The organism is Xaviernesmea rhizosphaerae (assembly GCF_001938945.1).
Classification (GTDB): Bacteria; Pseudomonadota; Alphaproteobacteria; order Rhizobiales; family Rhizobiaceae; genus Xaviernesmea; species Xaviernesmea rhizosphaerae.
In genome coordinates this window covers 115,343-339,735 of sequence record NZ_MKIO01000021.1, presented here as the reverse complement: position 1 = coordinate 339,735, position 224,393 = coordinate 115,343, and the positions used below count along the sequence as shown (strand labels likewise).

Below are 224,393 nucleotides of genomic sequence, written 5' to 3'. Positions count from 1 at the left end.
GACGCTGGGTGCGCAAAGCTCCACCACCCATTCCAACTATGCCGAAGCGCACCTCAAGGGCGCCGACCTCAAGCTCTATCCGACCGCCGACGAGTATAAGCTCGACCTCGCCAATGGCCGCATCGACGGCGCCATCGACGACGTCGTCGTGCTCTCGGAATGGCTGAAGACGCCGGATGGCGCCTGCTGCAAGCTGCTTGGCACCCTGCCGATCGACCCGGTCATCAATGGCGAGGGCGCCGGCATCGCGCTGCGCAAGGGCAATGATGCGCTGCGCGAGAAGTTCAACGCCGCGATCAAGGCGATCCGCGCCAATGGCGAATACAAGAAGGTGAACGACAAGTACTTCACCTTCGACGCCTACGGCAACTAACGCCTGTCCAGCAAGAGGGCGTCAGCGCTTTTGTGTCCGGACTGCGTGAAAAGCAAGGAGACAGAGCATTGAGGGGGATCCTATGGTCGCTGGAAATGCTCTCAATCCTTCCCGCGACAGGCGGGCTTTGACTTAAGCAGAAAATACGGCCGGCGTGCCCTCGCCGGCCACCCTCCACGAATGCGGAAAGGGACGAGCGCCTGCCCTCCGCCTGTGACGCCGGCGCCGCGGTCACCCTGCGGCACGGCGCTTCTCTCCTTGCCCATGCGCGACCATCGCCCTTTGCGCCGGCGCGACAAGTTCGATAAGACAAAAAACGACAAGACGAAGAAGCGTGAACCATGTGCCGGCCCGCTTTGCCGCGCGGCTTTCCCATGAGACCACGCCATCCGGGGAATGATGCATGGACGCCATCACCGCTGCGCTGGAGCAGCTTACCACCGCTCTGGACCTGTTCTGCGGTCCTGCGGGTGTGTTCACCTGGTTTGCCGGCCAGTCGCTTCTGGCCTGCGGCGATGCTGGCTGGGGCGACGAGATCGCCGGCGGCTTCAAGATCACCCTCTTCCTGGCTTTGGCCACCCTGCCCTTCGGCCTGGCCTTCGGCTTCTTCGTAGCGCTGGCCAAGCGCTCGCGCGAGCCGTCGCTGCGCCGCTCGGCCAATATCTACACCACCCTGTTTCGCGGCCTGCCCGAGCTTCTGACGCTGTTCATCGTCTATTACGGGCTGCAGATCCTGGTGCAGCAGGCGCTGTCCGCTGTCGGCTATGACGGCCCGGTGGAGATCAACGCCTTTGCCGCCGGCATGGTGGCGCTTGGTGTCGTCTTCGCGGCCTATGCCTCGGAGGTGCTGGAATCGGCCTTCAACGCCATTCCGCAGGGGCAATATGAGGCCGGCTATGCGCTCGGCCTGTCGAAGGGCCGCACCATGCGGCTGATCGTGCTGCCACAATTGCTGCGCGTGGCGCTGCCCGGCCTCGGCAATCTCTGGATGGAACTGTTGAAGAACACCGCGCTCGTTTCCGTCATCGGCCTGCCCGATATTCTCCGCCAGACCGGCGTCGCTGCCCGGGTGACAAAGCGCGCCTTTGAATTCTTCGGCCTCGCCTGCGTGCTCTTCATCCTGCTGGCGCTCGCCACCTCCGTCGTCTTCTCCCTGCTCGAAAAGCGCGCGCGCCGCGCGGAGGTGGTCCGATGAGTGTCACCGAGCGCATGATCCCGCCGCAGGCCCCGCCGCCGGAAGAGGCGCGGCCCTATAGCGCGGAGCGTCTGGCCGGGCGCATCTTTCTTGGCGTCTGGCTGGCGGCAGCCATCGGCGTGGCGATCGGCGCCGTGCAGGGCTGGGACACACAGAAGTTCTTCACCTACGGCCCGACGTTGCTCTCCGGCCTCGGGGTGACGTTGACGCTGGTCTCGCTGTCGATCGTCTTCGGCGCCATCCTCTCGGTGCCACTCGCCTTCGGCCGCATGTCGCGCAATCCGGTCATCTCCTGGGCAAGCTATGTCTATGTCTATTTCTTCCGGGGCACGCCGATCATCGCCCAGCTCTTCCTGGTCTATTACGGGCTTGGCAGCTTTCGGCCGGAACTCGACGCGGTCGGCCTCTGGTGGTTCTTCCGCGAGGCCTGGTACTGCGCCCTGCTGGCCTTCACGCTGAACACGGCGGCCTATCAGGCCGAGATCCTGCGCGGCGCGATCGAGAGCGTGCCGCGCGGCCAGCGCGAAGGTGCGGCTTCGCTCGGTCTGCCCGCGCGCGTCACCTTCTTCAAGGTCATCCTGCCCCAGGCGCTGATCGTGGCGCTGCGCCCCTATGGCAATGAAATCATCCTGATGATCAAGGGCTCGGCCATCGTCGCCATCGTCACCGTCTTCGACCTGATGGGTGAGACACGCCGCGCCTTCTCGCGCACCTTCGACTACCAGATGTATCTCTGGGCCGCGATCCTCTACCTCATGATCGTCGAGATCCTGCGCAACCTGTGGGCTTGGCTGGATGCGCGCCTGACGCGGCATCTGAAGCGATAAAGCCTCTCCGGCCGGCGCGCCTGCCGCGAGAGCGTGGGGTGCGCCGGCTGTCAAAAATTCGTCATGGTCGTTAACCCTCGCGCAACCATGGCGGCGCACACTTCATCGGACCACATTGAAACAGATGAGGTCCTGCATGACACGAGAGTTGGAATTGCAGATGCGGGGCTACGGCCTCACAACGGCGGAGATCACCTATCGCCTGCCGGATCATCCGGTCTTGCTCCAGACATTCCTCTGGCAGCATTACGATCTCGCCCCCGACTTTCCCGAGATGAAGAGCTTCCTGAAGTTCTGGCGCGAGACGCTGGACGGGCCGCTGCACTCCGTGCGCTTCGTCCATCGCAAGCTGATCTCGGCCAGCGACTGGCGGGCGCTGAAGGGCGAGTTCGTCATCAACTGACGCCCGCGCCGGCCGACACGTCCTGCCGCGCAAAAGCCGTGCCGCATGTGCGAAAACGGTTCCGCTGACGCGCGGCTTCCTGTAGAAGCGCGGGCATGAAAAAGATCGACGAAGACGCCCTTGCCGAAGCCTATAACCGCGCGCTGGCGCTGGAAAAGGCCGGCGAGATCGATGCGGCCGTAAAGGCCTATGAAGAGGTTCTGGCCCTCGACCCCGAGGACCATGGCGGCGCCGCCGTGCGCATCGCCGCCATGGGGCGCGGCGAGACGCCCGACAAGGCGCCGGACGCCTATGTCGAAACCCTGTTCGACCAGCATGCCCAGGTGTTCGAGGATGTGCTGGTGGAGCAGCTCGGCTATTCCGTGCCCGTGATGGTGCGCCAGCGCCTGCAGGCGCTCGGCCTCGGCCCCTTTGAAAAGATGCTCGACCTCGGCTGCGGCACGGGGCTGACCGGCGGCGCGCTGCGCGACATGGCGGCCGATATCACCGGCGTTGATCTCTCGGAGAACATGGTCGAGATCGCCCATGAGAAAGAGCTCTACGAGACGCTCTATGTCGCCGAGGCGGTGGACTATCTCGAGGACAATGACGACGGCCCCTTCGATCTGGTGACCGCGACCGATGTGCTGCCCTATATGGGTGGCCTGGAAGCGCTGTTCTTCGCCGCCGCCGAGGCCATGCAGCCAGGCGGCATCTTCATCTTTTCCAGCGAGACCCTGCCCGACGGGATTCTGGCCGGTCGCCGCTTCATGGTCGGCCCGCACCAGCGCTTCGCCCATGCGGAAAGCTATGTGCGCGAACGACTGGAGGCGACCGGCTTTGCCGTGCTGGAAGTGAGCGAGATCACCGTGCGCATGGAACAGGGCGAGCCCACGCCCGGCCATCTGGTGGTGGCGCGGCTGCAGGGCTGAAGCGCCGACGCCGAGCCAAACGAATTTCAGGAGAGAGCGGATCATGGCAAACGTCACCTTCATCGGCCTCGGGGTCATGGGCTTTCCCATGGCCGGACATCTGAGCACCAAGGGCGGCCATAAGGTGACGGTCTATAACCGCACCGCCGCGCGGGCCGAGGCCTGGGTGGAGAAATTCGGCGGCCAGCGGGCGGAGACGCCGGCCGAAGCAGCCGAGGGCGCGGATTTCGTCTTCGCCTGCGTCGGCAATGATGACGATCTGCGCGCGGTGACGACCGGCCCCGGCGGCGCCTTCGAGACGCTGGCGGCCGACGCCGTCTTCATCGACAACACCACGGCCTCGGCCGAAGTCGCCCGCGAGCTGGATGCAGCGGCCCGGGCGCGTGGCGCCCATTTCATCGATGCGCCGGTCTCCGGCGGCCAGGCGGGCGCCGAGAACGGCGTGCTCACCGTGATGTGCGGCGGGGACGAGGCGGTGTTTGCCCGCGCCGAGCCGGTCATCTCCGCCTATGCCCGCATGGTCGGGCTGATGGGCCCTGCCGGCAGCGGCCAACTGACCAAGATGGTCAACCAGATCTGCATTGCCGGCCTCGTCCAGGGTCTGGCCGAGGGCCTGCATTTCGGCGCAAAGGCCGGGCTCGACATCGAGCACGTGGTGGAGGTGATTTCCAAGGGCGCCGCCGGCTCCTGGCAGATGGAGAACCGCCACAAGACCATGAAGGACGGCCGCTATGATTTCGGCTTCGCGGTCGATTGGATGCGCAAGGATCTCGACATCGTGCTGACGGAAGCCCGCCGCAACGGCGCCACCCTGCCCGTCACCGCCCTGGTCGATCAGTTCTACGGCGAGGTCCAGGCCATGGGCGGCGGCCGCTGGGACACGTCCTCGCTGCTGGCGCGGCTGGATAAGGCGAAGCGCTGATCCGTGATCCAACCGGGCGCGTTCGCTTGGCACCATCGGCGAAACCGCTTTCCTGGGTCACGCCCCCCCCCAAGACGGATCTTCATCGGACCAGATGAGCCGCAGCCGAGGCTATTGCCCGTGGCCTGCGAACAGGCTTTCGCGCAAGTCGGGATGTGCCATTTCGACAGCGGATGCAAAACGTCGGTCGAGCATTCTTGTCTCGTCCAAAACCGCGTGCTGAAGCATACTTCCTTGAAGCTCGAGTTTTTTAACGGGTTGTTGTCCGCTGTTGTCGAATAGAACCCCTATGTCGCAGAGCGGCAAGGCTTTGGCCAGCTTTTCAAAGCAGATCTCATAACGCCGGCGGATGGTCGCGGCAGGAATGTCATGGCCGTCACCAGTCACACGTTGTGCGACGCGCAAAATATGCAGATCCGCACTGTCCAGAGCCACAAAGAGAAGCATGACGTCATAACGCAACGCCTTGGTTCTTTGTAGCACACCGAGCGACTGGTGACTGCTCAGCGTCGTTTCATAAACGATGTCGGCACCCGATACGAAAGCCTTATCAAGGCGAAGGATAGCCTGACGACCTGCGGCCAGCTATTTTCGCGCGGAATCGACGGGATCCAGTTCCCGCGCGATCTCGTCGGCATTGATGAAGAGGCCAGAGAACTGGCTGGCTTTGTAGAGCGAGGATTTTCCGGCGCCATTCGGTCCGGCGAGAACGACGAGCTCAGGCCGATCACTCGGCGGCATGGTGTTCCACACCCTGGGAAACCGTAAAGCTTTTCCGCTCGCCTTGTGCCGTCATCTCCATGATCGCGCCGTCTCGATTCTGCCCGGCATAGAAAACCGAGCTGCCGCAAGCCTCCGCATCCTGACGGGCGCGGGCGCCGACCGATTCAAGCCGAGCCTCAAGATCTCTGAGATCCGAAAGCGCTCTCATCATGCGTTTCTCATCCTTAAGGCCGGCCGAAGCCAGTCAATGCGCGGCACCGACAAGGCGCAGCCGCCTCAACATAAGAGCGGACGACCCGTGCAGCAACACGACCCTCAATCCTCCGCCGACTTCGCCTGTTCCAGGATCATGTAATCCAGCGGCAGCTGCGTCGTGTATTTGATCTGCTCCATCGCGAAGGCGGAGGAGACATCGCGGATCTCGATCTTGGCGATCATGCGCTTGTAGAAGGCGTCATAGGCGGCGATATCGGGCACGACCACGCGCAGGAGATAATCCACGTCGCCGCTCATGCGGTAGAATTCCACGACTTCGGGAAACTCCACCATCACCTCCGAGAAGCGCTTCAGCCATTCGGTGGAATGGGCATTGGTGCGCACGGAGACGAAGACGGTAACCTTGGTGTTGACCTTGGCCGGATCGAGCAGCGCCACGCGACCGCGGATCACGCCCTCCTCTTCCATCTTCTGGATGCGCCGCCAGCAAGGCGTTGTCGACAGGCCGACCTTCTTGGCGAGATCGGCGACGGCGAGGGTGGAGTCCTCCTGCAGCAGGCGCAGGATCTTGCGGTCGAGACGGTCCATGGGCATCGGTCCTTGGCGGCGTCCGGCCGAGGGGCCGGTCTATGGCGGGGCATGCAGCGGCGCTGCGTGGAATATTATTCTTTCTACATCCTCTCATATCAAAAAGGGAAGAATGAATTTTCAGTTTCACCGGGATATGAGCGTGCGGATCCGCGCCTGCAGCTCCGGCAGCAATTCGGCCTCGAACCAGGGATTGCGCTTGAGCCAGGCGCTGTTGCGCCAGCTGGGATGGGGCAGCGGCAGCGTGGCCGGCGCGCCCTCCTCCGCCAGCGACGCGCTCAGGATCGCCCGCCAGTCAGCCACCGTTTCCGTCATCGAGGCCCGCGGGCCGAGGTGATAGGCCTGCGCATAGGCGCCGATCGTCAGGATGAGGCGGAGGCCCGGCATGGCAGCGAGCGCCGGCGCCCGCCAGGCCGGCGCGCATTCCTTGCGCGGCGGCAGATCGCCGCCATGCCGGTCATGCCCGGGAAAGCAGAAGCCCATGGGCAGGATGGCGAAATTGTCGGGCGCATAGAACAGCGTGCGATCGACGCCCAGCCATTGGCGCAGGCGGTTTCCCGAGGGATCGTTGAAGGGCACGCCGCTGTCATGCGCGCGCACGCCCGGCGCCTGGCTGGCGATGAGCACGGGTGCGCGGGGCGACAGGACGAAAATCGGCCGGGGTTCCTGCGGCAAGGCCCGCTCCGGGCCCCCTAGTGGCGCCTCGCGACAGATGCGGCAGGCCGCCATGCGGGCAGTGAGATCGTCGTCGGGAAAAGCGGCAGGGTTCGTTCTCGTATCGCCAGTGGCCACCAAAGACGCAGGAGGCGCCGGGCTGGCATCGCAACAGTGTTTCAAATCGGCTTTGTTCATTCTGTCTCTCATCCACCGCCCGGCCTCACCGCACTCTCATCCCCTCTCTCCGGCCAGAGCCATGCGATGGCCTGCGCGAGGACATCGGCGATCTCATCGCCGATCGCGGAGAACAGGCTGTCGACCGCCGCCCCCAGGGCCGCCGGCTCCTTGAGATTGTCGGCCTGCATCCGCCGCCAGATCTGCGGGCGCGTGAAGCGGCTGGCCCAAAGGCCGCGATGCTCAAGCCGCGCCCGGGCCTCCTCGGCGCGGAAATCGCCGGATGCGACGGCGAAGCCGGCCTCGACCATCGCTGCGTTCAGCGCCGTTTCTCCGGCCCTACAGTGGGCGAGCAGCCGGCCGTAGCGGTCCTGGCCCTCGCCCTCGCAGGTCACAGCGCGTCCGTCGATCAGTTGCTCCAGCCTGTGGCGCGCCGCCTCGCCGCAGTCCCAGGCCGGATTTTCCGGCAGGATGCAGGTCTGCGCGCGCTCCGGCGCGTCGATGCCGACGAGACGGATCCGCAAGCGACGGCCCGACAGCACCAGCGTATCGCCATCAACCACCTGCGCCCGGCCGCTGACACTGCGTGCGCCTTTCGGATGCGACAGGATCGCGACCAGCAGCGCAACGGCGGCGAGCACCAGCACGGTCACCAGCAGGTCGCCTGCGGAGAAGGCGCGCCAAGGGAGGCATCTTCTTAAGAATTGGTGTCTAGACTTGCCCACAGACCCATCGCCATCACCCAGCGTCACACACGATGTAATGCCGCACACCGCCAGCGCCAACCCTGACAAGAACATTGTCGACCGAACGCAGAGCCGTCCGAACCGCGCTGTGGCGCGGGCCGTGCGCGCGACGCGGGCGCGACTGCAGACGGGTCGTTTCAGCAATGCCGTGTTTGAAAAAGAGATGATGCGGCTGCATCTCGATTCGGTGGTGCACAACAGCGCCGGTGTGGCGCTGACCATTCTTCTCGCGGCCGCCTTCGGCATGTGGCTCGCCGGCGACCTGGCTCTGGCCGCCTGGATGGCCATGGCGCTCAGCCTTCAGGCGCTCTGCATCGTCGTGGCGTGGCGCGCGCGCAAGGTGACGCTGACCCAGGAACAGGTTGCGCCGCTGCGTCGCCAGTTCATCCTGCTGCAGGGTCTCACCGGCGTGAGCTGGGCAATCTTTGCGCTCCAGGATTGCTCTGCCTGCAGGCCGGACCTGTTTGAAGCCTATCATGGCGGCGCGTTGCTGATCGGGCTGGCGGCCACGGCGATGGGCACCGTGCTGCTACGCCCCGCGCTGATCGCCACCTTCCTGCCCGTGATCGGCGTGCTGGCGCTGCGCGCGGTGGAAGGCCACGACTTGAGCACGGCCGCGCTGGCCGCCGCGATCGCCGTGGCGCTGCTCTTCCTTCTTGTCATGACCAACCGCATGCAGCAGGCCAATCTGCGCATCCTGGCGATCCAGTCGGAGAAGGACGACCTGATCGCCGAGCTGGAAGTTGCCAAATCCATGTCCGATGAGGCGCGGCGGCGGGCGGAAGACGCCAATCTGGCCAAGTCGCGCTTCCTTGCCTCCATGTCGCATGAGCTGCGCACGCCGCTCAATGCCATCCTCGGCTTTTCCGAGGTGATGCACACCGAGGTTCTGGGCCCGCTCGACAACCCGATCTACAAGGAATATTCCGGCGATATCCACCGTTCCGGCCAGCACCTGCTCGATCTGATCAACGAGATCCTCGACCTCTCGCGCATCGAGGCCGGGCGCTACGAGCTGCATGAGGAGGCCGTGCATCTCCTGGAGATCGTTGAGGACTGCATGGGCATGGTGCAGCTGCGCGCCCGCTCGAAGAACATTCAGATCCGGCACCAGGCAGAATCCGCCATGCCCGCGCTCTGGGCGGATGAAAAGGCCATCCGCCAGATCACTCTCAATCTCCTGTCCAATGCGGTGAAGTTTACGCCGGCCGGCGGAGAAATCCTCGTCAAGGTCGGCTGGACGGCCGGCGGCGGCCAATATGTCAGCATCCGCGACAATGGCCCCGGCATTCCCGAGGAAGAGATCCCCGTGGTGCTCTCCGCTTTCGGCCAGGGCTCCATCGCCATCAAGAGCGCCGAGCAGGGCACCGGTCTCGGTCTGCCGATCGTTCAGGCCCTGCTGGCCAAGCATGGCGGCGAATTCCTGCTGCGCTCCAAGCTGCGCGAGGGCACGGAAGCCATCGCCATCCTTCCGTCCAAGCGGGTGCTGGACAGCCTGCCCGCCGTGCGCCAGGTCCAGCCGGTGGAACGCCGCCGCCGCTCCTTCGCGTAAATTACGGAAAAGCGCAATCCGTCCCCATCTGTCCGAATACGGTTCAGACCTTCCAGTTCGCCGTCAATGCGGCAGGAAATGGGAGATGAAGATCACATAGAAGGCATAGCCGGAATTGGCCAGAACGAGGCAGAGGCAGGCGAGCGATCCCAGGTCCTTGGCATTGCGGCCCATATCCGAAATCTCCGGCGAGACCCGATCGACGATCTCCTCGATCGCGGTGTTGAGTGCTTCAAACGCGATCATCATCAGGAACAGGATGCCCATCGCCACATATTGAAACAGGGTGGCGCCGGAAATCACGAAGCCGACCATGGCGACGCAAAAGCCGATCAGCTCATGGCGAAAGGCGGCTTCGCCGAAGAGCCGGCGCGCGCCGCCGATCGAATAGCTGGTGGCCGCAAGCAGATGCCGCAGCCCGGTGAGCTTGCGGCGCCGCCGCTTCTTGGGCGCAAGGTTGGGGCGGTCGATGATCGTCAATCCCTGTCCAGCTCCTGTCACACCCCAATGGCCCCGACGGAGGCCGAAGCACGTCCGGCCAGATGCAGGCCACGGCGCGCGCCGCCCTACATACAGGCTCGCGTCCGCAAGGCAAAGTCATCCTTATCGGCAAATCCTATGACGGACAATTTGTCCGACAGTCGGCACCGGCGAACGAATCGATCCGCCAAGTCCTTCACGACAATGCGGACCAACGGGTCCCGGACCATGGCACCGCTTCCCCGAACTTAAGCCCTGGTGGCCGCAAGGGCGCGGCATGGCGTCTACTAAGGCCAGCTGCCTCCCCGGGCTCAGGCCCGCAGCGCCAGCCGGCCTTCTACCACCCCACACTCTTCCATCCCAGACGACGTGAGCGACACTGGCGCGGCGGCGCGTGCGGCCAGCAGCGAGGGCAGCTGCGGCGGCCAGACGCAGTTGCGTCCATGACGCTTGGCCTCGTGCAGCACGAAGGCGGCGTGGTCGAGCAGCGTATCGATCGAAGTGTGGGGCGCATCGGCCGCCGCCACGCCGAGGCTGACGGTGACCACCTGGCCCCGGCCGAGCGCCTGATGCGGAATGGCCAATCCCTCCACCGCCGCGCGCAGCTGCTCGGCGAGCCCGAAAACCTCGTCGATCGTCATGTCGAGCGCGAGAACCAGAATGCGGTCGCCACCATTACGGTAGATCCGCACCCGCTGATTGGCGAACTCGCACAGGCGGGCGGCGATGCGCTGCATGCAGCGATCGGCCCGGGCGCTGCCCTCGGCGATATTGAAGGCCTTGAAATGGTCGATATCGATCATCAGCGCGAAGATGCATTGCGGAATGGCCGTCTGCCACAGGCCGATGACATCGGCCGCCAGGCCATAGCGGTTGCGCAGGCCCGTCAGGCCATCGCGCTCGGCCTCCTCGCGCAGCGACTGCTGCAACAGTCGCTCCTGCCAGAAGCGCAGGAAATCGCGCCGCTCGGCCCGTTCGAGAATATAGGCAGACGCCGCCAAGCACAGGACAATGGTGGTGAAGGAGACAAAGGCCGCCATGGTCAGCATGCCGCTGACCAGCGTGGCCGAGATCTGGATCGCCGTGGCGATCATCAGCGCGCAGAGCGTCGGCACGAAGCGCAGGCGCACCACCAGGGTGAAGTAGATCATCATCGCCACGGTGCCGACCTGATAGACGACGCGATACGGGCTGTCGCTCCACACCATCACCAGAAGCGGCAGCAGCACGGCAAGCAGGAAAATCGCCACCGAGAGCAGGTCGTGCAGGTCGGGCTGGCGCCAGCGCAGCTTCACATACGTCAGCCACAGGCAGGCGGCGGTAAAGACGATGCAGCGCATGACGAACATGGCCGGAAAATGCTCCGGCATCAGCAGCGCGTCCTTCACCAGCATCAGATCGTAGATTACCATGGCCGTCAGGCACCAGACCAGCGCATGGGCCAGGCGTTGGCCCACGTAGCTTTCCAGGAAGGCCTCTTCCAGCGCAGCCGAAAAGCGCAGGCGCCAGGAGCGGCGCGCCATTGCGCGTTCGACAGCCTTGATCGTGATCCTGGATCCAACAGCCTGCGGCATGATTCTGCCTTCATCCCCATGGGCGCGCATGCGGCGCGCTTAACGCAAATTCCGGCCGCCTTCAGCGACCGGAAAGGATGATTGCATCAAATCTTAAATGGGTGGTTGAGAAAGGGGCCGAATTGTGTCGGCCGCTCCGCTCATCCCCTGCCCGGCCATTCACACTTCGGCGTTGCTCACGCCGGCCTGCGGGAAGGTGGCCATGCCGGAATGGCAGGCGGCCGCCGCCTTGACGATGCCGGCGGCGATGGCCGCCCCCGACCCTTCGCCCAGCCGCATGCCGAGCGCCAGAAGCGGCGTCTTGCCAAGCTTCTGGATGGCCGCGAGATGGCCGGGCTCGGCCGAAACATGGCCGATCAGGCAATGGTCGAGCGCGGCCGGGTTGGCGGCGTGCAGGATGGCGGCTGCCGCCGTGGCCACATAGCCATCGATGATCACGGGCACCTTCTGCACCCGGGCGGCGAGGATGGCACCCGCCATCGCCGCCACCTCGCGCCCGCCGAGACGGCGCAGCACTTCCAGCGGATCGGACAGATGGTCGCGATGCAGCGCCACGGCCTTTTCCACCGCCGCCGTCTTGCGCGCCAGGAGCTCGCCGGTGGAGCCGGTGCCGGGGCCGACCCAGTCGGCGGCGCTGCCGCCATAAAGCGCGAGATTGATGGCGGCGGCGATCGTGGTGTTGCCGATGCCCATCTCGCCGATGCAGAGCAGATCGGTGCCGCCGGCCAGCGCTTCCATGCCGAAGGCCATGGTCGCCGCGCAGTCGCGTTCCGACAGAGCGGCCTCTTCGCTAATGTCGCCGGTGGGGTAGTCGAGCGCGAGGTCGAAGATCTTCAGGCCGAGATCATAGGCCACGCAGATCTGGTTGATCGCCGCGCCGCCGGCGGCGAAGTTTTCAACCATCTGCGCGGTGACTTCAGGCGGATAGGGGGTGATGCCCTGGCGGGCGACGCCGTGATTGCCCGCGAAGATGGCGACCAGCGGCCGGGTGACGGCAGGCGCGCGGCCGGTCCAGGCCGCCAGCCAGAAGGCGATCTCTTCCAGGCGGCCGAGCGAGCCCGGCGGCTTGGTCAGCTCCTTGTCGCGCGCCCGCGCGGCCGAAAGCGCCGCGCCATCCGGGCCGGGCAGACTGCGCAGAAGCGCGCGGAAATCGTCGAAAGGCAGCCCGCTGGCACTCATCTCTGTCGTCCTTCTCAATCATCTTTGGCCGGTATCCGCGACCGGCATTTTTGGCCGTCTTCGCCCGCCGCACGCCGGAGCAAGGGCGGAGGGACAGGGCCATGACGGCGCGTCATCGGCGCTTTCAAGCGAATTGTGATCTGCCGGAGCAGCTTCCCATGCTTTAACCCCTTGTTTTGCGGCATGTCGTGCCTGCAAAACCGGCGACCGCTTTTGCGCGACATGCTCTAGCCCATGGCGGCGCGGATGGAAATTCCCTTTTCGCCGCACTGGGCCGGTCGGATTGAATTTGACAATCCCGCGCGCTTGGCGGTGATCTCGGCAACCGCGTTTCACAAAGCCCGGGGGATTCGCAGGCCGCTGCCTGCCATGCTCCCGCACAAGGCCGCATGCCCATGTCTCGTCCCGCCCTGTCCTTCTTCGACGACATCGCCCGCTCCATCGCCTTCTTGAGCCGCCTGCCCGTGGCGGATCGGTTCTTCATCGGCCATGACGGCCGGATGAGCCTGACGGTGCGCGCCTTTCCACTGGCCGGCGCGGTGATCGCGGCACCGGCGGCGATGCTGGCGGGGCTGCTGGCGGCGATCCAGGCGCCGCCACTGGTGACCGTTCTGCTGGCATTGGCCTTGATGGCGGCGATAACCGGCGGGCTGCACGAGGACGGGCTGGCGGACAGCGCCGACGGGCTTGGCGGCGGGCGCACGGCCGAGCGGGCGTTGGAGATCATGAAGGACAGCCGCATCGGCAGCTATGGCGCGCTGGCGCTGATCTTCACGCTCGGCCTGCGGGTTGCGAGCCTGGCGGCGCTGATGGCAGTGCTGCCCCCCCTGTCGCTGGTCATCCTGATGATGCTCGCTGCCGGCCTCAGCCGGTTCGCCATGCTCTATCACTGGCAGGCCCTGCCGCCAGCGCGCGCCTCGGGAACGGCGGCTGGCGCCGGTCAGCCGGACGCGGGCGCCGTGCGCACCGCCGGCGGCTTCGCACTCGCCGGCGCGCTGCTCCTCGCCCTCACCCTGCACTCGGCGGGGGCGGCCGGCCTCGCCTTGCTGGCCTGCGCCGGCACCACCTTCCTCTTCACCCGCCATGTCCGCGCCCGACTCGCGGGCCATACCGGGGACACGATCGGGGCGACCCAGCAGCTGAGCGAAGCCGCGCTGCTGGTGGCCCTTGCGGTCATGCTCTAACAGGCCAATATCAACGACGGCGCATCCTTCGCGCCGGTCCCTCCGCCGGATGCACAAGCCGGCGCTTCGCAGCATAGAAGGCCGCCGATCGCCTCTCGCGGCCTGCAAAGACCACGACACGCATATCCGCACGCCGGATCCCTGCGGCCGTGCCTCAGACAATCACGGGAAACCCGCCATCGTGCAATCGCCCTGCATCCACATCTGCTCCATCGATGCCCGAAGCGGCCTCTGTCTCGGCTGCGCCCGCACGCTGGAGGAGATCGGGGCCTGGGCGACGCTCGGCGACCAGGGCCGCGCGCAGATCATGACGCAGCTTGCGGCCCGGCGGGTCCGCACCGGCCTGCCCGATCCATCCCGCCTGCCCCTTCAATCCTGCAAGGAGGAGACCGCTTCATGAACCCGCTCGTCATCGGCCTCTCCATTCTCGCGCTTGGCCTGGCGATTCTCCTGTTCAATCACGATGGTGGACAGATGCTGGGGCTCGGCAATGACGCCTTTGCCCGGCTGGTTTCGCTCTCGGCCTTCCTGGCGGTGATGGCCGCAGGCCTCTGGCGCGGGCGCATGCAGCTCGGCCAACGGCTGCAGCGGCTGCTGATCTGGCTGGTTCTGCTCCTGGCCCTGGTGACGGCCTATGTCTACAAGAGCGACCTGCAGTCCTTCGGCCAGCGGCTGGCCGGCGGGCTGATGCCCGGCTATGCCGCCGTCTTCACCGACAATGAGGGCTATCAGGAGGTCGTGCTCAGCAAGATGCTGAACGGCCATTTCGAGGCCGATGTCACAGTCGACGGCAACCGCCTGCGCATGCTGGTCGACACCGGCGCCAGCAACGTGACGCTGTCCTATGAGGATGCCGAGCGCATCGGCATTGCGCCCGACAAGCTCACCTTCTCCCGCCGCGTGCTGACCGCCAATGGCGAAGCGCGCGCTGCCCCCATCACGCTGGACACCGTCGCCATCGGCCCGATCGAGCGCACCCGCGTGGCCGCGCTGGTTGCCGAAAAAGGCCGGCTCGACCAGAGCCTGCTCGGCATGAGCTTCCTCTCGACGCTGGATCTTTTGCAGATGAAGACGAATGAGCTGAGGCTGAGGGATTGATGCGCAGCCAGCTCGTGAACGACACCGACGGCTGAGGGCGAGGCTCAATGAGGCCAATCTCACAAACACCTCGTTAAACCAGATCAACTTCTCCAGTAAGCTATATAACCACTGCAATATGATCGGCTGGTTCGGCACCGACGTCAACTTGGCGTGTTCGGGCTTTCAGGACATCAAACTCTCCGACGTCGTCTTTTCCGCAATGCCGCTTTGCCAGCGCGACGCTCTACGACGTCCACCCTGGAAGATCTGGTCTCGGCCTTCAATGCCGCGCAGCCGGTGCGCGCGCCGTCCGCCGGGACTTCGCAAACCCGATGTGCGGTCCGCTAATGAACTGAAACCTCGAAGATTGGGCTCATAATGTAGAGAAATTGTGCCTTATCCACGATGCAACCCTTGTCATTAAATATAAATTTTGCCTAATATAGAATTCATAAAATTTACATTTCATGACATTACGTCGAACGCGGGGAAAGCTGGATGGAGTTCACTCTTCTGGTGGCAGGGGCAACCTTGCTCGTCTTCGGGCTGTACTTCGTCGCCCGGCATTATCCGACATCCGCTTACGCTTTGGTCCTGATTATGGGAGTCACCCTTCTGGTGATGGGCGTATTACGGGTGAGCAACGCGAAAATCGCCTTCATCGGATTCGAACTGAACTTCAATGTCGCCGTTCAGGACGCTGTCGAGGCGAAGAATACTGCCAACAATGTCAAGGACAATGATATTCCACGCCTCAACATCGAGATACAGAAAGCCCAGGATGCACTGGAGAAGCAGGCGGACATCAACCGGAAACTGGTTGACGTCATCAATGGAATGCGAAATTCGTCGAGTCTAAAGGTTGCCGACATCAACGATCAGGGCGCACTGTTCAAGCGAAACAGCGGGTACACCGTCCTAGTGTTTTACCGCGACTCGCGGAGGGACGATGCTGTCAATCTGCAGTCCGCACTTACTGCAGCCGGATATCCGGCCAGCAGCATCATGACCGACTTGTCAGAGGCGAAAATCGCTGCGCCGCCGCAGTCGACGGTTATAGTCCCCTCGCAGAAAGGGGTAAGCGTCAGCCAAGACGTTCTGGCCCTCACGAAGAGCGTTCTACCACCTTCCGAAGCCGCGTCCGCGAGGCTCGGCGACAGCTATCGCCTTCAGCGCGGCGACCTGCAGATCCTGCTCTTCTGACGTATGTCGCACAAACGTTCGCAGGCTTTGCGATAGACGGCGTGTAAGCAAAAAAAGCATGTCAAGCCGGGAAGCGCCGCAAATGTCCGCGCCACGGTGACGTGTCGGGGGCTTGAAGCAAGCCAGCGGAATCGACAGCCGGTATGCTTGGTAGAAGGACGCTAGGATGGATGATGGGCGCGGACGCGTCACGGCGTCACTTGTGCCTCGGCGGCAGCGCCGGCTCTGCGCGGCGCGGCGGTGTTGGACTAAAACAAGGCGAGCGCTCAGTAGATGCTATAGCGTCGAGCACGGCAATGGCATATCGGGCCCTCAAGCCTGGGGACAAAGCTACTCCCGCAGCCGATACCCCGTCCGGAAGATCCAGGTCACCAGACCCGACAGCGCCGCAAGGAAGCCAAGGATGATGGCGACGCTGATCATGGGATCGACCTCTGCCACTTCGAAGAAGGACCAGCGGAAGCCGGAGATCAGGTAGAGCACCGGATTGGCGTGGCTGACGGCCTGCCAGAAGGGCGGGAGCATCTTGATCGAGTAGAAGCTGCCGCCGAGGAAGACCAGCGGCGGCACGACCAGCATGGGGATGAGGTTCAGCTGTTCGAAATCCTTGGCCCAGATGCCGATGACGAAGCCGAGCAGCGAGAAGGTGATGGCGGTGAGCGCGAAGAACACCACCATCATCACGGGATGGGCGATGCGGATATCGACGAAGAGCGAGGCGGTGGCCAGAATGATCAGGCCGATGATCATGCCCTTGGTCGCGGCCGCGCCGACATAGCCGATCAGCACCTCGGCCATGGAGACAGGGGCGGAGAGGATCTCGTAGATCGTGCCGGTGAATTTCGGGAAGTATATGCCGAAGGCGCCATTGTTGACGCATTGGGTGAGCAGCGTCAGCATGATCAGTCCCGGGGTGATGAAGGCGCCATAGGGCACGCCGTCGATCTCCTGGATGCGCTGGCCGATCGCTGCGCCGAAGACGATGAAGTAGAGCGAGGTGGAAATGACGGGCGAGACCACGCTCTGCAAGAGCGTGCGGCGCATGCGGGCCATTTCGAAGAGATAGATCGCCTTGATCGCCTGCCCGTTCATCGGCCCGCCTCCACCAGTTCCACGAAAATGTCTTCCAGCGAGCTTTGCCGGGTCGAGAGGTCCTTCAGCGTCAGTCCGGCTTCGGCGAGCGCCGCCAGGAGCGTGGTGATGCCGGTGCGCGCGCCCGAGGCGTGATAGTCGTAGACCAGCCGGCGCCCGCCCTCCTCCAGCCGCAGATTGAACCCCGCCAGCGCCTCGGGCACGGTATCGATCGGCCGGGCGAGATCGATCGCCAGCGTCTTGCGCCCCAGCGTCTTCATCAGCGCCGCCTTCTCTTCGAGAAGCAGGAGCTGGCCGCTGCTGATCACGCCGATGCGGTCGGCGATCTCCTCGGCCTCCTCGATATAATGGGTGGTGAGGATGATGGTGACACCGCTTTCGCGCAGCCGCTCCACCACCTTCCACATGTCCTTGCGCAGATTGACGTCGACGCCGGCGGTGGGCTCGTCGAGGAACAGCACGCGCGGCTCATGCGCCAGCGCCTTGGCGATCAGCACCCGGCGCTTCATGCCGCCGGAGAGCTCGCGCAGCTTGTTGTCCTTCTTGTCGTAGAGCGAAAGGTCCTTCAGCACCCGCTCGATATAGCCGGGATCGGCGGGCTTGCCATGCAGGCCGCGCGAGAAGGTCACCGTGTTCCAGACGCTCTCGAACTGGTCGGTGGTCAGTTCCTGCGGCACCAGGCCGATCATCGCCCGGGTCTTGCGGAAATCCCGGACCACGTCGAAACCGCCGACCAGCGCCTTTCCGCCGGAGGGATTGACGATGCCGCAGATGATCGAGATCAGCGTGGTCTTGCCGGCGCCGTTCGGCCCGAGCAGCGCGAGGATCTCGCCCTCCTCGATATCGAGATCGATGCCTTTCAGCGCCTGGAACCCATTGCCATAGGTCTTGACGAGGCCGGAGACGGAGACGATGGGGGGCATAGGCGGGGAGATCCTTGGGCGCGGAAGCTGTCGCCGCCATAGATGGGGCGGCAGGGCGGTCCGGCCAAGCGGGCGGCGGAGGGAAATGCGCAGCAAAGCGGCGACGCACCGTTTCCTCCCGCTGTCCTATCCTTAAAGAAGAGTTCCGCGCCCTACTCCAGCGTGAAATCGAAGCGGTAGCTGGCCGAGAGGCCGACCGTCAGCTGGTTTTCCGAGCCCTTCTGGCGCACCAGGCTGCTGTCGGCGGCGGTGCCGATCATGCGGCGATACTCGACGAAGGCGCTGGTTTCCACCTTGTCGGTGGCCTTCCAGGTCAGCGCGCCACCCGCGCCGACAGACTGCCAGCCGCTGCCCGGATCATAGGGGTCCAGCCCGGAAGCCGCCGCCTGCTCGCCATTCACGCCATAATAGGCGCGGCCGAAGGCGGAGCTGGCATAGGTCGCGCGCGGGCCGCCGGAGATGCGCAGCGTCGGCGTGATGTCGGTATAGGCATCGGCCTGCAGATCGAGCACGGTGCCATGATGGCTGCGAATGCCGTGGCGCACTTCGACGCGGGTGCGCAGCCAGTCGGTCGGATAGGCCTGGGCAAAAGCGCCGACCTCGCCGCCGAAGCGCACATCCTCAAGCCCATGCAGGTCCTCCGACGTGTTCTCGTCGCGCGCCGCCAGGAAGCGCCCGGCAAGGCCGAAGCTCACCCGGCCGGAATCGTAAAGCGGCAGGCTGGCACTGTCGTTGCGCGAGACGAACCGGTCCAGCTTGCTCTGTCGGCCGATCGACAGGATCGGCGAGAAGACGAAGCGACGGTCGCGAGCCCCGTAGAAGGCCGGCGCATTGGCCACGGAGCCGCCCAGTGTCAGCGCCCAGTCGCCGGACCAGGGATAATCTCCGGCACGCGCCGCCGACAGCGGCAGCCCTGCCATGAGCAGGGCGAGAAACGACGGGGGCAGCAGCTTCATGCCGGGCGACCTTTCGAAACACAGACAGACAAAAGGAACGAGACTGTCCGACTGTTTGTGTTCGAAACATCTTAAGGTTTATTTAAGCACGTTGGCGATCAAGCTGGTGGCACAGATGGAGCCGAAGGCCGAACCCAGAGGTGTGGCTGCAGTCTTGATCCCAGAAGTGCGCCATCCCCGCTTGCTTACGGCAAAGCATCCGCCATCAGCGGGGCGGGATCGCTCAGCGCGGGAGCGGACGCGCCGGTCCAGCCTTGCGCCGCCTCTCTATAAGACCGCAGATAGGGGCCGAAATCATGGAAGAGCGACCATCCGAAACGTGGATTGATCTCGAAGATCTGGGGCGTGCCGTTGGAAATCTTGTAATCGAGGCAGCAGGTGCCATCGCGAAATCCGATATAGTCCAGAACCTTGAGAAAATCCTTGAGGAAGGGAAGAGCGATTGCAGTCTTCATCGATAGGTGATGCTGGCGTTTTCCCTTGACGAAAGGCTGATCCGCCACCTCGTACAAAACATTGAAGGAAAAGACGATTTCTCCATCGCGTAGCAGGATATGGGTTGCATATTCCTCTTTGCCTTCGATGTATTCCTGGAGAAAATAGTCATCCGACTTCAATCGACGCGCATGCTGCAAAACATCGCCCTCACATCGAAGAACGAACGATTCCACGCCGAAATGGTCGTGTCTTCGTTTCAGGATGCAGGGAAAGGGGCTGGCGCTCACATCTGCGATCAGTTGCGGGATCATGACACCGAACGGCGAATTGGAGACGACGCGATTAAACGCGTATTTGTCATCGCAGACCGCGACCGCGGAGGCGGTGGGATAGATGGCCTTTCCAGCCAGTCTCGCGCCGATCCTGCGCAACGGGTTGTAGTCTGCGAGACTTAAGGGAACGATGCAATCATAGCGATCCCAGTCATGGGAAGAGAGATCCTCGAACCTGCAAACATCGATGGCATAATCATTTCCGACAGCCCCTCGAAAAACATGGTTCTGAAATTCAGTGTGTCCGACCAGGAACCTGTTACCACAATCCGTCTTCACGATACTTAGCTTACTAAAATAGTCTATTTCTCGAAATTAGATCATTCGAGCGATGACGTCTACTGCGAAACCCTATTGGCGGAATGCGCAAGTCGGGGATCAATCCGACGTCAAGGACACAGTTTGGAGCAGGAGAGCACGCGCCCCCTCTCAGTCCGTAGTTGAGAATGAGGATGTGAACAAGCGGCCTCGAGCGGCAGGTCTCAACGCGACCTGTCTGCCTCTGCGGTCACCGGCTCGACCGGCGTCGCATCGCAGCGCAGGGCCAGCGCGAACAGGAGCGCGCCGCCAAGCCCGGCCAGCAGCAGGCCGGCCGAGAGGCCGTAGGCACTGCCATCGTAAAGCCGGCCGAGCAGCACGGCAAAGAGCGTGGAGACAAGGCTGGACCCGGCGGAGACCAGCGAGGCGCCGAGGCCGGCGATCTGGCCGAGCGCGCGCATGGCCAAGGCATTGAGATTGCCGAAGAGAATGCCGATGGAAAAGAAGGCCGCGAACAGCCCCGCCATGAACAGCACGAGCGCGGGCCTGCCATGGCCCGCCCAGGAAGCGGCAAACAGCGCAGCGCTGGACAGGATCAGCCCGGCAAAGCCGGCCTTGGCCATCGAAGCCATGCCGAGGCGCCGCACCAGCGCGGCGTTGACGAAGGTGGCGAGGCCGATGCCCAGCGCCAGCCCGGCGAAATAAAGCGGAAAGCGTTCGGCAATGCCGTAAAGATCGAAGAACAGATCAGGCGCGGTGCTGAGATAGAGGAGCTGCGCGCCGAAGACGAGGCCTGTGGCCGCGATCAGCAGCGTCACCCTCAAGTGCGCCAGAATGCGTCCGCCATTGCGCCAGATCAGCGCGGGGCGCAAGGCAATCCGCCGGCCGGCAGGCAAGGTCTCGGGATGGCGCAGCATCAGCCAGCCGCCGCCGAGCGCCGCCAGCACGAGATAGGCGGCGAACAGGCTGCGCCAGCCGGCGAGCGCAATCAGGCCCTGCGCCAGCGTGGGCGCCAGCATCGGCACCAGAATGAACAGCGTGTACATCAGCGACATCACCCGGGCCATGGCATCGCCCTCGAACTGGTCGCGGATCATCGCCCGTGTGGCAATCTTCGGCCCGGCCACGCCGACCCCCTGAAGGATGCGGCCGAGAACGAGCAGGGGCAGCGAAGGCGCGGTGAGCGCGATCACGCTGCCGAACGCGTAGATGCCAAGCCCGATCATCAGCGCCGGCCGGCGACCCAGCGCATCCGAGAGCGGGCCGATCAGAAGCTCGCCGAACACCATGCCGAAGATGAAGAGCGAGATGACATGCTGGGTGGAGAGCGGCGGAGCGGGCGCCAGCTCGGCGCCCAGCTGGCGCAGGCCCGGCAACAGCGCATCGATGCTGAAGGAGGTGAGCGCCGTCAGCAGCGCATAGAGCGCGATCCGCTCGGCAAATCCGGGCGAGGATGCCATGGCTTTCTCCCTGCGCGCACCGGGACGATGCGGATCTCGACAGCGGCCATAAAGGCAGGCCCAGAGTCAAGCAGCCTCTCGCGGCGATATAGGGCGCACAACCGATCGTGCCGTGGGACAACATCCTCAACGTCGCTTGAGGCAGTCCTTTCCACCGCGCATCCACAGGGTGTGTCACCAAGCCGTCGCCGATCCGTCATCAAACGGTGACCGAGGCTGGGCAGTGTCGCCCGCGACGAACCTGCGCACACCAGCTTCGTCTGCATGGACCTCGACGGCAGTCCCCTCTGCGCCAGGTCCCGTTCCTCTTGGCCGGCATGATGCCGGCCTTTTTTTTGCGCCTCTGCCGCGCGGCACGAGGCTGAAGGATCAATCGCCCAGCTTAATCACAGTGCCGATAGCCGCAGCGGCGGTCGCGCAGGTCGAAATGGAAGTGGTCCTTGTGCTGCGGATCGCTGCCGGGGCCGAGCACGGTGTTGAAATATTTGCAGCTGTCGGCCCGCACCGCCTTCAAGAGCCCCTTTTCGCGGAAGGCGAAGAAGCCGGGCTTGCGCACGTCGATCTCCTTGCCGCTCTTCAGGATGAAGGTGCCGATGTCGATCGCATTGCCATGGGCGTGTTCCGACATGGGATTGCCGCGCCGGTTGTTCATCGGTCGGCAGGAATAGCCTCCCATCGGCTTCACCACGGCCACGCCGGAGAGGTAGCGCAGGCGCGCGGCCGGCGCGAGCTCGTTCTTCACCCAGGAGGCAAAGGCGACGCTGGTCTGGCAGTTGAGCGTCACCGCCGGGCTGACGGCAATGTTGCCGGAGAGGCCGGAGACCTTCACCGGATGCTCGATGCCGCAGGTCGGCCCATTGGTGATGCGCGGCACCTCGCGATAGGTGACACCGAGCGCCTTGAGCTGGCGGCGGCAGGCCACCTCGTCGGCCGGCATCGTGCCGTCCGGCGGCGCCGGCAGCGACATCGGCGCATCGCTCTTCGGCACGAGCCGGGGAATGAAGGCCACCTGATCCTCCCCCGCCCGCGTCGGAGGCCGGGCATCGGAGCGGCGCTCGGCGCGCGCGGCCCCGGCCCGTGGCGGCAGCGGCGGCAGGTCGGGGTCGATCGCCGGCGGCGGCCCGCTCTCCGGCTCCGGCAGGCGGCGAGGCGCGACTGCATGCACCTCTCCGCCAATGCCATCGACCACGGGCTGGCTGCTGCGTCCTTCAGCGATCTGCTCGGCCTCCTCCTCGGCCAGCCCCTTCACCGCCGGCGCGCCCAGCATGCCATCGACATCGACGCCGGCCGAAGGCGCGGCCGATGAAGCAGAGGCCGACGGAAAGGAAGCGGACGATGCCGCAGAAAGCGCCCGGTGATGGCGCGCGGGATAGCCGGAGGACGAGGCGGCCGGGCCGATCGCGCCGTCCGGCTCCGGTTCGGCCAGAGGCGCGGCGGCCGGTCCCGGCGGCGGCTCGGCCACAGGGGCAAGCCCCGAGGAGGCGCGTGCCGGTGCGGCGCGGTCGGGGTCGAGCCGGGCGGAGGGTTCGAGTTCCAGCCCGTCCGATGTACAGGCAGACAGCACGGCCATCAGCGCCGCAAAGCCGGCCTTGCGCAGCAGGAAGCGCCCTCGCCCGCGAATGCCGCACCCGGCCGGGAGAGGCGCCCCCAGGCGCCGGGGGCAGGCAGCGGAAAAAGCCGTCGGAGTGTCATCGAAGCGCATGGGTCCATCCGTGATCGCCGCCGCAAGGCTTGCGCCGACGATCCGCCCTTTGTGAGACCAAGGCAGGATGGCCGGTCTCCAAGGACCCAGAATTGAGGAACAAGGTAAATCAAGTCTTACACAAGCAGGGTTTCGGGCCAAAGGAAGACTTCCGGCATGCCCCGCCGCCTGCAAGCGTCCTCTGAAAAACGCTTTTCCATCATCTGCGGCTTGCTCTACTGTGCGCCGCACCAGCAACATCAGGAGATCCTGTCCCATGCCCAAGCCCACCGGCGAACTCACCCTGCGCACGCTCGCCATGCCCGCCGATGCCAATCCGGCCGGCGATATTTTCGGCGGCTGGGTCATGGCACAGATGGACTTGTCCTGTGGCATCCGCGCGGCCGAGCGGGCGCGCGGGCGTGTCGTCACCGCGGCGGTCAAGGAAATGGCCTTTGAGCTGCCGGTGAAGATCGGCGACACGCTGAACATCTATACCGAGATCACCCGCGCGGGGCGCACCTCCATCACGCTGCATGTCGAGGCCTGGGCCCAGCGCTCGCGCCATCGGGATCTGGAAAAGGTGACCGAAGCCACCTTCATCATGGTAGCGCTGGATGACGAGGGCAAGCCGAAGCCGCTGCCGGCAGAGTAACGGCCGAGAGGGATCCTCGGCCGGCCGGCCCAGGTGGGCCTTTGCCTCGCAGATGATGCCGGCACGGGGACGACGTCCATCCTGCCACCTTTGCGCCGCTTGAAATCGCCGCAAAGGCGGCTGGACAGTCGTCGGCGCAGGCTGCCCGGCTCTCTTCCTTTGCGCCCGTTCACGGCCCGGTCACGCATTTGCGAAAAAATATTAGATGATGCGGAACTAACCGCCTGCTGGCGCCTTTCTGCGGCGCTGCGGCTGGTTGTATCGGTCGCCCCGTTTTCGAGGATACCGATGTCGCACGATGCTGCCGCTCTTCCCCTTCACCGCAAGACGGGGCCCGCCATGGTCGCCACACCGCTGGTTGCGCTCGCCTTCCTGAACTTTTTCCTCGCCGATGCGCGCGATGGGCTTGGGCCCTTCCTCGATGCCTTCCTGGCGACGCAGGGCTGGACCCCCTTCGCGCTCGGCACCATCGCCACCTTCGGCGGTGTGCTCGGCATGGTGGCCACCCCGCTTTTCGGCGCGCTGGTGGACAATTCGCCCCGTAAGCGCCTGCTGGTGATCGTGCCGGTCATCCTCGTCACCGCCGCCGCGCTCTGGACGCTGGCCATGCCGAACATGGTCGTCGTGGTCGGCGGGCAGACGGTTACCGCCATTGTCGGCGCGGTGATCGGCCCGGCGCTGATGGGCCTGACGCTCGGCATTGTCGGCGAGGCTGCCTTTCCTCACCAGGTCTCGCGCAACGAGTTCTGGAACCATGCCGGCAATGTCGTTTCGCTGGCCGGCGTCTATTTCGCCGCAACCTTTTATGGCCTTTCGGGCATCGTTGTGCTGATGGTCGTCACCGCCATCGGCGCGGTCGCGGCAGCGCTGGCCATCGACCCTGCCAAGATCGACCACAAGGTCGCGCGCGGCCTGGGCCATGACGAGGGCGAGGAAGGTCCGTCGGGTTATTCCGTTCTCGTCGGCTCGCGCGGACTGATCGTTCTCGCCGTCGTCATGCTGGTCTTCCATTTCGGCAATGCGCCGATCAGCCGGCTGGTGGCGCAGCAATTCTCAGTCGAGCTCGGAACGCCCTTCCGCACCACGGCGCTGATCACCGGCGTATCCCAGCTGACCATGATCGGCGCGGCGATCGCCGCCCCCTTCCTCATCCGCCGCTTCGGCCTCGCCTCGATCTTCATCATCGGCCTGCTGGCTTTGCCCATCCGCGGCGCGATTGCCGGCAGCTTCGATCAGTTCTGGATGATCTATCCCGTGCAAATTCTCGATGGCCTGGGCGCAGGCCTGATCGGCATCGCCACCCCCGTGGCGGCCGAGCGCATTCTTTCCGGCACCGGGCGCTTCAATGTCGGCCTGGCCGCCGTCATGACCGTGCAGGGCATCGGCGCCTCCTCCTCCAACATCGTCGCCGGCACGCTGACGCAGGACTTCGGCTTCCACGCCGCCTACTGGCTGCATGGCGCCGTGGCGCTGCTGGCCCTCATTCCCTTCCTGATCTTCCGCCGCGACGTGGCCCCGCACGCCCGCGACACGACGGGTTGACGCTCCGCGATTTTGTTTTTGCATCGGGCCGAAAGCCGGGGACCGGTTGTCGGCCCGATGCGCTAAAAACGATCCCCCTTTGTTCCGCCGCACCCTTTTCTTTCCCGCGGACTCCCTCCATATTCCCGCCATGGCCAGATCCAAGAACACATCCGACGGCTTCGGCGAAGCGCCGCAGGCCTCTTTCGAGTCCGCGACACCGCTCTCCTCCAACGTTGCCGACTGGGCGGAGGAGCTGCAGCGCATGGCGGAGGCCGAAAGCATCGAGACCCGCCACGACGTCGCCTCCCGCGCCGGTCGCCACCGCAAGCAGGTGGAGCAGGCCGCCGCGCGGGAGAAGCAGAGCGATGCCGCGCCGACCAAGGCGAAGGCTGCGGGAAAGACGGCCGGATCGGGCAAATCGTCCCCAGGCAAATCGTCGCGCGGCACTTCCATGGGGTCCTCCAGCGATCCGAAGGCGCGTGCCGCCGCCGGCCTCAACCCCGTGGCCGGGCTGGATGTGACGCTGGAGCAGGCCGAAGCGCTCGGCTTCGGCGCGAAGACTAAGGCGGGAAAGAGCAAGGCGGTCTCCGTGCCTGACAGCGCCGGGCTTGAAGGACCGAGCGCGGTGACGGCGACGGTCGAGGCCCTGTCGAAACTGATCGAGAGCGGTAATCCCCTGTTCAAGGACGGCAAGCTCTGGACCCCGCACCGCCCCCATCGCCCGGAAAAATCCGAAGGCGGCGTGCCGATCCGCATGGTCACGGAATACAAGCCCTCCGGCGACCAGCCGACCGCGATCGCCGATCTGGTCGAGGGCCTGAAATCCGGCGAGCGCAGCCAGGTGCTGCTCGGCGTCACCGGCTCGGGCAAGACCTTTACCATGGCCAAGGTGATCGAGGAGACCCAGCGCCCCGCCGTGATCCTCGCGCCGAACAAGACGCTGGCGGCGCAGCTCTATTCCGAGTTCAAGAACTTCTTCCCCGAAAACGCGGTCGAATATTTCGTCTCCTATTACGATTACTACCAGCCGGAAGCCTATGTGCCGCGCTCGGATACGTTCATCGAGAAGGAAAGCTCGATCAACGAGCAGATCGACCGCATGCGCCACTCCGCCACCCGCTCGCTCCTGGAGCGCGACGATGTGATCATCGTCGCCTCGGTCTCCTGCATCTACGGTATCGGTTCGGTCGAGACCTATACGGCCATGACCTTCCAGATGGCGGTGGGCGACCGGCTGGACCAGCGGCAATTGCTGGCCGACCTCGTGGCACAGCAATATAAGCGGCGCGACATGGACTTCGTACGCGGCTCCTTCCGCGTGCGCGGCGATACGATCGAGATCTTCCCCGCCCACCTGGAGGATGCCGCCTGGCGCATCTCCATGTTCGGCGACGAGATCGATGCGATCACCGAATTCGATCCGCTGACCGGGCAGAAGACTGGCGACCTGAAATCGGTGAAGATCTACGCCAATTCGCACTATGTCACCCCGCGCCCGACGCTGAACGGAGCGATCAAGGCGATCAAGGAAGAACTGAAGCTGCGTCTGGCCGAGCTGGAAAAGGCCGGCCGCCTGCTGGAAGCGCAGCGGCTGGAGCAGCGCACGCGCTACGACATCGAAATGCTGGAGGCCACAGGCTCCTGCGCCGGCATCGAAAACTATTCGCGCTATCTCACCGGCCGCCGCCCAGGCGAGCCGCCGCCGACCCTGTTCGAATATATTCCGGACAATGCCCTGCTGTTCATCGACGAAAGCCACGTCACCGTTCCGCAGATCGGCGGCATGTATCGGGGCGACTTCCGGCGCAAGGCGACGCTGGCCGAATATGGCTTCCGCCTGCCCTCCTGCATGGACAACCGTCCCCTGCGCTTCGAGGAATGGGACGCCATGCGCCCCGACACGGTTTCCGTCTCGGCTACGCCGGGCGGCTGGGAGCTGGAACAGTCCGGCGGCGTCTTCGCCGAACAGGTGATCCGCCCGACCGGCCTGATCGACCCACCGGTGGAGGTGCGTTCGGCCAAGACCCAGGTGGACGACGTTCTGGGCGAGATTCGCGAGACCGCGGCCAAGGGCTATCGCAGCCTCGTCACCGTGCTCACCAAGCGCATGGCGGAGGATCTGACCGAGTATCTGCATGAGCAGAACATCCGCGTGCGCTACATGCATTCCGACATCGACACGCTGGAGCGCATCGAGATCATCCGTGATCTGCGCCTCGGCGCTTTCGACGTGCTCGTCGGCATCAACCTGCTGCGCGAGGGCCTCGACATTCCCGAATGCGGCTTCGTCGCCATTCTCGATGCCGACAAGGAAGGTTTCCTGCGCTCGGAAACCTCGCTTATTCAGACGATCGGCCGCGCCGCGCGCAATGTCGACGGCAAGGTCATCCTCTATGCCGACAACATCACCGGCTCGATGAGCCGCGCCATGGAAGAGACCGCGCGCCGGCGCGAGAAGCAGATGGCCTACAACACCGAACACGGCATCACGCCGGAATCGGTGAAGGCCAAGATCTCCGACATTCTCGACTCGGTCTATGAGCGCGATCATGTCCGCGCCGATATTTCCGGCGCCACCGGCAAGGGCTATGCCTCGGGCGGCCATATGGTCGGCAACAACCTCGCCGCCCATCTGGAAGCGCTGGAAAAGCAGATGCGCAACGCCGCCGCCGACCTCGACTTCGAGACCGCCGCCCGCCTGCGCGACGAGATCAAACGCCTCAAGGCCGCCGAACTCGCCACCATGGACGACCCGATCGCCCGACAAGAGGCGCGGAGCGCCGAAGGCGCGACAGGGAAGGCAGGAAGCTTGGCGAAGAGTGCCGAAGGCGCGACCGGGAAAGCAGGAAGCCCGGCGCGGAGTGCCGAAGGCACGACGGGGAAGGCAGGAAGCTCTGCCCCGGAAGGCAAGGGCTCGGCCGCGAACTCCTCCTCCCTGTTCCAGAAGCCCTCGCTCGACGATATGGGCCCCGGCACGGACACGGCCCGCCCGCTGTTCCGCAAGAACACGCTGGACGAAATGACCGTCGGCCGCACCGAAAAGCCGGTCTCCGGCGCCCTGCCCGAACGTCCCGAGGAAAGCCTCAGCACCAAAAAGCGCTTCTCCCCGCTCATGGAAGGCCAGCCCGAGCGCGCCACCGACGACCCGCGCCCGCTGGCGCGCGGGAAGACGGGGGTCGGGTCTTATGAGGATCCGGCAGAGGTGAAGCGTAAGGGGCGGACCAAGGGGAAGACCGGGCGGCCTGGGCGGTAGGCCGTCAGACTGGTCATCGATGCCGTTGATCAGAATAGACGACGTAAGCGCGTCGTTGGCTCGGCATTTTTGATGCGATTTTCGGATGGTCCGCTCGAACAGGCCTCCGATGGGAGCTGTTCACTCTGTCCCCATGCTCGGGCTTGCCCCTGATATCTGCAGCGGTTCGATTTTATCGACGTCGGCAGAGTTCAGGGACAAGCTCGAGGATTGCGGAAGGGAGAGGTCGAGCTTGATCAGAGCATCGTGCGGGTCAGTTCTTCTCCAACCCTGTGCAATGACGAGGACACCGCCGCTTAAGCATCTGCGTGGTGCCCTCGAACGCCGCCATTCGGTCCGATGCGTTCGCACCGTCCCTGCGGACGTCAGTCACATCACAGAATGAAATACCCCTTCTGCAGATCGCTCACCCCATCAAGATGCAGCGAGAAATCAGCCTTCTTGTCGCCGTTGATGTCGGCATAGACATAGAGGTCGCCGCCGAGCTTCTTGTAGCGCAGCTCGCCGGCATCGCCGGAGAAGCCCTTGGTGCCGATGAAGGTGAAGGCCTGGTTGCCGGCATGGGTGGTGTCCGCGTCGATCAGGCTGAGGCTGATCTTGTCGCCGGCCTTGCCGTTGAAATCGAGGATGGTGTCGCGCCCGGCCGCCGAGGTAGTGGAATCGGCGACATTGCGGAAGAAGAACGTGTCCTTGCCGGCGCCGCCGGTCAGGATGTCCTTGCCGAGATCGCCGATGATCCGGTCATTGCCCGCGCCGCCGTCGATCGTGTCGTTGCCATTGCCGCCATAGAGGCTGTCATTGCCGCCCAGGCCGAACAGCTTGTCATTGCCATCAAGGCCGGTCAGCGTGTTGGCACCGGCCGAGCCCGTGAGGGCATCGTCGAAATTCGAGCCCTCCAGCCCCTCGATCGCGGTGAAGCTGTCGCCGGCGGCATCGCCGGTATTGCCTGCGGTCTTGACCAGATCCACGGTGACGCCGCTGCCGGCGGTGCGGTAGGAGGCGATATCGATCCCCGCGCCGCCGATCAGCGCATCCGCGCCGGCGCCGCCGATCAGCGTGTCCTTGCCATCGCCGCCTTCGAGCTGGTCGCGGCCGGCCATGCCTTCGAGCGTGTCGTTCCCCGCCGTGCCCTTGACGAGGAAACCGAGTTGCACCGAGAGCTCCGTGGCGGGTCCATAGGGCTTGCCGGAAAGATTGACGCTCAGCGCATTGTCACCGGCCACCACGTCGGTGGCCTTGAAGCCCATGTCATTGCGCAGAATGTCGGCATTCAGGAGCGACAGGCTGTTGCTGCCGCCCAGAGCGTCGAAGGTCAGCTTGTAGGTGTTGGCGGCATCGCCGCCGGAGCGGAAGTCGAAGAACCAGTAGCGGTTTTCCGTCACCGTAAAGGTGTAGACCGACCCCGTGATGTCGTGCTGAACTGCCACGGGCGCACGCCCTGTGGGATGCAAATCCTTCGCCGTGAATTCCACCGCCGTGTCGCTCACCGGCGCACTGACGGGCTCGATCGCCGCTTCCTTCACCGTGGGGTAGAGAAGCTCGAGTTTAACATTTCCACCAATCATCAGAAAATTCCTGCTTTTCAATGACTTAGAAAAAACCGCGTGGTGCGGCTGCATCCCTTGGGGATGTTCCCTGCTGCTCCATCCATCAGTCAGGGAATTCTTACATGAAATCACAAGGCGCGTTTTTGTGCAACCTGCTCCTGGTTCTGGGAAATTTTGTGCATCCTCAGCCTTTATTTCCCGCGGCCTAGGCTCTGGCGGCGGCTCTGCTCATCACAGCATCAAGCAGCCCGATGCGACGCCCTTTGGCAAGCATAAGGCTGGGGCGCGGCGGGAGAGGAAGGGAGGGAAACGCAAAGCGCAGCCAGCAGGATGCGCGGTGTCACAGGATCGCAAGCGGCCGTTCGCGGCCTCGACGGCGCACCGTCTGAGCTATCGGCCAGGGCCGAGTCTCAGTGCGAAGATCCGATAGGGAAAGCCCGCGGCTACTCCGCCGCCTGCGCCTCGGCCTCGTCGCGCTCCAGCGGAACGGCGACGGGCGGATGCTCGAGTTCGTAGGAATAGCCTGAGAGCATCTCATAGGCCTGTTCGATCGCTTCGATCTGCTGCTCGGCGGAGCGGATCGCCTCGGTGATCGTTGCCGCGCGCGCGGTGAGCATCGCGCCGAGAACGTCGGTCTCGGGGCGGCGTCCCAGGCGGTCGATATGGTGGCGCACGCGCGTGCGGTGGCGCTCCAGCTCGAGAATGTGGAAGCGGCTCTTGACGATATCGTCGGAGAGCTTGCGGCGCATCGCCGCCACGGGGTCGAAACTGCCGGGCTCGCGCTCGTCGAGGATCATGTCGTTGACGAGGTTTTCGAGCATCATCAGACCTTTGAGTGCCTTGGGGTCGGCCAATTCCGGATCGAAGCCGGTATCGTCATAGACGCGGCGGCGCACCGGGTCCTGCAAAAGCTCATAGGCCGTCTGGAGCTGGGCGAAGGCATCGGCATCGCCGCCGGTGTCCGGATGCGCAGCCTTGGCGGCCTTGCGATAGGCCAGCCGGATCGCCTCCGCATCCGCGCCCTGTTCCAGGCCCAAAAGCTCATAGGGATCGATCACCAGGCCCACTCCTTCATGCTTGCCCGTCCGCCCGCCGCCGATGGCGCGCCACCTGTCGCCTGATCGGCGCATCATCCGTCCGCCATTTGCGAACATGCTAGCCGGGCCGCACGCATCGCCGGCCTGGTCCCTCGGACGCCACCTCTGGGGTACCGCGCCCGGCCGTCGACTTCAAGCCGCTTTGCGTCCCGCCGGCCAAAGCCTGCACAGGCCGGGCTCATGGCGCCATCGGTCGGAACAGAATCATCGTTCACGCTGTCGAGACCAGACTCGGCCGGAAAAAGGACGCTTTTGCGTCCGCCCGGGGGTGGGCTGGAAAAAACGTTCGCAAGCGCCGGCAAAAGGCCTGGAACACGCGCCGCGCGGGAAAAAAACCTTGCCAGAACAGGGCTGTTCTGTCACAGATCACGACCGTTCGGGCGTTTCATCCCGGAGACTGGACTGATGTGGTTGCCGCCGGCCGGGGCGCTGCAGGCCTGAGTGGACACCGTGATGGACGATCCGCCAGGGCTCGCGGAATCCGGCGCCAGCGGTGGGAGGTGTTTCGTGCTGTCACCGGCTTGTTCTGTCGGCAGCATGGCGGGCCTTCGGCGTAGATGTTCTTTCCTCCCGTACGTGACATCCAGACTACTGCCCGGCCACGTGTTGATGACGCTGCCGGGTTGGACGCAGACCGGCCTCCCGCCCCTTCAGGGCATAAGCGGGGGACTGGCATTGACTTTCTAAGGGATCAAAGGACTTCCCCCATGGCCACCAAGGGCACCGTAAAGTTTTTCAACCAGGACAAGGGCTTCGGCTTCATCACTCCGGAAGGCGGCGCGAAGGACGTATTCGTCCACATCTCCGCTCTCCAGGCTGCCGGCCTGCAGACCCTGAAGGACGGCCAGCAGGTCACCTTCGACACCGAGCCGGATCGCATGGGCAAGGGCCCGAAGGCCGTCAACATCCGCGCTGCCTAAGGCGCGCGCCCGGCTGGGCCTTGCGCCCGCCGGACATGATTTTCCAAGACGGGCGAAAGGCGAGGCATCCCCTCGCCTTTTTGCATTGAGGCCGGACCGTTAGGGGGAACAGGCCAAGGGGGAACAGGCGGCGACACCGCCAATCCGGCCGATACGCGGATCGGGCAAATTGCCCGGAGGCGTTCAAACCGCCTCGGTCGCTTCCTCAAGCCGCATATCGGCCGCAGCCAGAACGGCATCGAAGGCCCTGAGGATCACCTCCGGCCCGGCACCGGGCCGCGCGGCATCGGCCGAGAGGATCTGGCGATAGCGGCGCGCGCCCGGCCATCCCTGAAACAGGCCGACCATATGGCGGGTGACATGGATCAGCCGGCCGCCGGCGGCGATGTGCCGGCCGGCATAGGCCGCCATCGTCTCCGCCACGCCCTGCCAGAAAGCGGGATCCGCCCGATGCCCGCGCGCCGTCAGCGGCTCCTGCGGCGCAAGCCGGCCTGCCTCGCCACCGACAAGGGCTGGGAAGCGCGCATCGACGGCAGAGAGCAGGCCGCTGTCCTGATAGGCGGCGCGGCCGAGCATAACGCCATCGATGGCGCCAAGATGCGCGCAGGCCGCCTCTAGCGTCTGCAGCCCGCCATTCAGGCCGATGAACAGCTCCGGCCGCTCCGCCTTCACCCTGTTCACGAGGCCATAATCGAGCGGCGGGATCTCGCGGTTCTCCTTCGGGCTTAGCCCTTCGAGCCAGGCCTTGCGCGCATGGACCCAGACGGCATCGACGCCAGCACAGGTCACCGCATCGATCAGCGCGCGCAACGCCATCTCCGGCTCCTGCTGGTCGACACCGATGCGGCATTTCACCGTCACGGGCAGGGCCACCGCCGCCTTCATCGCCGAAACGCAGTCGGCCACCAGATCGGGAGTCAGCATCAGGCAGGCGCCGAACGTGCCGGACTGCACGCGGTCCGAGGGACAGCCGACATTGAGATTGATCTCGGCATAGCCGTAATCCACGGCGATCCGCGCGGCGTCGGCAAGCTTCTTCGGATCATGCCCTCCCAGCTGCAGCGCCACCGGATGCTCGACCGCATCCATGCCGAGCAGCCGCTGGCAATCGCCCCGCAACACGGCATCGGCGACGATCATCTCGGTGTAAAGCAGAGCATGTCGCGTCATCGTCCGGGCAAAGGCGCGGTAGTGACGATCGGTCCAATCGATCATAGGTGCGACGGCGAAGAGGGGGGCATTGAAATAGCCTGACTTCACCCCTTGTTCGTTCTTCATTCCGTTTCCGTTCATGTCTGATTTTCCTTCTTTCGCGTTCTTCCCCGCCCCTTCCCTCAGTGCTAATGCTACGGCGTAGCACCCACGGGAGGCTTGTAGCAAACGCAATGGGAACGATATCCGAGCGAAAGCGCGCCAATGGAACGAAGGCTTATACGGCGCAAATAAGGATAAGGCGAGACGGCAAGGTGGTGCACACCGAGGCGCAGACCTTTGATCGTCGGCCGGCCGCGAACGCCTGGCTCAAGAAGCGAGAGACTGAACTCAACGCACCAGGCGTCCTGCTCCGGCCGAAGGGCACCGACATCACATTGGCCCAGGCGATCGAGCGGTACGAGCGTGAGACCGTCAGGGACTTCGGGCGAACGAAGCTCCAGGTGCTGAAGGCCATTAAGGGGGCGGAGATCGCTCAGAAGAAATGCCGCGATATCGCGAGCCATGACATCGTTGCCTATGGACGCGAGCTAGGCGAGACGCGCACCCCGCAGACGGTCGACAACTACCTGTCCTTTCTCTCGTCCGTCTTCGCCATTGCAAAGCCCGCTTGGGGTGTTGAACTGGATGCCGCCGCGATGGCCGATGCACGAAAGGTGCTGAAGCACATTGGCGCCATCAGCAAGTCGCGCCAGCGCGACCGCCGGCCATCGATTGAGGAGCTTGATCGCCTGCTTGCCCATTATGCCGATCGCAGCATTCGATCGGACCTGAAGATGCCGATGCAGGACATCATCATCTTCGCGCTGTTTTCGACGCGGCGACAGGAGGAGATTTGCCGCATTCAATGGGAAGACCTCGACCGGCCCAACAGTCGCGTGCTGGTGCGGGACATGAAGAACCCGGGCGAAAAGATGGGAAATCACGTGTGGTGCGATCTCGTGCCGGAGGCGTTGGCCGTTATTGACCGGCAGCCTATGGGTAACGGGCGCATATTCCCCGTCAACGAGAAGTCTGTCAGTGCCTCGTTCACAAGGGCCTGCGCCCTTCTCAATATCAAGGATTTGCATTTCCATGACCTGCGGCACGAAGGGATCTCGCGTTTGTTTGAGATGGGGTGGACGATCCCGCATGTCGCCGCTGTATCGGGTCATCGGTCATGGGTATCGCTCAAACGCTATGCACATATTAAGACCCGGGACACCGACAAATATCAGGGATGGCAACCCCTCCGGGCCCACCAAGCGCTGCATGCGGCCTGGACGCATCATGCCGACAAATAGATAGTGGTTTACACGCGATGATGGAAACGGGCGGCAAATGGCGGGATGGACATCGATATTTACCTTCTTTGGATCCGCCGTCGGCATCCTGACCGGCCTTTTTGTTGTGTGGGATCGCTTCTACAAGCACGCCCCATCCTTGTTCTTAGTCGCCAAGCCTTTGATCGAAGGGGGCAAGCAACGGAAGGCGTTCCTACGGCTCGTCAACAACAGTGAGCGCCCATTGATCGCGTCATGGCCAAACGGCTCAGAAGACAACGTCATGCGCGTTGCAACAAATGACGGAATTAGAGGCATCGTAGCCTCGATAGTGCGAGGCGAAACTTCGGTTGTTTTGGACGGAAAAGACGACCGGCTATTCCCCGTATTGAAGCCACCAAACTGGGATGATCTAAGCGATGATGGAACGATTGAAATAAACGTCAGATGGAGGTTTGTGCAGCCGCTTATCTGGAAGCGAGATAGATCAACGACTGTCAGAATAGATAAGCGGTCGCTTAAGCTGCTTGAAGACGAGGCTGATCTCGAATGAGCCCGATGGCTGTTAGTAGATTGGACGATGAATGCCGCGTCATTGATAGGCCAATGGTAGACCTTACAACAAAGTCCTGCACCCCATGCCGGAGGCGCTAGACGGAAACACTACTCCCAAGGTTCTTTTTCCATGAGTGAAATTTTTATAAGCCATGCAGTAGCCGACCGGCACCTTGCTGAACTGCTTGTTGATTTTCTTACAGATGCCATCGGCGTACCAGAAAAATCGATTTTCTGTTCCAGTCTTCCGGGGCATGGAAATCCGCTTAGCCACAATTTTAATACAAATATGCGTGAGCAAATTCAGCACCCCAAGCTGGTTATACTCCTCATGACACCCTCATATTTAGACAGCCGATTCTGTGTCATGGAACTTGGCGGTACTTGGGCTCTCGCGTTAAAACCTCTTCCTATAGTTGTACCTCCTGTGACTTTCACTGATGTAACGAACACGCTGGGGCAAATACAGGGGTGGGACATCACCGCAAAGAGCGATCTGGAGACGGTTCGACAACTCATTCTGGAAACATTAGGTATCGAGGGGCGCGGGAATTACAATTTTGAACGGAAGCGTTCTTGGTGGGAGACTGGCCTGACATCCGCGCTTTCTAAGCTTGCCCTCTCTCCGAGAGTGGCACGAGCAGACTTCGATGCAGTAGCTGCTGAACGGGACGATCTGAAATGCAGACTCCAGCAGTCAATCTCTGAAGCCAACGACGTCCGGCATAAGCTAGATACATTGAAATCGTTACGTCCCGTCGCGATGGTCGTCGAACCTGATCTGCTAATTGCTGAGGATATCGCTGCCATAATGCAACAACATGGATTTGTTGTAGGAGCAGTCGTCCGCACAGCAAAGGAAGCAATTGAAAAGGCAATTGCAATCAAACCAGACATTATCACAACTGAAATACCGTTGGCAGACGGTAGCAGTGGCATCGATGCAGTCAACGAAATACTTAAGACACACGATTCAGGTATTGTTTTTGTCACTGCTTATCCAGAAATGCTTCTAAAGGTTAAGCATACTCAGCCTGCATATTTGGAGAGTAAGCCGTTTTTCTCTGATCAATTGGCAGCGACTATCCGACTGGCTTATGCCGATGCGCTTTCTCTCCGCGAGGATAAAGCGCGATCCGAAGGCCGAAATATAAGCTAGGCCTGTTGGTTTGACCGGTCTGTCTTCAGCGACAACTTGAGCAGCTCAATGAGAAACAAAATGCTGTCAGCGGTTGCGATAACAATTGCAATAGTAGACGTTAACTAACTGATTTGACTGCCACTATTATACCCCATGCCGGGGTGACGAAATCAAATAATTGCATTGACTTAGAGCCGCTCTGGACACCTCCGCTCTTTCGCATTCAATTGAGATTTTACGCATACTGTCCAGCCGCCAATCGGGATAGCTATCCGCCGCTATCCCGATTCTCAGCCCCTTGATGTTCTCTCTCTGTTCGGTCATGCCTTAGGATTAAAGGCATAAGGCTAGGACTACGTTCAAGGTGGCATTGTGAGTGACGATCTGCGCGAGTGGGCAAGGCAGAGCATCTCGATGCACTATCATCTGATGCCGCAATCCTATCGCCGTCGCTTTGGCGGCGTCGGCATCGGCAAGCAGAGAGATCTGACAGTGGTCACGCCGATCGCCGCCAGCATGATCGAGCGCATGGCCAGGCAGCTCGCCTTTTCCTTTGAGGGTCGCCCGACGCCCAACGCAACGGTGCAGCAGGTGATCGAGCGCGCCTTGCTTGAGGTCTCCGACGAACAGGCTTTTGCAAGTTTGCTCATGGGTGGCGAGGACGGTCAGTCCGCCGTCAGAGGGATCGTCGAGAGAATCGTCGAGGCGCTGTTGTTGACCTTTGAGCTCATCATCATCGTCAAGCCGGGACAGGATGGGCCCGCCAATACCGAGGCGCCTAAGCGCAAAGCGGCTCCGCTGCCCAATGGCTGGATGCCCTGCCATCAGATCTCCCCGAACTCAAAACCAAAATTGCGATGGGCCCGCACATGGCAGGATGGCGATGACTATGTCGGCTTTGACGGCGCCATCGCTATCGGGCGGATTTTTCGGATCGCGGCTCTCAGCGCCGACGATCGCGAGAAATGGCTGTGGCTGCTGACGCACGCGCCTGCTCAGATCAAGCTTGATCACCCCTCGGCGGGATGGGAGGAGACCCCGCGCCAGGCCGCTGTGCGGGTCGAGTTCTGCTATCAGAAAATCCGGCAGGCGATCCATGATGACGCCTATGATACCCTTCGCAAGCATGGGAAGCGCTAGGAGGACGGAATGTGCAATCTGTACAATGTGAGCACCAACCAGGAAGCCCTGCGAGCCTTCCGGCAGGCGCTCGATCGTCTCGGCAACCTTGAACCGTCGATGGACATCTACCCCGATCGTCCGGCGCCCGTCCTGCGGAGAACGGAAGATGGCGAAGCCTGGGATCGGCTGACCTGGGGCATGCCCACGCCGCCCTCTATCCTTGGCGACAAGCCGGATACGGGCGTTACCAACATCCGCAATGTCACCTCGCCGCACTGGCGTCGCTGGCTCGGGCCCGAGAACCGGTGCGTTGTGCCGTGGACGAGTTTTTGCGAATGGGAGGACACCAAGCCGAAGAAGCGCAAGCGCTGGTTTGCCATCAACGAAGACAGGCCCCTCGCCTTCTTTGCCGGCATCTGGACGGGTTGGAAGGGAACGCGCGGGTCAATTAAGAACCCCCGCGAAGGCGAGCATCATCTCTTCGGCTTCCTGACCACCGAGCCGAATGCCGTGGTCAAGCCCATCCACCCGAAAGCCATGCCGGTCATCCTCACGACAGCCGAGGAAGTCGATGTTTGGATGCGGGCAGACTGGGCCGAGGCGAAGGTGCTTCAGCGCCCATTGCCGGATAATGGGCTACTGCTTTTGCCCCCGGACAGCTGAGGCCCATCCCTCGCTTCCATTGCGGCCATCTCGATCAGATAGACCAACAGCGGCCGATCCCGCGCCGGGATCATCCGCGCCATCTGGGCTAGCATGTTTGCAATGTATTGGGTCCGATCCTCATTCATTTCAGGAAATCCTTTTTATGAACAAGCTTAAAAGAACGCAAACCGATATGATTTTTAAGATGCCCAAGCGTGACAAGGCCGTGACCATCATTGACCACGATGCAAAGGCGCCGCCGGCCATGCCTTGGTGGGGGGTCGCATATTCGCTCGCCGTCTGGTGTATGCTGGCGGCTTGCATCATCCTGCCGATCACGAAAGCGGTACGCGGGCTGCTATCGCCATGACGGCGTTTACGAGACGACAGAGGTCTCCTGAGAACGAAATGAACTATGCTAACAGCAAAAGCCTCGGCGAGTATTGGCCAGCAGTTCTTTCTTTACAGAAGGCTGCATCGTACTGCGGAATGTCCGTTCAAGCCTTTAAAGAAGCCTGTCCTGTCAGGCCGCTCAAATACTCGCTCAAAGAAAATGACATGAAATTCCTGCGGAACTGGCTTGACGACTGGCTTGCATCGCTGAATTAAAAGCACGAAAACTGGAATAATAACATATGGGGGCATCGGCATTGAATTTTACTTCGCCAAGAAAAATGCTTGAATGGGCGTCATCAGATATAGATTCCATGAATTCCGCATGGGAAGAGTATGTAAAATCAGGAGCTGTGTCGATAAAATTCAAGAGAAGCTTTGCAAACACGGAGACAGCCGTTCTTGCAGTTGTTAATAATCCGATACCTGATATTTTTCACCAGAAATTGCACAATGCTTCGTTGAACATAAAGCACTCTTTCGATCAAATTTACTCTGAATGCATGAGAATAATAACAGGGAAGGAAGATAAATCACTGACATTCCCATGGCATGAAAACGAGGCCGATCTGAAATTATTTTTCAAGAAAAAGAAATTAACCGACTTATTAGAGGAATTTATTGTTGAAGCGTTACAGCCTTATTGGGCAACAGAAGGATCATGGAAAGGAGATGAAGATCTCCGAAACTTCTCAAAGGACGTCAATCGAAATAAGCATGCCGTTATTGCAGCCGTGGGAGTTAATTCCAACATTCGTGAATTTGAGGTTCGCTTTCAGGAGGCCGGAACAGGAAGATTGCGTATCCATGTACCTCCGGTGAGAATTGACGACAATACCATCAGGCTGGCGAGGATGGAGAATTCCGTTACTGCAGAATTTGATGTCAACGTCGATCCATTTCCGATTTTTTCCGATGGTCGCCTAAAAGAGCGCCCCGTCTTCCAGGTGATCAGAAACGCCTTCACGAAAGCGGATATGTTGTTGCAGGTTGCCCAGGAGACTATCGGATCATAAAGATCATAACCCCTAGTAGCATGTAATTTTCCTTTAATATATTTGCGAAGCTTACGAAGCGATTGGGTGAAAAGGCAACGTCAATACGCTCGAACTGCCTTCATTTTCTTTGGAAGATGTAATCTTCCGCAGAATCAGGATGAAGCCAATAGGCAACCTACTGGCTAAGCCAGCATCACGGTCTCGTCCTGCAAAAGCGGCCGCCCGAAGGCGGCCGCAGCATGCGTGAGTCGATCCGGCGTCAAGCCACAGGCACGGCCGGCAGCGGCGTTGCGGGGTAGCGGCGATAGCCCCACTGCCGTTGCACGCTGATCGAGCACGTCGCGTTGGCCGCCAAGGCGACGTAGATGATCGGCGCAGCATAGCCCACCGTTACGGAACCATCGATCGGCGGCTCGGGCTCCGTGCGCATCGACATATGATAGGCTTCCGTCGGCCCAGCGCCCTGCGATGTCAGACCATACATCGACCAAGCGTTTTTCGAGCCCTTGTCAGTGTTGATCTCAAGCGTCGAGTAGACATGCGCGCCGCCGGCATTTGCGGCCACGTCGATCTCAACACCCGTCTCCAGAATATCAGAAACCGACCAATAGCTGGTTGGAGGACTGTCGGCCGCGATGCGCGCGACCGTCGCCGCGGCGCCAGCGGTGAGCGCGTAGGTGATGGCCTTGCCGCCGTAGATATTGCCTGAATCAGCGTCAGCGTTGGAAATCGCCACCGAGCATGCTGCCGTGGCGGAGATGGCGGTGTTTCCGGGGACGGTCCCACTCGAAACAGTCATGTTCGCGCCCGTCGCGCCGCCACTCGTCGTGATGAAGAACGGGTTTGCCACAATCTGACGCGGATTGGCGGGCCGTGCCTCGTGAACCCCTGCGATGGCCCTGTCGCGCGCCGGCAAGTTACTCCGGAGGAAGTCGGCAAAGGCCTTGCCGACCGTATAGGCCCCCAGAGCACTGTAATGCGTGGGGTCAGACGGCTGAAGAACGCCCGGCTTGAATCGGATCAGGCTGCCGCTTTGCGTGGCCGCCCAAAGCAGTGCGCAGAAGTCGAACAGATAGACGCCCGGTTTGCCCTCGGCCCAGCACTTGAGGCGCAGATTGAAGTCATGCAACGCCTGGACGCTGGCGGCGGAGAGGTTCGTTGCACCCGGTTCGGTCAGGAGGATCAGGCGCTTGCCGGCAGCTAGGTCGCTTTCCCATTCCGCCTGCAAATCTGCGAAGGCCACAGCGGCGACATTTGCCGTCGTGATCGTCGCGCCGGTCACGGCATGAGTATAGCCAGCCTCCGCCTGCGCCAGATTGTTGACGAGCGGATAGTTCCAGATCGCCCAACCGGCATCGCTGGCGACGCGCGCGGATTTGAACAGATTGATATATTCATCCGTCCGCTTGCCCGAGGATGCAAACAGCCGGTTGATGCTCATCCGCTGTCCGGTCAGGACATTGGCCCAGTTGAGCCAGTAGAGGTTGGACAGTCCGATGTGACGTGCGGGTGGCGCGAAGACGGCGACGCCGGCTTGAGCCGCACGGCTGTCGCCCATGATATCGCAAACGCTCATATTGAGCTGGCGACGCCACTCCTTCAGTGAGGTTACAAGCAATCCGGGCATCAGATGCCTCCCATGATGTAGTTGCCCTCGCCATCGACGAGGTATGTGCCATCGCTGCTGATGGCGGCGGTGTAGGCGGCAGGCAGGGCAAACGGCAGCAGCCGGCCGAGCCCGACGAGATACGCGACGGCCAGCCGCGCGCGAGTTGACGCCATGGTCATGTCTCCAGATTTTGAGGGGGTAAAAGGATCAGCGCACGCGGCGCTGTTCGGAGGCTTCAAGGCGCTGCAGGATCGCGCGGACCTCGCGAAGGTCGCCCGCCTGCTGGCTGATCAGCGCCTGCAGTTCCTTGATGGCTTGTGCCGTGTTGGTGGTGATCGTCTCGGTGCTGGTGAGCCGGTAATCCAGCTTGTCGATCTTTTGCACGTCGCGCTCAAGCGCGCGAAATCGCTCCTCGTTGCGGCCGTTTTGGGTGCCGATGTCGGTTTGCCGCTCTTTGTGCAGGTTGTCATGGTTTGTCCACTTGTCGTCCTGCCGCTTTTCCAGCTGCTTGATCTCGCTGGCATTCGTGGAAATTTTTCCTTCCATCTCCGTCTTGTATGAGCCGACGCTGACGGCGCCGCCAAAGAGGATGCCGACCAACAGCAGCGTATTGATCATGGAGCCGAAGCGGCTCCACACGCTTTCGATTTTTGCCAGCCTCTCCATGGCGTCAGGCCGCGTTGCGCGGGGCGAGATAGGTCAGCACCGCCGGCAGGCCGATCGACACAGCATAAAGCGCGACATAACCATACCAGGGCGTCCCCTCCGGCAGCACCGGCAGACCAACCGTGCCGGCTGCCGCCCCGCCGAGAGCGGCGCCGATGGCCTTGGAATATTTCTGCATGACGATGCTCCTTCAGGCTTCGTTCGTGGAAAGGGCTTGATTGCTGGCGACAACAGGCACGGCGCCGATTGGCAGTGCCTGACCGGGCGGCCAGCGGTAGGCGGTGACGCGCTTGGGATCGAAGGGCTTGATGTTGACGGCATCGGCTTGATTGCCGCCAAGCACCATCAGATAGCCGCGCTGGTCCCGGCCGGTGACGAAGCCGACATGCCCGCCGCCATCGCGCTTGAAGGTGACGACAGCGCCAACCGCCGGCGCCTTGATGCCTTGCCCCCAGTTCTCATAGGACCGCGCCCAGGCCGAGCGCGTGGACGCGAACCCGCAGCTCTCCAGCACGAACCCGACAAAGGCCGCGCACCAAGGCGTTTCGTCATCGCGATACGACAGGCCGAGAATGCGCCACATCTCCAGGATTTCCGGCGCATGCGCGCGCCCCTTGATTTCCGAGAGGCCGGAATAGCGCCGCGCGAAGGTGAGCCAATCCGGTTCGCCGTTGCCGACCGGCTTGGCGTCCGCCACGCGAAAGCCAAACAGCTTTTCCAGCGTGTCGGCATCGACGGACGGGTTCACGGGCAGGCCGACCGAGCGCTTGAAGGCGATCAGTGCCGCATCGGTATCGCGGCCCTTGATGCCGTCCGCGCCCGATTTCCCGACCGAGAAGCCACGAGAAATCAGCCGCTCCTGAATATCCAGGATCGTTTTCATGGTGATGTCCTTTTGAAAGATGCCGACCCTGTCGGCCTATGAAGGATCGGACGCCGGAGCGCCCGTCATCGTCAGGCGCTGGCGGTCGGTGCTTCGAGCGTCGCGATGCGCTTTTCCTGATCCAGCACCATCAGCGTCAGAGCCTGCAAAGCGGCAGTGAGGTCTGGCGTGATCTTGGAATGATCGACGGTCTGATAGACGGCAGACTTCCCCGTTTTGGTCCATCGCCCGCCGGCAGCGTTGTCTGCGGGCACATTCTCGTAAGTCGCTGCCGGAGTGTGCTCGGTTTCGTCGATCTCCAGGCGGCCGACATCCTGAAGGGCATCCCTGACGCCGGTCACGGCATGCGGGGCGACGGATTGCAGCTCATGGGCGATAAAGCCCGTCTGGAGTGCAGCGGCCGGATCGTCAACGCGGCGATAGGAGACCGGGCGCATGCCCATGACGCGCAGAAGCGCATTGTCCATCCCGGCGAACTCGTCAGGATCGATCGCAAACGAGACCAGCGGCGACACGTCCGTCTTGAGGCGATAGTCGGAGGCCGTGCCGTAGGAAACGGACAGGCCATCGGTGGAAATCTGCCCCACCCGGGTGGGCGTTTGATAGATGTCGCCATAAAAAAAGCGCGCATATTCGCCGACCGCACCACGCTGATAGTACGCATTTTCCATCGTCGACGGCACGGCGTTGCTAAGCCGCCCGTTGGCGTCGATCCCGACGCCGGGACCAGTGCCATAGCCCGGCATCACCAGGCTGTTGCTGACGAAAATATTCGACCGGTCCTGCGCGATGCGATGCGCTGTGCCAAGCCAGTTGCCGTTGGCGTCGTGCGGCGCAAAGGACACGCTGTTGTCGGTGTTGAAATAACGCCGATAACGCGAGACACCATCGGTGCGCGCGATATCGTCGATGATCACACCCTGCCCCGCCGCGCCGATCTTGTATCTCAAAGACCCGGTGATGACGGGATTTTCCGAGAAAACCGCTTTGATCGCCGCGCAGGCATCGGAAAACGACGTGGCGGCCATCAGGCTGCGCGCCGCTGCCGTCAGGCCGGTCAGCGCCGCAACGCCCGCACTCGTCCAATAGATGATTTTGTCCGCCACCGTCTCCAGACCGGCGATCGCCTGAATATTGCCATTGCCGAGGGCGCCCAACACCTTGTTCGCAGCGGCAAAGGCGCGGGTCGCCTCCGGCGCATACATGATTTCGTAGGTCGCGGCGTTGCGCGAGGCGCCCGGCCAGGGTCTGGCCAGCGTCAGGCTGGTGGCGCTATTGATCGACGCGATACGCACCGACAGGCCCGCCGCCTGGAAATAATCATTGCCATCCGCGCCGGCCGCGATCCACTGCGTCCCCTGGCCGGTCACCTGCACGTCATTGGCGTTCACGGTGGCCGTGCCGTCACCGTAGTACGTTGGCAGCGCCATCGGCGTTCTCCTTCTCGGTTGCGGTCGCTGCCTGCAGGGCTGCTTCCAGTTCCGCGATGCGCGCCTGCTGGTCGGCCACCAGCTGCGCCAGCAAAAGGTTGCGGTTGATAAGATGGTCGCGGTGCGCGGCCACCTCGCCGAGTTCGACGACGGCGGATATCGGGACTTTCATGCTCATCGCGGGAGCGCCTTCTTGTTTCGGGTGGTGTTGAGCGTGCGCAAGCCGATGGTGACGGTGCCCGTCACGTCCTTGCTGAGCTTGAGGTAAAGGGGCTGAGACCCGGCGCCGTCCTTCAAAACGCCCTGGATCTGGACCGTCTTGCCGCGCGGCGTGACGCGATCGAGTTCGACGTAAGCTTCAGAGATGTACGTGGAGCCCCAGTAGAGCGAGACCGTCACATTCATCGGCGCGTTGGCGGCATCGAGCACGCTGGCGCGCACGCGCACATCGCCAAGGATCACCAGAACGTCCTGCGCATCCTTGGGAAGATCCTCGGTCTGCGCGATGTTGGTGACGCCTGACGAATGCGTCATGACGTTGCCGGCCTGCCAGGTGTAAATCTGCGCCACCGCCTGATTGTCGATCGCGTCTTCCTTGACCGCATTATCCAAGATGATCACTTTGTCCGTGGTGATCGTGCCGATACGGGCTTCGGGAATGACGGTGACGCCATTCTCGACCGCGAAAAACGTGTTCGGATTGCCGCCGCTACCGTCGATGATGGCGAACCCCTCTGCATCGACGACGACGCGCGCTTTCTTGCTCGGGTCGGTCGGCTGGTCGAGGTAAAGGCCTTGCGCCCGCGTCTGCCCATTGCTGTCGACGCTGGTGTAGAAGCCGATCCGCGAATAACCCTCCGGCCCGGCCACTGCCTCGATCTTCAGCTTTGCATTGGCGGTCACGCCATTGAGCGATGCTTGCACCTGTGTCAGGGCGAAGGCATTGGCCGAGATCTGGCCGCCCTGGTCCTGCACCGTCTGCGACAAGGTGGACACGGCCGAGGCCTCGGCCTTGTTGGCGATCGATCCGGTCAGCGACGTGATCGCCTGCCCTTGGGCGCTGATCGTGTTGCCTTGCTGCGAAACCGTGTTGGACAGCGAGGACAGGGCGGATGCCGAAGCCTTGCCGGCCAGATCATTGCCCAGTGACGTCAGCGCCGCACTGTGGCTGGCGATGGTGTCTCCCTGCGTCGTCACCTTGCTGTCGAGCGAGGAGAGCGCGGCGGAGGACGCCTTACCGGCCACCGCATTGTTGAGGTTGGTGATCGCCGTGCTCTGCGTCGCCAGCGCATCGCCTTGGCTGGAGACCGTGCTTGCAAGCGAGGATAGGGCCGAAGACGAAGCTTTGCCCGCCACTTCGTTGCTCAGGTTCGTCAACGCCATGCTCTGGGTGGCGATGGCGTCACCTTGCTGTGTCACCTTGCTGTCGAGCGATGAGAGCGCGGCCGAGGACGCCTTACCGGCCACCGCATTGTTGAGGTTGGTGATCGCCGTGCTCTGCGTTGCCAGTGCATCGCCCTGCTGCGAGACAGTGCTTGCAAGCGAGGATAGGGCCGAAGACGAGGCCTTGCCCGCCACCGCATTGTTGAGGCTGGTGATCGCCGTGCCTTGCGAGGCAATCGTATTGCCCTGGACCGTCACCGTCTGCGAGAGGCTGGACACAGCCGCCGCCTCGGCCTTGTTGGCTACCGCGCTGTTGAGCGCCGTGATCGAGGAGGCCTGCGACGAGATTGAACCCTCTGTGGCCGTGACGCGCGTGGCGAGCGTTGCAACAGCGCTGGCTTCCGCCAGCTGCCCGATCCGCGCCCGGACTGCCGTAACCGCCTCGGCGAGCACGTCGATATTGCCCTGCGTCGCCTCGATCCGCGTGGTCAAGGTCTGCGTCGCCTCGGCCACCACCTCGCGGTTTTCCTGGTCGCCAAGCGCGCGGGCAAAGCCGGCTTCGATCAACCCCATGGCGATCGGGTCCAGCGTGGAGCGCAAACCTGTGACGGCGCGGCCGCTGGTATCGACGCGGCCGGCGACCGCCTGCACATCGCTGCTCAGGCTGGCCAGGGCCGAGGACTCGGCCTTGTTACCCAGCGCGGCCTGAACCTTCGTTGTGGCCTCTGCGAGGATGGCAAGGCTGCTGCCGGTCTGCTCGATGCGGGTGTTAAGCGTCTGCGTCGCCTGCGCGGTTGCCTCGCGGTTATCCTGATCGCCAAGCAGCCGGGCAAAACCGGCCTCGATGCCGGCCATCGCCAGAGGGTCGACCACGGAACGAATGGCGCGCACGGAACTGCCCTGCGCCAGCATCGTGTTGGTGATGCCGGACAAAGCCTGCGCGGTCGCCTGCAGCTGGTCGACCACCTCGGACGAGGCTTTGCCATCCACCTCGGCCGTCAGCGTCACAAGCTGCTCACCCTGCGCCGTCACGCGCCCGTCAATCGCCTCGACATCGCTGGTCAGGGCCTGGACGCCGGACGCGATACCGGTCACATCCGTTTCGATGCTCGTCAGATCGGCCCGAACCCAGGTGATCGAGGTCGCCATTGCGCTGTCACTGTCGATCCGCGCCTTTTGCTCGGCCAACAGCTCGGCACGGGAGGCCCCTGGCGAAGGCGAGCCGATCGCCAGCCAGTCGATGCGCACACCATCGCTCGCCGTCTGCGCCTCCACCAGATCGAGGCGAATGGCATCGATCGTGCCGCTCCACGACGGATTAAAGGTGAACAGGCCGACACCATTGCTATCGACCGTAGGCGCAGCGATGGTGACAGAGCGCGCGAGCGTCCACGTCGTGTCGGCCGGGCCGCGCCACCACAGCCGGCCTTCCCAGGTCGGGGCGCCTGTAAGTTCCAGCCGGCCGCGCAGCTGGCGATAAGCATTGGCCGAGATGCCGAGCCCCGTGGGCGACGTGATATAGGGATCGGCCGCGCCATTGGCCGGACGAAGCCAGCCATCGGCGGCCACCGGCACGGCCGGCGAACCGGCCCAGCCTTCCGCACCCGTTTCGAAAGCCCAGAGACGCGCGGGATCGAACTGATTGTCCGTGCCGAGCGTCAGCGCCGCCAACCGCTGCGCAAAGGCCTCGTTATCATTGACGCGCGCGGTATCGACTTCTGTGATCGCCGCCGAGAGATTGCCCGCCGTCACCTCCAGCGTCGTGACGCGCTCGGCGATGGCGGAGGTTTGCGAGAGGGCAACCGTGATGCGCTCGTTAAAGCTGGCGGAGACCTCGCCGATCCGCAGGCTCAGCGAGCGGCGCAGCTCGTCACGCTGCAAGCTGCCGTCATAGCTCAGCTCAGTCACATAGCTGCGGATGGCCGCGATATCGTCCATGGCGCCGCGCACCAGCCGCGCCGAAGCGAAGGCGGCGGCTGCCCGCTGGTCCGTCTCGGCCGAGATCGCCGCTGCGCGCTCCGCGCTCTCAACCGCAAGAGCATCGGCCTGCGCATGAATCGCCTGCGCCCGCGCCTCTGCCTCTTGCGCCAGGGCTTCGGCTTGCGCCTCGATCGCTGCAGCCCGCTCGCGCGCCTCCTCTGCCAGCGCCTCGGCCGTGGCCGTCGCCTTGTCCGCAAGTCCGTCGTCGATCCACGCTTTAAGCGTCGTCAGCTGCGCCTGGACCTCCGCCGCCAGCTCCTCGATCGACAGCCGCACATCCGGCGTGCGAACCGGCAGCCAGGCGCCCCAAGCCGTATCGCGCGCGCTGATGGGGATCAGGCGGCCCGACACCTCGAAGTCTGTCGCAGGCAGGCACCATGCGCCCGACAAGAGCCACGATGCCGAGGCGGGGTCATAGCGCTGCGCGTCGCTGTCAAACAGCACGGCGCCGCTCGTCTTGAGCCGCACCTTGACATGCACGGCGCGCACATCGTCCAGATTGGTGGCACAGCGCACCCGGATTGCCGGCCGGCGCGTGCGCCCATCGGCGTCAAGGATCGTCTCGGCCTCTGCCGTCCAGCCCTGCATGATCTGCACGGGCTCTTCGATGCGGCCGATCCAGCCCGAGGGCGTCGGCAGCACGGCCGCTGCATCCGGGTCATAATCGGATGGGTCGATTTCCTTGAGCGTGACGAGCTGATTCATCGTTAGCTCGCCCTCGATGTCGACGACAAGGAAGCGCTTGTTGACGTAGCGATTGCGTGCGCTCGTCCATGTGATGACGTCGACCGCAGGCTCCAGAACCCAGGCTTCCGGCGGCAGGAAGAATTGATGGACGCGAAAGCGCCGCTCCTCCTTGAGCATGGCGCGCATCAGGCGCTGCGTCTGCCGCGCGAAGGGAACGGCCGGGAACTGCACGTCAGCCGTCAGCCGGCGGTCGCCGTCGTCCGCTTCGAGATCGGCGTCATAAAGCGGCGGCGCGTCCTTCGACTTCCATTTTTCATCCGGGTTCGGATAGGTCGCATTGATGCCGTTAACCGTCTCTTCGATCCGGGGGAACGGCTCGAAGCTCTGCCCCTTCGTGATGACGATATCGGCATCCGTGATCGCCAGGACCGGCGCACCGAAGCCGCCGACCTGAACTTTGAAGATGCCGCCTACTTCGGCAATGCGGGCATTGGCGGCCGCGCGCAGATCGTCGACCAGCTCCAACGGCTCGATATCGCCCGAGATCTCGATACCCGCGCGAAACTGCGGCTCGGTATCCTGGCCGGGGATGACGAGGAGACGGCCCGCCTCATTGGCCCCCGCAATCCAGTTCGACGCTGGCAGACGATGGGCAGCGACATTGCGCCCGCCATAGAACCATTCGCCCTTGTGGAAGATGCCGCGGATGATGTTGTACTTGAGCACGACGGGGTTGACGGACGGCTCCCATGTCGCCGGGTTATCCCAGCGATGCGAGCCGTTGCCGCCAGCCGTCGAGTCCTTGCGGATGTCATAGAGCGGGATCGACTGCGGCTCGAAGATGCAGGCCGGCACGCCCGACCAGTATTTGTCGGAATAGCGATAGGTCATCACCGCATAGGTGATGCCCCGCCCGACCATGGCCGATGTCCAGGGCCGCTTTTCGTGCGTGCCGAAATGCTCGACCAGATAGGCGTCCGCTGCAGTCTGTGTTCCGTCGTGGAAGATGATCCACGCGTGATCCTTGTCGTCTTTGCGGAACTCCTTGATCGGATAGCCGCGACCGTCTTCGTCCGGTTCATTCCACAGGATGGTGCAGCGCTCGTCGTCGATCCACATCCCGCGCAGGCCCGCAGACGGCAGGCTGGCGATCTCGATCACGTCGACGAAGTGGCGGTTGGATGAACCCCAGGTGCCGGCATATTTGCGCCGGCCGGGAGCAGCATAATAGCCGAGCACGGCCGACACGGGCCGGTCGTCGCCAATCTCGATATCCAGCTTGACGCCCGTGCGCGCCTTCTGCTTCGGCGCCAGCGCCTTCCCCAGCAGCGAATGCGCAGCCATGGCAATGACGCCGAGCACCAGCTTGCCGATCGCCGTGCTGCCGATCGCCGTCAGAAAGGCGGGGATAGCAGCGACGAATGCGGCATGCGCCGGCTCCGCCATCAGCCAGAAGCCAAGGGCGTTGAGAAGCAAAGACAGTTTTTTCATGAAGGGTCAGCCGACCTTGAATGCCCTGACGGCTTGGCGCCGGTCCAGCGTGCCGAGACCGGTTTCGGTCAACACGAAAATGCGCTCGCCATTGCAGACGCCGAGCGCGTGGCGGAAAGGCGTGTCGTTCGCCACAGCGACAAGATCGCCGATCTGCGCTTCGGACGGATGGTCATATTCCGGCAGGATGGACGCGACGAGATCAGCCAGATCCTCGAAACCTTCGGCCCGCATGATGCGATAAGCTGAAGCCGCGTCGTCGAACTGGCCAGCAAAGCGGCTGGCCGGGTTGACGCCTGTCAGCACCTCGACCACGCGTGCGCAGAGGCCCACTGCACAATCATTGCGCCCCCAGGCGAAAGGCTCGGAGCGCGTCTCGTCGATCAGGTCGGCATAGGCGCCAATCCAGCCGGCGCGCCGCGTCATCACATGCCCCATTTGATTTTCCAGTCCTTGACCGAATTGGAATATTTGCCGAACTCATCCCCATCACGCTTCTTCTGCTCCTGATAGGAGCTTTTGGCGGGGTTCTTCCGGGTCAGCATCATGATGGCGTCTGACACGGTCTTGATCGTGATTGATCCGGCCTCGCCTCTGCTAGGCGTCGAAATCGGAGTGCCCGAGATCTCGCCCAGCCACACCAGTTCCGGCAGTGAGACCGGGCGACGAGACTTCGGGCTCAGAAGACAATCGAAGATCTCGACTTTGCCGAGCCGAACGTCCTGATCTCGGATCAGGCTTTGCACCGGCGGCGCGATCTGGCTTGCCGAGATCGTCACCTCCTGAATGGTGAGATCGGACACCCGCTTGATCGACGAAACTTTCAGATCGACATTGCCGTAACAGGTGCGAGCTTCCATCTGACCGGTGATGCCGCTGACGATATCAAAGACGACATCGTCGACATCGGTCCAAAAGCTGCGCTGCACCGGCGCGGTGTTGCCGTTGGCGTCAGGCCAGGTCTTGGCCGTGATTGTCACGATCCGGCGCGGCACGATGCCGTCACGCCGCGCATTCTTGAGCGCGGCGAAGAAGTCGGGATCAACGTCGCGCATCGCTCACCTCTTTTCGATGAGCTTGAAGCCGGCGCCCTCGGTTACGACCTTGCGTGCCGTGCCAGGGTTATGCGAGCCGGTCATGACAACGCAGCGGCAGGCAGGCTTTGCGAACCGTGCCGAGAGGCCAGCGCCCACGCCCACCGGGACATGCGGAAAGACGCCGAGCTGCGGCGTGGTGCCGACGCCATTCGCCGCGCCGGCCTCGGAGATCTCAAGGAACGCGAAGCGCACGGGGTCGGAGCCATAGGAGATTTGCAGCTTGTCCCCTTCCGTCAGCCTGTAACCGGCGGGGAACCCGGAAAAGCTCATGGCGTCGCGATCGGACGAGACAGACGCAATGTTGATCGTGGCATTCCCGAGAATGAGGCCCTCCGGGTCGGCCTGCGGATATTCCGTCGAAGGGTCGACAAAGAACAGGGCCTCCTGCATGCCGTGCAGCTTGCGTAGCCGGGCGGCGATGCGTCGCGCCTCGCCGCTGTCCATAGGGACAAGGCTGATGGTGCCGACCCAGAGCGGCGGCGCCAGCTCGGCCTGCCAGACCGAGCCTTCGCCGTCGCCGGAGATCTCGTCATTGCGCTGGATATCCCAGAGGATGCTTTCGATTCGCAGTTGATCGGACAGCGCCTCGACCGGATAAGGATAGACGACGCTCATCAGACAAAACGCCTGCGCATGCGCGGATTGCGATCATGATCGGCGATCATATCAGGCAGCCGCTCATTGTTTTCAGCGATGGCATCGCGGATCGCCTGCAAATTCCGCTCACTCACATCCCCCTGAATAATGATATCACCCCCACGCACGCTCAGAGCGGACGAGGATTTCATCTTGCCCGGTTCGTAGATATCGACGCGCTCGGAAGGCTTTTTGCGAAAGGCGACAGTCTGGCTGTCGATACCCGTCCCATTTGCCGCGCCGCCCGGCATGATCGACCCACCTTGTGAAAAGCCGATCAGTGACCCGATCGCCTGCGCGATGATCGAGCCGAACCCGCCTCCTGCACTGCTTGCACCCGCCGCACCGGATCCACCGCCACCGAACAGAGCCTGGAGGCCGCTATTCAACAGCGAGCGCCCAATGCTTGAAAGGGCGTCGAGCGCGACATCCTTAAGCTTCTTCGATCCGTTGATCAGGCCCGTGAAGGCATTGCCCAGGGTTTGCGCCATCTGCTGTCCGACGCTCTCCATCTTGGAGAGGCCGTCCGCGGCGGCATCCGTTGCGGTCTCAACACCGGAAACCGCGCCCCCGCCGGCCGCGCCCGCAGTTGCAAGCTGCGCCGAAACCGCTTGCGCCGCCTTGCCCGCCTCTGAAACAGCATTCGGCGTTCCCGCCGCCATGCCGTTCTGGAGGCCCTGCATGATGAATTCACCGATCTCGTGCATGACACGCGACGGCGAGTGAATGCCGAGGGTGGCCTTGACCGAGTTCGTGATGCTGTCGGCAATGCCGGTAATTGCCCCTTTCGCCGCCTCCCATTTGGCTTGGATGCCGTTGACAAGGCCGTCGACGATCTGGCCACCGATCTCCAGCATGCGACCTGGCAGAGCGGCAAATGAGGCAGCGATTTCCTCGGCAATGGCGGCCATCTGACCAGGGATTGCCTGAAACGTCGCCATCATCGACGAAATGAAGTTCGTCACCGACGAGACGACTTCGGCGATCTTCGCCTTGATGGCGTCGCCGGCACCCGGAAAGATGATGTTCGCCAGATCCGTGAACATGCTGCCGAGATTGGCGAAGATCTGGCGCACCGTTTCACCGGCCGCCGTGAGGTTGCCCGTCAGGAACTGCCCCAGATACTGCCCGACAAGTCCGAGCTGGGTCATCAGACCGGTCGCCGTGGTTTCGATAACGGCGATAGCCTTTTCGATCACCGCCGCCGTTGTTGGAAACGATGCTTTGACCTGATCCCAGTTGGCATAAAGCGCCGCAGCCCCGGCGGCCAGGGCGGCAAAGCCGGCGACGGTCACGGCGATGGGCGCGCCGATGGCGGCGATGCCGGCGGCGACTGCGCCGACCGCGATGACCAGCGGACCAATGGCAGCGGCCGAGGCGGCAACGATCGTCCCCCACTTCAGCAGTTCGGGGTTCGTCTGGCCCAGCCTGTCCACAAACTCCGACATCTTGCTGACGACCTGGGTTGCCCATTGCAAAAGCCCGGCGTCGGCGATCTTGTTCGCCAGCGTCTCCAGTGAGCCGCCAAGCTTTTCCAGCTCGCCGTTGAAGCCCTTCATCCGCGCCTGCGCCTGCTCGTTCGCAGACCCCTGACGCTGGATCGATGCGGCTAGCTTGTTGATGCCTTCGGCGCCCTGATCCGCGAGCGCGAGCGCGGTCCGCATGGCGTCGGAACCGAAGATCGTCGTGACGGCGTCGTTCTTCGCTTCATCACTTAGGCCAGAAAGGCTGGTTTTGAGGTTTTCCGCAATGTCGGCGATCGACTTCATTTTGCCGCCAGCGTCGAAAAACTTCAGACCCAACGCATCCATCTGTTCCCGGGCAGCTTTGCTCTTCGGGACGAGAGTCGTCAAAAAAGTCTTGAAAGAAGTACCCGCATCCGCGCCGCTGTTGAACACGGACGATGTTCCGGCAATCGCAGCATTAAAATCTTGGAACTTGACGCCTAAGGCGCCGGCAATCCCGCCCGCTTGTGCAATGGCATCCTTGTAATCGTTAAAACCAAATTGGGAAGTCAGCGTCACATTTGTGATACCATCGACAACCTCGCCGAGGTCCTCGGCGCCAATTTTAAATTGTGACATGACATTTGTGGCAACATCAGCGGCTGTAGACAAATCGCCGCCTGTGGCCTCGGAAAGCTTGATGGATGCGGATGCCGCGCCGGCGAGGATCTGCTGCGCAGTTAGCCCATTCTTGGCCAGCATCTCCATCATGTCGGCCGATTCCGACGCCGACTTCGAGGTGTTGGCGCCCAGATCAAGCGCCATCTTTTTCATGGCGTCGAACTCGGCCGTCGACGCATTCGTTGCCGCTTGCACGCGGTTCATCGACGCTTCGAAGCTTCCGGCCGTGTTCAAAATCGCCGCGCCTGCCCCGGCCAGCGGCACGGTCAGATAGGTCGACAGGCTCTTGCCGACCAGCTGCATGGACTTGCCAGCGTTGCCCAACGCAGCCTGCGCATTCTTCAAGCCTTCTTGGAATTGTGCGCTGTCAATGCCAAGATTGACACGGAGCGCACCGATTACAGCGCCTGCCATGAATCGGCCTTTCGGAGAACTATATATTGAAACGAAGATTTCTCATCGCCGGGGCAATGCTACCCACATCGGTGCTAGCAGGAGCACCTTCGAATGCATGCGTCATAGCGGCCAATCGGCTCATGCCCTTCATTATCGAAGAAGCAAGAGGGACAAGGCACGAAGAACAGATCCGCGCGGCTGAGAAGCGGTTAGGCGGCCACGATCAAGCCGTTATGAATTTTGCCGCCAAGTTAAATGAGGATCAGTGCGCGATATTAGTTACCGCGCCCGATAGTCTTCTCCGGGCTACGGCAATAGCAACATTGCCCGAAAGACAAGGCAAATGAGGCTACTGGTAATCAGCTTGCTGCTGGCCTCTAGTATTAGCCAAGCTGCGGACATCGGCGGTCGCGCGTCCGTGATCGATGGCGACACGATCGAGATCCATGGTCAGCGCATCCGTTTCAGCGGAATTGACGCCCCCGAAACGCGCCAAACCTGCAAAACCACAAACGGCGCTGACTATCGATGCGGCAAGGCTTCGGCCGAAGCCCTGGAACAATTTTTGGCAGCATCGCGTCCGACCCGCTGCGTGGCGAGCGGCAAAGACCGCTACAAGCGGCTTCTGGCAGAGTGCTTTCGCGCCGATGGCAAAAGCGTCTCGGCATGGATGGTGCGCAACGGACAAGCCCTGGACTGGCCGCGCTATTCGAAGGGCGCCTTTACGGCAGAGCAAGCCGCCGCAAAGGCCGACAAACTTGGCGTCTGGCAAGGTCCTTTTATTCCGCCGTGGGATTGGCGCCGGCTTTAGCCTTCCGTCCGCCAAGCCATGCCCGCATGGAGGCCTCTATCTGGTCCGCGCTCATCGCCTCCTTCTGCTTGGCCTTTGGCTTCTGCAGAAGCGTTTCCAAGCGGGGAAGCTTAGATCGCCGGGAAAGTGCCTCGATGTGCCAGGCCAGCGCGATGCGCTCATCCTGTTCGGCGCGGCGCCGGTCGGCGACCCCCTGCAGGATGATGGAGATCTCGCGGAAGGTCAGAGTCCAGAACAGGTCATAAGGCTGGTTGGCCTCGACCCAGGACGAAATCAGCGACGGCCAGTCTAGGGGGCTGCCGTCGCCGTCCGAGGGCGGGCGTCGGGCGACTTTCTAGCCGCCGCCGCCTGGAAGGCCTGCCCGATTAACTCACCAGCACGCGAAACGCCGATCTCGTCGATTAGCTCGTCGCAATCGGCCAGCGAGGTGCCGGGATGGTGGCCCTGCAAAGATGCCCAGAAGACAATTCGCACCATCGTGAGCGTGGCCGTCTCCGGGTTGCCGAGCGCCTTGCCGACCTCGCCGATGCTCTTGCCGGTCGCATCCTCGATCGCGCACATGGCGCCGGTCCCGAGTTTCATGGTGTATGTTTTTCCCTCGCAGGAAAACGACACCTCTCCTTTTTCACGGTTCGCCATTATGCCGCCGTCCCCCAGGTTTCATCGCCGGAGACCGAAACAGTGATGGTCGCCGTCATCCGGTCATCGACGGGGATGGATTTTTCAAAGCCAGTGATCGAGGCCTTGAACGTGACCGTGACACCATTAGGAAAGGTGATCTTGTGATCGGTCACATCCCCCGAGGACATCAGTGTGCGCAGCAAGATGTCGGTGGCGTTGCCGGGGATATAGTTGATCTCGAATTCGGCCTCGCCGCTGTCGATCAGCCCAGCGATATATTCCCGCCGCCGTCCGGGGCTCTTCATATGGGTCGCCTCGATCCGGTCGGCCGAGGCGGCGCCCGGCGTGACGCTTGTGACCTCGGCCACCTCGGTAAAGACCGCGGCAGCCGCTGTAGCCTTGATTTCATATTTGGTGCCATAGCCGATTTTCGCGTCGGTCATGAAGACTCTCCGTGATGGACGTTGATGTCGATGGATGAACGAAACAGCGTCGAGACGTTGCCGGCGTCGGCCGCTGGAAGGTCTCTTTCGCTGTCGATGAAGACGCCTTGAATGCCGCCCTCCCTGAAGTCAGACAGGGCGGCCCTGACCGCACGCACCGCACGCTTGGCGGTCGCGTAACTCTCCGCATAGCAGTCAACCTGCAGGCGGCTGACGCGGTAACCGGACGGCCCGGCCATGGTGTATGTCTCGCTGCCTGAAACTACCTGCAGAACGACGAAGGGCCGCGCATCCGTCTGGCTGGCGCGACCATAGCGGATGCGCTGGCCGACGATGGCGGTGAGATCCGTGGAAGCGAGCAGGTGCGCCATCAAGCTCTCTTCCATCACCGCCCCCGTGCCGCGCGCCTGGCGAGCCTGCCGGCCGCCTTCTCGATCTCACCCCAGAGCGAATTCGCAATGCGCTCAAGCGTGGCCTGCTTCGTGCTGTCCCAGGCCGGCCGCAACCAGGGCTGCGACGCCTGATGCTCATTGCCGAACTCATCCTGCATACCGGCCGGGTCGCTGGTGCCGACAAAGACCTCCGCAAAGGCGCGATCGTCCTTCGTTTCCTTCTTGTGCAAGGCCGCCTGCCGCCTCGTCAGTTTCGTGCCGACGTCGGTTGTTTCCTGCAGGTGCAGGGTCAGCTTCGGCGCATTGGCGCGCGCTTTGCGGGCGACCGGCTCGCCGGCCTCGATCAGCACCCGCCGCAGGACGGATTTCGCCGTCGAACGGGGCAATTGGCCGAGCGCCTGGTCGAGCTCTCGCAGGCCATCGATCTTGATTTTGATGGTTGGCATCAGTCGGCATCCCTGGACGCGGTGATTTCGATAAAGCGGCGTCGCCCTTCGTCAGCCTCTTTCACGCCGTTGATCGCCCAAACCCGGCCATCGTGTATCATCCGGTCCACCGGAGTGATCGTGCGCGTGAGGGTCGAGGAGCGTACGGTGAACCGTGCGGCGGCAAAGGACCCAATCTGACCGGCGGCCAGAAACTCGATCTTGGCACTATCGGACACATCGCGGCGCTTGGCCCATATCGTGGCAATGTCGCTCCAGGCTTCGATCGCTTCGTTGAACCCATCAACGGCTGTGGTTGCGCGCTGGATGGTGATACGGCGGTCGAGCTGCGAAGAATTTAAGGACATGCGTAATCCCGCAGCGTCGAAACGAGATTGGAAATAAGCCTTCGCAGCCGATCGCTACCGTCCCCATCGTCAAAGTGGATTTTCACGTGGAAGAAGATCGCAGTCCGCAACTGCTGCAAACGGGGATCTCCTGCATTCATTCCAGCTGTGTATACAATTCTCGCCCGGTCCATGGCCGGCCATGGGGTCCCGTCGATCGCGGAAAGAACATTCCCTTCGATCTGATACTCGCCTGAAGGAATGGCAGACCATTGGCCGGCGGAATAGCGCTCAACCGATATGACCGACGTCACATCAGCATAGGGAAGGCGAAGATCGGCACAGAGAGGATCTGTGATCGCTTCGATTTTCTGAAGGCCGAAGCATCTGCCAAGCCACCCGGTTGGACCGTCAAACTCTGCCTGCGCCGCCACAATGAGAGATGTGATGACCGTGTCCGCATCGTCGTCCGACACCCTCAGAAATGTTTTCACTTCTTCAAGCGTCACAATCGGCGCTGGCGGCTCGATGACGCGAACACGGACAGCCATGATCAGTCGGCCTTGCGGGTGCGCTTGGAAGCGGGCGCCGATTCCTCGGCCGTCGTGCTTTCGGCCTGCGGCTCGGCCGTGTCGGATGCGACGGGTTCGGCCTTATTCTCCGCTTCCGGCTCCATCTTGTTTTCAGCGGCCGTGTCCGCCTTTTCTTCAGCAGCCTTTTCGTCCTCGATTGCCTTGGCAATCTCTTCGGCCGTGCTACGCGAGGCGTATCCGCTCGGCGGATAGTTTGCCGCCCGATAGCCGGCCGCGACATACTCGGCCACGGTCGGCCCGTCCGTGCGCAGCGCTTCTCCTTCTGTGCCGCCTTGCACGATGGCCACGATCTGCCGGGCGATCAGGCTTTTGCGATCATCCGCATTGTCGATCTCGACTTCGTCGCCGACCATGCGGATACGGCCATCATAATAGGGCTGCGCAACGATCAGTTTGCTCATCGTCATATCTCCCGATGGAAAGGCGGCCGCCACCACGGCGGCCGCGCTGGTCATTCCGACCAATCAGGCCGACCGATCAGGTCAGGCCGGGAACTGGCCGCCAACGAAGGCGGAGGGGCGATAGACCGTGAGCGCCAGGCGCTCCTCGCCGCGCAGCGTCAACATGTTCTTGACGAAGTTGTCGCGGTCTTCAGACGAGATCTGGACGTTCGCTTCCTCGCGATCCCAGATCTGCGCGGCGCTGCGGAACGCGCCAACCATGAAGCTGCCGGGCGGCAGGGAGTCGCTCTCGACCACGCGCATGCCCCACAGCCGCGGGTCCGCGCCCGAGGTGATGGAGGAGAACAGGTAGTTCCCGCCGGCATCCTTGGCCATTTCGATCGCCGCCCAGTCCTGCGGGTTGAGCACCACAGAGTCCGCCGCCAGATAGGACTTGCGAACCTGAAGCTTGGCCCAGCGGATATGGTCGATCTTCGTCGGGTTGGAGGGAATGCCGGTCGCCGAATAGACAGTGCGCTGATTGTAGAGACCGTTCATATGCCCCGTGGTGCCGGCACCCAGAAGGATTTCGTCCTCCTCCGCCTGGTCCAGGCCAATGCGCAGCTGTGTGTCGATGTAGCTGCCGAGCATCGGCACATCGTCATAGACCTGCTTGGAAACCGGAATCCAGTGCGCGATGGTGACGACGGCGGCCTGCGCCTGCGTGAAGGTGAAGCTGCTTTCCGGCTTCAATACGCCTTCAGCGACGATCGCAGCATTGTTCACCAGCGGGCCAGCCTGCGCATATTCGATCAGCTGCGAAGTGGTAGTGCCAACCGGCAGAAGATCACGCACCATGAGGGGCCGATCGATGCGGGTGACCATCGGCGCCTGCGTAGCGGTGACCAGAGGGCTGCGCGCGGCGGGTGCCGTGGGTGTCATGATCGCCTTGACCGTCACGTTAACCGTGCCGGACTTCGAGCCGCTGCGCTGGATCGCCTTGAACTGATCGGTTTCGGACAGGCGTTCGCCGATGCTCTTGGTTTCCTGATGGTCGCGACCGAAGAGGCCGGCACGGTTGGCCTTGCGCTCGATCTCGTTGGCGCGATCCTCGCCCTTCTTGATCTCGGTCTGCAGATCCTTGATCCGGCTCTCGATATCGCTGGTGCTGGCCTTCTCGCCGATCAGCTTCTTGGCCTCGTCGATGGCCTTGGCCAGATCCTCGGTCTTCTTGTCGAGGTCGCCATAGGTGTTCTTGATCTCGGCCTTGATGGAGTCGACAAACTCCTGATGGTTCGGTTCTACCGACATGGAAATCATTCCTTCGCTGTGCGGATTGCGTGAAGAAGCGACTGCTTGAAGTCGCCGGATTGATCTCCGCCGGCATCCCGCTCGGCAGACATGGTTTTGAAGCCGCCAGCCAGAAGAGCCTTGGCGACGGATGCGGGCATCGGTGGCCGGTCTTCATCCCGAGAGACCAGCCATGCTTCCAATTCCCTAATGGTCATCTTGCGAAAATCTGCCTTTACGGCCGTCGTTCGCGCGGCGGCATCGGCCGGAAAGGTCACGATGCTGATTTCCTGCAGGTCGAGCTTCTTGAGCACCCGCACGCCATCGGCGCGCTCGGAGGCGCCACCCGGCGGGATGCGAAAGCCGATGGAAAGACCGTCAACGTGGCCGGCCTTCAGCGAGGCATAGACATCGTTGGCGATGCTGTGCCCGGGTGTCAGCACACCCTCGACGATCAGGCCGCGATCGTCTTCCGCCAGACCGGTCCACCGGCCAATGACACGACTTGGATCATGCTGGGACAGCATCGGCAGGCCACGCGCGCCGATGGCCTTGATGGTCGAGGCATAGGCGCCTTTCACGATCGTGTCGCGATAGCTGTCGATGCCGCCGAACACGCTGGCGTAGCCGCGCACGGTGCGATCGTCGGACGAGATATCCACCTCGTCGAGCGGCGTGAATTTGCGTTCCATCACTCGTCCTCTTGTGTGGTCCCGTCCGGCGCAGCGGGGTCGTCGGCATCGCTTGAAGCGCCGGTATCGTTCTGCGCGCCGCGAAACAGCTCGTCGCCGCCGTCGACCGGATCCATGTCTTCGAGTGCGCGAACCTCGTTCTGCGTCATCCAACCGGCCGCGCCGCCGGAGCCGAGCGCCTTGGCGTAATATTCCGCCTGGTCCTTGGCCGCGCCGCGCATCAGGCCCTTCACCTGGAAATGGGCGTAAACCGCTTCTTCACCGTCCAGAAGGTCGCGGTCGATCGCCTGCTCCCAGCGATCAAGCCATGGTCCGAGCGTATGGATGATGTGCGCCATGAACATCTGCTCGGCGCTGGCATAGGTCGCGGCCTTGTCCGACTGCATCATCATGATTGGCAGGACACGAAAGGCGCGGCCGATCTCCTCGACCTGCATCTTCCGGCTCTCCAGATGCTGCTGATCGACGGCCGTCATGGTCATCGACAGGAAATCCCAATTGGCATCCAGCACCGCCACGCCACCACCACCGCCGGGACCGAACTTCTTGCGCCACGCGTCCGAAATCTCGGTCTTCTTTTCGGGGTTCAGCTGGCCATCCTTCAGCTTCAGGATGCCCGAGGGGCGAGCGCCGTTGGATTGCAGCTCGGATTGCGAGCGCTCCAGCATCTGCGCCAGACCGATGGCACTGGCCGCCATCCTGACGATCGGCAGGGCTGTTACGCCGTCCATCGACGGGCCGCGCAACCGGAAAACCTCGTTGCGCTCGTAATCCGCTGACACGCCATCCACCGAAATGCGATAGCGCACGTCATGCCCGTCAAACAGGATCTGGACGGCAGAGGGATGGACCGGAATCAGCTCATCGATCTTGCCGCTGACACGGTGAATGATGGAGTACCCCTCCCCCAGAAGCACGGCATGGAGGGTCATCAGCTCACGCCATTCGAAGGAGGTCATCCAGGCGTTGGGCCGGCGATGAAGCACGGAATAGGCCGAGTGGTCTTTTGCCGGCGAACGGACAGTCCGTTTTCCTTCTTCGGTCTCCCGATAGACCTTCAACGGCACCTGCGCCACGCCCTCGGCGATCACGCGCACGGCACAGAGTACCGCAGAGAGTTGTAGCGCGGTGCGCTCATTGACCGGCAACCCGAACTTCCCCGGCGCGGCGCCGACATTGCGAATGAAGTTGTCGGCATGCGACCGCCCCTCCCCGAACCATGTCCAGGGAGCCCACCATGTGGCCATGAATGTCTCCTAGAGGACGAGAAGCTCGCCGGCTTCGAGGTAAGAGGAAGGCCGCGCTTCCGGATTGAGGAACATCAGCATAGCGGCGTTGAACATGGCCATGAGATTGTCGATCTTCGCGGCGCCGGAGACTTCCTTCGTCACCACGTAATTGCTGCCGCGCAGCGTCTGCTTTGCGTTGCCAACCGACCATGCCATGATTGACTGATCGCCATGCACGAAGCGCTGATCTTCGAGCTTGAGAGGCACCGACGAGATCGCGGTTTGCAGCTTCCAGCCCTGTAGAACGGCCTGCACCAGCGGTTCGACCAGCCCTTCGGCTTCCAAGGCATCGACCAGCAGCGCAACGCCAGCCGAGTCGAGACCGATCCCTGCGGCTTCCGGCAGCTTGCCCGCCTCAAAAACCCGCTTGCAGACAGCGGCCGCAGAGGCGGCTTGCTCCTCGCCGGATTTCGCAACGATCAGATCACCGGCCTCCTCAAACTCGCGCAGCTTCGACACGATGCTCTTGCGCCGCTCGAAGACGGTTTCGCGCGCCCATGCGATGGTCCAGCCGAGCCATCGGCGAGTGTGTTTTTCCCGGCCCATGACGAACAGGGCCGCCAAGTCGTCGGCGCCGCCCCAGTCGATGCCGATCGTGCAGACTTCGGAACGCGCAAGCAGCGTGTCGAGCCCTGTCAGTGTCGAGTCCGCGCAGGATTGCCAGTGGATCGCGCCGGACCATCCGTCGCCCCCGAGGCCAACACCGATCTCGATATTGAGGTGCTGGCTCGCCCAAACCTGTTCGGTTTCCTTGCTGACGCTCCCGTTGTTTTCGTAGTCCTCGACCAGCGCTTGCGGATCGATAGACCGGCCGAGGTTAGGAAGCAGGAGATCCCAGTTCGTCTGATCGCGCCAGTAATCCTGATCGCGCTGCTTTTCCTCCGGGAACTCATAAAGCACCGGCAACATGATCGGCGAGCCGCCGCCCTTACCGTCGCGGATCGCCCGTGCCTTCTTCAGTTCCGTTCGCCAGATCCCGGCCGGCACATCGTCCGACTGGGTGGTGATCATCAGCACCTGACCGCGCTGCTTGGTGATGCCACCGCCACGGATTTGCTGCATGACGCGCGTCGCCTTGGCGTTCTTCCCGATCTCGTGCAGCTCGTCGATGATCGTCAGCACCGGGATTTCCCCCGTCACGATCGAGGTATCGAACGTCTTCACATTCAGCTTCGTGCCGGTCTTCTCGCGCGTGATGCACTTGATGTGATCCTGCAGCTTGAAGATCTCGACCAGCTTGGGATCAAGGCGGATCATGCCTTGCGCCTGCTCGAAACAACGCTCCGAAATGTTCTGGCTTGGCGCCACGATCAGCATTTGCCGGTTCGGTGCCTCCTCCATGAACAGCGCCGTCAGGCCCAAAGCGGCGACATAGGTCGTCTTGGAATTCTTCTTCGGGACCATGCACAGCAGTTCCCAGACAAGGCGCCGCCGCGTGTCGGGATCTTCGCTTGCGAGGAAGGCGCAAAGGATATCCCTGAACCAATCTCCGCAGGCTTCCGACATCGGCGGGTTGCCGGGAACATCCGGCAACCGGAGCCGATTGAAGAACGCAAGCGCCTTACGGGCCTTCGCCTCATTGAGTGGAACGGCCGCCATCGGCGTTTCGCCGGCCTGGAGCTTCTCCCACCAGTCAGGACAGGCGAAGCGCGGCAGATCCTCAGTGTCGAGCATTCCGCGCCGCTTCCTGCTCCAGCTCGCTCGTCAGCTCCGCGTCGGCGTCCAACGCGCGTTGCGCCTCAAGCGCCTTCTTGCCAAGACGCGCCTCCTTCTCTGGCGCTGCGTCCTGCTTCCTGTCCTGTGCAAGCTCGCGCTCGATTTCCATGCGGTCGCTCTTCTCGACGAGCCGGCCGAATTCCTTCATGGCGCCGACGTTGCCAGCCTCTGCCGTGCGCCATGCCAATTCCAGCCGGCGCGCCTCCAGTCGGTCACGCATCGCGCCCCTCTGCTTCAGCTCGGAAAAATAATGCTTCCTCAAGGTCGGAAGCGTGATGGCGAGCGAGTTGGCAATGCGCTCATTGCTCCAGCCGAGGGCCAGTAACATGCTGACACGGTTACGGTTTTCGATGGTCGGCACATGTTCCGGCCTTCCGCGCTTGCCGCGACCAAGCGGGACAGGGTTGCCGAAGAGGTCAAAAATCACGTCCACGAGAAAAAAATCTCCAAATGGGGGGGACGCGGGTCCGGGAGGCGGAGGGGTTGGGGACTTTCGATACCCCCCCCCGGTCGGGTCCGTTAGGGGTCGCTAACGGGCGGTCGACCTACGGGGTCACCTCGCCCTCAGGGGGCAACTGGGCCTTGATGGCCGTCAGGGCGGCTTGCTTCTGGTTGATGTCGAGCGTGACCTTGCCAAGCTCGGTCTTGAGGTATTCGGCATGGTTGCTCAGCCGCTCGATCTCTGCGCCGAGGCTGCTGGCCGCATGGGCTAGGGTGGACTGATCAAGGTTCATGGGAAGCTTTCTCCATCTGTTGCTTGATGCGGTCGTGGTAGTCCTTCGACACGCACTGCAGATTGTCGGGGTTCCAGAACAGCGCCTCGTCGCCCCGATGCGGAACCACATGGTCAACCACCGGGCTATCAGGCGCAGGGTGCTTGCCGGCGCAGATCACGCCCGTCTGCCGGCATGTGTAGTTATCCCTGATCAGGATCTCTTGCCGCAGCCTTTCCCATCGCGCCGTCTTGTACCACTTGCGCCAGGTGACATTGCGGTCACGCTCGCGCAGGCGGGCTTGCTCGTCGCCAGGGGCGCGGCCAAGACGGGGCGGAGAGATGGAGAGGCGGGGCTTGATGGTCGTAAGACGTGCCATACCCTACATACGAGTAAGGCGGCCCATTGGCCGCCTTTTGTCGTTCTCTCATAGCTGTAGCACTGTCCCTGAGTCGATGCCTCCTGAGAGGCTTTCAGGGAAGGGTCCGCCCGGCTACCGACCTGAGAGAGGTTCTCTCTTTGCCTCGGTCCTGCCGAGGCATTCAGGGGTCAAAGCCCCAAGGGTGCACTGAGATCGCAGATCATCCGCAGCTATGAAGCTCACAGAACATCGAAACACGCAAGAGGCATATCCACAGGCGTCTCACGACCGAAAATGCCGATTATCGCCTGACCGTGGGGCGGCTTTCCATTGCGCATGATCATCAGCTCACCGGTAAAGCCAAGGAAGGGACCGCAGTTAATCCGGATCAACTGGCCGAGGCGGAAGGGGTAAGACCAGTCCGCCTTACGCTGGCGCTCTGCCTCTATGCGCTGGCTGATATCGGCGCTGAAATCCCTGACATTTTTATCAGGGATTCGGACCGGTCTTTCCAGCCCGCCGACAATACCGATAACATGCTTCTGGCGTCGCAAGGCCATGGCCGCAGCGGCGCTCCAGACGATCTTGACCAAGACATAACCAGGCATCCAAGGCCGGTCAGGAGTGCGCCATTTCCGCCCTCTGCGAATGACTTCCTCCCCTTCCTCGACGGGCACAACGGCTATGACGGCCGCATCCTGCAGAGACTTTTCCACAGCCAGCTCTCGCCGTTCCCAGACCTGCAATGCGTACCAGTGAGCGGATTCCGGATAATCCTCAACGATTCGGCGGCTGGCCATCGACAGATGGGAGACCGTGATTCGGTTTCGTTCGTCCGCCTCGGCCCGCAGGGACAGCGCCTGCGCCGCATCGAAATCACGCCTGATCTGCATCATCACCCGTCCGATCCCCGCTCAAGGCGCGTTCAAAGGCAGCAAGCGCCGCATCCACGTCCTGCATGCGCAGCCCTTCCAGCGGCGGGAAGTGGTGCCATTGGTGCGTGCCGAGATCCGGCCAGGGCCAGCCACGCGAACGAAAGGCAGCCTCCCACGTGGCGAGCGCGTCAGAGCCGGCCGGCACGGCCACGAAGCTGCGCGAAGCCTCAGCGATCCCCGCAGGCACCTTGACCGCCTTGGCGGCATAGAGGCCGTGCACGGCGGGCCAGCCATAAAGCGCGCGCCGGTCCTGCAGGATGCGCGCGGCAATCGGCCCACCCTTGGCAATCTCGACTTGCTGGAAGCGCGTGAGACGCGGCAAAGGCGCTTCGGGTTTAAGCAAGGTGGCGAGAACGGCCCCATACCATGCGCGGCTGAAACGCGAGTACAGGCAGGCCGGGGCTGCGTCGCGAAGGTCCTGTTCGGTCAGGCCTTCCCAGAGGCGTCGGCGAAGATAATCACCGAACGAGCCCGAGTTCTGGCCGAGAGCCTCCCGCTTGCGCAGGAAGGCGGAAACCCTGTCGAGAGCAAGCTTGCGATCGTCCTCGTCGAGCGCCAGAAACGCCCGCTCGACCTTCGTGGCGCTGTCGTCCTTGAAGGTCGGCCAATCCTTGTGAGCCTGCCGCATCTGGGGCATGAGGGCGCGGCGTGAAGGGGCTTCTGTGCTCATTCGGCAATCCCCCGCTGTGCGTGGAACTGCTGCAGTTTCATCCGCACGGCCCGCTTTTCGGCCTCGCTGTGCACCACGGCGGCAACCCGGTTCTGTTCGATCAGCTTGCGCCGGTAGTCGCGCGGCGATTCATAGCCCGGCTCGCCCGCCCTTGGCCGTTCGTCGCGCAGGGCTTCCGCCAGGAGCGGCAGGGAGGGCGGATAGACCAGCGATTGCCCCTTGACCGCGCCGTGCCGGAAGCGGTCGACAACGCGCGCCACGATCTCGACCGGGAAGCCGGAGGCAAGCTCAATCATCGAAACCATCAGCTCCTCGCTCACCGTCGAGGCCGCCGAGCCGTAGGCGTCCATCAACCGGCTGATTTCCTCTGCGGCTTCCAAGGTCATGCTCGATCTCCCGTGCGCTGCGAATGGCGGATTTCAGTTTCTGGTGAGCGGTTTCCGGCCTCTGGGGGGCGGAAGGCGATGCGCGGGAGGATGGCCGGTCCTTGACCCAGGACGGATCGAAGCCCTGCCAGCCATTGCCGATCATGACATCCGCGGCATGCCTCGGGTCCGGCATCTGCGCGAACTTCCGGGCCAGGAGACGGGCGGCATGTGGCGTCAGTGGACGGCGGATGGTGCGTCGATGCTCCATCACGGCCCGAGCGGTCTCGACATCGAGAACCGTCGTCAGCTCGGCAAGCGCGGATTTTGGCGAAGCGTCAGGATCATTTTCCCGACCCTGTTCGCGCGCATCCTGTTTTCTTGATGGATGATCTAATGGTTCTATTATGGTTCGGGTGTCACGGTGACACCCGTCTATGTCGCCATTGTCACCCGTCTCCCGCTCATTTGTCACCCGTACGGGTGACACGGTGACACCCGTGCCAGCCTGACACCCGTCGTCGATAGGATCGTTTTCCTGCATTCCGTCGATGATGCGGCCGAGAACGGACAGGTCGAAATCGTAGCGCGTGGCCTGTCCCGGCCGGCCATTTGCCCTGCTGACCTCGACTAGCAAGCCCTCGTCGACAAACTCTTTCAGGATGCGCTGCACGGTGCGTTCGGACAGTTCCGTTTCCGCGCTCAGGCGCCCCACGGTCGGCCAGATGCCGCGCCCCTCGTCATCGGCGAAATCCGCGAGACGAATGGCCAGAATCTTGCGGTTTGCCGTTCCGAGCCGCGCCTTGAACAGGCGTGCCATGATGGTGATGCTCACCGGCCCACCTCCTCAAATTTCCGCCCGCAAAATTCGGATATTTTTATCCGACTTCGCTTGACGTTCGGACAAAAATGTCCGATAGTGTCTTCATCGAAACGGAGACGGAGATGGACAAGAGAGACCGCTTCATCGCGGAGCTGAGACAGGAAGCGAAAATCCGGGGCGTTTTCTTCCGGGTATCGAAATCCAGAGGCAAAGGCGGGCATGCAACGGTCTGGTTCGCAGACCGCTTCACCACCCTCCCGAGCCGGGAAATCGACCCGAAGACCGCCGCGAAGATCCGAAAGGCGCTGGGGCTCACGTGAGCCCCAGCTTTCTGCTCTCTCCCTTCTGAAGCGACTGGCCCATCTGAAACCATGAGGAAGATGACCATGAAGACCTATGCTTACGCCGCCACCTTTGAGCCGACCGAGCGCGAGGGCGGCTTTACCGTCACCTTCGCCGATGTGCCCGAGGCCATCACCGAGGGCGAGGATATGGCCGATGCGCGCGCCATGGCCGAAGATGCGCTTGGCGTGGCGCTCCTGACCTATCTGGAGATGGGTCGCACCTTGCCCGTCCCCACGGCAACGGAGGGCGTGATGGTGGCGCCCGCGCCCGAGGTGGCCATGAAGATTGCGCTGATCGAAACCTTCCGCGCGGCGGGGATTTCGCGCAGCGAGCTGGCGCGCCGGATCGGAAAGGATGAGAAGGAAGCGCGCCGCCTGCTCGACCCTGACACGTCCACGAAGCTGCCGCTGATGGCCGCTGCTCTGGCCGCCATGGGACAAAGGCTGGTGATCGGCCTGGAGGCGGCGGAATAGCATTCCGCCGCTTGAGCTGGTGGACAGGCGCGGTTCGGCCTCGCCGACGCCAAGGAGATTTGCTCTCACAGCAGCGCTCCAAGAAGATCGAATTGGCCCGTTGAGTGCACATGCCTTGCCGGTGCGCTGGCCCGCGTCGCCTTTGCCGCAGCCTTTTCCGCGCAATACCTGTCCCATGCGGCGCGTGCAGGCGTCGGCCTGCCGTCCCGCGCGCAGGCTTCCAGCTCGGCCAAAGCGGCCTTGGCCGCGTTCTTCTGGCGTGGCAGCTCATAGGTCATCACGCACCACGTTTCGCCATAGAGAGGATGCGCAATCAGTGCGCCGCAGCTAAAGACGATCCGGCCCGGACCCGGCGAACGCTCTAGGGTCCGAAGATCCAAGCGCCGACCCTCGACGCCGAAGACGGTCGGCTGCAGATCGCCGAGCGCTGAGACGGTACGCGAATTGTCGCCGTGGTAAGGGCTGCGTGCGCACATGCGCAAAACTCGCGTATTCATGGCGCAGTCTCCCCCGCCTCAAATCCCCAAAGGTGCCAGCCGTCGCCCCGCCTGACATCGTCCAGCGCCAGGCTCTCGGCGCGCTGGAACAGCTCGATCTTCGGGAGGTCGGGAAACAGCCGGTCGATCATCCGCGCGATCGCTTCCGGCTTGCGCGAATGGCCCTGCCGGCGCTCGGCAAAGAGCGAGGCTGGTTGCGTGCCTTCGGTCAGGCCCGGAAAATTGCCGCGCTTGCCGATCAGCAGATGTTCGGTGCGGTCGCGCACCCATCGGCCCAGGCCGATCAGCTCCTTGTCCCACGTGATGGCCGAGACATAGGCAAAGCCCCAGGCGCGCAGAACGTCGATGCCATCCGCCAGACGCGAGGTCGTGACCCAGAGAAACAGCACGGCGTCCCGCGTGAAAGGCGAGGCCTCGCCGGCACACAAGCCCTTGATGGCGTCGAGCGGCATGGGCGGATAGGGTAAGCCCCGATCCTGCCCCGTCTCGTCGCTCCACGCCTGCTGTTCCCAGGGCGGATCGGCATAGCCGACCGGAAAGGCCGCGCGCGGCAGATGGCCGGCGCGGATCTCGCCCTTCTCGGCAATGGCGCGGATCAGGCCTTTCTTGATGGTGCGCGATGTGGCCATTTCGGCTGTGCGGATCGCCTTGGCGACCGCTTTCACCTCGCGCACATTCGCCTTTTCCGGCAGGTACATGGTGCGGATCGGCTGCACGGCCGGCTTGCGCACGCCATTGCGGCCGACGACGGTTTTCGACTGGGGAATTTCCCCAGTGCTCTCCATCTCCTTGCGGATAGCGCCGACCGTCTTGTGATCCACGCCTACCTTTTCGGCGATGGCGCGCGCCGAACTCTCCGGCTTCGCCCGCAGCTCGGCGGCCGCGATGGCCCGGCGCTGCGCAAGCGAGAGGTGACGCCGCAGCAGGTTGATCGACAGGGCAAAGTCCCGCTTGGCCTCCTCGCTCAATCCCTTGCGCACGAAGCGCGGCCAGTCGTTCAGACCCAGCTCGCGGCAGATCGCCACGCGGTGGTGCCCGTCCAGAATGTTGCCGGCCTCGTCATAATCGACCGGGGATTTCACGCCATGGGCGGCAATATCGGCTTTCAGCGCCGCGTAGTCCTGATCCGAAAGCGGCGGCATCACCTGATAAGGTCCATCCGCGCCCGGCCGGGCGGCCGGCGCCTCTGCCACCCGCTCGGTGCCGGTGACGGTCGGATACCAGACCCCGCCGCGCTTGGGGTCGCGCGCCAGCAGGCCCTGCATATTCAGCGCCGTGGCCGCCTTCCGCGCGCCGCTGTCCCCGCCATCATCGAAAAAGCCCTGTTCGACTGCCGTCGACAGGGCCGCGAGCTGCCGTTCGCCGAGCGCCGTCATGCCTCGCCCCCGTCGCTCTCGATCATGCCCAGCGCCGCAAGATAGCTGTCGAGAACGGCTTCTTGCTCGGCGCGCGCGCTGGCATCCTGTTTCCGGATAGCGATCACCTTGCGCAGGATCCTCGTGTCAAATCCCGTGGCCTTGGCCTCGCCATAGACATCCTTGATGTCGTCGGCGATCGTCTTCTTGTCTTCCTCCAGCCGCTCGATCCGCTCGATGAAGCTGCGCAGATGGTCGTTCGCCACCTGCACCCCCTCGGATTTCACGGCCGACTTGATGGCGCGGCGCTCGTCGGCGGCTTCCGGGTCCGGCGGCGAGAAGGCGCGCGGCGTATAGTGGTCGTATTCGCTCACAGCGAGGCCCTCCGGTAATCGCTCCAGCCATCGAGAATCCGCTCGATCGTCGCCTCCGGCACGCCGAGCGCCTTGGCGAGCGCGGGCACATCCCAGCCCTCGCGCGCGCGCAAAAGCAGCGTCGCGCCAAGGATGGCGTCGAGATCGGAGTCGAGAACCGGCATGCTCTTTTCCCGCGCGCAGGCAGCGGCAAAGCCGGCGTCGAACAGCTGGCCGGCCCATTGCGTGCGGCTCAAGCCCCGCGCGCGGCCCTGCCGATCCAGCGTCGGCAGGGCCTGTTCAGGCACATAGATGGTCATCGCCACCAGCGGGCGGGCGGGTTTGCGGGGTGAGGCCATTAATGCACCTCGTGGGATTGGCGAGTGCGCAGATGGCGCATGGCCGCATGAAGCGCGACAAGCATCTGCTGGTCCGGAAGGCCGCGGCGCAGCCCGAGCAACGTGGCCAGCGTCACGGCTAGGTTGAACGCCTCTCTGTCATCGGGCGAGAGGGCGGATAGGCGTTCGATAGCGCGCTGAATTTCGAGGGCGCTGGTGTCGCTCATCCCGCACCCCCGATCATCAGCGCGTCGAGGCGGGCCAGTTCCTGCTTCGCGGCGACGATCCGGGCGCGCACGGCCTGGCGCTCGCGCGCGTCCACGTGGCCATCCTCGATCGCGCGCGCCACCTCGCGCACGACATCGTCAAGCACGCCATCCAGCCGCAGGATGGCAAGCGCCGTCACCTCGCCAAAGCCGGGCACAGGCTGGTCGCCGACAAGCCGCGACATCGCCGTGAGCAGGAACGGATGATGGGTGCGGCGGTCCATCTCAACCGCCAGATCCAGCCGGATGAAGCTGTCAGCCCATTCCGGCGCGGTCGAAGCATATTTCGTCAGGGTCGACGAGCCGACGCGCAGCGCGTCCGACGCCCGGCGGACGCCTCCGAGCGCCTCGATACCGGCTGCCGTGGCCGCCTTGATGGTTTGAGCATGATGGTCGGAAATAGCGCGCACGAAGAGAGCCCCGAAAAGAGGTCAAGGAAAATCGAAGGGAAAAGGATTCCGTGAAGCCGCGCCCTGCGCGGACTATCAAAGGGCCATCAGATCAAGGAGGCCCGCATGGCAGACGAAAGCGACCGAGACGAAAGCAAAAAGCGGCGCCGGCCGAGGGAGGAGCGCCGGCGCCGCTGGCGCAGCCCGAGAGGGGGGCGAGCCGCGCGGGAGGAGAGCGAGGCGCGGGGCGCGTCATTCGGCTTCCCCGCTGAAGGCGCAGCGCAAGCGTCCAGACGCCATGCTTGACGTCTGGACGCCACAGTGCTCCGATCAATCGCCACAACTTTTCGGAGCAAGAATAATGGACGTGACACAATTCGACATCATGCAGTTGGAATCCGCCGACGCCACAATGCTCGGTCGGACCGCCATCCTCGCTCAAGCTGTCGGGATGATCCTCAAAACCCATCAAAGCGGCGCAGACATTCTTGAGACCCTGCTGAATGCCGCCCGCGAGCTCAAAGCCAGCGCGCCCGAGACTGTCGCAGCGGGAAATGAGAACTTCGATGACTTCGCAGACGGCGCCTTCGCAGCAGCGACCGCAATTGCCGAAGAATTTCAAAGCTGAGCCAGAGATTCCAAAGACGGAGGTCGTCACTCGGCGGCCTCCCGCGTATCACTTTGCAAAACTTCTTGAATGCGATTGTAGGTGTCGATGCTGATCGACTTGCCTGCACGCAAGCGCGCCAAGAGTTTTCCATCGTTGACCGCACGCTTACCGAACGTCGTCTCCGCAATCCCACGGGCGTGACAGTGGGCCTCAATGCTATCAATGATGGATTGAACTGTGATCATGCCTAAACCATCATGGGCAAAAGCCCATTTGTCAATGGGCTATAACCCAAGTGACTTCCGTTGGCACGTTGGGCAATGTCCCTCCATGTCTGGCGGATGGAAAGAACGAGTGCGTCAAGCACTTGATGAACAAGGGTTAAGCATGAAAGAGGCGTCCATTGCTGCGGGCATGGGCGAGACCTTTGTGCGCGATATTTTAGAGCGTGACAGAACACCCAAGATTGATCACTTCATGTCACTCGCCGTTGTTTTAAAAAAACCGGTGTCGTTTCTATTGGGAGAAGCAAAGTCTCCAGAAATAAAACTGCGCAGAGTTGAAGTACGCGCATTCGTTCAAGCTGGAATTTGGGAAGAAAGCTGGGAATGGCTGACAGAGAGACGCTATGATGTCTTCGTGCCGGATGATGCAGAGTTGAAGTCAAAACCTCTGTATGCGGCAGAAACGCGCGGCCCATCTATGAATAAGCGCTACCCAGAAAATACTGTTGTCGTTTTTACGAAGCTAATTGAAACGAGAGAGCGTCCCATCCCCGGAAAGCGCTATATTGTTGAGCGCAAAAGAGCATCAGGGGAAGTCGAGCACACTGTTAAGCTTCTTCATAAAGACGATAATGGTCGCTTATGGCTCTTGCCAGAATCAACCGATCCTCTGTTTCAGGCGCCCATTTCTTTAGAAGACGGAATGCATGATGGTGACGAAGTCACTGTCATCGGCAAGGTCGTTTACGCCATCTCGAAAGAGTGAGGATCTCCAAAAATCGCAAGGCATAACATGCGGTGAATTTGCCGTTGCTGGCTTTGCGCCTGTGTGATGGGATTTTGCCCATTGACATAATGGGATTTTGCCCATTACGTTGCGTCATCCCATACCGGACGGCGCTGAACAGGTCTCGCATACCGCGCCGCCCATGGGTTCCCATGGAGCGGCTTTTCTATGTCACCAGACAACACCCATGCAGCAAGTCGCTTAGGCGCTCTTGCCCGGCACTTCGCAGACCATCCGGTAATTGTGCCCTTCGAAGGCCCAGAACTGGCCGAAAATGCGGTGCCACGCGGGAATGATCAGGCGCTGGTCCTGCGGAAAGCCGACCATGCCGGCCAACGCATCGTTGTAGGCCTTGGCGTCCAGCGCGCGAAGCATGGGCGGTTCGTCGGCAGCGATACGCGATATGCGCCCCTGCCAGGCGGCGCGCACCGCATCAGTCGCGTCGGTGCATTCCTCGATATCGGCCAGCAGGTGGTAGTAATCGCGTTGCAGCGCCTGATGGTCGCGGGCCTTGCCGGCAAAATCGAAGACGAGCTGCAATCCACCGATCAGGGCCGTGGCAAAGCCCGTGTAAAGCGCAATTTCGCTGATCTGCAGGCGGCGGCTGGCTTCCGCGAAGGCGCTTGCGCCCAGAAGAAGAACCGCCAGGTTGCACCAGCGGTTCCAGCGCTCGAAGGTGAGCCGCCGCGACGTGTGATAAAGCGCATTTCTCAGCACATTGAAACGGATCAGGTCGCGGTCCATCGCTCGTCCTACTTTTTGACCGGGGGCGGCGGCGGTGCGCTCGGCTGGCGTGGCCCCGCAGGCCCCCCATTGGGCTTCGGTTCGGAAAGAACGGGCTGCCTCGGCCCCCATCCCTTGTCTACTTTCACATCGTTCATCGCATGCTTCCTACGTTCCTGCGGTGGATGAAGGGAGCGGCGCGCCCTGCCTAGGCCGCCGCTCCCGCCCTTTAACCATGCCCGACGTGACGCCGAGAGCGCAATCGGAAACACAACTTCCACGCAAGCTATGCCCAGGAGGGCACCATGTCCAAGACCAAAGCCGCCGTCGTCGAGACCATCACCAAACTCCACCCCGTGGCCGAGGCCATCTGCGACAAGATGCGCCACTACGGCGAAGGCTGCCACGAAAGCCAGCTGCGCGCGCATTTCACGAAGGAGCAGCTGGACGCGCATGGCGACGCCGCGCGCGATCTCGCCAACAGCCAGTGGCAGCGCGAGATTGCGCCCCGGAGCGCCGCGCGATGATGGCGCGACCGGATCGTTTCGGGCCGCAGCCGGCAGCCGCGCGCCAGGCCGAGCGTCTGGCGCGCGCGAGGGCGGCAGAGCGTACGGCTCGCCGCCGGCTGCTCTGGTGCGGCATTGCCGGCCTCGTCGCGCTGGCCCTGTGGATGGCCGGCCTCCTCCTGTTCGTGGGGGCGCTGTGATGGCGGGCGACGGTGTTTTCAAATGGTGGGCCGGCGAAGGCAAGGACCCGGAAGTTTACCGGATCGGAGCCGACGACTGGTCGGGGATCATCGAGGCCGCGCACAAGGCATTCCCGCAGGGGAATTTCACGATCGTCGAGGCGGATAAGGCCGTGCTGCATTATGAAATCTTCAGCGACTTCGCCGGTAACGGCGATCTCTCCGAGATGATCGATGACGTCAATGGGGGCGCCTTCGGCGAGGACGGCCCCGACTTTTTCTGCACGGACGACGAGAATGCCGAACTGGACGGGCTGCTCAATGCCGTCATCGCCGACTGGATCGAGCGACACGGCCTGCACCCGCGCGCCGTCGCCTTCGGCGAGACCCGTAACCAAGACTATTTCCCGCCATCACTCAAGGACGATGAGGACGGCCTGTCCTGCGAGGGCTGCCGCAAGGCGGTTCGCCCTGGTGATCTCTACTGCTGGGGTGAGGAAAACTCGCTTTGCGAAAGCTGCGCCCCGACCTATCGCAGCATGATCGATGAGCCGGAAAGCTGGACGGATGGCCAGGGCAACCCGCAGGACCCGCAGGCCCTGCGCGCGAGCTTCGAGGCGCATCTCGCCGCCGGCGGCAAGCCGGAGGACAAGGTTGTCCAGCGCATGGAGGCGTTCACGCCTCCGCAGGTGGAAGGGGATGCGGCATGACCACCGCGCTGCGCTCCATCCTCCCCGACGAACACGAGACCGCCCGCCTGGCGGCGCTCGCCACGCAAGAGCGCTGGATCGATTTCAGCCGCGGCCTCGTCTGCGGCGTCGCCATCGTCCTCCCGCTCGCCCTCCTTCCTCACGCCCTCGGCGCGCTGGCCCTCGTCCTGCGCTGACCACTCGAAGGGATTTCGCCATGGACAACCCAGTGCCCACCAGTCAGGTGGATTACGGCGACATCGAGCGCCTTTACCGCGCCGTCGCCGAAGAGCGCCCGCATGCCGAGCTGCTCCATCAGCTCTATGACCTGTTCGGCACGGATTTCGATCTTCGCCCACCGGACCACGAGCGCCGCCTTGTCGGCACCATCAACGGGGCGAAGCCATGGCGTCTGTAAACACCGTCGTCCATCGCAGCGCATTGCTGCCGGCGCTCTCGCGCGTACTCGGCGCGGTGGATCGCTCCAGCAAGATCCCGATCCTCACGCATGTCCATGTCGTCATTGATGACCAGGGGTTAAGCCTGCGCGGCACAAATCTTGATATCGAGATCTCGGCTCGGGTCGAGACGGCGGAGCCTGGCGCACCCAGGAGCTTCGCCTTGCCTGCCGTCAAGCTGCGCGAGGTCGTCAACGCTCTGCCGGAAGCATCCGAGATCACCTTTTCGGACGGGCGCGGCCGCGACCATATCAATCTCTCGGCCGGCAAATCCCGATACTCCCTGCCCATCCTTCCGGGCACGGACTTTCCCTGCATGCGCAGCACCGAGAATTTCGCATGGGCTGACATGGACGCGGAGCTGATCGCCAGAGGGCTGCGCAGGGTGGCGCACGCCTATGATCGCAGCGAGGGCCGCGAATATCTGCGGGGCATCTGCCTGCACAAGACACGCGACGGTGATGGCATCGACTTCGCCGCCACGGATGGGCTTTGGCTGGCCAAGACGACCGCGCGCGGCGACTCGCCCGCCGTGCTGCCCTGCCACGATATGAATAAGAACTTCCCGCATGTGATCGTGCCCGGGCGGCTGGCGGAACTCATCGCCAAGCTGCTCGCCGATATGAAAGGGCGTTGCCGGATCGCGGCGACCAGCAACCATTTCGCGGTGGAATGCGACGGGGTCGAGGTCATCTCGAAGCTGATCGACGGTTGTTTTCCGGAATATTGGCGTATGATCCCTGGAGACGGGAAGACGATCGTTGCCAGCCTCTCCGAATTGCTCGGCGCTGTCCGGCGCTCATGCGCCGCCATGGATGACGGCATGAAGGACCCGATTACGCTGGATGCGTCTGAGGGGCAGATGACCTTGCAGATCGTCGGCGCAAACGGGACAGGCGCACAGGACAGCGTTCCCGTGGAAATGAGTGATCCATGGTCTTTCTGCGCGCCTTCGGGCCGGCTCTTGCGCACGCTTGAAGCCATGGTGGCCATCGACGTGGAGCTGACCATTGCCCCTATGGGACAGGACAATTCCGTTCTGATGGTGCGGCCCCTCGGAGAGAGTGACGATGTTTTTCTTGTCGTCTATATGCGGCCGCGCCTGCACGCCTTCGGGGGCGCCGCATGACGCCCGAGATCGCCAGACGGCTCCTGCCGGAAATCATGGAAGTGCACGGCCTCGCCTCCATTAAATGGGGCGAGGGGTACAACGCGAAGACCGGCCGCGCCGAACTGTGCCGCTTCGACGAGCGCACCCGCTCTTATGAGCCAATTGCACATATCCTATCGGACTGCCCTTATGACGACAGGCAGATGATGAGCAAGGCGCCGACCTATATCGCCGCGCTGCTCTGCCTGCGGGAGGAATCGGTGCGCGCCTACCGCGCCCTGCAGGCGCAGCTCGGCCCGTCCGACACATCGAAGCCGCCGCCGGACTTTACGACCGAATGCGCGATGCGCTGCCAGGATGCGCCGTTTCAACAGTTCATGCTCGCCCGCCATGGCGCGGCATCCGCCGAAAAAGAAGATTGCGCCGCCGCCGTCCGGACTGCCCTGCAGATCTCGTCACGCAAGGCGCTGAACACCGATCCGGACGCGGCCGGCCGCTGGATTTCCCTGCGCGCCGAGTTCGACAACTGGATGCGCGATCAATGAGCCGCCGCGAGGAGATCCGCGCCCGCATCATGGCGCGCGTCCGGATCGACGAGGAAACCGGTTGCTGGATCTGGACAGGCCCGACCTCCGGCGAGGAAGGCCGCGGCGCTGGCTATCCCCGCATGAGCCTCTCCGGCCAGACCGTCGCCGTCCACAAGGCCATGTGGACAAACGAGCACGGCCTAATTCCGTCTACCCGAGAACTCGACCACGTCTGCCGCAACCGTCTTTGCGTCAACCCCGACAATCTCAACCACGTCCAGCTCGTCACCCGCAAGCGCAACAAGCTGCGCATGTGGGAAGCCCGGCGCGCGGCGATCATCTGTGAGGAGACAACCGATGCGCAACGCTGAGAGCACGGCGGCGCCGGCATTCTCGACGCCATTCCTTCTGTTCGCCCAGTATGGCGGCAAGGCGGTTATTCCGATCGAGGATGTCTGCCGCGACTACTTTGCTCACCTCACGCCGGAAAAGCTCTTGAGGAAGGCGAGCGCGGGCGAAATTGCCTTGCCGGTCGTTCGAATGGAAGGGTCGCAGAAATGCCACAAGGGCGTTTATCTGCAGGATCTGGCGGATTATCTTGACGCAAGGCGGGAGGCAGCCTTGAAGGAATTTCAACAGCTACACCGCAGCTAAGCAGCTACAAAATTGCTACAGACGGCAAGACAGGATTGAATTTATTATATTATTTCCGACAAATCGTCCAATCGATCATGGGGGCGACGGCGAAGATTGGGCCGTGAAAATAGCGCTGTGCGCAGGCCGTGGCGACGGAGGGCGCGCCGGCGGTCGTTTCGGTCATGGTCGTCTCGCGGGTGAAGGGCGCTGCCGGATGCATGATGAATGCAATCGTGCGGTAATCGGCGTTGATATAAGCCTGTTCAACCGCGAAGGCCAGCCCTGCACCTCTGCCGCCCGGACAGCTGCAGTGCACGCGCCCTGACGCAAGAAGGCAGCTTTGCTCAGCTGCCTCCCCGTCCGCTGTCAATGTTCCTGCTGCCGCAGGCTGTTCCGGGCCACGGAGGCCGATAACCGGGCTTCCTCGGCGGCGGAGAGGAACATTTCGCGCGCCTCTTCCGGGCTGCGCCGGCCGCTCATCGCCGCGCGACAAAGCGAGCGGGCGGCGACATAGCAGGGGCCGCGGGCGTCCGGCCAGTTGCGGCTCATCCAATCCAGCGCCTCGGAAGGGCCGTTCACATCGGCTTGCTTGCCGTGAAAATTCAGCGCGATCGGCCGGGACCAAAGGAGCTTGCGGATAATGATCCTGTTGCCTGATCCTGCCTCTTCCATCACGCCGCTCACCAGATTCTGTCCCAACGATTCGTCTCACGCCGACCCTGGCCCAGAACATAGCCTGCGAGGAAGGCGACGGCCGCGATGGTCAGAGCCGACATGGCGGTGGCGGAAGGATGATCCTTGGCATGGGCCGCGACCGCGCCGATTTCGGCCTGGGCGCTTTGCGCCGCCTTGTTCAGTTTTTCCGTCGCGCTGTCCTTGCGCTCGACATCTCCGGTAAAGCCGGTTCTGAGATCACCTGCAAAACTCATGGGTCTCTCCCTGGTTTTTCAACCTCTCTTAACCCTTGAGCGGAACAGAGGTTCCCTTCGCAAGCAAATATCGCACCGCGACAATATTATTGCACCGCATTATCAATGCAAAATAATACACGGAATGTTTGTCGATCATGCTTCTAAGCAAAAAATTCACTTTGCGGCACAGGATGCTTGTGTCATCCTGATCATGAGGCGCCTCATAAATACCGCGATCGTGTCAGTAACTGTGCCTGAGGAATTCGGACGCGCCTCATAACCAATGCACGGATGAGGGAGAAGCACGATGAATATGGAGCATCTGACCCAGATTGTCGAAGTGAGCCTGAAGCGGGGCAACGAACGGCAGGATGTCGGCATCATGACCGTTCGCCAGGCCCTGGAACTGCCGGTTCCGGGCCGCTTCGAATACACCAATCCCGAACGCAGCAGCCGCCGGGGGCCGGCGCGGATTTCCCGGGAGGAGCTCCAGGCCTATGCCTGGGGCTGACGCCGCTCGCTAAGGGCATCGGACCGGAACGACCGGAATCCTGCGCAGCGCGCGGCAGCTTCAGGCCTGGATTGCGGCGCTGGAGCCCCGCAAAGGCTTCGGGCACATGCGGCGATGCTGCAGGCGCAATCCGGGCACACGTTCCATGAGATGCGGCCGGGAATTTGTGCGCGGGGCCTCTGTTTGCGGTTGCATGCAACGGCGCTTCATCGCAAGGATGACAGCCAACCGTCGTCCCGACCGGTCTTGCGGAAGGGCGATGGCGCGTCATTTCAGCGATCGGACCCCGCCATGCAGACCGTCTTTGCCCCGCCCGCCCCTGTGCTGCTTCCCGTTGCGGGCTCTCAGGCCCTTTTCCCGGTGCGCCGGATCTACTGTGTCGGCCGCAATTATGCGGCGCATGCCCGCGAGATGGGCTCGGATCCGACGCGCGAGCCGCCCTTCTTCTTCCAGAAGAACCCCGACAATGCGCTGCCGGCCGGCCAGGATTTCCCCTATCCCGCCTGCTCCTCGGATGTTCATTTCGAGGTGGAACTGGTTGTCGCGCTGAAGGACGGCGGCGAGAATATCGCGCCTGACGACGCCAATGGCTGCATCTTCGGCCATGCCGTCGGAATCGACTTCACCCGCCGCGACCTGCAGGCCGAGGCGAAGAAGGCAGGCAAGCCCTGGGCCGCCGCCAAGTCTTTTGAACAGTCCGCGCCGATCGGACCGATCGTTCCGCTTGATGCCGTTTCGCCGTCGCCTGAGGCGCGGATCTGGCTGAGCCAGAACGATATCCTGCGCCAGGAAGGCCATCTGAGCGACATGACCTGGTCGGTGCCCGAGATCATCGTCGAATTGTCGAAGCTGTTCCGGCTGGCCGCGGGCGATCTGATCATGACTGGCACGCCATCGGGCGTCGGCCCGGTTGTGCGCGGCGATGTCGTGAGCTGCGGCATCGATGGCCTGCCCGAACTCACGGTCACGGTTGCCTGAGGAGAGCGCTTATGCCGCTTTATGCCCTGGGGCCGCATCGGCCCAGCCTGCCGCAGGCTGGCCGCTTCTGGATCGCGCCGGATGCGCATGTGATCGGCCAGGTGCTGCTCGGCGACGAGGTCGGCATCTGGTTCGGCGCGGTGCTGCGTGGCGACAATGAGCCGATCCGCATCGGCGCCCGCTCCAATATCCAGGAAGGCGCCGTGCTCCATGTCGATGCCGGCTTTCCCGTCACCATCGGCGAAGGCTGCACCATCGGCCACCGGGCAATCGTGCATGGCTGCACCATCGGCGACAATTGCCTGATCGGCATGGGCGCGACGATCCTCAACGGCGCCGTTCTCGGACGCAATTGCCTTGTCGGCGCCAATGCGCTGGTGACGGAGGGCAAGGTTTTCGAGGACAATTCGCTGATCGTCGGCGCGCCCGCCCGCGCCGTACGCCTGCTCGATGCAGCGGCCGTGGCGAAACTCAAGGCCTCGGCCGACAGCTATGTCGGCAACTGGCGCCGCTTCGCGTCGGAGATGCGGCTGATCGAAGAGTGACGTTACTCCGCGCCCTCGCGGGTCGCATCGAGACGGCAGGGGCCGCCATTGCAATCGGCCCTCGCCTTGCCCTGCGTCGGACAAGGCCCCAGAAGCAGGGCGGATCAGGCCTGGGGCGTGTGGCTTTCCCCCGCGCAGGCGCTGCAATGGCCTCGCATCTCGATCGTGGTCTTCTCGGTCTTGAAATGGCGATCGGTGGCCAGCGCCATCAGCCGTGCATTGATCGTGGGATCGTCGATCTCGGCCACGCTGCCGCAATCCTCGCAGATGGCGAAGGCGACCACGCCGCCCTGATGGCCGTGGCTGTGGCCATGGCTGTGGTCGTGACGGCAGGCTACGAAGGCATTGAGGCTTTCCAGGCGATGCACGAGACCGCGCTCTATCAGCTTGTCGAGGGCACGATACACCTGAAGCGGGGCGCGGAACCCGTCCTCGCGCAGCCGGTCGAGAATCATATAGGCCGACAGCGGGGCGTCGGACTCCCGAAGCGCCGAAACGACAAGCGACTGATTCCGGGTCAGCTTGGAATGATCGGTCATGGACTGGCTCCCAGGGCGAGTGGTCATCGCGCGCTGCGATGGGCTTGAAAGGCGCAGGCGGGGCGCGCGCATGGGCACGACAAGGCTTTAGCACGGCAAGGCTTTCGCAGGACAAGTCTTTGCGAGATGCGCTGGACACGTCCCCACGCCCGCATCCGCCACCCGGCGAAATCCCTCTCAAGCCTGCCCGATCCCCGCAGCGGATATCGCACAGGCCTTGGCTCAAGACAATAATGTAATAACATTACCGACAAGAACAAGGGCCTGATGGCGAGGCGCACGGGCGAAAGAGTGAAGCCTCACACAAGCAGCGTCGGTGATAGTGCCCATCAAGAGGCCGCCCCTGCCCGCAAGCCGGTCAGCGAGGCCGGCGCCGGCGGATTTCCGCGCCTGCCCCCCTTGCGTGGCATCGCCCTCGCCGGGGCGCAGTCTGCGCGCTGACACCGTCGCGGAAGGGTCCGAGGGAGACGCACGCATGATCACGACAGAACTGGCAAAGGCGCGCTCGGCCTTCGAGGCTGGCGACTATGTCGACGCCCTGATGGTGCTGAACGGCCTGATGGACGAGACGCGGGATCAGCAGGTTCTGCTGCTGCTCTCGGATGTGTTCGAGAAGCTCGGCTTCGACATGGATGCCGCCGAATTGCTGGCCGAGCTCGGAAAAAGCCAGGCGGACGATGCCCTGACGCTGCGCGCGGCCAAGCTGTTCTTCAAGGCCGGCGACGAGGCACGCGGTCAGCTTCATGGCATGACGCTGTTCGAGCGCAAGGCGCATGATCGCGACATCGCCTTCCTGCTGGCCCAGTCCTTCCGCAAGGGACCCGATCCGCGCTTCGCCCAGGTCTTCCTTCCGTCGCTGCATGACAGCGATGAAGAGGCGCATCTTAGCCTGGCGATCGATCTGGCCATGTCGAACGAACACAATCCGACGACGCTGTCGATCTTCAGCCGCTATGCGGATCTCGCGCCGGAAGATCCCTATCGGTTGTTCAATCTTCTGTTCGTCGCCCGGAATTTCTGCGATTTCGACCGGATCGCGGCAATAGAGGCGCGCATCGCCGAAGCCCTGCGTCTTGGCGATGCCGAGCTGCTGGCCGGAGAGTCGCCCTATGCCAATCTGCTCTATTGCGGCGATGAACGGATCAACCGCCTGGCGACGAACAATGGCGCACCGGCGCAGATATCGCCGGCGGCTCTGGCGCGTCAGCGCCGGTCCCGGCCGCATCGCTGGGGAGAGAAGATCCGCATCGCCTATCTCTCCAGCGACTTTTGGGAACATCACGCAACGATGACGCTGTTCCAGCGCGTGCTGGAGCTTCATGACCGCGATCGCTTCGAGATCACGCTCTACTGCTACACGCCGCCCCATCTCAAGGCTTTCGATGAAGGCGGGCGGGAGCGCTGGGGCTGGCCGATCGTGTCGCTGATCGGGCTCAGCGACGCGGAAGCCGCCACCCTGATCCGGCAGAACGAAACCGACATCCTTGTCGATCTCAAGGGCCCGACCAGCGATGCGCGTCTGGGCATTCTCAATCAGATGGCCGCGCCGGTTCAGGTCGAGTGGCTCGGCTTTCCCGGCAGCGTCGTCAATATCGATTGCGACTACGTCATCGGCGACAAGGTCGTCCTTCCGGGTAGCGCGCGACCGTCCTATCATGAAAAATTCTGCCGGCTGCCGGACAGCTACCAGCCGAACGATCCCCTGCACCGGCCGCTGCCGGCGGCAAAGTCGCGCGCGGAGGTGGGACTGCCGGGGGATCGCTTCGTCTTTGCGAGCTTCAATACGCCGCGCAAGATCAGCGTCCCGGTGATCGATGCCTGGAGCGCCATTCTTCGCGGCGCACCGGATGCGCTGCTGTGGATGATGATCGACGGCGAGACCCATCGCGCCAATGTGCTGAAAGCCATGGCGGACCGCGGCGTGGACGCGGCGCAGATCCTCTTCGCCCCGAAAATGGCCTATGCCGACCATCTGGCCCGGCTGCAGGCGGCCGATCTCGCCCTGGACACCTTCCCCTATAATGGCCACACGACCACCTCGGACCAGCTCTGGGCCGGCCTGCCGGTGCTGAGCGTCAAGGGCACCAACTTCGCCTCGCGCGTGTCGGAAAGCCTGCTCGGCGCGATCGGCTTGCCGGAACTGGTGGCCAAGGACACTGCCGACTTCATTGCCAAAGCGATCGAGCTGACAACCCGGCCCGAAGAGATCGCGCGCTACAAGGCGCATCTGCAGGAACAGCGCTTCCGCGCGCCGCTCTTCGATGCCGAACGCTTCTGCCGGCATCTGGAAACGGCCTATCGCACCATGGCCGAACGGGCCCAGGCAGGACAGGCGCCGGACCATTTCGACGTGCCGGCCCTGCCGCCGCGCACCGAGCCCTTCGCGACTCGGCCGATTTGAAGACGGCCCCGGTTCTTACGGCAGGGGACGGTAGACGAACCGGCTGACATCGGCCGGCTGCGCCTGGCCCGATATGTCGAAGGCGAAGACGCCGAGGAAGGCGCCGGTGAAGGAGCCATGCTCCCCGCGGCCTCCCTCGTCGGAAATCACGCTGGCGTCGAGCTCGGGGCCGATGGCCCTGAATTCGCCCATTCCGGCGCCGCGCCAGAAGAATTGCAGGCCATTGCCATTGATCTCCAGGGCCAGCGTCAGCGGACCGTCCGGCACGGCGATGCCGCTACCGGCCGGGAAGGTCAGCCTGCTTTCGGGATAGTCGCCGGGGCAGGAGAGGATGGTCAGGCACCGGCCGAGTCGCTCGTGTCGGGTGATGCCGAGCGCATGCAGCTTGTGACGGTTATAATAATGCGTGAGCCCCGCCACCTGCTGATAGAGCTCGGGCTCGAAGGCGATCTCCACCTCCACCCTGACACGATGATGCTGCTGGCGGCGGGCAACCAGCGCCTGCTCGAACCAGCTGCCGATGCTCTCGCGGCCATAGAGCCGGAGATGGCCCGGATTGGCCGTCAGGGAGAAGATCCGGTCGGGGAATGGCGTGCGCAGCCATTGGAAATCGATCGGCAGCGTCGCGCCATCGAAACGGGTGACGACCTCGCGGTCGCGCTCCGCCGCCGGCGCATCCGGGGCGAACGCCGGACCTTCGACCTCTGTCGCCGGCACCATGCCGCCCTGCGTGAGATAGAGCCAGCCATCTTCGCCCCAGACGCATTTCTGCAATGCCGTTTCCCGGCCCAGCGCCGAACGGCGATGCGGCGGCAGGGGCCGGCCGCACAGATGGGTGTGGTAGATCTCGCCATCCGGCGTCTCGACATATTGCCCATGCCCGGCCCGCTGCAGCGCGGCCTCCGGCGCGTCCTTCGAACTGATCAGATGGGCATTGGGGTGCAGCGTATAGGGGCCCTCGATCGCGCGGGACCGCGCCATGGTCACCGCATGGTCATAGCCGGTGCCGCCTTCGGCGACCGTCAGATAATAGAAGCCGTTGCGCTTGAAGAGATGCGGGCCCTCCACCAGCCCCAGCCCGCTGCCGGCGAAAATGTTGTGCACCGGGCCGGTGAGCTTTCCGGCCTGCGCATCCCATTCCTGCAGAATAATGCCGTCGAAGGCCGGCGAGTTGGCAACGCCGAAGAGACTTTCCGGCCGGTGGTTCCACTGCATGTTGACGAACCATTTGCGGCCGTCCTCGTCGTGAAACAGGGAGGGGTCGAAACCTGAGGAGTTGACATAGACGGGATCGGACCAGGGCCCTTCGATGGCCGGCGCGGTGACGATGTAATTATGCGCATCCTTGAAGCTGCCGTCATAGCGCTTGACATCGGTATAGACGAGCCAGAACAGACCATCGGCATAGGACAGGCACGGCGCCCAGATGCCGCAGCTGTCGGGATTGCCGCGCATGTCGAGCTGGCTCGCGCGGGTGAGCGGCCGTGTCAGAAGGGTCCAGGAGACGAGATCGCGCGAGTGATGGATCTGCACGCCGGGAAACCACTCGAAGGTCGAGGTAGCGATGTAATAGTCCTCGCCGACGCGGCAGATCGAGGGGTCCGGATTGAAGCCGGGCAGGATCGGGTTCTGGATCAGGGACATGGAGATCAACCTTTGGAAACGCCCCGCGCCGGGGCAGCACGATTGCCCGGGCCGTGATCGCGCCCGGACATTCTGCGGAAACTCAAGCTTTGATATCACCGGGCGGCCTGCGTGGCGCCCGGTGATGAGAGGCAACATCGGCCCGAAACGAGCAGACAAGGCCGATCAGCGCAGAAGCGCCGTGGCCTCCTCGATGCTCAGCGCCGCCGGCTGGGTGCAGGTGGTGGTCAGATCGATGAAGCGGCCCTCTTCGCCTGATTTCAGGACCGAGACCATGACATCGACGCCATGCAGCGCGCGCTCCAGCGAGCAGCGGGCGTCACGCCCATCGAGGATGGCCACCGCCATGTCGGCCAGGCCCGCCGTGCGGTAATTGGCCATCGGCCCGTGCGAGGTCTCGTAATTCGCCACGGCAAAGGGATGGTCCCACATCTCGACCGGCTGGATGTCCTTGTCGCGGCCGCTGGCCTGGACGGTGCCGCCGAAGAAATTCGGGTCCGGCACGAAGAGCGAGCCCTCGGTGCCGTAAAGCTCCATGTTTGCGTGGCGGTGCGACCAGACATCCCAGCTTGCCGACAGCGTAATGGTCGCCCCGTTCTGGAACTCCAGCAGCGCATGGATGGTGGTCGGGGTCTTGACCGGGATCACCTCGCCCTTGCGCGGCTCGCTGGTGATGGTGCGGGTCGGGTTGGCCATCGAGGTCATGGCGCCCACGCGTCTGACCGGGCCGATCAGGTTGATCAGATTGGCGATGTAATAGGGGCCGAGATCGAGCACCGGGCCGCCGCCGGGCAGGAAGAAGAAATCGGGATTGGGGTGCCACATCTCCATGCCCGGGCTCATCACATGGCAGGTGCCCGAGGTCACCCGGCCGACGCGACCCTCGTCGATCAGGTGGCGCGCCAGCTGGTGGGCGCCGCCCAGGAAGGTATCCGGCGCGCAGCCGACCTTAAGGCCCTTGGCCGTGGCAAGGCCGCGCAGGGTTTCGCCCTGCTCCAGCGAAAGCACCAGCGGCTTTTCGGAATAGACATGCTTGCCTGCTTCGAGGATCGCCTTGGAGACCGGAAAATGCGCGTCCGGGATCGTCAGGTTGACGATGATGTCGATCGCCGGATTGGCGAGCAGCGCGTCGATCGTCTGCGCCTCGACGCCGAATTCCTCGGCCCGGGCCTCGGCCGCGCCCATGTTGATATCAGCGCAGGCGAGAACCTTGATGCCGCGAAACAGCGGCGCCAGCTTGAAATAGGTGGTCGAGATATTGCCGCAGCCGATGATGCCGACGCCAAGCTCGCGTGTGTCAGATGCAGTCGTCATGGAATGTGCCTTCTGAAGCGGCCGGACACCTGGGTAAAGTCAGGTGCCGGACCGCGAAGAAATGGGGAGAAGAACGCGTGTCGAGGGAAGCGGCCCGTCAGCCGTAGGTGCGGATCGAGGCGATCGAACGATTGGCGAAACGCTGGAGATCCTTCGGATTGTCGTGCTCGACGACGAAATACTTCGCCGGCGTGGCTTCGAGAATCGGGAAGAGACGCGGCCAATCGACCGTGCCGTGACCGACATCGGCCCAGCCATCCTCATCCGCCGCCTCGCCGGCCGGCGCGATATCCTTGACGTGAACAGCACTGATGCGGCTGCCATAGCGGTCGATCCAGTCGAAGGGATCGCCGCCGCCGCGCACCACCCAGGCGATATCAGCCTCCCAGCGCAGGCTCGGCCCGCCCTGGAAAATCAGCTCCATCGGGATTTCGCCGGTGGGCAAGGCGACGAATTCGAAGTCGTGATTGTGCCAGCCGAAGGAATGGCCGGCCTCCACCAGCGGCGCGCCCGCCGCCTCGAGCCGCTTGCCGAAATCGTGCCAGCCCTGCGCATCGGTCGGCCGGTCCTCGGGCATGATATGCGGGCAGAAGACCGCCTCGATACCGATTGCCTTGGCGATCTCCACGGCGCGCGCCGGATTGGTCTCCAGCATGGCCAGGCTGAAATGCGCGCTCGGCATTGTCAGGCCATTGGCGTCCAGATCGGCCTTGAAGGCGGACAGGGCCTGATCGTCAAGTTCGGCATAGAGCGCGCCATAGCCTTCGACCTGCGTATAGCCGGCCGCCGCGATCGTCTTGAACACCTCGGAAAAGGGCTGAAAATTGCGTGCGCTGTAAAGCTGGAAGCTGATGGCCTGCATGGAAAATCCTCCTGTTCATGAAAGCCTGCGGAGCCGACGGCGGGTGAAGCCCCGGAGCCGGACCGCGAAAATCACGCGAAAATTAAAGGCGGATGGCGATCTCCTCCCGCCATCCGCAGGGCCGGGCCGCCTTTGCGGCATGCCCGGCCATCGGGGTAAACTGTCAGATCTAAGCCGCCGCGACCCGCGCCGGTGCCTCCGCCGCATAGGATGCCTGCAGATCATAGGCGTGGAACACGGGCATGCCCTCGCCGGCTGCCCTTGGCGTGAAGCGGATCGTCCGGCTGTCGCCGGCCGTCAGGTCGAAGGCATTGTCGGAATAGCGCCCTTCCCTGTCGGCCTCGATCATGACGTGCAGCGCCAGCCCGGCCGATGTCACCGTCAGCTCGCAAGAGCCGTCACCGAGCGCCCTGGGCGTGACCGAAAGGCCCGAGGGCTGCAGCTCCAGCGCCTTGTAGGTGGAGAGAACGTGATGCCCCTCGCCGCTCATGCCGTTCGAGGCGGTGAAGCGCCAGAACAGGAGATGATCTGCGGGAATGTCGCGGTCGGAGATCGTCGTCAGCGTCGCTGCCGCATCGGGCCCGCAGGTGCCGGCCACCGCCATCAGCGGCTGCCGCTCGCCGGAGAGCGAGACGAGGAAGGTTTCCAGCGCGATCGTCACGGGCTCGGCCGTGTCGTTCACCATGGAAAAGGCAAGAGTTTCCTTGTCCTCGGCGGGAATGACGGCGACGGCCACCGGCTGGAAGAAGCGGCGCACCATGTAATGCATCGCCTTCCAATTGCCGCCATAGTCGAGGCTCGACCAGGAGGCGACGGGCCAAGTATCGTTGAGCTGCCAGTAGAGCGTGCCCATGCAATGGGGTTTCAGCGAGCGCCAATATTCCACGGCTGTGCGGATCGCCAGACCCTGCTGGATCTGGCTGACATAGACGAAGCTCTCGAAATCGCGCGGGAAGCGGAAATAGCGGAACATGGTGCCGGCAATGCGCTCATTGCCGCCGACATTCTTCTGGTGCACCTCCATCACCGGCGAGGCGATGTTCAGGTCCTTCTTCTCGGCGAACTGCCGCACGATCGGCATGGAGGTGTAGGACTGGAAGCCGAATTCCGAGCAGAAGCGCGGCCGCACCGTGCGGTAATTGTCGAAGCTCTTGTTCTCGTGCCAGACGGACCAGTAGTGCATGTCGCCGGAGCCGTCGGCATGCCAGGCATCGCCGAAGTTCAGATAGCCCGGCGACGGGCTGGAGGGCCACCAGATCAGATCCGGTGCCGCCTTCTTCATCGCCACCTCGATCGTGCGGTTCAGCCGGTCGTAGGAAACGAGATAGCGGTCGCGGTCCTTGCGGCTTTCGGGGAACCAGGTCAGCGCGCCCACCAGCTCATTGTCGCCGCACCAGAGCACGATCGAGGGATGGGAGCCGAGCCGGCGCACCTGATAATCCACCTCCGCCTCGACATTGGCGAGGAAGTCCGGCGTGGAGGGATAAAGGTTGCAGGCGAACATGAAATCCTGCCAGACCATCAGGCCCAGCCGGTCGCACAGATCATAGAACCAGTCGGCCTCATAGAAGCCGCCGCCCCAGACCCGGATCATGTTCATATTGGCGTCGACGGCCGAGCGCAGCAGGTCCTCGGTCGCCTCCGGCGTGGCGCGCGACATCAGCGCATCGGCCGGGATCCAGTTTGCCCCCCGGCAGAAGATCTCGCGCCCGTTGACGCGGAGCGCGAAACGCGAACCGGCGGCATCGGCATCGGTCAAAAGCTCCGCCGTGCGGATGCCGATCTGGCGGCGGACGGTCTCGCCCGCAACCGTCACCGTCAGCGCATAGAGCGCCTGTTCGCCGCTGCCGGCCGGCCACCACAGCCGCGGCTCGGCAATGGTGAAGACCTGGGAGACCACCGTCTCGCCCGCGCCGAGCGCGCAATCGACATGGTCATTCTTGCCGTCGAGACCGAAATCGACGCCCACGACGCAAGGGGCTTCGGCAAACAGCGTCGCCTTGACCAGGAGATCGACGCCGCCATCGGCGCGCGGAATCTGCTGGGTCTGCACATGTTCGATGCGTGCGGGCGCGAGCCGGCGCAGCGCCAGGGTGCCATAGACGCCGAGCGGGGCGATGGCGATGTTCCAGTCCCAGCCGAAATGGCATTGCACCTTGCGCAGCATATTGCCGTTGGGGATCGGCGAGTTCAGCTCCTGGACGGGCACATAGAAGGGCTGCGCCGCCTGCAGTTCCGCGCCGGCCGCGATCGCCGAACGGATGACGATGCGGATCCGGTTGGCACCGGCCTTCAGGACGCCGCCGACATCCGGCCGATAGCGCCGGAAGCTGTTGTCCGCCTCCAGCACCAGCTGGTCGTTGACGAAGACCGAAGCGACGGTGTCGAGGCTTTCGAGGTCCAGGTACCAGGGGCCATCCAGCACGTCGGCGTCGATCTCGACGCTGCGCTCGAACACCCAGTCCTCCTGCGCGACCCACTGGATCTCCGCCTCGTTGCGGCCGTGATAGGGCTCGGGAATGATGCCGGCATCCGCCAGCGCACTATGAACATCGCCGGGAAGCCGGATGGTGTTCTGATGCTTTCCATCGGCGCTGGAAAGTTCCCAGGCGCCGGCGAGATCGATGGTCACCGGCCGGGCGGTGGAGGTTTCGAGGGACATTGGGAGATCCGTTCAAAGTCTGTTTTCAGTCCCGGCATCGAACAGCGAGGCGCTGGCCATGTCGAAGCCGAGGGTGACGGGCGTGTTCGGCGCATAACGGCGCTGGCCGGCAATGCGCACGGAAATGGGCTGGCCCGCAAGCTTCAGCCAGAGAAGATTGTCGGCCCCCATCGGCTCCTCGATCTCGACGGTAGCCGGATGGCTGACCAGCCCCTCCACCGGCTCATCGACGCGGATATGTTCCGGCCGAACGCCGAGCACCACGGCCTGACCGTCCTTCAGCGGCGCGCGCGAAGGGTAGCGCGACAGATCGAAGGCCACGCCGCCGACATCGACCACGGGCCGGCCGTCCTTGCGGCCGATGCTGCCGCGGAAGAAATTCATCGAGGGCGAGCCGATGAAGCCGGCCACGAACAGGTTTTCCGGCGTGCCGTAGATGGTCATGGGGTCGGCAAGCTGCTGGATGACGCCGCCTTTCATCACGGCGATGCGGTCGGCGAGCGTCAGCGCCTCGATCTGGTCGTGGGTGACGTAGATCATCGTGTTCTTCAGCGACTGGTGCAGGCGCTTGATCTCGACGCGCAGCTCCGAGCGCAGCTTGGCATCGAGGTTGGAGAGCGGCTCGTCGAACAGGAAGACGTCGACATCGCGTACCAGCGCCCGGCCGATCGCCACGCGCTGGCGCTGGCCGCCCGACAGCTCCGCCGGCTTGCGCTTCAGAAGCGGCTGGATCTGCAGGATCTCGGCGGCGCGGGCCACGCGCTTGTCGATCTCGACCTGCGGCACCTTGGCCACCTGCAGGCCGAAGGACAGGTTTTTCTCCACCGTCATCTGCGGATAGAGCGCATAGGACTGGAACACCATGCCGATGCCACGGTCCTTCGGCTCCTCCCAGGTAACGTTCTTTCCCTTGATGAAGATCTGGCCGTCGGAAATATCGAGCAGGCCGGCGATGCAGTTGAGAAGGGTGGACTTGCCGCAGCCCGACGCACCGAGAAGCACGAGGAACTCGCCATCGGCAATTTCCAGATCGAGATGCTGGAGCACGCTGACGGCACCGAAGTTCAGCGACAGGTCTCTGATGGATACGCTTGAAGTCATGAGAGATCAGCCTTTCACGGCGCCGGCGGCGATGCCGCGCACGAACAGACGTCCGGAGACGAAATAGACGAAGAGCGGAACCGCACCGGTCAGGATCGTCGCCGCCATGTTGACGTTGTATTCCTTCACCCCCTGGACGGAGTTGACGATATTGTTGAGCTGCACGGTCATCGGGTAATATTCCGGGCGGGTGAAGACGACGCCGAACAGGAAGTCGTTCCAGATGCCGGTGATCTGCAGGATCATCGCGACGACAAAGATCGGCAGCGACATGGGCAGCATGATCTTCAGGTAGATCGTCCAGAAACCGGCCCCGTCGATGCGCGCGGCCTTGAACAGCTCTTCCGGCAGCGAGACGAAATAGTTGCGGAAGAGCAGTGTCAGGATCGGCATGCCGAAGATCGTATGGACGATCACGAGGCCGGTGAGCGTGCCGTAGATGCCCATTTCCCTGAGAACGATGACGATCGGGTAGATCATCACCTGATAGGGGATGAACGCGCCGACGATCAGGATGGTGAAGAACACCTCCGACCCCTTGAAGCGCCAGTTTGCCAGTGCATAGCCATTGATCGAGGCGATCGCGATCGAGATCACCGTCGAGGGAATGGTGATGCGCACCGAGTTCCAGAACCCGCGCGACAGTCCATCGCAATTCAGCCCCGTGCAGGCGCTGGCCCAGGCCTTGGCCCAGGGCTCGAAGGTGATTTCGACAGGCGGGGAGAAGATGTTGCCGAGCCGGATTTCCGGCATTCCCTTCAGCGAGGTAACGACCATGACGTAAAGCGGCAGCAGATAATAGAGCGCAGCGATCAGCAGCGTTCCGTAGATCATGATGTTGCGGCCGGAAAAGCTGCGCTGCGGGCGGCGGCCGCGCGGGCCGGACAGTTCGTCGCGCACGGCATCGGCGCCGGCGACTGTGATGGCGAGGGAACCGGGATTAGCCACGCTTCTTCCCTCCGAATTCGAGATAGGCCCAGGGAACGATGATGATGGCAACGGTGACCAGCATCATGGTGGAGGCGGCGAAGCCCTGGCCGAGGTTCTGCGCCTGGAACATGTAGTCGTAGACATATTTCGCCGGCACTTCCGAGGCGATGCCCGGCCCGCCGCTCGTTTGCGCGACCACCAGATCGTAGACGCGCACGATGCCCGACGCGATGATGACGAGCGTCGTGACGAAGACCGCGCGCATCATCGGGATGACGATGAAGAGATAGGTCTTCCAGGTGGGAATGCCGTCCACGCGCGCCGCCTTCCAGATCTCGCCGTCAATACCGCGCAGGCCGGCCAGCATCAGGCACATGACGAGGCCCGTGCCCTGCCAGAGCCCGGCGATCAGGATGCCGTAGATGACGATGTCGGCATTGTAGAGCGGATCGAAGGTGAAGCTCGTCCAGCCGAGCGAGCGCACGACCGACTGGATGCCGAATTCGGGATTGAGCACCCATTGCCAGACGAGGCCGGTGACGATGAAGGACAGAGCGAAGGGATAGAGAAAGATCGTGCGGAACGTATTCTCGAACCGGATCTTCTGATCCATCAGCGCGGCCAGCACGAAGCCGATCACCAGGCTGAAGATCAGCGTCAACACGCCATAGATCGCCAGATTGGTGATCGACACGGTCCAGCGCGTGGCGGCCCAGAGGCGCTCATACTGGTCGAAGCCGACAAAGGACAGCCGCGGCAGCAACTTGGAATTGGTAAAGGAATAGACGACCGTCCAGAGCGTGCCTCCGAGAAAGATCACCACGGCGGTGAGGATCATCGGGATGGAGGCGATCTTCGCATTCAGATTGCGAAACAGCTGGTTCGGCCGGCGGGCAATAGTCTGACCCGTCATGGCAAAGCGTCTCCTTGCGCGCATGTCTCGAGGGCATGGCCGCCCATCGCCTTCGCCACGCCGTGAAAGGGCGCAGGCCGGAAGCATCAGGGCGTATGATCCGCCGCCCGCATCGCCTGCGCGCGCGGGCGGCGCCGAAGCCGGCCAGGCCGGCTCCGGGCAGGAGAAGGCCTCAGTCGGCCGAGGCGATGATCTTGGCGAAGCGCTTCTGCGCGTCGGCGGCGCTCATCGAGGAGGAGAAGAACTCCGCGAACAGGTCTTCCTTCTGCTTCTGGATGTCGGCGGACATCAGCTCGTCCGTGCTCTTGAGCACATTGCCCTTGGCCAGGATGTCGAGACCCTTCTTCATGCAGTCATTGGCGGCCGCCAGATCGACATCGCCGCGCACCGGCAGCGAGCCCTTCTTGAGGTTGAAGGCGACCTGCGTGGCCGGGTTCAGCAGGGTGGAGGCGAGTGCGGCCTGCGCCTTGCTCTTGGCCTCGTCCTTCAAGAGCGGAAAGTAGAAGGCGTCACCGCCGGTGGTGATGTATTCGTTGACGCCCAGCCCCGGCAGGCAGGCATAATCCGTGCCCGCCTTCTTGCCGGCGAGCGCGAATTCGCCCTGCGCCCAGTCGCCCATGACCTGGCCGCCGGCCTTGCCGGTGATGACCATGTTGGTCGCCTGGTTCCAGTCCTGCACGTTGGTGCCCTTCGACATGCGGCGGGCATCGTCGGCAGCCTTGAAGACGGCGGCCATTTCCGGCCCGGAAATCGCGTCCGCATCCTTCTGAGCATAGACCTTCTCATAGAGGTCCTTGCCGCCGAGCGAGATCAGCAGCACGTCGAACAGGCCGGCGGACTGCCAGGCCTGACCGCCGAGCGCGAGCGGCACGATGCCGGCCTTTTCCAGCGCCGGGGCGGCCGCCACGAACTCGTTCCAGTTCTTCGGCATGCCGACGCCGGCCTTCTTGAACGCGTCGGCCGAGAGCCACAGCCACTGCCAGGAATGGATATTGACCGGCGCGCAATAGATCTTGCCGTCGATGGTGCAGCTGTCGAGCAGGCTCGCCGGGCGGATGATGTCCTTCCACTTCTCCTTCTCGGCGACATCGCTCAGGTCCCGCATCAGCCCGGCCTGTACAAGCTCCTCCGCCTGGCGGCCATGGTTGAACTGCGTCGCACCCATCGGGTCGCCGCCGGTGATGCGGCTGACCATGATCGGCCGCGCCGTGCCGCCCGATCCTGCGATGGCGCCGTCAATCCACTTGTTTCCGGTCGCGTCAAAGGCCTTGGCCAGCTCGGCAACCGCCGCAGCCTCCCCGCCCGACGTCCACCAATGCGTCACTTCGAGATCGGTCGCCCTGGCTGAAGCCAGCGGCAGAGCGACGCTTGCCGCCATTACGGCAGCCAAAATACGCAAAGTCATTGAGTCTCCTCCCTCACTGTAACGTTGCCGTAGGGAAGCTACTGAAACTTGTTGCCGCTGGCAACCGCACGATTTGGTTATTTTCTCGAGAGTCAAAAATGCAATTTCAAGACGTTTTGCCAGAAAGCCGAAATTGCGCCGCAGCATCGCAAATCGGCGTTTATTCGAGTGAATTTAACTTTATCCGGACAATGAAAGAGCGCAAAAGCACACGCTGTGACTTTGCATGCGCGAAACAAAGACCGCATCCGGAGCGTGTAGGACTGACAAAGAAAATGCTCGACAAAGCCACTACATCGTTTCAGTCTGTTCATTCGCGATGGTGCGGCCACCCTTGCGGAGACCGGCATTTGCGGGTTCATGTGACGGTGACGAAAAGCCGATCGAACCTCGATTGCGAGCGGAATCGAAATTCATGGACGAGACCAAAAGAGGCTTGGACACGAGCGCACAGACGGCGCCCCGTCCCACGCTCAAGACCATCGCCTATATGACGGGGCTGGGGATCACCACGGTCTCGCGCGCTTTGAAGGATGCACCCGACATCGGCGCCGACACCAAGGCGCGGGTGCAGCTTGTGGCGCGCCAGATCGGTTACCAGCCGAACCGGGCCGGGGTTCGCCTGCGCACCGGCAAGACCAATGTCATCAGCCTGATCCTTTCGCTGGAAGAAGAGGTGATGGGCCTGACCAGCCCGATCGTCATCGGCATTTCAGAGGTTCTGCGCGACACGCCCTATCACCTGGTCGTCACACCCTACAGCGCCTCGGGCGACAGCTTCGCCCCGGTGCGCTATGTGCTGGAGACGGGCGCGGCCGATGGTATCATCCTGTCGCGCACGGAGCCGCGCGATGCGCGCATCGCTCTGATGATGGAGCGAAACTTCCCCTTCGCCACCCATGGGCGGACGGATATGGGCTTTGCCCATCCCTTCCACGATTTCGACAACGAGCATTTCGCCTATGAGGCGGTCTGTCGCCTCGCCGCACTCGGCCGGCGCCGCATCCTGCTTCTGGAACCGCCGCCGCACCTCACCTTCCACCGCCACATGCGCGCGGGTTTCGACCGGGCGATCGCGGAAAAGGGTCTGGAGGCCGTGCCCTTCAGCGCCGCCGATATCGACGACAGCCTGGTCACCATCCGCGCGGCCTTCGAGGCGCGCCTGCGCCAGCCGAATCTTCCCGATGGCATCGTCTCCAGCAGCGCGGCCAGCGCGATCGCCGTGATTGCGGCCCTGGAAAGCGCCGGGCTGCAGCTCGGCCGGCAGATCGATATGGTCTCGAAAGTGCCGAGCGATGTGCTGGGCTGGCTTCGACCGCAAGTGATCACCATCCACGAAGACATCCGGCTGGCAGGCCGGGAGCTGGCCAAAGCCGTGCTCGGCCGGATCGCCGGACGTCCGGTGGAAACGCTGCAAAGCCTGAGCTTCAGCGGGGGTGGTGGTCAGGGATAGCAGGGGAAATGACCAATGGCCAGGAAAAGCCAGAAAACATGGCAACGCTCTTTACGTCCTCCACGCCCGCCGGCGGTCGATGATGCGGAGAAACAGGCCATCATCCATGCCTGCGAAGCCTTTATCCGGGATGTTCTGAAGCCCCGCTTCCTGCCGGAGATCCGACCGACGGAATGGAACTATCCGATCGACATCCACGGCGACTGGCGCGGGGGACGCTATCGCTTTCTCCAACGCTATCGCTCGGGCATGGCGGACAATCTCGGCGAGGACTTCGATGCGCCCTTCGCCCGCCTCGACAGGGTGGGCCCGGATCAATTCGATATCCAGTGGATGCGGCATACGGGAACGTGGTGGCGGCTGCACAGCGGTGTCACTCTCGCTCAGGCGCTGAAGCTCCTTGAGACGGACGGCCATTTGCATCCGGTATGAAACCATGGGACCGAAAGCCGACTCCCTCTTTCAGGAAAATCCGATGCACAAAGAATAATCCAGCGCACCATTCTCCAACCTCCGACGATCCCGAATGAGCGAATATCAATATTACGAATTCCTGGCCATCGACCGGCCGCTCGGACGCAGCGACAAGCAGGCTCTCAGAGCCATATCCACCCGGGCGACGATCACGGACACGCGCTTCGTCAACACCTATGGATGGGGAGATTTGAAAGGCGACCCGGCGGAGTTCATGGCGCGCTGGTTCGATCTTCACCTCTACTACGCCAATTGGGGAACGCGCCGCCTTATGCTGCGTGTCCCCAATCGCTTCATCGATGTTTCGGCCCTCGGGCCCTTTCTCGACGAGATCGACTGGGTGACGGTTCGCAAGGCCGGAGAAAATGTCATCTTCGACATTGTCAGCGATGACGACCCCGAGGACGAAGACACATTGGACGAATACGCCGAGGAGGAGGAAGCGGGTATGCTTGCATCCTTCGTGTCCTTACGAACGGATCTGATCGATGGCGACCTGCGGCTCTTTTACCTCCTTTGGCTGAAAGCCGTCGAGGATGGCGCCTATGAGGATGATGCCGTCGAGCCACGCCTGGGTGTCGGACCCCTGACACCACTGCTAACGGCGCTTGCCACATTGCTGCGGCTGGACGAAGACCTCTTGCAGGCGGCGGCCGAAGGCGGTGCGGCGCAGACAGCGACATCTCAGGATTGGGACAAGGCGGTGGCCGCTCTCTCCGATGAGGACAGGACGGCATTCCTGGTCCGCTTCCTCGAGGGCGACCCGCATGCCAGAACAGACCTCAAGCGTAGACTGAGCTCCACCTCGGCGCTTGGGAAAACGCCGCAGCGTCAGGCGCTCCGCACGGTCGGCATGCTGCGCACACGCGCAGAGAGCCATCGCCTCGATCGGCAACAGGCATGCGCTAAAGCGGAGGCCGTCAAGCGCAAACGCGCGATGGAAGAGATCGAAAAGCAGCGTCGAGAGCGTATCCGCGCCGTTGCCGCAAGGGGCGAGGCCGTCTGGCGCGATGTCGAGGAGGAGATCGCCCGGCGCAACGCCTCGGGCTATGCGAAGGCCATCGCCCTGTTACAGGATCTGAAAGCGCTTGCGGCCGAAAAGGCAGAGGCAGCGGATTTCAGGCTCAGACTGATGGCGATCCGCAAGCGCCACGCGCAGAAGGCGCGCTTTATCGAACGGTTGACCGCAGCAGAGATGGCATCGGACGATTGATCGAAGACCGTGGCACGTCAGTCTGATTGAGCTGCCTTGCCATGCAGAAAAACGTCCGACCGGGCACTCATGTGCGGCAGATGCCGGGCGCAGGCCCGGCATCTGCTCTCTTCCTCGTCTCAGGACCGCTCGGACACCAGCCCGCTGCCCCAGGGGCCGTGATGCGAATCCTGGCCGTCGACGCGGTCATAGCCATGGGCGCCGAAGAAGTCGCGCTGGGCCTGGATCATGTTCGCCGTGCCGCGGCCGCGGCGGTAGCTGTCGAAATAGCCGAGCGCGGAGGCGAGTGCTGGAACCGGCAGACCGGCGAGCACGGCCGCCGAGACCACGCGGCGCAGCGCCCCGTCGGTTTCCTGAACCATGGTGGCGAAAGCCGGGGTGACGATCAGGTTGGCGGCATCCGGCCTGTCGGTGAAGGCCTTGGTGATCTCGTCGAGGAATTGCGAGCGGATGATGCAGCCGGCGCGCCAGATCCGGGCAATCGTCGGCATGGGCAGGTTCCAGCCGAACTCCTTGGAGGCGGCGGCCATGACGGCGAAGCCCTGGGCATAGGCGCCGATCTTGGCGGCCAGCAGCGCGCTTTCGAGATCGGCGAGGAACGCCGTCCGGTCGGCGATCTCCAGCGCTGCGCCCGGCAGGCCGAGAATGCCTTCGGCCGCCACGCGTTCGTCCTTCATCGAGGAGAGGCTGCGGGCAGCTACGGCAGCTTCGATGCCGGTGGCCGGCACGCTCATGTTCTGCGCCTCGATCACCGACCACTTGCCCGTGCCCTTCTGGCCGGCGCGATCGAGGATCACATCGACGATCGGCCCGCCCGTCAGCGGATCATTGGCGTTGAGAACGGTTTCGGTGATCTCGATCAGGAAGGAGTTCAGCCGGCCCTTGTTCCAGCGGCCGAAGACCTCGCCGATCTCCTTGGCCTCCATCTTCAGGCCATCGCGCAGGATGCCGTAGATCTCGGCGATCATCTGCATGTCGGCATATTCGATGCCGTTATGGATGGTCTTGACGAAGTGTCCGGCGCCGTTCTCGCCGAGCCAGGCAACGCAGGGATCGCCATTATAGGTGGCCGCGATCGAGGTCAGCACCTTTTCGACGCGCTTCCACGACTCCTCGGTCCCGCCGACCATGATCGACGGCCCCTTGCGCGCGCCCTCCTCGCCACCGGACACGCCCATGCCGATGAAGGTCAGCTCGGAATCCTTGAGCGCGTCGAAACGGCGCATGGTGTCGCGGAAATTGGCGTTGCCGGCATCGATCATGATGTCATGCGCCTCCAGATAGGGCTTGAGCAGCTCCATCTGCTGGTCCACGGCATCGCCGGCCTTGATCATGATGATGATCGGCCGCGGCGGCTTGATCGCCGCGACGAATTCCTCGATCGTCTTGCAGGCGATCACGCGATCCTGAAGATCGCCCGCCTCGTGGAAGAATTCTTCGGTGCGCTGTGGCGTCCGGTTGAACACCGCAATCGTATTGCCCTTCTCGGCAATGTTGAGGGCCAGGTTCGAGCCCATCACCCCAAGGCCGATCAGTCCGATTTCCGCTTGTGCCACTTGAAATGCCTCCATTGAACGGGGATACGGCGCACCTCCTGTCCCACCCGCGATGAGGGCTTGTGGCGCCGCATGTCGCCTTTCCTGGCGGGCGGGCAATCCGGAACGATGGCGCGCGCGCCGCGCCAGGAGAGCGACGGGGATTTCTGGCATCTCGCCCGGCTAAGCTCAAGCGATTCTTGGCATAGCCGCGCCGAATGCGCCCCGGTCCCGATGCCGCCTCTCGCAGACAAGGACGGCGGCGGCGCCGGCGCGATCAGCCGAAAGCGCGACGATCGAGAGCCGGATCAGGACTGCAGAAAGGCGCCGTCCGGTACGCTCCGATGCTTGCGGGGGACCGGATTGTGCGCGGGGAGCAGGCCCGCCTCGCACGGAGCGTCACGCCTCAGCAGCAGCCTTTCGAGGTGGCCGGTGCATTCCACCACGACATGTGGATCGTCCGCATGGAAACGGATGAAATCGAGGAGGAAGACGATTTGCAGGCGACCCTCGATCGGATCGAGACGCGTGGCATCGACAATCGAGCGGAGAAGCACCCGCGCGCCGGCATCGAGCCGCGCCACTTCGGCCTCATCCTGAGAAAGGATTGCCTGGCTCAGCTCGGCCTGGTTGCGCCAGAAAGACTTGATCAGTGACGCAACCATCTGCCGCTCTCCCCCTTGGCACTCCCCATGCCGTGGCCTAAACGCCGCCTATAGCCAAGCAACACCTGATTTGCAACAGAGGATGCATCACTTACAGCTTGAGATTGCGCCTGATCCGCCAGCGGTCATGATACCAGAGCCACTGGCCCGGATATTCACGCACCCATTGCTCGACCTTGTCGTTGAGAAGCTGCGCCGTCGCCTCGACATCGACCGCTCCTTCCGGCTTGAGCGGAATCGCGATGGGCGGTTCCAGCTCCAGGCGGTAGCGGTTACCGGGCAGCCGGACGCAGCGGGCGGGATAGACATCGCAGCCGAACTGGCGGACGAGCTTGGCCAGCAGGGGATTGGTCTGGACCTTCTGGCCGAAGAACTGCGTGTGCAGGCCCTTCTTGAACTTCTGATCGACGAGCACGCCGATGCCCCCGCCCCGCTCGAGCTGACGGGCCAGCGCGAAGGACGATCCGGCATGCGAGGGCACCAGCGTGCCCATGCGCTTCTGGCGGAAATCGAAGATCTTCTCGGCCATGTAGGGATTGTTCGGCGGGCGAAACAGCACGGTGACATCCAGCCCGAAGGCCGAGCCGGCCACGGGCAGCATCTCGAAATTGCCCGTATGCGCTGTAAAGACGATGAAGGGGCGCGGCCGGTCGCGCAGCTCCAGAAACTGCGGGATGCCGACGACCTCGACCCGGCCGCCCGGCTTGTCCGGGTCAAAATCGAACAGCTCGTCGAGAAACACATATTCGGCCGCCATCCGGCCGATGCTGCCCCAGCTTTCCAGCGCGATTGCCTCGATCTCCGCCGCGCTCTTTTCCGGAAAGGCGTTGCGCAGATTGATCATGATCAGCCGGTGCCGCTTCAGCCGCGGCCCGATCTTGCGCGCCAGCCAATCCATCAGATTGAGCGCGGTGTCCGCAGGCAGAAGCTTCATCAGCACCAGCGGCAGGAAGGCCAGCTGCGCGATCGTCCACGCGCGGGCCCGGCGCGCACCGAGCACGAGCCGGGTGAGGATCTGGCGCACAGGGCTCATCAGAAAGCCAGCACGATCTTGCCGAAGACCTGGCGCCCTTCCATGCGCTCCAGCGCCCGCTCGATATCGTCGAAGCCGACCTGGGTGTCGATCACGGGATGGACCAGGCCGCGCGCCATCTTCTGCATGGCATCCGCCATGTTCTCCATCCGGCAGCCGAAGGAGCCGAGCAGCTTCAACTGCTGCTGGAACAGCATCATCAGGTTCATCTCGGTCGACACGCCCGAGGTCGAGCCGCAGGTGACCAGCCGGCCGCCGCGCTTCAGGCAGAGCATGGAGCCGGCCCAGGTATCCTTGCCGACATGCTCGAACACCACGTCGACGCCCTTCTTGCGGGTGAGCTTGCGCACCACGCCTTCGAAGCGGTCCGTGCGGTAGTTGATCACATGATCGGCGCCGAGCGCCCTCGCCTTCTCGATCTTGTCGTCCGAGCCGACGGTGGTGATGACAGTGCAGCCCATCTTCTTGGCAAGCTGGATGGCAGCGGTGCCGATGCCCGATCCGCCCGCATGGACGAGGATGGTCTCGCCGGGCTCCAGCTTGGCATTGTCGAACAGCATGTGCTCGACCGTGCCGAAGGTGACGGGCGCCAGCGCCGCGCCGATCGCATCGACGCCGGGCGGCGCGGGGACCAGCAGGCGGGCCGGCAGGTTCACCTTTTCCTGGGCGAAGCCATCGAGATGGAAACCATGGACGCCGGAGACATGCTCGCAGAGATTGTCGCGGCCTTCGCGGCAGGGCCGGCAGAGGCCGCAGGTGCGCGCGCCATAGATCGACACGAGCTGGCCCGGAATCACATTGGCGACGCCGGGCCCGATCTCTTCGACCACGCCGGCGGCCTCGGCGCCGATGACGAGCGGCATCTTGCGCTTGGCAAAGGCCATGCCACGCCAGCCCCAGACGTCGATATGGTTGAGCGCGACGGCCTTGACGCGCAGCGTCACCTCGCCTGCGCCGGGGGCCGGCGGCTCGGGAAGGTCTGTGACCTCAAGCTTGCGGTCGTCGAGAAGCTGGAGCGCGCGCATAGGCATGTCCTTTGAACGTGTTGTGGCGAACGTCGCGAAAGCCGCGCGTCCGCTCGCTTTTATCGGGAGCTCAGGCGGGCTCTGCGGTCATGACCAGGCTGGCATTCTGCCCGCCGAAACCGAAGGAATTCGACAGGACGGCCGTCACCTGCGCGTCGCGTTTGACGTTGGGCACGACATCGAGAACGATCGCCGGATCGGGATTGAGATAGTTGATGGTCGGCGGCAAGGTTCCCGTCTGCATCGTCTGCAGCGAAAACACCGCCTCGACCGCGCCGGCTGCCGTCAGCGTATGACCGATCATCGACTTGTTGGACGAGACCGGGATCGCGGCCAGCCCATCGGCGAACACCGCCGACATCGCGCCATATTCCATCTTGTCGTTCTCGGGCGTCGAGGTGCCATGGGCGTTGATATAGCCGATCGCATCCTCGGCAAGGCCGGCATCCTCGAGCGCCGCGCGGATCGTGGCAATGGCGGGCCCGCCATCGGGCGAGGAGCGCGTGCGGTGGAACAGGTCCGCCTTTTCGCCGCAGCCCTTGAGGATCCCATAGACGCGCGCGCCGCGGCTTAGCGCCGCTTCCAGCGATTCGAGAACGAGTGTGGCAGCGCCTTCCGCGATGACGAAGCCGTCGCGATCCCGGGTAAAGGGCTTGGAGGCGCGCTGCGGCGGATCGTTCTGGGTCGAGAGCGCGGAGAGCAGCGCGAAGCGAATGAGCGATTCCGCGCTGACGGACCCGTCGGTCGCCACGGTCAGGGCACGGTCGGTGCGGCCCTGGCGAATCGCCTCGACGCCGAGCTGGATCGCGGTCGCGCCGGAGGCGCAGGCGGTCGACAGCGTCACCGGCAGGCCGCGCGTACCGAAACGGTCGGCCAGACGCTCGGACACGGCGCCGAACAGGGCCGCCTCGTGAAAGGCGGGATCTGGCCGTTCGCGCATCGCCGCGAGAAAGCGGTCATAGGCGTCATCAGGCTTTTGCGAGGGGCCGGCGCGGTCGGCGAGCGCGAAGCGCGCGCTCCACTCCGGCTCGATCGGCGGGGCCGCGAGAAACAGCGGTCCGTTGAAATCGCTGGACATCCCCGCCTGTGCCAGAGCTTCGATCGTCGTTTCCCGGGCCATGGCATAGGAGCGCTCCACGGCATTCTGCAGGGGAAGATCGAGGAAATCGACGGTGCCGGCGATGCGGGTGGAAAGGCCGTCGGTCGGGAAGCGGGAAACGGCGTGGATGCCCGACACGCCGTCGGTCAGCGCGCGCCAGTTGTCGGCAAGGCCCTGGCCGAGCGAGGTCATCACGCCCATGCCGGTCACCGCGACGAGCGGCCGGCCAAGATGGTCACGGGTGGCACGCATGATCAAGCCTCCTGAGCTTCGGCAACGAGCAGCGCGACACCCTCGCCGCGCTGATGGCCGACCGTGGTGACGACGGCGCGGCTGGCCGGCGCGGCCATCGCGGTCTCGGCCGGATCGAAGGGCGGCACGCGGGCGCCGCACTGGAGCGCGAGCGCGGCCAGCGCCAGGCCGAGCGGGAACTGCGCCTCCAGCGAATGGCCGGCAAGCCCGCCATAGGCGCGAAGGGCCGCGCCGGGCAGGACATGGTCGAGAACGGACTTTTCGCGTTCGGCCAGGGCGACCATGCCGCTGGCGCCGGAGAAGATCAGCGTCTCGCCACCCTCACCCTTTGCCGGTTCCAGCAGGCGCTCCAGCCGGCGTTCCATCCGCCCTTCGTCGCGCAGGCCGCGATCCCCGGCAATCTCTGAAATCTGGGCATAGATCTGCGCGCCGCGCGCCTGGGCATGCGCCCGCGATTCCAGCACCAGAAAGGCGCCGACGGTGCCCATGATCATGCCACCGCCCTCGCCTTCCGCGCGCGACCAGAGCGGCAGCCAGCGATGGAGGCTGTGCGCGCCGATCGCCTCGACCAGCAGCAGCATGTCCGCCCGCTCGGCGCTGAAGGCGCCGCCCACCAGCGTGTGGGTCGACTGCCCGGCGCGGATGCGGTGGAAGGCTGTTTCGACGGCCGAAATCCCGGCGGCTTCCTCGCCCATGAAGGTTCGCGAGGAGCCCGTGACCTTGTGGACGATGGAGATATTGCCGGCCATCAGATTGGAAAGCTGAGCCAGGAACAGAGTGGGGCGCAGTTCGGTTGTCAGCTTTTCGTTGAGAAGCTGCTCGCGATCGTTGCGCTTCAAGGCCTCGTCGACGATCAAGCTGTCCACCTTGATGTCGCGCTCGCCACCGCCGGCGGCCACGATCATGTCCATGCTGCCGCAGGCGTCGGTGTCGTCCTTCAGGCCGGCATCCTCCAGCGCCAGCCCGGCGGTGAAGACACCGAGCCGCTGCCAGTTCTCCATCTGCCGTTGGTCGCCGCGCTTGGGGATCTGCTGCGACCAGTCGATCGCCGGCAGCGGATGCACGGGATAGGGGGCGAGCTTTTCCAGCTCGACCACCGGCTCGGGCGCCACGGGCGCCGTCAGCAGCGCGCGATGCGGCGCGATGCCGACACCCTGGCTGGTGACGATGCCGATGCCGGTGATGACGACATCCCTGCCCGCCTGCCTCGTGTCCGTCTGCGTGCTATCCGTCTGCGTCATGGATGTTAAGCTCCTTGGGCGGCGGCAAGCGCAGCCTGAAGGCCGATTTCCTCGGCCCGCGCCAGAACGGCGGGGCCGAGCGGCACCTGATCGAACGAAACTGTCTTGAGCTTGAGCTGGGCGTCCGCCACCTTGCGGCCGCTAACCTCGATCCTCGCCTTGGTCACGGCAAAGCCGGAGCCATCATGTTCGAGGCGCGCCTCGATCGAAAGCTCGGCGCCCGGCTCGACGAAGCTGCGCAGCTTGGCGCCATCCACCGACATCAGAAAGGGCATGGCCGAAAAGCCGGTCTTGGCCAGCACCAGAAGGCCGGAGGCCTGGGCCATGGTCTCGATCAGCAGCACGCCGGGAACCAGCGGATAGCCGGGAAAATGGCCATCGAACACGGGGCTCTGCATCGGCACGGTGGAGTGCGCCGTCAGCACGCCGGCCTCGGCATCCGCCGTTTCCACACGGTCGATCATCTGGAAATATTCGAGAAGCATGCGGGTCCGATCCCGTTGCGCCCTCCGGTCCGGCATCCGGGCAGGAACCGGGGCCAAGCCAGAGGCAGCACAACATTCTTCGCCTTCGGCTTGCGCAGGTGGAAGCTCAAGGCGCCTTAACGCTGAAAAACGGCGATGCCGATGGCGCCGCCGTCAAGGATGAGAAATTTGTCCGCCGAACAGCGTGTAAACGCCAGCGCAGGCCGCCATGCGAGGCTTGCGATGGCAGTCCGCACTGTCCGGGAGCGTCCTGCTCTAGGAAAGCGGAGGGCAGCCTGTCAAGCCGGCGCCTGTCCGGCAGGCCGGCTGCAGCGCCCGCGCTCAGCCCTTGGCGGCGCGCAGCGCGTCGATCTTGGCGCAGAGGTTCTTCAGGACGAAGTATTCCTCGGTCGAAACCTTGCCTTCGTTGACGTCCTGCGTCCACTGCTCGAGCGGGATCTTGATGCCGAATTCCTTGTCGATCGCGAAAACGATGTCGAGGAAATCCAGGCTGTCGATGCCCAGGTCGTCGATCGTGTGGCTTTCGGGGGTGATGGTCTCGCGGTCGATTTCGCTCGTTTCGGCGATGATATCGGCGACCTTGTCAAATGTTGCAGTCACGCTCAAACCTCTTCGTTATCTCGCATTTGCGCTGACCTATAGAAACTTGCGCGGCAAAAGCCAATGGCCTGTGCGCCGACCCCACAATTCTGCGCGGTGTCGGCAGGCATCACGGCAGAACAAGGACAAGAACAAGCACGGTCACCGTCAGCAGGCTGCAGGCCGCATAAAAGATCGAGACGCCTCGTTCGATATCCGCGCGCGTCGCCTCGCCCCGTCCTGCGCCGTTCATCATCGGCTCCTCGACACGTTGTCCACCATAGATGCGCGGGCCGGCGAGGCGGATGTCCAGTGCGCCGGCCATCGCCGCCTCCGGCCAGCCGGAATTGGGCGAGCGGTGAAGACCGGAATCGCGCAGGCCCACCGACAGGGCATTCAGCGCCGCCCTTCGCCCCGCCACCCATGCGGCGCCCGCCGCCAGCAGAAACATCGACAGGCGCGCCGGAACGAGATTGGCCGCGTCGTCGAGCCGCGCCGCGGCCCAGCCAAAGGCCAGATAACGCTCGTTCTTATGGCCGATCATCGAATCGGCCGTGTTCAGCATCTTGTAGGCCATGAGGCCCGGCAGGCCTGCCAGGAGATACCAGAAGGCCGGCGCCACCACGCCATCGGAAAAATTTTCCGCCAAGCTCTCGATCGCGGCGCGGCAGACCGCCGGCGCATCGAGATGGGCGGGATCGCGGCCGACGATCATCGACACGGCCTGGCGCCCGCCCTCCAGCCCGTCCCGGCGCAATCCTTCGGCCACGGCCAGAACATGGTCGGCAAGGCTCTTCTGCGCCAGCAACACGAAGACGACGAGCCCCTCGAGGAGGCCGCCGCCAAGCGGGCTGGCAAGGGCGAAGAGGCGGTGAAGCAGGAGTCCGAGTCCAGCGGCCATCAACAGCAGAACCACGATCGCCAGCACGCCGGCGCGCCGGCGGGTGGCAAAAGAGGCATGGCCGCGGTTCAGCAGGCGCTCGGCCCGGGAGATCGCCGCGCCGAAAAAGACGACGGGATGCGGCAGACGGCGCCAGAGCCAGTCGGGATCGCCGATCAGCCGGTCGAGCAGGAGCCCGATGACGAGGATAACGGCACGGCTCAATATGCCGACTCCTGTGCTGACGCCGGGACCGGACCCGGGGCCGCAAGCGCATCGCACAGCGCCGTGCCGAACCGCAGATCCGCCTGGGCGGAGGGCGCAAGCCCGATGCGCAGCCAGGTCGGCTGCTCCTCGAAGCGCCGGGTGAGGATATGGAGCCGCGCGAGGCGCTCATGCACCAGCCGCGCATCCGGCACCTCGATCAGGCGAAACAGCGGCGTGCCGCCGAGATGACGCACCTTGGCTGCCGAAAGCGCCATGTCGAGCCCCTGCGAGCGGCGCAGAATGCGCGCCCGGATCGCCCCGGCATCGCCGCGCATCAGAGCCGCGCCGACCGCCAGCGCCGGACCGGAGACCGACCAGGGGCCGAGAAGATGGTCGAGCCGCAGAAGAAGCGCGGGCTCGGCCAGAACGAAGCCCAGCCGGATGCCGGCAAAGCCGAAGAACTTGCCGAGCGAGCGCAGCACGATCAGGCCGGGCCTGTGCCCGGCATGGCCGGCCAGGCTCTCCTGCGGGGCCACATCGGCAAAGGCCTCGTCCACCACCAGCATGCTGCCTTGGGCCGAAAGCCGGTCGGCCAGCGCCAGCAGCGTGGCGGCCGGCAGCAGGCGGCCGGTCGGATTGTTGGGATTGACGATGACCACCAGCCGGTGCTCCGCGCTAATCATGTCGAGATCCGTGACGAGATCGACAGCATGGCCGGCGGCCTGAAAGACGCGGCGATATTCGCCATAGGTCGGCGCGAGGATCGCCACGCGGCCGCCGCCCGCAAGCAGGGCCGGCAGGCTCTGAATGGCGGCCTGCGTGCCGGCGACCGGCAGCGGGAGGAGCGCGCCGGTGCCGTAAAAATCCCGCGCGGCATGGCGCGCCTCAAGCACGGCGCTCTCGTCGGGCAGCCGGTGCCAGGCCTCGGGGCCGATCGGCGGCAGGCCGGGCGGGCATGGGTTGAGCCCGGTCGACAGATCCAGCCAGTCGCCGCGCCGTCCGCCATAGTGGCGCAAGGCCGCCGTCAGGCCGCCTCCATGAAGGATCGGCGGCGGCGTCAGATCGGGGATCAGGCCGGAAAACGGAGCATCCGTCATGCCATACCCCCTGGCGTCATTTCCCCGAATGTCATGTGCCCGAATGCCGGCGCAGCCGCGGCGAGGCCTTCCTCCTCGCGCCGATCGATCAGATGCATGAAAGAGCCGGCGACGCGATCGCGGCGCAGCCCCACAGGACCGATCGGCTGTCCCGACGCATCCTGCGCCAGGAACAGGCGCTCGGCAGACCCTTCCGAGACGATGCTGGCATAATGAAATTCATGCGCCATCAGGGCACCTTCAAAAAAGCTGTCATCGACAGGCTGGAGACGGCGGTAGCCGAGATGGCGCCGACGCTGGGCAAAGCTGGTGACGACAGGCAGAAGGCCGAGCATGGGATGGGAAACGCCCTGCGCATCGACGATCGCCTCTCCCAGAACCATATAGCCGCCGCATTCGCCGAAGATGCGCGCTCCGCGCACCTTCGCCGCCGCCATGCCCGCGTGAAACGCGCCATTGCCCGAAAGCCGCAGCGCGTGCAGCTCGGGATAGCCGCCCGGCAGATAGACGGCATCGGCGCGCGCCTCCGGCCCTTCATCCGCCAGGGGCGAAAAGAAGGAGAGTTCCGCGCCCTGACGCCGCCAGTCCTCCAGAAGATGCGGATAGGAAAAGGCAAAGGCGAGATCGCGCGCGACGGCTACATGCTGCCCCGGTGGCGCCAGCCCCGCGACCGGCGTCGCCGCCTCCCGGCCGCCCGCAGCCAGCGCAAGGATGCTCTGGAGATCGCAGCCTTCCGCCACACGCTGGGCGGCGTGGTCGATGAAGGCGTCGAGGTCCGCCTGCTCGCCCGCCTGCACCAGGCCGAGGTGACGCTCCGGCAGGCGCAGGGCAGGATCCGTACGCAGGCAGCCGAGCACGCGCACGCCTGCCGCATCCAGCGCACCGGTGAGCATCGCCGCATGCTTGTCGCTGCCGACGCGGTTGAGGATGACGCCACCGAAGCGCAAATCCTGGCGGAAGCCGGAATAGCCCATGACCAGGGCCGCCACGGACTGCGCCATGCGCCCGCAATCGACCACGAAAACGACCGTCAGATCGAGCAGCGCCGCCAGATCGGCGGGCGATCCCCGCCCGTCCATGGCGGCATCGTGCAGCCCCATCATCGCCTCGATCACCAGCGTCCTGCCACCAGCGGCATGCCGGTCGGCATTGGAGCGCAGCAGCGCGGGGCGCATGGCCCAGGGATCGAAATTCAGGCAGAGCGTGCCCGAGGCCGCCGCGTGGAAGGCGGGATCGATATAATCCGGCCCGGCCTTGCCCGGCGCCAGCGCGACGCCACGCTGCCTCAGTGCCCGCAACAGGCCGAGCGTCACGGTGGTCTTGCCCGAGCCCGAGGACGGCGCGGCGATCAGAAGGCCGCTCATGCGCGCGAGCTCCCCGTGGTCTGCGTGAAACCTTCGGCGGAAAGAACCCGGCCGGACAGCGCGCCCAGCCAGTCCAGCGCGCCGCGCAGCCGCACCACCTCGCCCAGAACCACGATGGCCGGCGGCTCCAGCCCGGCGGCGGTCGCGGCCTCGGCGGCGGCGGCGAGCGTGGTTTCGAGCACACGCTGCTGCGCCGTGCTCGCATGGCAGACCACGGCCACCGGCTCCTCCGGCCGGCGCCCGGCCTTGAGCAGCTCCGCCGCGATCCGGTCCAGATGCTTCATCGCCATATACATGACGATGACGGGCGAGCCCCGGGCCACGCCCTGCCAGTCGATCTGCGCAGGCACGATGCCATGGGCGTCATGGCCGGTGAGAAAGGTCACGGCCTGTGTCATGTCCCTGTGGGTCACGGGAATGCCGGCATAGGCGAGGCCGCCAATGCCGGCGGAGACGCCGGGCACCACGCGGAAGGGGATATCGTGCTCCACCAGCGTCAGCGCCTCCTCTCCACCCCGGCCGAAGACGAAGGGATCGCCGCCTTTGAGCCTGAGGACGCGCAGACCCGCGCTCGCGAGCTCCACCAGCCGCAGCGAGATGTCGCGCTGCTTGGGCGAGGGTTTTCCGCCGCGCTTGCCGGCAAACTCCAGGCGGGCATCGGGGCGGGCATGCGCCAGGCAGGCGGAATCGACCAGCGCATCGTGCACGATCACATCGGCCTGCCGCAGAGCGTTCAGCGCATGCAGGGTCAGAAGGCCGGGGTCGCCTGGCCCGGCGCCCACCAGCCAGACATGGCCGGGCTCCAGCACCGGCATGCCGGCAAAAAGCCCGTCGCTCATGCCGCACCGTCCATGACGCCGAGAGCATGGAGGGAAAAATCACATGCGATTGCACATCCTGACTCAACGCATGAATTCGCGCATCCGACATCCAAGGAAACAGGCTCAAACCTTTGAAATGTCATAGAACCTCCTGAACGGCTGCCAGCGCCGCAGTCGCATCGCGGCCGATACGCTTGGGAACGGCCAGCCAGCCGGCGGAGCCGACAGCCGCCAAGGCGGCGCTTTCGGCCACGCCATGGCAGCCGGTGGCGGCATGCACTCGGGCGGAAGGAGACGCGAGGCGCGGGGTTTCCGCCTCCAGCCGGTCGGCCGGGAAGGTCAGGAGCGGCACGGCATAATGGGCCGCGACCGCCAGCAGCGCCGGCTCTGCGGCGCGTCGGTCGAGCGAGGCGACGGCGCTCGGACGGATCGCTTCTGCATCGCCGGCCAGCCCTGTCCGCACCGCCTCGGCCAGCACAGCCTCGGCAAGCGCCAGCAATGGCCCGGCCTCACTGTCGCGCCTGCAGCCGAGACCCAGCACGAAGCTCGGCCTGCGCTCATCCTCTGCCGCGCGCAGCGTCACCGTTCCCTGTCCTTTCACTTGCTCTTCTCTGCCGACCGGTCTCGTGCTCGGCGATTCTGCCGGGCAGAGCCCGCAGGCGGAATATGCGACCGGTTTACCCAAGCGACCCATGGGGGTCAAACATCATCGCGACAGGAGCGCGCAAAGACGGACGTCCCACCCCTAGGGACGGTGTATCCCTTATCCCGGCCCGCGGCCTTTTCCGTGCATCGGGCACCACCTGCGGAGAAAGGCTTTGCATCGCCGGAGAGGCTCTGACAAAGAGGGCCCGCGCCACGGTCGCCACGCCCGGGACATTGCGGGAAGCGCGACGGGCAACAGTCCGGTCTCAAGGATGCGTGGCCCAGCCTGCGCTTTTGCCGGCCCCCTCTTTTTCGCGGCGCGACCACACGGCCGCTTTCACCGGCCCGGTGCCGAAGAACGGACAGAAGCTTGGACATCGCCCTCCACCTCGTCGCCTTCCTTTTCCTCGCGGCCTTTCTCGCCGGCTTCGTCGATTCGATTGCCGGCGGCGGCGGCATGATCACCGTGCCGGCCATGCTGCTGGCCGGCTTTCCGCCGCTCGAAACTCTGGGGACGAACAAGCTGCAGTCGCTCTTCGGCTCCGGCTCGGCAAGCCTCGCCTATGGGCGCGCCGGGCATGTGGACCTGAAAAAGCAGCTGCCGCTGGCCCTGCTTTCGGCCGGCGGCGCGGCGCTGGGCGCCATTGCCACCACCTATCTGCCGGCCGATATCCTGCGAATCGGCCTGCCCTTTCTCCTGATCGCCGTCGCGCTCTATTTCGCGCTCAAGCCGAATGTCGGCGACATCGACCGCGAACGCCGCCTGTCCGTCGCCGCCTTCTCCGCCACGGTCGTTCCCGTGATCGGCTTTTACGACGGCATGTTCGGCCCCGGCACCGGCTCCTTTTTCATGCTGGCCTTCATCTCGCTGGCAGGATTCGGCGTGCTCAAGGCCACCGCCCACACCAAGCTCCTGAACTTCGGCTCGAATGTCGGCGGCTTCCTGGTCTTCGTCGTCTTCGGCGTGGTGCACTGGAAGATCGGCATCGCCATGGGCATCTGCCAGTTTCTCGGCGCACAGCTCGGCTCGCGCTTTGCGATGAAATCGGGCGCGCGCATCATCAAGCCGCTCCTCGTCATCACCTGCCTGGGTCTTGCGACACGGCTGCTGCTGGACCCGACCAATCCGCTGCGGCTATGGCTCAGCTGGTAGGATCGGCCGCGATCAGTACTCCACCCCGATCTGCGCCTTGATGCCGGCGCGGAAAGGATGCTTGACCAGCTCCATCTCGGTCACCAGATCGGCGATCTCGATGATGTCCTCGCGCGCATTGCGCCCCGTCAGCACCACATGGGTCATCGGCGGCTTTTCCGCCGTCAGGAAGGCGATCACCTCGGCGGCATCGATATAGCCGTAGCGCAGCGCGATGTTGATCTCGTCGAGCATCACCATGGAATGCCTGGCATCGCGGATCAGCGCCTTGGAGGTCTCCCAGGCCTTGGCGGCCATGGCGATGTCGCGGGCGCGGTCCTGGGTTTCCCAGGTGAAGCCCTCGCCCAGCGTGTGGAAGGTGCAGAGATCGGCGAAATGGCGCTCGATCAGCGTGCGCTCGCCGGTTTCCCAGCCGCCCTTGATGAACTGCACCACGGCGCAGGGCATGCCATGGGCGATGTGGCGGAAGATCATGCCGAAACCGGCGGTGGACTTGCCCTTGCCCTTGCCGGTGTTGACGATGATCAGGCCCTTGCCATCGGTCTTGGTCGCCATGATCTTGTCGCGGGCGGCCTTCTTCTTGGCCATCTTCGCGGCATGGCGGGCAAGCTCCTCTTCGCTGGCATCGGCCGCCGGCAGGCTCTCGTCAAATTCGGTCATGGGAAAAGTCCTTTCGCAAATATGCTTTCGGCGCGCGGGCGCGCGAGGTCTTACAAGGCGGCCGCGCGCAGGCCGAAGCGGGCGGAGTTGGAGCGCGGCTGCCACAGACCCGCCTCCACCGCCTGGTCGAGCCGCGCCAGCATGTCGGCGCGCGCGGCCGGATTGTGGGCTTCCATGAAGTCGCGCACCGCCTCGTCCAGCACGAAGGCGCGGTGCACGGCCTCGAAATGATGGTTGGAAACGGCCCCGGTGGTGGCGGCGAAAGCGCAGAGATAATCGACCGTTGCGGCGATCTCGAATGCGCCCTTGTAGCCATGGCGCATCATGCCGGCGATCCATTTCGGGTTGACCACGCGCCCGCGCACCACCCGGCCGATCTCCTCCTCCAGCGAGCGGATCACCGGCCGCTCGGGGCGGGAATGGTCGTTGTGATAGTGGCGCGGGCCGGCGCCGGAAAGTGTGGCGACCGCCGCGCCCATGCCGCCCTCGAACTGGAAATAGCCGTCGCTGTCCAGCAGGTCATGCTCGCGATTGTCCTGATTCTGCACCACGGCCTCAACCGTGCGAAGCCGGCTTTCCAGCATGTCGCGCGCCTGCGTGCCGGCCTCGCCGGCGCCATAGGCAAAGCCGCCGGCGTCGAGATAGGCCTTGGCGATCGATTCGCGATCGGGCAAGGCGTTGCGGCCGAGCAGATGCTCGAGACCCGCGCCATAGGTGCCGGGCTCGGCGCCGAAGATGCGCCAGGCCGCGCGCCGGCGCGCCTCGCGCTCGGAAAGCCCCTCGGCGGTGAGCCGCGCCGCGTCGGCGCGCATGCGCGCGGCGATCCTGTTGTCGCCCTCGTCCTCCTCCAGCGCGCCGACAGCGGCGATCGCCCGGTCGAACAGCGCGATCTGATCGGGAAAGGCATCGCGGAAGAAGCCGGAGACGCGCAGCGTCACATCCACGCGCGGACGGCCGAGCAGCGCGAGCGGCAGGATTTCATAGCCGGTCACGCGGTGCGAGGACGGATCCCAGACCGGCCGCGTGCCGATCAGTGCCATGGCCTGGGCGATGTCGTCGCCCCCGGTGCGCATATTGGCCGTGCCCCAGGCCGTCAGGCCGAAGGAGGTCGGCCAGTCGCCATGGTCCTGCAGGTAACGGCGGATCAAAAGCTCGGCCGATTTGCGTCCCAGCTCGTAAGCCGCCGGCGTCGGCACGGCGCGGCTGTCGACGGAGTAGAAATTGCGACCCGTGGGCAGCACATCCGGCCGGCCACGCGTCGGCGCGCCCGACGGCCCCGGGGCCACGAAGCGCCCGTCGAGCCCGCGCAGGAGCCCATCGATCTCGGCCGGGCCGCAGGCCGCGACCGCAGGCTTCAGCACCGTCTCCACTTCGGCAATCACCGCTGCCGTCTCGCGCCAATCCTCGGGAACCGGCATCGCCCCAGCCACCAGCCGGCTCGCCAGTGCCTCGATGCGCTCCACCGTATCGCCGGCGCTGCGCCAGGAGCCGTCGGCCAGCGCGGCAAGAGCCTCCGGCCGCTTGCCCGTCCATGCCGCCGCCGCATCGCAATCGAGCGGATCGAAGGCCGTGCCGTCATCCGCCTGCAGGCCGAGATCGCGCGCAATGGCGCGCTGCAGGCTCCCCGCCCCCGTTCCCTCACCGCGCGTGGCCCGGGCCAGCGCGGTGACGAGATCATCGGCCAGCCGGCCCTCGGGCGAGCGGCCGAAGACATGCAGCCCGTCGCGGATCTGCATTTCCTTAAGGTCGCAGAGATAAGCGTCGAGCTTCTTCAGCGCATCCGCCTCGCCATCCCCCGGCCGGATGCCGGCATCGGAATCGAGACCGAGATCGCGAACGAGGCCAAGGATGTCGCGGGTCAGCAGTTTCAGCCGGCGCGGATCGCCGCCGGCGGCGTCGTAATATTCGTCGACGAGGCGCTCGAGTTCCTTGAGCGGGCCGTAGCTCTCGGCCCGGGTCAAAGGCGGCGTCAGATGGTCGATGATGACGGCGGCCGTGCGGCGCTTGGCCTGGGTGCCCTCGCCGGGATCGTTGACGATGAAGGGATAGAGATGCGGCAACGGCCCCAGAATCGCCTCGGGATAGCAGCGCGCGGACAAGGCCAGCGCCTTGCCCGGCAGCCATTCCAGCGTGCCGTGCTTGCCCATATGGATCAGCGCATTGGCCTTGAACTGCCGGCGCAGCCAGGCATAGAGCGCGAGATAGCCATGCGGCGGAACGAGGTCGGCGGCGTGGTAGCTGTCCTTTGGGTCGAGCCCCGGCGCGCGCGGCGGCTGGACGGCAAGGGCGACGTTGCCGAGCCGCAAGAGCTTCAGCCGGAAGGCGCCGTCCACCACGGACGGATCGGCCTCGGGCGCACCCCAGCGGGCTGTGACTTCATCTTGAATCTGAACGGGAAGACCTCTCAGGAAATCCTTGTAATCCTTGATCGAATATGTCGCCCTCCCCCCGTCTTCCACCGTCAGACGCGCCATCAGCGCGGCGCCATCAGCGGGCAGGTTCTCAAGAGCATAGCCGGCTTCCGACAGGGCCGCGAGCACATGCGCGGTTGCCTCCGGCGTGTCGAGTCCCACACCATTGCCGATGCGGCCCTCGCCGGAGGGATAGTTCGACAGAAGCAGCGCCACCCGGCGCTGCGCCCTCGGTGTCCGGCGCAGCCGCGCCCAATTGGCGGCAAGGCTTGCAACGAAGGCCATGCGGTCGGCCACCGGCTCGTGGCCGAGAAGCGTCGCCTCCACCCGCTCGTCATAGCGGCCGGCGGACTTGAAGGAGACGGCGCGACTGATGATGCGCCCGTCCACTTCAGGCAAGGCAATATTCATGGCGAGATCGCGCGCCAGCAGGCCCTGGCCCGAGGCCTCCCAGCTCTCGCGCGATGAGCCGGCGAAGACCACCTGCAGCACCGGCGCATCGCTGGCCTCCAGCACGGTGGGCTTGCGGTCCGCACCGGGTGCGGAGACGGCAAAGCCGGTGGCGTTCAGCACGACATCGGGCGGGGTTGCGGCAAACAGCGTCTCCAGCGTCGCGACGCTCACCGCATCCTTCAGGCTGGCGACGAAGACGGGCAGCACATCGAGCCCTTCCGCCCGCAGCGCCTCGACCAGCGCCGCCACCGCCGCCGTCTCGCCGCTCTGGACCAGGGCGCGGTAGAAGCAGAGCGCGGCCAGCGGGCGCGACATTGAGCCCTGCGGCTGAGCTGATGCAGATGCGGCGTGGTCATGGGACGCGGCCAGCAAGGCCTGCCACTCGGCACGCGCGATCATGCCCCGCCCGGGCCACCAGATACCGGCCTTGAGCAGCGGGCTTGCCGCAGGCGGCTTGTCGCCTCCCGAAACAAGCGCTTCGGCATAGGCGAGAAAGCCACGCATATTGGCCTCTCCGCCTTGCAGGAAATAATCCCAGAGAGCGGCGCGGTCCTCATCGCCCACCGTCGCGAAAACGGCCAGCCCGGGATCCGGCTTCTCACAGCCCGGGATCACGGCGATGGCCACGCCATGCGCACGGGCGGCGGCGTGGAAGGCCTCCAGCAGATAGCCGAAATAGCTGGCGCCCCCGAGCGGACGGATGACGATCAGCCGCGCTTTCGCGACCATGCGGGCGACATAGGTATCGACCGACATGGGATGCTTGAGCGCCAGCAGGCTGGCGACGCGCAGGGTGAGCCCACTCTGCCGCTGCGCCATCAGGGCGCCATGGGCGGCGGCAACGGCCGACAGCTCGGTATCGGCGGCGGACAAGAACAGGAGATCGCCGGGCGACTGACCCAGGTCGATCGCCTCCTCGCCATCGGCAATCGTGCCTTTCTGGGCCAGAAGCAGGTGCATCATCTCTCCGCGCGTTGAAACTGGATTAATGGGCCGAAGCGGGTCAGGCTCCCCGGAACATCCGCCGATGCAAGGGCATGGGATGGCGCAGCACGGCGGCGGATGCAAGGCCATCCGCACCATCGCGCCGGTTCCGATATCAGATCCCGGAGATCCCGGCCTTTGCGATCCCTCGACGCCGGATCCTGTCACGCAGCTGCGGGGCGATCGATCCCCGCCGCCTAAGCCTGCAGCGCATGCTCGATCGCCGCGCGATCAAGGCCGGCCAGACCGATGACCACCAGCCGGCTTTCGCGCGCCTCGCCGGGCGCCCAGGGGCGGTCGAAATAGCTGTCGACGCGCTGGCCGACCGCCTGGATCAGCAGCCGCGCCGGCTTGCCCTCGACGGCGACGAAACCCTTGAGCCGGAGAATGTCGTGCGCGGCGATGATCTCCTTCAGCCGGGCCACCAGCGCCTCGGGCGCGGCGACCGGACCGAGCGCTACGACGAAACTGTCGAACTCGTCGTGATCATGCTCCTCGCCGGCCTCATGCTCCATCTCGTGATGGGACTTGCGGTTGGCGATATCGCCTTCCGTCCCGACATTGAGGCCGAGAAGCACCGAAACCGGCACCGAGCCCTGGCTTGCCTCGACCATGGCAGGCTTGCGGGCCGTGCGGGTGGCGACCTCGCGGCGCACGGCCGCCAGCCCCTCGGCGTCCAGAAGGTCGGTCTTGTTGAGAACGATCAGATCCGCCGCGGTCAGCTGATCCTCGAACAGTTCCTCGATCGGGCTTTCGTGATCGAGGCTGTCATCGGCCACGCGCTGGGCGGCGACCTTGTCGTGATCCTCGGCGAAGCGCCCGGCCGCCACCGCCGCGCTGTCGACCACGGTGACGACGCCGTCGACGGTCACCTGGGTGCGGATATCGGGCCAGTTGAAGGCGGCGATCAGCGGCTGCGGCAGAGCGAGGCCGGAGGTCTCGATGACGATGTGGTCGGGCCGGTTCGGCCGCTCCAGAAGCGCCGTCATCGTCGGGATGAAGTCATCGGCAACGGTGCAGCAGATGCAGCCATTGGTCAGCTCGATCACGTCGTCCTCGGTGCAGGTCTCAACGCCGCAGCCCTTCAAGACCTCGCCATCCACGCCGAGATCGCCGAATTCGTTGATGATCAGCGCGATGCGCTTGCCCTCGGCATTCTGCAGGATGTTGCGGATCATCGTCGTCTTGCCGGCACCGAGAAAGCCGGTGATGACGGTGGCGGGGATCTTGCCCGTCGCGGCCCCCTTAGGGGTGAGATCTGCGGCGCGGCTGGTTTCGGCGGTCATGGCATCATCCTGCGTGTCGGGCAAAATCGGTCTGGCGCATCGGACTGAACATCATCTACAGCCCGAAGCATCATCTTTTTTGTCTAGCATCGGATTTTCACGAAAACCGGTTCCCAGTTTTCAGTCCGATGCCCTAGGTCTGGTATAGGCAAGCGCCAAGGCGATCAAGATCTAGTTGATCAACAGGCTGTGGGTGACGTTGCCCACCGTGCTGCAAGAGGCGGGCCCCTTCAGCCACCCTTCATCGTCAAGGGCAGCCCGGCCGCGATGAAATAGACAGTGTCGGCCACGGCGGCGATCGCCTGATGCAGCCGCCCCGCATGGTCGCGGAAGACGCGCGCCATGGCATTGTCCGGCACGATACCGAGACCGACTTCGTTGGAAACGAGAATCACCGGCGCGGACAGTGTGGACAGCGCGGCGGCCAGCCGCTCGCCCTCCGCATCCACCTGTCGCTCCGCCATCATCAGATTGGTGACCCACAGCGTCAGGCAATCGACAAGCACGATCCGCCCCGGCAAGGCGACGTCACGCAGCACACCCACAAGATCCAGCGGCTCCTCATGCGTGGTCCAGGCCTGATCGCGCCGGGCCTTGTGATGGGCAAGACGCTCTTCCATCTCCGGATCGAAAGCCTGGGCAGTGGCGATGTAATGCCGCTCCAGCCCGCAGGCTTCGGCCAGAGCCTCGGAGAAGCGAGACTTGCCGGAGCGCGCACCGCCAAGCACCAGAGTGAGCCGCTCTGTCATGGGAAAATCCTTCGATCGGGCTGGTCTCGCCGGCCCGCAAGGGACCGTCACGCCGCTGACAAATCTCGTCCTTATCTGCAGGTCGCCATGACCCTCGGCCGATGATCCGCAGTGGTCGACGGGATCGACCCTTTGCACCCGTGGTCTGACGCGTCAAGACGGCGTTCGCAGCCCCCGGCGAGCCGGACGGCTTTGCCCCATGCGGGTCGAGCCCGCCCGTGTCGTTCGGTTGACGATCGGCGAATGGGGGACGATTCGTAGATGAGGAGGCGTCCGCCCGGGGTTGATCACAGACTGCAACCGCGCGACACACGACCGCAATGATCGCTTGGCCCCGCACGCGCCCGCACCATGCGGCATCGCATCAGGACCGAGAGAAAATGCGGCGGGCGGGCCCGTCACGCGCTCATGCGCTCTTGCACGAGGCGCGCAACAGGAAAGATAGGCAGGCGGCAGAGCGTGGTCAACTCGACACGCCGGCGCCGGCAAGGGCTGTCCGACAAGGCGCGGCCGCAAGGGGTAGGAAAAGGCAGGCAGAGCATGGGCAAGGCGCAAGACTGGATGGCACGGATCCGCCATCTCCTGAGGCCGCTGGAGCCGGCGCGGCTGCGCGCCTTTGCCCGCCGCAGCGAGGTCGGCCTGGTGGCCGCCGCCGTGGTCGTCGGCGCGCTGGCCGGTCTGGCGGTCAGTCTGATGAGCTACATTTCCCTGAGCCTGCACCGTCTGATCTTCGGCATTGCCGACCATCAGCGCCTGAGCGCCAGCGACCTCAAGGGCGAACTCTCGGTGCTGATGGCGCCGATCGTCGGCGGTCTGGTGCTGGGCATCCTGCTGTTCTTCCTCGCCCGCTGGCGCAAGAAGCCGATGGTCGACCCGATCGAGGCCAATGCGCTGCATGGCGGGCGGCTGTCGCTGACCGACAGCCTCGTCGTCGCCGTGCAGAACCTGGTCTCAAATGGGTTCGGCGCATCGGTGGGGCTGGAAGCGGGTTATACCCAGGTGGCCTCGGGCCTTGCCTCCAAGATCAGCATCTTCCTGCAGCTGCGCCGCGCCGATGCCCGGCTGCTCCTCGGCTGCGGCGCGGCGGGTGCGATCGCGGCGGCCTTCAACGCGCCGCTGACGGGCGCCTTCTACGCCTTCGAGCTGATCATCGGCTCCTACACCATCGTCTCGCTCACGCCCGTAATCGTCTCCGCGCTGATCGCCAATCTCGTGGCGCGGCTGATCTCGGGCGACGAATTCGTCATCGATATCGGCACGTTCGACGTGGTGACGCTGGCGGATTATCCGCCCGCGATCCTTCTGGGCGCGGCTGCGTCGGGCATCGGCATCCTGATCATGAAAGGCGTGTCGCTGACGGAGGAGCTCGCGCGCAAGAGCGCCATTCCCGCGCCGCTGCGCCCGCCGATCGGCGGCATCGTCGTCGGCGTGCTGGCGACCGTCTCGCCGCAGGTGCTCTCGGGCGGGCACGGCGCCATGCATCTCAACCTCGCCAACGAGCCGACCATCGCCGTTCTGGTCGGCCTGTTCCTGCTGAAATCGATCGCCTCGGCCGTGTCGATCGGGTCCGGTTTTCGCGGCGGCCTGTTCTTCGCCTCGCTGTTCATGGGCGCACTGCTGGGCAAGATCTTCGCCTTCGGCGCCATGCTCGCCTTTCCAGAGGCCACGCTGACGCCTGTGGTCTATGCCGTGGTCGGCATGAGCGCGCTGGCGGTTGCCGTCATCGGCGGGCCGCTGACCATGACCTTCCTGGCGCTGGAGATCACCGGCGACTTTCCCATCACCGTGCTGGTGCTCGCCGCCGTGATCACCTCCTCGCTCGTCACCCGCACCACCTTCGGCTATTCCTTCGCCACCTGGCGCTTCCATCTGCGCGGCGAAAGCATTCGCAGCGCCCATGATGTCGGCTGGATCCGCAATCTGACCGTGGGACGGCTGATGCGCGCCGATGTGCGCACCACGCCCGCCAGCCGCAGCCTCGCCGAGTTCAAGCGCGATTTTCCGCTGGGTTCGACCCAGCGCGTGGTCGCGGTCGACGAGGCCAACCGCTATGTCGGCATGATCCTTGTGCCGGAAGTCTATGCCAGCCCGATGGAGGAAGAGGGCGAGCGCCAGGATCTCGATCGCTTCATCAGCCTGCGCAACAGCGTGCTCCTGCCGACGATGAACGCCAAGCAGGCGGCGGCGCTGTTCGACAAGAGCGAGAGCGACGCTCTGGCCGTGGTCAACAACATGATCGAGCGGCGCGTCGCCGGCCTCCTGACCGAGAGCCACACGCTGCGCCGCTACAGCGAGGAGCTGGACCGGCGGCGGCGCGAGGCCTCGGGCGAATTGTGAAGCGCGCCTGAGGTCTGGAAGGCCGGCCGTCGCGCGGCAACCGTCAGGCCACCTTGCGATGGGCCATGTGCTGGTTCTGCAGCCGGAAGGATTCGACCATGCTGCGCAGCCGTGCAGCCTCCCCGGCAAGGGCGGCACTGGCCATATTGCTCTCTTCCACCAGGGCCGCATTCTTCTGTGTCACCTGGTCCATGCTGTTGACGGTGTTGTTGATCTCCGACAGGCCGACAGACTGCTCGCGCGCTGCCATTGCCAGAGCCTCCATCTGCCTGTTGATCTCGTCGATATGGCCGCCAATCACCGTCAGGGCGTCGCCTGTGACGTTGACGAGGCGCACGCCACCTTCAACCTGTTCCGAGGAGGTGTGGATCAGCGCCTTGATTTCCTTGGCAGCCTTGGCGGAGCGCTGGGCGAGATCACGCACCTCCTGGGCAACGACCGCGAAGCCCTTGCCCGCCTCGCCGGCGCGCGCGGCCTCCACGCCGGCATTGAGCGCCAGCAGGTTGGTCTGGAAGGCGATCTCGTCGATGACGCTGATGATGCTGCTGACCTGGTTCGACGATTCCTCGATACGACGCATGGCGTCGATCGCTTCCGCCACGACGGAGCTGGACTGGGTGGCGCCGGAGCTGGCGCGCTGGGTAAAGGCGCGGGCCTCTTCGAGGCGCTTGGCCGCGCCGGAGACGCCGGAGGTGATCTGCCCGAGCGTTGCCGCCGTTTCCTCCAGCGCCGCCGCCTGCTGTTCGGTGCGCCGCGCAAGGTCCTGTGAACCCTGGTTTATTTCCGAGGTGCCGACATCGATCAGCGTGGCAACCTCGCTGACGGAGGCGATGACCTCGCCCAGATGCTCGCTCGCCCGGTTGAAATTGGCGCGCAACTGCTCGAACTCCGGCGCGAAGGGCGTCTTGAGCCGGAAGCTCAGGTCGCCACCGGCAAGATGCTCCAGCGCCTGACCGAGACCGCGCGTCGCCTCGCCCATGGCGGCGGCGCGGCGAGTGTCGGCGTCGAGGTTGCGCTGGCGCTCGGCATCCGCCTCCGCGCGCATGCGCTCCGCGTCACGTGCGAGCGCGCCGGCCTCCTGCGTCCTGTCCTTGAAATATTGCAGCGCGCGGGCCATCACGCCCAGTTCGTCCTGGCGGGTGGTGCCTTCGACCTCGGCGCTGAGGTCGCCGCCGGCAAGCGATTCCATCGTGCGCGCCAGCCGAAGCGTCGGCATCACGATGCTGCGGCGGAGCATGAAGAGGCTGCCGGCAAAGGCGAGAATCAGCGTGACGGAGACGAGGATGACAGCGGTCGCGGTCGCACGATACGTCGTATCGCCGAGCACGCCCAGTTCCTTGAAGCTTTCGTTGACGAAGCTCACGCCCACGGTACCGAGCGTCTGGCTAACGTCAATCAGGCCTTTCCGGCATTCCGGCAGCCCGTTTTTGGCGAAGCTTTGCTGCTCGGATGGTGTGCCCTGCCCGTCAAGGAACACCCACAAAGGGGCGCATTTTTGCTGCAGCACCTCCATGGCGAGCTTCTGCTGCGCCAGAAGCTCGCCATGGCCGGGAACAGCCTGAAGGGCATGGACAAAGGATTCCTCGACCGTCGTGCGCGCCTCCTTTGCCTCCTTGGCCGCAGCGGCAAAGCCTGCCGGCGTGTCCGCATTCATGCTGTCGCCACTGGCGGCGCGAAGCCCCTGAATGGCGCGATTGGCGCGTGTCAGCCGCTGCGAGGCATAGAGCTTGCCACTGGCCAGTTCGTTGTAATTTGCTGAGATATTGACCATCTGGTACGTCAGGAATGCCACCGCGCCGATGCCGACGATGCTCAGTATCGTCAAGACCACCACGAATTTCGCGAGAAAACTAAGCCTGTTCATATCAACCGTCCCAAGACGCTGTTTTCAATACAAGCCAGGATGGTGAATCTGATTTATTTAAATTTTCTTATATTCTTATGAAAAGAGGGGCTTAAGTGCAAAAAGGCGCTCGAGCCAGGACGAATCGAGCACCGCCTCCAGTTCACTGGCGACCTGATCAAGCGCATCTTCTACCTGCTGCCGGTAATTGTCGATCGAGGACGTGACGCCGAACCGGGCCAGCAATGCACGGCGATAGCCGTCGCTGGAAAAGAGCCCGTGCAGATAGGTGCCGCTCACCCGTCCATCCGGCGATGCCGCGCCGTCAGGCTGGCCGCGCAACAGGACTGGCGCCCGTGCGCAATCGGGCCCGCGCGTGACGCCGAGGTGAATTTCATAGCCTTGCAGTGGCAGGTCGAACTCGACGGACCAGCCGGCCCCGTCGTGAAGCACTTTTTCCGGCGAGAGTTCCGTCTCGACATCCAGCAAGCCGAGCCCTTCGACCGTGCCCGGCACGCCCTCCAGCCCCAGCGGGTCCACAATCCGCCGGCCCAGCATCTGATAGCCGCCACACAGGCCGATCACGCGGCCGCCGCGGCGCACATGGCGGGCAAGGTCTGCGTCCCAGCCATTGTCGCGCAACACCTGCAGGTCGGAAATCGTCGCCTTGGAGCCTGCCAGCACCACGAGGGCAGCATCGGCCGGCAGCGGTGACCCTGCCTTGACGAAAACGAGCTCGACCGCCGGCTCCGCCTTCAGGGGGTCGAGATCGTCGAAATTGGCGATGCGCGGCAGCACGGGGACGGCGATCTTCAGCGCGCGCGCCTGCCCCTCGACCAGCCGCTCCAGCGTGACCGAATCCTCCGCCGGCAGCCGCCCGGCCGATCTCAGCCAGGGGACGACGCCGAAGCAGGGCCAGCCCGTATGGCGGGTGATGGCGGCGACGCCCTCATCGAAAAGCGACACATCGCCCCGGAACTTGTTGATCAGAAAGCCCTGGATCATCGCCGCATCTTCGGCCGGCAGCACTGCCTTGGTGCCGACGATCGAGGCGATCACGCCACCGCGGTCGATATCGCCGACGAGCACGACCGGCACGCCGGCCCTCGTGGCAAAGCCCATATTGGCGATGTCGCCGGCCCGCAGATTGATTTCTGCGGGCGATCCCGCCCCCTCGACGATGACGAGGTCGCGTCCTTCGCCGACCCGGGCGAAGCTGTCGAGCACCGCCTGCATCAGCGTCGGTTTCAGTGCCTGGTAGTCACGCCCGCGCGCCGAGCCGAACATGCGCCCCTGGACGATCACCTGCGAGCCGGTTTCCGATTGTGGCTTGAGGAGCACCGGGTTCATATGAACGGTGGTGGGAATGCCGGCCGCCAGCGCCTGCAGCCATTGCGCCCGGCCGATCTCGCCGCCATCGGCGGTCACCGCGGCATTGTTGGACATGTTCTGCGGCTTGAACGGCGCAACCTTCAGGCCCCGGCGCGCGGCCAGCCGGCAGAGCCCCGCGACCAGCACGGTCTTGCCGACATCCGAGCCGGTTCCCTGGAGCATGATCGCCTTGGTCATCGCATCTTTCCACCTGCCATCCGGGGCCGCCAGAGGCCCGGGTCGAAGCCTTCCGTTTGCGGGATGGCGGTCGCGCCTGTCAATCGCGCGCGGCGATGTGGGGGGGCGGGAGGAGGAACCATCTGCAGCGGGGATCGGAAGGATGGCGCGCTGACGCGCAAATAAAAGGGGCCGCGTCGCGCCCAGCGCGAGGCGGCCCCATTGCAGGCGGGCACAAAGGCGGAGACCCGTTCCCCTGCGAAAAAAGCACCAAGCCGGTACGCAAAACACCTGAACTCCGGCTGGACGACTGCTTTCGCCGCCGCAGGAAGGTGATAGCGCGGGAAGGGTTACCGGACGGTTAGTGACGGCCTCAGGGAAAAAAAATCGCGCGGAAAGACTGCCCCGAATTCTCGGGAGGGCCAATGACGCAATCAGGCAAAAACATGTCTCAGAGACAGCAGGTCCAGCACGAAAGGCCTGCGCGGACCCGAAATCAGCGCGGAAACGTCCACCCAGGATAGAGAAAAAAACAACCTGAGAGGGTTTAAATATTTTGTGCGCGGTGGCCATCCACAGCAGAGCCGGGAGAGTGGTTGATTTCCCGCGTCAAATATTTAGGCTTGTTCAAAAGAGCGGCACATTGTCGGCCTGTCTTTCCATCCGGTGCACCCTCTCCTGCCCGGACAGCCGGAACGACCACGTCCTCCCGCAGGACGCAGGCGCCGTCGCGAAACACCTTTCGGCTCGATGAGCCGGTGCATGGCGCTGACTTGGCGCGGGGAGCCACGGGCTCCGACATGATCCGGGTCCCGGCACGAGCAGGGCCCTTCATTTCGACGACTGCCTTCTTTCGACGCCTACGTTCTTTCGAAGAATGCCTTGAGAAAAATGGGAGATCAAAAGACATGAAGACGCTTCTTGCCTCCACCTGCCTCGCGGCCGCGCTCTTTGCGCTGAGCGGCACCGGCGCCCGGGCCGCAGCCTGCGGCGAGGTCAGCATTGCCGAAATGAACTGGGCCTCGGCCGGCGTTGCCGCCTATGTCGACAAGATCATTCTGGAAAATGGCTATGGCTGCTCGGTCTCGATCGTCGCCGGCGACACCATGCCCACCTTCACCTCGATGAACGAGAAGGGCCAGCCCGACATGGCGCCCGAACTCTGGGTCAATGCCGTGCGCACGCCGCTGGACGCGGCGGTGAAGGAAGGCCGGCTGATCGAGGCTGCAAAGATCCTCAGCGATGGCGGTGTGGAAGGCTGGTGGATTCCGAAGTTCCTGTCGGACGCTCATCCCGAGATCAAGACCGTTCAGGATGCGCTGAAGCATCCCGAGCTGTTCCCGGCGCCGGAAGACCCGTCCAAGGCCGCCGTCTACAATTGCCCGTCGGGCTGGAACTGCCAGATCTCCTCGGCCAATCTTTACCGCGCGCTGAAGGCCGAAGAGGCCGGCTTCGAGCTCGTCGACACCGGTTCGGCCGCCGGCCAGGAAGGCTCGATCGCCAGCGCTTTCGAAAAGAAGAAGGGCTGGCTCGGCTATTACTGGGCGCCGACGCCCATTCTCGGCAAATATGAGATGACCAAGCTGTCCTTCGGCGTGCCGAACGACAAGGCCGAATGGGATGCCTGCACCGCCGTGCCGGACTGCCCGAAGCCCAAGGTCAACGCCTATCCCATCTCCGATGTCTACACGGTCGTGACCAAGCAGTTCGCCGACAAGGCAGGCGTGGCCATGGACTATGTCAAGGCGCGCAAATGGGACAATGGTACGGTCAACAAGGTGCTGGCCTGGAAGGACGAGAACCAGGCGACCAACGAGGATGCCGCCAAATATTTCCTCAAGACCTATCCCGACATGTGGAAGGGCTGGGTGAAGCCGGAGGTGGCCGAGAAGATCCAGTCCTCGCTCTGATGGCGTGAGGGGCGCGGGGCTAGAGCATCGGACCGAAAAGTGGGAACCGGTTTTCGGAAAAATCCGATGCAAAAACAAAAAATTAGAGCATCGGACTGCATGCGATTTTCAGTCTGATGCTCTAGACCGCCCCCGCCCTGCCCCGCCCGCCGCGCAAGGCGTGCGCTTGGAGCATCGGACCGAAAAGCGGGAACCGGTTTCGGAAGGATTCGATGCAAGACAAAAATCTGGAGCATGGGACTGCGCGCGATTTTCCGTCCGATGCTCCAGCCCGGCGCTGAGAATTTCAGAAGACAAGACAAGGGAAAGACATGGCGCTTTGCGACGCATTACCGACCCTTCTGTGCAAGTTTCCGGCGATCGATGACGGCACCATCCGCGTGGTGCGCAAGACGATCGACGAGAGCTTCAAGGCGCTGGTGCGCTCCTACGCCAATGTGATCGATGTGGTGGTGGCGCCGCTGCAATGGTTCCTGAACCTGCTGGAGCGCTCCTTCACCGGCGCGCCCTGGATCCTGGTGCTGGCCATTCTGCTCGCCTTCGTCTTTGCCGCCAGCCGCAGCTGGCGCATCACCCTCGGCGCCGCCGTGGCTATGCTCGCCATCGGCCTCCTCGGCCTGTGGAACGACACGATGATCACGCTGGCGATCGTCACCGTTTCCACCCTGCTGGCCGTGCTGATCGGCATTCCCATCGGCATCGTCATGGCGCGCTCCGATCGGGCGCAGCGCATCGTCAATCCGGTGCTCGACGTGATGCAGACCATGCCGAGCTTCGTCTATCTGATCCCCGTGGTGATGATTTTCGGCATCGGCAAGGTGCCCGGGCTGATCGCCGTGGTGATCTATGCCGTGCCGCCGATGATCCGGCTGACCAATCTCGGCATCCGGCTGGTGGATAAGGAGGTGCTGGAAGCCGCCGACGCCTTCGGCTCCTCGCCCTGGCAGAAGTTGAAGAATGTGCAGATCCCGCTGGCGCTGCCCACCATCATGGCCGGCATCAACCAGACGATCATGATGGCGCTGGCCATGGTGGTGGTCGCCTCGATGGTCGGCGTCGGCGGTCTGGGGCGCAATGTGCTGCAGGCCATCAACAACCAGTTCTTCACCATCGGCTTCCTCAACGGTTTCGCGCTGGTCGGCATCGCCATCATCTTCGACCGCGCCAGCCAGGCCTATGGCCGCCGGCTGCAGAAGCATTCGGAGGTGGTCCATGGCTAGCCACGCGATCGAAATCCGCAATCTCTACAAGATCTTCGGCGCGCGGGGTGCAGACCACGTGGAGGCCGTGCGCGCCGGCATGAGCAAGACCGAGCTCAATGCCACGCACAACCACGTGCTCGGCCTCAAGGACATCAACATCAGCATGCCGGCCGGCGGCGTGATGGTGGTGATGGGCCTGTCCGGCTCGGGCAAGTCCACGCTGATCCGCCATATCAACCGGCTGATCGAGCCGACCTCGGGCGAGGTCCTCTATGACGGCGTCGATATCTGCCGCATGAGCGAGCTCGACCTGCGGGAATTCCGCCGGCACAAGACCGCCATGGTGTTCCAGAAATTCGCGCTGCTGCCGCACCGCACGATCCTGGAAAACACCTGTTACGGGCTGGAAATCCAGGGCGTTCCCGGCATGGAGCGCCGCCGGCGCGCCATGGAATGGATCGAGCGGGTCGGCCTCTCCGGCTTCGAGAACCGCTATCCCAACCAGCTCTCCGGCGGGATGCAGCAGCGTGTGGGCCTTGCCCGTGCGCTGACCAATGACGCGGAAATCCTGCTGATGGACGAGGCCTATTCGGCGCTCGATCCGCTGATCCGGGTGGACATGCAGACCGTCCTGCTCGATCTGCAGAAGGAATTGAAGAAGACCGTGGTCTTCATCACCCACGACCTCGACGAGGCGCTGCGGCTCGGCGACAAGATCGCGATCCTGCGCGATGGCGAGGTGATCCAGCAGGGCAGCGGCCAGGACATCGTCCGATACCCCGCCGACGCCTACATCGCCGCCTTTGTGAAAGAGGTCAATCGCGGCCGCGTCCTGCGCGTGGAAACGGTGATGACGCCGCTATCGGGCCCGGTGGAAGGCCCGGCTATCCCGGCTGGAACGGTGCTGGAGGCCGCAGCCCGGGATCTGAGCAGCGCGGGTGCGTCCGTGGCGCATGTGGTGGACCCGGCCGGCCTGCCGCTCGGCCGTCTCGACCTGCACGCGCTGGTCGGCGCCATGGTGACGGAGAGCACGGAAGCGCGTGAGGCGGCGGCCTGAAGCCGGCGGGCGGCCGCAGGACTCTCAGCCTCTCTTAACCGTGAAACCGTTCGGCCGGCCATCCGCCTTGAGCCGCCCACGACATCGCCCTATGATCGAGCCTGCGGGCGCATCCACACCGGCGGATGCCCGGTGGGCGATGGGCTGGCAGCGAGGGCATTGGACTGGCAGCGCACGCAGTCCAATGCTCGGGCTTTTTGTTTTTGCATCGGATTATTCCGAAAACCGGTTCCCGACTTTCGGTCCGATACTCTCGTCCCTGTCATGCGGTCCCTGTGTCATGCGTTCCCATGCCTTGATCCCCTCGCGGCTGTCGTCGCGGCGCCTGACGGCCGGCCCGGCCGCCTCCGCCGCCGGGCAGCGTGTGGCTGGCGAAAGGACGGCAATTTCGCCTGAGTTCAAGGCGCGCTTGGTTCGCGCTGTCGCGGCTGTGCTGTCGGGCTTCGGCCTGTTCATCCTGACGCTCTCCTTTGAGCCCTTTCCTGGCGACGGAACGGACAGCGCCGCCGCCAGCGGCGGCAATGTCATCAACCAGGTCGGCTATCTCGGGCTTGGCGGCCTGTTTCTTTTCGCGCTTCTCTCGATCGTCGATCCGCGCCTGCTCTTGAAGGCGATCACGCCGACCTTCGTCATCATCTTCGCCATCGCCTTCGGGTCCTGCCTGCAATCCTACGATCCCGCGACATCGGCGCGCGGCGTCATGCAGTCGCTGATCGTGATGATTCCCATGGCCGGCGTCCTGCTGTTGCCGCGCAGCGAGCGCGATTTCGTCGAGGCCGGCGCCACCGCGATCCTCCTCCTGGTCCTCCTCAATTACGCCATGCTGGTTCTCGCGCCGTCGCTGGCCAAGCACACGGCGGATGCGATCGAGTCCTGGCATGCGGGCTTCTGGCGCGGCCATCTCAGCCACAAGAACGTCGCGGCGCCGGTCTTCTCGATCCTTTGCATGTTCGGCATCTATTGCGCGCGCACGGGTGCGCCACGCCGCGGCCTGCTTATCGCCCTGCTCTCGGCCAATTTCGTGCTGCATACCGGCTCGAAGACCACGATCGGCTTTCTGCCGCTGTCGATCCTGTTCGTCGGCATCGGCGCGCTGACGCTGCGCCCGGCTTTGACGATCGCGCTGCACACGGTCTTCACCATCGTCATCCTGGCGCTGACGCTCGGCAGCGTCTATTTCAGCAGCCTGCACGACCTGACGGCCAGCCTGATGTCCGACCCGACCTTTACCGGCCGCAACGACATCTGGGACTTCGCCAGCCGCAGCATTCCGGATCATCCCTGGTTCGGCCATGGCTATGCCAGCTTCTGGCAGTCGCCGGTCATTCTCGGAATGGAGAAGGATTTCGAGGCGAACTGGGACGTGCGCGGCATCGTCACCGCCCACAACGTCTATCTCGACGCCGTCGTCACCTATGGCTTTCTCGGCGGCCTTCCGCTGCTGGCGCTGTTCTTCATCAAGCCCTTCTTCGACTATGCCCGGGCCTTCCGCCGGCCGCAGAACCGGCATTTCGCCGAATTCTGCATCATGGTCGTCGCCTTCATGACCTATAACGGCATGATGGAAAGCTTCCTGATCAACCGCGCCGATCCGCTCTGGGTGCTGACCGCGCTGGCCGTCTATGGTCTCAATCTGGCCGCCGCGGCACCTGTCGCGGCCGAAGAGCCGGGCGCAGACGGCGCACAGGCGCGCTGAGGTCCCGGCCGCCCGTTCGTCAAAGCGGGGCACAAGTCCGGCTTCAGCTTCATCCGGCATGGTCGCGCGATCTTCACGCCCTTGGGGCGCGCGCATGATGAGAGGAGCACCATGACCCTGCCTGCCGACCGCGAGACCGTTTCCAAGGCTTTCGCCACGCTCGACGAGACCAACCAGATGGCGCTGCGCGTGCTCATGCAGACGCCGGAAGGCGACGAGCATCTGCTGGATGGCCTCTATCATCACCTCGACGCCGCCACCAAGGCAAAGCTGCTGAACACGATGAAGCTGGAAAAGCTCGGCACATGGCTGGGCGAGAATGCCCCGGGCCGGCTGCAGGTGCGGCTGATGGAAACCGCACGCGCCAGTCAGCATCCGGTCTACCAGGCCTTTCGCACCGGCCTGTCGCGCACGCGCGCGCTGGAGCGGGCCTATCAGAAGACGGCCTGATCAGTCCCGCGCGCCGGGCATGGCCGCCGTCACGGCCACGATCGGCCCCATGGGATGGACGCCATCGAAGCGGCCGAGCGCGGGCGCGTAGAGGCTGGAAATATGCCCGTCGAGAAACAGGGCATTGGCGCAGTGAAGCTCGTCGCGAAACAGCGTGGCAAAATCATAGAACCGCACCGGCGACAGCGAGATCGCAAAGGCCACCTGCCCTTCGGCATCGACGCCGACGCCGTTGCGGATCTGCAGGCTGTCGCTCTGAGGACGGAAAGCGGGATGGATGGCGCCGTCGATCACCAGCATCGGGCCGGATTGTGTGGCGGCATCGGGCCGAAGGCCCGAGGAGATGAAACGGCCCGTCTCCATCACGCCGGCCTCGCCGCCGGCCAGATAGAAGATGCCGTTGGGCCGCAGATAGAAATTGCCCCAGCCCTCGCCGAGTGCTGCCGGCTTGTGCGTTCTGCCGCCGATCACCAGCAGGCCAACTGGCGAGAGGTCCTCCTCATACATCCCGGCATTCATGGCAAAGCGCAGATATCGCCCTTCCCGGCGCAGATCCTGGGCCAGCGCCGCGAATCCGCCATAGGGCTGGCCATTGCTGCCCGTGTGGTAGAGACCGATCGCATCCCGCGCCGGATCGAAACGGCAGACCGCATAATCCACGCCGGCATGCTGGACGATGCGGCAGGCGGCATCGGCAACCGCCGGCACCGTCGCAGAGAGATACAGGGCTCCAACGAGGCTCTTCAGGCGAAGACGTAAATCAGGAAAATGCATGAGGACGAACTCAGCGATGGCCGGAAAAGGGTCACGGGGCGCCACACCGCATGTCTGAAAAGGTGGGACAGCGGGGTCGGACTTTGCGAGCGTGACGATAGGACTTTCGCCCATATGAGGCGAGTATCATAGGCTGTCACACCGCGCGATTGCCTGGGCGCGACACACAAAAGCCGCGTCGGATATCACCGGACGCGGCTCTGTCTGTTGTTATCGCAGCAGCAGCGGATGCGCTTAATTCTTGGCCGCCTTCTCGACCGAACGGCCGGCATCCTGTGTCGCATTGACGGCGCCGGCCGTGTCCTTGCCCATGCCACGGATCGTGTTGCCGCAGGCGCTGAGCGCGACGACGGAGAAAAGCAGGACGCCGGCGGTTGCGAAAGTCTTTACGGTCATGGCGTTTGGGTTCCTCGATAGCCAATCTTGTTGAAGTCGGTCGAAGCACTTGTCTTCGGTCCGGTAACGCACGGATTTCAAAAAAGTTCACGCGTGTGAGCAAAAGTTCATGCATCACGTCGCGTTCTCTCTCGCTGCGTGTCGTGCGCTGCCCTTGAAGGCTTTAGCCGGGCTCTTTACAGCTGAAGCATGGCGGCCCATCGACGCCGCTTCCGGAGCCTTGCATGTCTGAGACAGATCCATCCCGCCGGGATGCCGCCGCCGCTGGCCCTTCGCCGGGCCCTGGGTCCAGGCCGCGCGCAACCGGCAATGCCGCCGCCGGCGCCAAGGCCGCGACTGGCGCCTATACGCCGGCTGCGGTCTCGCCCAACCGGCGCGGCCAGCGCCGCTATACGATCCGGCTCTGGGCCGTGCGCCACTCCCGCCTGCTCGAATGGGTCTATCACCGTTTCGCCCATGCCTTCCTTCTCCTGCATCCGCTCTGGAAGGCGATCGGCTATGCCCGCGCCGAGGCGCCGGTGACGGCGGTGGAGCGGCGGGTGAAAGGCGTGCTGTTCGATTGCCGCATGTGCGGCCAGTGCATCCTCTCGTCCACCGGCATGTCCTGCCCGATGAACTGTCCCAAGCAATTGCGCAACGGCCCCTGCGGCGGCGTGCGCGCCAACGGAAATTGCGAGGTGGAGCCGGACATGCCCTGCGTCTGGGTCAAGGCCTGGGAAGGCTCGCGCCAAATGGCCGGCGGCGACGCCATTCTCGCCGTGCAGAAGCCGGTGAACCAGTCCCTGCGCGAGACATCGTCCTGGCTGCGTGTCACAGCCGCGGCCGCCATGGCGCGCGATGACGAGAAGGATGCGGGAGGCACGCGATGACCCTGCCCGAACGCCTGCCCGGCCACAGCTCGCGCGGCCGGCTGGAGCGCGTGCTCCGGCGCGGCGAATTCGCCGTGACCGCCGAGCTCAACCCGCCCGACAGCGCCGATCCGGAAGAGGTCTATGAACGCGCCGCGATCTTCGAGGGCTGGGTCGACGGCATCAATGCCGTGGATGCCTCCGGCGCCAATTGCCATATGTCCTCGGTCGGCATCTGCGCGCTGCTGACGCGCATGGGCTATGCGCCGATCATGCAGATCGCCTGTCGCGACCGCAACCGCATCGCCATCCAGGGCGATGTGCTCGGCGCGTCCGCCATGGGTGTCTCCAACATTCTCTGCCTGACCGGCGACGGCGTTCAGGCCGGCGACCAGCCGGGCGCCAAGCCGGTCTTCGATCTCGACTGCATGTCGCTTCTGGAAACCATCCGCACCATGCGCGACCAGTCGAAATTCCTCTCCGGCCGCAAGCTCAGCGCGCCGCCGGAGGTGTTTCTCGGCGCGGCCATCAACCCCTTCGCCCCGCCTTATGATTTCCGACCCTATCGCCTGGCAAAGAAGATCGCGGCGGGCGCGCAGTTCGTTCAGAGCCAATATTGCTTCGATGTGCCGATGCTCAAGCGCTACATGGACACGGTGCGCGCGCTCGGCCTGCACGAGCAATGCTTCATCCTCATCGGCGTCGGCCCGATGGCCTCGGCCCGCACGGCCCGATGGATGCGCGCCAATGTGCCCGGCGTGCATATTCCCGACACCATCATCGCGCGGCTGGAAGGGGCGGCCGATCAGCGGGCGGAGGGCAAGCGCATCTGCATCGACATCATCAACGAGGTGAAGGAGATCCCGGGCATCGCCGGCATCCATGTCATGGCCTATCGGCAGGAAGAATATGTCGCCGAGATCGTCCATGAATCCGGTGTGCTCAAGGGCCGCCGCCCGTGGCGGCGCGAGCCGGCGGGCGACGAGGACCGCCTGCGCGAGCGCCTGGACGGGCTGGAGCACGACGCGGTCGAACGGCCGACGGATAGGGCGGCGGAAGCGGCAAACGTCGCGCCACAGCGTTAGGTCGGCTTTCGGCAAATTGTCTATACGAACGCAAAGACACCGAGTACGATGACAGTCGTTTCAGGTTTTCTGTGGGATCAGGGAAACTGGCCCGAATGCGGCAAGCACAGTCTCTCCCAGACGGAGATTGAAAGCCTGTTCGAAATCGGACCCAGCATTTACCCAGACCCGAGCGAACACGAAGAACGCCTGCGCGCGATCGGAAAGACGGACAGCGGGCGTTATGCTTTTGTCGTTTTTGTTCTCAGAGAAGTCGACGGCGCTCTCTGGATCAGACCGATTAGCGCGCGTTTCATGCATGCGAAGGAAATTCGACATTATGAACAAGGCTGATCTTAAACCATTGCCAAAGCTCACCTCCGACGACGAAGCGGAGCGCTTCGTCGAGACCTCGGATCTGACGCACTATGATCTCTCCGGCTTCAAGCCGGTGCGTTTCGAATTCGAGCGCAAATCCGCCCAGCTCAATATGAGAGTGCCGGCGTCTCTGCTGACCGAAGTCAAACGCCAAGCGGCTGCGCGCAACATCCCCTATACACGCCTGATCCGTGAGATGCTGGAAGAGGGACTTCGCCGGGTAAAGAAAACCAACCGAGACGACGCGAAGGACTGAAAACAGCTTCGACCGGGAACCTTGGTCCCATCCGCGGCGTTTCAGCGCCATCGTGGATCAGATCGTTTCATCATCCCCCGTTCGGAACTCCCCTTCCCAGATCATCGCGCGCAGCCAGGCAGATGCCGAGCTGGTGCATGAGGTGCAGAGCGAGCTGGTCTATCTCTCAAATCTCGACGCCGGCATTACCCGACGGGAGGGAAAGCGCGGCTTTCTCTATTATGATGCCGACGGCAAGCGTGTGACCGATCCGGCGGAGCTGGAGCGCATCGCCGCCCTTGCCATTCCGCCCGCCTATTCCGACGTGCTGATCTCGCCTGTCGCCAACGGCCATCTCCAGGCCATCGGCATGGATGCCCGCGGGCGAAAGCAATATCGCTACCATCCCGACTGGCATGCCGAGCGCGGCAAGGCGAAATTTGCGCTGCTACCGGCCTTTGCCGCCAGCCTGCCGAAGATCCGCGCCCAGGTCGATGAGGACCTGAACCGGCGGCTGCCAGGCCTGGAAAAGGCGCTGGCGACGGTCGTCTGGCTGCTGGACAATCTCTTCATCCGCGTGGGCAACGCCCATTATGCCGAGGAGAACGGCTCCTTCGGCGCGACGACGCTGCGCAGCCGGCATGTGAAGATCAGCGGCTCCTCCGTCCAGTTTCACTTCAAGGGCAAGTCCGGCAAGGAGTGGAAGCTGCAGCATGGCGACCGTCGGATCGTGCGTGCGATCCGCACGCTGCAGGACCTGCCGGGGCAGCAGCTGTTTCAATATCTCGACGAGGACGGCAAGCGCCACGCCGTGGGCTCTGCGGATGTCAACGCCTATATCAAGGCGATTGCGGGCGGCGATTTCTCGTCACGCCAATTCCGTACATGGGGCGCTACAAGGCTGGCGGCCAGCGCCTTTGCCGATCTTGAACCGGCCACCAGCCAGCGCGAGCGCAAGCGCCAAATCAATGCCGTGATTGACGAGGTCGCGGCCAAGCTGGTCAATACCCGCGCCGTCTGCCGTGCCTCCTACATCCATCCGCGCATCATTGCCGATTTCGAGACCGGAGAGCTTGCCGCGCTGAAACGCCTCCGCCCCAGCAAGAGCAGGACCTTGACCGAGTGGATGAACGAGGACGAGATCCGCGTTCTTCGCTGGCTGAAGCGGGCGGGCGAACCCGCCGCGACGTGAAAATCCATAATCGCCCGCCGCAGGAAATGCCGTTGCACCGGCGGGCGTCGAGGGCTGTCGGCAGGCTCAGGCCGCGTCCTTCGCACGGTCTGCAGTCCACTCTCCCGATGCGATCGCATGAAAAGCATCGCGAACATGCACGGCCAGCGCTGTAATCGGCGGAGTGGCATCTTCAATTACACACATGGCGATCTGGTTGTCGTCGAGCGGCGGCATGCCATCCGCCTCGCCGAGAGCCACGAGTTCAGAACTTAGGAGGTAACGCGGCAGGGGCGCCACCGCGAGATCGGCGCGCAGCGCCGCCTTCTGGGCGCTGGTATGGGCGCTGAGCAAGGCGATACGGTAGGCCCGACCGGCCTTCTCCAGCGCCTTCACCGCGCTGACGCGCCAGGGACAACCGTCATCCCACATTGAGACCGGTAGCGGATCGCGCAGATAGGCGCTGCCGCAGCGTGCGCCCGCCCAGACCAGCGTTTCCCGCAGAAGCAGCTCGCTGCCGTCCGTATTGCCGCAACACTGGTTGTAGATGGCAATATCGATCCGTCGCTCATCGACCAGTTTGCGCAGCACCCCACTATTGGCAATGCGAACATCGACCATGATATTCGGATAGCACTGGGCGAAGGCCTTGAGCACGTTCGGCAGCACCCATTCGGCAATGTCATCGACCACGCCGAGCCGGACGCTGCCATTGAGATCCGGCAGGAGGAAGCGGGCGACCGTCTCATTGTTCAGCGCCAGCAGCCGCCGGGCATAGGTCAGCAGAACCTCGCCGCGCGGCGTCAGCGACACCGAGCGCGCATCGCGCAGGAACAGGGCCCCGTTCAGCATCTCCTCCAGCTTCTTGATCTGCATCGACACGGCGGACGGCGTCCGGTGCACCCGCTCGGCCGCATTGGTGAAGTTTCCGGTCTCGGCAATGGCGACAAAGGTCTTGAGCACATCGAGTTCGAGCAGCGGCAGGCTGTGCCGGAAGGCCATGTTCATCGCAGGCTCCAATTCAATTTATCTGAACGATAACACCATACCAATTCGTTTGATTGAAAGCAATCACAGGCACAGACTGGGATCATACCGATGGGCACGCGCGGCACTCTCGCCAGTGCCCGCCACGCGACAAGCGCGAAGACCGAAAGGAGATCCCCATGAAGATCCTGATGGATGCACCTCTGCGGCTGCCGCCCTATGCCGGCCAAAAGAACCGGCAGGCAGTCGTTCTGCCTTTTGCCGGCCAGACGAGCCTGCCGCGCGGCTGCGACCACCCGATGCCGCAACGGGACGCCGGTTCTGAGGGACGCGCGCAACGGCTGGTTTGGCGCTCTCTCTGGGCATCGCTGCGCCAAGGCTTGAGGCGCCGTGCCGAACGACAGGCCCTGGCGCGGCAGCTCCGCCGCCTTCCCGATCATCTGCTGGCCGATCTCGGCATCGACGCCGAGGGAAATCATAACGAAATTCGATGATATCAATCATATCAATTCGTTTGATTGATGAAGCTGGCCGCGCCATTCTTCGATCATGGTCGCGACCTTTTGAAACCCTCTCAAAAGGAACCATCACATGGCATTGATGACATTAGGGCCCAGCGGCCCTCTCTCCTCGTCGCTTCTCCAGACGCTGCGGGCGCGGGCCCACGCCCTTTGGTCCCGCTTGCAGGAAGATCGGGAGCGGCGTGCTTTCGAGGCGCTTCCCTATGATGTTCTCAAGGATATCGGCTTTCGCGCGCAAGAGGAACACCGGCGCGACTGAGAATTCCTCATCATGAAAGACCTGAAACGCACGGACATCCTTCATCATCCTTGAGGCGACGCGATATGGCCTCCGGCCACCGCGCCGCTTTTCATGCCTGGCTAATTTCGCACCTGCAAGACATATCCTTTCGCGACACCGCAATGCACAAGGGGCGATGTCGCAATTGACGAAGGGCTCTGCGACACGTGGTGAGCCGCTCTGTTCAGCCTGCGTCACCCGATTTTGTCTCCAGCGGCCATCTTCCTTGAAAATGGCGCATTTTGCGCCTGCGGCCACAGGCATTTGCCCACACATCAGGCAGTCGTGATCATGTCGCAAAGAATAAAGTCTTTCACGTCGCGTGCGTCCGTGCGAATGTCGCAAAACAGCCTGAAGCGAAAGGCGTCGCAAGGGAGGAATGGGGACAGCCGATGCGACAGCCACTGGGCCCTGCCAGAGCAGGATGCACGACAGGAGGTCTCGCCGGGCGCCCCGCAACCCTTTGAAGCACGGACAATACCGATGACAAAGCCTTTGACGCCCAAGCGGTCTCTCGTCTTCTTCCTGGTCCCGAATTTTTCCATGCTGCCCTTCGCCGCCGCCATCGAGGCGCTGCGCATCGCCAACCGGATGCTCGGCTATCAAGCCTATTCTTGGCGGCTGGCCTCGGTCGACGGCCAGAAGGTAATGTCCTCCTCCGGCATCGCCATGGATGTGGACAGCGCGCTGGCGGACGAGCGCAAGGCGCTCGGCGGCGGCATGCGCCCGTCGATGGTGCTGGTCTGTTCGGGCGTGCATGTCGAGGAGTTCCAGAACAAGTCGGTCAATGCCTGGCTGCGCGAGTCGCACAATCGCGGCGTGGCGATCGGCAGCCTGTGCACCGGTGCCCATATCCTGGCCTCGGCCGGCCTGCTGAACGGCAAGCGCTGCGCCATCCACTGGGAGAACCTGCCCGGCTTCTCCGAAGCCTTCCCGCAGGCCGACGTCTATGCCGATCTCTATGAGATCGACGGCAATATCTACACCTGCGCCGGCGGCACCGCCTCGCTCGACATGATGCTGAACCTGATCGACGAGGACTTCGGCGAGAACATCGTCAACCGCGTCTGCGAGCAGGCGCTGACCGATCGCGTGCGCGGCTCGCATGACCGCCAGCGCCTGCCCCTGCGCGCCCGCCTCGGCGTGCAGAACGCCAAGGTGCTGCAGATCATCGAGCTGATGGAGGCCAATCTGGCCGAGCCGCTGTCGCTGATCGACATTGCCGACGGCGCCGGCCTTTCGCGCCGCCAGATCGAGCGCCTGTTCCGCCAGGAGATGGGCCGCTCCCCTGCCCGCTATTATCTGGAGATCCGGCTCGACCGTGCGCGCCATCTTCTGGTTCAGTCGGCCATGCCGGTGGTGGAAGTGGCCGTGGCCTGCGGCTTCGTCTCCGCCTCGCACTTCTCCAAGTGTTATCGCGAGCTTTACAACCGCTCGCCCCAGCAGGAGCGCGCCGACCGCAAGCTGACGCTGCAGCCGGTCCGCTGAGGCGGCTTACCGACGCATTGAGTGCGCATGAACAGCAAAAGGCGCGGTCCACACCCCGGACCGCGCCTTTTTCTATTTGAGGCAAGTGTTTGACCGGCTCAGGCCGCGTCGGGCTTGGCCAAAAGGCGCTCGCTGAGCGTGCGAACCTTCATCAGCGTGTCGATGTTCTGGTTCACCCGGCAATAAAACTCCTCATTGACGAAGGGGCGCACGACGAAGTCGTTGCCGCCGGCCTTGAGGAAGCGCGCGGACAGGAGCCGGTTGGTCGAGGACGACACGCCGATGATGCGCAGCTGGTGCGGCCCGTAATGGGTGCGGACGCGCCGCGTCAGCTCGAAGCCGTCGATATCAGGCATGTTGTAGTCGGTGATCACGAGCTCGATATCCGAATGCTCGGCCAGCAGCTTGAGCGCGGTCTGACCGCAATCGGCGGCGCTGACGCGGAAATTATAGCGCTTGAGCTGGGTCGACAGCATGGCCCGGGCCGTCGGGCTGTCATCGACGATCAGGACGTGATGGCGATGATTGGTGAGGAAGCGGCAGACCGATTCCGCCAGCATGTCCACGGCGAAGACGCTGTCCTTGATGACATAGTCGACCAGCTCCTTGGCCAGGATAGACTCGCGGGTCGATTCCTGGAACGTGCCGGTAAAGACGATGGTCGGCACGCTCATATCGACGAGATAGTTGAGCGCCTGGCCGTTTTCAGCCCCGGGCAGATTGATGTTGGAAATGGCCAGCGTCGCCGGATAGGACGCGTTCTCGATCGCGAAGGTCAGCTCGTCATAGTCGCGGCAGACGATCACGTCGATGTCGAGAAGCTCTTTCAAGCGTTTCGACACCATGGACGAGAAAAGATTGGAGTCTTCCGCAAGCACGATACGGTGCTGTTGCAGGGATTCACCGGAATAATACATTCCGGAAACGCCGAAAAATGACATGGAGCGCTCGCGAAAAATTGTCCTCTGAGAACAGACTAGAAGAGAAGCATTTCGCAGGCGTTAAAAGAAACTGGGTCTTGCAAAAAGGAAACGGCCGCTCCAGGCGAAGCGGCCGTCTGTCTTTAGATCACAGTTAAGAATGCACGTCCGACCCATCAGGCCAGGATGGGGGCCTGATGCACGGTGTCGCGTTTTAAAGCATCGGCTGATGTGACACCGGTTCCCGCCTTGGCGGCAACCGGCTTCACAGCAAAGGCCTTCAGGCGCGCAGCGCGGCGTTCTGCGGATCGAACGGGCTTTCCTCGACCACGGTCGCATCGTAGATCGTGCCAAGGATCTTGATCTTGACCTTGGTGCCGATGGCCGCATAGGCCGGCTGCAGCATGGCGAGCGCCAGCGACTTGCCGAGACGCCAGCCATAGGCGCCGTTGGTCGCACGGCCGATCAGCGCGCCGTCCTCGTTGTAGATCGCCTCGGAGCCGCGCGCGTCTACATCCGTGGTTCCCTCGACCACCAGCGTGGCGAAGTTCCACTTCAGCCCCTTCTCCTTGCCGGCGAGCAGGCCTTCCTTGCCCAGGAACTCCTTCTCGGGCTTGATGAAGCGGTCGAGTGCCGACTCATAGGCATTGTACTCGATCGACATTTCGCGCGGGATCAGGCGGTAGGATTTCTCCACCGACATGGCCAGCATGGCGCGGATGCCGAAGGGCTTGATGCCGAATTCGGCGCCGACTTCCATCAGCTGATCGAAGATATAGTTCTGCATCTCGATCGGATGGTGCAGTTCCCAGCCCAGCTCGCCGACGAAGTTCACGCGCAGCGCATGAGCGGTCGCGACACCGACGGAGATCTCCTTGCCCGAAAGCCAGGGGAAGTCCTTATTTTCCAGCGAGGTGCGCGTCAGCTTCTTCAGCACGTCGCGCGAGCGCGGACCGGCAAGAACCAGAACGCCCATGCGCTGGGTGATGGCGTTGAGCCTGACCGAGCCGTCCTGCGGGGCGAGCTTGCGCAGATAGTCGTGGTCATGCGCCTCATAGGCACCGGCGGAGACCAGATAGAAGCGGTTCGGCGCCCATTCATAGACGGTGAACTCGGCGCGCACGCCGCCATGCACGGTGAGCAGGTGGCAGAGCGCGATGCGGCCGCGCTTCTTCGGGATGGCATTGGCGAAGATGGATTCGAGCCAGGCGCGGGCGCCGGGGCCGGACACTTCCATCTTGGCGAAGGCGGACATGTCGAGCACGCCGACCTTCTCGTTCACATTCTTCACCTCGTTGCCGACATGCTCGAAATAGTTCGAGCGGCGGAACGACCACTTCTCGACGTAGCGGCCGTCTTCCAGCGGCGGTGCGTAGTTATGGCTGGTGATGACGTCGACGCCGACGCCGAGTTCGCTCTTGTCCAGGCTGTAGCCCTCGGGCGCGAACCAGTTGGCGCGCTCCCAGCCATAGACCGAGCCGAAGACGGCGCCCATCTTCTTCAGGCGGTCATAGACCGGCGTGGTCTTCAGCGGGCGGGCCGCGCTGCGCTCTTCATCCGGGTAGTGCATGGTGAAGACGTTGGCATAGGCCTCCTCGTTCTTGGCGATGAGGTAGCCTTCCGTCGCATAGGGGCCGAAGCGGCGGGGATCGACACCCATCATGTCGAGCGTCGGCTCGCCATCGACGATCCACTCCGCCAGCTGCCAGCCGGCGCCGCCGGCGGCGGTGATGCCGAAGGAATGGCCCTCGTTCAGCCAGAAGCCCTTGAGGCCCGGAGCCGGACCGACGATCGGATTGCCGTCGGGCGTATAGGCGATGGCGCCGTTATAGACCTTCTTGATGCCGACCTCACCGAAAGCGGGCACACGCACCATGGCGGTCTCGATATAGGGCATCAGCCGCTCCAGCTCTTCCTGGAACAGTTCGTATTCGCTCTCGTCAGAGGGGCCATCGACATAGCAGACCGGCGCGCCGACCTCATACGGGCCGAGCAGCAGGCCGCCATTCTCCTCGCGCATGTACCAGGCGCTGTCGGATTCGCGCAGGACGCCCATTTCCGGCAGGCCCTGGGCCTTGCGCTCAAGAATCGCCGGGTGCGGTTCGGTGACGATATATTGGTGCTCGACCGGAATGACCGGCACGTTGATGCCGACCATCTCGCCCGTCTTGCGGGCGAAGGAGCCGGTGCAGGAGATCACATGCTCGGCGACGATCTCGCCCTTGTCGGTCGTCACCTTCCAGCGGCCGTCTTCCAGCTGCTCGATGCCGGTGACGCTGGTGTTGCGGTAGATGGTGGCGCCGCGCTCGCGCGCGCCCTTGGCCAGCGCCTGGGTGAGGTCGGCGGGCTGGATATAGCCATCGTCGGGATGGCGGATGGCGCCGAGCAGGCCCTCGGTCTCACAGAGCGGCCAGATTTCCTTGACCTGCTCGGGGGTCATGATCTCGACATTGATGCCGATGGTTTCGGCAATGCCGGCGTAATACATATATTCGTCCCAGCGGTCCTTGGTGCGGGCGAGACGAATGTTGGAAACCTGCGAGAAGCCGACATTCATGCCGGTTTCTTCCTGCAGCTCCTGATAGAACTTGACCGAGTACTTGTGGATCTGGCCGACGGAATAGCTCATGTTGAACAGCGGCAGGAGGCCCGCCGCATGCCAGGTCGAGCCGGATGTCAGCTCCTTGCGCTCGATCAGAACCGAATCCGTCCAGCCCTTCCGGGCCAGGTGATAGAGCGTGGACACACCGACCACGCCGCCGCCGATCACCACCGCGCGCGCCTGAGTTTTCATTGCCGTTCCCTTCGCGTTGCCGGCCCTGCCCGCTCTCTGCGGCGCAAGCCCCCGATGGAGCGACTATGCAATTCTTCAGGCGGGCGGCCTATGCCGTTTGCGACATGGTGCGAAGTTGTCGCGACTGACGCCGAAACAGTGCTTTAAGGCCAGTCGCGCACGGTCGGCGGCGCGTCGTTTTCGGCCTTGGCGGCACTGAGATCGACACCGCCCGTATCCTCGCCCGCCCGGCCTCGTTCCACCAGCGACGCGATGAGAAGCGCCGTCTCCGGACTGATCTTGACCGGCACTTCCGGCGCCGCTGGCCCGCCGATCGCCACATCCGCCTTGCGGAAGGCCTCGAGCACGGCAATGCGCACCTCGGTGCGCACGGACAGGCCATTGAGAATATCGGGCAGATAGACGCGCACCTCGAAGTCCAGCTTGTCCGGGCTAAAATCCTTGAAATAGATCAAAGGCTCGGGATTGCGCAGGATATTGGGCACCTCCGCCACCGCCTCGCGCATCACGGCAATCACATGGCGCGGATCATTGCTGCCGTGAACGCTGATCGGCACATCGACCCGGCCGAGCTTGTTGCGATGGGTCCAGTTGCCGACAGAGGCGTTGATGAACAGCGAATTCGGCACCATGATCGTCTGGCGCTGGAAGGTCTCGATCTCGGTGGCGCGCACGGAGATGCGCTTGACGAAGCCCTCGGTCGTTCCCGAAATCACCCAGTCGCCCACCTTGAACGGCCGCTCGACCAGGAGAATCAGGCCGGAGACGAAGTTCGAGACGATGTTCTGGAGACCGAAACCGACACCGAGCGACAGGGCGCCGGCAACCAGCGCGAGACTGGAGAGATTGAGACCGGCCGCCGAGATGCCGATCAGGCCCGCCAGCCCCATGCCGAGATAGCCGATGCCGGTCTTCACCGAATTGCGCACGCCCATATCGACGCGGCTGCGGGCGAGCACGCTCGAATCGAGCCAGCGCTGGAACCAGCGGGTGAACAGGAAGCCGACGATGAACAGAAGCACGCCGCCGAAGATGCCGACCAGCGAAATCGAGATCGAGCCGATCTGGATATTGGTCAGGATCTGGTAGAGCCCGGCCTCGAGATCGGCGATCTTGAAGCCCCAGAGCAACAGGATCAGCGGGATGAAGATGAAGAACACCAGGCCGTAGATCGACAGGCCCACCACGAGGCCGGTCTGATCGAGCGCCACCTGCTCGAACTTGAACCGGCGTTGCAGGTAGCGGCCGAAGACGGTCTTGGCCAGCCCGTCCTGCTTGGCGATCGCCTTGCCGGTGAGGATGCCGATATACATCGTCACCAGGATCGCGCCGGTGATGATGATCTGGCCGGCAATGAAGCGGGCAAGGCCGACATAGCCGCCGACGGCGCAAAGAATGAGCCCGGCGCCAGCCGCTACAAGCAGGAAGCGGATGAATTTCGGCCAGGGCCGCCCCTCGACATCGGTGGCGCCATGGCGCTCGGCGTCGGGCGGCAGCATCGGCCTGATCATCGCCATCCACAACAGGATCAGGCCGATGATGATCGAGGCGACGAAGCTCTTGGTGACGGTCAGAACGATCGGCGAGCGCAGGGCGACGCTGATGGCGCCGAGCAGATAATCCAGAAGGTTGACCACCGCCATGATGACGATCAGCGTCACCAGCCGGTTCGCGCCGCGATCGGAGACCCGCACGAGGCGGAAGGCGCCATGGCCCGGCGCCAGAACCGCATGGGAGATCATCCACAGGAACACGAGCGCCGCGCCGCCGAACAGGGTGGCGGACACGACGGGCGCGATATCGGGGCGCAGCACCTTGAAGATCTGCAGGAAGAAATAGCTGCTGGAGGCGAAGGTGAGCGAAGCGACGGTCGGCACCATGGTCGACCAGAAGGCGATCGACAGCTTGGTGATGTAGCTCGGCTCCACCTCGCGGCGACCGCGGCCGATCAGCGGCGAAAACAGCCGGCGCGTCAGCGTGAGAAGCACCAGCGCCGAGATCATCGACAGCACGATGGCCGAGAGAAGGGCGATGCGCTTATAGGTGAAGACGAAGATCAGCCAGGCCGAAATCGCATTGTAGAAAGACACGCCTTCACCGGCAATCGCGCTGATGCCGTCCCGCAGCATGTCGAGATTGATCTCGGTGTAGCGCAGCAGCGTGCTGGAAAACAGCGTGCGGCGCGTCTCGGTGATCTGGCCGGAGAGCTGGCTTGCCCGGCTGGCCAGGTCATCGGCCGCGCTGGAAACGGCGTTGATCTCGCTGCGCTCGGCGATCAGGCGCTTGCGCTCGTCGCTCACGACAGGCGGTTCGCTGGCGCCTCCGGCGGGCGGATCCCCCAGCTCGGCAAGACGGGCCTTGATCTGGTCGAGACGCGGCTTGAGCCCGGCGGAAATATCGCCGATCTGGCCGGCGACATCATCCACCGAGGCTTTCAGCTCGGCCAGCCGGTTGTCATCGTCGCGCGCCCGTTCGGCCTGTTCGGCGAGTTTCGCCAGGGCCGCCCGGCTGGCCTCCAGCGCGACGCTGGCACGGCTGGCCGGCGTCGCATCGCTGCCTTGCGCCTGTGGCTTGGCCGCAGCATCCGGCGGCGCAGCCTGCTGCGCCGGCGCATTGGCCGGGGCGGCGTCGGCGGCCGGCGAGGCCGGTGCATTTCCGGCGGCGGGCACGGCTGCAGGCGGCACGCCAGCAGCGCCAATGCCTTGCGCGGCGCCGGACGAGGTCTGTCCGGACGGCGCGACCTGCCCTGAAGCAGCGGGCGCGGTCTGGGCAAGCGGCACGGCAAGTCCCTGAAGCAGGAGGGCGAGCGTGAGGAGAAGGCGAGCGATCATCGGGCGGGCAATTCTGAACAGTCGGAGAATGATTCGGCTGGGACGGCCGCAAAGAGCGGGTCTCGTCAGAGCGACAAGGCGGATTTGCGGCAGAGGCTTTAAAAGGCAAGTTGCGGGAACTGGAAATCCCTTTTGTGACGATCACGCACCCGAGAGCAGAAAAATCATTCCCCTAGGATGCTAAAGGACGATCACCCGTTTCGCAGGACATCAGGATGAGGGAATGTTCTGCGTTACGATATTCGACCTAATCTGTAGAGTAACCGGCAACAACAGCTGGAGATGCCCATGCGACGCTTCCGACTTTCCCGATATCTGACCCTGGCCCTGCTGGCGACCAGCATCCAGTTCGGCGGCCTTGGCTTTGCCTATGCCGACCAGACGATCCTGAACGTCTCCTATGATCCGACGCGCGAGCTCTACAAGGATTTCAACGCCGCCTTTTCCGCAAAGTGGAAGGCAGACAATGGCGAGACGGTGACGATCAAGACATCCCATGGCGGATCGGGCAAGCAGGCACGCTCGGTGATCGACGGGCTCGACGCCGATGTCGTCACCCTGGCGCTGGAGGCTGATATCGACGCCATCGCCAAGGAGACCGGCAAGATCCCGGCCGATTGGAAGGGCCGGCTGAAGAACAACAGTGCGCCTTATACCTCGACCATCGTCTTCCTGGTGCGCAAGGGCAATCCCAAGGGCGTCAAGGACTGGGACGACCTGGTGCGCGACGACATCCAGGTGATCACGCCCAATCCGAAGACCTCGGGCGGCGCGCGCTGGAACTTCCTCGCCGCCTGGGCCTATGGCCGCGCCGCCAACAATGGCGACGACGCCAAGGCGCTCGATTACGTGACCAAGCTGTTCAAGCATGTGCCCGTGCTCGACACCGGCGCGCGCGGCGCCACCACCACCTTCGTCCAGCGCGGCCTCGGCGACGTTCTGCTCGCCTGGGAAAACGAGGCCTATCTCTCGCTCCTGGAACTCGGCCCCGACAGCTTCGACATCGTTACCCCCTCGATCTCGATCAAGGCCGAGCCGCCGGTCGCGCTGGTCGATGGCAATGTCGATGCCAAGGGCACGCGCAAGGTCGCTGAGGCCTATCTCGACTATCTCTATTCCGACGAGGGGCAGAAGATCGCGGCCAAGCACTTCTACCGGCCCTTCCGCCCTGAGGTGGCCGACCCCAAGGACATCCAGCGTTTCACCGATGTGAAGCTGGTGACCATTGACGATTTCGGCGGTTGGAAGGAAGCTCAGCCGAAATATTTCGGGGACGGCGGCGTCTTCGATCAGCTCTACAAGCCGGGACAATAAGATTTCATGGCGCTAACCTCTGCTCGAGGCTGGCAGTTCCGACAGCCGAGCGTCCTCCCGGGTTTCGGGCTGGCGCTCGGCGTCACGCTGTTATGGCTCACCCTCATCGTTCTCATTCCGCTGTCCGGCCTTGCCTGGCGCTCCAGCGCGCTCGGCTGGCAGACCTTCTGGTCGCTGGCGACCGATCCGCGCACGCTGCATGCGCTGTGGATCTCCTTCGGCTGCGCCTTCCTCGCCGCGCTGGTCAATGTGGTTTTCGGCGTCATGCTGGCCTGGGTGCTGGTGCGCTACCGCTTTCCCGGCCGCCGCGTGATCGACGCCATGGTCGACCTGCCCTTTGCCCTGCCCACGGCGGTCGCCGGCATCGCGCTGACGACGCTCTATGCGCCGAACGGCTGGATCGGCGCGGTTCTGGCACCGCTGGGCATCAAGATCGCCTTCACGCCCGCCGGCATCGTCGTGGCGCTGATCTTCGTCGGCCTGCCCTTCGTCGTGCGCACGGTGCAGCCGATCATGGAGGAGATCGACCGTGAAGTGGAGGAGGCCGCCGCCACGCTCGGCGCCAACCGCTTTCAGACCGTCAGCCGCATCCTCCTGCCCGACCTGCTTCCGGCTGTTCTCACCGGTTTCGCGCTGGCGCTGGCGCGCGGCGTCGGGGAATATGGCTCGGTGATCTTCATCGCCGGCAACCTGCCCTATGTCTCGGAAATCGCGCCGCTCCTGATCGTCATCCGCCTGGAGGAGTTCAACTATCCGGCCGCCACCGCCATTGCCGCGCTGATGCTCATGGTCTCCTTCGCCATGCTGCTCGTCATCAATCTCATCCAGGCCTGGAGCAGACGGAGATATGGCTATGGCGCATGAAGCCACCCTGCCCGCCACGCTGGCGGCCTCCTCCCGGCCCGTACGCTCCGCCACGACCGAAAGTCATCTGGCGCGGCTGACGCTGATCGCCGTGTCGCTGCTTTTCGTCGCCCTGTTCATCCTCGCGCCGCTGGTGCTGGTCTTCGCCGAGGCCCTGCGCAACGGCACCGGGGAGTTTCTGGCAGCGCTCACTGATTCCGATACGCTCTCGTCTATTCGGCTGACGCTTCTGGTCGCCGCCATCTCGGTGCCGCTCAATGTCGTCTTCGGCATTGCCGCTTCCTGGGCGATCGCCAAGTTCGAGTTCAAGGGCAAAGCGTTCCTGACCACGCTGATCGACCTGCCCTTCTCGGTCTCGCCTGTCGTTTCCGGCCTGATCTTCGTGCTGCTGTTCTCCAGCCACAGCCTGCTCGGCCCCTGGCTGCAGAGCCATGGCATCAAGATCCTCTTCGCCGTTCCCGGCATCGTGCTGGCCACCGTGTTCATCACCTTCCCCTTCGTCGCGCGCGAACTGATCCCGCTGATGCAGGAACAGGGAACGGCGGACGAGGAGGCGGCGCTGTCGCTCGGGGCTTCGGGCTGGCAGACCTTCTGGTATGTGACGCTGCCCAACATTCGCTGGGGCCTGCTCTATGGCGTGCTCCTGTGCAATGCCCGGGCGATGGGCGAGTTCGGCGCGGTGTCCGTGGTCTCCGGCCATATTCGCGGCGTTACGAACACCATGCCGCTGCAGGTGGAAATTCTCTACAACGAATATTCCTTCGTCGCCGCCTTCGCCGTGGCCGCCCTGCTGGCCCTGCTGGCGCTGGTGACCCTGGTGGTCAAGTCGCTGCTGGAGTTTCGCTACAGCGCCCAGATCGCCGCCAGCCGCCGGCATTGAGCAACCTTTCTCCTGACCCCCGCGGGCATCCCTCCTTATGGAGGATGCCGGCGGGATGCCTTGACGTTTTCAACAGTCCGGCGGACAACCGTCACCGCACGGATTGCTTTAACAGGTTCGATCGAAGTTCATGGACGTTCGCGTAAAAGATATCCGCAAGGAATTCAGCCATCTTCCGGCCCTGGAGAACCTGTCGCTCGACATTCGCTCCGGCGAGCTGATCGCGCTTTTGGGCCCCTCCGGTTCCGGCAAGACCACGCTGCTCCGGCTGATCGCCGGCCTGGAGAGCCCGACCCGCGGCACGATCTATTTCGGCGAGGAGGATGCCTCCTCCAAGACGGTGCAGGAGCGCAATATCGGCTTCGTGTTCCAGCACTACGCGCTGTTCCGCCATATGACCGTGCTCGACAATGTCGCCTTCGGCCTGACCATCCGCCCCTCCGGCACCCGGCCGCCCAAGGCGGAAATTCGCCGCCGCGCGCTCGACCTGCTCGATCTCGTGCAGCTTTCCGGCCTGGAGAAGCGCTATCCGGCGCAGCTTTCCGGCGGCCAGCGCCAGCGCGTGGCGCTCGCCCGCGCTATGGCCGTGGAGCCGAATGTGCTGCTTCTGGACGAGCCCTTCGGCGCGCTCGACGCCCAGGTGCGCAAGGAGCTGCGCCGCTGGCTGCGCGAGATCCATGACCGCACCGGCCACACCACCGTCTTCGTGACCCATGACCAGGACGAGGCGCTGGAACTGGCCGACCGCGTGGTGGTGATGAGCAAGGGCCGCATCGAGCAGGTGGGCACGCCGGATGAGATCTATGACGCGCCGAACTCGCCCTTCGTCTTCGGCTTTATTGGCGAATCGAACTGTCTGCCCGTGCGGGTGGAAAGCGGCCAGATCTGGCTGGAAGACCGGCTGATCGGCCTGTCGGCCCCGGGTGAAGCCGACGGGTCGGCCAGGCTGTTCTTCCGCCCGCATGATATCGAGCTGGTCGATGGCTGCGGTGGCTGTTTGGCCGGGATCGTCGTGCAGAGCCGGCGTGTGGCCGGCACCCGCCATGTCGAGATCGAGATCGGCGCCGGGCGCGCCCGGGTCGAGATCGAGGTGCCGCCGCAAAAGGCGATCGGCGAGGCAAGCCGCCTCGCCTTCCGGCCGACGCGCTTCAAGCTGTTTCGCGACTGAGCCCTCGACAAGCCGTTCCAGACGAGGCGCCCGCCGATCGCGCGGCGCGCCTTGTTTGCAACAGTGTCCACGAAAATGCGCCTCCCCTGTTTTTCATCATACCCCGCGCTTTAGATCTTCTTTCTATGGGGATCGTCAGTGTGGACGACTCGTCGCCGTGACGGCGGCAACAGGAAGCAAGAGCGCGCAATGCAGCATAGACCCGAAATCGACGGCCTTCGGACGGTTGCCGTTCTCCCGGTCCTCCTCTTCCATGCCGGCATTCCCGGCTTTGCCGGCGGCTATGTCGGGGTCGATCTGTTCTTCGTCATCTCAGGCTATCTGATCACCGGCATCATTCTCTCAGCGGAGCGCAAGGCGGGATTCTCGCTTCTGGCCTTTTACGAGCGGCGCGTGCGGCGCATCATGCCGGCGCTGTTCGCCGTCATGCTGGCCTGCCTGCCCTTTGCCTGGTTCACCATGCTGCCGGACCAGATGCAAAGCTTCGGCAAGAGCCTGGTCGCCGTCTGCCTCTTCATCTCCAATATCCTCTTCTACCTCCAGACCGGCTATTTCGCCGCCGATGCGGAATTGCAGCCGCTCCTGCATACCTGGAGCCTGGCGGTGGAGGAGCAGTTCTATGTCGTCTTCCCGCTGATCATGATCGCCACCCACCGGATGCCGGTGCGCAGGCGGATGGGCCTGCTGCTGGCGCTGGCGGTGGTGAGCTTGGCGCTGGCCCAATGGACCGTGGCGCAGGACACCTCGGCTGCTTTCTACCTGCCGCATACGCGCGCCTGGGAATTGCTGACCGGCTCGCTCGCCGCCTTCTGGCTGGCCGACCGCCGGCAGGATGGCCATGAGATCCTGGCCGCGCTCGGGCTCGCCGCCATTGCTTTCTCCGTGGTTGCCTATGATGGCGCCACGCCCTTTCCCTCGTTCTATGCCCTGGTGCCGGTGATCGGCGCGCTCCTGGTCATCCTGTTTGCTCAGCCCGGCACCGCGGTGGCCCGCCTCCTGTCGATGAAGGTGATGACGGGCATCGGCCTGATCAGCTACAGCCTCTATCTCTGGCATCAGCCGATCCTCGCCTTCGCCCGCATTCACAGCCTCACCGAACCGTCGCGCGGCACCATGCTGGGCCTGGTGCTTTTGACCTTTCCGTTGGCCTATCTTTCCTGGCGCTTCATCGAGCAGCCCTTCCGCAGCCGTGCGGCCACCACGCGGCGCTCCGGCAGCAGCGCGCTCGGCGTGACCGCGGCAAGCGCGGCCTGCGTGATCGCCGTGGGGCTTTTCGCCCAGCGCGACAACGGGCTGGCCTTCCGTGTACCGGAGGGAGCGCAGGACGCGATCCTGGCCGGCAAGACTCTCGACCCGGCCATGACCCATTGCCTGTTCGACAAGGGCGAGGCCTCCCTGCCGCATCCGATCAAGGACTGTCTCACGCCGGGGATCGCGGAAAGCCCGACCATCCTGATCGGCGATTCGCATGCCGGCGCACTGGCAGGAGCCGCGCTGCGCGGCTTTGCCGCGGCGGGCGAGCCGCTCTATGCCATGTCGCATTCCGCCTGCGTCGGCTTTTCCGGTTTCGTGGTTTCGGATCCGAAGTACAGGCTGCGCTGCAACAGCTTCTTCACCGGCATCGAGGACTACATTGCCCGTGCGAAGATCTCGACCGTGATCATGCTCAGCCGCTGGACGCTCTATATCGAGGGCACGCCCTTCGACAATGGCGAAGGCGGCGTCGAGCATCGCCGTCCCACCTTCGTCGATCTGTATGACCGGCGCGACGATATGGGCGGGGAAGACGACCCCGCGCGCAAGCAGCGGGTGCTCGATCAATATGTGGCCGACATCAAGGCCTATCTCGACCGCGGCATCAATGTCGTGCTGGTCTATCCCGTGCCCGAGGCCGGGTGGAACGTGCCGGACACGGTGGCGCGTGCCGTCATGAACGGCGATCCGCATCCCTTGCTGACGACTGCAACGCCCCGCTACCAGCAGCGCAACACAGCCGTGATCGCTGCCTTCGACGCGCTGGAGCATCCCCGTCTTCGCAAGGTGAAGGCCGCCCCCGTCTTCTGCAACTGGCTCGTCAACAATCGCTGCCTCAATGCCGAGGGCATCAAGGACATTCTCTATCTCGACGACAATCACCTGTCCGATACGGGAGCCGCACTCCTGGTGCCGGATATTCTCAAGGCGGTGAAATCGCTGCGCGGGGAGACGAGCCAAAGCGCTGCGTCATCGGCCGGGCCGGTTGGGCTCAAGCCATAGGGGCGCCGTGAGGCGCCTGCTTCGCCAGGTGACGAAACGCGTCGCGCAGAATTGGGAACCGGCTTTGCCGGACATGCTGTCGCGCCGGGCACCCGTCACTTCGCGTCCTGCGCCGCCTTTTCCGGCGTCGTGGTCAAAGGCTGGGGCGGCTGGTTGTCGCGGGCATTGCCGCTGGTATCGAAGCGCTGGATGACGACGATGCTGAGGATCGCCGCGACGATGAACCCCAGAAGACCGATCATCATGTAACGGGCGGGCATAGATCCTCCTGTGGTAGCTTCTCTGGAGACACCGTTCGCCGGTGATTTCGGCCCGGTGCGCGACCGACCGCACGCCACGCCGACGCATCGCCTGATCTCAACCGAAACGCTTCACTTCGTCTGCCTGGGCTTACAAGAAACAAGATCTGCACAAACACGGCCGGCCAGTTCTTTGCGACCGGCGTTGAAGCGCTGTTCGATCCGACAGGACCCGGTCGGCGCTCCAAGTCCCTTCGTCAAAGAATGATCCTCGCTTTACCCGGGTCGAATTGTGCTTGGGAGCAAGGAGCAGAACCGCCTGCGAACCTGCGAGATCGCAATCCTGCAAGCCGATATGGCGCGCTCCGCCCGCAGGTCAAGCAGGGTCTCGCACAGCGGATTGTCGGAGGAAGGACAGAGCCAAAATGAAAAAGGGCCTGTCGCGGGAGGAGGTGCGACAGGCCCTTGATTCTGGCCGGCAGATGGGAGGAGGAGTTCTGCGGGCCTCAGGCCGACGATCCTGGGAGGAGGAGGTGGATCATCGACACTCAAAGCTGCGCGGGAGGAGGATGCGCTGCTTCGATGGATTGAACATAGCAGGTTTTTTCGCAGACGCGATGGCGTTTATTGCAATGCAGCTATGCGTCTCGTGCATAACACATTTTCGCCGCAATCGCTGAGCGCATGGCTCGTGGGACACCGTGTCGCGAGGCGACCTGAAAGCGGGCGATCGAAACCGGGCATCGCGTCGAGCCTTCAACGGCTCCGCCTGCATGCGTGCCTGCGGTAGCAGCCGAGCGGGACATTTTCAAACGCCGCGGCGTTTGTCAACGGCATCCTTTGCCGGTCAATCAAGCCGCTTCTAAGCGCTGCGCTTGTCCAGCCTTTTTGCGCTTCACGCCGCCCTCACCTCAAGGGAAACGCACCGTCTTCACCAACGCGCTTTAGCCCCAACACGACCCAGAGGCGATGGCGGAACAAGCTGTTCGGCTGGGCGTTGAAGGAGCACATCCCGGAAGAGGACGAGGGATCGCCAGAGGACGACGGTGATCCAGCTCATAAAACAGGCGAGACCGGCGCATCGGACCGAAAGCCAGAACGCGGCTTTCAGTCCGATGCCACAGGCTCAAGCAGGGCTCGAACCTCGACATGAGGGTCGCAGGGACGCGAAAAGCGACATTCGGAGCGAGACATGACGGAACTGAAGAGCGTACGGGGAAAGACGATCCGCGGGGAAACCTGCACCATGGAACAGTTCCAGCTGCGTTACGGGCTGAACGACGAGGAGGCGCGCCGCCTCTTCGAGCGGTTCGGCCCCTCCGCAACGGAGCTGGATCTTCTGATGGCAGCCAAGCGCCGCCAGCCGGTTGCCTGAGCAGGGCGCCGCCTTATGCCCGGCGGCTGGCGAGACAAGAAACCACTCCGATCATCCGGCCATCGGCATCCCCGCCGAAGGCCATCATGACATGAGGTCATGACAGGGAAGGAGATGCAGCATGGACCGCGAAGTCAAGATTTTTGGCCTGGCCGGCCTGATGGCGATGCTTGCCATCGCGCTGGTGGCCTATCTCTCTTATGCGCCTAAAGTGAATCATAACGAAGCCTCGCCACTGCTTTACCAACTGGCGGAACGCGGGGCGCAGCTCAATTCGGACGCGCGAGAGCTGCGCTGAGCCGGAAGCCTGTCGCCCGGCGATATCTGTGCAGCGGGCCCGCCAGCAGACAGGACGAAAACGTGAAAGGCCCGGTCGCAAAACGACCGGGCCTTTCTGATACCTAGGCGGCCGAAGCCAGCCTTTGACGGATGTTAGTTCTTGGCCTTGTCGACCAGCTTGTTCTTGCCGATCCAGGGCATCATGCCGCGCAGCTTGGCGCCGACTTCCTCGATCTGGTGGGCGTCGTTGACGCGACGGATGCCCTTGAAGCGGGCGCCGCCGGCCTTCCATTCCTGCATCCACTCGGAGGTGAACTTGCCGGTCTGGATGTCCTTCAGAACGCGCTTCATCTCGGCCTTGGTCTCGGCAGTGATGATGCGCGGGCCGGTGACGTATTCGCCCCACTCGGCCGTGTTGGAGATCGAGTAGTTCATGTTGGCGATGCCGCCTTCATAGATCAGGTCGACGATCAGCTTCACTTCGTGCAGGCACTCGAAATAGGCCATTTCTGGAGCATAGCCGGCTTCGACCAGCGTCTCGAAACCGGCGCGGATCAGCTCGACCAGACCGCCGCAGAGAACGACCTGTTCGCCGAAGAGGTCGGTTTCGCACTCTTCCTTGAAGTTGGTCTCGATGATGCCCGAACGGCCGCCGCCGACGCCGCAAGCATAGGAGAGAGCGAGGTCGAGGGCGTTGCCCGAGGCGTCCTGATGAACGGCAACGAGGCAGGGAACGCCGCCGCCCTTCTGATATTCGCCGCGAACCGTGTGGCCGGGGCCCTTCGGCGCGATCATGACGACGTCGACCGACTTCTTCGGCTCGATCAGGCCGAAGTGCACGTTGAGGCCGTGGGCGAAGGCGATGGCCGCGCCGTCACGGATGTTGGCTTCGATGTCGGCCTTGTAGATGTCGGCCTGCAGCTCGTCCGGCGTGGCCATCATCATCAGGTCGGCCCAGGCGGCGGCCTCGGCAACGGTCATGACCTTGAAGCCGTCGGCTTCGGCCTTCTTGGCGGTGGCCGAGCCGGCCTTCAGCGCGATGGCGACGTTGTCGTGGCCGGAATCCTTGAGGTTCAGCGCATGGGCGCGGCCCTGAGAGCCATAGCCGATGATCGCGACCTTCTTGGACTTGATCAGATTGAGATCGGCATCGCGATCGTAATAAACACGCATTGGAGCATCCTTCCCTTGAAACGTCTTGCAGTTGCCGCCGCAGCCTTCCCGGCTAAGGCATGATGGTCTCAAGCGCCCGGCGATTGCCCACCGTGACGCTTTGAATTCTCTTCCGGCTCAAGGCGGAAAGCCTTAGATGCCGTGCAGGCGAAGAAAGGCGGCCACCGCCTTCTCTGCCCGTGGTCCGAAGCTTGCCGCGTCAGGCTTCTCGCCCAGCAGCCAGCGCAGATGCTGGTCCGTGACGATCAGCCCGTAGAGCGTCGCATAGGCCTCGCCCGCCTCGTCGAAGGCGAGCAGGCCCGCGTCGCGCGCCGCCTCCAGCAGCGCCTCGATCCGCCGCCCGATCCCGCGCCGGCCGCGCTCCTGCAGCAGCCGGCCGAGCCGGGCCCCCTCGCCGCTCGCCTGGCCGATCGCCAGCCGGTTCAGCGCCAGCGAGGCATCGCTCGCCAGAACCGCCAGAAGCTCGCGGGCGAACTCCTCCAGGCGCTGGCGCAGCTCAGCCGCGTTCAGCAGGCCTTCCGCTTCCGCCGGCACGCGCACCTTGCGCGCCTGAAACTCGATCACCGCCGAAAGAAGCCCGTCGCGGTCGCCAAACCACTTATAGAGGCTCTCCTTCGAGCAATTGGCCGCCCGGGCCAGCCCTGCCGTCGTCAGCGCCTTTTCCCCACCTTCGACCAGCAGCCGCAACGCGCTGTCCAGAACGTCGTTCTGACGCGGCGAATAGGCTGTGCTGTCGGTTGCCGGAGCGGACATGGCGCTCTGCCTCTTCCCGTTCGGCCATCCCGCAACGTCGTCGGTTTGATCCATCCAAGTACCGTACCGTACGGTACGTTTGCGCGCCTCTTATGCGCCTCCTCGTAGGAAGCGTCAAGCCTCTTCTTGCGCTTGAACGAAAATCCCCCTCGCCGACCTGCTCCCCGCCCGGATGCGACCCTATCGCGCATAGGCCACCGGCAGCGCCTCACCGCTCTTCAGCGTCTCCATCGAAATCGAGGCCGTCACCTCGAACAGCGAGATGCGGCGGACGATGGTCTTGTAGACCACGTCGTAATGCTCGACGCTGGGCAGCACGATCTTGAGAATATAGTCATAGGTGCCGGTCAGGCGATGCACCTCGACGATCTCGGGAATATCGGCAATCACCCGACGAAAGGTCTCGATCCAGTCATCGGCATGGTGGGCCGTGCGGATCAGGGCGAAGACCGTTGTCGGCAGGCCGATCCGGGCGCGATCGAGGATCGCCACCCGGCGGGCGATATAGCCCTCGTCCTCCAGCCGCTGGATCCGACGCGAACAGGCCGACACCGAAAGATGCACCTTTTCGGCAATGGCGCCGATGCCCATCCCGGCATCCGCCTGCAGCTGCGCGAGAATCGCGCGATCTCGATCATCCAGCATGCAAAACGCGCTCCCTTCCAAAAAGTGTCGCAAATTTCTTGCGCAATATGCTCCTGTTGCGCAACAGGTAGGCGCAGTGCAGTCGTAATTCCCTCGAGTTTGCACGCACTTTTCGCTGCGGACACGGCATTCTTCTGGCATCGCAATCACCAAAAAAGGGAACGACACGATGCGGACGATTGGCCTGATCGGCGGAATGAGCTTCGAGAGTTCAGCGGTCTATTATCGCCTGGTCAATGAGGCCATGCGGACCGCGCTGGGGGGCCTGCATTCGGCCGAAGTCCTGATGCATTCGGTCGATTTCCAGTCAATCGTCGCCCTGCAAAAGGCCGGCCGCTGGGATGCCGCCGCCGATCGGCTGGCGAGCGTCGCGCGTGGGCTGGAGCGGGCGGGCGCGGACTGCGTGCTGATCTGCACCAACACCATGCATCTGGTGGCCGATGCCGTGCAAGCCGCCATCTCCGTGCCGCTTCTCAACATCATCGATGAAACCGCGGCCGCGCTTTCCGCCGCCGGCCGTCGCCGGCCCCTGCTGCTGGCCACGCGCTACACGATGGAGCATGGCTTTTATGCCGAGCGCATGGCGCGCCACGGCATCGAGATCCTGGTGCCCGGCGAGGCCGAGCGCGGCGATGCCCATGGCATCATCTTCGAGGAACTTTGCGCCGGCCAAGTCGTCGATGCCTCGCGCGCGCGGATGATGGCGATGATCGAAACGGCCCGCCGTCAGGGCGCCGATTCGGTCATTCTCGGCTGCACCGAGATCTGCCTGCTGCTCGACCCGGATGCCCTGCCCCTACCCGGCTTCGATTCCACGCGGATCCATGCCGACGCCGCCGTCCGCTTCGCGCTCGCAGATGTCAGGCGCGCCGCAGCCTGAGAGAACGTCATCCCTTGAAAGCACTTCGAGGCGCGCCCACCCGGCGCGCCTTTTTCATGCCAGATCGGCACTCATCCCTGATCGAATCGGGCACGTGCCGCGCGAATGGCCAGGTGATGGGTGGCCGACCAGTCCACCAGCGGCTCCAGCACCTGGTTGAAGGAGCGGCCGAGATCGGTCAGCTGATAGTCCACGCTCGGCGGCTTGGTCGGATAGACGGTGCGCACGATATAGCCGTCGCGCTCGAGATCGCGCAGCGTCTGCGTCAGCATGCGCTGGGAAATATCGGGGATCAGCCGCCGCAGCGCGGAAAAGCGCATCGGCCCATTACCCAGAGCCTGCACCATGAGCGTATTCCACTTGCCGCCGACATTGGACAGCACGTCGCGCACCGGGCAATTCTCCATGGAAAACGCGCGGCCATTGATGACGATCACCTTTTCGGCCGCCTCAAGCGCGGCATCGCCAAGGCCGTCGGCATGGGCGCGGCGGTGGGGCATTTCGTTCAAGGCGGTTCCCTCCAGGTTACCATCAGACAAAATACTGCCGCCTTTACAGACGGCGCGGAATGCAGAATGACAGACAGGTCTCGTTTAGGAACCATATACCGGAACGAGAGAGGGACGACAACCAGACCGGCTTCCGGGCTTCACCCGGGATACGGAAAGCTTCACGGCCGGCACGCTTCGCCCATTGGCAGGATCGTGCCGCGCCAGATCCAGTACCGCTCCGCAAGAGGGGCGTCAGCCACACGCCCCATGAGGGGCGACACAAGGGAAAGGACCCGTTCCATGACCACCATTCTCGTCACCGGCGCTTCCGGCAAGCTCGGCGGCCTCGTGCTCGATCATCTCCTGGCATCGGGCAAGGTGACCCCGGGCGACCTCGTCGCCGGCAGCCGCGATCCGTCGAAGCTTTCGGCCTATGCCGAAAAGGGCGTTCAGACCCGCGCGGTCGATTTCGATGGCGACCTGTCGCAGGCCTTTGCCGGCATCGACGTGGCTTTGATCATCTCCACCGATGCGCTCGGCGAACCAGGCAAGCGCGAGGCCCAGCACAAGGCCGCCGTTGCCGCCGCCAAGGCCGCCGGCGTCGGCCATATTCTTTACACCTCGCTGCCGCAGGCCGAGCAGTCCGTCATCACCTTCGCGCCGGATCATCTCAACACGGAGCTGGCGATGAAGGCATCCGGCCTGCCCTATACGCTGTTGCGCGACGGCTGGTATGCGGAAAACCTGTTCATGTCCCTGCCGCATGCCGTGGCCAGCGGCCAGTGGTTCAGCGCCTGCGGCGAAGGCCGCAACAGCTATCTGGCGCGCACGGACATGGCCGCGGCGATTGCCGGCGCGCTGCTGCTGCCGGCGGAAAACAAGACCTACACGCTGACGGGCGAGGAAGCCTATACGGTGCGCGAGATCGCCGCGATGGCGGGCGCGGTCGCCGGCAAGGAAATCGCCGTCATCGACGTGACCGAAGAGCAGCTTTCCGAAGGCCTGAAGGCCGCCGGCCTTCCCGAAGGCTTCATTCCCACGCTGGTCTCCTTCGACGCCAACACCCGCCTCGGCCATTTCGAACCGGTGACTCAGGACGCCGCGATCCTTTCTGGCCGCAAGCCGCAATCGCTGAAAAGCTTCCTGGAAGAGAACAAGGCCGTCTTCGCCGGCTGAGCGATTCCATCAGGGCAAGGAGCGGCTTATTTGACTCCGTCAAATAGATCATGGATAAAGTCCACAGAATGAGGGCTGGCCATGATTGATGACGATCTGATCCGCGATATCCGCGCTTTCAACCGCGCTTACACCAACCGTCTCGGCCTTCTCGGCCGAGACTATCTGAACAGCCCCTATACGCTCACCGAAGCGCGAATCCTCTATGAGATCGGCGCGGCTGACGCGGGAATGACCGCCGCCGCGCTCTGTGCCACGCTGCATCTGGATCCCGCCTATCTCAGCCGGATTATCAAGGCGTTCCGAAACAGCGATCTGGTGCTCAGCCGCCCTGCGCCGAACGATCGGCGCAGCCAGATCCTGTACCTCACAGAAAAAGGTCTGTCGGAGTTCCGCACCCTGGGGGACCGCTCCGACGCGCAGATCGCTGAGGATCTGGTGCGGCTCGATAGCGAGCAGCTTCGGCGCGTCGCTCAGGCCGTGACGACGCTGCGCCGGCTGATCGATCCGAACATGCCGGCAGCACTCCCGGCGCCCGCGATCATCAGGCCTTGCCGCACAGGCGACATCGGCTGGCTGATCGAAGCACAGGCGATTGCCTATCGGCGGGATCAGGGCTTCGATCATCGCTTTGAAGGGCTGGTGGCGCAGATTGCCGGCGATTTCCTCAGCCGTGCCCCTTCGCCGCGCGAGGCCTGCTGGATCGCCGAGGCGGAGGGCGAACGCCTGGGCTCGATCATGGTGACGGAAGGCGATGCGCAGACCGCCAAACTGCGCCTGCTCTTCGTCGAGCGCCGCGCCCGCGGTCTCGGACTGGGCCGGGCGCTGGTCAGGACCGTGATCGACTTCGCCCGCGGACAGGGCTATCGCCAGCTGACCCTGTGGACCAACGACGTGCTGAAGCCCGCGCTGAAACTCTATGAGACCAGCGGCTTCCATCTGGCGAAGGAGGAGCCGCATGACGCATTCGGCGTGCCTGGCATGAGCCAGACCTGGGTGCTCGATCTCCTGGGCGATGCGCCGGCGGACCTCGCAGGCGCAAGCGCATCGGCGACGGCCTCGGCAGCCTGAGCCTAGAGCATCGGACTGAAAATCATACTCAGCCCGATGCTCTAGTTTTTTGTTTTTGCATCGGATTTTTCCGAAAACCGGTTCCCACTTTTCGGTCCGATGCTCTAGGTGATCAATCCACCGTCTGGCCGCAGGCCCGGCGGAAGCGGCGCACCGTCTCGGCCATCCCGTATTCCAGCGCATCGGCCGTCAGCCCATGGCCGATCGAGACTTCGGCGAGCGCCGGAATATGGCGCACCAGACGCGGCAGATTGTCGACCGTCAGATCATGGCCGGCATTGACGCCGAGCCTCAGCGCACCGGCGATCTCCGCCGTCTGCCCCAATTCTTCGGCAATCCGCTCGGCAGCAGCTTCATCCGCATAGGTGCCGCCATAGGGGCCGGTGTAAAGCTCGATCCGGTCGGCACCGACGGCGCGCGCAATCTCGAGCGCCTCGCGGTCCGGCACGCCATCGGCAAACAGCGACACGCGGAACCCCTCGTCATGCAGCCGGCTGCAGACATCCGTCAGCATCGCCTGATGCACACGAAAATCCCAGCCATGGTCGGAGGTCGCCTGCGCCGGATCGTCGGGCACCAGCGTCACCTGTTCCGGCCGATGCTCGGCGACCAGCTCCAGGAAATCCGCGCTCGGATAGCCCTCCATGTTGAACTCGGCGTGGGAAAATTCCGTGTCGATCAGCGCACGGATCGGCGCCAGATCGGAGAAGCGGATGTGGCGCTGGTCGGGACGCGGATGCACCGTCAGCCCGCTCGCCCCGGCTGCAAGCGCGATGCGGCCGATGCCGGTCACCGACGGCCAGGGCAGATCGCGGCGGTTGCGCAGCATGGCGATGGCGTTGAGATTGACGGAAAGCAGAGCGGCCATAGCGGGACTCACAGAAGAAACGGATGTGCCCCTCTCTTAATCGAAGCGCACGGGAAAAGGTGCAGCGGTTTTGTGACGGGAACAACTATTCGCGACCGTCTCGCCAAAAGCGCAGAGGCCGCGCGCGCAGCGCAGCGCCGGCCAAGATGACAGGGATTTAACGGGACTCAGAGCGCGCCGGCGGCTAGATGCTGGTGACGAGGACGAGCGATCGTCACCGGATGGGGGCCCGCGGTCTCGATCCCGCCACCCGCCGCATCCTGTCCCGCCGCCTCGCTTTTCCGGAGCACCCCATGCCTGCCCTGCTCTCGCGCTATGCCACTCCGCTCACCACCGGACTGTTCCTCGTCTCCCTCATTTCCGGGATCGGCCTGTTCTTTCACTGGAGCGAGCCGGCGTTCAAGGGCATGCATGAATGGCTGAGCATGGTGCTGATCCTGCCCTTCCTCTTGCATCTGTGGCGAAACTGGCGGCCGCTGACGGCGTATCTGAAACGCCCGCCCATGGCGGCGGCGCTGGGGCTGTCGATGGTCGCGGCCATCGCCTTTGCCTGGCCGGCCCTGACCGGCAGCACCGTGCGCCGCGCCCCGCCGCAGATCGTGCTGGCGCAGGCGCTCATGGCCAGCACGCCCGCCGAACTTTCGGTGGTTCTTCACCGCACGCCGGAGGATATCGTCTCTTCGCTGACCGCGCGCGGCCTGCAGGCAACGGCCGGGAAAAGCCTGACTGCGACGGCCACGGAAGCGGGCAAGAGCGAGCGTGAAGCCCTGGCGGCCCTTGCCGCCCTTCTGCATTGACCTTCGCTGAACCGCTGCACTTGCCTCTGCAGCGGCCCGGCCGGCCCCCCAGGCAATGGCGGCTGACCCTTGCGAGCGATCGGCGACGCGCTCAGCGCACGATGGTCAGCGTCTCGGCGGCGCGGGTAATGCCGGTATAGAGCCAGCGCTCGCGGCTGTCGCGGAAGGCGAAGCTCTCGTCGAACAGCACGACATTGTTCCATTGCGAGCCCTGTGCCTTGTGCACGGTCAGCGCATAGCCATAGTCGAACTCGTCATAGCGCTTGCGCGTCGACCAGGGGATCTCGCCCTCGCTCTCCTCAAAGGCGGCCTTGAGCAGCTTGATCTTGGCCGCGCCGCGATCCATGTCGTCATCCTCGGGCCGGATCATCAGATTGATCCCCGGCTTTACCGTCTCCTTGGACGAGGTCATGACCTGCCACAGCGAGCCGTTGAGCAGACCCTTGGCGGGGTCGTTACGCAGGCAGACAAGCTTGTCGCCGGATTGCGGATAGTCGGTGGAAAAGCCCTTCAGTTCGCGCAGGCGCGAATTGTAGCGCTTGCGCGTCCGGTTGGTGCCGACCAGCACCTGATCGGCCTCCAGCACCAGGGCCTGCGTCACCTCGTTCTTGGAAATGACGCGCGCGCCCTCGCCATAATCGCCATACATGATCTCCCTGCCCTCGCGCACCTGCATGGCGAGCTGGATGATCGGATTGTCGCGCGCCTGTCGGTGGATCTCGGTCAGCAGGAAATCCGGCTCTTCATTGGTGAAGAAACCGCCGCCGGAGACCGGCGGCAGCTGGCCGGGATCGCCAAGCACGAGGATCGGCGTGCCGAAGCTCATCAGGTCGCGCCCCAGCGCCTCGTCCACCATCGAGCATTCGTCGACGATGATCAAAGCCGCCTTGGCCACCGGGCTCTGGCGGTTGATCGAGAACATCGGCGCGATCGAGGTCTTGCCGGTCTCCTCGTCGGAGACCTCCTCCTCGCCGCGCGGGCGATAGATCAGCGAATGGATTGTCCTGGCATTGCTGGCGCCCTTGGAGCGCAGCACCTGAGCGGCCTTGCCGGTGAAGGCGCAGAAGACGACATCGCCATCCACCTGCTCGGCAAAATGGCGGGCAAGCGTTGTCTTGCCCGTGCCGGCATAGCCGAACAGGCGAAAGAGCTGCCTGCGCCCTTCCTTCAGCCATCGGTCAACGGCCTTGAGCGCCTCATCCTGTTGTGGTGCGAACTGCATGCGCCGACATGGCAGGATTCGAGGCGAAAGCGCAACCGTCGCGGCTCGCCAGAGCGCGAAAGGAAACAAAAAAAGAACAAGAGCCGCGACCCGGGCGCAGCGGTGACGCGCCGCGGAGAGAAAAAGGCGGCGATTCAGCCGGCCGACCAGAGGCCAGACCGGAGACTGTGCGCGCCCGATCCGGCCCATCTTCCGCTCGCTTCCCCTGTCCGGCTCTGCTAGGAGTGCGGCGCAGCATCGCCCGGCCGCCGTGTTGACGCAGCATGAACCCCGCTGCCCTGTTCCGGCCACCGGGCCCCTCGACCCCGTGAAGCGCGAGCGCAGCCATGTGGCGCGCCGCCCCAGCACGGCCGACAGACTGGAGTGGAAAGCATGTCAACCGCGCCCGGCCCTGCCCCCGCGAGCGGCCTTGCCCGTCTGGCCAGGCCGGTGCAATGGGGGCTGCTGCTCGTCGCTTCCGCAGCGCTTGCGGCCATTCTGGAATGGTTCGGCCTGCCGGCGGCGCTGTTGATGGGGCCGATGCTGAGCGGCATCGCCTTCGGCCTTTCGGGCGCCACCATCCGGCTTGCCAAACCCTCGGTCATCGTCGCCCAGGCGCTGATCGGCACGATGATCGCCGGCGCCATCACCGGCAATATCCTGGTCACCTTCCTCGGCAATTGGCCGCTGTTCCTCGCCATCATCGTCGCCGTCATCGCCATGAGCACGCTGAGCGGCTGGGCCATCAGCCGGCTCAACATCCTGCCCGGCACCACGGCGATCTGGGGCTGCTCGGCAGGCGCCGCCGGCACGATGATGCTGATGGCCGAGGCCTATGGCGCCGATGCCCGTCTGGTGGCCTTCATGCAGTATCTGCGGGTGCTGTTCGTGGCCGGCTGCGCCGCGCTGGTCGCCCATTACTGGGTGGGCCTGAGCGGCCGGGAGCCGGCGCCGATCGACTTCTTCAACCCCGTGGAGCCGCTCGCCTTTGCCGAAACCATCGTCATGATGGTGGCCACCACCGCGCTCGGGCTGGCGCTGAAGCTGCCCGCCGGCGGCGTCATGGCGCCCTTCATCATCGGCGGCATCCTCAACGCCACGGGCGTCATCACTGTGGTGCTGCCCAACTGGCTGCTGACGATCGGCTATGCGCTGCTCGGCTGGAACATCGGCCTCGGCTTCAACCGCGCCATCGTCGCCCACGCCCGCCGCGCCCTGCTGCCCACCGTGCTGTCGATCGTCGTTCTGATTGGCCTGTCGGGCCTGCTCGCCGCGCTCTTGTCGAAGCTTGCCGGCATCGATCCCCTGACCGCCTATCTGGCCACCAGCCCCGGCGGCATGGATTCGATCGCCATCATCGCCGCATCAAGCGATGTCGACGTGCCCTTCGTCATGGCGCTGCAGACCGCGCGCCTCATCCTGGTCACGCTGATCGGCCCCGCTCTGGCGCGGATGATGGCGAACCGCACGCAGCCACTGGACGGCTGATCGCTCCAGACGAAGCCGGATCGACACTTGGCATCAGTCAGCCACCTTGCCGGCCGCATAGTGCTCGGCCGTCATGCGGTAGAGGACATGGCGCTTGAGATGGGGATGGCTGTCGGCGACGCGGGGATGGTCGAAATCGCCGTCCGGCACGTGGCTGAGCCCGATGCGCCGCATGACGGCGGTGGAGCGGTCATTGTTCGCCACGGCGAAGGACACGATCTCCGGCAGGCCGCGCTCCTTAAACCCATAGGCAAGCAACCGCTCGGCCGCCTCCGTCACATAGCCATGCCCCCAGAAGGGGCGCGCCAGGCGCCAGCCGACTTCGATCGTCTCCTCGGGCAGCAATGGCGCGAGATCGGCGCGCGCCAGCCCGCAGAAGCCGATAGCCGCGTCGTCCTGGCTGAGCGCCAGCGCGTAGAAGCCATAGCCTGTCTCGGCAATGCGCGCCCGGTTCTGGTCGAACAGCGCATCCGCCTCGGCCCGGTTGCGCCGCCGGGAGAAGAATTCCATTACCTGCGGATCGCTGTTGATGGTGAAGAACAGGTCACGGTCCTTCTCCTCCCAATTGCGCAGCGTCAGCCTTTCGGTCCGGGCGATGATCACAGGAACAGTCTCCTTCGGTCCGCCGCGGGCGCGCGTTCACGCCACCGGCTGGACGAAATCCGTCTTGCGGTAGCCCTGAATGTAGAGAAGCGCGGTGAGGTCGCCATGATCGATGCGGATGCGGGCCTGGGCGGCGACCGTCGGCTTGGCATGCAGGGCGACACCGGCGCCGGCAAGCTGGATCATGCCGAGATCATTGGCGCCATCGCCCACCGCCATGGCATCCTCAGGCGTCAGACCAAGCCTGGCGGCGATCTCGACCAGCGCCTCCACCTTGGCCTCGCGGCCGAGGATCGGGCGTTCCACCGCGCCGGTCAGCTGGCCGCCTTCCGCAACGAGCCGGTTGGCGCGGTGCTCGTCGAAACCGAGGATTTTCGAGACGGGGCCTGTAAACAGGGTGAAGCCGCCGGAGACCAGGGCGGTATAGCAGCCCTTGGCCTTCATCGTCGCGATCAGCTCCGGTCCGCCCGGCATCAGCGTGATGCGCTTGGCCAGCACATCGTCGATCACCGACAACGGCAGGCCTTTCAGCAGGGCGACACGCTCGATCAGGGCGGGCTCGAAGGCGATTTCCCCGTTCATGGCGCGGGCGGTGATGGCGGAGACCTTGTCCTTCAGGCCCACTTCCGCCGCGAGTTCGTCGATGCATTCCTGCTGGATCATGGTGGAATCCATGTCGGCGACCAGAAAGGCCTTGCGCCTGTCATCGGCCACCTGCACCACGATATCCACCGGCGCGCCATCGAGGGCTGCCCGCAGCGCGGCTTCGGCTTCTTCGGCCGGCTGGCCGTCCTTCAGCGCGAGATCGCAGGCAATGCCATCGGCCAGCCAATAAAGGCCGGAGGCGGAAGCCGCCTCGGCCGCGCGTTCGCCGAGGGCCGGCGTCAGAACGGGGTTTGACGGAGCGGCGACAAGCGTGGCAACGAGAGCCATGATGCAAAACCTCGAAAAGCGGAACGGCCGGACAATCGACGCGATCCTGATAACCGGGCCGACGGCCAGCGGCAAGTCCGCGCTCGCCCTTGATCTGGCGCGCCGCCATGGCGGCGTCGTGGTCAATGCCGACAGCATGCAGGTCTATGACATCCTGCAGGTGCTAACCGCGCGGCCATCGCTGGAGGATATGGAGGGCATCGACCACCGGCTCTATGGCCATGTTCCGCCGCAGGCGGCCTATTCCACTGGCGATTGGCTGCGTGAGGCCGTGGCGCTGCTCGCTTGTCTTGAGAAGGAAGGCCGCCTGCCCGTGTTCGTCGGCGGCACCGGCCTTTACTTCAAGGCTCTGACCGGCGGGCTGGCCGAAATGCCCGCCGTGCCCGCGCCCGTGCGCGAAAGGCTCCGCGCGCGTCTGGCTGAGGAGGGCGCGCCGGCGCTGCATGCCGAACTGGCCGAAAAGGATCCGCAAGGCGCCGCCCTGCTCAAGCTCAATGACGGCCAGCGCATCGTGCGCGCGCTGGAGATCATCGCGGTCAGCGGCCGCTCGATCCAGGACTGGCAAGCGGCGGGCGGCCCGATAGCAATTGCGCCGGACAAAGCGCTGAAGATCGTGGTGCAGCCCGACCGCGCGCTGCTGGCCGAGCGCATCGACCGGCGCTTCGCGACAATGTTCGAAGCCGGCGCGGTGGAGGAGGTCGAAGCGCTGCTCGCGCTGCGCCTGCCGCCGGCCATGCCGGCGATGAAGGCGATCGGCGTGCCGCAGATCGCCGCCATGCTCGAGGGGGACATGACGCCGGCCCAGGTCATCGAAACCAGCGCCGCCGCCACCCGCCAATATGCCAAGCGACAGATGACCTGGTTCCGCAACCAGCTCGATGAAAGCTGGATCCGGCTCGATCCGGCGGATGGGGCGGCGAAGGACGTGATCGGGGCAACATCCGCACTGTGACAATGCAATCTGCGCGACACGCCTTCGTCGCGTCGCACGGTCAGTTGCTTTTGTCAGCCCTTCCTCGGCGTCCCGCCGCCCGGCCGGCGGTCGGGTCCGCTGTCCGTGCTCAGGATCTGCCGGCGCAGGGCGTTGAAGCGGTCTGCCTGCGGATTGCCGAAGCGGCTCTCGGGCATGCCGGCGCCGGGCAGCATGGAGGGTGAATAGGGCTCGAACCCCTGGCTGCCCGAAGACGCATCACGGTCGAGAATACCGGGCGGCTCGCTTGTCGCGCGCTCGGACATGGCCTCGTAACGCTGCTGGAAGCCGGTGATGTCGGGGCTGGCGACGGCGCGCATGCGGGCGACGATGGTGTTGACGTCAAGCGGTCGTCCTTCGGCCGTCCAGCCCTCCTCGCCGTGCTGATGCGGGCGCGGCAGGCGGTTCGGCGGCAGGCGGGTGAAGCGCATGCGCATCGGCACGGCCACCGCTTCGCCAAAGGCGATTGCCTCGCCATTGCCGATGGCCGAAAGGAAGGTCGTGGTCGAGCTGGACGAGGTCGGGATGGCCGAGCGAATGATCTCCTGGTCGCGCAGATTGGCCAGCCGCATGGCAAAGACGGTCGAGCATTGCGACAGGATGGTCTGGTCCAGCTCGCTCGGCCGCTGGGTGACGATACCAAGGGAGACGCCATATTTGCGCCCTTCCTTGGCGATGCGAGCAATGGCCTGGCGCGTCGGAAGAAAGCCGAGGGCGGCATCGGCCGGCACATAACGGTGCGCTTCCTCGCACAGCACCAGCACATGCACCGCGCCCTCGCTCCACAGGCCGATGTCGAAGGCCATGCGACAGAGGACCGAGGCCACGGCATTGACCACCTCGCCCGGAATGCCGGCAAGCTGAAAGGCCGTGATCGGCTTGCCATCGCCGGACAGGCGGAAGATCCGCGAGAGAATTTCCTGCAGGCTGTCCTCCACCGTGCCGGCGGCGAACATGAAGCGATAGCGCGGATCATCGAGTGCCGCGAGAAGCCGGGTCTTCAGCGCGCGCAGCGCCGGCTTGTCCGCCCGGCCTTCCAGACGGCCGATCCGCTCGTCGATCTGCGCCAGGAGATCGCTCATGCGATAGGGAACCGGCGTGTCGGCGGTCAGGCCGGCGCGTTCGGCCTGGCGCCGGATCAGCGCGCCATCCAGCCCGCCGCGAAAGGCGCGCTTGGCCTCGGGAATGGCTTCGCGCAGCACATCATATTCCTCCGGTGCTGCCGGCCGGCCGCGGAAGATCACCTCCGCGAATTCCTCCAGCCGCATCATCCAGAAAGGCAGTTCCAGCGTGTCGGTATCGATGGTGACGGCCTTGTCGGGAAAGGCCGCGGCAAATTCATTGTGCGGATCGAGAATCAGCACCCTCAGCTTCGGATCGGCTTCCACCGCCTTGCGCAGCAGCAGCGAGACGGAGGAAGACTTGCCGACGCCGGTTGAGCCGAGCACGGCGAAATGCTTGGAGAGCATGGAGGGAACATGGATGGTCGCCGCGATCGTCTCGTCCTGGGTCAGCTCGCCGATCGCGCAGCTATCGGGCAGGCCGCTGTCATAGATGCGGCGCAGATCCGCCTGGCGGATGCGGTGGGCGATGGCGCCGATGAAGGGATAGCGGGTGATGCCGGCCGAGAAGATCTCGCGGCCTTCCGCCTCCATCCGCACCTCACCCATCAGCTCGGCATCGACAAGAAAGACATTGTTGGCCGCTTCGCCCCAGGAAGACGTGGCCGTGCGCATGGAGGCGACCAGCGCCACGACGCGGTTGGTGCCGACCGAGATCGACACGAGGCGGCCGACCGACCACAGCTCGGTCAGCGTCGTCTCACCGTTCTGCGCTTCGGCGGCGATGACGACCTTGGTGCCGTCGCAGGCCACGACGCGTCCGAGAAAGCGGTTTCCGGGCGTCAGAACGTCGCGGCGGTCCCTGTCGCTTGCGCTGTCGGAACCGGTTTCTTGACCGTCGATCACAGGGCTGCCCTCATGCATTGCGCACCGACAATAACCGCGCCGGCTTTAAGAAGCCGTTCATGTGCGGGGCAAAAACTTGAGTGTTTTCTGCTGCGTCGCCGAAGAAAACCACGATATTGCGGGCGGTCTCGAAGAAAAGCGGCGCGTGAAAGCCAAGGCTTCCGCAAAATCGGCGGCAAAGCGTTGACGGGTCGAGGCTTTGCCGCTAACACTCCCGGCCATGATTATTCGCAAAGAAATTCTTGTGGTGGGTCGGCGCATGGGCAGGATGGTGTAACCATCCGGCGATAGCCACCCATGCGCGATCCAAGGCTCCTGACGGGGCCTTTTTTTATGCCTTCAAGACCCCAACCTGCCAAGACACCAGCCTGCCAAGACAGCTGACTGCCGAAACGAACGGGACGACAAGACCATGAGCGAGACAGACAATCGGATGACCGGCGCGGAAATCGTTCTGCGCGCGCTGAAGGACAATGGCGTCGAAGTGATCTTCGGCTATCCCGGCGGCGCCGTGCTTCCGATCTATGACGAGATCTTCCAGCAGGAAGACATCAAGCATATTCTGGTTCGCCACGAGCAGGGCGCCGGCCACATGGCCGAGGGCTATGCCCGCTCCACCGGCAAGTGCGGCGTCATGCTGGTCACGTCAGGCCCGGGCGCAACCAACGCCGTCACCCCGCTGCAGGACGCGCTGATGGACTCCATCCCGCTCGTCTGCATCTCTGGCCAGGTTCCCACCACCCTGATCGGCTCGGACGCCTTCCAGGAATGCGACACCGTCGGCATCACCCGCCCCTGCACCAAGCACAACTGGCTGGTCAAGGATGTCGACGAGCTGGCCGGCATCATCCATGAGGCCTTCCGCATCGCCCAGTCCGGCCGTCCGGGCCCCGTCGTCGTCGATATTCCCAAGGACGTCCAGTTCGCAACCGGCACCTATCGGCCGCCGGAAGCGGCACGCGTTCAGAAGAGCTACCAGCCGAAGCTTTCCGGCGACAGTGCCCGGATCGAGGAAGCCGTCGCGCTGATGTGCTCGGCCCGCCGTCCGATCATCTATTCCGGCGGCGGCGTGGTCAATTCCGGCCCCGAGGCTTCCACGCGCTTGCGCGAACTGGTCGCGCTCACCGGTTTCCCGATCACCTCGACCCTGATGGGTCTGGGTGCCTATCCGGCCTCCGGCGAGAACTGGCTGGGCATGCTCGGCATGCACGGCACCTACGAGGCGAACATGGCGATGCATGATTGCGACGTCATGGTCTGCATCGGCGCACGCTTCGACGACCGCATCACCGGCCGGCTGAACGCCTTCTCGCCGAATTCGAAGAAGATCCATATCGACATCGACCCCTCCTCGATCAACAAGATCGTCCATGTCGACGTGCCGGTTCTCGGCGATGTCGGCCGGGTCCTGGAAGACATGCTGCGGCTGTGGCGCGCCTCGGCCGACCAGGCAGACGCCGATCGCAAGGCCCAGCTGGCCGACTGGTGGAGCTCGATCCAGCGCTGGCGCGCCCGCAACTCGCTGGCCTATAAGCCGAGCAGCGACGTCATCATGCCGCAATATGCGATCCAGCGGCTCTACGCGCTGACCAAGGACCGCGACACCTACATCACCACCGAAGTCGGCCAGCACCAGATGTGGGCCGCGCAGTTCTACGGTTTCGAAAAGCCCAACCGCTGGATGACCTCCGGCGGGCTCGGCACCATGGGCTATGGCTTCCCGGCGGCGATTGGCGTTCAGGTCGCCCATCCCGAAAGCCTCGTCATCGACATAGCAGGCGATGCCTCGATCCAGATGTGCATCCAGGAAATGTCCTGCGCGGTGCAGTACGGCCTGCCGGTCAAGATCTTCATCCTCAACAACCAGTATATGGGGATGGTGCGCCAGTGGCAGCAGCTGCTGCATGGCAACCGGCTGTCCAACTCCTATACCGAGGCCATGCCCGACTTCGTCAAGCTAGCGGAAGCCTATGGCGGCGTCGGCATCCGCTGCGAGGATCCGGCGGAGCTCGACGATGCGATCCGCATGATGATCGACACCAAGGCGCCCGTGATCTTCGACTGCCGCGTGGCCAACCTTGCCAACTGCTTCCCGATGATCCCCTCGGGCAAGGCGCACAACGACATGCTGCTGCCCGACGAGGCGACCGACGAGGCGGTGGCCAACGCCATCGACGCCAAGGGCCGACAGCTGGTTTGATCGGCGGACGGGAAGGCTGTAATCTCGCAGGCCTTCCCGTCTGATCTGGAGCGGATGATGACCAGAGCGCGCATATCGGAAACCGGAACGCTGGTCCTGCCCCGCGCCCTGCGCGAGGCCGTGGGTCTTGCGCCGGGCGCTGAGGTGGAGATTTCGCAGTCGGGCGGCCGTCTGGTGGTCGAACCGGTGCCGCCCTCCGCGCCGGAGGTGGAACGGGAAACGAAGCCGCTGACGGCGGCGGCGTTTCTTGCACAACGCCTTCCCTATAATGGCACTGTGATCACGGATGAAATGATCGAGAAGGCTATTCTGGAGGAGGCCAAGCGCCGCTGGGAGCGTGTACAGCGACAGACAGATGAAGACCTACGCGATTGACACCAACATCCTCGTGCGCCTGCTCGTCCTTGTCGATGAGGAGCAGACGCGGATTGTCGAGGATCTGCTGATGCAGTCCCGCCTTGTTATTCTATGGAGCGTGCTCCTGGAAACGGAGTGGGTGTTGCGCAGCATCGTCAAGGCCGACCGGGCAAGCATCACCGAGAAGTTTAGGTCTCTTCTTTTTATGCCGTCTCTTCAGGTCGAGCGGGCCGAAGAGATGGCAAAAGTTCTCGACCTGCACGAGGCGGGAATGGACTTCGCCGATGCCATGCACCTCGTCTTGGCTGGCGCACGGACTTTCATCACTTTCGATCGCGCCCTGGTTCGGCGCGCGAAACGCAAATGGCCTGAAGCCAGGGTAGAACTGGCACAAGACGCTGGAGAGGACAGTCAAGGATCATGAACGCACACCTACAGCCGACGGGATCGGCCTATTTCATCGCCAAGGAAACCGAAAAGGCCGAGAAGCATACGCTGTCGGTGCTGGTGGACAACGAGCCGGGCGTTCTGGCACGCGTGATCGGTCTGTTTTCCGGCCGGGGCTACAACATCGAAAGCCTGACCGTGTCGGAGACGGAACATGAGGCGCATCTGTCGCGCATCACCATCGTCACCCGCGGCACACCGCATGTGCTGGAACAGATCAAGGCGCAGCTGGAGCGCATCGTGCCGGTGCACCGCGTTGTCGATCTGACGGTGCGCGCCAATGCGCTCGGCCATGAGCGGCCGATCGAGCGCGAAGTCGCTCTGCTCAAGGTGCGCGGGGATGGCGAGACGCGCGCCGAGACGCTGCGTCTGGCCGATGCCTTCCACGCCAAGGTGGTAGACGCCACGATCGAACACTTTATCTTCGAGATCACCGGCAAATCCTCCAAGATCGACCAGTTCGTGGCCATCGTGAAGCCGCTCGGCCTCATCGAGATCTGCCGCACGGGCATCGCCGCCATGAACCGCGGCGCGCAGGGCATGTGAGCCAAGAGCAGACGATCACCCTGTGATCGTCTGCCGGCCGACAGGGCTCACTTCTCGCAAGACAGGGCTTATCTCTCGCAAGATGGTGTCCTCGGGTTCGCGCCCGGGGATAGGCTGCAATGAAAGCATGCCGCGCAAACGCGGCCGACGGCCTTGCGATCACCCTTTACGGCGAAAAGGTCGAGGGCGCGGGATGCCAATCCGAAAGATCGCGACGCGCCTGAGAACATCGGGCCGAAAAACCGGATCCGTTCTTCGGCCCTCTGCCGTCGGTCAGGGCCGACGCTACTCGATCCTCAGGGTGACGAAACGCAGCTCGCCTGCTTTGTTCGCCACCATCATCAGCGCATTGCGACGGCCGCTGGCCTTGAGTTCCTCGACGCGGGCGACGACGTCCTCGGGCGTCTTCATTCCTTCCTGACCGATTTCCATGATCACATCACCCGGCTGCAGCCGGCGGTCGGCGGCAGGCGATTGCGGGGTCACCTCGGTGATCAGCACGCCCTCGACGGTTTGCACCACGGAAAACTGCTTGCGGGTTTCGGGCGTCAGCGCGGCGAGTTTCATCCCGAGAACGGCATCGGCGGCCGGAAGGGTGGCGGCGGGCGGCTCCGCCTGGTCGGTGCCCTCGCCTTTATTGCCATCGCCCTTGTTGTCCGCGCCCTCGTCGGGCGTATCGTCGGGTTCGTCGGCGCCGGGCGCGGCCTTGTTCTTGCCGGCTGCGTCCTTGTCGGCCGCCGGCTCGCTGTCTTCCAGCCGGCCGAGCGTCACCTTGACCGTCATTTCCTTGCCGTCGCGAAACAGGACGACGTCAACGGCCTGGCCGACGGGGCTCTCGGCGACGATGCGCGGCAGGTCGCGCATCTCCTCGATCTCCTCGCCGGCGAACTTGACGATCACGTCGCCCGGCTTGATCTCGCCATTCTTGATCGGGCCGTTGTCGATGATGCCGGCCACCATCGCCCCGCGCGGCGTGTCCATCTTCAGGCTTTCGGCAATCTGGTCGGTCACGGGCTGGATGCGCACGCCGAGCCAGCCGCGCCGGGTCTCGCCGAATTCCTTGAGCTGCTGCACGACATTCTGCGCCAGCTCTGTCGGCACGGAGAAGCCGATGCCGATCGAGCCGCCCGAGGGCGAGATGATCGCCGTGTTGATGCCGATCACCTCGCCATACATGTTGAACAGCGGGCCGCCGGAATTGCCGCGGTTGATGGCGGCATCGGTCTGGATGAAATTGTCATAGGGGCCGGCATTGATGTTGCGCCCGCGGGCCGAGACGATGCCGATCGTGACGGAGCCGCCCAGGCCGAACGGGTTGCCGATCGCCATCACCCAGTCGCCGATCCGCATGCGGCGCGAATCGCCGAAGGGCACGGCGACGAGAGGCTTGCGCGGCTCGACCTTCAAGAGCGCCAGATCGGTCTTGGTATCGCGGCCGACCAGCCTGGCCTTGAGCTTGGAGCCATTGGCGAAATTGACCTCGATATCGTCGGCGCCCTCGATGACGTGATTGTTGGTGACGATGAAGCCGGCGGGATCGATGACGAAGCCGGAGCCGAGCGATTCGACCTTGCGGCCGGCATTGTTTTCGCCGCCCTGGCCGTTGAAGAAATCATTGAAGAAGTCCTGGAAGGGCGAGCCTTCAGGCACCTTCGGGCTCGGTGTGTCGTCGTCGTTCTTGACGTTCTGCGAGGTGGAGATGTTCACCACGGCATCAAGCAGACCGGCGGCGAGATCGGCCACGGATGCCGGCCCCTGTGCCGCATGGCGGGCAGAGGGCGCGAGGCCAGGCTGCAGCGGCTTGCCCGTCGGCGGCGCGGGAAGCGCCTGCGGCTCGCTGGCCGGCGGCTGCGGGGCTGCGGGCGCCTGGGCAAAGCCGGGCCCGGCCGGAAGCGCCAGCCCCAGCGCCAGGAGGCCGGCGAGAATGCCGCGCTGGGAGAGCGTCGAAGAAAAGCGCGGACGGTGCGGCGAGCCCATAAGGGGACCTTTCGGCTGATGCGGCATGACGCGCGCAAAATGGACGATGACGCGAAAGCGCGCAAGCCGGACGGGCTGACGCTTGGTCACGGTAACATCGGTGCATCGCGGCGATGCGCCCGCTCAAGAGCAAAGGATAGGAGCCCCGCCCGACCCGTCTAGTCATGTTTTCGTTATGCGATGGTCCCGCGCACGCTCAGACCATGATTTCATGGCCGCTGGCCTTCAGCGCGGCAACGGCCTTCTCCAGATCGGAACCGAGGATGAAGACGTAATCAGTGCTGAAGGTCGAATTGGCGAACACGCCGACCCCGGCCGAGGAGAGCGGCGAGACGACCGAGGACAGCACCCCCGGCGCATCGAAAGCGAAGTGCTGTTCGATGCGGAAGCAGCGCCAGCCCAGCGACGAATGAATGCTGGAGGGCACGCGCGCAGCGCGGCAGACCAGCGTCAGCTCCTCGCGCGACGAGATGGCAGCCCAGAAGCCGGGACCGGCGACCCAGTCGGGGATCTGCGAACCGATATTGAGGCGCGTGATGGCATATTCCGCGTCGATGAGGCGAAGGAGGAGCTTGCGATGCATGGGCGACTCTCGTGCCGCGGCGGCGGCTCAAATGCGGGCGGGCAGCGACCGATCCTTCGGAAAAGTCGGTCGAGGTGCCTGAGATAAAAAGGCCGGCGGAACGCTCCTGTCAAGGCGCTCCGCCGGCCGATGGCCTTGGGTCAGTTGGCGGGTGCCGTCGCCGCCGGGGCAGCGGCAGCAGGTGCTGGCGCGGGGGATGTCGCCGGCGCGGCGGCGCCCGCAGCGCTGTTGAAGTAGCGGAAGAATTCCGAGTCCGGCGAGATGACCAGCGTCGTTTCCGGATTGGCGATCGCCGCATTATAGGCGTTCATCGACCGATAGAAGGCGAAGAAGCCCGGATCGCGGTTGAACGCATCGGCAAAGATGCGCGTCCGCTCGCCTTCGCCCTCACCGCGCAGGATTTCGCTTTCGCGCTGCGCCTCGGCGACGATCTCGACGACCTGACGATCGGCAATCGCCCGCCGGCGCTGGCCTTCTTCATTACCACGGGCGCGGATCAGCTCGGCCTCGGCCAGACGCTCGGCCTTCATCCGGTCAAAGGTCTGCTGCGAAACCTCCTGCGTCAGGTCGGTCCGGCGAATGCGGACATCCTCGATGCGGATGCCGAGCGAATCGGCATCGGCCTTCATGTCCTGCCGGACCTCGCGCATCATCGCGGCGCGCTCGTCCGAAAGCGCCGATTCGAAGCCGCGCAGACCGTAGACCCGACGAAGCGACGAATCGAGACGGGTGCGCAGGCGCGCTTCGGCCGATTCGCGATCGCCCGACACCGTTTCGCGGAAGCGGCGCGCATCGGCGATGCGATAGACCATGAAGGCATCGACTTCATAGAATTTGCCGCCGGAGACCTGGACGCGAATATTGTCCAGGTCGAAGCGGAGCGCCTGGGCCGGCACATATTGCACGCGATCGGCATCCATGAAGGCGAAGGGCAGCTTGAAATAGAGGCCCGGCTCGGTCTTGACCGCGCGGATCTGACCGAAGCGCACAACGATGGCCTGCTGGCGCTGGGTCACGACGAAGATCGAGGAATAGGCGACGATCAGGAGAACGCCGATCGCGATCAGCACATAGGGGAGACGGTTGTTCATGTTACTGCGCCCCTCCCTGCTGCGGCGCCGGACGGGGATTGATCTCGTTCAGCGGCAGATAGGGCAGAACACCCTGGCCCTTGCTCTCGTCGATGATGATCTTCTTCGACTTGCCGAGAACCTCCTGCATGGTTTCCAGATAAAGCCGGGTGCGGGTGACCTCGGGCGCCAGGCGATAGGCGTCATAGACCGAGACGAAGCGCTGCGCCTCACCCTGGGCTTCCTTGACGACGCGGTCCTTGTAGGCAGCCGCCTCTTCGCGAACCTGCGCGCCCTGGCCTCGGGCCCTGCCGAGCACCTGGTTGGCATATTGATTGGCTTCCTCGACGAAGCGGTCCTCGTCCTGCTCGGCGCGCTGCACCTCGTCGAAGGCGTCGGCCACTTCGCGCGGCGGAGCGGCATCTTCGATGGAAACGGTGTTGACCGACAGGCCGGCGCCATAGGCATCCATGGTGGCCTGGATCGTGCTCTTCACGTCGAGCGCGATGGCCTGGCGGTTGTCGCGGAAGATGTCCTGAGCCGGACGACGGCCGACAACCTCGCGCATCGCACTTTCAGCCACCTGCTGCAGCGTCTGCGCCGGGTTTTCGACATTGAAGAGATAGGCGCGCGGATCGGTGACCGAGAACAGCACCGAGAACTGGACGTTGACGATGTTCTGGTCGCCCGTCAGCATCAGACCGGACGAGTTCTGGTCGCCCATGCCCGAGCGCCGGCCGATATTCTGCTGCTGCTCGGTGATCTTGACCAGCTCGACGGTTTCGAGCGGCCACAGATGGAAATGCAGGCCTGGCATCGAAATCTCGTCCTTCGGCTTGCCGAAGCGCATTTCGACGCCGCGCTCGTCCGGCTGGACGGTGTAGATCGCGTTGAGGAGGAAGAAGCCGACGAGCACGAGGGCGATGATGGCCACCGCGCCGCCATTGAATCCGCCGGGAACGATGCCCTTGAGCTGGTCCTGGCCGCGGCGCAGGATCTCCTCCAGATCCGGCGGACCGCCATTGCCGCGCCCGCCACCGCCGCCGCCGCGCGGCCGGTTCGGTCCCTGTCCCCAGGGGCCCTTGTTACCGCCGCCGCCGCCACCCCAGGGGCCGCCGCCGTTCTGATTGCTCCAGGGCATTCACACCTCTTTGCTTGAACCGTCAGGATCGACATCCGGTCATTTTAGGAACCCGATGCGAATGTCCTCGTTATAGGTATCGCCCCCGGTGCTTTCAACGCGGGCGGCTTTCGCTTTATGGCATTGGCGGGGCAAAATCGATCAACATCCCGTTGATTGCCGCCGCCAGATCACGAAGCGCATGGCGTGACTGTCCTTTTCGCCCCGGGGCATGGGCGCCTCGTCAATCTTCTGGAAACGATCAGGCGAAATTTCCGGAAAAAGCGTATCCCCCTCCGGCTCCGCCTCGACCTCCGTCACATAGAGCACCTCGGCATGATCGAGCGCCTGGGCATAGATCTGCCCGCCGCCGATGATGGCGATCTCTTCCGCCCCCCGCGCCTCGGCCCGGCGCTCTGCCAGCGCCAGCGCTGCCTCCAGCGACGCCACCACCTCTGCCCCCTCCAGCACCAGATCGGCCTTTCCGCTGATGACGATGTTATCGCGCCCGGGCAGCGGCCGGCCCAGGCTCTCGAAGGTGCGCCGCCCCATGATGACGGGCTTGCCCAGCGTCAGCCGCTTGAACTGCGCCAGATCGGTCGGCAGGCGCCAGGGCATGCCGCCATCGCGCCCGATCACCCGGTTTTTTGCCATGGCCACGACGATGGAAACCTGCGGTTTTCCCTTTGCTTCGCTCATCGTGGCCCTTTTCTTCTTCCTGCTGCGGCGGCGCCGCAATCACACGGCGATCGGCGCCGCGATATTGGCCTCGGCCTCATAGCCGACCAGCGTAAAATCCTCATAGCGGAAGCCGAAGAGATCGCGCACATCAGGATTGATCCGCATGGTCGGCAGGGGCTTCGGCGTGCGGCTCAGCTGCAGCCGGGCCTGCTCGAAATGGTTCTTGTACAGGTGCGCGTCGCCCAGCGTGTGCACGAAATCGCCCGGCTTCAGACCCACCACCTGCGCCACCATCAAGGTCAGCAGCGCATAGGAGGCGATGTTGAAGGGCACGCCGAGGAAGATGTCGGCCGAGCGCTGGTAGAGCTGGCAGGACAGGCGTCCGTCGGCGACATAGAACTGGAACAGGCAATGGCAGGGCGGCAGCGCCATATCGTCCACCTCGGCCGGATTCCAGGCGGAGACGATGTGGCGGCGGGAATTGGGATTGGTCTTCAGCCCCTCGACGAGCAGCGCCATCTGGTCGATCTGCCGGCCATCGGGCGTGGCCCAGGAGCGCCATTGCCGGCCATAGACGGGGCCAAGTTCGCCTGTCTCGTCCGCCCATTCATCCCAGATAGTCACCCCATGCTCGTGCAGATAGGCGATGTTGGTGTCACCGCGCAGGAACCAGAGCAGCTCATGGATGATGGAGCGCAGATGCAGCTTCTTGGTCGTGGTGACGGGAAAGCCCTCGGATAGGTCGAAGCGCATCTGATAGCCGAAGACCGAGCGCGTGCCCGTGCCCGTGCGATCGCCCCGGTCCGTACCATGCTCCATGACATGGGCGAGAAGGTCGAGATATTGCTTCATGGGACGGCGCTCCACCTCAAAGCCGATGCGGCGGGGAAACAGAGGAAGCGCCGTGTCAACGCCTCCCTCGGGGATGGGCCAGCATAAGGCTGCCGACGCCACCAAGAAAGCCGGCGGGCGGCTTTTCCCCTGCTCACTTCTCCCTCCCATTGGCGGCCGGCGCGGACAAGGCGGCCGATAACACCGAGATTTGCAAAGGCGGCAAAGGAAAATTGGCCGGGAAATGGCGGGCTTTTCGCAAGCCCTGCCCTTTTCATCCGCGCCCCGAAGGCCTATATGAACCGTGTCGTCGCAAGGCGACTATGGCAATAAACGAACGATGGAATAAGCCTATTGGACCCGGGGGCGGTACCCGGCGCCTCCACCAAAAACCGGTCCGGCCGCAAAAAGCGGCGCTGAACAGACCGACCGGCTTTTGATGGGGGCGAAATAGGATCGACAAGGGTGTAAAGATCGCTTTTTTGCTCGGCATGATACCGCCGTTATCGGGTCAAATTAGTAGTTGCCAACGACAACTATGCGGAAGCTCGTCTCGCTGCTTAATCGCGGTGTGACACTTCAAATCAAGTCCTAAGGGGTCGCACTCTTAGGCGGGGTCCGAAGGCACCTGGCAACAGAAGCCTTCACCTTCCCTCTTCGACCTTCGCCCTCCCTCTTCCTGCCGCAATCGCCGGCTTCCTTATCTGTCAGATGACAGGCTTGGGCTGTTAGCCTTCTCGCCCGTCTTGAAATCGTCTATAGATAATGCAAATGACGGGGATGAACGCGGTTGCCGCGCCGTCCGCGCAAGCGACAAGCAAACCCTTCTGACGGCAAGACAAATGGGGATCTGATGGGCCAGGACCATATCCGCTACGACATTCTCGCACAGGACGCGCTGCGCAGCGTGATCCGCAAGGTTCTGAGCGAGGTCGCGGCGACCGGACATCTGCCGGGCGACCATCATTTCTTCATCACCTTCCTCACCAACATGCCCGGCGTGCGCATCTCGCAGCACCTAAAGGCAAAATATCCCGAGCAGATGACCATCGTCGTCCAGCACCAGTTCTGGGAACTGAAGGTGACCGAATCGCAGTTCGAGATCGGCCTGTCCTTCTCGGACACGCCGGAGAAGCTGGTGATTCCGTTCAACGCCGTGCGCGGCTTCTATGACCCTTCCGTCAATTTCGAGCTGGAATTCGACGTCGCCTCGATGGACGAGCTGCAGGACGCCGAGATCACCGCCTATCCCGTGCCGACCGAAAGTGCCTCCCCGAGCGAACCCAAGGCCCCGGCGGCCGAGGGCGACGGCGAGAAGAAGGGCGGCTCGGTCGTCTCCCTCGACAGCTTCCGCAAGAAGAACTGAGCCATGAGCGGCGAGGTCGTCAACCTCAGGCAGGCGCGCAAGCAGAAGGCGCGCCGCGACAAGGAAAAGACCGCCGAACAGAATCGCATCAGCTTCGGCCGCACCAAGGCGGAAAAGACGCTGACCAAAGCAGTCAACGCGATGGCCGATCGCAAGCTCGACCAAGGTAAGCTTGAACAGGGCAGACTCGACCAGGGCGGGCGCGAATCTGCGCCTGATGGCAGCGACGACGCCTGACACAAGCCGGCTTCGCGCTGCCATTCCTGACTTGGAAGAGTGACGATGATCCGTAAGCATTCCGCCACATTGCACGGGCACAGGACCAGCATCTCGCTCGAAGAACCCTTCTGGGCGGAGCTGCATGCCATGGCCGCCGCGCGCGGGATCGCCCTTGCCCAGCTCATCGCCGAGATCGACGATACCAGGCCGGTCGATAGCAATCTCTCCTCGGCCATCCGCGTGCAGGTTCTGCTCTGGCTGAAGGCACGGCGGCACTGATGGCCTATCCAGTGTTGACGCTCAAGGCCGCCTCCGCCCCAGAGCATCGGTTGATCGCGCTGTCCTCATCGCCCGGCTGTCTAGAGCATCGGACTGAAAACAGTCCTCAGTGCGATGCTCTAGATTTTTGTTTTTGCATCGGATTTTTTCGAAAACCGGTTCCCACTTTTCGGTCCGGCGCGCCAACCATCAACGGCTGGCGACGAGCACGCCGGCGCCGATCATCAGCGAGCCGGCACCGCGGTTCAGCGCCCTGATCCGGCGCGGCGTGGCGATGAAGCGGCGGGCGCGGCTGGCGGCGGCGACGTGGAAGCCGACGACCAGGATCTCGACGAGAAGAATGACCAGCATCAGCTCCGCCGTATCGGTGACCGTCAGGCTGCGCGTGCCGAGCACGCCGGGCAGGAGCGCAAGATAGAAGATCGGCATTTTCGGGTTGGTCAGGTTCAGCAGGAAGCCGGTCATGAACAGCCGGGCCAGGCCGCCACGCGGCGCGCGCGCGGCGATCACCGGCTCCGCCCGCCACATCTGCACCCCGGTATAGACGAGGTAGGCGGCCCCGGCATATTGGACGAAGCGGAAGTTCTCGTTCAGCGCCTGCGCCACCGCATTCAGCCCGACGGCGGCGAAGATGACGAAGCCGAGGATGCTCAGCACCATGCCCGCGCCATAGGCCAGGCCATGCGCCGGACCGGCGCTGACCGTCTTGGAAACGATCGTCAGATTGTCGGGCCCGGGACTGGCCGCGAAGACGAAGAAGGCGGCGGCAAAGGTCAGAAGCGTTTGCAGATCCATGGCAATGGGTCCTTTATCCCTCAGGCACGGGCAGGCCATTGTCGCGGCCCTTCATTCGACGGGGCCTCTCGCGATCCTCTGCCACAGCCACAGCCACAGGTTAGCAGGATGAGGTCGCTGCGCAAGCGATGTCAAAGAGACCGGTCGCAAACACCGCAGCGATGAGAGCACTGGTCTAAAAGCTGAGAGCCGATTTTTGGACAAATCCGGTACAAAAACAAGACTCTAAAACATCGGACTGCCGACGATTCCACAGTGGACGACAAAACGATTTGCGACCCTGACTGCCCTCGCATCCGACCCTTCGGGCCACCGTCTCCCCGTAGGGGAGAAGAAACGCGCGCCGCCGCCTCGCCCTTCCGCCACCCCTAGAGCATCAGACTGGAAATCGTACGCAGTCCGATGCTTTACCTTTTTGTTTTTGCATCGGATTTTTCCGAAAACCGGTTCCCACTTTTCGGTCCGATGCTCTAAGAAAATGCGGTTTATGCATTCTTTCCGGTGAGCTGGATGGAGGCGCCATTCTATCGGCTGGGTCTCTTCTTCCCATCGGGGTCCGAAGGACGGGACGAGACCCGTGGCTCGTCCCCGGTCGGATGCCGATAGGCAGATGAGGGCGCGCCACGACTTGCAAACACGTGGACTTTCAGTGCGAGGCTACAAGGGCGCCGGTGCGCGATGCGTTCAGGGCGACGGCACGCCGGGCAGGCTCTGGAAATCGAGATCGGGACGTCGGCCCGGCGGGTCCAGGCCCAATCCCGGCGCATCCTGTGGCGGCGCGAGGGTGCGGCCGCGCTCCACACTGTCGGAAGGGCTGACCGGAAGAACCGGTGCCTGGCTTTCGTTTGCGCGGCGTTCCGCTTCGGCTTTTGCCGCCGCCTCGGCAGCGCGCCGGTCTGCCTCCGCCTTGGCCGCCGCCGCCTGGCGGCGCGCCTCTTCCGCCGCGCGGGCCTGCTCGGCCTGAATACGTTGCTGTTGCTCGGCCTCCGCCCGGCGCCGCTCTTCCTCCAGCCGGCGCAGGCGTTCGGCCTCGCGCGCGGCCTGCTGGGCGCGCAGAAGGGCGGCCTCGCGGCGCAGGCGCTGCTTTTCCAGCACATTGGCCTGCAGCGTCTCCACCCGCCGGCGCTCACGCTCGAAGGCGCGCAGCGACAGGTAATTGGCAAGCGGGCTGTAATCCACGCTCACGCCCGGATCCTGCAGACGGCCGGCAACGCGCAGGTCGACGGCCGGCTCGGCGCCCGCCAGCGTCGCGTCACCGGCCTTGTAAGTCAGCGACAGCACGCCGTTGATCCGGTCTTCCGGCAGGCGCAGTTCCAGATTGCCCTTCACGGCCGCAGCGGCATCGCCCGCCGTAATCTCCTGCGCCCGCAGGGTTCCGCCCGCCAGGCTGAAGGGAATGGTGACCGAGCTGAGCGCCGCCTCGCCGCCGAAAAGCAGCGGCCCGGCGATCTCGCCGGCCTGGGCGGAGGTGACGTCGCCTTCCAATTTGTCGGCAGCGGCGAGCAACGCGTTGAAACCGCGGGTGTTGAGGCCCCTGAGCGTCAGATCCTTCACCGCGAGCGTGCCCGAACCGGTCAGCGACTGCGCCATGGCCTGCGGGCTCTTACCGGAGGCATTGAAGGCAACGGCGAAATCGCCCAGCCCGCGCGCGACCGGCGCGCCCTGGCGTTGCCACACGGCGCGGCCGAGATCGCCGCCGGCGATCATCAGCTTCCCCTGCAGGAAGCCCGAGCCGCCATTGCTGCCGGTGGTCAGCTGGCCGCTGGCCTTGCCGCCCAGCCAGTCGCCCTTGGCGTCGGTCAGCGCCAGCTGGTCGCCGCGCCAGGCAAGCGTGCCGGAGAAATTGTCGATCGCGCCATAGAGCCCCGGCCAGAACTGCTTGGCCGTCAGTGCCACCGTCATGTCGAGCCCGGTCCAGGGCGCGGCCGGCAGCTTGGCATCCGAGAGCTGTTCGGCAGCCGGTTCGGTCAGCGGGCCGAAAATGCCTTCGGCCATCCAGGGCAGGCTGACCGTATCGACGGCGAGCTTGCCATCCGCCTTGCCCGGCGTGGTGCGGCTGAAATTGAGCGTGCCGGAAACATTGTCGCCGGCGGCTTGGCCCTGCAGATTGGCGAGCGCGACCGCCTCGCGGCTGACCGTCACGTCGGCCTTGAGCTGGGCCGCAAGCCCCATGCCCATCTGCGGCAGGGAAATGCCCTGGAGCAGCAGAAGCGGTTCGAGATCGCGGCTTTCGAGCGACAGCTTGCCCTGCCCTGCAAGGAAATCCGCAGCCGCCAGATCCGCCTCGCCGGTCAGCGACAAAGCGGTGTTCTGGGTATTGAAGGTCAGCGTGCCATTCGCCTTGCTGCCGTCGGTTTCCTGCAGCCTGAGCGACATCTGGCCATTGCCGTCGGGATCGAAAGGCAGGGGATCAAAGCCGGCCTGACCGAGCACCACCAGGCTCGACGGGTTCTCGATCGTCGCCTCCAGCAGGAGACCTTCACCCTTCAGCGCCTTGGCGAGGTCGGGCGCCTGATAATTGACGGCGATGCGCGAACCATTGGCGGTGCCGACCATGCCGAAATTGGCCGTCGCCGCGCCATCCTTGGCGCCGGTCGTCAGCGTGAAATCGAGCGCGGCATTGGCATAATAGGGGCCGGCGCGCACCAGCCTCTCGAAGGCCGGGTGGGCGGGGGCGTGGCGGGCGATGAGCTGGAGAAGCGGCGTGAGGTCCTCCGCCGCGATCTTCATCTTGGCCGCCACCGCCGGGCTGGACAGCTGCCCGCTCATGCGGCCCGAAAGCGCCAGCTGGGCACCGGCGAGATCGCCGACGGAGACGCGCTCGGCCTGGATCTGGCCGTTCTTCAAGGTCGCGATCAGTTGCACGTCGCGCGCCGTCTCGCCGAAGGCGGAGAACTCCTCAGCCGAGATATCGGCGGCAATGGTGTGGGCGAGCACGGTCTCGGTCGAGGTATCGCCGGCCACCAGGCCCGTCAGCGCCCTGAGCGCGTCGAGATCGATCCGGTTGCCCTTGAGCTGAACGGTGAGCGTCGGCGGCGCATCGGCGAGCGACTGGCGCTCGATGCGCCCATGCAGCGTGGCCGGACCGGCGGCGATTTCCAGCCGCTCGAACTGCTGCAGGCTGTCGGTCAGATTGACGCTGGCGGAAAAGCCCGCCGTCGGCAGGCGGCGCAACGCCGGATCTACCGAGCCGGCAAGCCAGGAGGCAAGCCCCGAAGGCTGGGTGGAGGCCATCAGCAGATCGCCCCGGAAAGCGCGCTGGCCAACCAGCGTCAGCCGGCCCTTGGCTTCCAGCTGCGTGCGCCCGGGCAGTTGCGCCACGGCATTGTCGACCAGCCAGCCAGCCCGGTCGGGCCTGAGATCCAGCCGGACGTCCCGCACCGTGGTGTCGCCGATGACGATGGCCGGCAGGCGCAGATTGGCCCGTCCCGGCACCTGCGGGATCGGGATATCCGCCAGAATGTTCAGCATCGCCTGCAGCCGCTGGCGCACGGACACATCCGGATTGCGATTGGTCTTGCCCGCCTCGCCGCCGCGGTTGCCGATGCGGCTGACATCGATCTGCTGGCCATTGGCGAGCAGGAGGAATTGCGGCACCTTGCCTGTATCCAGCGTCGCCTCGCCGGTGACGAGATAGGGATCGTCGCGCGGGCCGACCTCCAGGCGATAATCCGGCACGCGGATGCGCTCATTGGTCAGCTCGAACGTGCCGGTGATGCGCGGCGCCTGCACATCGGCGCCCTTGGCGTCCTGGGCCTGCTGGCCGCGATTTTCGGTGAGGGTGAACTTGCCCTGATAGAGCGGGCGGAAATCGACGATCTTCAGCAGCCCTTCGAGATCGAAGCCGAAGGGGCGCTTGTCGGGAATGAGACGCGCGCGCAGCGGCAGCGCGCCTTCGCTGTCGGGCTCGCCGCTGGACAGCGAGAAACGCCCGGCCTCGCCATCCAGCGCGCCGCGCCCTTCCACCTGCCAGGGACCGGCGAGCGTGCGGGCGGAGAGATCGGCATCGAGCCCGGTCAGACGGCGCGTGCGGCCTGTCTGTTCGTCGATGAAGGCGACTTCGCCGCCCGTGACCGAGACTTTCTCGAGAACGACGCTCTTGGCCGGGATCGATGCCTGACGCCCGCGCGCCCAGTCCAGCGTGCCGTCCGGCAGAAGCTTCAGCCGCGCCTTGGGCTGGTCGAGCCGCATGTCGAAGATCAGCGCCTCGCCGCTCAGAAACGGCGCCAGCTCCGCATCCATGGAGAAATGCGCCACCGAGACCAGCGGCGCGCCATCCTCGCCGCGGCCGATGCGCACGTCGTTGAGAGTGACCGAGGGGAAAGGAATCAGCCGGGCATCGACACTGCCATGCACGGTCACCGGCTGGCCGATGATGCGGGTGGCCTCCCGCTCGAAATCCTGGCGGAAATTGGTCCAGTCGATGAACAGGGGGGCAATCAGGGCGCCAAACAGCGCCACGACCAGAAGTCCACCGACAGCGACGAAGATCCGCGAAAGCACCAGGACGCAACAGCCTTTATGTTCCAGCGGGCACGCCGACAGGGCGAGCCCCTTCCCGTCAAACAGCCAAGAGACCGGACGGTCGCCAAGGTGCAAAGGGTGGCACGAATGGACCTGAAGATCGCCTCAGCCTCCGCGCCCCTTCGGCCGGCACGATGGATAAACCGCCTGCCGCCGCCTCGCCCAGCCGCCTGCCGCCGCTTTCAGGGATAGTCAGGCGCTACTCTTAGGAAACAAAAGCGCTTTGTCCAGAACATGTTGCGCAAGCCGTCGGCACGCGCCCGGCCATCCCCGATTTCCCGCGGCCTGGGTGTCGATTCCGCAACGGTTCCGCAACCCGCCAGAGGACGGATGGCAGCCACGAGCGCGTCAGGAGGCCGGCTCGAGCTGGCGGGCAAGCGCCAGCTCCTGAGCCAGCCGGCGCTCCTCGTCGGCTTGCGGCTTGGAAAAGCGGGCGATGACCAGATAGGCGACCGGCGTCAGGAACAGGGTGACGACGGTGGCAAGCCCGAGACCGCCGACCAGCACCCAGCCGAGCGCGATGCGCGCCTCCGCGCCCGCCCCGCTCGCCAGCACCAGCGGCACCGCGCCGACGATGGTGGCGATCATTGTCATCATGACAGGGCGCAGGCGGATATTGGCGGCATTCTCGATCGCCTCACGCAGGCCCTGGCCGTGCTCGCGCAGCTGATTGGCGAATTCGACGATCAGGATGCCGTTCTTCGCCATGATGCCGACCAGCAGAACCAGGCCGATCTGGCTGTAGATATTGAGGGTGGTGCCGGTCAGAAGCATGGCGAAGACGGCACAGGCAAGCCCCAGCGGCACGGTGAACATGATGACCACGCCGCTGATGAAGCTTTCAAACTGCGCTGCCAGCACCAGGAAGATGATGACCAGCGCGAAGCCGAAGGTGATCACCAGACCATTGGCGTTCTCGCCGAGGGTCGCCGCCTCAGACAGAGGCACCAAGCGTGAGCCCGGCGGCAGAAGCGGGGCGGCCGCCTCCTGGGCGAAGGTCAGCGCTTCGCTCAAGCCGAACCCCTCGCGCAGGCCTGCCGAAAGCGAGACCGCGCGCAGCTGCGCCTGGCGCTCCAGCTGCGGCGCCACCGCCCGCTCCTCGATCGAGGCGATGGTCGACATCGGCACGATGCGCCCCTCCCCGGTCTTGAGGAACAGATTGCCAAGGTCGGTCGGATCGTTCACCGGCCGCGTGGTGGAGACCAGCTTCACCGGATAGGCCTCGCCCTCCACGAAGACATCGACCACGCTGTTGCCGTCGAGCATGGCCTGAAGGGCGGCCGAGAGACCGGTGATGTCGATGCCGAGGTCGGAGGCGCGCTCGCGGTCGATGGTGACGGAAAGCTGTGCCTGATTGGCCTCATAGTTCAGGCGGACATTCTCGAAACGGCCGCTATCCTCCAGCTTGCGCACAAGGGCAGCAGCGGCGGTTCCCAGCTTCCCGTAATCATTGCCGACCAGCGCCACCTGCAGGCCATTGCCGGCGCCGCGAATGCCCAGGCTGTTGGGCTGAACGGGGAAGGCGCGCACCGAGGGAATGGCGGCGGTGATCCGGGTGATGTCGCGGGAAATCTCCTGCTGGCTGCGGCTGCGCTCGCTCCAGGGCGCGAGCGACAGCACCATGAAGCCCGAGTTGACCGCGGCGCCCTGGCCGGAGACGGAATAGACATTGGCGATCTCGCCACGCTCTACCAGAGGTTTCAGCCCGTCCTCGATCCGGCGCATCTGCGCCTGGGTATAATCGAGCGACACGCCCTGCGGCGCCTGGATGCGCAGGAGAATGCGCGAGCGATCCTCGGTCGGCGTCAGTTCCGAGGTCAGCGCGGTAAAGGCGATGCCGCCGCCAGCCGCCACCAAGCCAGCCACGACCAGCACCACGAAGGGCGCATTGAGACAGGCGGCTAGCGCGCGGCGATAGGCCCCCGACAACAGCCCGCCCAATCGCGCGAGCGGCCCCTTGCGCCCATGGGAGGCGGCATGGGGCTTCAGCATGCGCGCCGCCAGCATCGGGCAGAGCGTCAGCGCCACGAAGGCGGAAAGCAGGATGGAAAAGGCCAGCACGAAGCCGAATTCGCGGAACAGGCCGCCGGTCTGCCCGGGCAGGAAGGAAAGCGGGATGAAGACGGCCGCGAGCGTGGCCGTGGTCGCCAGCACGGCGAAAAACACCTCCAGCGTGCCCAACACGGCGGCTGCGCGCGGCCCCACGCCCTGCGAACGCCGGCGCACGATGTTCTCCAGCACGACGATGGCATCGTCCACCACCAGGCCAGTGGCCAGAACGATGGCGAGCAGCGTGAGAATATTGATCGAGAAACCCGCGAGATAGATCGCCGCGCAGGTGCCGATCAGCGCGATTGGCATGGTCATGGTCGGGATCAGAGTCGCGCGCCAGTCGAGCAGGAAGAGATAGATGACCACGGTAACGGCGAGCACCGCCGCCACCAGCGCGATCTCGACCTCATGGATCGCGCCTTCGATGAAGACGGCGTCGTCACTGGTGATCTGCAGCCGCGTGCCCTCGGGCAGCACCGCATTGATCTCGCCCACGGTGCGGCGCACGCCTTCGGAAATATCCAGCGTGTTGGACTGCGCCTGGCGAATGATGCCCAGGCCGATGCCGGGGCTGCCATTGGAGCGCAGCGCCGACGTGCCGATGTCAGGGCCGATGGTGACGGTGGCGACATCGCCGAGCCGGATATTGTCGGCAAGCAGCAGCCGCTCGAACTGTTCGGGCCGCTGCAGATCGGCGGTGGCGCGCACCGAAATATCCTGATTGGCGCTGGTGAGCGAGCCGGCCGGCACGTCGAGCGCGGCGGTGGCCAGCGCATTGCGCAGGTTTGCGACCGTCAGCCCGCGCGCGGCGAGCTTGTTCTGGTCGACATCGACGCGGAAGATCTTCTCCTGCTGGCCGTTGAGCTGCACGTCGGCCACGCCCTCGACGGCAGCCAGACGGTCGGTCACCTCGTTTTCGGCCAGCAGCGAGAGGTCCTCGGTCGAAAGCCTGTCGGAGGTGAGCGCCAGGCGCAGGATCGGCTGGCTGTCGGCATCGGCCTTGACGATCTGCGGCGCATCCGCCGTTTCCGGCAGGGTGTTGGTCACCCGGCCCAGCGCGTCGCGCACGTCATTGGCGGCCTGGCTGACATCGGTGGCGTCGGAAAACTCCAGCGTCACCCGGCTGCGGGCATATTCGGAGGTGGAGGAGATATTCTTGATGCCCTGGACGCGGCTGACCGCGCCTTCCACCACCGAGGTGATCTCGCGGTCCACCGTCTCCGGCGAGGCGCCATCGAAGGTCGTGGTGACCGAGACGACGGGGCGGTCCACCTGCGGCAGTTCGCGCACCTCGATGCCGTTCAGCGCCGCAAGCCCGGCGACGATGATCAGGAGATTGACCACGAGCGCGAAAATCGGCCGGCGCACGAACAGCGCGGTAAATCCGGCCTGCCCGCCTTCGGGGCTTGCCGGCACGGGCGTCGGCTCGATGCGGGGCAGTTCATGCTTCACGAGCGGCCCTCCGCCTTGGAAATCTCCTGATTGCGGGTGGAGGGTGCGGGATCAGCGCCCTCGATGCGCACCGGCCCGCCCTCGCGCGCCCGCTGCACGCCTTCGATGATCACCCGGTCGCCTTCCTTGAGCGCCGCATCCACCAGCACGGCATCGGAATTGCGCTGGATGATCTTGATGGGCACGCGCCTGGCCTTGTCGTCCAGCACCTGCCAGACGAAGGCGCCATCGGAACTCCACTGTACCGCCAGCGGATTGACCGCCGGATAGGTCTCGCCGGGGAAGCGGACCTGGACCGAGAAGGACATGCCGGCCCTGAGCACATCATCGGGATTGTCGAGGCGCGCGCGCACGCGCAGCGTCCGGCTGGCCTGGTCGATGCGGTTGTCGATGGCGGAAACGGTGCCGGCGAAATCGCGCGCCGGCATTGCCACGGCGGTGGCGGAAACCGGCTGCCCGGCCCGGATCTGGTTGGAGAGCCGCTCCGGCACCCAGAAATCGACAAGGATCTCGCTGCGATCATCGACCACGGCAACGGCGGTCGAGGTCGTGACGTAATCGCCGGGATTGGCGGTGATGATGCCGACCACGCCCTTGGCCGGCGAGACGATATCGCGCCGCTTCAGCTCCAGCTCGGCCGATTGCCGCTCCAGCTCGGCGGCCTGAAGGTCGAATTCGGCCTGTCGCAGGGCGGCGATCGACACGGCATTGCCGAGCCTGCGGTTACGGTCCAACGCATCGCGCGCCTTTTCCACGGCGACGCGCCCCTGTTCGGCGGCGATGGTCTGCGCGTCATTGTCCAGCCGGGCGATCACCTGGCCGATCTCGACGCGATCGCCTGAAGTCACCAGCACCTGCGCCAGATTGCCGGTCGACAGCGGCGTTACGGAGACCGTGCTGCGGGCCTCGCCGGTGCCGAGCGCTTCGATCCGGTCGTTCACGACCCCCATGGCCACGGCCTGGACCACGACGATCGGAGGGCCGGAAGCACCATTGCGCCCGCCGCCGCCTTGCCGCGCAAGCGCACCCGTCGTTTCGCGCGCCGCGCCTTGAGCGCCCGCCGACGGCTTTCCGGCGATAAGTCCGGCAAGCGATGCGGGAACCCCTGCGCTCTCGAGCTTCGAGGCTGCGCCCGGGACAAAGCGCACGGCCACCACAAGCGTGGCGACCAGAAGCACGGTTGCGATGACAAGCTGCGTCGACAGGCGCATCTGTGGCGGTTCCCTTCGTCTTTATCAGGCGTCCGTCCGCCTTTTCGCGGCCGGCCGCCTCGCATTGCGACATCGATCGATCTGCGGGACGCGGTCTCTACGGGGCAAACGGGAGAACGGATCGGCGCGGTTCACTCCGATGACGCGCCACCAGAGCAAAGGGTCCCACCGCAGCCATGTTTGCGCGCCATCATCACGACCGTTCCTGCCGCGGGTCGCGTCCGGGATGACGGCGACCCCGTGGCCAGACCCCGGTGGACAGATCCCGCAAGGCCATCGATACGGGCGGGACTATCCTCCCCGCAATGGCGGGACGCAACCGCTTCGCAGCCCGCTGACGAAATTGTCATCGGCGCGCGATGAGGTCGCATCCTCGGTGTATAGAGGGCGGGAAACGGCTGGACTGGCGGAATAAATGCAGAACAGCCTTATGGCCTTTGCAGGCCGAATCACTACATTGGGACGCCATGAGCAACGGTTTTGACGATATTCCCTTCTTCGACGAGGAGCCGCCTGCGCGCGCCCCGCGTGGACGAGCGACCGGCGGCCCGGCCGAGGCGCCGCGCCCGGACGAGACGCGCCACCAGCCCGCAGCCTCCCCGCGCCCGGCCGCTAGCGGCATTGCCGCGCGCGCCATGGCGGCGCGCGGCGGCCCCAGCGTGCCCGATTATCTCTCCGGCCTGAACCCCGAGCAGCGCCAGGCGGTGGAAACGCTGGACGGTCCGGTGCTGGTTCTGGCTGGCGCCGGCACCGGCAAGACCCGCGTGCTCACCACCCGCATCGCCCATATCCTCGCCTCTGGCCGTGCCTATCCCTCACAGATCCTCGCAGTGACCTTCACCAACAAGGCGGCGCGCGAGATGAAGGAGCGCGTCGGCGTTCTCGTCGGCGGTGCCGTCGAGGGCATGCCCTGGCTCGGCACCTTCCACTCGATCGGCGTCAAGCTTTTGCGCCGCCATGCCGAGCTCGCCGGCCTGCGCTCCGACTTCACCATTCTCGACACCGACGATGTGGTGCGGCTGATCAAGCAGATCATCCAGGCCGAGGGGCTGGACGACAAGCGGTGGCCGGCCAAGCAGTTTGCCGGCATGATCGACGGCTGGAAGAACAAGGGGCTGCTGCCCGCCGATATTCCCGAGGGCGACGCCCGCGCCTTCGCCAATGGCAAGGGCCGCGAACTCTATGCCGCCTATCAGGCCCGGCTGAAGACGCTGAACGCCTGCGATTTCGGCGATCTGCTGCTGCATCCCATCGCCGTCTTCCGCGCCCATCCCGATCTTCTGCGCGAATATCACGATCGTTTCCGCTATATTCTGGTGGACGAGTATCAAGACACCAACACCGCGCAATATCTCTGGCTGCGCCTGCTGGCCCAGCGGCCGCGCGCCCGCCGGCCCGCCCCGGCCAACGCTTCGGCGCAGGGTTTTGCCGATGCCGGCGCGCGCTTCATCCCCGCAGGCGAGGCTGTGGAGGCCGTCGACCAGCGCGTGAACATCTGCTGCGTCGGCGACGACGACCAGTCGATCTATGGCTGGCGCGGGGCGGAGGTGGACAATATCCTTCGCTTCGAGAAGGATTTTCCCGGCGCCGTGGTCATCAAGCTCGAGCGCAACTATCGCTCGACCGCGCATATTCTCGGCGCCGCCGCCCATCTGATCGCCCATAATGAAGGGCGGCTCGGCAAGACGCTGTTTACCGACCGCGCCGATCCCGAGGATGTGAAGGTCAAGGTGCATGCCGCCTGGGACTCGGAGGAGGAGGCCCGCGCCGTCGGCGAGGAGATCGAGCAGCTCCAGCGGCAGAAACATCCGCTGAACAATATGGCGATCCTGGTGCGCGCCTCCTTCCAGATGCGCGAATTCGAAGACCGTTTCGTCACCCTCGGCCTCAATTACCGCGTCATCGGCGGCCCGCGCTTCTACGAGCGCCAGGAAATCCGCGACGCCATGGCCTATTTCCGCATGGTCTGCCAGCCGGCCGACGATCTGGCCTTCGAGCGGATTATCAATGTGCCCAAGCGCGGGCTCGGCGACACTACGGTGCGGCTGATCCACGACCAGGCGCGCGCCCGTGATATCCCGATGTTCCAGGTCTCTGGCGAGATGATCGAGACCGACGAGCTGAAGCCGAAGGCGCGCAAGTCGCTGTTCGACGTCGTCACCATGTTCCGCCGCTGGCAGGGCCTGTTGGAGACCACGCCGCATACCGAACTGGCCGAAATCATTCTGGAAGAATCCGGCTATACCGACATGTGGAAGGCCGACAAATCGGCCGATGCGCCGGGCAGGCTCGACAACCTGAAGGAACTGATCCGCTCGATGGAAAGCTTCGAGAGCCTGCGCGGCTTTCTGGAGCATGTGTCGCTGGTGATGGATGCCGAGCAGAACGAGAATCTCGACGCCGTCAACATCATGACGCTGCATTCGGCCAAGGGTCTGGAGTTCGAGACGGTCTTCCTGCCTGGCTGGGAGGAAGGCCTGTTCCCGCATCAGCGCTCGCTGGACGAAGGCGGGCGCTCGGGCCTGGAGGAAGAGCGGCGGCTGGCCTATGTCGGGCTGACGCGCGCCAAGCGCCGCTGCCATCTCTGGTTCGTCTCCAACCGGCGCATCCACGGCCTTTGGCAATCGACCATCCCCTCCCGCTTCCTGGACGAGCTGCCCGAGCCGCATGTGGAAGTGGCCGAAAGCGAGAGCTCCTATGGCGGCTATGGACGCGGCGGCTACGGCCAGTCGCGCTTCGACACGCAGGATGCTTTTGCCAATTCCTATTCCACCCCCGGCTGGAAGCGCGCCCAGGCCAACCGCACCGACGCCACCCGCAGCAATTGGGGCAACCGTTCCGGCGTCGGCGTCGAGCGCGTCGGCTATGGCGAAAGCGGTCCACGCGCCCGCACGATCGAGGGCGAGCTGGTGGCGAAATCCACGGTCGACACGCCTTCGCGCTTTGCCATCGGCGACCGGGTCTTCCACATGAAGTTCGGCAACGGCACGGTTGCGGTGATCGAGGGCAACAAGCTGACCATCGATTTCGACCGTGCCGGCCAGAAGCGCGTGCTGGAGAGCTTTCTGGAGGCGGCGCAGTAAGCCGCCGCAGGTTTCTTAGAGAAACGACGCCGGAAAGGCCCGGCGCCGTCTCTGTTCCAGCGGTTCAGCGGTTGTAGACGGCGGTGATCTTCGCCGCGCCGATCTGGTGCGCACCGATCATGAAGCCGGCCAGCGCATTGGAGGCATCCTTGGGCAGATCGAGCTTTTCCACATCCAGCGCATGGATGGTGAAGATATAGCGGTGCACTTCGCCCGGCGGCGGGCAGGCCCCACCGAAGCCGGTGACGCCATAATCATTGCGCAGCTCCACCGCCCCCTTGGGCAGCGCCGGCTGACCGCTGGCGCCGGCCTTCAGAGCCGTGGTGTCGGCCGGCAGATCGACGATGTTCCAGTGCCACCAGCCGGAGCCCGTGGGCGCATCCGGATCATAGGCGGTCAATGCGAAGCTCTTGGTGCCCTTGGGCGCGCCCGACCAGGAGAGCGCGGGCGAGAGATTGCCGCCTTCGCAGCCGAACCCCTTGAACACCTGATCCGTCGAAAGCTTTGCGCCCTCGGCAAAGGCCGGGCTGGTGAGCTTGAAATCCTGCGCCTGGGCTGCCGCGCCAAGCGCTGTGGCCAGCAGGACAGCCTGAGCCGCCCGGCCAAAAATCCTCGTCAGAAGCATGTTCACCCTTTCTCCGTGAGATGTGATGACGACGCTGTCTGTGTAGGACGGCCGGGTGTTCGCCGCTTCCGGCTGCCGGGCAGAAACTATCGGATTTCGATCAGTCTGCCGCCGTGCGGATCGCCTTCGGCTTGATGCCGAAACGCTGCCTGAAAGAATCGGAGAAGTGCGAGGGCGTCTTAAAGCCGCAGTCGAGCGCGATCTCGGAGATCGGCAAGCGGGTGGTCTGCAGCAGGGTCAGGCCCTTTTCCAGCCGCGTCGTCTGCAGGATCTGCTGAAAGCCATGGCCGGAGCGCCCCAGCCAGCGGCGCAGGCTGGCCTCGCTCATGGCGAAATGGCGGGCCACCTCCGCCGCCCGCCAGGGATGGCTGAGATCGGTCTCGATCAGCCCGCGCAGCCGCGCGAGCGGCTCATCCGCAGGCAGCGGACGCAGCCGAATGCCATGATGGCGCAGCCAGATCAGCGGCTCGACCAGGCGATGCGCCCGGATCGGCGGCGGCAGGGCGGCATCCTCGAGCGTCTGGCGGATCAGCGCCAGAACCGCCTCCGGGCGGTGGGCCACGGCGGTGAGGATCTGCACCTCCGGCCCGCCGCCGGCGGGCTGATCGGCAAAGACCGCCTCGATCAGTTCGGAGGAAAAATAGACCCCGTCGGCCTCATATTGCCCGTTGAGCAGTGGCCGGTTTTCGAGCGTGACGATCGATCCCGGCGGAAAGATCATCAGATCGCCTTCCCGCCCGATCATCTCGCCCTTGCGCGGACAGACCACGCGTTTCTCGCCGCGATGGATGAAGCAGAGAAAGCCCATGCGGATGAACAGATCCGCAAAGGTCGCCCGCGTCGCCTGGGTGATGCGCAGGATTTCGACGGGCGCAACCACGGGCTCCGGCGCGCGCCGGCCAGCGGCGCGCATCGGCTCGAGAGGGTCGCCCGCCGCGCTCACTTGCCCCAGGAAAACAGCGAGGCCAGCGTCTTCTTCTGCGGGGAGAAGCCGCCCTTCATGCTCTTGACGATGACCATCTGCGAGATCTCGCCGCGCTTGAAGGCCTTGAGAAAGCGGGGATAATCGGCAAAGGCGACGCAGCCATGGCTGTCGCCGCGGGTGCGCAGGAGATAGCTGTGGGCAAGCAGGCCGACGCGGCCATGCGGCGCAACCCCGTCCATCGGCGTCAGGCGCACGGCTTCGACGCCATGGAACTTCGCCTCGCGCATCGTCACCTTATAGGTTCCCGGCGGTGTCGGCCCGCGCATGGGCACGTGAACGAAATCGGGATTGTCGCGCATCTTGCCGATGCCGGAATGCGCCTCGAGCACCTCGCCATTGGGCATGTGCACGCGGCCGGCGGAAATATCATAGATGGCGACGCCCTTGCGGCCGAGCATCGGCGAGCGGATCGGCGGTTCATCATCGATTGGCGCATCCGGCTTGGCATAGGCAAGCTCCGTGCGCGCCGGCTTGCGGCGGACGACCGACGGCTTGGCGTCGTCATCATCCTCCTCCTCTTCCACCTTGGCGGGGGCGAGGCGCCGGGCCTCGGCAGCGGCGCCGGGGCGCGAGAGCGGCATGGGGCCGAGATCGGGCAGCGGTTCGGCGGTTTCGGAGTTGGACAGGACCAGGCTGAACGGGCCGGAGACCGTGCCAGTCTTTACCGGGCTCGGCTCCACCATGGCATGCGGCCGGATCGGCGCCGCTTCCGCCTCGGCAATGTCCATCTGCGAGGGAAGGCTGACGGTGGGCACGGCCGGCGTTGCCGGTAGCGCCGGAGCCGGCGGCAGCGTCGGCGTGGCAACGGCCACGTGAACGGTGGAAATCGTGCCGATGGGCGCAGGCGCTGCCGCCGGCGCGGCGGCGCTCGGCGCGGGCACGGCGGCCGCCATCTGCATGGCCGGCCTCAGATCGGCATTGGACTTGGCCAGCGCCAGCGCCAGGCCGAGCTTGGCCGACTGCACCTTCAGCGCCGCCTGCGGCGTTTCGGGATGGGTGACGGCACGGGCGGCAACATCGAGCGGCGCGCGGCCGAGACGCGTGAATTTGGACGGGTGCACCAGCCGCTCGCGGTTCACCGGCGTGGCGGAGGCCAGGCCCAGGGATGCATCGAAGCGCGGCCGCGACAGGGGATCGATGCCGGCCGAGACCTGATGCATCGTCGCCATGGTCATCAGCCAGCAGGCCATGGCCGCGCCGCCGGCCAGCCCGAAGCCCAGCAGCGCCGGCACGCCTTTGCCGGCCCGCGCGGAGGACCGCTTGCGCTTGGCATCCCAGTCCCGCATTCCCATGCTGTTTTCGATCGCGTGCGCCATCAACCCGAACTCTAAAAACCACGCTCGGCCGACCGCAGGTCAAGGCATATCATGCCCTTCCCATACGGAATTGCCGAGAGAACAAGAGGATTAAGCGGCCCACCGCTTCCCAAGGAAAAGATGAACTGCCCCCAATCGTGCCGGATTTCCCCATCCCCTCAAGCTCCAAGCCTGGCGGGCGGCGCCGGCCATCCGGAGGTGCCGTGCGCGATTCGCTTGTCGCACGCTGTCCACACCATCCGGAGACGGCTAAAGAATGGCGGAATATGGTAACCGTTTCCTTTACGTCCGGCCCATTGCCGCGCCGAGCGCCGCCGACATGCGCGCCGAAGGGCGGGAAACGGCGCGCGAACTGCGCCGCCGCAGGCACCGCAGCCCTGCTGTACGGAAACAAATAATCTTATTAAATCAGCGCATTAGAAATGTCTAGACGCACAGGCACCCGGGCAGCCCGCAGGCTCCATTGTATCGTCGCGAAGAGATCTTATCTCTGGCACAGCTCATGATCCCGGAGTGACCGATGTCCCGAAATTTCCGTAGCTTTCCCGCCCTCGCGCTGGCGGCCTGCCTCGCCTTGCCGACGCTCAGCGCCCATGCCCGCGCCGACACGGTCGGCGAGGTCGGCGTCGATTGGATGGGCAACGACATCAAGATCGATGCGGTGAGCGATCCAAAGGTGCAGGGCGTCACCTGCCATGTGACCTATTTCGACCGGGGCGTGCTCGACCGGCTGAAGAAGGGCAACTGGTTCGAGGACCCTTCCAACAATTCCATCGCCTGCCGCCAGACCGGGCCGATCACCATCGGCAAGATCGATCTCAGCCGGGATGGCGAGGAGGTGTTCCGCGAGGGCATGTCGCTGATCTGGAAAAAGCTGGTGGTAAACCGCATCTACGACAAGAAGAACAACACGCTCATCTATCTCGCCCATTCGCGCGAACTGGTCGATGGCTCCGCCAAGATGTCGATTTCCACCGTGCCGCTCTATGGCCAACAGGTGACCTGGACCGAAGGCGCGCCGCAATAGGCGCGCCGGCGGGCCAAGAGCCTGCCTCAGGCCTGTTCCGCAAGCACCGTGGCGGAGGTGACCAAGCCGATGCCGACCGCCGCCATGGCGTCATAGGCGGCTTCCACGCCTGCGGGGTCGATCCCCCGGCAGGCATCCTCGATCACCCTGACATTGACCGCCGGCAGCATGGCCTTGGCGTCGAGCGCGGAAAAGCGCACGCAATAATCCGTTGCCAGACCGCAAATATCCAGCCGGGTCACGTGCTTGGCAGAGAGATAGTCGGCAAGCCCCGTCAGGGCGAGCTGGTCGTTGTCGCGGAAGGCGGAATAGCTGTCGACATCGGAATCCATGCCCTTGCGCTGCACGAAGTCGATGCGCGCGGTGTCGAGGTCGGGATGGAAATCCGCGTCAGCCGTCTCTTCGACGCAATGGTCGGGCCAGAGCATTTGCGGCCGTCCACCGAGCGTGCCCGTCTCGAAGGGCTTGCGGCCGGGATGCTGCGAGGCAAAGCTGCCATGGTCGGCGGGATGCCAATCCTGCGAGGCGACGATCAGGTCGTAGCCGCCCTCGGCCATCAGCCGGTTGGCCACAGGCACCACGGCCTCGCCATCCGGCACGGCCAGATTGCCGCCGGAGCAGAAACCGTTCTGAATATCGATGAGCAGGAGGCATTTCATGCGGGTCTTGTCCTTCTGGCAGTCGCAAACCGCACACGCGCGCGGTCACGCACGGCCCGCCCTGCCAGGGTTCGGCATCAGCGTTCGGCCGCTCTTGTCGCGCCGCACACGGCATCGGATCGACCGACATGGTCGCGCGCAGGCACGCCGTTCGCCGGCCGCCGAAGGGCCAGCGGATCGGATCGCCGGGCTCAGGCCGCCTGGGCGAGTTCGTCGGCGATAACCGTGTCGAGATTGAGGAAGCAGACCATGTTCTTCTCGAGCGCGACGATGCCGCGGCAGAAGGCGCGCTGCTCCTCGGGGATGATTTCCGGCGCCGGCTGCAGATCCTCGGCGCGGATGGTCATCATGTCGGAAACCTGCTCGACCAGGAGGCCGACCAGCTTGCCGGCAATATCAGTGACGATGATGGCGGCGCGCTCGGAGGGTTCCGTCATCTTCATGCCCAGGCGGCAGGCCATGTCGATGACCGGGATGACGGCGCCACGCAGGTTGATCAGGCCCAGAACATAAGGCGGCGTGTGCGGCATGGGCGTCACCGGCGCCCAGCCGCGAATTTCGCGGATCGCCATGATGTCGATGCAGAATTCCTGATCGCCGAGATGGAAGGAGACGATTTCGAGATAGGCGCCCGACTGCTTGATGGTGTTGCTCATAAGGCTGGTTCCCGAAGCCGGAGTAAGCCGCGGTCATGCACCGCCTTGCCCGGATGTTGCTGTTCTCACGCCGACTGTGGCACGAGGCGGTAAAGCTTTTGCTAAGACGCGCCCGGCCGAATGAGCAGAAAGCACGGCTTTTCAAAAGGCTGGGCGGCAGCTAGACTTTGCGCATGTCTGCCGTGCCGCGCGCCACCCTTCCCGCTGTCCTTCTCGGCCTCATCCTGGCCCTCGTCGCCATGCTCGGTTTTCAGGGATGGCTGGCCCATGCGGCGGATATGGTGCTGGTGCTTGGCCAGTCCGGCCTGTCCTGGTGCCTGTGACGCGGTGGTGTGTTCGAGCGGCTGCGGCGTCGTGACGCGCCGTCGGGCAATCTCGACAGGGTGAATTGTCGCCACCCATCGGCTCGGTCTATACCGGCCATGCCCTGCCTCGATCCCGGATTGCCTTCATGCTGAAATCCCTGCGCGTCCTTCTCTGGCTGCTCGTGGCCATTCTTGCCGGCGCGCTGGGCTGGGTGACCTATGAAGTGTCCAATCGCGGCCAGGCGCAGCCGGTGGCGAGTGACGGCCCCTTCGGCGTGCCCTTTACCCTCACGAGCGGCAGCGGCGCGACGGTCACGCGCGAGGCCTTCATGGGCAAGCCCACCCTTCTCTTCTTCGGCTTCACCCATTGCCCGGAAGTCTGCCCCACCACCCTGTTCGAGATGAACGGCTGGCTGCATCAGGCCGACCCTCAAGGCGGCAAGCTCCAGGCCTTCTTCGTCAGCGTCGATCCCGAGCGCGACACGCCGGAGGTGCTGGGGCGCTATGTCGCCAATGTCTCCGACCGTATCACCGGCCTCTCGGGCAAGCCCGCGGATGTGATGGAGATGGTCAAGGGCTTCCGCGTCTATGCCCGCAAGGTGCCGGTGGACCCGGCCCAGCCGAACGGCGACTACACCATGGACCACACCGCGTCCGTCTTCCTGCTCGATGCCACGGGCCGCTTCCGCGGCACCATCGCCTATGGGGAAAATCCCGAGACGGCCGTGCAGAAGCTGAAGAACCTCGCCGCCGGCTGACCCCGCCCGGCCAAGCCCTCCCCCGCGCTTTGCGGGCAGGAAGGCGTTTGCGCGCCGCCCGTCCTGTGGTAACGCCTCGCTCCGATGGTCGGGCGGCAGGATGCGCCGGACCCACGCGAAGAATGCGCCGCGGATGGACGCGGCCGGACGGAGGATGACCCTTGAGCGAGATGCGGCTTTTCGTGCGCGCCAGCGAGAAGCAGGCCGAGCGCCTGCTGGCGGCGATGACCGATGCCTTCGAGGATGAAGGTTATGCCATCGCCACGATGGAGATGGACGAGAAGGCCGACATCTGGGAAGCCTCGGTCTATCTGATGCGCGACGAGGAGGAGGAGATCCACCCGCGCTTTGCCGCCATCGTCGAAGGCGTGCTGCCGGGAACCGTGATCGAGACCGAGATCCTGCCGGATCTCGACTGGGTCGCGCTCTCGCTCGAAGGGCTGAAGCCGGTGCGCGCAGGCCGCTTCCTGGTGCATGGCTCGCATGATCGCGACAAGCGCCGCACCGGCGATGTCGCCATCGAGATCGATGCCGGCCAGGCCTTCGGCACCGGCCATCACGGCACCACGGCCGGCTGTCTGGAAATGATCGACAGCGTCATGCGCGCCCGCCGCCCGGGCCGGGTGCTGGATCTCGGCACCGGCAGCGGCGTGCTGGCCATCGCCGCGCGCAAGCTCGCCGCCGTGCCGGTGCTCGCCACCGATATCGACCCCGTGGCCACGCGCGTGGCGCGCGAAAACATCCGCCGCAACGGCATCGCCTCGGGAATTGCGGTTGAGACAGCGGCCGGCTTCCAGTCACCTGCCTTCCGCCGCCACGGGCCCTTCGACCTGATCATCGCCAATATCCTCGCCCGCCCACTGATGCGCATGGCGCCGGAGCTGGTGGCGGAGCTGGCGCCGGGCGGCTCGGTCATCCTTTCCGGCATCCTGGCCGAGCAGCGCTGGAGGGTGCTGGCCGCCTATAAGGGCCAGCGCCTGCGCCATCTGCGCACGCTCTGGCGCAATGGCTGGGTGACGATCCATCTGGACAAGCCGGCGCGGGGCTGAGGCTAAGGGGGTCGAGCCGCTTAGGCGGAGGCCTTTGACGCGCCACGTGGGGCATCGGCTGTCCCTCTGCCGCTGCTCCCCGCCCTATCCACAGACGGCTTTTCGCCCTCCCGCAGCCGGGCGCGATAGGCTATGAAGGCGGTGGCCTGCCCCGTCTTGGACAGGCTGGCCTTTTTTCCTTTTGTGATGGCGGCGGATTGCGGAGTTTCGCACCGGCCGCTCCTGTTTCGAGTAGACGCATGACCGACCGGAAGCCCGTGGCCGACCTGACCGACGCCGATGCCGCCGAGGAGCTGGCCTTTCTCGCCGCCGAGCTCGCCCGCCATGACGCGCTCTATCACGGCCAGGATGCGCCGGAGATTTCGGATGCGGACTATGACGCGCTGAAGCGGCGCAACCAGGCGATCGAGGCGCGCTTTCCCGCGCTGAGGCGGCCGGACAGTCCCGAGGGCCATGTGGGGGCGGCGCCTTCCGGCCTCTTCGCTCCGGTCGTGCATGCCCGGCCCATGCTGTCGCTGGACAATGTGTTTTCCGACGAGGACGTGCAGGATTTCCTCGCCAGCGTCTATCGCTTCCTCGGCCAGATCCCGGATGGCTCCATCGCCTTTACCGCCGAGCCAAAGATCGACGGCCTCTCCATGTCGCTGCGCTACGAGAACCGGCGGCTGGTGACCGGCGCCACGCGCGGCGATGGCACGACCGGCGAGAACGTGACCGCCAATATCCGCACCATCGCCGAGATCCCCGAGACCCTGCCGGAGGACGCGCCGGATGTGGTGGAGGTGCGCGGCGAGGTCTATATGGCCCGCAGCGATTTCTTCGCGCTCAATGCGCAGATGGAGGCCGAGGGCCGGCAGACCTATGTCAATCCGCGCAACACGGCCGCCGGCTCGCTGCGCCAGCTCGACGCGACAGTGACGGCCACGCGCAAACTGCGCTTCTTCGCCTATGCCTGGGGTGAGATGTCGGCCATGGCGGCGGAGACGCAATATGAGATGGTGGCCGCGCTCGGCCGCTGGGGCTTTCCGATCAACCCGCTGATGGCGCGGCTCTCGACGCTGGAGGATCTTCTCGGCCATTACCGCGCCATCGGTCTCGCGCGCGCCGATCTCGATTACGATATCGACGGCGTGGTCTACAAGGTCGATCGGCTGGACCTGCAGGCCCGGCTCGGCTTCCGCTCGCGCTCGCCGCGCTGGGCCACGGCGCACAAATTTCCGGCCGAGCAGGCCTTCACCCACCTGACCGCCATCGACATCCAGGTGGGCCGCACCGGCGCGCTGACTCCGGTCGCGCGGCTCACGCCCGTCACCGTCGGCGGTGTGGTCGTCACCAATGCCACGCTGCACAATGAGGACTATATCAAGGGCATCGGCAATGCCGGCCAGCCGCTGCGCGAGGGGCGCGATATCCGCATCGGCGACACGGTGATCGTCCAGCGCGCCGGCGACGTGATCCCGCAGATCGTCGATATCGTCCTGGAGAAGCGGCCGGAGGATGCCGTGCCCTTCGCGTTTCCGCGGGTCTGCCCGGTCTGCGGCAGCCATGCTGTGCGCGAGAAGAACGAGAAGACCGGCAAGCTCGACAGCGTAACGCGCTGCACCGGCGGCTTCGTCTGCCGCGCCCAGGCGGTGGAACATCTCAAGCATTTCGTCTCGCGCAATGCCTTCGACATCGAGGGGCTGGGCGCCAGGCAGATCGACTTCTTCTTCACGGCGGAGGACCCGGCGCTGTCCATCCGCACTGCGCCCGACATCTTTACCCTGGAGCGGCGCCAGCAGGCCTCGCTGACCAAGCTGGAGAACATCGACGGCTTCGGCCGCGTCAGCGTGCGCAAGCTGTTCGAGGCGATCAATGGCCGGCGGCAGGTGGCGCTGCACCGCTTCATCTATGCGCTGGGCATCCGCCATGTCGGCGAGACCAATGCCAAGCTGCTCGCCCGCTCCTATGGCGATTACGACAGCTTCGCCACCGCGATGATCGCCGCCACGCCGGGCTCGGAGGCCTGGGAGGATCTCAACCGCATTGAGGGCATCGGCGAGGTCGTGGCCCGGGCGCTGGTGGAATTCTACCGCGAGCCGCGCAATCTCGACGTGGTCGGCCGGCTCCTGCAGGAGGTGACCCCGCTTGCCGCCGAGCCTGTGGCCGCCGCCAGTTCGCCCGTTTCTGGCAAAACCGTGGTCTTCACCGGCAAGCTGGAGAAGATGACGCGCGACGAGGCCAAGGCCAGTGCCGAACGGCTGGGCGCCAAGGTTTCCGGCTCGATCTCCGCCAAGACCGACTATCTCGTGGCTGGCGCCGATGCCGGCTCCAAGCTCGACAAGGCGCGCGGCCTCGGTGTGACCGTGCTCACCGAAGACGAATGGCTGGCAATGACGGCGGGCTGAGGCCGGCCGTTTGACGCGGGATCGGGCAAAGCGCGGGCGCGCCCGATTGCCTTTCGCCGCGCCAGCGGTTAGGCAGGCGCGAAAATCGCCGGTGGAGTAGCTGCCGGCCTATGCAGCGGGCATTCGCGCAAGCAATGCCGCAGCGGAGGGATCGTCATGGAAGTGATCACCGGGATCGTCGAGCTTCGCCAGCGGCTCATGATCCAGCGCAAGACCGGCCGCTCCATCGGCTTCGTGCCGACCATGGGCTATCTGCATCAGGGCCATATGACGTTGGTCGCCCGCGCCCGGGCGGAAAACGATCTGGTCGTGGTCAGCCTCTTCGTCAATCCGCTGCAGTTTGGCGCCGGTGAGGATCTCGCCAAATATCCGCGCGATCTCGACCGCGATGCTGCCCTGCTCACCGAAAATGAGGTGGACATTCTCTTCGCGCCCGGCGTGGAAGAGATGTATCCGCGGCCGATGGCGACCGTGGTCGATGTGCCTGAACTCGGCAATGTGCTGGAGGGCGAGGCACGGCCGGGGCATTTCGCCGGGGTTGCCACCGTCGTCACCAAGCTGTTCAACATCGTCCAGCCGCGCCGCGCCTATTTCGGCCAGAAGGATTTCCAGCAACTGCAGCTCATCCGCCGCATGGTCGAGGATCTGGCGCAGCCGGTCGAGGTGATCGGCGTGGAAACGGTGCGCGAGGCCGATGGGCTCGCCTGCTCCTCGCGCAATGTCTATCTTACCACCGACGAGCGCCGGGCCGCGCTGGTCGTGCCGCGCACGCTTGATGAAGCCGCCAGGCTGATGGCCGAGGGCATGACGGATGTGGCGGCGCTGGAGGCCGCGCTCGGCGACTTCGTGCGCGCCGAGCCGCTGGCAACGCCCGAGGTGGTGGCGCTGCGCGACCCCGAGACCTTGCAGAGGCCGGAGCGGATCGGCGAAGGCCCGGTGCTGCTGCTCCTTTATATCCGCATCGGCGCGACCCGGCTTCTCGACAACCGCGTCTACGAGCCGGCGCAGCTGATGGCGGCGGTGGCCTGAGCCATGAGCGTTCACGCCAAGCGCCGGCGCATCACCCCGCCTGTCATCGCGGCACTAAAAGGCGAGCGCCCGATCGTCAGCCTGACGGCCTATACCACGCCGATCGCCCGGCTGCTCGACCCGCATGTCGACCTGCTTCTGGTGGGCGATTCCCTCGGCATGGTGCTTTATGGCATGGACTCCACGCTCGGCGTGACGCTGGAGATGATGATCGCCCATGGCCAGGCGGTGATGCGCGGCGCTGATGCCGCCTGCATCGTGGTGGACCTGCCCTTCGGCAGCTATCAGGCCTCGCCGGAGCAGGCCTTTACCAATGCCGCAAGGGTGATGAAGGAAACCGGCTGCAGCGCGGTGAAGCTCGAGGGCGGCGCGGAAATGGCCGAGACCGTGGCCTTCCTGGTGGCGCGCGGCATTCCCGTGCTCGGCCATGTCGGGCTGATGCCGCAGCTCGTCAACACCACCGGCGGCTATCGCTCGCTGGGCCGCCACGACAAGGAAGCGGAGAAGATCCGCCGCGATGCGCTGGCCATTCAGGCGGCCGGCGCCTTCGCCCTGGTGATCGAAGGCACGATCGAACCCCTGGCCCGCGCCATCACCGAGGAACTGACCATCCCGACGATCGGCATCGGCGCCTCGCCGGCCTGCGACGGGCAGATCCTGGTGTCGGACGACATGCTTGGCCTGTTCAACGATTTCACCCCGCGCTTCGTCAAGCACTTCGCCACGCTGGCGCCGGAGATCACCCGCGCGGCGGAAGCCTATGCCGAGGACGTCAAGGCCCGCCGCTTCCCGGGCCTGGAGCACACGTTCCAGCCGCAAAGATAACGGCCGCTTTCCCAGCAAAAGCGAAGGCCTGCGCGATTTGACGGCTTGCGCAAGCCGAGCTGCCGGGGCAAGAACCGCGCCTGTTCAACGGGATATCAGCTGAGATGACGGACACAGCGGCGCATGAATTCTGGCGCGGCGCGCGCAAGGCCCTGCCCGCCATTCTCTCCGCCTGCCCCTTTGGCGCGCTGTTCGGCGCGCTGGCGGTCGACAATGGCCTGTCGATTTCCGAGGCCATGCTGATGAGCGCCACGGTCTTTGCCGGGGCGAGCCAGATGGTGGGCATCGAGCTGTTCGGCCAGAAGGTTCAGCCCTGGCTGATCGTTCTCTCGATCTTCGCCGTCAATTTCCGCATGGTGCTCTATTCGGCCTCCATCGCCCGGCACATCGCCCATTTCAGCCGCGCGCAGAAGGCCTTCGGCCTGTTCCTGCTGACCGATCCGCATTATGCCGAAACCGAGCGACGGGCGGACGCCACCGGGCGGGTGCGCTTCCCCTGGTTCCTGGGCTATGGCATCGGCCTCTATGTGCCCTGGCAGATCGCCACAGCACTCGGCGCGGTCTTCGCCGGCCTGATCGGCAATCCCGCGGCCATCGGCCTCGACGTGCTCCTGCCGATCTATTTTCTCTCGCTGGTCATGGGCTTTCGCCAGCGGCGAAACTGGCTGCCCGTGGTCGCGACCGCGTCGGTGGTCTCCGTGCTGGCGCTCAAGGTCGTGGGCTCGCCCTGGCATGTCAGCATCGGCGCGGTTGTGGGCATGGTGCTGGCCGCCTGTCTGCCTTTGCCGGCCGAGGAAAAAGACAGCGCAATCTCAAAAGACCACAGAAACTGATGGGTTCCGGGACCATGAACGCAACGTTTGGCTATGTTCCCGTCATCCTTCTGGCGGCTCTGGCGACCTATGCAACCCGCATCGGCGGCTATCTGATCGTCCGCCGTTTCGAGCGTCTGCCACCCCGGCTGATGGCCGCACTGGACGCGGTGCCGGCGGCCGTCCTGTCCACGCTGGTGGCGCCGGCGCTGATCACCGGCGGGCGCGATGCGGCCATCGCCATCGTCGTGGCCTTCCTCGCCGGCTTCCGACTGGCGCCGGTGCCGATGCTGCTCCTCGGCTGGGCCGTGGTCATGGGGCTGCGCCAGATCGGCTTCTGAGGCGCAGACAGACCCGAGGCCGGGCCTGAGCCGAAGCGGGCGGAAATTGCGCGCCAGCCTATCCAAATCATGCGATTCACAGCGGCGCTGCGGACATCGGCCGCCGCGAACCGGCGACCGGGAACACCGTCGGAATTTACACGTCGAGCGGCTGTGTCACCTGCTCCAGCCAGGCCTTGGCCCCGGCATCGTCCAGGAACGGCGTGAGCTTTTCCCGCGTCTCGGCGTGATAGGCGTCGAGCCAGGCGCGCTCATCCCCCGTCAACAAGGCGGGATCGATCAGCCGCCGGTCGATCGGGCAGAAGGTGATCGTCTCGAAGCCAAGCATGGGAATGTCGCCGCCGTCGATCGGCGTGGCCGGCAGGGTGTGGATGACATTCTCGATGCGAATGCCGAAAGCACCAGGGCGGTAATAGCCGGGCTCGTTCGACAGGAGCATGCCGGGCAAAATCTCCTGCATACCGGCGCGCGAGATGCGCTGCGGCCCTTCATGCACCGAGAGATAGGAGCCGATGCCATGGCCGGTGCCATGGGCGAAATCGACGCCGGCTTTCCATAGACCGATGCGCACCAGCGGATCCAGCTCGACGCCGCGCGAGCCCTTGGGAAAGCGCGCGGTCGACAGGGCGATCATGCCCTTCAGCACCAGAGTGAAGAGCCGGCGCCCCTCCTCCGGCGGCGTGCCGATGGCCACCGTTCGGGTGATGTCCGTCGTGCCGTTGATATATTGCCCGCCGGAATCAATCAGGAACAGCGTGCCGGCTTCCAGCGGCGCGTCGCTTTCATGGGTCACGCGGTAATGCATGATCGCCGCATGCGCGCCGGCGCCCGAAATCGTATCGAAGGAAATGTCCTTCAGCGGATTTTGCAGGCGCTCGCCCACAGCGATGCGGCAGGCCTCCAGTTTTTCAACCGCCTGGATTTCGCTGATGCTGCCGGGCGCCTGAGCGTCGAGCCAGCACAGGAATTCGACCATCGCCGCGCCATCCTGCAGATGCGCCCGGCGGGCGCCCTCGATCTCCACGGCATTCTTCGTCGCGCGCGGCAGGCGCGCCGGATCGGCGCCCTCCACCACGCTGCCGCCCTGCTGCCGGATCAGCTCAGCCACGGCGAAGCTCGCATGATCGGGATCGATCAGGAGGCGCCGCCCCTCGCCCGCCAGCGCCGCCACCCGGCCCGTGAAGGCGGAGGGCTCGGCAATCGTGGCGACCTGCGTCAGATAGGCCTTGGTCTCGATGGTAAGCTTGCGCAGATCGATGAAGATCTCCGCCGCTCCGTCTGCCTGAATAATGGCGCGGGCCAGCGGGTTCGGCGTGTGCGGCACGTCGGCGCCGCGCAGGTTGAAGATCCAGGCGATCGACTGCGGATCGGTGACGAGCAGCGCATCGGCGCCGGCCTTGGCGGTGCTTTCCGCCATCTCGGCGATCTTCTCGCGCGCCAGCCTGCCGGCATGCGCCTCGGTCTGGATCGTCACCGGGCCGAGCGGCTCGGACGGCCGGTCGGCCCACAGCGCATCCACCGGATTCGCTTCGAGGAAGACCAGGCTGCCGCTGCGCTTTTCCAGCGCGGCCCGGAGCTTGCGCACCTCCGCGCCCGTATGCAGCGCCGGATCGATGCCAAGCCGCAGGCCTTCGGGCCCATGCCGCTCCAGCCAGAGATGCGGCGGCTCGCCGATCAGATCGCCGCCCGCGAACACGGTACCGTCAACCTGCTCCGCCAGTTGCGTCACATAGCGCCCGTCGACGAAGACGATGGCGCGCTCCGGCAGGATCAACGCGATGCCGGCCGAGCCGGTAAAGCCCGTCAGCCAGGCGAGACGTTCCGCGCAGGCCGGAACATATTCGCCCTGATATTCATCCGCCCGCGGCACCAGAAACGCATCGGCGCCGGCATCGCCAAGCGCGGCGCGCAGGGCGGCCACCCGCTCCTTCCCGAATTGCGGCGTGGAGGTGACGTCGAAGGACTGATACATGCTGCGGCTTCCTGATCGGCGCCGGCCGAGAGGCCGGCGCATGAAGAGCCGCCGGAATGACCTGACATGCGGAGCGGATCCGCAAAAGCACGAGGCGAGGACACGAGGGCGGCGAGTCGCCGCCAGCCTACAGCATGTCGCACAAAAACGGGAACCGGTTTTGCGATGACGACATGCGATAAAACAAGGGCTTAAACGCAGGACGCAAATCCGGGAAATCACGACGCGTCCCAGAGCATCGGACCAAACAATGGAAGCAGGCCTTTCCGACGAATCCGATGCAGAAAACAAAAAGCGCACGCCTCGGCGCGACGGCAAGCCGCCTTGCTGAACAGGCCGCCAGCACAACCCGCCCCGTCTGCCGCCTTTTTTAACGCGTTTGGCAAGGGGGCCGTGCCGCATGGCTCCCATGAGGGAACATGGCTTCTCCGCCACGTCCAAAGCGCTAAAAGTCGGCCGCAACTGCCGCCGGACAAGGCGCCAGGCTGCTTGGCCCATCCAAGCGCCGGAAGCCTCCTCCTCCCTCAGGCTTCCCACGCCGGGCCAGCAGGTCCGCTTGAGCAATCTCCTCCTGACGCTCGCGGACGGGTCGGGTAACCGGCCGGCGGGTGGCGTCTTTGCGCCACCCGCCAATCCGGCTTTCACGCATAGCGGGATCTCACTCCCGGGGGCCGCCGCGCCTCAAGTGCTTGCCTGTCGCATGCCGCCATCCCAAAACCGGGCCCAAATCTTCAGTCCGATGGGCTAGCCATTGCCGGCCAGAAGCCGGGCAGCGGCGGCGCGGGCTTCCTCGGTGATCGAGGCGCCGGCCAGCATGCGGGCGATCTCCTCGCGCCGGGCCTTTTCGTCCATGCGGGCAACGCGGGTCGAGATGCGGTCGCCCTGCCCCTCGCTCGGTCCCTTGGAAATCAGAAGATGGGTGGCGGCGCGTGCGGCGACCTGCGGTGCATGGGTGACGGACAGAACCTGCACCCGCGAAGACAGCCGCTTCAGCCGCTGGCCAATGGCATCGGCCACTGCGCCGCCGACGCCGGTGTCGATCTCATCGAAGACCAGGGTCGGCGCGGAGCCGCGATCGGCGAGCGCCACCTTCAGCGCCAGCAGGAAACGCGAGAGTTCGCCGCCCGAAGCCACTTTCATGATCGGGCCCGGCCGCGTGCCCGGATTGGTCTGGACATGAAATTCGACAATGTCGATCCCTTCGGCCGCCGGCGTCGTCGGATCGCTCGAGACCTGCACGGTGAAGCGCGCCCGCTCCAGCTTCAGCGCCGGCAGCTCGGCCATGACGGCGTCTGACAGCGTGGCGGCGGTCTTGTGGCGCTTGGCGGACAGGGCGGAAGCTGCTGTGTCGTAGGTCTCGCGCGCCGCGGCCACGGCCGCCTCCAGCTTGCGCAGTGTCTCTTCGCCCGCATCGAGATCGGCCAGATTGGCGACCATGCGCTGGGCGAGCGCCGGTAGCTCGGTCACCGGAACGGAATATTTGCGCGCCGCGGCGCGCAGCGCGAACAGCCGTTCCTCGACCCGCTCCAGCTCCTTCGGGTCATATTCCGTCTTGCGCAGCGCGGCTTCCACCGCCATCTGCGCATCGGAGAGATGGTTCAGCGCCGTATCGAGGAAGGTCACGGTTTCTTCCAGCAGGCCCGGCGCCTCATGGCTCTTGCGCTCGAGACGGCGCACCAGCGAGGCGATCTGCGGCACGGGCGAGGCATGGCCATTCAGGAATTCGCTCGCCTCGTTGATGTCGACGGCGATCCGCTCGGCCTTCATCATCCGCCCGCGGCGCTCGGCGAGCTCATCCTCCTCGCCATCGACCGGGCTCAGCGCCTCGAGCTCCTCGACGCTCGCGCGGATATAGTCCGCCTCGCGGGCAGCCGCCTCGACCTTCTCGCGATGCTTCTTGAAACCGCGCTCGCTGTCGCGCCACTGGCGGTAAAGGCCGGAGACCGCCTCGGCCTCGGCGTGCAGCGCGCCGAAGGCATCCAGCAGGGTGCGATGGGCATCGGCATCGACCAGAGCACGGTCGTCATGCTGGCCGTGAATTTCCACCAGCAGCTGGCCGGCCTGGCGCAGAAGCTGAACGGAAACGGGCTGGTCGTTGATATAGGCCTTGGTGCGCCCGTCGCCGGATTGCACCCGGCGGAAGATCAGGTCGCCATCATCGTCGATGCCATTGTCGCGCACGAAAGCGCGGGCCGGATGGTCGCCGGCAATGTCGAAGACCGCCGTCACCTGCCCGCGGTCGGCGCCGTGGCGCACCAGCGATCCATCGCCGCGGCCGCCCAGCGCCAGAGACAGGCTGTCGAGCAGGATCGACTTGCCGGCGCCGGTCTCGCCGGTCAGCACCGAGAGGCCAGCGTCGAAGGAAAGGTCCAGTCGTTCGATGAGAACGATGTCGCGGATCGAGATCTGGGAGAGCATCCGCCGGTCTGAAGGTTAGGCGCCGATCAGCTTCTTGCCGGCGCGCGAAATCCAGGAGCCGCCATTTTCGCGCGGTTCCAGGCCGTTGCCCTGCAGAAGCTTGTAGGAATCAGCATACCACTGGCTGTCGGGATAGTTATGGCCGAGCACCGCCGCCGCCGTCTGCGCCTCGGAGGTCACGCCCATGGCGAAATAGGTTTCCACCAGCCGGGCGAGCGCTTCCTCGACCTGATTGGTGGTGGGATATTGCTCGACCACCGTGCGGAAGCGCGCGGCAGCCGCCAGATATTCCTTGCGCTCGAGATAATAGCGGCCGACCTGCATTTCCTTGCCGGCGAGCTGGTCCTTGGCGAAACGCACCTTGGCGCGCGCATCCTCGACATAGGGGCTGTTTGGATATTTATCGATGACGGCCTGCATCGCCTCGATGGTCTTGAAGGCCGGCTTCTGGTCCTGAGTCACCGTCGGGATCTGCTTGGCATAGGCCAGGCCCAGAATATACTGGGCATAGGCCGCATCCTCCGACTGGGGATAGAGATTGAGATAGCGCGTGGCGGCGTTGATCGCATCCTGCGACTGGCCATTGCGATAGGCGACGAAGGCCTTCATCACCAGCGCCTTGCGCGCATATTCGGAGAAGGGATGCTCGCGGTCGATCGCATCGAACTTGCGGGCCGCCTCGGTGGTCTTACCGGCGTTGAGGTTGGCAAGGCCCTGACGATAGAGCACGTCCGGCGGATCGGTATCGGCCTTGAGCTTGGTGATATCGATGTCGGGATCATTCTGGCAGGCAGACAGGAGCACGCCGCTCAGGCTCAGCGACAGCGCGATCATGCCGCCCCGCGCCAGCTTCTTCACTCCGAAGTGGTGTGCAAAGTCCATCAAAACAATCCCGTTATCCGGCAGGTGCCCCGCTGCCGCTGCGACCCATGGCCAAGGCAGCCATGCCGAATCGCGATGGTGCCAAGACACGTGGTCAAACGCTCCGCCCACTCTTCCGCAGGCAAGCCGCACCGTCGCTTCAAGGAGAGGTCTGTGCAGGAGCATGCCGCCCCGGCCGCCAGATGGCCCGTCCCTCAAGAATCGTCCAGTCCGGCAATGCCGTCGGAAACTTTGCCTCAAGCTCTTAGTGCAAAGCGCACCACGCCCGCAATGTCCTGATGACGGATTAACGCTTTTTTGTGGCAGATGGCTGGCAAAAGACGGGGGCTGAAAGCCGGCAAGTCTTTCTGTTGCAAAGGAAAAGGCCGCGGAGAACCGCGGCCTCGCAAGCAGGGGCGAACAGCAGGTGAGCCGAAGGCCCTCAGGCCGGAACGGAGGCCGCCGCGGCCAGAACCGGCTCGCGCAGGATGCGGGCGCGTGCCGGCTGGCTCTCCACGATCTCGTAGGCCGTCGGATCGCTCATCAGCGCCTTGAGCGCATAGGCATTCATCTTGTGGCCGCCGCGATAGGAGCGGTAGATGCCCAGGAAGGGCATGCCTGCCAGCGCCAGATCGCCCACGGCATCCAGCGTCTTGTGGCGCACGAATTCGTCGCCAGGGTAGCGCAGGCCTTCGATGTTGATGACGGTGTGGTCATCGGAAATCACGACGGAATTTTCGAGCGACGAGCCCAGGCCGCGCCCAGCAGCCCACATGCGCTCGACATCGCGCATGAAGCCGAAGGTGCGGGCACGCGACAGCTCGCGCTTGAAGGTCGACGGCGTCATGTCGCCCTTCCAGACCTGGCGGCCGATCAGCGGCGTGTCGAAATCGATCTCGACCTCGAAGCGCATGGCGTCATGCGGCAGGAATTCGGACCAGGAGGCGCCATGCTCGACACGCACCGGCTTCAGCACGCGGATAACGCGGCGCTTGACGGCCAGCGCCTTCAGCCCGGCCTGCTCGATCGCCTCGAAGAAGGGCGCGGAGCTGCCGTCCATGATCGGCATTTCGCCGCCCTGAACCTCGACCAGCAGATTGTCGACACCGATGGCATAGAGCGCGGCCATGACATGCTCGATCGTGGCGATGGCGGTGGCAGGCGAAAAGCCCAGAACGGTGCAGAGATCGGTGTTGCCGACATTGGCGGAGACCGCGCGGAATTCGCTCACGACGGCATCGCCATCCATGCGCTGGAAAACAATGCCGCTATCGGCTTCGGCGGGATGGAAGGTGATCGAGGCCGCCGCACCGGAGTGAACGCCGGTTCCAGACAACGTGACCGACCGTGCGACCGTCGTCTGATAGCCCAAAGAACCGATTGTCATACCCATACGCGTCATGCCTTCACTGCTTGCCGGCGCGATCCGCCGAACTCCGTTTCGTCTGCCCTGTGCCCGACCGTAAGGCCGAAATCCGCCGCGCCGAAACCATGAAGGTTTCGGCGTCACCACGATGCCGATGACCGGAAATCGCGATCGAACCCGTGAAAGAGTGGCCGTTTCAGTCCCCCGGCACCCGTGCGGCGCCCGGCATTCCCCAGCCTTCCCGTTGATTAGCCGCCTCAGTGAAGAGTCGCAACCGTGGGAGCGCAAGAGCTTAATTGTGAAGATAGAGCGGGCGGCGCGTCATTCCAAATCACTGTTTCTTTCGATTTGTTACGAATGATACACCATCTTAACCATTTGTTTGAAAACGGGAAAAACAAAAATGCCCGGGCATTGTGCCCGGGCATTCGGCAAGGTGGAAGAAACGGTCGGGATCAGTTCGACTGACGGCGCAGGAAGGCCGGGATTTCGAGCTGATCGTCCTCATGGCTGCGCGGCTGCGCGGCCATGCGACCGTGGTCGTCCAGCGACCCGCGACGCGGGGCGTAGACGCTCGCCTCGGGCGAGAGCGGGCGGCGCTGCTGCGAGGCAGCGCTCGGCGCTCCGGCCGTCATATCGGCCGAAACGCTGCTGTCTTCTTCTTCGCGGCGGCCGAGCGAATTGGTGATTCGCTTCAGCAGGCCCATGGCGCCGCGTTCTTCCGGCTGCGGCGCGGGCTGGGCGCGGCGCTCGGCTTCGGCCTTCACCATCGGCGGGAAGTCCTCGACCTTGGGCATGCGCACGGGCTCGGGCATCGGCTGGCGCATGACGGGGGCGACGGGCTCCTGACGCGGAGCCTCGTAGCGCGGCGCCTCGAAGCGCGGGGCCTGGGCGGCAACCGGGGCCGGCTGCGGCTGATAGACGGGCGCTTCCGGAGCCGGGGCGCGGTAGGCCTGCGGCTGCTCGGCTGCAGCAGGCTGGGCAAACAGCCGGCTCTGCGGACGGAACTCCTCGGCGGGCGCGGCCTGGGCCGGAGCGGCAGCCAGCTGGGCGGCGCGCTGCTGGATCAGGAGCTCGCGCTCGATCTCGGCCTCACGGATCGCCTGAGCCACGGCATCGACCTGCTGCGGCGCGGGCGCTGCCGGCTGCTGCATGACCGGAGCCGGCTGGGCAACGACGGCGGCGGCCGGAGCGGCAACCTGCGGCGCCGGCTGGGCAGCGGCCGGACGGGCGGCCTTCTGAGCTACCGGGCGAAAGCTGGCATTGCGATCGGCCACCTCCGCAGCCGTGCGATCGATACCGGTTGCCACGACCGAGACGCGGATGAGGCCTTCGAGGTCTTCGTCGAAGGTTGCGCCGAGGATGATGTTGGCATCCGGATCGACTTCTTCACGGATACGGGTCGCCGCTTCGTCGACCTCGAACAGCGTCAGGTCACGGCCGCCGGTGATCGAGATCAAGAGGCCCTGGGCGCCCTTCATCGAGGTTTCGTCGAGCAGCGGGTTGGCGATCGCGGCTTCGGCGGCAGCCATTGCGCGGCCTTCGCCGGAGGCTTCGCCCGTGCCCATCATCGCGCGGCCCATTTCGCGCATCACCGAGCGGACGTCGGCGAAGTCGAGATTGATCAGGCCTTCCTTGACCATGAGGTCGGTGATGCAGGCAACACCCGAATAGAGAACCTGGTCGGCCATGGCGAAGGCGTCCGCGAAGGTCGTCTTGTCATTGGCGATGCGGAACAGGTTCTGGTTGGGGATGACGATCAGCGTATCGACCGACTTCTGCAGCTCGGCGATGCCCTGTTCGGCAAGCCGCATGCGCCGCTGGCCCTCGAAGTGGAACGGCTTGGTGACGACGCCGACAGTGAGGATGCCCTTGTTGCGGGCCGCCTGGGCCACGACCGGAGCCGCGCCCGTGCCGGTGCCGCCGCCCATGCCGGCGGTGACGAAGCACATATGCGTGCCGTTCAGGTGATCGATGATCTCATCGATGCATTCCTCGGCGGCCGCGCGGCCGACTTCCGGCTGCGAACCGGCGCCCAGACCTTCGGTGACGGCGACACCCATCTGGATGATTCGCTCGGCCTTGGTCATGGTCAGCGCCTGCGCGTCGGTGTTGGCGACGACGAAATCGACGCCCTGCAGGCCTGCGGTGATCATGTTGTTGACAGCGTTGCCGCCGCCGCCGCCGACACCGAAGACGGTGATGCGCGGCTTGAGCTCGGTGATGTCCGGCTTCTGCAAGTTGATGGTCATTTACCCGTTCCTTCCTTCTACCTGGCCGCCTTGCCGAGCCGGCCAAATCTCAATCAACGTAACAGTCCGTTCCCGCGCGAAGCTTGCGTCACGATTGCGGGGCCTTACGGACGACGTCAGAAACTTTCTTTCAGCCATTGCCCGACCCGGGCGATGCGGCTGTTGTTTCCCGCCAGCGAGGCGATGAGACCGCCCTGCGCCGCATGGGTTTCCTGGTCGGCGACCTGGGGATAGATCATCAGCCCGACGGCCGCGGAAAAGGCCGGGCCTTTGGCCGCAGCCGGCAGGCCGGACACGCCGAGAGGGCGACCGATTCGCACATTGCGCGCCAGAACGCGCCTTGCTGCATCCGCCAGGCCGGTCAGCTGGCTGCCGCCGCCGGTCAGCACCACACGCTTGCCGACGATAGGCGAGAAGCCCGAGCGCTGGATGCGGTCGCGAATCAGTTCCAGCGTTTCCTCGACGCGGGCGCGGACGATTCGCGACAGCAGCGCGCGCGGCACGTGGGTCGGCTGGTCGCGCTCATCCTCGCCGATCGGCGGAACGCTGACCATTTCCCGCTCGTCCGCGCCGTTCGGCATGGCCGAGCCGTGCACGACCTTCAGCCGCTCGGCATCCTCGATCCGCGTGGAGAGGCCGCGCGCCAGATCCGTGGTGATATGGTGTCCGCCGAGCGAGACCGCATCGGCATGAACGAGGCGGCCTTCGGCGAAGACCGAGATGGTGGTGGTGCCGCCGCCCAGATCGATGGCCGCGCAGCCGAGCTCGACCTCGTCATCCACCAGCGTCGCCAGACCGCTGGCATAAGGGGTGGCCACCAGCCCTTCGACCGAGAGATGCGCGCGGTTGACGCAGAGTTCGAGATTGCGCAGCGCCGCGCGCTCGGCCGTCAGCATGTGGATGTCCACGCCCAGCACATCGCCGAACATGGCCAGCGGATCGCGGATGCCGCGTTCGCCATCGAGCGAATAGCCCGTGGGCAGCGAGTGGAGAATCATCCGGTCCTGGCGCTGCGAGCGCTGGGCGGCTGCCGCCAGCACGCGCTTGAGATCGGCCTGATCCACTTCCTGCCCGCCGAGATCGATGGTGGCGGTGTAGATGTCACTCTGCAGACGCCCGGCGGAGATGTTGACGATCAGGCTGTCGATCGTCAGCCCCGCCATGCGCTCGGCCGCGTCCACCGCCAGGCGCACCACGCTTTCCACGGCATCGAGATCGGCGATCACGCCGTTCTTCATGCCGCGCGACTTGTGGTGGCCAAGGCCGATGATCTCGATGCTGTGCGTGCGATTCGGCAGGATCTGGCTTTCCGCGCGCGGTGTCAGCCGGCCGATCATGCAGACCACCTTGGTCGAACCGATGTCGAGAACCGACACGATCTGGGTGCGCTTGGCCGACAAGGGCTTGAGACGCGGCAGGCCGAAGTGGGACGACCCGAAGACGCTCATAGGGCGCTCTCCTGCTTTTCGAGCTTCATCAATTGCTTGTTGCGGGCGTCAACGAGGCTGCCGCGGCGTGCGGCGGCCTCCGCGCTGAGCTGGATGGTGGTGCGGTCTTCCAGGCGCAGATCGACGGCGGCGATATCGCGCTCCAGAAGCTGCTGGCCCTCTTCCATGGTGCTGAGCACTTCCATGGCGCGCTCCAGGTCGCGCTCCGGCAGTTTCACGGTCACGCCATTGTCCATCACCAGGTCCCAGCGCCGTCCGGCGATGCGGACATAGGCCTTCACCCGCTTCTGGATGTCCGGCCAGCGCGAGAAGCTCTGGTAGAAGCCGGCAGCCGCCGTTTCCGCATCGCGACCGACGAAGAGCGGCAGGCCGGCGAACTTGTTGTCGCGCAGCGGCGCGATCACGCTGCCGCTCTTTTCGATCAGCGACAGTTCCGTGCCGTGCTGCCAGATGCCGAAGGCCTGGCGCTCCTTGAGCGTCACCTGGATCGTGCGCGGATAGACCTTGCGCACGGTCACATGCTCGACCCAGGGCATTTTCGCGATCAGGTCGCGGGCGGTCTCCACGTCGAGCGCCACCAGCGAGGTCGTGCCGTCGAGGCCGAGCTGCTGCAGGATGTCGATGTCCGAGGTCTGTTCATTGCCGGCGATCTTGACGTCCTCGATGGCAAAGCCTGCCGCCGAGGTGGTGGCCTGCGCCACCGTCTGGCTGTGACCGCCGAGATTCATGCCATAAAGACCGGTCGCGCCGAACAGGGCCAGCGCCGAGATCGTGCCCGTATAGGCGGGAAAGCGGATCCGGCCCGTGCACAGGCACAGGAGGAACCGCGTCACGCGGCGCAAGGGGCGCGGCAGGACGATCTTGTCATCCGCCTCCAAAAGATCGGACTCGCGCAGCCGCGCCGTCCTTCGCCTCTTCAACGCAAACACGATGCGTCCTCCACCAGCCAGCTCAAGAATTTCCCGAAGGGCATGCCCGCATGCGCCGCGATTTCAGGAAGGAGCGAGGTCGGCGTCATGCCGGGCTGGGTGTTGACTTCCAGCCAGATCAGTTCGCCCGTTCCACCCTCGCCATCATCCAGGCGGAAGTCGGAGCGGCTCGCGCCCCGGCACCCGATCGCGCGATGCGCCGCAACCGCCAATTCTTGAACAGTTTGGTAAATTTCCGGTAAAATCTGCGCCGGAAGAATGTGCTGAGAACCGCCTTTAACGTATTTGGATTCATAGTCGTAGAAGGCGTGACCAAGCGGCACGATCTCCGTCACCCCGAGAGGGCGTGCCTCTTCGCCGGCGCCGATCACGCCGCAGGTGAGCTCGCGGCCGGCGACATAGCGCTCCGCCATGACCAGATCGCCATAGCGCCACTCCGGCGAGGAGACGATCTGCGGCGGATGGCTCTGGTCTTCCTTGACGATGACGATGCCGAAGCTCGAGCCCTCGCGCACCGGCTTGATCACATAAGGCGGCGGCAGCGGATGCTGATGACCGATCTCGTGCCGATTCAACAGCCTGGACGGAGCGACGGGAATGCCCACGGCGGCGGCGACCCGCTTGGCCTGGATCTTATCCATCGCCAGCGAGGAGGCCAGGATGCCGGAATGGGTGTAGGGAATCTCAAGATATTCCAGCACGCCCTGGATCGTGCCGTCCTCGCCAAAAGGGCCATGCAGCGCGTTGAAGGCGACGTCCGGCCTGAGTGCCGACAGCACCGCGGACACGTCGCGGCCGACATCCACGCGCGTGACCCGATAGCCCTCGCCTTCCAGCGCCGCCGCACACGCCTCCCCGGAGGACAGGCTGACGGGCCGCTCGGACGAGAAGCCGCCCATCAGGACGGCGACATGCTTGGCACTCATTGGCGAAAACTCCCACCGGAAAGACCGGTCGCGTGACATCGTTCGACGGGTCGAAAACCGCTGCGGCGAGTCGGAGCCGGACCTGTCTTGTCACGATAGAGCGCCATTAAGGTTAACGAAGCGTTTACTTTCTCTAAACCATTGATGGAAATGTATTTTTTAGCGCCAAATTCACGGCTGACGAAGGGAATCACGACGCCCTTCGCGCCTGGAATCAGGCCCCGTTAACAGGGGGGCGGAACCAGCCTGACGACGCCCGCGACGGCTGGGGACCGCGCGATTGCTGCAGCGCATCCTAAAACTGCACCGCAACAGTCGTATTTATCGGGTATCGCGCCCGAAATGATTGCGATAAGAGACCGCTCATGTCGGCCCTGATATGGCCCCTCATTATCTCCAGTTTGGATCTTTCCATGAGCAACGCGATACATTCCGTGTCGCCGGCCAGGGATTCCACGGGGGCGCGCACCAATTCGGCATCGCGCGTTCTCCTGGCGAGCCTGATCGGCACCACCATCGAATTCTTCGATTTCTACGTCTATGCGACCGCCGCCGTTCTGGTGTTTCCGCATATCTTCTTCCCGGCCAGCGACCCGACCTCGGCGCTTCTGGCTTCCTTCGCCACCTTCTCCATCGCCTTCTTCGCCCGCCCGCTGGGCGCGATCGTGTTCGGGCATTTCGGCGACCGCGTCGGGCGCAAGACCACGCTGGTGGCGGCGCTCCTGACCATGGGCGTCTCCACGGTCGTGATCGGCCTGGTGCCGTCCTATGAGTCGATCGGCGTTCTCGCGCCGCTGCTGTTGGCCGCCTGCCGCTTCGGGCAGGGCTTCGGCCTTGGCGGCGAGTGGGGCGGTGCGGTGCTGCTGGCCACGGAAAACGCGCCTCCGGGCAAACGCTCCTGGTACGGCATGTTCCCGCAGCTCGGGGCGCCGGTCGGCCTGTTCCTCTCCTCGGGCTTCTTCTGGCTGCTGCTGCATGTCATGTCGCAGGACGCGCTCTTGAGCTGGGGCTGGCGCATTCCCTTCGTCGCCTCGATCGTGCTGATCGCCGTCGGCCTCTGGGTCCGCCTGTCGATCACGGAGACGCCCGACTTCCAGAAGGCGATCGACAAGCACGAGCGCGTGGCCGTTCCCGTGGCCGAGCTTTTCCGCAACCACAAGCGCTCGATCGTGCTCGGCACCTTCGTCGCGCTGGTCACCTTCGTGCTGTTCTATATCGGCTCGGCCTATCTCTTGTCCTACAACACCAAGGTGCTGGGCATTCCGTTCCTGGACGCGCTGGAAGTCCAGCTCTTCGGCTCGGTCATCTTCGGCATCGCCATTCCAATTTCGGGCAAGCTGGCCGAGAAGCTTGGTCGGCGCGAGGTGCTGATCGCCACCACCATCGCCATCGGCCTGTTCTCCTTCCTGGTGCCGGTGCTGCTTGCCGGCGCGCTGTCGGGCGTCTACCTGTTCGTGCTGATCGGCATGTTCCTGATGGGCATGACCTATGGCCTGATCGGCACGGCGCTGGCCGCGCCCTTCCCGACCCGGGTGCGCTATACCGGCTCGTCGATCACCTTCAACTTCGCCGGCATCTTCGGCGCCTCGCTGGCGCCCTACATCGCCACCTATCTGCAGTCGACCTATGGCATGGCCTATGTCGGCTACTATCTCGGCATCGCCGCGCTGATCACGCTGGCCTGCATCCTGCTCTCGGGCAAGGACGAGGTCTGACAGCGATCAGGGCGCGCGGCACAAAACCGGCGCGCGCCTCTCATGCCTGATCAACAAAAAACCCGCGAAATCGATGATTTCGCGGGTTTTTCATTCTGCGGGCGGAAATCGCCCGTGGCGACGTTCCTGCCATTCCTGCCACCAGATCGCGCCCCAGACGGTCGCTGCGATCAGGATGGGAAGGATATAGAGATAGAATGCGAGAGCGACTGTCATGGTCTCAGCTTTCCGAGGACACGTCTTGCCGCAAAATCTAGGATCAAAGCGGTAAAAAGCCAAGTCATTGTCGACAAGGCGATCGGAAGGGAGAAGGCGGAGATCATGATCTGCCCATTGGCAAGCGAAACCACGGGCGAAATGAAACCGGCGGCAACGCAGGCCGTCGACAGCCGGTCGATCGCCGCAGCCGTCAGCTTCACCCGCTCATTGTGCACGAGCGGTGGCGGCGCCGGGATCGGAAGCGGCGCCGTCTCCTCCTGCATCAGACCAGAGCCACGCCGAGGAATTCCTTGACCTCATAGCCCGGCATGAACTTGCCAATGCGCTTGATCTCCCATTCCAGCTTCACGCCGGAATGCTCCATCACCCGCCGGCGCACGGTTTCGCCGAGATATTCCAGCTCGTAGCCGGTGGCCTGGCCGGTGTTGATCATGAAGTTGCAATGCATCGGCGACATCTGGGCCCCGCCGATCATCATGCCGCGGCAGCCGGCCTCGTCGATCAGCTTCCAGGCGGAATGTCCCTCCGGGTTCTTGAACGTCGAGCCGCCGGTCTTCTCGCGAATCGGCTGCACGGTTTCGCGGTGATGGCGCACGGCGTCCATGTCGGCCCGGATCTTCGCCTTGTCCTCGGGATAGCCCTCGAAGATCGCATGGGTGAAGATCAGATCCTTCGGCGCGGAGGAATGGCGATAGGCATAGCCCATCTCATCGCGCGTCAGCACGTGGCGGTTCCCCTGCCGGTCGACGGCATGGACCTCCACCACACGCTCGGAGGTCTCCCCGCCATTAGCGCCGGCATTCATGCGCAAGGCGCCGCCGATCGACCCGGGAATGCCGTAATAGAAGAAAAAGCCGCCAATGCCGTGGTCGAGCGTCATCGCCGCCAGGTTCTTGTCCGGGCAGATGGCGCCGGCCTTGACGCGGTTGTCGCCCGCCAGCTCGACATCGCCGAAGCCCTTGGCAGAAAGACGCACCACCGCGCCGGGAATGCCGCCATCGCGCACCAGAAGGTTCGAGCCGACGCCCGCCACCATCAGCGGCACCTCTTCGGGAAGGAGCTTCAGGAAGGCGACGAGATCGTCGACGTCATGCGGCTGGAACATCAGCTCCGCCAGGCCGCCGGCGCGAAACCAGGTGACGCGGTCCATCGGCGCATCGGGCGTCAGCCGTCCGCGCAAGGCGTTGACGCCGTCACCCAGCGAGGCAAGAAGTTTGGATCCGTTCACCTGTTTCATTCTGTCTTGCCTGCCATGCCTGCCAATTCCCGAGGAAGCGCGGCAGCCCAGGACGTGATGCTGCCGGCGCCCAAAAGAACCACGAAGTCCCCCGGCTGCGCAATGGCAGAAACGATGGGCGCGAGCGCTTCCGGCCCTTCGACGAAGCGGGCATCGCGGTGCCCGGCCGCCTTGATGCGCGAAACCAGCTCCTGCGACGTCGCGCCCTCGATCGGTTCCTCGCCCGCGGCATAGACCGGCGCCAGAAGAATCGTGTCGGCATCGTTGAAACAGGCCGAGAAATCCTCGAACAGGCTGTGCAGGCGGCTGTAGCGATGCGGCTGGTGCACGGCGATGATTCGGCCCTGACAGGCTTCCCGCGCCGCCCTCAGCACCGCCTTGATCTCCACCGGATGGTGCCCATAATCGTCATAGACGCGGACATTGTTCCACTCGCCGGTGAAGGTGAAGCGCCGCTTGACGCCGCCAAAGCCGGCAAGCCCGCGCGCGATCGCCTCTGGCGAGATCCCCAGACGCTGCGCCACGGCGATCGCGGCGGTCGCGTTCGAGACATTGTGACGGCCCGGCATCGGCAGGCGCAGATCCTTCAGATCGATGGTCTGGCCGGTGCGCCGGCGGCGAATCGACACGTCGAAGATCGAGGTGGCGCCATCCATGCGGATATTGAGGAAGCGCACGTCGGCCTGCGGGTTCTCGCCATAGGTGATGACCTTGCGGTCCTCGATCTTGGCCACCATTGTCTGCACCTCGGGATGGTCGAGGCACATGACGCCGAAGCCGTAGAACGGCACGTTCTCGACGAACTGGCGGAAGGCCGCACGCACAGCATCGAAATGGCCGTAATGGTCGAGATGCTCGGGATCGATATTGGTGACGACGGCAATGTCGGCCGGCAACTTCAGGAAGGTGCCGTCCGATTCGTCGGCCTCCACCACCATCCACTCGCCCTCGCCCATGCGGGCATTGGTGCCATAGGCGTTGATGATGCCGCCATTGATCACAGTGGGGTCGAGATTGCCGGCTTCCAGAAGGGCCGCGACCATCGAGGTGGTGGTCGTCTTGCCATGGGTGCCGCCAATGGCGATCGAGCTGCGGAAGCGCATCAGCTCCGCCAGCATTTCCGCCCGGCGCACGACCGGCAGCAGCTTCTCGCGCGCGGCGATCAGCTCGGGATTGGTCTTCTTGATCGCGGTGGAGACCACCACCACTTCCGCCTCGCCGAGATTGTCGGCCTGATGGCCGACGAAGACCTCGATGCCCTTGTCCCGCAGGCGCTGGACATTGGCGCTGTCGGATTGATCGGAGCCCTGAACCTTATGGCCGAGATTGTGCAGCACCTCGGCAATGCCGCTCATGCCGATGCCGCCGATCCCGATGAAATGGACGAGGCCGATGCTCTGCGGCAGTTTCATGTGCGTTTTTCCTTGAATTCTGCAATCGACATGCCCCCGGCAATAGCTTCAACCATGTCGGCGAGCAAGCGGGCGGCGTGCGGCCGGCCGGCCTTGCGGGCATTGGCGGCCATGGTGGCGAGCGCAGCCGGGTCGTCCATGGCCCTGGTGATGATGGCGCTCAGCTTCTCGTCGGAGAGATCGGCCTGGGGGATGACCTTGGCGCCGCCAGCGGCGGCAAGCGTGGCGGCATTGGCGGCCTGATCATGGTCGAGCGCGTAGGGATAGGGCACGAGAATCGCGGGCCGGCCGATGACCGAGAGTTCCGATACGGTCGAGGCGCCGGAGCGGCTGATGACGAGATGCGCCTTGCCGATGCGCTCGGCCATGTCGCTGAAGAAGGGCGAGACGGAGGCCTCCAGCGCCAGCCGGCTCATGCAGCCACGCACCATGTCCATATCCTCGGGCCGGGCCTGCTGTGTGACGACGATGCGCCGCCGCCGGTTCTCGTCCAGGAGGCTGATGGCATTGGGAATGGCCTTGGAAAAGAACTGTGCGCCCTGGCTGCCGCCGAAGACGACGAGCTGGAAAGGATCCTCCGGCCCCGGCGCGACAAAGGGACGCTCGGCCGCCGCCAGCACGGCGGGGCGTACGGGATTGCCCGTGGTCACCGTCTTGGCGGCATAGGGGCCTTCCGTTTCCGGCAGAAAGCCGCCGGCAATGGCCAGCACGCGCGCGGCGAGCGCCTTGTTCGCCCGGCCCATGACCGCATTCTGCTCATGCACCATGGTGGGAATGGAAAGGCTGCTGGCTGCCATCAGCGGCGGCACGGTCGGATAGCCGCCGAAGCCGACCACGGCCTTCGGCCGGATCTTGCGCATGATCTTCTTGGCAACCCGCAGGCCGCTCCACAGCGTCCACAGCGCCCTGGCTGCCTTCACCGGATTTTTCGCCGAGACGGTCGCGGAGGGCACCACATGGATGGCGGCGGCGGGAAACTTGCCGGCGAACCGCTCGGCGCGGCTGTCGGTCACCAGATGGATCTCGTAGCCCCGTGCCGTCAGCTCATGGGCCAGAGCCTCGGCCGGAAACAGATGGCCGCCGGTCCCGCCGGCGGCAAGCATGATGATATCTTTGGTCATGACCGTTCCTAGAGCATTTCCGGCGAAACTGCGAAACGGTTTCCACCGGGAAAATCATTGGGTCAAAGGAATGACGCGCTCTACCGTGCGAAGCCGGCCCTGTCGATGCGCCGGTGGCGCGGTCGCGGGACGAACGAACGGGCAAAGGCGGCAGAACGCCCGCCGACCTTAAGCCGCAAAATCAGGCGGCTTGAGGTCGGCGTGGCCGGATCATTCGGCGGGAACGCCGATGCCGCTGCGGAACATGCTGCGCTCCACCGCGCGCTTTTCCGGACGGTGCCGGGTGAGCGCCAGGATGAAGCCGGCGGTGACGCAGATCGCCACCATCGACGAGCCGCCATAGGAGATCAGCGGCAGGGTCATGCCCTTGGCCGGCAGCAGTTCGAGATTGACGCCGACATTGATCATCGACTGCACGCCCATCTGCAGCACCAGGCCGGCAACGGCCAGACGGGTGAAGTCGTCGCGCTCGCGCATGGCCAGCGTCAGGCCGCGCATCACCACCAAGGCGAAGATCAGCACGATCACCATGCAGAAGAGAATGCCGAACTCCTCGGCCGCGACCGAGAAGATGAAGTCGGTATGGCTGTCGGGAATGATCCGCTTGACGATGCCCTCGCCCGGGCCGCGCCCCAGCCAGTCGCCCCGGATGATCGCCTCGCGCGCGGTATCCACCTGGAAAGTATCACCCTCCCCGGTCATGAAGCGGTCGATACGGCCCGCCACGTGCGGCAGCAGCGTGTAGGCGACCACAAGGCCGCCGGTGGCGAAGCCGCCGAGCAGGATGATCCACAGCCAGGGCATGCCGGCCATGAAGAACATGCCGCCCCACACGGCCGTGGTCAGGATGGTCTGGCCAAGGTCAGGCTGGGCGATGAGCAGCGCCACGACCATCACATAGAGAAGGATGGCGAAGAGATTGCCCGGCACTTCGGGCTGGCGCGCATGCTCGGAGAACAGCCAGGCACAGGTGACGATGAAGGCTGGCTTCATGAACTCGGAGGGCTGCAGGCTGAGCGCGCCGATGCCGATCCAGCGCCGCCCGCCCTTGACCTCCTGGCCGAAGAAGAGCACCAGCACCATCAAGAGGATCATCACCGCCAGCATGATGACCGCCGTGCGCCGGACCTGCCTGGGCGTGAGGAACGACAGGCCGATCATGGTGATCAGCGAGGGAATGAG

220 protein-coding genes and 1 other RNA gene (2 of these 221 running past the window's edge) are annotated in these 224,393 nt (G+C 64.4%); 94 read left to right on the top strand and 127 right to left on the bottom strand.

Features of this window, described 5'->3' with window-relative positions; all coding sequences use genetic code 11:
- The 6 genes from BJF92_RS05435 to BJF92_RS05410 all read left to right on the top strand — a co-directional run.
- A protein-coding gene (locus BJF92_RS05435) for an ABC transporter substrate-binding protein (protein ID WP_075633734.1) crosses the window boundary here: on the top strand, positions 1-373 show its final stretch. 410 nt of this gene lie to the left of the window's left edge; only the last 373 of its 783 coding nucleotides appear in the window; its start codon lies off the left edge, out of view; the stop codon is at positions 371-373.
- A 403-nt stretch (positions 374-776) separates the two neighbouring features.
- A complete protein-coding gene (locus BJF92_RS05430; RefSeq protein WP_075633733.1) occupies positions 777-1,568 on the top strand; it encodes an ABC transporter permease in 792 nt (263 codons plus the stop codon).
- A complete protein-coding gene (locus tag BJF92_RS05425; protein WP_075633732.1) occupies positions 1,565-2,395 on the top strand; it encodes an ABC transporter permease in 831 nt (276 codons plus the stop codon). The genes BJF92_RS05430 and BJF92_RS05425 overlap by 4 nt, the downstream gene beginning before the upstream one ends.
- Positions 2,396-2,531: 136 nt before the next feature.
- The gene (locus BJF92_RS05420) at positions 2,532-2,798 is read left to right on the top strand and encodes an usg protein (protein WP_075633731.1); all 267 of its coding nucleotides are present in this window, start codon (positions 2,532-2,534) and stop codon (positions 2,796-2,798) included.
- A gap of 95 nt (positions 2,799-2,893) precedes the next feature.
- A complete protein-coding gene (locus tag BJF92_RS05415; protein ID WP_075633730.1) occupies positions 2,894-3,709 on the top strand; it encodes a class I SAM-dependent methyltransferase in 816 nt (271 codons plus the stop codon).
- A 43-nt stretch (positions 3,710-3,752) separates the two neighbouring features.
- Positions 3,753-4,631 carry an NAD(P)-dependent oxidoreductase gene (locus BJF92_RS05410; protein WP_075633729.1) on the top strand — a complete coding sequence of 293 codons (879 nt, stop codon included), beginning with the start codon at positions 3,753-3,755 and terminating at the stop codon, positions 4,629-4,631.
- A gap of 111 nt (positions 4,632-4,742) precedes the next feature.
- Here BJF92_RS05410 and BJF92_RS05405 read toward each other — a convergent pair whose 3' ends face one another.
- From BJF92_RS05405 to BJF92_RS05385, 5 genes are all read right to left on the bottom strand, one after another.
- Positions 4,743-5,093, bottom strand: a complete 351-nt coding sequence (locus BJF92_RS05405) for a hypothetical protein (protein WP_143523913.1) — start codon at positions 5,091-5,093, stop codon at positions 4,743-4,745.
- A gap of 123 nt (positions 5,094-5,216) precedes the next feature.
- Positions 5,217-5,372: a hypothetical protein gene (locus tag BJF92_RS25475; protein ID WP_158032193.1), complete on the bottom strand. Its 156-nt coding sequence runs from the start codon at positions 5,370-5,372 to the stop codon at positions 5,217-5,219.
- A 297-nt stretch (positions 5,373-5,669) separates the two neighbouring features.
- Positions 5,670-6,158, bottom strand: coding sequence for an Lrp/AsnC family transcriptional regulator (locus tag BJF92_RS05395; protein ID WP_075633726.1), 489 nt, complete (start codon positions 6,156-6,158; stop codon positions 5,670-5,672).
- Positions 6,159-6,284: 126 nt separating this feature from the next.
- The gene (locus tag BJF92_RS05390; RefSeq protein ID WP_075633725.1) at positions 6,285-6,887 is read right to left on the bottom strand and encodes a uracil-DNA glycosylase family protein; all 603 of its coding nucleotides are present in this window, start codon (positions 6,885-6,887) and stop codon (positions 6,285-6,287) included.
- Positions 6,888-7,018: 131 nt separating this feature from the next.
- A complete protein-coding gene (locus tag BJF92_RS05385) occupies positions 7,019-7,642 on the bottom strand; it encodes a thermonuclease family protein (RefSeq protein WP_075633724.1) in 624 nt (207 codons plus the stop codon).
- Between the two features lie 109 nt (positions 7,643-7,751).
- Here BJF92_RS05385 and BJF92_RS05380 point away from each other — a divergent pair, with 109 nt between their 5' ends.
- Positions 7,752-9,287 carry a sensor histidine kinase gene (locus BJF92_RS05380; protein WP_075633723.1) on the top strand — a complete coding sequence of 512 codons (1,536 nt, stop codon included), beginning with the start codon at positions 7,752-7,754 and terminating at the stop codon, positions 9,285-9,287.
- Between the two features lie 63 nt (positions 9,288-9,350).
- On the opposite strand, the gene BJF92_RS05375 is transcribed toward BJF92_RS05380, so the two are convergent.
- The 3 genes from BJF92_RS05375 to cobT all read right to left on the bottom strand — a co-directional run bounded on the left by BJF92_RS05375 (position 9,351) and on the right by cobT (position 12,520).
- Positions 9,351-9,767 (bottom strand): diacylglycerol kinase, encoded by a 417-nt coding sequence (locus BJF92_RS05375; RefSeq protein WP_075633722.1) that lies wholly within the window; start codon positions 9,765-9,767, stop codon positions 9,351-9,353.
- 311 nt (positions 9,768-10,078) lie between these two features.
- Complete coding sequence (locus BJF92_RS05370; RefSeq protein ID WP_158032192.1) at positions 10,079-11,341, bottom strand: GGDEF domain-containing protein; 1,263 nt, start codon at positions 11,339-11,341, stop codon at positions 10,079-10,081.
- 159 nt (positions 11,342-11,500) lie between these two features.
- Positions 11,501-12,520, bottom strand: a complete 1,020-nt coding sequence (gene cobT, locus BJF92_RS05365; RefSeq protein WP_075633720.1) for a nicotinate-nucleotide--dimethylbenzimidazole phosphoribosyltransferase — start codon at positions 12,518-12,520, stop codon at positions 11,501-11,503.
- Positions 12,521-12,915: 395 nt separating this feature from the next.
- Here cobT and BJF92_RS05360 point away from each other — a divergent pair, with 395 nt between their 5' ends.
- The 5 genes from BJF92_RS05360 (at position 12,916) to BJF92_RS05345 (ending at position 15,987) form a co-directional block, all read left to right on the top strand.
- Positions 12,916-13,704, top strand: a complete 789-nt coding sequence (locus BJF92_RS05360; RefSeq protein WP_075633719.1) for an adenosylcobinamide-GDP ribazoletransferase — start codon at positions 12,916-12,918, stop codon at positions 13,702-13,704.
- A gap of 181 nt (positions 13,705-13,885) precedes the next feature.
- Positions 13,886-14,104 carry a DUF1289 domain-containing protein gene (locus BJF92_RS05355; RefSeq protein ID WP_075633952.1) on the top strand — a complete coding sequence of 73 codons (219 nt, stop codon included), beginning with the start codon at positions 13,886-13,888 and terminating at the stop codon, positions 14,102-14,104.
- Entirely contained in the window at positions 14,101-14,802 is a 702-nt protein-coding gene (locus tag BJF92_RS05350; RefSeq protein ID WP_075633718.1) for a retropepsin-like aspartic protease family protein, read from the top strand. The genes BJF92_RS05355 and BJF92_RS05350 overlap by 4 nt, the downstream gene beginning before the upstream one ends.
- Complete coding sequence (locus tag BJF92_RS26390; protein WP_143523943.1) at positions 14,798-15,163, top strand: pentapeptide repeat-containing protein; 366 nt, start codon at positions 14,798-14,800, stop codon at positions 15,161-15,163. Before BJF92_RS05350 ends, BJF92_RS26390 begins: the two co-directional genes overlap by 5 nt.
- Before the next feature lie 119 nt (positions 15,164-15,282).
- Complete coding sequence (locus BJF92_RS05345; protein WP_075633717.1) at positions 15,283-15,987, top strand: hypothetical protein; 705 nt, start codon at positions 15,283-15,285, stop codon at positions 15,985-15,987.
- 330 nt (positions 15,988-16,317) lie between these two features.
- Here the strand turns inward: BJF92_RS05345 and BJF92_RS05340 are convergent, their stop codons facing one another.
- From BJF92_RS05340 to BJF92_RS05315, 6 genes are all read right to left on the bottom strand, one after another.
- On the bottom strand, positions 16,318-17,079 hold the full coding sequence (locus BJF92_RS05340; protein WP_075633716.1) for an ABC transporter permease: 762 nt from the start codon (positions 17,077-17,079) through the stop codon (positions 16,318-16,320).
- Complete coding sequence (locus BJF92_RS05335) at positions 17,076-18,002, bottom strand: ABC transporter ATP-binding protein (protein WP_075633715.1); 927 nt, start codon at positions 18,000-18,002, stop codon at positions 17,076-17,078. Before BJF92_RS05335 ends, BJF92_RS05340 begins: the two co-directional genes overlap by 4 nt.
- 152 nt (positions 18,003-18,154) lie before the next feature.
- Complete coding sequence (locus BJF92_RS05330; RefSeq protein ID WP_075633714.1) at positions 18,155-18,958, bottom strand: MipA/OmpV family protein; 804 nt, start codon at positions 18,956-18,958, stop codon at positions 18,155-18,157.
- A gap of 185 nt (positions 18,959-19,143) precedes the next feature.
- A complete protein-coding gene (locus BJF92_RS05325; RefSeq protein ID WP_143523910.1) occupies positions 19,144-20,007 on the bottom strand; it encodes an ATP-grasp domain-containing protein in 864 nt (287 codons plus the stop codon).
- A gap of 203 nt (positions 20,008-20,210) precedes the next feature.
- The gene (locus BJF92_RS05320) at positions 20,211-21,446 is read right to left on the bottom strand and encodes an MFS transporter (RefSeq protein ID WP_075633712.1); all 1,236 of its coding nucleotides are present in this window, start codon (positions 21,444-21,446) and stop codon (positions 20,211-20,213) included.
- Positions 21,447-21,828: 382 nt separating this feature from the next.
- Positions 21,829-23,016 (bottom strand): extensin-like domain-containing protein, encoded by a 1,188-nt coding sequence (locus BJF92_RS05315; RefSeq protein ID WP_075633951.1) that lies wholly within the window; start codon positions 23,014-23,016, stop codon positions 21,829-21,831.
- 388 nt (positions 23,017-23,404) lie between these two features.
- Between BJF92_RS05315 and BJF92_RS05310 the strand changes: the two genes are divergently transcribed.
- From BJF92_RS05310 to uvrB, 3 genes are all read left to right on the top strand, one after another.
- The gene (locus BJF92_RS05310) at positions 23,405-23,782 is read left to right on the top strand and encodes an acyl-CoA thioesterase (RefSeq protein WP_075633711.1); all 378 of its coding nucleotides are present in this window, start codon (positions 23,405-23,407) and stop codon (positions 23,780-23,782) included.
- Between the two features lie 339 nt (positions 23,783-24,121).
- The gene (locus BJF92_RS05305) at positions 24,122-25,324 is read left to right on the top strand and encodes an MFS transporter (RefSeq protein ID WP_075633710.1); all 1,203 of its coding nucleotides are present in this window, start codon (positions 24,122-24,124) and stop codon (positions 25,322-25,324) included.
- A gap of 130 nt (positions 25,325-25,454) precedes the next feature.
- On the top strand, positions 25,455-28,559 hold the full coding sequence (gene uvrB, locus BJF92_RS05300) for an excinuclease ABC subunit UvrB (protein WP_075633950.1): 3,105 nt from the start codon (positions 25,455-25,457) through the stop codon (positions 28,557-28,559).
- A gap of 374 nt (positions 28,560-28,933) precedes the next feature.
- Here the strand turns inward: uvrB and BJF92_RS05295 are convergent, their stop codons facing one another.
- Entirely contained in the window at positions 28,934-30,124 is a 1,191-nt protein-coding gene (locus BJF92_RS05295) for a calcium-binding protein (protein ID WP_075633709.1), read from the bottom strand.
- Positions 30,125-30,549: 425 nt separating this feature from the next.
- Positions 30,550-31,164, bottom strand: coding sequence for a J domain-containing protein (locus tag BJF92_RS05290; protein WP_075633949.1), 615 nt, complete (start codon positions 31,162-31,164; stop codon positions 30,550-30,552).
- A gap of 746 nt (positions 31,165-31,910) precedes the next feature.
- On the opposite strand from BJF92_RS05290, the gene BJF92_RS05285 reads away from it, so the two are divergent.
- A complete protein-coding gene (locus BJF92_RS05285) occupies positions 31,911-32,123 on the top strand; it encodes a cold-shock protein (RefSeq protein ID WP_027486412.1) in 213 nt (70 codons plus the stop codon).
- Between the two features lie 183 nt (positions 32,124-32,306).
- On the opposite strand, the gene dusA is transcribed toward BJF92_RS05285, so the two are convergent.
- A complete protein-coding gene (dusA, locus tag BJF92_RS05280) occupies positions 32,307-33,416 on the bottom strand; it encodes a tRNA dihydrouridine(20/20a) synthase DusA (RefSeq protein ID WP_075633708.1) in 1,110 nt (369 codons plus the stop codon).
- 92 nt (positions 33,417-33,508) lie between these two features.
- On the opposite strand from dusA, the gene BJF92_RS05275 reads away from it, so the two are divergent.
- The 8 genes from BJF92_RS05275 (at position 33,509) to BJF92_RS24990 (ending at position 39,469) form a co-directional block, all read left to right on the top strand.
- Positions 33,509-34,618: a site-specific integrase gene (locus tag BJF92_RS05275; RefSeq protein ID WP_075633707.1), complete on the top strand. Its 1,110-nt coding sequence runs from the start codon at positions 33,509-33,511 to the stop codon at positions 34,616-34,618.
- Between the two features lie 37 nt (positions 34,619-34,655).
- Entirely contained in the window at positions 34,656-35,150 is a 495-nt protein-coding gene (locus tag BJF92_RS05270) for a hypothetical protein (protein ID WP_075633706.1), read from the top strand.
- 132 nt (positions 35,151-35,282) lie between these two features.
- On the top strand, positions 35,283-36,311 hold the full coding sequence (locus tag BJF92_RS05265) for a TIR domain-containing protein (protein WP_075633705.1): 1,029 nt from the start codon (positions 35,283-35,285) through the stop codon (positions 36,309-36,311).
- Between the two features lie 354 nt (positions 36,312-36,665).
- The gene (locus tag BJF92_RS24650) at positions 36,666-37,433 is read left to right on the top strand and encodes a hypothetical protein (RefSeq protein WP_143523908.1); all 768 of its coding nucleotides are present in this window, start codon (positions 36,666-36,668) and stop codon (positions 37,431-37,433) included.
- 9 nt (positions 37,434-37,442) lie between these two features.
- The gene (locus BJF92_RS05255) at positions 37,443-38,078 is read left to right on the top strand and encodes an SOS response-associated peptidase (RefSeq protein WP_075633704.1); all 636 of its coding nucleotides are present in this window, start codon (positions 37,443-37,445) and stop codon (positions 38,076-38,078) included.
- Between the two features lie 145 nt (positions 38,079-38,223).
- Complete coding sequence (locus BJF92_RS05250; protein WP_075633703.1) at positions 38,224-38,430, top strand: hypothetical protein; 207 nt, start codon at positions 38,224-38,226, stop codon at positions 38,428-38,430.
- Between the two features lie 38 nt (positions 38,431-38,468).
- Positions 38,469-38,669, top strand: coding sequence for a hypothetical protein (locus BJF92_RS24995; protein ID WP_075633947.1), 201 nt, complete (start codon positions 38,469-38,471; stop codon positions 38,667-38,669).
- Between the two features lie 26 nt (positions 38,670-38,695).
- The gene (locus BJF92_RS24990) at positions 38,696-39,469 is read left to right on the top strand and encodes a hypothetical protein (protein ID WP_143523907.1); all 774 of its coding nucleotides are present in this window, start codon (positions 38,696-38,698) and stop codon (positions 39,467-39,469) included.
- Between the two features lie 241 nt (positions 39,470-39,710).
- Here the strand turns inward: BJF92_RS24990 and BJF92_RS05230 are convergent, their stop codons facing one another.
- From BJF92_RS05230 to BJF92_RS05180, 12 genes are all read right to left on the bottom strand, one after another.
- Entirely contained in the window at positions 39,711-41,078 is a 1,368-nt protein-coding gene (locus BJF92_RS05230; protein ID WP_143523906.1) for a hypothetical protein, read from the bottom strand.
- Positions 41,078-41,233, bottom strand: coding sequence for a hypothetical protein (locus tag BJF92_RS25470; protein ID WP_158032191.1), 156 nt, complete (start codon positions 41,231-41,233; stop codon positions 41,078-41,080). Before BJF92_RS25470 ends, BJF92_RS05230 begins: the two co-directional genes overlap by 1 nt.
- A 34-nt stretch (positions 41,234-41,267) precedes the next feature.
- Positions 41,268-41,678 carry a hypothetical protein gene (locus BJF92_RS05225; RefSeq protein ID WP_143523905.1) on the bottom strand — a complete coding sequence of 137 codons (411 nt, stop codon included), beginning with the start codon at positions 41,676-41,678 and terminating at the stop codon, positions 41,268-41,270.
- Positions 41,679-41,730: 52 nt separating this feature from the next.
- Positions 41,731-41,904, bottom strand: coding sequence for a hypothetical protein (locus tag BJF92_RS25710; protein ID WP_198931523.1), 174 nt, complete (start codon positions 41,902-41,904; stop codon positions 41,731-41,733).
- 12 nt (positions 41,905-41,916) lie between these two features.
- Positions 41,917-42,609, bottom strand: coding sequence for a TIGR02594 family protein (locus tag BJF92_RS05220; protein ID WP_078057846.1), 693 nt, complete (start codon positions 42,607-42,609; stop codon positions 41,917-41,919).
- 71 nt (positions 42,610-42,680) lie between these two features.
- Positions 42,681-44,039, bottom strand: coding sequence for a tail fiber domain-containing protein (locus BJF92_RS05210; RefSeq protein ID WP_075633698.1), 1,359 nt, complete (start codon positions 44,037-44,039; stop codon positions 42,681-42,683).
- Positions 44,014-44,217, bottom strand: coding sequence for a hypothetical protein (locus BJF92_RS05205; RefSeq protein WP_075633697.1), 204 nt, complete (start codon positions 44,215-44,217; stop codon positions 44,014-44,016). Before BJF92_RS05205 ends, BJF92_RS05210 begins: the two co-directional genes overlap by 26 nt.
- On the bottom strand, positions 44,214-49,580 hold the full coding sequence (locus BJF92_RS05200; protein WP_143523904.1) for a phage tail protein: 5,367 nt from the start codon (positions 49,578-49,580) through the stop codon (positions 44,214-44,216). The genes BJF92_RS05205 and BJF92_RS05200 overlap by 4 nt, the downstream gene beginning before the upstream one ends.
- Positions 49,581-49,586: 6 nt before the next feature.
- A complete protein-coding gene (locus tag BJF92_RS05195; RefSeq protein ID WP_075633695.1) occupies positions 49,587-50,018 on the bottom strand; it encodes a DUF6950 family protein in 432 nt (143 codons plus the stop codon).
- Positions 50,006-50,635, bottom strand: a complete 630-nt coding sequence (locus BJF92_RS05190; protein WP_075633694.1) for a hypothetical protein — start codon at positions 50,633-50,635, stop codon at positions 50,006-50,008. Before BJF92_RS05190 ends, BJF92_RS05195 begins: the two co-directional genes overlap by 13 nt.
- 3 nt (positions 50,636-50,638) lie before the next feature.
- On the bottom strand, positions 50,639-51,292 hold the full coding sequence (locus tag BJF92_RS05185) for a hypothetical protein (protein WP_075633693.1): 654 nt from the start codon (positions 51,290-51,292) through the stop codon (positions 50,639-50,641).
- Positions 51,292-53,853 (bottom strand): phage tail tape measure protein, encoded by a 2,562-nt coding sequence (locus tag BJF92_RS05180; protein WP_075633692.1) that lies wholly within the window; start codon positions 53,851-53,853, stop codon positions 51,292-51,294. Before BJF92_RS05180 ends, BJF92_RS05185 begins: the two co-directional genes overlap by 1 nt.
- Positions 53,854-54,178: 325 nt before the next feature.
- On the opposite strand from BJF92_RS05180, the gene BJF92_RS05170 reads away from it, so the two are divergent.
- Positions 54,179-54,646 carry a thermonuclease family protein gene (locus BJF92_RS05170; RefSeq protein ID WP_075633690.1) on the top strand — a complete coding sequence of 156 codons (468 nt, stop codon included), beginning with the start codon at positions 54,179-54,181 and terminating at the stop codon, positions 54,644-54,646.
- Positions 54,647-54,934: 288 nt separating this feature from the next.
- Here BJF92_RS05170 and BJF92_RS05160 read toward each other — a convergent pair whose 3' ends face one another.
- From BJF92_RS05160 to BJF92_RS25940, 18 genes are all read right to left on the bottom strand, one after another.
- Positions 54,935-55,285, bottom strand: a complete 351-nt coding sequence (locus tag BJF92_RS05160; RefSeq protein ID WP_143523903.1) for a hypothetical protein — start codon at positions 55,283-55,285, stop codon at positions 54,935-54,937.
- The gene (locus BJF92_RS05155; RefSeq protein ID WP_075633687.1) at positions 55,285-55,710 is read right to left on the bottom strand and encodes a phage tail tube protein; all 426 of its coding nucleotides are present in this window, start codon (positions 55,708-55,710) and stop codon (positions 55,285-55,287) included. Before BJF92_RS05155 ends, BJF92_RS05160 begins: the two co-directional genes overlap by 1 nt.
- Complete coding sequence (locus BJF92_RS05150; protein WP_075633686.1) at positions 55,707-56,096, bottom strand: DUF3168 domain-containing protein; 390 nt, start codon at positions 56,094-56,096, stop codon at positions 55,707-55,709. Before BJF92_RS05150 ends, BJF92_RS05155 begins: the two co-directional genes overlap by 4 nt.
- Positions 56,096-56,548, bottom strand: coding sequence for an HK97-gp10 family putative phage morphogenesis protein (locus BJF92_RS05145; RefSeq protein ID WP_075633685.1), 453 nt, complete (start codon positions 56,546-56,548; stop codon positions 56,096-56,098). Before BJF92_RS05145 ends, BJF92_RS05150 begins: the two co-directional genes overlap by 1 nt.
- Entirely contained in the window at positions 56,548-56,895 is a 348-nt protein-coding gene (locus BJF92_RS05140) for a phage head closure protein (RefSeq protein WP_075633684.1), read from the bottom strand. Before BJF92_RS05140 ends, BJF92_RS05145 begins: the two co-directional genes overlap by 1 nt.
- Complete coding sequence (locus BJF92_RS05135; RefSeq protein WP_075633683.1) at positions 56,886-57,425, bottom strand: head-tail connector protein; 540 nt, start codon at positions 57,423-57,425, stop codon at positions 56,886-56,888. Before BJF92_RS05135 ends, BJF92_RS05140 begins: the two co-directional genes overlap by 10 nt.
- 2 nt (positions 57,426-57,427) lie before the next feature.
- Positions 57,428-57,904 (bottom strand): hypothetical protein, encoded by a 477-nt coding sequence (locus BJF92_RS05130; protein ID WP_143523902.1) that lies wholly within the window; start codon positions 57,902-57,904, stop codon positions 57,428-57,430.
- 45 nt (positions 57,905-57,949) lie between these two features.
- Positions 57,950-59,158, bottom strand: coding sequence for a phage major capsid protein (locus BJF92_RS05125; protein WP_158032190.1), 1,209 nt, complete (start codon positions 59,156-59,158; stop codon positions 57,950-57,952).
- Between the two features lie 5 nt (positions 59,159-59,163).
- Complete coding sequence (locus tag BJF92_RS05120; protein WP_075633680.1) at positions 59,164-59,829, bottom strand: HK97 family phage prohead protease; 666 nt, start codon at positions 59,827-59,829, stop codon at positions 59,164-59,166.
- Positions 59,829-61,076 carry a phage portal protein gene (locus tag BJF92_RS05115; protein ID WP_075633679.1) on the bottom strand — a complete coding sequence of 416 codons (1,248 nt, stop codon included), beginning with the start codon at positions 61,074-61,076 and terminating at the stop codon, positions 59,829-59,831. The genes BJF92_RS05120 and BJF92_RS05115 overlap by 1 nt, the downstream gene beginning before the upstream one ends.
- Before the next feature lie 9 nt (positions 61,077-61,085).
- Positions 61,086-62,792 (bottom strand): terminase large subunit domain-containing protein, encoded by a 1,707-nt coding sequence (locus tag BJF92_RS05110; RefSeq protein ID WP_075633678.1) that lies wholly within the window; start codon positions 62,790-62,792, stop codon positions 61,086-61,088.
- Positions 62,779-63,267, bottom strand: a complete 489-nt coding sequence (locus BJF92_RS05105; protein WP_075633677.1) for a hypothetical protein — start codon at positions 63,265-63,267, stop codon at positions 62,779-62,781. Before BJF92_RS05105 ends, BJF92_RS05110 begins: the two co-directional genes overlap by 14 nt.
- A gap of 112 nt (positions 63,268-63,379) precedes the next feature.
- Positions 63,380-63,568, bottom strand: a complete 189-nt coding sequence (locus BJF92_RS05100) for a hypothetical protein (RefSeq protein ID WP_075633676.1) — start codon at positions 63,566-63,568, stop codon at positions 63,380-63,382.
- Positions 63,558-63,926, bottom strand: a complete 369-nt coding sequence (locus BJF92_RS05095) for an HNH endonuclease (protein ID WP_075633675.1) — start codon at positions 63,924-63,926, stop codon at positions 63,558-63,560. The genes BJF92_RS05100 and BJF92_RS05095 overlap by 11 nt, the downstream gene beginning before the upstream one ends.
- Positions 63,927-64,147: 221 nt before the next feature.
- Positions 64,148-64,804: a transcription termination/antitermination protein NusG gene (gene nusG / locus BJF92_RS05090; protein WP_075633674.1), complete on the bottom strand. Its 657-nt coding sequence runs from the start codon at positions 64,802-64,804 to the stop codon at positions 64,148-64,150.
- Positions 64,785-65,513, bottom strand: coding sequence for a hypothetical protein (locus tag BJF92_RS05085; RefSeq protein WP_143523901.1), 729 nt, complete (start codon positions 65,511-65,513; stop codon positions 64,785-64,787). Before BJF92_RS05085 ends, nusG begins: the two co-directional genes overlap by 20 nt.
- Complete coding sequence (locus BJF92_RS05080) at positions 65,510-65,809, bottom strand: hypothetical protein (RefSeq protein WP_143523900.1); 300 nt, start codon at positions 65,807-65,809, stop codon at positions 65,510-65,512. Before BJF92_RS05080 ends, BJF92_RS05085 begins: the two co-directional genes overlap by 4 nt.
- Positions 65,802-66,713 (bottom strand): helix-turn-helix domain-containing protein, encoded by a 912-nt coding sequence (locus tag BJF92_RS25940; RefSeq protein ID WP_075633671.1) that lies wholly within the window; start codon positions 66,711-66,713, stop codon positions 65,802-65,804. Before BJF92_RS25940 ends, BJF92_RS05080 begins: the two co-directional genes overlap by 8 nt.
- Before the next feature lie 110 nt (positions 66,714-66,823).
- Here BJF92_RS25940 and BJF92_RS05070 point away from each other — a divergent pair, with 110 nt between their 5' ends.
- Positions 66,824-67,021 carry a hypothetical protein gene (locus BJF92_RS05070; protein ID WP_075633945.1) on the top strand — a complete coding sequence of 66 codons (198 nt, stop codon included), beginning with the start codon at positions 66,824-66,826 and terminating at the stop codon, positions 67,019-67,021.
- A gap of 66 nt (positions 67,022-67,087) precedes the next feature.
- Positions 67,088-67,519, top strand: a complete 432-nt coding sequence (locus tag BJF92_RS05065; RefSeq protein ID WP_075633670.1) for a type II toxin-antitoxin system HicB family antitoxin — start codon at positions 67,088-67,090, stop codon at positions 67,517-67,519.
- Positions 67,520-67,584: 65 nt separating this feature from the next.
- Here BJF92_RS05065 and BJF92_RS05060 read toward each other — a convergent pair whose 3' ends face one another.
- From BJF92_RS05060 to BJF92_RS05035, 6 genes are all read right to left on the bottom strand, one after another.
- The gene (locus BJF92_RS05060) at positions 67,585-68,016 is read right to left on the bottom strand and encodes a hypothetical protein (protein WP_143523899.1); all 432 of its coding nucleotides are present in this window, start codon (positions 68,014-68,016) and stop codon (positions 67,585-67,587) included.
- Positions 68,013-69,392, bottom strand: a complete 1,380-nt coding sequence (locus BJF92_RS05055; RefSeq protein ID WP_078057844.1) for an MT-A70 family methyltransferase — start codon at positions 69,390-69,392, stop codon at positions 68,013-68,015. Before BJF92_RS05055 ends, BJF92_RS05060 begins: the two co-directional genes overlap by 4 nt.
- Entirely contained in the window at positions 69,389-69,643 is a 255-nt protein-coding gene (locus BJF92_RS24985) for a DUF2312 domain-containing protein (protein ID WP_143523942.1), read from the bottom strand. Before BJF92_RS24985 ends, BJF92_RS05055 begins: the two co-directional genes overlap by 4 nt.
- 98 nt (positions 69,644-69,741) lie before the next feature.
- Positions 69,742-70,083, bottom strand: a complete 342-nt coding sequence (locus BJF92_RS24980; protein ID WP_075633668.1) for a helix-turn-helix domain-containing protein — start codon at positions 70,081-70,083, stop codon at positions 69,742-69,744.
- On the bottom strand, positions 70,083-70,289 hold the full coding sequence (locus tag BJF92_RS05040) for a hypothetical protein (protein WP_075633667.1): 207 nt from the start codon (positions 70,287-70,289) through the stop codon (positions 70,083-70,085). The genes BJF92_RS24980 and BJF92_RS05040 overlap by 1 nt, the downstream gene beginning before the upstream one ends.
- Complete coding sequence (locus tag BJF92_RS05035; protein ID WP_075633666.1) at positions 70,286-70,738, bottom strand: hypothetical protein; 453 nt, start codon at positions 70,736-70,738, stop codon at positions 70,286-70,288. The genes BJF92_RS05040 and BJF92_RS05035 overlap by 4 nt, the downstream gene beginning before the upstream one ends.
- Before the next feature lie 346 nt (positions 70,739-71,084).
- Between BJF92_RS05035 and BJF92_RS05030 the strand changes: the two genes are divergently transcribed.
- Positions 71,085-71,345, top strand: coding sequence for a hypothetical protein (locus tag BJF92_RS05030; RefSeq protein ID WP_143523898.1), 261 nt, complete (start codon positions 71,085-71,087; stop codon positions 71,343-71,345).
- 26 nt (positions 71,346-71,371) lie between these two features.
- Here BJF92_RS05030 and BJF92_RS05025 read toward each other — a convergent pair whose 3' ends face one another.
- Entirely contained in the window at positions 71,372-71,572 is a 201-nt protein-coding gene (locus BJF92_RS05025) for a hypothetical protein (protein WP_075633664.1), read from the bottom strand.
- Between BJF92_RS05025 and BJF92_RS24975 the strand changes: the two genes are divergently transcribed.
- Positions 71,571-72,317 (top strand): helix-turn-helix domain-containing protein, encoded by a 747-nt coding sequence (locus tag BJF92_RS24975; protein WP_245294669.1) that lies wholly within the window; start codon positions 71,571-71,573, stop codon positions 72,315-72,317. The genes BJF92_RS05025 and BJF92_RS24975 overlap by 2 nt on opposite strands.
- Positions 72,318-72,539: 222 nt before the next feature.
- Here BJF92_RS24975 and BJF92_RS05015 read toward each other — a convergent pair whose 3' ends face one another.
- On the bottom strand, positions 72,540-73,193 hold the full coding sequence (locus BJF92_RS05015; protein ID WP_143523896.1) for a hypothetical protein: 654 nt from the start codon (positions 73,191-73,193) through the stop codon (positions 72,540-72,542).
- 173 nt (positions 73,194-73,366) lie between these two features.
- On the opposite strand from BJF92_RS05015, the gene BJF92_RS05010 reads away from it, so the two are divergent.
- From BJF92_RS05010 to BJF92_RS04970, 9 genes are read left to right on the top strand one after another with little or no spacing between them, the layout of a single operon-like run.
- Positions 73,367-73,588: a hypothetical protein gene (locus tag BJF92_RS05010; protein ID WP_075633661.1), complete on the top strand. Its 222-nt coding sequence runs from the start codon at positions 73,367-73,369 to the stop codon at positions 73,586-73,588.
- Positions 73,585-73,767, top strand: coding sequence for a hypothetical protein (locus BJF92_RS05005; protein ID WP_075633660.1), 183 nt, complete (start codon positions 73,585-73,587; stop codon positions 73,765-73,767). Before BJF92_RS05010 ends, BJF92_RS05005 begins: the two co-directional genes overlap by 4 nt.
- Positions 73,767-74,456, top strand: a complete 690-nt coding sequence (locus tag BJF92_RS05000) for a hypothetical protein (protein WP_075633659.1) — start codon at positions 73,767-73,769, stop codon at positions 74,454-74,456. The genes BJF92_RS05005 and BJF92_RS05000 overlap by 1 nt, the downstream gene beginning before the upstream one ends.
- Positions 74,453-74,632, top strand: a complete 180-nt coding sequence (locus BJF92_RS04995; RefSeq protein ID WP_075633658.1) for a hypothetical protein — start codon at positions 74,453-74,455, stop codon at positions 74,630-74,632. The genes BJF92_RS05000 and BJF92_RS04995 overlap by 4 nt, the downstream gene beginning before the upstream one ends.
- A 20-nt stretch (positions 74,633-74,652) precedes the next feature.
- Positions 74,653-74,853 carry a hypothetical protein gene (locus BJF92_RS04990; RefSeq protein WP_075633657.1) on the top strand — a complete coding sequence of 67 codons (201 nt, stop codon included), beginning with the start codon at positions 74,653-74,655 and terminating at the stop codon, positions 74,851-74,853.
- Positions 74,841-76,022, top strand: coding sequence for a DNA polymerase III subunit beta (gene dnaN, locus BJF92_RS04985; protein WP_078057842.1), 1,182 nt, complete (start codon positions 74,841-74,843; stop codon positions 76,020-76,022). Before BJF92_RS04990 ends, dnaN begins: the two co-directional genes overlap by 13 nt.
- Positions 76,019-76,549 (top strand): hypothetical protein, encoded by a 531-nt coding sequence (locus BJF92_RS04980; RefSeq protein ID WP_075633655.1) that lies wholly within the window; start codon positions 76,019-76,021, stop codon positions 76,547-76,549. The genes dnaN and BJF92_RS04980 overlap by 4 nt, the downstream gene beginning before the upstream one ends.
- The gene (locus tag BJF92_RS04975; RefSeq protein WP_075633654.1) at positions 76,546-76,902 is read left to right on the top strand and encodes an HNH endonuclease signature motif containing protein; all 357 of its coding nucleotides are present in this window, start codon (positions 76,546-76,548) and stop codon (positions 76,900-76,902) included. Before BJF92_RS04980 ends, BJF92_RS04975 begins: the two co-directional genes overlap by 4 nt.
- A complete protein-coding gene (locus BJF92_RS04970; protein ID WP_075633653.1) occupies positions 76,889-77,185 on the top strand; it encodes a pyocin activator PrtN family protein in 297 nt (98 codons plus the stop codon). The genes BJF92_RS04975 and BJF92_RS04970 overlap by 14 nt, the downstream gene beginning before the upstream one ends.
- 348 nt (positions 77,186-77,533) lie before the next feature.
- Here the strand turns inward: BJF92_RS04970 and BJF92_RS04960 are convergent, their stop codons facing one another.
- Both BJF92_RS04960 and BJF92_RS04955 read right to left on the bottom strand, forming a co-directional pair.
- Entirely contained in the window at positions 77,534-77,839 is a 306-nt protein-coding gene (locus tag BJF92_RS04960) for a DUF982 domain-containing protein (protein WP_143523941.1), read from the bottom strand.
- Between the two features lie 8 nt (positions 77,840-77,847).
- On the bottom strand, positions 77,848-78,096 hold the full coding sequence (locus BJF92_RS04955; RefSeq protein WP_075633651.1) for a hypothetical protein: 249 nt from the start codon (positions 78,094-78,096) through the stop codon (positions 77,848-77,850).
- 289 nt (positions 78,097-78,385) lie between these two features.
- Between BJF92_RS04955 and BJF92_RS04950 the strand changes: the two genes are divergently transcribed.
- The 3 genes from BJF92_RS04950 to BJF92_RS04940 all read left to right on the top strand — a co-directional run bounded on the left by BJF92_RS04950 (position 78,386) and on the right by BJF92_RS04940 (position 80,112).
- Positions 78,386-78,589, top strand: a complete 204-nt coding sequence (locus tag BJF92_RS04950) for a hypothetical protein (RefSeq protein WP_075633650.1) — start codon at positions 78,386-78,388, stop codon at positions 78,587-78,589.
- 291 nt (positions 78,590-78,880) lie between these two features.
- On the top strand, positions 78,881-79,567 hold the full coding sequence (locus tag BJF92_RS04945; RefSeq protein WP_075633649.1) for a fumarylacetoacetate hydrolase family protein: 687 nt from the start codon (positions 78,881-78,883) through the stop codon (positions 79,565-79,567).
- A gap of 11 nt (positions 79,568-79,578) precedes the next feature.
- Complete coding sequence (locus BJF92_RS04940; protein WP_075633648.1) at positions 79,579-80,112, top strand: gamma carbonic anhydrase family protein; 534 nt, start codon at positions 79,579-79,581, stop codon at positions 80,110-80,112.
- Positions 80,113-80,216: 104 nt separating this feature from the next.
- Here the strand turns inward: BJF92_RS04940 and BJF92_RS04935 are convergent, their stop codons facing one another.
- A complete protein-coding gene (locus BJF92_RS04935) occupies positions 80,217-80,651 on the bottom strand; it encodes a Fur family transcriptional regulator (RefSeq protein ID WP_075633647.1) in 435 nt (144 codons plus the stop codon).
- A 475-nt stretch (positions 80,652-81,126) separates the two neighbouring features.
- Between BJF92_RS04935 and BJF92_RS04930 the strand changes: the two genes are divergently transcribed.
- Positions 81,127-83,052: an O-linked N-acetylglucosamine transferase, SPINDLY family protein gene (locus tag BJF92_RS04930; protein WP_075633646.1), complete on the top strand. Its 1,926-nt coding sequence runs from the start codon at positions 81,127-81,129 to the stop codon at positions 83,050-83,052.
- Positions 83,053-83,067: 15 nt separating this feature from the next.
- On the opposite strand, the gene BJF92_RS04925 is transcribed toward BJF92_RS04930, so the two are convergent.
- From BJF92_RS04925 to BJF92_RS04890, 8 genes are all read right to left on the bottom strand, one after another.
- Complete coding sequence (locus BJF92_RS04925) at positions 83,068-84,696, bottom strand: glycoside hydrolase family 43 protein (RefSeq protein ID WP_143523895.1); 1,629 nt, start codon at positions 84,694-84,696, stop codon at positions 83,068-83,070.
- A gap of 165 nt (positions 84,697-84,861) precedes the next feature.
- The gene (locus BJF92_RS04920) at positions 84,862-86,010 is read right to left on the bottom strand and encodes a Gfo/Idh/MocA family protein (protein WP_075633645.1); all 1,149 of its coding nucleotides are present in this window, start codon (positions 86,008-86,010) and stop codon (positions 84,862-84,864) included.
- Between the two features lie 97 nt (positions 86,011-86,107).
- The gene (locus BJF92_RS04915; RefSeq protein ID WP_075633644.1) at positions 86,108-86,872 is read right to left on the bottom strand and encodes a sugar phosphate isomerase/epimerase family protein; all 765 of its coding nucleotides are present in this window, start codon (positions 86,870-86,872) and stop codon (positions 86,108-86,110) included.
- 169 nt (positions 86,873-87,041) lie between these two features.
- A complete protein-coding gene (locus BJF92_RS04910; protein WP_075633643.1) occupies positions 87,042-89,534 on the bottom strand; it encodes a beta-mannosidase in 2,493 nt (830 codons plus the stop codon).
- A gap of 12 nt (positions 89,535-89,546) precedes the next feature.
- Positions 89,547-90,635 (bottom strand): ABC transporter ATP-binding protein, encoded by a 1,089-nt coding sequence (locus tag BJF92_RS04905; RefSeq protein WP_075633642.1) that lies wholly within the window; start codon positions 90,633-90,635, stop codon positions 89,547-89,549.
- A 6-nt stretch (positions 90,636-90,641) separates the two neighbouring features.
- Positions 90,642-91,469, bottom strand: coding sequence for a carbohydrate ABC transporter permease (locus BJF92_RS04900; protein WP_425356376.1), 828 nt, complete (start codon positions 91,467-91,469; stop codon positions 90,642-90,644).
- 106 nt (positions 91,470-91,575) lie between these two features.
- On the bottom strand, positions 91,576-92,478 hold the full coding sequence (locus tag BJF92_RS04895) for a carbohydrate ABC transporter permease (protein ID WP_075633640.1): 903 nt from the start codon (positions 92,476-92,478) through the stop codon (positions 91,576-91,578).
- Positions 92,479-92,650: 172 nt separating this feature from the next.
- Positions 92,651-93,883 (bottom strand): ABC transporter substrate-binding protein, encoded by a 1,233-nt coding sequence (locus BJF92_RS04890; protein ID WP_075633639.1) that lies wholly within the window; start codon positions 93,881-93,883, stop codon positions 92,651-92,653.
- A gap of 415 nt (positions 93,884-94,298) precedes the next feature.
- On the opposite strand from BJF92_RS04890, the gene BJF92_RS04885 reads away from it, so the two are divergent.
- The 3 genes from BJF92_RS04885 (at position 94,299) to BJF92_RS04875 (ending at position 97,023) form a co-directional block, all read left to right on the top strand.
- Positions 94,299-95,336, top strand: a complete 1,038-nt coding sequence (locus BJF92_RS04885; RefSeq protein WP_075633638.1) for a LacI family transcriptional regulator — start codon at positions 94,299-94,301, stop codon at positions 95,334-95,336.
- Between the two features lie 15 nt (positions 95,337-95,351).
- Positions 95,352-95,768, top strand: coding sequence for a DUF3024 domain-containing protein (locus BJF92_RS04880; protein ID WP_075633637.1), 417 nt, complete (start codon positions 95,352-95,354; stop codon positions 95,766-95,768).
- Positions 95,769-96,024: 256 nt separating this feature from the next.
- Positions 96,025-97,023, top strand: coding sequence for a hypothetical protein (locus tag BJF92_RS04875; protein WP_245294659.1), 999 nt, complete (start codon positions 96,025-96,027; stop codon positions 97,021-97,023).
- Between the two features lie 119 nt (positions 97,024-97,142).
- Here the strand turns inward: BJF92_RS04875 and gndA are convergent, their stop codons facing one another.
- Complete coding sequence (gene gndA, locus BJF92_RS04870) at positions 97,143-98,579, bottom strand: NADP-dependent phosphogluconate dehydrogenase (protein WP_075633940.1); 1,437 nt, start codon at positions 98,577-98,579, stop codon at positions 97,143-97,145.
- Between the two features lie 323 nt (positions 98,580-98,902).
- On the opposite strand from gndA, the gene BJF92_RS24970 reads away from it, so the two are divergent.
- Positions 98,903-99,214, top strand: a complete 312-nt coding sequence (locus BJF92_RS24970; protein ID WP_143523894.1) for a hypothetical protein — start codon at positions 98,903-98,905, stop codon at positions 99,212-99,214.
- Positions 99,215-99,314: 100 nt separating this feature from the next.
- On the opposite strand, the gene BJF92_RS04860 is transcribed toward BJF92_RS24970, so the two are convergent.
- The 11 genes from BJF92_RS04860 to BJF92_RS04810 form a co-directional block, all read right to left on the bottom strand.
- A complete protein-coding gene (locus BJF92_RS04860) occupies positions 99,315-100,256 on the bottom strand; it encodes a lipid A biosynthesis lauroyl acyltransferase (RefSeq protein ID WP_075633634.1) in 942 nt (313 codons plus the stop codon).
- Positions 100,256-101,281, bottom strand: a complete 1,026-nt coding sequence (locus BJF92_RS04855) for a zinc-binding dehydrogenase (RefSeq protein WP_075633633.1) — start codon at positions 101,279-101,281, stop codon at positions 100,256-100,258. The genes BJF92_RS04860 and BJF92_RS04855 overlap by 1 nt, the downstream gene beginning before the upstream one ends.
- 70 nt (positions 101,282-101,351) lie before the next feature.
- Positions 101,352-102,632 carry a beta-ketoacyl-ACP synthase gene (locus BJF92_RS04850; RefSeq protein ID WP_075633632.1) on the bottom strand — a complete coding sequence of 427 codons (1,281 nt, stop codon included), beginning with the start codon at positions 102,630-102,632 and terminating at the stop codon, positions 101,352-101,354.
- A 2-nt stretch (positions 102,633-102,634) separates the two neighbouring features.
- Positions 102,635-103,873, bottom strand: coding sequence for a beta-ketoacyl-ACP synthase (locus tag BJF92_RS04845; RefSeq protein ID WP_075633631.1), 1,239 nt, complete (start codon positions 103,871-103,873; stop codon positions 102,635-102,637).
- Between the two features lie 5 nt (positions 103,874-103,878).
- Positions 103,879-104,358 (bottom strand): 3-hydroxyacyl-ACP dehydratase FabZ family protein, encoded by a 480-nt coding sequence (locus BJF92_RS04840; RefSeq protein ID WP_075633630.1) that lies wholly within the window; start codon positions 104,356-104,358, stop codon positions 103,879-103,881.
- Between the two features lie 321 nt (positions 104,359-104,679).
- Positions 104,680-104,958: an acyl carrier protein gene (locus tag BJF92_RS04835; RefSeq protein WP_075626524.1), complete on the bottom strand. Its 279-nt coding sequence runs from the start codon at positions 104,956-104,958 to the stop codon at positions 104,680-104,682.
- 109 nt (positions 104,959-105,067) lie between these two features.
- Positions 105,068-106,042, bottom strand: coding sequence for an adenosylcobinamide-phosphate synthase CbiB (gene cbiB / locus BJF92_RS04830; RefSeq protein ID WP_075633629.1), 975 nt, complete (start codon positions 106,040-106,042; stop codon positions 105,068-105,070).
- Positions 106,039-107,121 carry a threonine-phosphate decarboxylase CobD gene (gene cobD / locus BJF92_RS04825; RefSeq protein ID WP_075633628.1) on the bottom strand — a complete coding sequence of 361 codons (1,083 nt, stop codon included), beginning with the start codon at positions 107,119-107,121 and terminating at the stop codon, positions 106,039-106,041. Before cobD ends, cbiB begins: the two co-directional genes overlap by 4 nt.
- A complete protein-coding gene (locus BJF92_RS04820; protein WP_075633627.1) occupies positions 107,118-108,485 on the bottom strand; it encodes a cobyrinic acid a,c-diamide synthase CobB in 1,368 nt (455 codons plus the stop codon). Before BJF92_RS04820 ends, cobD begins: the two co-directional genes overlap by 4 nt.
- Positions 108,482-109,324 carry a uroporphyrinogen-III C-methyltransferase gene (gene cobA, locus BJF92_RS04815; RefSeq protein ID WP_075633626.1) on the bottom strand — a complete coding sequence of 281 codons (843 nt, stop codon included), beginning with the start codon at positions 109,322-109,324 and terminating at the stop codon, positions 108,482-108,484. Before cobA ends, BJF92_RS04820 begins: the two co-directional genes overlap by 4 nt.
- Before the next feature lie 121 nt (positions 109,325-109,445).
- A complete protein-coding gene (locus BJF92_RS04810) occupies positions 109,446-109,907 on the bottom strand; it encodes a cobalamin biosynthesis protein (protein WP_245294658.1) in 462 nt (153 codons plus the stop codon).
- A 414-nt stretch (positions 109,908-110,321) separates the two neighbouring features.
- Between BJF92_RS04810 and BJF92_RS04805 the strand changes: the two genes are divergently transcribed.
- Positions 110,322-111,104 (top strand): TSUP family transporter, encoded by a 783-nt coding sequence (locus BJF92_RS04805; RefSeq protein WP_075633625.1) that lies wholly within the window; start codon positions 110,322-110,324, stop codon positions 111,102-111,104.
- A gap of 12 nt (positions 111,105-111,116) precedes the next feature.
- Here BJF92_RS04805 and cobO read toward each other — a convergent pair whose 3' ends face one another.
- From cobO to cobU, 4 genes are all read right to left on the bottom strand, one after another.
- Positions 111,117-111,764, bottom strand: a complete 648-nt coding sequence (cobO, locus tag BJF92_RS04800; protein WP_075633624.1) for a cob(I)yrinic acid a,c-diamide adenosyltransferase — start codon at positions 111,762-111,764, stop codon at positions 111,117-111,119.
- 50 nt (positions 111,765-111,814) lie between these two features.
- The gene (cobN, locus tag BJF92_RS04795) at positions 111,815-115,588 is read right to left on the bottom strand and encodes a cobaltochelatase subunit CobN (RefSeq protein WP_075633938.1); all 3,774 of its coding nucleotides are present in this window, start codon (positions 115,586-115,588) and stop codon (positions 111,815-111,817) included.
- 221 nt (positions 115,589-115,809) lie between these two features.
- Positions 115,810-116,898, bottom strand: coding sequence for a cobalamin biosynthesis protein CobW (cobW, locus tag BJF92_RS04790; protein WP_075633623.1), 1,089 nt, complete (start codon positions 116,896-116,898; stop codon positions 115,810-115,812).
- A gap of 230 nt (positions 116,899-117,128) precedes the next feature.
- Positions 117,129-117,647, bottom strand: a complete 519-nt coding sequence (gene cobU, locus BJF92_RS04785; protein ID WP_075633622.1) for a bifunctional adenosylcobinamide kinase/adenosylcobinamide-phosphate guanylyltransferase — start codon at positions 117,645-117,647, stop codon at positions 117,129-117,131.
- A 540-nt stretch (positions 117,648-118,187) separates the two neighbouring features.
- On the opposite strand from cobU, the gene BJF92_RS04780 reads away from it, so the two are divergent.
- Positions 118,188-119,984 carry a chloride channel protein gene (locus BJF92_RS04780; RefSeq protein WP_078057840.1) on the top strand — a complete coding sequence of 599 codons (1,797 nt, stop codon included), beginning with the start codon at positions 118,188-118,190 and terminating at the stop codon, positions 119,982-119,984.
- Between the two features lie 43 nt (positions 119,985-120,027).
- On the opposite strand, the gene BJF92_RS04775 is transcribed toward BJF92_RS04780, so the two are convergent.
- Positions 120,028-121,848, bottom strand: a complete 1,821-nt coding sequence (locus BJF92_RS04775) for a methyl-accepting chemotaxis protein (RefSeq protein WP_075633621.1) — start codon at positions 121,846-121,848, stop codon at positions 120,028-120,030.
- 75 nt (positions 121,849-121,923) lie between these two features.
- Positions 121,924-123,396 (bottom strand): cobyric acid synthase, encoded by a 1,473-nt coding sequence (locus BJF92_RS04770; RefSeq protein WP_075633620.1) that lies wholly within the window; start codon positions 123,394-123,396, stop codon positions 121,924-121,926.
- A gap of 887 nt (positions 123,397-124,283) precedes the next feature.
- On the opposite strand from BJF92_RS04770, the gene BJF92_RS04765 reads away from it, so the two are divergent.
- The 5 genes from BJF92_RS04765 (at position 124,284) to BJF92_RS04745 (ending at position 129,690) form a co-directional block, all read left to right on the top strand.
- Positions 124,284-125,285: an ABC transporter substrate-binding protein gene (locus BJF92_RS04765; RefSeq protein WP_075633619.1), complete on the top strand. Its 1,002-nt coding sequence runs from the start codon at positions 124,284-124,286 to the stop codon at positions 125,283-125,285.
- A 311-nt stretch (positions 125,286-125,596) separates the two neighbouring features.
- A complete protein-coding gene (locus tag BJF92_RS04760; protein WP_075633618.1) occupies positions 125,597-126,505 on the top strand; it encodes an ABC transporter permease in 909 nt (302 codons plus the stop codon).
- Positions 126,498-127,544 carry a quaternary amine ABC transporter ATP-binding protein gene (locus BJF92_RS04755; RefSeq protein ID WP_075633617.1) on the top strand — a complete coding sequence of 349 codons (1,047 nt, stop codon included), beginning with the start codon at positions 126,498-126,500 and terminating at the stop codon, positions 127,542-127,544. Before BJF92_RS04760 ends, BJF92_RS04755 begins: the two co-directional genes overlap by 8 nt.
- Before the next feature lie 409 nt (positions 127,545-127,953).
- A complete protein-coding gene (locus BJF92_RS04750) occupies positions 127,954-129,240 on the top strand; it encodes an O-antigen ligase family protein (RefSeq protein WP_158032188.1) in 1,287 nt (428 codons plus the stop codon).
- Between the two features lie 111 nt (positions 129,241-129,351).
- Entirely contained in the window at positions 129,352-129,690 is a 339-nt protein-coding gene (locus BJF92_RS04745; protein WP_075633615.1) for a hypothetical protein, read from the top strand.
- Here the strand turns inward: BJF92_RS04745 and BJF92_RS04740 are convergent, their stop codons facing one another.
- Both BJF92_RS04740 and BJF92_RS04735 read right to left on the bottom strand, forming a co-directional pair.
- Positions 129,691-130,464 (bottom strand): phosphodiester glycosidase family protein, encoded by a 774-nt coding sequence (locus BJF92_RS04740; RefSeq protein WP_075633614.1) that lies wholly within the window; start codon positions 130,462-130,464, stop codon positions 129,691-129,693.
- A 234-nt stretch (positions 130,465-130,698) separates the two neighbouring features.
- Positions 130,699-130,860, bottom strand: coding sequence for an entericidin domain-containing protein (locus BJF92_RS04735; RefSeq protein ID WP_075633613.1), 162 nt, complete (start codon positions 130,858-130,860; stop codon positions 130,699-130,701).
- Between the two features lie 224 nt (positions 130,861-131,084).
- Between BJF92_RS04735 and BJF92_RS04730 the strand changes: the two genes are divergently transcribed.
- The 5 genes from BJF92_RS04730 (at position 131,085) to BJF92_RS04710 (ending at position 134,577) form a co-directional block, all read left to right on the top strand.
- A complete protein-coding gene (locus BJF92_RS04730) occupies positions 131,085-131,729 on the top strand; it encodes a methylenetetrahydrofolate reductase C-terminal domain-containing protein (RefSeq protein WP_075633612.1) in 645 nt (214 codons plus the stop codon).
- On the top strand, positions 131,726-132,793 hold the full coding sequence (locus BJF92_RS04725) for a methylenetetrahydrofolate reductase (protein ID WP_075633611.1): 1,068 nt from the start codon (positions 131,726-131,728) through the stop codon (positions 132,791-132,793). Before BJF92_RS04730 ends, BJF92_RS04725 begins: the two co-directional genes overlap by 4 nt.
- 48 nt (positions 132,794-132,841) lie before the next feature.
- Entirely contained in the window at positions 132,842-133,126 is a 285-nt protein-coding gene (locus BJF92_RS04720; protein ID WP_075633610.1) for a BrnT family toxin, read from the top strand.
- The gene (locus BJF92_RS04715; protein WP_075633609.1) at positions 133,113-133,406 is read left to right on the top strand and encodes a BrnA antitoxin family protein; all 294 of its coding nucleotides are present in this window, start codon (positions 133,113-133,115) and stop codon (positions 133,404-133,406) included. Before BJF92_RS04720 ends, BJF92_RS04715 begins: the two co-directional genes overlap by 14 nt.
- 130 nt (positions 133,407-133,536) lie before the next feature.
- Entirely contained in the window at positions 133,537-134,577 is a 1,041-nt protein-coding gene (locus tag BJF92_RS04710) for a DNA topoisomerase IB (protein WP_425356450.1), read from the top strand.
- Between the two features lie 66 nt (positions 134,578-134,643).
- Here the strand turns inward: BJF92_RS04710 and BJF92_RS04705 are convergent, their stop codons facing one another.
- Positions 134,644-135,564 carry a LysR family transcriptional regulator gene (locus BJF92_RS04705; protein ID WP_075633608.1) on the bottom strand — a complete coding sequence of 307 codons (921 nt, stop codon included), beginning with the start codon at positions 135,562-135,564 and terminating at the stop codon, positions 134,644-134,646.
- Between the two features lie 158 nt (positions 135,565-135,722).
- Here BJF92_RS04705 and BJF92_RS04700 point away from each other — a divergent pair, with 158 nt between their 5' ends.
- The 3 genes from BJF92_RS04700 (at position 135,723) to BJF92_RS04690 (ending at position 137,832) form a co-directional block, all read left to right on the top strand.
- The gene (locus BJF92_RS04700) at positions 135,723-136,037 is read left to right on the top strand and encodes a DUF1127 domain-containing protein (protein ID WP_075633607.1); all 315 of its coding nucleotides are present in this window, start codon (positions 135,723-135,725) and stop codon (positions 136,035-136,037) included.
- 97 nt (positions 136,038-136,134) lie between these two features.
- Positions 136,135-136,323, top strand: a complete 189-nt coding sequence (locus tag BJF92_RS24965) for a hypothetical protein (RefSeq protein WP_139790405.1) — start codon at positions 136,135-136,137, stop codon at positions 136,321-136,323.
- Positions 136,324-136,827: 504 nt separating this feature from the next.
- The gene (locus BJF92_RS04690; protein ID WP_075633605.1) at positions 136,828-137,832 is read left to right on the top strand and encodes a GlxA family transcriptional regulator; all 1,005 of its coding nucleotides are present in this window, start codon (positions 136,828-136,830) and stop codon (positions 137,830-137,832) included.
- Positions 137,833-137,930: 98 nt separating this feature from the next.
- On the opposite strand, the gene BJF92_RS04685 is transcribed toward BJF92_RS04690, so the two are convergent.
- From BJF92_RS04685 to BJF92_RS04675, 3 genes are all read right to left on the bottom strand, one after another.
- Entirely contained in the window at positions 137,931-138,773 is an 843-nt protein-coding gene (locus BJF92_RS04685) for a response regulator (RefSeq protein ID WP_075633604.1), read from the bottom strand.
- Positions 138,774-139,032: 259 nt separating this feature from the next.
- Entirely contained in the window at positions 139,033-141,546 is a 2,514-nt protein-coding gene (locus BJF92_RS04680) for a GcvT family protein (RefSeq protein ID WP_075633603.1), read from the bottom strand.
- 143 nt (positions 141,547-141,689) lie between these two features.
- Positions 141,690-144,377, bottom strand: a complete 2,688-nt coding sequence (locus tag BJF92_RS04675) for a mechanosensitive ion channel domain-containing protein (RefSeq protein ID WP_078057838.1) — start codon at positions 144,375-144,377, stop codon at positions 141,690-141,692.
- A 288-nt stretch (positions 144,378-144,665) separates the two neighbouring features.
- On the opposite strand from BJF92_RS04675, the gene BJF92_RS04670 reads away from it, so the two are divergent.
- The 5 genes from BJF92_RS04670 (at position 144,666) to BJF92_RS04650 (ending at position 150,859) form a co-directional block, all read left to right on the top strand.
- On the top strand, positions 144,666-145,691 hold the full coding sequence (locus tag BJF92_RS04670) for a sulfate ABC transporter substrate-binding protein (RefSeq protein WP_075633602.1): 1,026 nt from the start codon (positions 144,666-144,668) through the stop codon (positions 145,689-145,691).
- A gap of 6 nt (positions 145,692-145,697) precedes the next feature.
- Positions 145,698-146,555 carry a sulfate ABC transporter permease subunit CysT gene (gene cysT, locus BJF92_RS04665; RefSeq protein WP_075633601.1) on the top strand — a complete coding sequence of 286 codons (858 nt, stop codon included), beginning with the start codon at positions 145,698-145,700 and terminating at the stop codon, positions 146,553-146,555.
- A complete protein-coding gene (gene cysW / locus BJF92_RS04660) occupies positions 146,545-147,435 on the top strand; it encodes a sulfate ABC transporter permease subunit CysW (protein ID WP_075633600.1) in 891 nt (296 codons plus the stop codon). The genes cysT and cysW overlap by 11 nt, the downstream gene beginning before the upstream one ends.
- Before the next feature lie 130 nt (positions 147,436-147,565).
- Positions 147,566-148,603, top strand: a complete 1,038-nt coding sequence (locus BJF92_RS04655) for a sulfate/molybdate ABC transporter ATP-binding protein (protein ID WP_075633599.1) — start codon at positions 147,566-147,568, stop codon at positions 148,601-148,603.
- Between the two features lie 189 nt (positions 148,604-148,792).
- Positions 148,793-150,859 (top strand): acyltransferase family protein, encoded by a 2,067-nt coding sequence (locus BJF92_RS04650; protein ID WP_075633598.1) that lies wholly within the window; start codon positions 148,793-148,795, stop codon positions 150,857-150,859.
- Positions 150,860-150,954: 95 nt separating this feature from the next.
- On the opposite strand, the gene BJF92_RS25465 is transcribed toward BJF92_RS04650, so the two are convergent.
- Positions 150,955-151,119 (bottom strand): hypothetical protein, encoded by a 165-nt coding sequence (locus BJF92_RS25465; RefSeq protein WP_158032187.1) that lies wholly within the window; start codon positions 151,117-151,119, stop codon positions 150,955-150,957.
- Between the two features lie 1,171 nt (positions 151,120-152,290).
- Between BJF92_RS25465 and BJF92_RS04645 the strand changes: the two genes are divergently transcribed.
- Positions 152,291-152,473 (top strand): hypothetical protein, encoded by a 183-nt coding sequence (locus BJF92_RS04645; protein WP_075633597.1) that lies wholly within the window; start codon positions 152,291-152,293, stop codon positions 152,471-152,473.
- Positions 152,474-152,594: 121 nt separating this feature from the next.
- Positions 152,595-152,771, top strand: coding sequence for a hypothetical protein (locus tag BJF92_RS25460; RefSeq protein WP_158032186.1), 177 nt, complete (start codon positions 152,595-152,597; stop codon positions 152,769-152,771).
- Positions 152,772-152,905: 134 nt separating this feature from the next.
- Here the strand turns inward: BJF92_RS25460 and ilvC are convergent, their stop codons facing one another.
- The 3 genes from ilvC to BJF92_RS04630 all read right to left on the bottom strand — a co-directional run bounded on the left by ilvC (position 152,906) and on the right by BJF92_RS04630 (position 155,323).
- On the bottom strand, positions 152,906-153,925 hold the full coding sequence (gene ilvC / locus BJF92_RS04640) for a ketol-acid reductoisomerase (protein ID WP_075633596.1): 1,020 nt from the start codon (positions 153,923-153,925) through the stop codon (positions 152,906-152,908).
- A 132-nt stretch (positions 153,926-154,057) separates the two neighbouring features.
- Positions 154,058-154,678, bottom strand: a complete 621-nt coding sequence (locus BJF92_RS04635) for a TetR/AcrR family transcriptional regulator (protein ID WP_075633595.1) — start codon at positions 154,676-154,678, stop codon at positions 154,058-154,060.
- 180 nt (positions 154,679-154,858) lie between these two features.
- On the bottom strand, positions 154,859-155,323 hold the full coding sequence (locus BJF92_RS04630; RefSeq protein ID WP_075633594.1) for an Lrp/AsnC family transcriptional regulator: 465 nt from the start codon (positions 155,321-155,323) through the stop codon (positions 154,859-154,861).
- A gap of 169 nt (positions 155,324-155,492) precedes the next feature.
- On the opposite strand from BJF92_RS04630, the gene BJF92_RS04625 reads away from it, so the two are divergent.
- A complete protein-coding gene (locus tag BJF92_RS04625; protein WP_075633593.1) occupies positions 155,493-156,203 on the top strand; it encodes an aspartate/glutamate racemase family protein in 711 nt (236 codons plus the stop codon).
- 71 nt (positions 156,204-156,274) lie between these two features.
- On the opposite strand, the gene BJF92_RS04620 is transcribed toward BJF92_RS04625, so the two are convergent.
- On the bottom strand, positions 156,275-156,703 hold the full coding sequence (locus tag BJF92_RS04620; RefSeq protein WP_075633934.1) for a winged helix-turn-helix transcriptional regulator: 429 nt from the start codon (positions 156,701-156,703) through the stop codon (positions 156,275-156,277).
- Positions 156,704-156,994: 291 nt separating this feature from the next.
- On the opposite strand from BJF92_RS04620, the gene BJF92_RS04615 reads away from it, so the two are divergent.
- Positions 156,995-157,870, top strand: coding sequence for an NAD(P)H-binding protein (locus BJF92_RS04615; RefSeq protein WP_075633592.1), 876 nt, complete (start codon positions 156,995-156,997; stop codon positions 157,868-157,870).
- A gap of 81 nt (positions 157,871-157,951) precedes the next feature.
- Positions 157,952-158,941, top strand: a complete 990-nt coding sequence (locus BJF92_RS04610) for a bifunctional helix-turn-helix transcriptional regulator/GNAT family N-acetyltransferase (RefSeq protein WP_075633591.1) — start codon at positions 157,952-157,954, stop codon at positions 158,939-158,941.
- A gap of 112 nt (positions 158,942-159,053) precedes the next feature.
- Here BJF92_RS04610 and BJF92_RS04605 read toward each other — a convergent pair whose 3' ends face one another.
- Positions 159,054-159,809 carry a pyridoxine 5'-phosphate synthase gene (locus tag BJF92_RS04605; RefSeq protein ID WP_075633590.1) on the bottom strand — a complete coding sequence of 252 codons (756 nt, stop codon included), beginning with the start codon at positions 159,807-159,809 and terminating at the stop codon, positions 159,054-159,056.
- A gap of 293 nt (positions 159,810-160,102) precedes the next feature.
- Here BJF92_RS04605 and BJF92_RS04600 point away from each other — a divergent pair, with 293 nt between their 5' ends.
- Positions 160,103-160,606, top strand: coding sequence for a DUF4405 domain-containing protein (locus BJF92_RS04600; RefSeq protein ID WP_075633933.1), 504 nt, complete (start codon positions 160,103-160,105; stop codon positions 160,604-160,606).
- 91 nt (positions 160,607-160,697) lie between these two features.
- Here the strand turns inward: BJF92_RS04600 and BJF92_RS04595 are convergent, their stop codons facing one another.
- A complete protein-coding gene (locus BJF92_RS04595) occupies positions 160,698-161,828 on the bottom strand; it encodes an ATP-dependent DNA helicase (RefSeq protein WP_075633932.1) in 1,131 nt (376 codons plus the stop codon).
- 372 nt (positions 161,829-162,200) lie between these two features.
- Here BJF92_RS04595 and BJF92_RS04590 point away from each other — a divergent pair, with 372 nt between their 5' ends.
- Positions 162,201-163,295 (top strand): AbrB family transcriptional regulator, encoded by a 1,095-nt coding sequence (locus BJF92_RS04590; protein ID WP_075633589.1) that lies wholly within the window; start codon positions 162,201-162,203, stop codon positions 163,293-163,295.
- 33 nt (positions 163,296-163,328) lie between these two features.
- Here the strand turns inward: BJF92_RS04590 and BJF92_RS04585 are convergent, their stop codons facing one another.
- Positions 163,329-163,898 carry a GNAT family N-acetyltransferase gene (locus BJF92_RS04585; RefSeq protein WP_075633588.1) on the bottom strand — a complete coding sequence of 190 codons (570 nt, stop codon included), beginning with the start codon at positions 163,896-163,898 and terminating at the stop codon, positions 163,329-163,331.
- A 36-nt stretch (positions 163,899-163,934) separates the two neighbouring features.
- Complete coding sequence (gene serB / locus BJF92_RS04580; RefSeq protein WP_075633587.1) at positions 163,935-164,831, bottom strand: phosphoserine phosphatase SerB; 897 nt, start codon at positions 164,829-164,831, stop codon at positions 163,935-163,937.
- On the opposite strand from serB, the gene miaA reads away from it, so the two are divergent.
- Positions 164,830-165,783, top strand: a complete 954-nt coding sequence (gene miaA / locus BJF92_RS04575; protein ID WP_075633586.1) for a tRNA (adenosine(37)-N6)-dimethylallyltransferase MiaA — start codon at positions 164,830-164,832, stop codon at positions 165,781-165,783. The two genes, serB and miaA, sit on opposite strands and share 2 nt — an antisense overlap.
- Before the next feature lie 53 nt (positions 165,784-165,836).
- On the opposite strand, the gene BJF92_RS04570 is transcribed toward miaA, so the two are convergent.
- Complete coding sequence (locus tag BJF92_RS04570) at positions 165,837-167,768, bottom strand: ATP-binding protein (RefSeq protein WP_425356446.1); 1,932 nt, start codon at positions 167,766-167,768, stop codon at positions 165,837-165,839.
- A 412-nt stretch (positions 167,769-168,180) separates the two neighbouring features.
- On the opposite strand from BJF92_RS04570, the gene BJF92_RS04565 reads away from it, so the two are divergent.
- Genes BJF92_RS04565 through ilvN form a run of 4 tightly spaced genes read left to right on the top strand, consistent with a single transcriptional unit; the run spans position 168,181 to position 171,318 of the window.
- Positions 168,181-169,968, top strand: coding sequence for an acetolactate synthase 3 large subunit (locus BJF92_RS04565; protein ID WP_075633584.1), 1,788 nt, complete (start codon positions 168,181-168,183; stop codon positions 169,966-169,968).
- Between the two features lie 57 nt (positions 169,969-170,025).
- Positions 170,026-170,343, top strand: a complete 318-nt coding sequence (locus BJF92_RS04560; RefSeq protein ID WP_158032185.1) for an AbrB/MazE/SpoVT family DNA-binding domain-containing protein — start codon at positions 170,026-170,028, stop codon at positions 170,341-170,343.
- Positions 170,324-170,749, top strand: coding sequence for a type II toxin-antitoxin system VapC family toxin (locus BJF92_RS04555; protein WP_075633582.1), 426 nt, complete (start codon positions 170,324-170,326; stop codon positions 170,747-170,749). Before BJF92_RS04560 ends, BJF92_RS04555 begins: the two co-directional genes overlap by 20 nt.
- The gene (gene ilvN, locus BJF92_RS04550) at positions 170,746-171,318 is read left to right on the top strand and encodes an acetolactate synthase small subunit (RefSeq protein ID WP_075633581.1); all 573 of its coding nucleotides are present in this window, start codon (positions 170,746-170,748) and stop codon (positions 171,316-171,318) included. Before BJF92_RS04555 ends, ilvN begins: the two co-directional genes overlap by 4 nt.
- Before the next feature lie 285 nt (positions 171,319-171,603).
- Here the strand turns inward: ilvN and BJF92_RS04545 are convergent, their stop codons facing one another.
- The 6 genes from BJF92_RS04545 to BJF92_RS04520 all read right to left on the bottom strand — a co-directional run bounded on the left by BJF92_RS04545 (position 171,604) and on the right by BJF92_RS04520 (position 177,601).
- Positions 171,604-173,295, bottom strand: a complete 1,692-nt coding sequence (locus tag BJF92_RS04545; RefSeq protein WP_075633931.1) for a Do family serine endopeptidase — start codon at positions 173,293-173,295, stop codon at positions 171,604-171,606.
- A 196-nt stretch (positions 173,296-173,491) separates the two neighbouring features.
- On the bottom strand, positions 173,492-173,878 hold the full coding sequence (locus BJF92_RS04540; RefSeq protein ID WP_075633580.1) for an ACT domain-containing protein: 387 nt from the start codon (positions 173,876-173,878) through the stop codon (positions 173,492-173,494).
- Positions 173,879-174,018: 140 nt separating this feature from the next.
- Positions 174,019-174,969 (bottom strand): protease modulator HflC, encoded by a 951-nt coding sequence (gene hflC / locus BJF92_RS04535; protein WP_075633579.1) that lies wholly within the window; start codon positions 174,967-174,969, stop codon positions 174,019-174,021.
- 1 nt (position 174,970) lies between these two features.
- A complete protein-coding gene (hflK, locus tag BJF92_RS04530; protein ID WP_075633578.1) occupies positions 174,971-176,089 on the bottom strand; it encodes an FtsH protease activity modulator HflK in 1,119 nt (372 codons plus the stop codon).
- A 141-nt stretch (positions 176,090-176,230) separates the two neighbouring features.
- Positions 176,231-176,767 carry a dihydrofolate reductase gene (locus BJF92_RS04525; protein ID WP_075633577.1) on the bottom strand — a complete coding sequence of 179 codons (537 nt, stop codon included), beginning with the start codon at positions 176,765-176,767 and terminating at the stop codon, positions 176,231-176,233.
- A 39-nt stretch (positions 176,768-176,806) separates the two neighbouring features.
- Positions 176,807-177,601 carry a thymidylate synthase gene (locus BJF92_RS04520; protein WP_075633576.1) on the bottom strand — a complete coding sequence of 265 codons (795 nt, stop codon included), beginning with the start codon at positions 177,599-177,601 and terminating at the stop codon, positions 176,807-176,809.
- A 246-nt stretch (positions 177,602-177,847) separates the two neighbouring features.
- Here BJF92_RS04520 and ssrA point away from each other — a divergent pair.
- From ssrA to BJF92_RS04500, 4 genes are all read left to right on the top strand, one after another.
- Positions 177,848-178,229, top strand: a transfer-messenger RNA (tmRNA) gene (ssrA, locus tag BJF92_RS04515).
- A gap of 204 nt (positions 178,230-178,433) precedes the next feature.
- Positions 178,434-178,946: an SspB family protein gene (locus BJF92_RS04510; RefSeq protein ID WP_075633575.1), complete on the top strand. Its 513-nt coding sequence runs from the start codon at positions 178,434-178,436 to the stop codon at positions 178,944-178,946.
- A gap of 3 nt (positions 178,947-178,949) precedes the next feature.
- Entirely contained in the window at positions 178,950-179,183 is a 234-nt protein-coding gene (locus tag BJF92_RS04505; RefSeq protein ID WP_075633574.1) for a DUF4169 family protein, read from the top strand.
- A gap of 45 nt (positions 179,184-179,228) precedes the next feature.
- Positions 179,229-179,444 carry a ribbon-helix-helix domain-containing protein gene (locus tag BJF92_RS04500; protein WP_075633573.1) on the top strand — a complete coding sequence of 72 codons (216 nt, stop codon included), beginning with the start codon at positions 179,229-179,231 and terminating at the stop codon, positions 179,442-179,444.
- A 189-nt stretch (positions 179,445-179,633) separates the two neighbouring features.
- Here BJF92_RS04500 and BJF92_RS04495 read toward each other — a convergent pair whose 3' ends face one another.
- From BJF92_RS04495 to BJF92_RS04480, 4 genes are all read right to left on the bottom strand, one after another.
- Positions 179,634-180,239 carry a LysE family translocator gene (locus BJF92_RS04495; RefSeq protein ID WP_075633572.1) on the bottom strand — a complete coding sequence of 202 codons (606 nt, stop codon included), beginning with the start codon at positions 180,237-180,239 and terminating at the stop codon, positions 179,634-179,636.
- Positions 180,240-180,923: 684 nt separating this feature from the next.
- A complete protein-coding gene (locus BJF92_RS04490) occupies positions 180,924-184,742 on the bottom strand; it encodes an AsmA family protein (RefSeq protein ID WP_075633571.1) in 3,819 nt (1,272 codons plus the stop codon).
- Positions 184,743-185,111: 369 nt separating this feature from the next.
- On the bottom strand, positions 185,112-188,246 hold the full coding sequence (locus tag BJF92_RS04485; protein ID WP_075633930.1) for an efflux RND transporter permease subunit: 3,135 nt from the start codon (positions 188,244-188,246) through the stop codon (positions 185,112-185,114).
- A gap of 17 nt (positions 188,247-188,263) precedes the next feature.
- Positions 188,264-189,478 (bottom strand): efflux RND transporter periplasmic adaptor subunit, encoded by a 1,215-nt coding sequence (locus tag BJF92_RS04480; protein ID WP_075633570.1) that lies wholly within the window; start codon positions 189,476-189,478, stop codon positions 188,264-188,266.
- Positions 189,479-190,113: 635 nt separating this feature from the next.
- On the opposite strand from BJF92_RS04480, the gene BJF92_RS04475 reads away from it, so the two are divergent.
- Complete coding sequence (locus BJF92_RS04475; protein ID WP_483444622.1) at positions 190,114-192,561, top strand: ATP-dependent helicase; 2,448 nt, start codon at positions 190,114-190,116, stop codon at positions 192,559-192,561.
- A 64-nt stretch (positions 192,562-192,625) separates the two neighbouring features.
- On the opposite strand, the gene BJF92_RS04470 is transcribed toward BJF92_RS04475, so the two are convergent.
- The 3 genes from BJF92_RS04470 to BJF92_RS04460 form a co-directional block, all read right to left on the bottom strand.
- Entirely contained in the window at positions 192,626-193,186 is a 561-nt protein-coding gene (locus tag BJF92_RS04470) for a YbhB/YbcL family Raf kinase inhibitor-like protein (protein WP_075633568.1), read from the bottom strand.
- A 100-nt stretch (positions 193,187-193,286) separates the two neighbouring features.
- Entirely contained in the window at positions 193,287-194,066 is a 780-nt protein-coding gene (locus tag BJF92_RS04465) for a helix-turn-helix transcriptional regulator (protein ID WP_245294657.1), read from the bottom strand.
- A gap of 59 nt (positions 194,067-194,125) precedes the next feature.
- Positions 194,126-195,487: a DUF2778 domain-containing protein gene (locus tag BJF92_RS04460; RefSeq protein WP_078057837.1), complete on the bottom strand. Its 1,362-nt coding sequence runs from the start codon at positions 195,485-195,487 to the stop codon at positions 194,126-194,128.
- 520 nt (positions 195,488-196,007) lie between these two features.
- Here BJF92_RS04460 and BJF92_RS04455 point away from each other — a divergent pair.
- A complete protein-coding gene (locus tag BJF92_RS04455) occupies positions 196,008-196,514 on the top strand; it encodes a CreA family protein (RefSeq protein ID WP_075633567.1) in 507 nt (168 codons plus the stop codon).
- A gap of 26 nt (positions 196,515-196,540) precedes the next feature.
- Here BJF92_RS04455 and pncA read toward each other — a convergent pair whose 3' ends face one another.
- Positions 196,541-197,173: a bifunctional nicotinamidase/pyrazinamidase gene (gene pncA, locus BJF92_RS04450; protein ID WP_075633566.1), complete on the bottom strand. Its 633-nt coding sequence runs from the start codon at positions 197,171-197,173 to the stop codon at positions 196,541-196,543.
- A gap of 191 nt (positions 197,174-197,364) precedes the next feature.
- Positions 197,365-197,829 (bottom strand): chemotaxis protein CheW, encoded by a 465-nt coding sequence (locus tag BJF92_RS04445; RefSeq protein WP_075633565.1) that lies wholly within the window; start codon positions 197,827-197,829, stop codon positions 197,365-197,367.
- A 173-nt stretch (positions 197,830-198,002) separates the two neighbouring features.
- Here BJF92_RS04445 and BJF92_RS25705 point away from each other — a divergent pair, with 173 nt between their 5' ends.
- From BJF92_RS25705 to BJF92_RS04410, 8 genes are all read left to right on the top strand, one after another.
- Positions 198,003-198,152, top strand: a complete 150-nt coding sequence (locus BJF92_RS25705) for a hypothetical protein (RefSeq protein ID WP_198931522.1) — start codon at positions 198,003-198,005, stop codon at positions 198,150-198,152.
- A 128-nt stretch (positions 198,153-198,280) separates the two neighbouring features.
- Positions 198,281-198,892 carry an SCO family protein gene (locus BJF92_RS04440; protein WP_280938371.1) on the top strand — a complete coding sequence of 204 codons (612 nt, stop codon included), beginning with the start codon at positions 198,281-198,283 and terminating at the stop codon, positions 198,890-198,892.
- Between the two features lie 161 nt (positions 198,893-199,053).
- Positions 199,054-199,941, top strand: a complete 888-nt coding sequence (locus tag BJF92_RS04435; RefSeq protein ID WP_075633564.1) for a 50S ribosomal protein L11 methyltransferase — start codon at positions 199,054-199,056, stop codon at positions 199,939-199,941.
- Between the two features lie 239 nt (positions 199,942-200,180).
- Entirely contained in the window at positions 200,181-202,328 is a 2,148-nt protein-coding gene (ligA, locus tag BJF92_RS04430) for an NAD-dependent DNA ligase LigA (RefSeq protein WP_075633563.1), read from the top strand.
- Between the two features lie 156 nt (positions 202,329-202,484).
- Positions 202,485-203,357, top strand: a complete 873-nt coding sequence (gene panC / locus BJF92_RS04425) for a pantoate--beta-alanine ligase (protein WP_075633562.1) — start codon at positions 202,485-202,487, stop codon at positions 203,355-203,357.
- A 3-nt stretch (positions 203,358-203,360) separates the two neighbouring features.
- Positions 203,361-204,182 carry a 3-methyl-2-oxobutanoate hydroxymethyltransferase gene (gene panB, locus BJF92_RS04420; protein ID WP_075633561.1) on the top strand — a complete coding sequence of 274 codons (822 nt, stop codon included), beginning with the start codon at positions 203,361-203,363 and terminating at the stop codon, positions 204,180-204,182.
- Positions 204,183-204,286: 104 nt separating this feature from the next.
- Complete coding sequence (locus tag BJF92_RS04415; RefSeq protein ID WP_075633560.1) at positions 204,287-205,015, top strand: AzlC family ABC transporter permease; 729 nt, start codon at positions 204,287-204,289, stop codon at positions 205,013-205,015.
- A gap of 14 nt (positions 205,016-205,029) precedes the next feature.
- Entirely contained in the window at positions 205,030-205,335 is a 306-nt protein-coding gene (locus BJF92_RS04410; RefSeq protein ID WP_075633926.1) for an AzlD family protein, read from the top strand.
- A gap of 136 nt (positions 205,336-205,471) precedes the next feature.
- Here BJF92_RS04410 and BJF92_RS04405 read toward each other — a convergent pair whose 3' ends face one another.
- The 8 genes from BJF92_RS04405 to BJF92_RS04370 all read right to left on the bottom strand — a co-directional run bounded on the left by BJF92_RS04405 (position 205,472) and on the right by BJF92_RS04370 (position 217,507).
- Entirely contained in the window at positions 205,472-207,307 is a 1,836-nt protein-coding gene (locus tag BJF92_RS04405; RefSeq protein WP_075633559.1) for an aminopeptidase P family protein, read from the bottom strand.
- 744 nt (positions 207,308-208,051) lie between these two features.
- On the bottom strand, positions 208,052-209,725 hold the full coding sequence (gene recN / locus BJF92_RS04400; protein ID WP_075633558.1) for a DNA repair protein RecN: 1,674 nt from the start codon (positions 209,723-209,725) through the stop codon (positions 208,052-208,054).
- Positions 209,726-209,740: 15 nt separating this feature from the next.
- On the bottom strand, positions 209,741-210,559 hold the full coding sequence (locus BJF92_RS04395; protein ID WP_245294666.1) for an outer membrane protein assembly factor BamD: 819 nt from the start codon (positions 210,557-210,559) through the stop codon (positions 209,741-209,743).
- A 469-nt stretch (positions 210,560-211,028) separates the two neighbouring features.
- Positions 211,029-211,973 (bottom strand): UDP-3-O-acyl-N-acetylglucosamine deacetylase, encoded by a 945-nt coding sequence (gene lpxC, locus BJF92_RS04390; RefSeq protein WP_075633556.1) that lies wholly within the window; start codon positions 211,971-211,973, stop codon positions 211,029-211,031.
- A 434-nt stretch (positions 211,974-212,407) separates the two neighbouring features.
- On the bottom strand, positions 212,408-214,204 hold the full coding sequence (gene ftsZ / locus BJF92_RS04385; RefSeq protein ID WP_075633555.1) for a cell division protein FtsZ: 1,797 nt from the start codon (positions 214,202-214,204) through the stop codon (positions 212,408-212,410).
- 116 nt (positions 214,205-214,320) lie between these two features.
- Positions 214,321-215,652: a cell division protein FtsA gene (gene ftsA, locus BJF92_RS04380; RefSeq protein WP_075633554.1), complete on the bottom strand. Its 1,332-nt coding sequence runs from the start codon at positions 215,650-215,652 to the stop codon at positions 214,321-214,323.
- Positions 215,649-216,581 (bottom strand): cell division protein FtsQ/DivIB, encoded by a 933-nt coding sequence (locus tag BJF92_RS04375; RefSeq protein WP_075633553.1) that lies wholly within the window; start codon positions 216,579-216,581, stop codon positions 215,649-215,651. Before BJF92_RS04375 ends, ftsA begins: the two co-directional genes overlap by 4 nt.
- Positions 216,569-217,507: a D-alanine--D-alanine ligase gene (locus BJF92_RS04370; protein WP_075633552.1), complete on the bottom strand. Its 939-nt coding sequence runs from the start codon at positions 217,505-217,507 to the stop codon at positions 216,569-216,571. The genes BJF92_RS04375 and BJF92_RS04370 overlap by 13 nt, the downstream gene beginning before the upstream one ends.
- A 413-nt stretch (positions 217,508-217,920) precedes the next feature.
- On the opposite strand from BJF92_RS04370, the gene BJF92_RS04365 reads away from it, so the two are divergent.
- Both BJF92_RS04365 and BJF92_RS24960 read left to right on the top strand, forming a co-directional pair.
- Complete coding sequence (locus BJF92_RS04365) at positions 217,921-219,222, top strand: MFS transporter (RefSeq protein ID WP_075633925.1); 1,302 nt, start codon at positions 217,921-217,923, stop codon at positions 219,220-219,222.
- A gap of 42 nt (positions 219,223-219,264) precedes the next feature.
- Positions 219,265-219,735 carry a hypothetical protein gene (locus BJF92_RS24960; protein ID WP_143523892.1) on the top strand — a complete coding sequence of 157 codons (471 nt, stop codon included), beginning with the start codon at positions 219,265-219,267 and terminating at the stop codon, positions 219,733-219,735.
- Here BJF92_RS24960 and murB read toward each other — a convergent pair.
- The 4 genes from murB to ftsW all read right to left on the bottom strand — a co-directional run.
- Positions 219,704-220,678 carry a UDP-N-acetylmuramate dehydrogenase gene (gene murB / locus BJF92_RS04355; RefSeq protein ID WP_075633550.1) on the bottom strand — a complete coding sequence of 325 codons (975 nt, stop codon included), beginning with the start codon at positions 220,676-220,678 and terminating at the stop codon, positions 219,704-219,706. The two genes, BJF92_RS24960 and murB, sit on opposite strands and share 32 nt — an antisense overlap.
- The gene (murC, locus tag BJF92_RS04350; protein ID WP_075633549.1) at positions 220,675-222,090 is read right to left on the bottom strand and encodes a UDP-N-acetylmuramate--L-alanine ligase; all 1,416 of its coding nucleotides are present in this window, start codon (positions 222,088-222,090) and stop codon (positions 220,675-220,677) included. Before murC ends, murB begins: the two co-directional genes overlap by 4 nt.
- Entirely contained in the window at positions 222,087-223,211 is a 1,125-nt protein-coding gene (gene murG / locus BJF92_RS04345; RefSeq protein ID WP_075633548.1) for an undecaprenyldiphospho-muramoylpentapeptide beta-N-acetylglucosaminyltransferase, read from the bottom strand. Before murG ends, murC begins: the two co-directional genes overlap by 4 nt.
- 210 nt (positions 223,212-223,421) lie before the next feature.
- Positions 223,422-224,393: the 3' portion of a putative lipid II flippase FtsW gene (gene ftsW, locus BJF92_RS04340; RefSeq protein ID WP_075633547.1), read on the bottom strand. The gene runs 183 nt beyond the window's last position; 972 of the gene's 1,155 nt are visible here — the last part of the coding sequence; its start codon lies off the right edge, out of view; the stop codon is at positions 223,422-223,424.

Coding starts and splice junctions, on each gene's coding strand:
- BJF92_RS05420 (WP_075633731.1), top strand. CDS start 2,532: ATGACACGAGAGTTGGAATTGCAGATGCGGGGCTACGGCCTCACAACG.
- BJF92_RS05360 (WP_075633719.1), top strand. CDS start 12,916: ATGTCTCGTCCCGCCCTGTCCTTCTTCGACGACATCGCCCGCTCCATC.
- BJF92_RS04855 (WP_075633633.1), bottom strand. CDS start 101,281: ATGCGCGCGCTCCAGCTTCTCGACGACCGCAAGCTTGAGGTCACAGAC.
- BJF92_RS04590 (WP_075633589.1), top strand. CDS start 162,201: ATGTCAACCGCGCCCGGCCCTGCCCCCGCGAGCGGCCTTGCCCGTCTG.
- BJF92_RS04920 (WP_075633645.1), bottom strand. CDS start 86,010: ATGACGACTGCATCTGACACACGCGAGCTTGGCGTCGGCATCATCGGC.
- BJF92_RS05145 (WP_075633685.1), bottom strand. CDS start 56,548: ATGCCAACCATCAAAATCAAGATCGATGGCCTGCGAGAGCTCGACCAG.
- BJF92_RS25465 (WP_158032187.1), bottom strand. CDS start 151,119: ATGCCCGCCCGTTACATGATGATCGGTCTTCTGGGGTTCATCGTCGCG.
- BJF92_RS04595 (WP_075633932.1), bottom strand. CDS start 161,828: ATGCAGTTCGCACCACAACAGGATGAGGCGCTCAAGGCCGTTGACCGA.
- BJF92_RS05135 (WP_075633683.1), bottom strand. CDS start 57,425: ATGGCTGTCCGTGTTCGCGTCATCGAGCCGCCAGCGCCGATTGTGACG.
- BJF92_RS04405 (WP_075633559.1), bottom strand. CDS start 207,307: ATGTATCAGTCCTTCGACGTCACCTCCACGCCGCAATTCGGGAAGGAG.
- serB (WP_075633587.1), bottom strand. CDS start 164,831: ATGGCTCTCGTTGCCACGCTTGTCGCCGCTCCGTCAAACCCCGTTCTG.
- BJF92_RS04475 (WP_483444622.1), top strand. CDS start 190,114: ATGGCGGCGCGCGGCGGCCCCAGCGTGCCCGATTATCTCTCCGGCCTG.
- BJF92_RS04775 (WP_075633621.1), bottom strand. CDS start 121,848: ATGAACAGGCTTAGTTTTCTCGCGAAATTCGTGGTGGTCTTGACGATA.
- BJF92_RS24995 (WP_075633947.1), top strand. CDS start 38,469: ATGAACTATGCTAACAGCAAAAGCCTCGGCGAGTATTGGCCAGCAGTT.
- BJF92_RS25470 (WP_158032191.1), bottom strand. CDS start 41,233: ATGGCGTCAACTCGCGCGCGGCTGGCCGTCGCGTATCTCGTCGGGCTC.
- BJF92_RS04925 (WP_143523895.1), bottom strand. CDS start 84,696: ATGTCCCTGATCCAGAACCCGATCCTGCCCGGCTTCAATCCGGACCCC.
- BJF92_RS04980 (WP_075633655.1), top strand. CDS start 76,019: ATGACGCCCGAGATCGCCAGACGGCTCCTGCCGGAAATCATGGAAGTG.
- BJF92_RS24965 (WP_139790405.1), top strand. CDS start 136,135: ATGGCATTGATGACATTAGGGCCCAGCGGCCCTCTCTCCTCGTCGCTT.
- cobD (WP_075633628.1), bottom strand. CDS start 107,121: ATGACGGATGCTCCGTTTTCCGGCCTGATCCCCGATCTGACGCCGCCG.
- nusG (WP_075633674.1), bottom strand. CDS start 64,804: ATGATGCAGATCAGGCGTGATTTCGATGCGGCGCAGGCGCTGTCCCTG.
- BJF92_RS04845 (WP_075633631.1), bottom strand. CDS start 103,873: ATGACGCAGACGGATAGCACGCAGACGGACACGAGGCAGGCGGGCAGG.
- BJF92_RS05000 (WP_075633659.1), top strand. CDS start 73,767: ATGGCGGGCGACGGTGTTTTCAAATGGTGGGCCGGCGAAGGCAAGGAC.
- BJF92_RS05070 (WP_075633945.1), top strand. CDS start 66,824: ATGGACAAGAGAGACCGCTTCATCGCGGAGCTGAGACAGGAAGCGAAA.
- hflC (WP_075633579.1), bottom strand. CDS start 174,969: ATGAACAACCGTCTCCCCTATGTGCTGATCGCGATCGGCGTTCTCCTG.
- panC (WP_075633562.1), top strand. CDS start 202,485: ATGGAAGTGATCACCGGGATCGTCGAGCTTCGCCAGCGGCTCATGATC.
- BJF92_RS04725 (WP_075633611.1), top strand. CDS start 131,726: ATGACCCTGCCCGAACGCCTGCCCGGCCACAGCTCGCGCGGCCGGCTG.
- BJF92_RS04995 (WP_075633658.1), top strand. CDS start 74,453: ATGACCACCGCGCTGCGCTCCATCCTCCCCGACGAACACGAGACCGCC.
- BJF92_RS04745 (WP_075633615.1), top strand. CDS start 129,352: ATGACCCTGCCTGCCGACCGCGAGACCGTTTCCAAGGCTTTCGCCACG.
- BJF92_RS04755 (WP_075633617.1), top strand. CDS start 126,498: ATGGCTAGCCACGCGATCGAAATCCGCAATCTCTACAAGATCTTCGGC.
- BJF92_RS04910 (WP_075633643.1), bottom strand. CDS start 89,534: ATGTCCCTCGAAACCTCCACCGCCCGGCCGGTGACCATCGATCTCGCC.
- BJF92_RS05110 (WP_075633678.1), bottom strand. CDS start 62,792: ATGCTCGACACTGAGGATCTGCCGCGCTTCGCCTGTCCTGACTGGTGG.
- BJF92_RS04760 (WP_075633618.1), top strand. CDS start 125,597: ATGGCGCTTTGCGACGCATTACCGACCCTTCTGTGCAAGTTTCCGGCG.
- BJF92_RS05295 (WP_075633709.1), bottom strand. CDS start 30,124: ATGATTGGTGGAAATGTTAAACTCGAGCTTCTCTACCCCACGGTGAAG.
- BJF92_RS04950 (WP_075633650.1), top strand. CDS start 78,386: ATGAATATGGAGCATCTGACCCAGATTGTCGAAGTGAGCCTGAAGCGG.
- BJF92_RS05265 (WP_075633705.1), top strand. CDS start 35,283: ATGAGTGAAATTTTTATAAGCCATGCAGTAGCCGACCGGCACCTTGCT.
- BJF92_RS04895 (WP_075633640.1), bottom strand. CDS start 92,478: ATGACGGGTCAGACTATTGCCCGCCGGCCGAACCAGCTGTTTCGCAAT.
- BJF92_RS05080 (WP_143523900.1), bottom strand. CDS start 65,809: ATGATTGAGCTTGCCTCCGGCTTCCCGGTCGAGATCGTGGCGCGCGTT.
- cysT (WP_075633601.1), top strand. CDS start 145,698: ATGGCGCTAACCTCTGCTCGAGGCTGGCAGTTCCGACAGCCGAGCGTC.
- BJF92_RS05335 (WP_075633715.1), bottom strand. CDS start 18,002: ATGCCCCCCATCGTCTCCGTCTCCGGCCTCGTCAAGACCTATGGCAAT.
- BJF92_RS04460 (WP_078057837.1), bottom strand. CDS start 195,487: ATGGCGCACGCGATCGAAAACAGCATGGGAATGCGGGACTGGGATGCC.
- BJF92_RS25710 (WP_198931523.1), bottom strand. CDS start 41,904: ATGCAGAAATATTCCAAGGCCATCGGCGCCGCTCTCGGCGGGGCGGCA.
- BJF92_RS04565 (WP_075633584.1), top strand. CDS start 168,181: ATGAGCGAGACAGACAATCGGATGACCGGCGCGGAAATCGTTCTGCGC.
- BJF92_RS05195 (WP_075633695.1), bottom strand. CDS start 50,018: ATGGGGCATGTGATGACGCGGCGCGCCGGCTGGATTGGCGCCTATGCC.
- BJF92_RS05340 (WP_075633716.1), bottom strand. CDS start 17,079: ATGAACGGGCAGGCGATCAAGGCGATCTATCTCTTCGAAATGGCCCGC.
- BJF92_RS04520 (WP_075633576.1), bottom strand. CDS start 177,601: ATGAAGCAATATCTCGACCTTCTCGCCCATGTCATGGAGCATGGTACG.
- BJF92_RS05015 (WP_143523896.1), bottom strand. CDS start 73,193: ATGGGGGCCGAGGCAGCCCGTTCTTTCCGAACCGAAGCCCAATGGGGG.
- BJF92_RS04905 (WP_075633642.1), bottom strand. CDS start 90,635: ATGACTTCAAGCGTATCCATCAGAGACCTGTCGCTGAACTTCGGTGCC.
- BJF92_RS05250 (WP_075633703.1), top strand. CDS start 38,224: ATGAACAAGCTTAAAAGAACGCAAACCGATATGATTTTTAAGATGCCC.
- ftsA (WP_075633554.1), bottom strand. CDS start 215,652: ATGAGCGTCTTCGGGTCGTCCCACTTCGGCCTGCCGCGTCTCAAGCCC.
- BJF92_RS04915 (WP_075633644.1), bottom strand. CDS start 86,872: ATGCAGGCCATCAGCTTCCAGCTTTACAGCGCACGCAATTTTCAGCCC.
- BJF92_RS04885 (WP_075633638.1), top strand. CDS start 94,299: ATGGACGAGACCAAAAGAGGCTTGGACACGAGCGCACAGACGGCGCCC.
- cobA (WP_075633626.1), bottom strand. CDS start 109,324: ATGAGCGACGGGCTTTTTGCCGGCATGCCGGTGCTGGAGCCCGGCCAT.
- BJF92_RS04670 (WP_075633602.1), top strand. CDS start 144,666: ATGCGACGCTTCCGACTTTCCCGATATCTGACCCTGGCCCTGCTGGCG.
- BJF92_RS05350 (WP_075633718.1), top strand. CDS start 14,101: ATGAACCCGCTCGTCATCGGCCTCTCCATTCTCGCGCTTGGCCTGGCG.
- BJF92_RS04635 (WP_075633595.1), bottom strand. CDS start 154,678: ATGTCCGCTCCGGCAACCGACAGCACAGCCTATTCGCCGCGTCAGAAC.
- BJF92_RS25460 (WP_158032186.1), top strand. CDS start 152,595: ATGGACCGCGAAGTCAAGATTTTTGGCCTGGCCGGCCTGATGGCGATG.
- BJF92_RS05425 (WP_075633732.1), top strand. CDS start 1,565: ATGAGTGTCACCGAGCGCATGATCCCGCCGCAGGCCCCGCCGCCGGAA.
- BJF92_RS04445 (WP_075633565.1), bottom strand. CDS start 197,829: ATGAGCAACACCATCAAGCAGTCGGGCGCCTATCTCGAAATCGTCTCC.
- BJF92_RS04410 (WP_075633926.1), top strand. CDS start 205,030: ATGAACGCAACGTTTGGCTATGTTCCCGTCATCCTTCTGGCGGCTCTG.
- BJF92_RS04480 (WP_075633570.1), bottom strand. CDS start 189,478: ATGCGCCTGTCGACGCAGCTTGTCATCGCAACCGTGCTTCTGGTCGCC.
- BJF92_RS05060 (WP_143523899.1), bottom strand. CDS start 68,016: ATGAATACGCGAGTTTTGCGCATGTGCGCACGCAGCCCTTACCACGGC.
- ftsZ (WP_075633555.1), bottom strand. CDS start 214,204: ATGACCATCAACTTGCAGAAGCCGGACATCACCGAGCTCAAGCCGCGC.
- BJF92_RS04690 (WP_075633605.1), top strand. CDS start 136,828: ATGACAAAGCCTTTGACGCCCAAGCGGTCTCTCGTCTTCTTCCTGGTC.
- BJF92_RS05190 (WP_075633694.1), bottom strand. CDS start 50,635: ATGCGCGACGTTGATCCCGACTTCTTCGCCGCGCTCAAGAATGCGCGG.
- BJF92_RS24980 (WP_075633668.1), bottom strand. CDS start 70,083: ATGGCCTCACCCCGCAAACCCGCCCGCCCGCTGGTGGCGATGACCATC.
- BJF92_RS04935 (WP_075633647.1), bottom strand. CDS start 80,651: ATGACCGATCATTCCAAGCTGACCCGGAATCAGTCGCTTGTCGTTTCG.
- BJF92_RS04395 (WP_245294666.1), bottom strand. CDS start 210,559: ATGATCGCGCTGTCGCTGAGCCTGAGCGGCGTGCTCCTGTCTGCCTGC.
- cysW (WP_075633600.1), top strand. CDS start 146,545: ATGGCGCATGAAGCCACCCTGCCCGCCACGCTGGCGGCCTCCTCCCGG.
- BJF92_RS04940 (WP_075633648.1), top strand. CDS start 79,579: ATGCCGCTTTATGCCCTGGGGCCGCATCGGCCCAGCCTGCCGCAGGCT.
- murG (WP_075633548.1), bottom strand. CDS start 223,211: ATGACCAAAGATATCATCATGCTTGCCGCCGGCGGGACCGGCGGCCAT.
- ilvC (WP_075633596.1), bottom strand. CDS start 153,925: ATGCGTGTTTATTACGATCGCGATGCCGATCTCAATCTGATCAAGTCC.
- BJF92_RS24960 (WP_143523892.1), top strand. CDS start 219,265: ATGCCTGATCAACAAAAAACCCGCGAAATCGATGATTTCGCGGGTTTT.
- BJF92_RS04630 (WP_075633594.1), bottom strand. CDS start 155,323: ATGCTGGATGATCGAGATCGCGCGATTCTCGCGCAGCTGCAGGCGGAT.
- BJF92_RS04615 (WP_075633592.1), top strand. CDS start 156,995: ATGACCACCATTCTCGTCACCGGCGCTTCCGGCAAGCTCGGCGGCCTC.
- cobO (WP_075633624.1), bottom strand. CDS start 111,764: ATGACCGAATTTGACGAGAGCCTGCCGGCGGCCGATGCCAGCGAAGAG.
- BJF92_RS05275 (WP_075633707.1), top strand. CDS start 33,509: ATGGGAACGATATCCGAGCGAAAGCGCGCCAATGGAACGAAGGCTTAT.
- BJF92_RS04610 (WP_075633591.1), top strand. CDS start 157,952: ATGATTGATGACGATCTGATCCGCGATATCCGCGCTTTCAACCGCGCT.
- BJF92_RS04840 (WP_075633630.1), bottom strand. CDS start 104,358: ATGCTTCTCGAATATTTCCAGATGATCGACCGTGTGGAAACGGCGGAT.
- BJF92_RS05085 (WP_143523901.1), bottom strand. CDS start 65,513: ATGAGCACAGAAGCCCCTTCACGCCGCGCCCTCATGCCCCAGATGCGG.
- BJF92_RS05200 (WP_143523904.1), bottom strand. CDS start 49,580: ATGAAAAAACTGTCTTTGCTTCTCAACGCCCTTGGCTTCTGGCTGATG.
- cobU (WP_075633622.1), bottom strand. CDS start 117,647: ATGACAGAGCGGCTCACTCTGGTGCTTGGCGGTGCGCGCTCCGGCAAG.
- BJF92_RS04970 (WP_075633653.1), top strand. CDS start 76,889: ATGCGCAACGCTGAGAGCACGGCGGCGCCGGCATTCTCGACGCCATTC.
- recN (WP_075633558.1), bottom strand. CDS start 209,725: ATGCTCTCCCAGATCTCGATCCGCGACATCGTTCTCATCGAACGACTG.
- BJF92_RS04975 (WP_075633654.1), top strand. CDS start 76,546: ATGAGCCGCCGCGAGGAGATCCGCGCCCGCATCATGGCGCGCGTCCGG.
- BJF92_RS04860 (WP_075633634.1), bottom strand. CDS start 100,256: ATGAGCCCTGTGCGCCAGATCCTCACCCGGCTCGTGCTCGGTGCGCGC.
- BJF92_RS05285 (WP_027486412.1), top strand. CDS start 31,911: ATGGCCACCAAGGGCACCGTAAAGTTTTTCAACCAGGACAAGGGCTTC.
- uvrB (WP_075633950.1), top strand. CDS start 25,455: ATGGCCAGATCCAAGAACACATCCGACGGCTTCGGCGAAGCGCCGCAG.
- BJF92_RS04730 (WP_075633612.1), top strand. CDS start 131,085: ATGTCTGAGACAGATCCATCCCGCCGGGATGCCGCCGCCGCTGGCCCT.
- BJF92_RS04560 (WP_158032185.1), top strand. CDS start 170,026: ATGACCAGAGCGCGCATATCGGAAACCGGAACGCTGGTCCTGCCCCGC.
- murC (WP_075633549.1), bottom strand. CDS start 222,090: ATGAAACTGCCGCAGAGCATCGGCCTCGTCCATTTCATCGGGATCGGC.
- BJF92_RS04470 (WP_075633568.1), bottom strand. CDS start 193,186: ATGCTTCTGACGAGGATTTTTGGCCGGGCGGCTCAGGCTGTCCTGCTG.
- BJF92_RS24990 (WP_143523907.1), top strand. CDS start 38,696: ATGGGGGCATCGGCATTGAATTTTACTTCGCCAAGAAAAATGCTTGAA.
- BJF92_RS05150 (WP_075633686.1), bottom strand. CDS start 56,096: ATGGAAGAGAGCTTGATGGCGCACCTGCTCGCTTCCACGGATCTCACC.
- BJF92_RS04365 (WP_075633925.1), top strand. CDS start 217,921: ATGAGCAACGCGATACATTCCGTGTCGCCGGCCAGGGATTCCACGGGG.
- BJF92_RS04650 (WP_075633598.1), top strand. CDS start 148,793: ATGCAGCATAGACCCGAAATCGACGGCCTTCGGACGGTTGCCGTTCTC.
- BJF92_RS04820 (WP_075633627.1), bottom strand. CDS start 108,485: ATGAGCGGCCTTCTGATCGCCGCGCCGTCCTCGGGCTCGGGCAAGACC.
- BJF92_RS05115 (WP_075633679.1), bottom strand. CDS start 61,076: ATGGCCACATGGTGGGCTCCCTGGACATGGTTCGGGGAGGGGCGGTCG.
- BJF92_RS04655 (WP_075633599.1), top strand. CDS start 147,566: ATGGACGTTCGCGTAAAAGATATCCGCAAGGAATTCAGCCATCTTCCG.
- BJF92_RS04620 (WP_075633934.1), bottom strand. CDS start 156,703: ATGCCCCACCGCCGCGCCCATGCCGACGGCCTTGGCGATGCCGCGCTT.
- miaA (WP_075633586.1), top strand. CDS start 164,830: ATGATGCAAAACCTCGAAAAGCGGAACGGCCGGACAATCGACGCGATC.
- BJF92_RS04765 (WP_075633619.1), top strand. CDS start 124,284: ATGAAGACGCTTCTTGCCTCCACCTGCCTCGCGGCCGCGCTCTTTGCG.
- BJF92_RS04370 (WP_075633552.1), bottom strand. CDS start 217,507: ATGAGTGCCAAGCATGTCGCCGTCCTGATGGGCGGCTTCTCGTCCGAG.
- BJF92_RS04415 (WP_075633560.1), top strand. CDS start 204,287: ATGACGGACACAGCGGCGCATGAATTCTGGCGCGGCGCGCGCAAGGCC.
- BJF92_RS05125 (WP_158032190.1), bottom strand. CDS start 59,158: ATGTCGGTAGAACCGAACCATCAGGAGTTTGTCGACTCCATCAAGGCC.
- BJF92_RS05395 (WP_075633726.1), bottom strand. CDS start 6,158: ATGGACCGTCTCGACCGCAAGATCCTGCGCCTGCTGCAGGAGGACTCC.
- lpxC (WP_075633556.1), bottom strand. CDS start 211,973: ATGACAATCGGTTCTTTGGGCTATCAGACGACGGTCGCACGGTCGGTC.
- BJF92_RS25475 (WP_158032193.1), bottom strand. CDS start 5,372: ATGCCGCCGAGTGATCGGCCTGAGCTCGTCGTTCTCGCCGGACCGAAT.
- BJF92_RS05025 (WP_075633664.1), bottom strand. CDS start 71,572: ATGATCACAGTTCAATCCATCATTGATAGCATTGAGGCCCACTGTCAC.
- BJF92_RS05345 (WP_075633717.1), top strand. CDS start 15,283: ATGGAGTTCACTCTTCTGGTGGCAGGGGCAACCTTGCTCGTCTTCGGG.
- BJF92_RS05220 (WP_078057846.1), bottom strand. CDS start 42,609: ATGAAAACGATCCTGGATATTCAGGAGCGGCTGATTTCTCGTGGCTTC.
- BJF92_RS05390 (WP_075633725.1), bottom strand. CDS start 6,887: ATGGCGGCCTGCCGCATCTGTCGCGAGGCGCCACTAGGGGGCCCGGAG.
- BJF92_RS04770 (WP_075633620.1), bottom strand. CDS start 123,396: ATGACCAAGGCGATCATGCTCCAGGGAACCGGCTCGGATGTCGGCAAG.
- BJF92_RS04875 (WP_245294659.1), top strand. CDS start 96,025: ATGGCGCGCTGGTTCGATCTTCACCTCTACTACGCCAATTGGGGAACG.
- BJF92_RS04735 (WP_075633613.1), bottom strand. CDS start 130,860: ATGACCGTAAAGACTTTCGCAACCGCCGGCGTCCTGCTTTTCTCCGTC.
- BJF92_RS05270 (WP_075633706.1), top strand. CDS start 34,656: ATGGCGGGATGGACATCGATATTTACCTTCTTTGGATCCGCCGTCGGC.
- BJF92_RS24975 (WP_245294669.1), top strand. CDS start 71,571: ATGCCTAAACCATCATGGGCAAAAGCCCATTTGTCAATGGGCTATAAC.
- dnaN (WP_078057842.1), top strand. CDS start 74,841: ATGGCGTCTGTAAACACCGTCGTCCATCGCAGCGCATTGCTGCCGGCG.
- BJF92_RS05380 (WP_075633723.1), top strand. CDS start 7,752: ATGCCGCACACCGCCAGCGCCAACCCTGACAAGAACATTGTCGACCGA.
- BJF92_RS04930 (WP_075633646.1), top strand. CDS start 81,127: ATGATCACGACAGAACTGGCAAAGGCGCGCTCGGCCTTCGAGGCTGGC.
- BJF92_RS05160 (WP_143523903.1), bottom strand. CDS start 55,285: ATGGCGAACCGTGAAAAAGGAGAGGTGTCGTTTTCCTGCGAGGGAAAA.
- BJF92_RS05255 (WP_075633704.1), top strand. CDS start 37,443: ATGTGCAATCTGTACAATGTGAGCACCAACCAGGAAGCCCTGCGAGCC.
- panB (WP_075633561.1), top strand. CDS start 203,361: ATGAGCGTTCACGCCAAGCGCCGGCGCATCACCCCGCCTGTCATCGCG.
- BJF92_RS05430 (WP_075633733.1), top strand. CDS start 777: ATGGACGCCATCACCGCTGCGCTGGAGCAGCTTACCACCGCTCTGGAC.
- BJF92_RS04680 (WP_075633603.1), bottom strand. CDS start 141,546: ATGAAAACTCAGGCGCGCGCGGTGGTGATCGGCGGCGGCGTGGTCGGT.
- BJF92_RS04675 (WP_078057838.1), bottom strand. CDS start 144,377: ATGATCGCTCGCCTTCTCCTCACGCTCGCCCTCCTGCTTCAGGGACTT.
- BJF92_RS05155 (WP_075633687.1), bottom strand. CDS start 55,710: ATGACCGACGCGAAAATCGGCTATGGCACCAAATATGAAATCAAGGCT.
- BJF92_RS05140 (WP_075633684.1), bottom strand. CDS start 56,895: ATGTCCTTAAATTCTTCGCAGCTCGACCGCCGTATCACCATCCAGCGC.
- BJF92_RS04945 (WP_075633649.1), top strand. CDS start 78,881: ATGCAGACCGTCTTTGCCCCGCCCGCCCCTGTGCTGCTTCCCGTTGCG.
- BJF92_RS04715 (WP_075633609.1), top strand. CDS start 133,113: ATGAACAAGGCTGATCTTAAACCATTGCCAAAGCTCACCTCCGACGAC.
- BJF92_RS04955 (WP_075633651.1), bottom strand. CDS start 78,096: ATGAGTTTTGCAGGTGATCTCAGAACCGGCTTTACCGGAGATGTCGAG.
- BJF92_RS04440 (WP_280938371.1), top strand. CDS start 198,281: ATGCTGAAATCCCTGCGCGTCCTTCTCTGGCTGCTCGTGGCCATTCTT.
- BJF92_RS05095 (WP_075633675.1), bottom strand. CDS start 63,926: ATGGCACGTCTTACGACCATCAAGCCCCGCCTCTCCATCTCTCCGCCC.
- BJF92_RS04555 (WP_075633582.1), top strand. CDS start 170,324: ATGAAGACCTACGCGATTGACACCAACATCCTCGTGCGCCTGCTCGTC.
- BJF92_RS05005 (WP_075633660.1), top strand. CDS start 73,585: ATGATGGCGCGACCGGATCGTTTCGGGCCGCAGCCGGCAGCCGCGCGC.
- BJF92_RS04605 (WP_075633590.1), bottom strand. CDS start 159,809: ATGGCCGCTCTGCTTTCCGTCAATCTCAACGCCATCGCCATGCTGCGC.
- BJF92_RS05320 (WP_075633712.1), bottom strand. CDS start 21,446: ATGGCATCCTCGCCCGGATTTGCCGAGCGGATCGCGCTCTATGCGCTG.
- BJF92_RS04495 (WP_075633572.1), bottom strand. CDS start 180,239: ATGGATCTGCAAACGCTTCTGACCTTTGCCGCCGCCTTCTTCGTCTTC.
- BJF92_RS04625 (WP_075633593.1), top strand. CDS start 155,493: ATGCGGACGATTGGCCTGATCGGCGGAATGAGCTTCGAGAGTTCAGCG.
- BJF92_RS04780 (WP_078057840.1), top strand. CDS start 118,188: ATGGGCAAGGCGCAAGACTGGATGGCACGGATCCGCCATCTCCTGAGG.
- BJF92_RS05315 (WP_075633951.1), bottom strand. CDS start 23,016: ATGGCCGTGCTGTCTGCCTGTACATCGGACGGGCTGGAACTCGAACCC.
- ligA (WP_075633563.1), top strand. CDS start 200,181: ATGACCGACCGGAAGCCCGTGGCCGACCTGACCGACGCCGATGCCGCC.
- BJF92_RS05100 (WP_075633676.1), bottom strand. CDS start 63,568: ATGAACCTTGATCAGTCCACCCTAGCCCATGCGGCCAGCAGCCTCGGC.
- BJF92_RS04740 (WP_075633614.1), bottom strand. CDS start 130,464: ATGCATTTTCCTGATTTACGTCTTCGCCTGAAGAGCCTCGTTGGAGCC.
- BJF92_RS04960 (WP_143523941.1), bottom strand. CDS start 77,839: ATGGAAGAGGCAGGATCAGGCAACAGGATCATTATCCGCAAGCTCCTT.
- BJF92_RS25705 (WP_198931522.1), top strand. CDS start 198,003: ATGTCTGCCGTGCCGCGCGCCACCCTTCCCGCTGTCCTTCTCGGCCTC.
- BJF92_RS04700 (WP_075633607.1), top strand. CDS start 135,723: ATGAAGATCCTGATGGATGCACCTCTGCGGCTGCCGCCCTATGCCGGC.
- BJF92_RS04455 (WP_075633567.1), top strand. CDS start 196,008: ATGTCCCGAAATTTCCGTAGCTTTCCCGCCCTCGCGCTGGCGGCCTGC.
- dusA (WP_075633708.1), bottom strand. CDS start 33,416: ATGAACGGAAACGGAATGAAGAACGAACAAGGGGTGAAGTCAGGCTAT.
- BJF92_RS05230 (WP_143523906.1), bottom strand. CDS start 41,078: ATGCCCGGATTGCTTGTAACCTCACTGAAGGAGTGGCGTCGCCAGCTC.
- BJF92_RS05185 (WP_075633693.1), bottom strand. CDS start 51,292: ATGAGCGTCGTCTATCCTTATCCGGTCGAGGCGCTGTCCGATCAACTG.
- BJF92_RS05370 (WP_158032192.1), bottom strand. CDS start 11,341: ATGCCGCAGGCTGTTGGATCCAGGATCACGATCAAGGCTGTCGAACGC.
- BJF92_RS05225 (WP_143523905.1), bottom strand. CDS start 41,678: ATGATCAATACGCTGCTGTTGGTCGGCATCCTCTTTGGCGGCGCCGTC.
- BJF92_RS05170 (WP_075633690.1), top strand. CDS start 54,179: ATGAGGCTACTGGTAATCAGCTTGCTGCTGGCCTCTAGTATTAGCCAA.
- BJF92_RS05065 (WP_075633670.1), top strand. CDS start 67,088: ATGAAGACCTATGCTTACGCCGCCACCTTTGAGCCGACCGAGCGCGAG.
- BJF92_RS04990 (WP_075633657.1), top strand. CDS start 74,653: ATGGACAACCCAGTGCCCACCAGTCAGGTGGATTACGGCGACATCGAG.
- BJF92_RS04900 (WP_425356376.1), bottom strand. CDS start 91,469: ATGATCTACGGAACGCTGCTGATCGCTGCGCTCTATTATCTGCTGCCG.
- BJF92_RS05180 (WP_075633692.1), bottom strand. CDS start 53,853: ATGGCAGGCGCTGTAATCGGTGCGCTCCGTGTCAATCTTGGCATTGAC.
- BJF92_RS04505 (WP_075633574.1), top strand. CDS start 178,950: ATGAGCGGCGAGGTCGTCAACCTCAGGCAGGCGCGCAAGCAGAAGGCG.
- BJF92_RS05205 (WP_075633697.1), bottom strand. CDS start 44,217: ATGAGCATGAAAGTCCCGATATCCGCCGTCGTCGAACTCGGCGAGGTG.
- BJF92_RS05305 (WP_075633710.1), top strand. CDS start 24,122: ATGGTCGCCACACCGCTGGTTGCGCTCGCCTTCCTGAACTTTTTCCTC.
- BJF92_RS04645 (WP_075633597.1), top strand. CDS start 152,291: ATGACGGAACTGAAGAGCGTACGGGGAAAGACGATCCGCGGGGAAACC.
- ilvN (WP_075633581.1), top strand. CDS start 170,746: ATGAACGCACACCTACAGCCGACGGGATCGGCCTATTTCATCGCCAAG.
- BJF92_RS04880 (WP_075633637.1), top strand. CDS start 95,352: ATGGCCAGGAAAAGCCAGAAAACATGGCAACGCTCTTTACGTCCTCCA.
- BJF92_RS04720 (WP_075633610.1), top strand. CDS start 132,842: ATGACAGTCGTTTCAGGTTTTCTGTGGGATCAGGGAAACTGGCCCGAA.
- BJF92_RS04685 (WP_075633604.1), bottom strand. CDS start 138,773: ATGTCATTTTTCGGCGTTTCCGGAATGTATTATTCCGGTGAATCCCTG.
- BJF92_RS05410 (WP_075633729.1), top strand. CDS start 3,753: ATGGCAAACGTCACCTTCATCGGCCTCGGGGTCATGGGCTTTCCCATG.
- BJF92_RS04705 (WP_075633608.1), bottom strand. CDS start 135,564: ATGAACATGGCCTTCCGGCACAGCCTGCCGCTGCTCGAACTCGATGTG.
- BJF92_RS04540 (WP_075633580.1), bottom strand. CDS start 173,878: ATGCATCGCAAGCTCCTCCTTCGCCTCATCGACGCGGAATATGCCATC.
- BJF92_RS04600 (WP_075633933.1), top strand. CDS start 160,103: ATGCCTGCCCTGCTCTCGCGCTATGCCACTCCGCTCACCACCGGACTG.
- murB (WP_075633550.1), bottom strand. CDS start 220,678: ATGAAACAGGTGAACGGATCCAAACTTCTTGCCTCGCTGGGTGACGGC.
- BJF92_RS05210 (WP_075633698.1), bottom strand. CDS start 44,039: ATGGCGCTGCCAACGTACTACGGTGACGGCACGGCCACCGTGAACGCC.
- BJF92_RS05310 (WP_075633711.1), top strand. CDS start 23,405: ATGCCCAAGCCCACCGGCGAACTCACCCTGCGCACGCTCGCCATGCCC.
- hflK (WP_075633578.1), bottom strand. CDS start 176,089: ATGCCCTGGAGCAATCAGAACGGCGGCGGCCCCTGGGGTGGCGGCGGC.
- BJF92_RS04500 (WP_075633573.1), top strand. CDS start 179,229: ATGATCCGTAAGCATTCCGCCACATTGCACGGGCACAGGACCAGCATC.
- BJF92_RS04510 (WP_075633575.1), top strand. CDS start 178,434: ATGGGCCAGGACCATATCCGCTACGACATTCTCGCACAGGACGCGCTG.
- BJF92_RS05040 (WP_075633667.1), bottom strand. CDS start 70,289: ATGAGCGACACCAGCGCCCTCGAAATTCAGCGCGCTATCGAACGCCTA.
- BJF92_RS05010 (WP_075633661.1), top strand. CDS start 73,367: ATGTCCAAGACCAAAGCCGCCGTCGTCGAGACCATCACCAAACTCCAC.
- BJF92_RS05415 (WP_075633730.1), top strand. CDS start 2,894: ATGAAAAAGATCGACGAAGACGCCCTTGCCGAAGCCTATAACCGCGCG.
- BJF92_RS04850 (WP_075633632.1), bottom strand. CDS start 102,632: ATGCGTGCCACCCGTGACCATCTTGGCCGGCCGCTCGTCGCGGTGACC.
- BJF92_RS04525 (WP_075633577.1), bottom strand. CDS start 176,767: ATGAGCGAAGCAAAGGGAAAACCGCAGGTTTCCATCGTCGTGGCCATG.
- BJF92_RS04545 (WP_075633931.1), bottom strand. CDS start 173,295: ATGGGCTCGCCGCACCGTCCGCGCTTTTCTTCGACGCTCTCCCAGCGC.
- BJF92_RS05120 (WP_075633680.1), bottom strand. CDS start 59,829: ATGGAACGCAAATTCACGCCGCTCGACGAGGTGGATATCTCGTCCGAC.
- BJF92_RS04890 (WP_075633639.1), bottom strand. CDS start 93,883: ATGACTTTGCGTATTTTGGCTGCCGTAATGGCGGCAAGCGTCGCTCTG.
- BJF92_RS24970 (WP_143523894.1), top strand. CDS start 98,903: ATGCTTGCGGGGGACCGGATTGTGCGCGGGGAGCAGGCCCGCCTCGCA.
- BJF92_RS05055 (WP_078057844.1), bottom strand. CDS start 69,392: ATGACGGCGCTCGGCGAACGGCAGCTCGCGGCCCTGTCGACGGCAGTC.
- cobT (WP_075633720.1), bottom strand. CDS start 12,520: ATGAGTGCCAGCGGGCTGCCTTTCGACGATTTCCGCGCGCTTCTGCGC.
- cobW (WP_075633623.1), bottom strand. CDS start 116,898: ATGACCGCCGAAACCAGCCGCGCCGCAGATCTCACCCCTAAGGGGGCC.
- cobN (WP_075633938.1), bottom strand. CDS start 115,588: ATGCACCTGCTTCTGGCCCAGAAAGGCACGATTGCCGATGGCGAGGAG.
- pncA (WP_075633566.1), bottom strand. CDS start 197,173: ATGAAATGCCTCCTGCTCATCGATATTCAGAACGGTTTCTGCTCCGGC.
- BJF92_RS05330 (WP_075633714.1), bottom strand. CDS start 18,958: ATGAAGCTGCTGCCCCCGTCGTTTCTCGCCCTGCTCATGGCAGGGCTG.